General features: G+C 32.1%; 186 protein-coding genes, 4 tRNA genes and 1 rRNA gene. 113 read left to right on the forward strand and 78 right to left on the reverse strand.

Annotated elements, in window-relative coordinates; genetic code table 11:
* Position 1 precedes the first annotated feature (1 nt).
* The 3 genes from OA93_RS14585 to OA93_RS14595 form a co-directional block, all read right to left on the reverse strand.
* A tRNA-Ile gene (locus OA93_RS14585) sits at positions 2-75 on the reverse strand.
* A gap of 120 nt (positions 76-195) precedes the next feature.
* Positions 196-1,709, reverse strand: a 16S ribosomal RNA gene (locus OA93_RS14590).
* 40 nt (positions 1,710-1,749) lie between these two features.
* A complete protein-coding gene (locus OA93_RS14595) occupies positions 1,750-3,141 on the reverse strand; it encodes a SpvB/TcaC N-terminal domain-containing protein (RefSeq protein WP_039114124.1) in 1,392 nt (463 codons plus the stop codon).
* 688 nt (positions 3,142-3,829) lie between these two features.
* Here OA93_RS14595 and OA93_RS14600 point away from each other — a divergent pair.
* The 4 genes from OA93_RS14600 (at position 3,830) to OA93_RS14615 (ending at position 6,792) form a co-directional block, all read left to right on the forward strand.
* Positions 3,830-4,405 carry a TetR/AcrR family transcriptional regulator gene (locus OA93_RS14600; protein WP_039114125.1) on the forward strand — a complete coding sequence of 192 codons (576 nt, stop codon included), beginning with the start codon at positions 3,830-3,832 and terminating at the stop codon, positions 4,403-4,405.
* A 130-nt stretch (positions 4,406-4,535) separates the two neighbouring features.
* Positions 4,536-4,838 (forward strand): hypothetical protein, encoded by a 303-nt coding sequence (locus OA93_RS14605; protein WP_052259462.1) that lies wholly within the window; start codon positions 4,536-4,538, stop codon positions 4,836-4,838.
* Positions 4,839-4,889: 51 nt separating this feature from the next.
* Positions 4,890-5,930 (forward strand): LLM class flavin-dependent oxidoreductase, encoded by a 1,041-nt coding sequence (locus OA93_RS14610; RefSeq protein ID WP_039114126.1) that lies wholly within the window; start codon positions 4,890-4,892, stop codon positions 5,928-5,930.
* A 16-nt stretch (positions 5,931-5,946) separates the two neighbouring features.
* On the forward strand, positions 5,947-6,792 hold the full coding sequence (locus OA93_RS14615; protein ID WP_039114127.1) for an alpha/beta hydrolase: 846 nt from the start codon (positions 5,947-5,949) through the stop codon (positions 6,790-6,792).
* 150 nt (positions 6,793-6,942) lie between these two features.
* On the opposite strand, the gene OA93_RS14620 is transcribed toward OA93_RS14615, so the two are convergent.
* The 4 genes from OA93_RS14620 to OA93_RS14635 all read right to left on the reverse strand — a co-directional run bounded on the left by OA93_RS14620 (position 6,943) and on the right by OA93_RS14635 (position 11,818).
* Positions 6,943-8,643 (reverse strand): amidohydrolase, encoded by a 1,701-nt coding sequence (locus tag OA93_RS14620; protein WP_205625782.1) that lies wholly within the window; start codon positions 8,641-8,643, stop codon positions 6,943-6,945.
* A 148-nt stretch (positions 8,644-8,791) separates the two neighbouring features.
* Positions 8,792-10,030 (reverse strand): MFS transporter, encoded by a 1,239-nt coding sequence (locus tag OA93_RS14625; RefSeq protein ID WP_039114128.1) that lies wholly within the window; start codon positions 10,028-10,030, stop codon positions 8,792-8,794.
* A gap of 53 nt (positions 10,031-10,083) precedes the next feature.
* Positions 10,084-10,689: a PAS domain-containing protein gene (locus tag OA93_RS14630; RefSeq protein ID WP_039114129.1), complete on the reverse strand. Its 606-nt coding sequence runs from the start codon at positions 10,687-10,689 to the stop codon at positions 10,084-10,086.
* 58 nt (positions 10,690-10,747) lie between these two features.
* Entirely contained in the window at positions 10,748-11,818 is a 1,071-nt protein-coding gene (locus OA93_RS14635; RefSeq protein ID WP_039114130.1) for an exopolyphosphatase, read from the reverse strand.
* Between the two features lie 556 nt (positions 11,819-12,374).
* On the opposite strand from OA93_RS14635, the gene OA93_RS14640 reads away from it, so the two are divergent.
* Positions 12,375-12,758 (forward strand): hypothetical protein, encoded by a 384-nt coding sequence (locus OA93_RS14640; RefSeq protein WP_039114132.1) that lies wholly within the window; start codon positions 12,375-12,377, stop codon positions 12,756-12,758.
* Positions 12,759-12,966: 208 nt separating this feature from the next.
* Here OA93_RS14640 and OA93_RS14645 read toward each other — a convergent pair whose 3' ends face one another.
* Positions 12,967-14,709: a DUF885 domain-containing protein gene (locus OA93_RS14645; RefSeq protein WP_039114133.1), complete on the reverse strand. Its 1,743-nt coding sequence runs from the start codon at positions 14,707-14,709 to the stop codon at positions 12,967-12,969.
* 369 nt (positions 14,710-15,078) lie between these two features.
* A complete protein-coding gene (locus OA93_RS14650; protein ID WP_039114134.1) occupies positions 15,079-17,055 on the reverse strand; it encodes a dehydrogenase E1 component subunit alpha/beta in 1,977 nt (658 codons plus the stop codon).
* A gap of 173 nt (positions 17,056-17,228) precedes the next feature.
* Here OA93_RS14650 and OA93_RS14655 point away from each other — a divergent pair, with 173 nt between their 5' ends.
* The 7 genes from OA93_RS14655 (at position 17,229) to OA93_RS14685 (ending at position 22,621) form a co-directional block, all read left to right on the forward strand.
* A complete protein-coding gene (locus OA93_RS14655) occupies positions 17,229-18,179 on the forward strand; it encodes a 2-oxoglutarate and iron-dependent oxygenase domain-containing protein (protein WP_039114136.1) in 951 nt (316 codons plus the stop codon).
* Positions 18,180-18,254: 75 nt separating this feature from the next.
* Entirely contained in the window at positions 18,255-18,584 is a 330-nt protein-coding gene (locus tag OA93_RS14660; RefSeq protein ID WP_039114137.1) for a translation initiation factor, read from the forward strand.
* 483 nt (positions 18,585-19,067) lie between these two features.
* A complete protein-coding gene (locus OA93_RS14665; RefSeq protein ID WP_039114138.1) occupies positions 19,068-19,937 on the forward strand; it encodes a nucleoside phosphorylase in 870 nt (289 codons plus the stop codon).
* Between the two features lies 1 nt (position 19,938).
* Complete coding sequence (locus OA93_RS14670) at positions 19,939-20,379, forward strand: DinB family protein (RefSeq protein WP_039114140.1); 441 nt, start codon at positions 19,939-19,941, stop codon at positions 20,377-20,379.
* A 1-nt stretch (position 20,380) separates the two neighbouring features.
* Positions 20,381-20,764, forward strand: coding sequence for a VOC family protein (locus OA93_RS14675; RefSeq protein ID WP_039114141.1), 384 nt, complete (start codon positions 20,381-20,383; stop codon positions 20,762-20,764).
* 53 nt (positions 20,765-20,817) lie between these two features.
* Positions 20,818-21,669 carry a substrate-binding domain-containing protein gene (locus OA93_RS14680; RefSeq protein WP_039114142.1) on the forward strand — a complete coding sequence of 284 codons (852 nt, stop codon included), beginning with the start codon at positions 20,818-20,820 and terminating at the stop codon, positions 21,667-21,669.
* Positions 21,670-21,688: 19 nt separating this feature from the next.
* On the forward strand, positions 21,689-22,621 hold the full coding sequence (locus OA93_RS14685) for a hypothetical protein (RefSeq protein WP_039114143.1): 933 nt from the start codon (positions 21,689-21,691) through the stop codon (positions 22,619-22,621).
* Between the two features lie 128 nt (positions 22,622-22,749).
* On the opposite strand, the gene OA93_RS14690 is transcribed toward OA93_RS14685, so the two are convergent.
* On the reverse strand, positions 22,750-23,799 hold the full coding sequence (locus OA93_RS14690) for an IS110 family transposase (protein WP_240474735.1): 1,050 nt from the start codon (positions 23,797-23,799) through the stop codon (positions 22,750-22,752).
* A gap of 589 nt (positions 23,800-24,388) precedes the next feature.
* Between OA93_RS14690 and OA93_RS14695 the strand changes: the two genes are divergently transcribed.
* The 5 genes from OA93_RS14695 to OA93_RS14715 all read left to right on the forward strand — a co-directional run bounded on the left by OA93_RS14695 (position 24,389) and on the right by OA93_RS14715 (position 30,565).
* The gene (locus tag OA93_RS14695) at positions 24,389-24,952 is read left to right on the forward strand and encodes a Crp/Fnr family transcriptional regulator (RefSeq protein ID WP_039114146.1); all 564 of its coding nucleotides are present in this window, start codon (positions 24,389-24,391) and stop codon (positions 24,950-24,952) included.
* Between the two features lie 59 nt (positions 24,953-25,011).
* The gene (gene lpxA / locus OA93_RS14700) at positions 25,012-25,782 is read left to right on the forward strand and encodes an acyl-ACP--UDP-N-acetylglucosamine O-acyltransferase (RefSeq protein ID WP_039114147.1); all 771 of its coding nucleotides are present in this window, start codon (positions 25,012-25,014) and stop codon (positions 25,780-25,782) included.
* Between the two features lie 167 nt (positions 25,783-25,949).
* Positions 25,950-27,917: a thiamine pyrophosphate-binding protein gene (locus OA93_RS14705; RefSeq protein WP_082001826.1), complete on the forward strand. Its 1,968-nt coding sequence runs from the start codon at positions 25,950-25,952 to the stop codon at positions 27,915-27,917.
* Positions 27,918-27,957: 40 nt separating this feature from the next.
* Positions 27,958-29,604: an FAD-dependent oxidoreductase gene (locus OA93_RS14710; protein WP_052250020.1), complete on the forward strand. Its 1,647-nt coding sequence runs from the start codon at positions 27,958-27,960 to the stop codon at positions 29,602-29,604.
* 595 nt (positions 29,605-30,199) lie between these two features.
* Positions 30,200-30,565, forward strand: coding sequence for a hypothetical protein (locus OA93_RS14715; RefSeq protein WP_039114149.1), 366 nt, complete (start codon positions 30,200-30,202; stop codon positions 30,563-30,565).
* A 215-nt stretch (positions 30,566-30,780) separates the two neighbouring features.
* On the opposite strand, the gene OA93_RS14720 is transcribed toward OA93_RS14715, so the two are convergent.
* Positions 30,781-31,458 carry a Crp/Fnr family transcriptional regulator gene (locus tag OA93_RS14720; protein ID WP_039114150.1) on the reverse strand — a complete coding sequence of 226 codons (678 nt, stop codon included), beginning with the start codon at positions 31,456-31,458 and terminating at the stop codon, positions 30,781-30,783.
* 287 nt (positions 31,459-31,745) lie between these two features.
* On the opposite strand from OA93_RS14720, the gene abc-f reads away from it, so the two are divergent.
* The 11 genes from abc-f to OA93_RS14775 all read left to right on the forward strand — a co-directional run bounded on the left by abc-f (position 31,746) and on the right by OA93_RS14775 (position 42,170).
* On the forward strand, positions 31,746-33,329 hold the full coding sequence (gene abc-f, locus OA93_RS14725) for a ribosomal protection-like ABC-F family protein (protein WP_039114151.1): 1,584 nt from the start codon (positions 31,746-31,748) through the stop codon (positions 33,327-33,329).
* Positions 33,330-33,334: 5 nt separating this feature from the next.
* Positions 33,335-34,162, forward strand: coding sequence for a helix-turn-helix domain-containing protein (locus tag OA93_RS14730; protein ID WP_039114152.1), 828 nt, complete (start codon positions 33,335-33,337; stop codon positions 34,160-34,162).
* 47 nt (positions 34,163-34,209) lie between these two features.
* On the forward strand, positions 34,210-35,340 hold the full coding sequence (locus OA93_RS14735) for an NAD(P)/FAD-dependent oxidoreductase (RefSeq protein ID WP_039114153.1): 1,131 nt from the start codon (positions 34,210-34,212) through the stop codon (positions 35,338-35,340).
* 258 nt (positions 35,341-35,598) lie between these two features.
* On the forward strand, positions 35,599-36,402 hold the full coding sequence (locus tag OA93_RS14740) for a DUF2314 domain-containing protein (protein ID WP_039114155.1): 804 nt from the start codon (positions 35,599-35,601) through the stop codon (positions 36,400-36,402).
* Positions 36,403-36,404: 2 nt separating this feature from the next.
* Entirely contained in the window at positions 36,405-36,899 is a 495-nt protein-coding gene (locus tag OA93_RS14745; RefSeq protein ID WP_039114156.1) for a GRAM domain-containing protein, read from the forward strand.
* Positions 36,900-36,925: 26 nt separating this feature from the next.
* The gene (locus tag OA93_RS14750) at positions 36,926-37,489 is read left to right on the forward strand and encodes a Crp/Fnr family transcriptional regulator (protein ID WP_039114158.1); all 564 of its coding nucleotides are present in this window, start codon (positions 36,926-36,928) and stop codon (positions 37,487-37,489) included.
* A gap of 73 nt (positions 37,490-37,562) precedes the next feature.
* On the forward strand, positions 37,563-37,889 hold the full coding sequence (locus OA93_RS14755; protein ID WP_035627059.1) for a multidrug efflux SMR transporter: 327 nt from the start codon (positions 37,563-37,565) through the stop codon (positions 37,887-37,889).
* Positions 37,890-38,306: 417 nt separating this feature from the next.
* Entirely contained in the window at positions 38,307-39,116 is an 810-nt protein-coding gene (locus tag OA93_RS14760) for a hypothetical protein (protein ID WP_039114159.1), read from the forward strand.
* A 29-nt stretch (positions 39,117-39,145) separates the two neighbouring features.
* A complete protein-coding gene (locus OA93_RS14765) occupies positions 39,146-39,874 on the forward strand; it encodes a hypothetical protein (RefSeq protein WP_039114160.1) in 729 nt (242 codons plus the stop codon).
* A gap of 10 nt (positions 39,875-39,884) precedes the next feature.
* The gene (locus OA93_RS14770; RefSeq protein WP_131474481.1) at positions 39,885-40,838 is read left to right on the forward strand and encodes a hypothetical protein; all 954 of its coding nucleotides are present in this window, start codon (positions 39,885-39,887) and stop codon (positions 40,836-40,838) included.
* Between the two features lie 219 nt (positions 40,839-41,057).
* Complete coding sequence (locus OA93_RS14775; protein ID WP_039114162.1) at positions 41,058-42,170, forward strand: serine hydrolase domain-containing protein; 1,113 nt, start codon at positions 41,058-41,060, stop codon at positions 42,168-42,170.
* Between the two features lie 54 nt (positions 42,171-42,224).
* Here the strand turns inward: OA93_RS14775 and OA93_RS14780 are convergent, their stop codons facing one another.
* The 4 genes from OA93_RS14780 to OA93_RS14795 form a co-directional block, all read right to left on the reverse strand.
* Positions 42,225-42,788, reverse strand: a complete 564-nt coding sequence (locus OA93_RS14780; protein ID WP_039114163.1) for a DUF6642 family protein — start codon at positions 42,786-42,788, stop codon at positions 42,225-42,227.
* A gap of 280 nt (positions 42,789-43,068) precedes the next feature.
* On the reverse strand, positions 43,069-43,392 hold the full coding sequence (locus tag OA93_RS14785) for a hypothetical protein (RefSeq protein WP_039114164.1): 324 nt from the start codon (positions 43,390-43,392) through the stop codon (positions 43,069-43,071).
* Between the two features lie 213 nt (positions 43,393-43,605).
* Positions 43,606-44,106, reverse strand: coding sequence for a TPM domain-containing protein (locus tag OA93_RS14790; protein ID WP_039114165.1), 501 nt, complete (start codon positions 44,104-44,106; stop codon positions 43,606-43,608).
* Positions 44,107-44,572: 466 nt separating this feature from the next.
* The gene (locus OA93_RS14795; protein WP_039114166.1) at positions 44,573-46,177 is read right to left on the reverse strand and encodes a L,D-transpeptidase family protein; all 1,605 of its coding nucleotides are present in this window, start codon (positions 46,175-46,177) and stop codon (positions 44,573-44,575) included.
* A gap of 607 nt (positions 46,178-46,784) precedes the next feature.
* Here OA93_RS14795 and OA93_RS14800 point away from each other — a divergent pair.
* Genes OA93_RS14800 through OA93_RS14815 form a run of 4 tightly spaced genes read left to right on the forward strand, consistent with a single transcriptional unit; the run spans position 46,785 to position 48,538 of the window.
* A complete protein-coding gene (locus tag OA93_RS14800; protein WP_039114167.1) occupies positions 46,785-47,108 on the forward strand; it encodes a metalloregulator ArsR/SmtB family transcription factor in 324 nt (107 codons plus the stop codon).
* Position 47,109: 1 nt separating this feature from the next.
* Positions 47,110-47,577, forward strand: a complete 468-nt coding sequence (locus tag OA93_RS14805) for an SRPBCC domain-containing protein (RefSeq protein ID WP_039114168.1) — start codon at positions 47,110-47,112, stop codon at positions 47,575-47,577.
* A gap of 6 nt (positions 47,578-47,583) precedes the next feature.
* Positions 47,584-47,961 carry a DoxX family protein gene (locus tag OA93_RS14810; RefSeq protein WP_039114169.1) on the forward strand — a complete coding sequence of 126 codons (378 nt, stop codon included), beginning with the start codon at positions 47,584-47,586 and terminating at the stop codon, positions 47,959-47,961.
* Positions 47,962-47,980: 19 nt separating this feature from the next.
* Complete coding sequence (locus OA93_RS14815) at positions 47,981-48,538, forward strand: DUF4256 domain-containing protein (protein ID WP_039114170.1); 558 nt, start codon at positions 47,981-47,983, stop codon at positions 48,536-48,538.
* A 250-nt stretch (positions 48,539-48,788) separates the two neighbouring features.
* On the opposite strand, the gene OA93_RS14820 is transcribed toward OA93_RS14815, so the two are convergent.
* The 4 genes from OA93_RS14820 to OA93_RS14835 all read right to left on the reverse strand — a co-directional run bounded on the left by OA93_RS14820 (position 48,789) and on the right by OA93_RS14835 (position 55,802).
* Positions 48,789-49,865 (reverse strand): serine hydrolase domain-containing protein, encoded by a 1,077-nt coding sequence (locus OA93_RS14820; protein ID WP_052250024.1) that lies wholly within the window; start codon positions 49,863-49,865, stop codon positions 48,789-48,791.
* A 383-nt stretch (positions 49,866-50,248) separates the two neighbouring features.
* Positions 50,249-52,660 carry an ABC transporter permease gene (locus OA93_RS14825; protein WP_039114171.1) on the reverse strand — a complete coding sequence of 804 codons (2,412 nt, stop codon included), beginning with the start codon at positions 52,658-52,660 and terminating at the stop codon, positions 50,249-50,251.
* A gap of 1 nt (position 52,661) precedes the next feature.
* Positions 52,662-55,085 (reverse strand): ABC transporter permease, encoded by a 2,424-nt coding sequence (locus tag OA93_RS14830; RefSeq protein ID WP_039114172.1) that lies wholly within the window; start codon positions 55,083-55,085, stop codon positions 52,662-52,664.
* A gap of 3 nt (positions 55,086-55,088) precedes the next feature.
* On the reverse strand, positions 55,089-55,802 hold the full coding sequence (locus OA93_RS14835) for an ABC transporter ATP-binding protein (RefSeq protein ID WP_039114173.1): 714 nt from the start codon (positions 55,800-55,802) through the stop codon (positions 55,089-55,091).
* Positions 55,803-56,082: 280 nt separating this feature from the next.
* Between OA93_RS14835 and OA93_RS14840 the strand changes: the two genes are divergently transcribed.
* Both OA93_RS14840 and OA93_RS14845 read left to right on the forward strand, forming a co-directional pair.
* Positions 56,083-57,429 (forward strand): sigma-54 dependent transcriptional regulator, encoded by a 1,347-nt coding sequence (locus tag OA93_RS14840; RefSeq protein WP_039114174.1) that lies wholly within the window; start codon positions 56,083-56,085, stop codon positions 57,427-57,429.
* Positions 57,430-57,593: 164 nt separating this feature from the next.
* On the forward strand, positions 57,594-58,928 hold the full coding sequence (locus OA93_RS14845; protein WP_039114175.1) for an ATP-binding protein: 1,335 nt from the start codon (positions 57,594-57,596) through the stop codon (positions 58,926-58,928).
* A gap of 429 nt (positions 58,929-59,357) precedes the next feature.
* Here OA93_RS14845 and OA93_RS14850 read toward each other — a convergent pair whose 3' ends face one another.
* Complete coding sequence (locus OA93_RS14850) at positions 59,358-59,786, reverse strand: PepSY-like domain-containing protein (RefSeq protein WP_039114176.1); 429 nt, start codon at positions 59,784-59,786, stop codon at positions 59,358-59,360.
* Positions 59,787-59,895: 109 nt separating this feature from the next.
* Here OA93_RS14850 and OA93_RS14855 point away from each other — a divergent pair, with 109 nt between their 5' ends.
* From OA93_RS14855 to OA93_RS14890, 8 genes are all read left to right on the forward strand, one after another.
* Positions 59,896-60,336, forward strand: a complete 441-nt coding sequence (locus tag OA93_RS14855; RefSeq protein WP_039114177.1) for a MarR family transcriptional regulator — start codon at positions 59,896-59,898, stop codon at positions 60,334-60,336.
* Positions 60,337-60,338: 2 nt separating this feature from the next.
* Complete coding sequence (locus OA93_RS24155) at positions 60,339-61,670, forward strand: S41 family peptidase (RefSeq protein ID WP_052259463.1); 1,332 nt, start codon at positions 60,339-60,341, stop codon at positions 61,668-61,670.
* A 199-nt stretch (positions 61,671-61,869) separates the two neighbouring features.
* Positions 61,870-62,514 carry a hypothetical protein gene (locus OA93_RS14865; RefSeq protein ID WP_039114179.1) on the forward strand — a complete coding sequence of 215 codons (645 nt, stop codon included), beginning with the start codon at positions 61,870-61,872 and terminating at the stop codon, positions 62,512-62,514.
* Positions 62,515-62,544: 30 nt separating this feature from the next.
* Entirely contained in the window at positions 62,545-62,994 is a 450-nt protein-coding gene (locus OA93_RS14870) for a GNAT family N-acetyltransferase (protein WP_039114180.1), read from the forward strand.
* A gap of 38 nt (positions 62,995-63,032) precedes the next feature.
* Positions 63,033-63,644, forward strand: coding sequence for a hypothetical protein (locus OA93_RS14875; protein ID WP_039114181.1), 612 nt, complete (start codon positions 63,033-63,035; stop codon positions 63,642-63,644).
* On the forward strand, positions 63,645-64,178 hold the full coding sequence (locus OA93_RS14880; protein ID WP_039114182.1) for a hypothetical protein: 534 nt from the start codon (positions 63,645-63,647) through the stop codon (positions 64,176-64,178).
* 19 nt (positions 64,179-64,197) lie between these two features.
* Positions 64,198-65,049: an AraC family transcriptional regulator gene (locus OA93_RS14885; RefSeq protein ID WP_082001827.1), complete on the forward strand. Its 852-nt coding sequence runs from the start codon at positions 64,198-64,200 to the stop codon at positions 65,047-65,049.
* A gap of 91 nt (positions 65,050-65,140) precedes the next feature.
* Positions 65,141-65,698: a YbhB/YbcL family Raf kinase inhibitor-like protein gene (locus OA93_RS14890; RefSeq protein ID WP_039114183.1), complete on the forward strand. Its 558-nt coding sequence runs from the start codon at positions 65,141-65,143 to the stop codon at positions 65,696-65,698.
* Positions 65,699-65,817: 119 nt separating this feature from the next.
* On the opposite strand, the gene OA93_RS14895 is transcribed toward OA93_RS14890, so the two are convergent.
* Positions 65,818-66,867, reverse strand: a complete 1,050-nt coding sequence (locus OA93_RS14895; RefSeq protein WP_039114184.1) for a serine hydrolase domain-containing protein — start codon at positions 66,865-66,867, stop codon at positions 65,818-65,820.
* 382 nt (positions 66,868-67,249) lie between these two features.
* Here OA93_RS14895 and OA93_RS14900 point away from each other — a divergent pair, with 382 nt between their 5' ends.
* The 13 genes from OA93_RS14900 (at position 67,250) to OA93_RS14965 (ending at position 79,798) form a co-directional block, all read left to right on the forward strand.
* Positions 67,250-67,756 (forward strand): hypothetical protein, encoded by a 507-nt coding sequence (locus OA93_RS14900; RefSeq protein ID WP_039114185.1) that lies wholly within the window; start codon positions 67,250-67,252, stop codon positions 67,754-67,756.
* A 119-nt stretch (positions 67,757-67,875) separates the two neighbouring features.
* Positions 67,876-68,610: a DUF1266 domain-containing protein gene (locus tag OA93_RS14905; RefSeq protein WP_039114186.1), complete on the forward strand. Its 735-nt coding sequence runs from the start codon at positions 67,876-67,878 to the stop codon at positions 68,608-68,610.
* Positions 68,611-68,623: 13 nt separating this feature from the next.
* Positions 68,624-68,992 carry a hypothetical protein gene (locus tag OA93_RS14910; RefSeq protein WP_039114187.1) on the forward strand — a complete coding sequence of 123 codons (369 nt, stop codon included), beginning with the start codon at positions 68,624-68,626 and terminating at the stop codon, positions 68,990-68,992.
* Positions 68,993-69,284: 292 nt separating this feature from the next.
* Complete coding sequence (locus tag OA93_RS14915; protein ID WP_039114188.1) at positions 69,285-70,361, forward strand: ionic transporter y4hA; 1,077 nt, start codon at positions 69,285-69,287, stop codon at positions 70,359-70,361.
* Positions 70,362-70,591: 230 nt separating this feature from the next.
* The gene (locus OA93_RS14920) at positions 70,592-70,870 is read left to right on the forward strand and encodes a hypothetical protein (protein ID WP_039114189.1); all 279 of its coding nucleotides are present in this window, start codon (positions 70,592-70,594) and stop codon (positions 70,868-70,870) included.
* 326 nt (positions 70,871-71,196) lie between these two features.
* Positions 71,197-72,567: a hypothetical protein gene (locus OA93_RS14925; protein WP_039114190.1), complete on the forward strand. Its 1,371-nt coding sequence runs from the start codon at positions 71,197-71,199 to the stop codon at positions 72,565-72,567.
* 22 nt (positions 72,568-72,589) lie between these two features.
* The gene (locus OA93_RS14930; RefSeq protein ID WP_131474482.1) at positions 72,590-73,021 is read left to right on the forward strand and encodes a hypothetical protein; all 432 of its coding nucleotides are present in this window, start codon (positions 72,590-72,592) and stop codon (positions 73,019-73,021) included.
* 199 nt (positions 73,022-73,220) lie between these two features.
* Positions 73,221-74,708, forward strand: coding sequence for a serine hydrolase (locus OA93_RS14935; RefSeq protein WP_039114192.1), 1,488 nt, complete (start codon positions 73,221-73,223; stop codon positions 74,706-74,708).
* Between the two features lie 77 nt (positions 74,709-74,785).
* Entirely contained in the window at positions 74,786-75,271 is a 486-nt protein-coding gene (locus tag OA93_RS14940) for a hypothetical protein (RefSeq protein ID WP_039114193.1), read from the forward strand.
* A complete protein-coding gene (locus OA93_RS14945) occupies positions 75,272-76,024 on the forward strand; it encodes a hypothetical protein (RefSeq protein WP_039114194.1) in 753 nt (250 codons plus the stop codon). It abuts the gene before it with no gap.
* 33 nt (positions 76,025-76,057) lie between these two features.
* Positions 76,058-76,633, forward strand: coding sequence for a hypothetical protein (locus tag OA93_RS14950; RefSeq protein WP_039114195.1), 576 nt, complete (start codon positions 76,058-76,060; stop codon positions 76,631-76,633).
* A gap of 76 nt (positions 76,634-76,709) precedes the next feature.
* Positions 76,710-77,426 (forward strand): DUF6882 domain-containing protein, encoded by a 717-nt coding sequence (locus tag OA93_RS14955; RefSeq protein WP_039114196.1) that lies wholly within the window; start codon positions 76,710-76,712, stop codon positions 77,424-77,426.
* A gap of 905 nt (positions 77,427-78,331) precedes the next feature.
* Positions 78,332-79,798 carry an NAD(P)/FAD-dependent oxidoreductase gene (locus OA93_RS14965; protein WP_039114198.1) on the forward strand — a complete coding sequence of 489 codons (1,467 nt, stop codon included), beginning with the start codon at positions 78,332-78,334 and terminating at the stop codon, positions 79,796-79,798.
* 39 nt (positions 79,799-79,837) lie between these two features.
* Here the strand turns inward: OA93_RS14965 and OA93_RS14970 are convergent, their stop codons facing one another.
* The 4 genes from OA93_RS14970 to OA93_RS14985 all read right to left on the reverse strand — a co-directional run bounded on the left by OA93_RS14970 (position 79,838) and on the right by OA93_RS14985 (position 84,346).
* Positions 79,838-80,257: a hypothetical protein gene (locus OA93_RS14970; protein WP_039114199.1), complete on the reverse strand. Its 420-nt coding sequence runs from the start codon at positions 80,255-80,257 to the stop codon at positions 79,838-79,840.
* Positions 80,258-80,284: 27 nt separating this feature from the next.
* Positions 80,285-81,070, reverse strand: a complete 786-nt coding sequence (locus OA93_RS14975; protein WP_039114200.1) for a hypothetical protein — start codon at positions 81,068-81,070, stop codon at positions 80,285-80,287.
* 82 nt (positions 81,071-81,152) lie between these two features.
* Complete coding sequence (locus OA93_RS24160) at positions 81,153-82,379, reverse strand: hypothetical protein (RefSeq protein ID WP_052259464.1); 1,227 nt, start codon at positions 82,377-82,379, stop codon at positions 81,153-81,155.
* 47 nt (positions 82,380-82,426) lie between these two features.
* Positions 82,427-84,346, reverse strand: a complete 1,920-nt coding sequence (locus tag OA93_RS14985) for a hypothetical protein (RefSeq protein WP_039114201.1) — start codon at positions 84,344-84,346, stop codon at positions 82,427-82,429.
* A 455-nt stretch (positions 84,347-84,801) separates the two neighbouring features.
* Between OA93_RS14985 and OA93_RS14990 the strand changes: the two genes are divergently transcribed.
* Both OA93_RS14990 and OA93_RS14995 read left to right on the forward strand, forming a co-directional pair.
* The gene (locus OA93_RS14990; RefSeq protein WP_039114202.1) at positions 84,802-86,034 is read left to right on the forward strand and encodes a serine hydrolase domain-containing protein; all 1,233 of its coding nucleotides are present in this window, start codon (positions 84,802-84,804) and stop codon (positions 86,032-86,034) included.
* Between the two features lie 297 nt (positions 86,035-86,331).
* The gene (locus tag OA93_RS14995; protein ID WP_039114203.1) at positions 86,332-87,462 is read left to right on the forward strand and encodes a nuclear transport factor 2 family protein; all 1,131 of its coding nucleotides are present in this window, start codon (positions 86,332-86,334) and stop codon (positions 87,460-87,462) included.
* A gap of 135 nt (positions 87,463-87,597) precedes the next feature.
* On the opposite strand, the gene OA93_RS15000 is transcribed toward OA93_RS14995, so the two are convergent.
* The 6 genes from OA93_RS15000 to OA93_RS15025 form a co-directional block, all read right to left on the reverse strand.
* Positions 87,598-87,675 (reverse strand) — tRNA-Val (locus OA93_RS15000).
* A gap of 268 nt (positions 87,676-87,943) precedes the next feature.
* Complete coding sequence (locus OA93_RS15005) at positions 87,944-88,888, reverse strand: PD40 domain-containing protein (RefSeq protein WP_039114204.1); 945 nt, start codon at positions 88,886-88,888, stop codon at positions 87,944-87,946.
* Between the two features lie 297 nt (positions 88,889-89,185).
* The gene (locus tag OA93_RS15010; protein ID WP_039114205.1) at positions 89,186-89,821 is read right to left on the reverse strand and encodes a class I SAM-dependent methyltransferase; all 636 of its coding nucleotides are present in this window, start codon (positions 89,819-89,821) and stop codon (positions 89,186-89,188) included.
* A 30-nt stretch (positions 89,822-89,851) separates the two neighbouring features.
* Positions 89,852-90,646 (reverse strand): two-component regulator propeller domain-containing protein, encoded by a 795-nt coding sequence (locus OA93_RS15015; protein WP_205625783.1) that lies wholly within the window; start codon positions 90,644-90,646, stop codon positions 89,852-89,854.
* A gap of 451 nt (positions 90,647-91,097) precedes the next feature.
* Positions 91,098-91,171: transfer RNA gene (locus tag OA93_RS15020), tRNA-Arg, on the reverse strand.
* Positions 91,172-91,262: 91 nt separating this feature from the next.
* Positions 91,263-91,337, reverse strand: a tRNA-Val gene (locus OA93_RS15025).
* A gap of 201 nt (positions 91,338-91,538) precedes the next feature.
* Between OA93_RS15025 and OA93_RS15030 the strand changes: the two genes are divergently transcribed.
* A complete protein-coding gene (locus tag OA93_RS15030) occupies positions 91,539-93,326 on the forward strand; it encodes an ABC transporter transmembrane domain-containing protein (RefSeq protein ID WP_039114206.1) in 1,788 nt (595 codons plus the stop codon).
* 96 nt (positions 93,327-93,422) lie between these two features.
* Here OA93_RS15030 and OA93_RS15035 read toward each other — a convergent pair whose 3' ends face one another.
* On the reverse strand, positions 93,423-94,589 hold the full coding sequence (locus OA93_RS15035; RefSeq protein WP_039114207.1) for a proline dehydrogenase family protein: 1,167 nt from the start codon (positions 94,587-94,589) through the stop codon (positions 93,423-93,425).
* A 181-nt stretch (positions 94,590-94,770) separates the two neighbouring features.
* On the opposite strand from OA93_RS15035, the gene OA93_RS15040 reads away from it, so the two are divergent.
* The 6 genes from OA93_RS15040 to recQ all read left to right on the forward strand — a co-directional run bounded on the left by OA93_RS15040 (position 94,771) and on the right by recQ (position 103,704).
* Complete coding sequence (locus OA93_RS15040) at positions 94,771-97,059, forward strand: O-antigen ligase family protein (protein WP_039114208.1); 2,289 nt, start codon at positions 94,771-94,773, stop codon at positions 97,057-97,059.
* A 191-nt stretch (positions 97,060-97,250) separates the two neighbouring features.
* Positions 97,251-98,318 (forward strand): 3-dehydroquinate synthase, encoded by a 1,068-nt coding sequence (aroB, locus tag OA93_RS15045; RefSeq protein ID WP_039114209.1) that lies wholly within the window; start codon positions 97,251-97,253, stop codon positions 98,316-98,318.
* Positions 98,319-98,612: 294 nt separating this feature from the next.
* Positions 98,613-100,016 (forward strand): decarboxylase, encoded by a 1,404-nt coding sequence (locus OA93_RS15050; RefSeq protein ID WP_039114210.1) that lies wholly within the window; start codon positions 98,613-98,615, stop codon positions 100,014-100,016.
* Positions 100,017-100,120: 104 nt separating this feature from the next.
* On the forward strand, positions 100,121-101,089 hold the full coding sequence (locus OA93_RS15055) for a deoxyhypusine synthase family protein (RefSeq protein ID WP_039114211.1): 969 nt from the start codon (positions 100,121-100,123) through the stop codon (positions 101,087-101,089).
* Positions 101,090-101,098: 9 nt separating this feature from the next.
* Entirely contained in the window at positions 101,099-101,506 is a 408-nt protein-coding gene (locus tag OA93_RS15060) for a hypothetical protein (protein WP_039114212.1), read from the forward strand.
* Between the two features lie 86 nt (positions 101,507-101,592).
* Positions 101,593-103,704 carry a DNA helicase RecQ gene (gene recQ, locus OA93_RS15065; RefSeq protein WP_039114213.1) on the forward strand — a complete coding sequence of 704 codons (2,112 nt, stop codon included), beginning with the start codon at positions 101,593-101,595 and terminating at the stop codon, positions 103,702-103,704.
* A 532-nt stretch (positions 103,705-104,236) separates the two neighbouring features.
* Here recQ and OA93_RS15070 read toward each other — a convergent pair.
* The 4 genes from OA93_RS15070 to OA93_RS15085 form a co-directional block, all read right to left on the reverse strand.
* Positions 104,237-104,752 carry a DinB family protein gene (locus OA93_RS15070; protein ID WP_039114214.1) on the reverse strand — a complete coding sequence of 172 codons (516 nt, stop codon included), beginning with the start codon at positions 104,750-104,752 and terminating at the stop codon, positions 104,237-104,239.
* An 11-nt stretch (positions 104,753-104,763) separates the two neighbouring features.
* On the reverse strand, positions 104,764-107,349 hold the full coding sequence (locus OA93_RS15075; protein WP_039114215.1) for a phosphoenolpyruvate carboxylase: 2,586 nt from the start codon (positions 107,347-107,349) through the stop codon (positions 104,764-104,766).
* Between the two features lie 96 nt (positions 107,350-107,445).
* Positions 107,446-107,925 (reverse strand): winged helix-turn-helix transcriptional regulator, encoded by a 480-nt coding sequence (locus OA93_RS15080; protein WP_007805990.1) that lies wholly within the window; start codon positions 107,923-107,925, stop codon positions 107,446-107,448.
* A gap of 77 nt (positions 107,926-108,002) precedes the next feature.
* The gene (locus tag OA93_RS15085) at positions 108,003-109,157 is read right to left on the reverse strand and encodes a M14 metallopeptidase family protein (protein ID WP_039114216.1); all 1,155 of its coding nucleotides are present in this window, start codon (positions 109,155-109,157) and stop codon (positions 108,003-108,005) included.
* Between the two features lie 312 nt (positions 109,158-109,469).
* Between OA93_RS15085 and OA93_RS15090 the strand changes: the two genes are divergently transcribed.
* The 5 genes from OA93_RS15090 (at position 109,470) to OA93_RS15110 (ending at position 112,945) form a co-directional block, all read left to right on the forward strand.
* The gene (locus OA93_RS15090) at positions 109,470-109,946 is read left to right on the forward strand and encodes a helix-turn-helix transcriptional regulator (protein WP_039114217.1); all 477 of its coding nucleotides are present in this window, start codon (positions 109,470-109,472) and stop codon (positions 109,944-109,946) included.
* A 420-nt stretch (positions 109,947-110,366) separates the two neighbouring features.
* On the forward strand, positions 110,367-110,966 hold the full coding sequence (locus tag OA93_RS15095) for a thioredoxin fold domain-containing protein (RefSeq protein WP_039114218.1): 600 nt from the start codon (positions 110,367-110,369) through the stop codon (positions 110,964-110,966).
* 28 nt (positions 110,967-110,994) lie between these two features.
* Positions 110,995-111,852, forward strand: a complete 858-nt coding sequence (locus OA93_RS15100; RefSeq protein WP_039114307.1) for a hypothetical protein — start codon at positions 110,995-110,997, stop codon at positions 111,850-111,852.
* A 73-nt stretch (positions 111,853-111,925) separates the two neighbouring features.
* Positions 111,926-112,270: a hypothetical protein gene (locus OA93_RS15105; protein WP_039114219.1), complete on the forward strand. Its 345-nt coding sequence runs from the start codon at positions 111,926-111,928 to the stop codon at positions 112,268-112,270.
* A 72-nt stretch (positions 112,271-112,342) separates the two neighbouring features.
* Positions 112,343-112,945, forward strand: a complete 603-nt coding sequence (locus OA93_RS15110) for a PAS domain-containing protein (protein ID WP_039114220.1) — start codon at positions 112,343-112,345, stop codon at positions 112,943-112,945.
* Between the two features lie 96 nt (positions 112,946-113,041).
* On the opposite strand, the gene OA93_RS15115 is transcribed toward OA93_RS15110, so the two are convergent.
* Entirely contained in the window at positions 113,042-113,593 is a 552-nt protein-coding gene (locus OA93_RS15115; RefSeq protein WP_039114221.1) for a 1-acyl-sn-glycerol-3-phosphate acyltransferase, read from the reverse strand.
* A gap of 62 nt (positions 113,594-113,655) precedes the next feature.
* Between OA93_RS15115 and OA93_RS15120 the strand changes: the two genes are divergently transcribed.
* The 6 genes from OA93_RS15120 to OA93_RS15145 all read left to right on the forward strand — a co-directional run bounded on the left by OA93_RS15120 (position 113,656) and on the right by OA93_RS15145 (position 117,311).
* Positions 113,656-114,321, forward strand: coding sequence for a fused MFS/spermidine synthase (locus OA93_RS15120; RefSeq protein WP_039114222.1), 666 nt, complete (start codon positions 113,656-113,658; stop codon positions 114,319-114,321).
* A gap of 229 nt (positions 114,322-114,550) precedes the next feature.
* Positions 114,551-115,228, forward strand: a complete 678-nt coding sequence (locus OA93_RS15125) for a peptidoglycan DD-metalloendopeptidase family protein (RefSeq protein ID WP_039114223.1) — start codon at positions 114,551-114,553, stop codon at positions 115,226-115,228.
* A 6-nt stretch (positions 115,229-115,234) separates the two neighbouring features.
* Positions 115,235-115,711: a hypothetical protein gene (locus OA93_RS15130; RefSeq protein WP_039114224.1), complete on the forward strand. Its 477-nt coding sequence runs from the start codon at positions 115,235-115,237 to the stop codon at positions 115,709-115,711.
* 11 nt (positions 115,712-115,722) lie between these two features.
* Positions 115,723-116,331 carry a hypothetical protein gene (locus OA93_RS15135; protein ID WP_240474736.1) on the forward strand — a complete coding sequence of 203 codons (609 nt, stop codon included), beginning with the start codon at positions 115,723-115,725 and terminating at the stop codon, positions 116,329-116,331.
* A 60-nt stretch (positions 116,332-116,391) separates the two neighbouring features.
* Positions 116,392-116,862, forward strand: a complete 471-nt coding sequence (locus OA93_RS15140; RefSeq protein WP_039114226.1) for a nuclear transport factor 2 family protein — start codon at positions 116,392-116,394, stop codon at positions 116,860-116,862.
* Positions 116,862-117,311: a DinB family protein gene (locus OA93_RS15145; RefSeq protein WP_039114227.1), complete on the forward strand. Its 450-nt coding sequence runs from the start codon at positions 116,862-116,864 to the stop codon at positions 117,309-117,311. Before OA93_RS15140 ends, OA93_RS15145 begins: the two co-directional genes overlap by 1 nt.
* A gap of 225 nt (positions 117,312-117,536) precedes the next feature.
* On the opposite strand, the gene OA93_RS15150 is transcribed toward OA93_RS15145, so the two are convergent.
* Positions 117,537-119,024 (reverse strand): aminotransferase class V-fold PLP-dependent enzyme, encoded by a 1,488-nt coding sequence (locus tag OA93_RS15150; protein ID WP_039114228.1) that lies wholly within the window; start codon positions 119,022-119,024, stop codon positions 117,537-117,539.
* 221 nt (positions 119,025-119,245) lie between these two features.
* On the opposite strand from OA93_RS15150, the gene msrA reads away from it, so the two are divergent.
* The gene (gene msrA / locus OA93_RS15155; protein ID WP_039114229.1) at positions 119,246-119,776 is read left to right on the forward strand and encodes a peptide-methionine (S)-S-oxide reductase MsrA; all 531 of its coding nucleotides are present in this window, start codon (positions 119,246-119,248) and stop codon (positions 119,774-119,776) included.
* A 35-nt stretch (positions 119,777-119,811) separates the two neighbouring features.
* Positions 119,812-121,383 carry a protein adenylyltransferase SelO gene (locus tag OA93_RS15160; RefSeq protein ID WP_039114230.1) on the forward strand — a complete coding sequence of 524 codons (1,572 nt, stop codon included), beginning with the start codon at positions 119,812-119,814 and terminating at the stop codon, positions 121,381-121,383.
* A gap of 201 nt (positions 121,384-121,584) precedes the next feature.
* Here the strand turns inward: OA93_RS15160 and OA93_RS15165 are convergent, their stop codons facing one another.
* Together OA93_RS15165 and OA93_RS15170 are read right to left on the reverse strand one after the other, a co-directional pair.
* Positions 121,585-122,556 (reverse strand): YpdA family putative bacillithiol disulfide reductase, encoded by a 972-nt coding sequence (locus OA93_RS15165; protein ID WP_039114308.1) that lies wholly within the window; start codon positions 122,554-122,556, stop codon positions 121,585-121,587.
* A gap of 5 nt (positions 122,557-122,561) precedes the next feature.
* Positions 122,562-123,038, reverse strand: a complete 477-nt coding sequence (locus OA93_RS15170; RefSeq protein ID WP_205625785.1) for a CYTH domain-containing protein — start codon at positions 123,036-123,038, stop codon at positions 122,562-122,564.
* A 224-nt stretch (positions 123,039-123,262) separates the two neighbouring features.
* Here OA93_RS15170 and OA93_RS15175 point away from each other — a divergent pair, with 224 nt between their 5' ends.
* Both OA93_RS15175 and OA93_RS15180 read left to right on the forward strand, forming a co-directional pair.
* Complete coding sequence (locus tag OA93_RS15175) at positions 123,263-124,183, forward strand: OmpA family protein (RefSeq protein WP_039114231.1); 921 nt, start codon at positions 123,263-123,265, stop codon at positions 124,181-124,183.
* A 21-nt stretch (positions 124,184-124,204) separates the two neighbouring features.
* Positions 124,205-124,762: a hypothetical protein gene (locus OA93_RS15180; protein WP_039114232.1), complete on the forward strand. Its 558-nt coding sequence runs from the start codon at positions 124,205-124,207 to the stop codon at positions 124,760-124,762.
* 440 nt (positions 124,763-125,202) lie between these two features.
* Here the strand turns inward: OA93_RS15180 and OA93_RS15185 are convergent, their stop codons facing one another.
* The 9 genes from OA93_RS15185 to menD all read right to left on the reverse strand — a co-directional run bounded on the left by OA93_RS15185 (position 125,203) and on the right by menD (position 136,944).
* Positions 125,203-126,246 (reverse strand): o-succinylbenzoate synthase, encoded by a 1,044-nt coding sequence (locus OA93_RS15185; protein WP_039114233.1) that lies wholly within the window; start codon positions 126,244-126,246, stop codon positions 125,203-125,205.
* 101 nt (positions 126,247-126,347) lie between these two features.
* Positions 126,348-127,550, reverse strand: coding sequence for a tetratricopeptide repeat protein (locus OA93_RS15190; protein WP_039114234.1), 1,203 nt, complete (start codon positions 127,548-127,550; stop codon positions 126,348-126,350).
* Positions 127,551-127,705: 155 nt separating this feature from the next.
* Entirely contained in the window at positions 127,706-128,383 is a 678-nt protein-coding gene (locus OA93_RS15195) for a metal-dependent hydrolase (RefSeq protein WP_039114235.1), read from the reverse strand.
* Between the two features lie 27 nt (positions 128,384-128,410).
* Complete coding sequence (gene menA / locus OA93_RS15200) at positions 128,411-129,373, reverse strand: 1,4-dihydroxy-2-naphthoate octaprenyltransferase (RefSeq protein ID WP_039114236.1); 963 nt, start codon at positions 129,371-129,373, stop codon at positions 128,411-128,413.
* 103 nt (positions 129,374-129,476) lie between these two features.
* Positions 129,477-130,310, reverse strand: a complete 834-nt coding sequence (locus OA93_RS15205) for a 1,4-dihydroxy-2-naphthoyl-CoA synthase (protein ID WP_035681238.1) — start codon at positions 130,308-130,310, stop codon at positions 129,477-129,479.
* Between the two features lie 723 nt (positions 130,311-131,033).
* Positions 131,034-131,894 carry a S1-like domain-containing RNA-binding protein gene (locus OA93_RS15210; RefSeq protein ID WP_039114237.1) on the reverse strand — a complete coding sequence of 287 codons (861 nt, stop codon included), beginning with the start codon at positions 131,892-131,894 and terminating at the stop codon, positions 131,034-131,036.
* A 313-nt stretch (positions 131,895-132,207) separates the two neighbouring features.
* Positions 132,208-133,320, reverse strand: coding sequence for a hypothetical protein (locus OA93_RS15215; RefSeq protein ID WP_205625784.1), 1,113 nt, complete (start codon positions 133,318-133,320; stop codon positions 132,208-132,210).
* Between the two features lie 1,518 nt (positions 133,321-134,838).
* Entirely contained in the window at positions 134,839-135,180 is a 342-nt protein-coding gene (locus OA93_RS15220) for a DUF2853 family protein (protein WP_039114238.1), read from the reverse strand.
* A gap of 102 nt (positions 135,181-135,282) precedes the next feature.
* Entirely contained in the window at positions 135,283-136,944 is a 1,662-nt protein-coding gene (gene menD / locus OA93_RS15225; RefSeq protein WP_039114239.1) for a 2-succinyl-5-enolpyruvyl-6-hydroxy-3-cyclohexene-1-carboxylic-acid synthase, read from the reverse strand.
* Positions 136,945-137,079: 135 nt separating this feature from the next.
* Here menD and OA93_RS15230 point away from each other — a divergent pair, with 135 nt between their 5' ends.
* Genes OA93_RS15230 through pip form a run of 3 tightly spaced genes read left to right on the forward strand, consistent with a single transcriptional unit; the run spans position 137,080 to position 139,695 of the window.
* The gene (locus tag OA93_RS15230) at positions 137,080-138,249 is read left to right on the forward strand and encodes a thioredoxin family protein (protein WP_039114240.1); all 1,170 of its coding nucleotides are present in this window, start codon (positions 137,080-137,082) and stop codon (positions 138,247-138,249) included.
* 23 nt (positions 138,250-138,272) lie between these two features.
* Positions 138,273-138,770, forward strand: a complete 498-nt coding sequence (locus OA93_RS15235; RefSeq protein ID WP_039114241.1) for a GNAT family N-acetyltransferase — start codon at positions 138,273-138,275, stop codon at positions 138,768-138,770.
* A 7-nt stretch (positions 138,771-138,777) separates the two neighbouring features.
* Positions 138,778-139,695: a prolyl aminopeptidase gene (gene pip, locus OA93_RS15240; RefSeq protein WP_039114242.1), complete on the forward strand. Its 918-nt coding sequence runs from the start codon at positions 138,778-138,780 to the stop codon at positions 139,693-139,695.
* A gap of 718 nt (positions 139,696-140,413) precedes the next feature.
* Here pip and OA93_RS15250 read toward each other — a convergent pair.
* The 8 genes from OA93_RS15250 to OA93_RS15285 form a co-directional block, all read right to left on the reverse strand.
* Positions 140,414-141,649, reverse strand: a complete 1,236-nt coding sequence (locus tag OA93_RS15250; protein ID WP_052259465.1) for a PAS domain-containing sensor histidine kinase — start codon at positions 141,647-141,649, stop codon at positions 140,414-140,416.
* Positions 141,650-141,678: 29 nt separating this feature from the next.
* Entirely contained in the window at positions 141,679-142,023 is a 345-nt protein-coding gene (locus OA93_RS15255) for a hypothetical protein (RefSeq protein ID WP_039114244.1), read from the reverse strand.
* A 161-nt stretch (positions 142,024-142,184) separates the two neighbouring features.
* A complete protein-coding gene (locus OA93_RS15260; RefSeq protein WP_039114245.1) occupies positions 142,185-147,812 on the reverse strand; it encodes a gliding motility-associated C-terminal domain-containing protein in 5,628 nt (1,875 codons plus the stop codon).
* Between the two features lie 35 nt (positions 147,813-147,847).
* Positions 147,848-149,785 carry an OmpA family protein gene (locus OA93_RS15265; protein ID WP_039114246.1) on the reverse strand — a complete coding sequence of 646 codons (1,938 nt, stop codon included), beginning with the start codon at positions 149,783-149,785 and terminating at the stop codon, positions 147,848-147,850.
* Between the two features lie 30 nt (positions 149,786-149,815).
* Entirely contained in the window at positions 149,816-150,739 is a 924-nt protein-coding gene (locus OA93_RS15270; protein WP_039114247.1) for a type IX secretion system membrane protein PorP/SprF, read from the reverse strand.
* Positions 150,740-150,914: 175 nt separating this feature from the next.
* Positions 150,915-151,919 (reverse strand): helix-turn-helix domain-containing protein, encoded by a 1,005-nt coding sequence (locus tag OA93_RS15275; protein ID WP_039114248.1) that lies wholly within the window; start codon positions 151,917-151,919, stop codon positions 150,915-150,917.
* Positions 151,919-152,902 carry an AraC family transcriptional regulator gene (locus tag OA93_RS15280; RefSeq protein ID WP_039114249.1) on the reverse strand — a complete coding sequence of 328 codons (984 nt, stop codon included), beginning with the start codon at positions 152,900-152,902 and terminating at the stop codon, positions 151,919-151,921. Before OA93_RS15280 ends, OA93_RS15275 begins: the two co-directional genes overlap by 1 nt.
* Before the next feature lie 398 nt (positions 152,903-153,300).
* Positions 153,301-154,068 (reverse strand): helix-turn-helix transcriptional regulator, encoded by a 768-nt coding sequence (locus OA93_RS15285; protein ID WP_039114250.1) that lies wholly within the window; start codon positions 154,066-154,068, stop codon positions 153,301-153,303.
* 101 nt (positions 154,069-154,169) lie between these two features.
* On the opposite strand from OA93_RS15285, the gene OA93_RS15290 reads away from it, so the two are divergent.
* Positions 154,170-155,312 (forward strand): multidrug effflux MFS transporter, encoded by a 1,143-nt coding sequence (locus OA93_RS15290; protein WP_039114251.1) that lies wholly within the window; start codon positions 154,170-154,172, stop codon positions 155,310-155,312.
* Positions 155,313-155,382: 70 nt separating this feature from the next.
* On the opposite strand, the gene OA93_RS15295 is transcribed toward OA93_RS15290, so the two are convergent.
* Positions 155,383-155,970 carry a glutathione peroxidase gene (locus tag OA93_RS15295; protein ID WP_039114252.1) on the reverse strand — a complete coding sequence of 196 codons (588 nt, stop codon included), beginning with the start codon at positions 155,968-155,970 and terminating at the stop codon, positions 155,383-155,385.
* A gap of 145 nt (positions 155,971-156,115) precedes the next feature.
* Positions 156,116-158,329 carry a TonB-dependent receptor plug domain-containing protein gene (locus OA93_RS15300; protein WP_039114253.1) on the reverse strand — a complete coding sequence of 738 codons (2,214 nt, stop codon included), beginning with the start codon at positions 158,327-158,329 and terminating at the stop codon, positions 156,116-156,118.
* A gap of 583 nt (positions 158,330-158,912) precedes the next feature.
* On the opposite strand from OA93_RS15300, the gene OA93_RS15305 reads away from it, so the two are divergent.
* From OA93_RS15305 to OA93_RS15315, 3 genes are all read left to right on the forward strand, one after another.
* Positions 158,913-159,443, forward strand: a complete 531-nt coding sequence (locus tag OA93_RS15305; RefSeq protein WP_039114254.1) for an RNA polymerase sigma factor — start codon at positions 158,913-158,915, stop codon at positions 159,441-159,443.
* Complete coding sequence (locus tag OA93_RS15310; protein WP_039114255.1) at positions 159,443-160,231, forward strand: anti-sigma factor; 789 nt, start codon at positions 159,443-159,445, stop codon at positions 160,229-160,231. The genes OA93_RS15305 and OA93_RS15310 overlap by 1 nt, the downstream gene beginning before the upstream one ends.
* Before the next feature lie 101 nt (positions 160,232-160,332).
* Positions 160,333-160,719, forward strand: a complete 387-nt coding sequence (locus OA93_RS15315) for a DoxX family membrane protein (RefSeq protein ID WP_039114256.1) — start codon at positions 160,333-160,335, stop codon at positions 160,717-160,719.
* Between the two features lie 220 nt (positions 160,720-160,939).
* Here OA93_RS15315 and OA93_RS15320 read toward each other — a convergent pair whose 3' ends face one another.
* Positions 160,940-161,581, reverse strand: a complete 642-nt coding sequence (locus OA93_RS15320) for a hypothetical protein (RefSeq protein ID WP_039114257.1) — start codon at positions 161,579-161,581, stop codon at positions 160,940-160,942.
* 261 nt (positions 161,582-161,842) lie between these two features.
* Here OA93_RS15320 and OA93_RS15325 point away from each other — a divergent pair, with 261 nt between their 5' ends.
* The 4 genes from OA93_RS15325 to arsB are packed head-to-tail and all read left to right on the forward strand — an operon-like array spanning position 161,843 to position 164,380.
* Positions 161,843-162,175: a metalloregulator ArsR/SmtB family transcription factor gene (locus OA93_RS15325; RefSeq protein WP_039114258.1), complete on the forward strand. Its 333-nt coding sequence runs from the start codon at positions 161,843-161,845 to the stop codon at positions 162,173-162,175.
* 19 nt (positions 162,176-162,194) lie between these two features.
* The gene (locus OA93_RS15330) at positions 162,195-162,680 is read left to right on the forward strand and encodes a DUF6428 family protein (RefSeq protein WP_039114259.1); all 486 of its coding nucleotides are present in this window, start codon (positions 162,195-162,197) and stop codon (positions 162,678-162,680) included.
* 19 nt (positions 162,681-162,699) lie between these two features.
* Complete coding sequence (locus OA93_RS15335) at positions 162,700-163,320, forward strand: protein-tyrosine-phosphatase (protein ID WP_039114260.1); 621 nt, start codon at positions 162,700-162,702, stop codon at positions 163,318-163,320.
* A gap of 1 nt (position 163,321) precedes the next feature.
* Positions 163,322-164,380 (forward strand): ACR3 family arsenite efflux transporter, encoded by a 1,059-nt coding sequence (gene arsB, locus OA93_RS15340; RefSeq protein WP_039114261.1) that lies wholly within the window; start codon positions 163,322-163,324, stop codon positions 164,378-164,380.
* Positions 164,381-165,051: 671 nt separating this feature from the next.
* Here the strand turns inward: arsB and ccsA are convergent.
* Positions 165,052-168,315, reverse strand: coding sequence for a cytochrome c biogenesis protein CcsA (gene ccsA, locus OA93_RS15345; protein ID WP_039114262.1), 3,264 nt, complete (start codon positions 168,313-168,315; stop codon positions 165,052-165,054).
* A 197-nt stretch (positions 168,316-168,512) separates the two neighbouring features.
* Here ccsA and OA93_RS15350 point away from each other — a divergent pair, with 197 nt between their 5' ends.
* The 23 genes from OA93_RS15350 (at position 168,513) to OA93_RS15465 (ending at position 193,212) form a co-directional block, all read left to right on the forward strand.
* Positions 168,513-169,274, forward strand: coding sequence for a Rossmann-like and DUF2520 domain-containing protein (locus tag OA93_RS15350; RefSeq protein WP_039114263.1), 762 nt, complete (start codon positions 168,513-168,515; stop codon positions 169,272-169,274).
* Entirely contained in the window at positions 169,258-169,785 is a 528-nt protein-coding gene (locus OA93_RS15355) for an HAD-IIIA family hydrolase (RefSeq protein WP_039114264.1), read from the forward strand. Before OA93_RS15350 ends, OA93_RS15355 begins: the two co-directional genes overlap by 17 nt.
* A 287-nt stretch (positions 169,786-170,072) precedes the next feature.
* Positions 170,073-170,999: a geranylgeranylglycerol-phosphate geranylgeranyltransferase gene (locus tag OA93_RS15360; protein WP_082001829.1), complete on the forward strand. Its 927-nt coding sequence runs from the start codon at positions 170,073-170,075 to the stop codon at positions 170,997-170,999.
* Positions 170,992-171,576: a Maf-like protein gene (locus OA93_RS15365; protein ID WP_039114265.1), complete on the forward strand. Its 585-nt coding sequence runs from the start codon at positions 170,992-170,994 to the stop codon at positions 171,574-171,576. The genes OA93_RS15360 and OA93_RS15365 overlap by 8 nt, the downstream gene beginning before the upstream one ends.
* A 12-nt stretch (positions 171,577-171,588) precedes the next feature.
* Positions 171,589-172,122 (forward strand): mechanosensitive ion channel domain-containing protein, encoded by a 534-nt coding sequence (locus OA93_RS15370; protein WP_039114266.1) that lies wholly within the window; start codon positions 171,589-171,591, stop codon positions 172,120-172,122.
* Positions 172,123-172,481: 359 nt separating this feature from the next.
* On the forward strand, positions 172,482-173,579 hold the full coding sequence (locus OA93_RS15375; RefSeq protein WP_039114267.1) for an AI-2E family transporter: 1,098 nt from the start codon (positions 172,482-172,484) through the stop codon (positions 173,577-173,579).
* A 49-nt stretch (positions 173,580-173,628) separates the two neighbouring features.
* Positions 173,629-175,452: a POTRA domain-containing protein gene (locus OA93_RS15380; protein WP_346425748.1), complete on the forward strand. Its 1,824-nt coding sequence runs from the start codon at positions 173,629-173,631 to the stop codon at positions 175,450-175,452.
* 225 nt (positions 175,453-175,677) lie between these two features.
* A complete protein-coding gene (locus OA93_RS15385) occupies positions 175,678-176,187 on the forward strand; it encodes a hypothetical protein (RefSeq protein ID WP_039114268.1) in 510 nt (169 codons plus the stop codon).
* Between the two features lie 150 nt (positions 176,188-176,337).
* On the forward strand, positions 176,338-178,869 hold the full coding sequence (locus OA93_RS15390; RefSeq protein ID WP_039114269.1) for a PIG-L family deacetylase: 2,532 nt from the start codon (positions 176,338-176,340) through the stop codon (positions 178,867-178,869).
* 121 nt (positions 178,870-178,990) lie between these two features.
* A complete protein-coding gene (locus OA93_RS15395; protein WP_039114270.1) occupies positions 178,991-180,715 on the forward strand; it encodes a sodium:solute symporter in 1,725 nt (574 codons plus the stop codon).
* A gap of 114 nt (positions 180,716-180,829) precedes the next feature.
* The gene (locus tag OA93_RS15400) at positions 180,830-181,468 is read left to right on the forward strand and encodes a hypothetical protein (RefSeq protein ID WP_039114271.1); all 639 of its coding nucleotides are present in this window, start codon (positions 180,830-180,832) and stop codon (positions 181,466-181,468) included.
* 11 nt (positions 181,469-181,479) lie between these two features.
* Positions 181,480-181,647 (forward strand): hypothetical protein, encoded by a 168-nt coding sequence (locus OA93_RS25120; RefSeq protein ID WP_165572112.1) that lies wholly within the window; start codon positions 181,480-181,482, stop codon positions 181,645-181,647.
* Between the two features lie 220 nt (positions 181,648-181,867).
* On the forward strand, positions 181,868-182,659 hold the full coding sequence (locus OA93_RS24165) for a hypothetical protein (RefSeq protein ID WP_131474483.1): 792 nt from the start codon (positions 181,868-181,870) through the stop codon (positions 182,657-182,659).
* Positions 182,659-183,873, forward strand: coding sequence for a hypothetical protein (locus tag OA93_RS15410; protein ID WP_039114272.1), 1,215 nt, complete (start codon positions 182,659-182,661; stop codon positions 183,871-183,873). The genes OA93_RS24165 and OA93_RS15410 overlap by 1 nt, the downstream gene beginning before the upstream one ends.
* A gap of 272 nt (positions 183,874-184,145) precedes the next feature.
* Positions 184,146-184,661: a hypothetical protein gene (locus OA93_RS15420; RefSeq protein ID WP_240474737.1), complete on the forward strand. Its 516-nt coding sequence runs from the start codon at positions 184,146-184,148 to the stop codon at positions 184,659-184,661.
* The gene (locus tag OA93_RS15425) at positions 184,661-185,782 is read left to right on the forward strand and encodes a type II secretion system F family protein (protein WP_039114275.1); all 1,122 of its coding nucleotides are present in this window, start codon (positions 184,661-184,663) and stop codon (positions 185,780-185,782) included. The genes OA93_RS15420 and OA93_RS15425 overlap by 1 nt, the downstream gene beginning before the upstream one ends.
* A 67-nt stretch (positions 185,783-185,849) precedes the next feature.
* Complete coding sequence (locus OA93_RS15430; protein ID WP_052250059.1) at positions 185,850-186,278, forward strand: type II secretion system protein; 429 nt, start codon at positions 185,850-185,852, stop codon at positions 186,276-186,278.
* 477 nt (positions 186,279-186,755) lie between these two features.
* A complete protein-coding gene (locus tag OA93_RS15440; protein WP_039114277.1) occupies positions 186,756-188,162 on the forward strand; it encodes a GspE/PulE family protein in 1,407 nt (468 codons plus the stop codon).
* A 4-nt stretch (positions 188,163-188,166) separates the two neighbouring features.
* Complete coding sequence (locus OA93_RS15445) at positions 188,167-190,074, forward strand: type II and III secretion system protein (protein ID WP_039114278.1); 1,908 nt, start codon at positions 188,167-188,169, stop codon at positions 190,072-190,074.
* Positions 190,074-191,264: a hypothetical protein gene (locus tag OA93_RS15450; RefSeq protein WP_039114279.1), complete on the forward strand. Its 1,191-nt coding sequence runs from the start codon at positions 190,074-190,076 to the stop codon at positions 191,262-191,264. Before OA93_RS15445 ends, OA93_RS15450 begins: the two co-directional genes overlap by 1 nt.
* Complete coding sequence (locus tag OA93_RS15455) at positions 191,257-191,781, forward strand: hypothetical protein (protein WP_039114280.1); 525 nt, start codon at positions 191,257-191,259, stop codon at positions 191,779-191,781. Before OA93_RS15450 ends, OA93_RS15455 begins: the two co-directional genes overlap by 8 nt.
* Positions 191,765-192,709: a hypothetical protein gene (locus OA93_RS15460; RefSeq protein ID WP_039114281.1), complete on the forward strand. Its 945-nt coding sequence runs from the start codon at positions 191,765-191,767 to the stop codon at positions 192,707-192,709. Before OA93_RS15455 ends, OA93_RS15460 begins: the two co-directional genes overlap by 17 nt.
* A 2-nt stretch (positions 192,710-192,711) precedes the next feature.
* Positions 192,712-193,212: a hypothetical protein gene (locus OA93_RS15465; protein WP_039114282.1), complete on the forward strand. Its 501-nt coding sequence runs from the start codon at positions 192,712-192,714 to the stop codon at positions 193,210-193,212.
* A gap of 518 nt (positions 193,213-193,730) precedes the next feature.
* On the opposite strand, the gene OA93_RS15470 is transcribed toward OA93_RS15465, so the two are convergent.
* The 17 genes from OA93_RS15470 to OA93_RS15550 form a co-directional block, all read right to left on the reverse strand.
* Positions 193,731-194,144, reverse strand: coding sequence for a hypothetical protein (locus OA93_RS15470; RefSeq protein ID WP_039114283.1), 414 nt, complete (start codon positions 194,142-194,144; stop codon positions 193,731-193,733).
* The gene (locus OA93_RS15475; protein ID WP_039114284.1) at positions 194,141-194,329 is read right to left on the reverse strand and encodes a hypothetical protein; all 189 of its coding nucleotides are present in this window, start codon (positions 194,327-194,329) and stop codon (positions 194,141-194,143) included. Before OA93_RS15475 ends, OA93_RS15470 begins: the two co-directional genes overlap by 4 nt.
* 476 nt (positions 194,330-194,805) lie before the next feature.
* A complete protein-coding gene (locus tag OA93_RS15480) occupies positions 194,806-195,183 on the reverse strand; it encodes a hypothetical protein (RefSeq protein ID WP_039114285.1) in 378 nt (125 codons plus the stop codon).
* A gap of 3 nt (positions 195,184-195,186) precedes the next feature.
* The gene (locus tag OA93_RS15485) at positions 195,187-195,657 is read right to left on the reverse strand and encodes a hypothetical protein (protein WP_039114286.1); all 471 of its coding nucleotides are present in this window, start codon (positions 195,655-195,657) and stop codon (positions 195,187-195,189) included.
* 131 nt (positions 195,658-195,788) lie between these two features.
* Entirely contained in the window at positions 195,789-196,040 is a 252-nt protein-coding gene (locus OA93_RS15490) for a hypothetical protein (protein WP_039114287.1), read from the reverse strand.
* 153 nt (positions 196,041-196,193) lie between these two features.
* On the reverse strand, positions 196,194-196,409 hold the full coding sequence (locus OA93_RS15495) for a hypothetical protein (RefSeq protein WP_131474484.1): 216 nt from the start codon (positions 196,407-196,409) through the stop codon (positions 196,194-196,196).
* 257 nt (positions 196,410-196,666) lie between these two features.
* Positions 196,667-196,975 carry a hypothetical protein gene (locus OA93_RS15500; RefSeq protein WP_039114289.1) on the reverse strand — a complete coding sequence of 103 codons (309 nt, stop codon included), beginning with the start codon at positions 196,973-196,975 and terminating at the stop codon, positions 196,667-196,669.
* Positions 196,976-197,033: 58 nt separating this feature from the next.
* On the reverse strand, positions 197,034-197,384 hold the full coding sequence (locus tag OA93_RS15505) for a hypothetical protein (RefSeq protein WP_039114290.1): 351 nt from the start codon (positions 197,382-197,384) through the stop codon (positions 197,034-197,036).
* A 21-nt stretch (positions 197,385-197,405) separates the two neighbouring features.
* Positions 197,406-198,068 (reverse strand): RHS repeat-associated core domain-containing protein, encoded by a 663-nt coding sequence (locus OA93_RS15510; RefSeq protein WP_131474485.1) that lies wholly within the window; start codon positions 198,066-198,068, stop codon positions 197,406-197,408.
* A gap of 53 nt (positions 198,069-198,121) precedes the next feature.
* Entirely contained in the window at positions 198,122-198,580 is a 459-nt protein-coding gene (locus OA93_RS15515) for a hypothetical protein (protein ID WP_039114292.1), read from the reverse strand.
* A 3-nt stretch (positions 198,581-198,583) separates the two neighbouring features.
* Positions 198,584-199,432 carry a hypothetical protein gene (locus tag OA93_RS15520; protein WP_039114293.1) on the reverse strand — a complete coding sequence of 283 codons (849 nt, stop codon included), beginning with the start codon at positions 199,430-199,432 and terminating at the stop codon, positions 198,584-198,586.
* A gap of 1,167 nt (positions 199,433-200,599) precedes the next feature.
* A complete protein-coding gene (locus tag OA93_RS15525) occupies positions 200,600-201,061 on the reverse strand; it encodes a hypothetical protein (protein ID WP_131474486.1) in 462 nt (153 codons plus the stop codon).
* Positions 201,062-201,071: 10 nt separating this feature from the next.
* A complete protein-coding gene (locus OA93_RS15530) occupies positions 201,072-211,787 on the reverse strand; it encodes a thrombospondin type 3 repeat-containing protein (protein ID WP_039114295.1) in 10,716 nt (3,571 codons plus the stop codon).
* Between the two features lie 38 nt (positions 211,788-211,825).
* Positions 211,826-212,521 carry a hypothetical protein gene (locus OA93_RS15535; RefSeq protein WP_039114296.1) on the reverse strand — a complete coding sequence of 232 codons (696 nt, stop codon included), beginning with the start codon at positions 212,519-212,521 and terminating at the stop codon, positions 211,826-211,828.
* Positions 212,522-212,524: 3 nt separating this feature from the next.
* Complete coding sequence (locus OA93_RS15540; RefSeq protein WP_039114297.1) at positions 212,525-214,780, reverse strand: vWA domain-containing protein; 2,256 nt, start codon at positions 214,778-214,780, stop codon at positions 212,525-212,527.
* Positions 214,781-214,884: 104 nt separating this feature from the next.
* Positions 214,885-216,780 carry a hypothetical protein gene (locus tag OA93_RS24170; RefSeq protein WP_052259467.1) on the reverse strand — a complete coding sequence of 632 codons (1,896 nt, stop codon included), beginning with the start codon at positions 216,778-216,780 and terminating at the stop codon, positions 214,885-214,887.
* A gap of 104 nt (positions 216,781-216,884) precedes the next feature.
* The coding region (locus tag OA93_RS15550) for an immunoglobulin domain-containing protein (RefSeq protein ID WP_039114298.1) at positions 216,885-217,205 on the reverse strand (321 nt) is incomplete at its 5' end.

Genomic DNA, 217,205 nt, shown 5'->3' on the forward strand with positions numbered 1-217,205 from the left:
GTAGTCCCGGGCAGACTCGAACTGCCGACCCCTACATTATCAGTGTAGTACTCTAACCAGCTGAGCTACGAGACTCTGTTTTACTTAATTGTATTATTTGAACTAACAGCAGAGTAATATAATCTTCAATTTAACCTATAGGTCAATTCGTCTTCTTTCCCTAACGTGCATTGCTGCTAACATATAGGGCTCTAGAAAGGAGGTGTTCCAGCCGCACCTTCCGGTACGGCTACCTTGTTACGACTTAGCCCTAGTTACCAGTTTTACCCTAGGCAGCTCCTTGCGGTCACCGACTTCAGGCACCCCCAGCTTCCATGGCTTGACGGGCGGTGTGTACAAGGCCCGGGAACGTATTCACCGGATCATGGCTGATATCCGATTACTAGCGATTCCAGCTTCACGGAGTCGAGTTGCAGACTCCGATCCGAACTGTGACCGGTTTTATAGATTCGCTCCTGGTCGCCCAGTGGCTGCTCTCTGTACCGGCCATTGTAGCACGTGTGTAGCCCAAGGCGTAAGGGCCGTGATGATTTGACGTCATCCCCACCTTCCTCACAGTTTGCACTGGCAGTCTTGTTAGAGTTCCCGACATGACTCGCTGGCAACTAACAACAGGGGTTGCGCTCGTTATAGGACTTAACCTGACACCTCACGGCACGAGCTGACGACAACCATGCAGCACCTTGTAAATTGTCTTGCGAAAGATCTGTTTCCAAATCGGTCAATCTACATTTAAGCCTTGGTAAGGTTCCTCGCGTATCATCGAATTAAACCACATGCTCCACCGCTTGTGCGGGCCCCCGTCAATTCCTTTGAGTTTCATTCTTGCGAACGTACTCCCCAGGTGGGATACTTATCACTTTCGCTTAGCCACTGAAATTGCTCCCAACAGCTAGTATCCATCGTTTACGGCGTGGACTACCAGGGTATCTAATCCTGTTCGCTACCCACGCTTTCGTCCATCAGCGTCAATCAATTAGTAGTAACCTGCCTTCGCAATTGGTATTCCATGTAATCTCTAAGCATTTCACCGCTACACTACATATTCTAGTTACTTCCTAATAATTCAAGTTTAACAGTATCAATGGCCGTTCCACCGTTGAGCGATGGGCTTTCACCACTGACTTATTAAACCGCCTACGGACCCTTTAAACCCAATGATTCCGGATAACGCTTGGATCCTCCGTATTACCGCGGCTGCTGGCACGGAGTTAGCCGATCCTTATTCTTACAGTACCGTCAAGGTTCTACACGTAGAACTGTTTCTTCCTGTACAAAAGCAGTTTACAATCCATAGGACCGTCATCCTGCACGCGGCATGGCTGGATCAGGCTTGCGCCCATTGTCCAATATTCCTCACTGCTGCCTCCCGTAGGAGTCTGGTCCGTGTCTCAGTACCAGTGTGGGGGATCTCCCTCTCAGGACCCCTACCCATCGTAGCCTTGGTAAGCCGTTACCTTACCAACTAGCTAATGGGACGCATGCTCATCTTTTACCGTTGTGACTTTAATAGTGGTTTCATGCGAAACTGCTATACTATGAGGTATTAATCCAAATTTCTCTGGGCTATCCCTCTGTAAAAGGTAGATTGCATACGCGTTACGCACCCGTGCGCCGGTCTCTAATTCCGAAGAATTATACCCCTCGACTTGCATGTGTTAAGCCTGCCGCTAGCGTTCATCCTGAGCCAGGATCAAACTCTTCATCGTATATTTTAATATTATATTGCGACTAATGATTCTATCGGTTTTATTCAAATTTTCCATCTCCCAGATTGTGTTTATAATACCATCCATTGGCTTGCTCTGTTAGAATACCCGACAATCCTTCATTAAATAAATCGGTAAATTGATATTGCTGTTCATCCAAGCCTGATGGTGCATGAGCTAAATTTCCTGCATCAATGGATTTAACAATATCATTCCATTCATGCCTTTGATAGTCGAACTCTATAGGAGGGATCTTTTTAGAAGAATAGGAACCATCCCCTTTTTTGATATAGCCGATTGAAGTTATGGATTTCAGAAATATAAAATCCTGCTCCGTTGCAAGGTCATATCCTATATTGAGGGATTTTACTAAACCCTCGTATTCATTGGAATTGGTAAAATGATGAAATAGTAATATCCTGTTGCATAACCTCGTCGTTCTAATTTCGAATCCTGATTTGTAATCTGAAAAAGCATCCAATCTGAAAGTCCAATCTTTTATTTTATTGAAAGGTGCGACATCATTATACTCTCCATAATCGAAAACTGTTGAAAACAAATAATCAGATTCACTTGGGAATGCATCACCAAATTTTTTGTAGGGTGTTTTATTACCATACAAAACTTTTTCTAGATAAAGATTGGTGTACGTAATTTTACCGTCTTTAAATCGATTTTTGTTATGCAATAAGGAATCATCAAAACCAATCTCATTTTCTTTCTTATAAATATATTGAGTGCAGTTTCCTTTATCATCAAATACAAATTCGGGAAACCATTCAAAAATTTTTGTCAGGTCTTTTGGATTTGAAATAATAGAATTATTAGTCCATCCAAAAAGAGTCGTAACGTTATCTCTTGAAATTACCCGCCATTTAATTCTTCCAGTTGCCTTTTCCGTCCAGCGTTCAATGCGAGCAAAAAGACCTTCAATTCTGGGTTTATAATTTCTTATAATAAATAGTCCGTCAGATGAGATTCTTTCGTGTATAATATAGTCTTCATTAACATCTAACTGAAAACTTCCATCCGGATCTTTTGTAAATTCAGGAACTAAATCCTCCGCACCCGAAAACAGAAAGGTATCCGAATCAATTAAATCAAGATATTGAGGCAGTCCTTTGTCTGTTTTACGCTTAATTGATCCTAAACTTAGCCCCCAACCTAATCCAAAAATACCATTACCAGTACCTGAATTATAAGAAAGACTTAATGAAGGTGATGTACCCCTTGCAGATGAAAACGGAAGTTGAGTTGAAAATGAAGACGTGCCATTTACAGCATTAACAGTAAACTTTTCATCAATTCCCTTTAAAGCGCCACCTCCTTTTGGTAAAGAAATTGATGGAACTTCTATTGCATTGGATTTAGTTTTTCCTCCATCAGTTTGGAGAAATTCATTGTTAGAGTTGTTTTTAGTCTGTTCTTTCATTTCTTATTATTTAATGCGTTGAGGCAAAAGCAAATGAGGGTAACTTTATCGACTTGTAGGTGAGATTACAACACTTTATACTTTACTAATGTGTTGTCTTGGCTGTTCAATTTATTGTCATTGATTCTTATGTAATTCTCTAATGACAAATAATACACTGATTATATGCTATTTATCTAATAAAAATGATAAAAATTACAAGGGTTAAATGGTTTAAAAAAAGTTCTTTAAGAAGATGTCTAAGTCCTGCTATTAAACTAAAAAAATTACCTTATTTAGATATATGTTTTTATTAACTCCGTAAAAATTTAATGGTTAGTTTCTGTATTAAAAACAAGTTCAACAAAGAAACAAACTATTGATAACTAAGTAATTACCAAATTTAAAAAAAGAAAATTATATACTATCACGTAAAAATACCTGTTTTAATATCTTCGTAGATTATGTTAATGAGCAGTTTAAAAAAGCAATTATCATCTTCTATTTTTCATTTTAAATGATGCCAAAAAGTCCTTCATGAGAGCTTTATTAAAGCATAAGTAATTGACAAATTAGCTCTTAAAACCAGCAACAGTATTGAGAGAAGTTCTGCTTAAAATTATAAACAGAATCAATGCTAGCTGTGAAGCGCTAAATATTTTTAATTTATATTAGAATAGTCGTTCTAATTATATAACTTTGCCACATTATGTCAAGAAATAAACAATTTAACCCAGTAGAAAAACTAGTAAAAGCTAGAGATCTTTTTTGGAAAAAAGGATATCATGTAACTTCTATACAGGATTTGGTAGATCAAATGCAAGTTAACAGAAGAAGTATGTATGACACTTATGGAGATAAACATGAGTTGTTTATTCAAAGTCTTGAAAGCTATGCAATCGAAACATATGGTGAATTTAATAGCATTGCTCAATTAGAAAAATCACCCAAAAAAGCCATAGAAGGCATTATATCAAAAGCAATTGAACGTTCGTTTGAAAAGGAGAAAATTTGTATGATTGTCAAGTCCTCATTTGAGCTGGCTCCGCTTGATCAAAGCATGAGAGATTTATTAAAACAACATACTCAAAAACTAATTATAATTTTTCAGAATCTTATTATAAAAGCACAGGAAGCTGGTGAGATTTCAACAGAAAAAAATGCATTAAAATCTGCTCAATTTATTGTTGGAAGCTTTGCAGGACTTTGGCAAATGCAGTCTTTATTTAATGATAGAATGATGGTCGAAGCAATGGCAGAACGTATTTTGGAAAGTTTAAAATGATATTTATATAATTAATAATCAAAGCATATAAGTTTATTTAATGGAGATAAAACAATCTCCATATTTTTTTGATTTAAAATAGAACGATCGTTCTAATAAGTGATATTTAAAAATAATAATAGTAATAATAATGGAAGAAAATAATAAAATAGTAGTTAGCTACATCTTAAAGCATCAACAAGACAAAAATCTCGATAGCATTTCAGAGATTTTGGAGGATAACAAATTCTGGCAAATTTTCCCTTCTCCTAATGTAGAAGTTTTGAGTTGGAATGTATTGGTTGGTCTTGGACATTTAATCACGCTCAGATTTGCTCCATCCCAATTACGAGAAGTAAATCTTGCCATCGAAAAGGGAGCTTGGGGTGCCTTTAATTCCGAAGCATATCTAACGTATGATTACTTGGAGGTATGGAAACAAAAAAGAGGATAATACAGTAATAAATCTTACTTAACAGCATTTTTAAAAATAATAATACTTTATATGGAATTAGGAATTAGCCTTTTTGGGGACTTACATGTTAACCCTACTACTGGCAAAATACAATCTGCGCAAGTGCGCTTACAAGAATTAATTGAAGAAATAAAACTTGCTGATGAAGTGGGTTTAGATCTTGCCGGAATTGGGGAACATCATCGAAAAGAATATGCCGTATCAAGTCCTGAGATTGTACTTGCAGCTGCAGCGACAGTAACAAAGAATATAAAATTAACTAGTTCTGTGACTGTTTTAAGCTCTTCGGATCCCGTTAAATTGTATCAGAATTTTGCATTGGTCGATTTGCTTTCTAATGGCAGAGCTGAATTGATGGCCGGCAGAGGAAGTTTTATAGAATCTTTTCCACTATTCGGTTATGATCTAAAAGATTATAACCTTTTGTATGAGGAAAAATTAGACTTGTTACTTCGAATCAATGCCGAAGAAAAGATTACTTGGAGGGGAGAATTCCGTCCAGATTTGCAAGATCAGCTGGTGCTTCCCAGAGCAGTTAATAATAACCTAAAAGTCTGGGTTGCTGCTGGAGGAACTCCCGCGTCTGTAGAACGTGCAGGTCGTTTGGGATTGCCATTAGTTTTTGCAATTGTGGCAGGAACTCCTTTAATTAATTTTAAACCCCTTTTTGAGTTTTATAAAGAAACTTATTTAGCGTATGGACATGATATGTCCAAATTTCAAGTGGGTATGTTTTCTCATTCGCTATTTGGTAATGATGCTAATGACATAGCAAAATATTACTTCCAATTATATGCTGCTCAAATGGATAGGATAGGAAAAACCAGAGGATGGTCGCCTTTTAGTCAAAACCAATTTGATTATGGAAGATCAAGAGAAGCTGCCCTTTTTGTAGGAGATGAAAACCAAGCTATCGATAAAATATTGTATTCACATGAACTATACGGAATGACTCGTTTTACAGCCCATATGGATGTAGGTGCGCCTTCTCATAGTCATATCATGAAATCTATTGAAATATTCGGGACAAAAATTGCTCCTAAAGTAAGAGCTGCATTAGCAAATAAATAATACGTAATTATAAAAAATGGAAACAATTAAAAGAGTTAATCTCTGGAATAACAATATGCCTACAAATAGTGGCTTAATCGGTGATGAAATTTTGCATCCTAATGAGGTTATTGAAATCAGTAATATTACACAAGCGGAGATTATTATCTATTCTCCCACCCCTTCCTTAAATACTGGAAGGGCAATTATTATTTGTCCCGGTGGCGCTTATGCTGGTTTAGCAATTACGCCTCAAGGATATGATTTTGCAGAATGGTTATCCTCAATTGGTATTATGGCAATCGTATTAAAGTATAGAATGCCAAACGCAAACAAAGAAATTCCTCTAGATGATGTCAAGGAAGCAATACGTTATGTACGTAGAAATTCAAAAACATTAAATTTAGATGATAATAAAATAGGTATAGCTGGGTTTTCTGCCGGAGGACATCTTGCAGCATTAGTCTCTACCTTATCCTCTAAAGATGGTATGGAATACCGCCCAGACTTCTCTATTTTGTTTTATCCGGTTATTACCATGAATAGTAATACACAAATAAATACTAGAGAAAATCTTTTAGGAAATCAACCATCAATAGAGGATATCGAAGCATTTTCTTGTGAAAACCAAGTGTCTGTAAATACCCCGCGTACATTGATATTGACAAGTAATGATGATACCATTGTTTCTCCCATTAATAGCATAATGTATTATGAAGCACTTAGAAACAATGGGATAGATTCAAGTTTATTTATATTTCCTCAGGGAGATCATGGTTGGGGAATTAAAGGAGTTAATATGTTTGGAAACAAATTTCAATACATAGAACAGGCAAAGGATTTAATAACAAATTGGATTATGAATCTGACAGAAGCAAAATAATTTGAAGCCAATAGAATTTTGTAAAAGATTCCCGTTTTTTTAGTTGTGCATCTATCAAGTGTTAAGATATTTTCAAAATAAATTTCAAAACCAAAAAAACTCCAAAATCAAATGACTTTGGAGTTTGTTTTTTTATATATTCTTTACAAATCATTTTCCAAAAATGGTTTTCCCTTCTTTAATGGTTTCAACTACGTTGATACCTTTTATATCCATAGCGGCTACTTTAATAGGATTTTTATCCAGAACCACAAGATCTGCCAGTTTTCCAACTTTAAGAGAACCTTTATTATTTTCTTCAAAATATTGATATGCCGCATTAGTTGTAATAGCTTGCAAAGCCTGGTAAGGAGAAATTCTTTGGTCAGCTCCTATAACAACTCCATCTCTGGAAATACGATTTACCGCAGACCAAATAACAAACATCTGATTTATTGGCACCACATTAAAATCAGTATGATTTGTTGGACGAAGTCCTTTATCAAGTGCAGTTTTAAAAGGACTTATAAAAAATGCCTGATCCTTACCTCTGTTCTTAATATGTGTATCAGCAAAAAAGTATGTATGTTCAGTATAAAATGACGGGATTAATTTGTACTCAACAAATTTATCTAATTGATCTTCTCGGGCAAATTGAGCATGGACAATAATTGTTCTTCGCTCTTTTGTTGGATTTCCAGCCGAAGCAAATTCATGAGCTTTAATACACATATCAATTGCCGCATCTCCATTGGCATGAAATCCTGATTGCAAACCTGCATCATAAATACGTTTTAATAGTTTATTACCTTCATCCTGATTAAATGAGGGTTGTCCACACCAATTTGTCTCTCCTCCCGGACCTCCTGTTAAATATGGAGTTGTAAAATATGCTGTTCTCCCTTGTGGCGAACCATCAATCGTAATTTTTATACCACCTAATTTAAAATGGTTATTATATTTCCCAAAGACTTTAGGCGGATACACTTTAAATAAAGTATCCATTTCTGTAAACAACGGATATGAAATAACATCAATAAACAATTTACCTTCTTTGGCACCTCGATCTAACATTGTAACCTCGCCCATATGTGTGGCTCCTTCTTGTGCAGTTGTTATTCCCGCGGCTGCATAAAACATTTGTCCTTCTTTTAATTGAGAAAGCTGTGTTTCTATAGATGGTTTTGGCATTGCCGCAAAAATAGGGAGATATGACATTTCCATAATCAGCCCATAAGGCTCATTTGTACCTGGTTTTCTAACGATTATACCTCCAGGAACAGTTGGCGTTTTGTCATTTATATTATATATAGCCATCGATTTAGAATTCAATACTACACCATGCATAGAAACATGAATTACCATCACTGGGTTATTTGGAAATGCATTATCTAGATCATCTCTATTCAATAATCTTCCGTTAGGCATAGCATTATCATCATAACCATAACCAATTATTGTTTCACCATCAGGGATTTTTTTATCCTCTTTCAGTTTTTTTAGTGCCTTAATAATCCCTTCCACACTATTTGCTTCTCCTGCAGGAGCTGGTTGACAATTAGCTTGGGAATTCATGGCCAGAGAGCTCATAAAATGACTGTGCGGATCAATAAATCCAGGCAATAATGTTTTACCTTTCAAATCTCTCATTTCAGTATTGCTTCCTTTTAATTTTTCAGCTTCAACTTTAGAACCAACAAATAAAATCTTCCCACTTTTTACAGCGATTGCTTCTACGTATTGAGCCTGATCTCCTTCCATTGTGATTATATCACCGCCAAAATAAATAAGGTCTGCTGGATTTTCAACTTCTTTTTTACAACTTATTAAAGTCGTGATTAACAGTAATACTAATATTATTTCTTTTTTCATTTTAAAGTATTTTACATTACTACACATAAGTAAATTAAAATAATTAAAACCAAAGTTGTACGCGTAGTTTTACGTGTTTTGTAAAATGTTCCTTATAAATTTTTAAATTCCATTTAATTTAATGGATTGCAAAAATCCAGAATATTTATTACTTAAAAAAAGAAACCACAATGTCTTCTTTTACCTTTTTTTGCTCTTTTTTAACCACTAAATAAATTAAATAAGTAATAAAAGCTGTAGCAAATGCAAGTATATAATTAAACATCCAATTTGTATTGTAATCGTAATTTTGAATAATTGTCAAACCTGTTTTAGAGCTAAATACATGTGCAAAACCATAACTCATTTGAAAAGTTGACATAAATATCCCTTCTAGGTTTTTATGGCTTCTATTCATGACAAAACCACTGGCAAAAGCAAAAGTTAGCATGTTTCCAAAAGACATTAAAAACATAAAGATCCAAAATACCCATGCCTGATGTACTAAGAACAACATGAGATATGAAGTTCCTATTAATAGTAATCCTATCATTATAGCAACCAGATCAGTGATTTTATTCTTTTGAACAAAATTTACCACCACCATTTCAAATAAGACAAATATAACTCCGCTAAAACCAAGGAACATTCCGCTATCAAATTCTGTTAAATGATATGCTTCTTTATGATAAATGGGTACGATAGAAAAAACCTGAAAATAAAGATATCCTGTTACTAAAGCAATTATCCAATTCATTACAAAAGGAAAATCTTTTAGCGGTGCAAATTTATCCTGATTTACAGTATTCATTTCTAGTTTATATAATAGCTTCTTTTCTTTTACAAAAAAGACAAAAATTACTATAGAAATAATAGAAGTTAAACCATCTACAATAAACAAGGTATTATACTCTGAATTTATAATTAGTAGTCCTCCTAAAACAGGACCAACGACAAGACCAACATTGGTTGCCATTCTTAATAATGATAAGGCACGCAGTCGTGAATCGTTATTTACATAACTATTTAGACTTACCATCATTGCAGGCCTGTACATATCTGCTATTGCCGTTAAAAGAAAAATGGAAAGACATAATAGTTCAAAAGTTTTTACAAATTGTAGTGAAAGAAGGATTATTCCACTAGAAAACAAACTAAAAACCATGACCTTGTACGCCCCAAAAATATCAGATAATTTTCCACTGAAGAAAGTTCCGAATAAAGATCCTATTCCAAAACAAACCATAACCCAACCTATTTCTGAGTAACTTAAGTTTAATTCGTCTTTAAAATATTTAGATAAAAAAGGAACTACTACAGCTCCTATTCTATTTACCAGAGTAATTAGGGCTAGAATCCATATTTCTCTTGGGAAATTTTTAAAATTCCCTAAATAACGGTTAAGCATTTTCAAAAATATTTAGTTGGGGCATATATTTTTTTGAGTACTTTAAAGAAGTACTAATTTCCAAAGAACCTACCAAAGAAACTTTTTTTAGTTTCTTCAATTTCCTCAGTAGATGACTCTAATTTAATTTGTTCATTTAAATCATCCATCATCAATTTTGTAATCAATTCTACATAATCAAGATTATGATCTTCAAGATAACCAGTTAAGTATTTTTCACTTGCCTCAATACCGCTTACTTGTTCGATTTTAGATAGTTTTTTATACAAATCTTCGATTTTTTCTACTACTCCAGCCGAAATAGCTTTACGGCGAGCAATATATTTCGTGATTTTTGCATCTTCATTTACTATATAATCAAAATCAGTAATTACCCAGTAATATTCTCCAGATTTGGCTAAATTTTTAATGATACCGTGAAACTTTCTTCCCATCTTAATATTATCCCATAAGACTTTAAAAATCACTTTAGGCATATCGGGATGACGGATAATATTATGTGGCTGACCTACTAATTCAGATTCATCATATCCTGAAACTTTAGAAAAAGTGTCGTTTACGTACTCTAAAGTTCCGTACAAGTCTGCCTTACTTACAATAGTTTTGGTAGTATCCCACTTAACTTCTTTATCAATTGGGGTTGGACATATTTTATCCATAAAATTTCAATTTATTTGGGTTTTAGTAAATAACTCATTAAATATGAGTTCGTTGTATTTAGTAGATTTTTTTTACTCTTTTAGAACGATCAGCAATATAAGATATTAACCATGCTATTTGTCCTTCTTTTGCAAAATACAATTTTTTATTGTTAATATCAGGAAAGGCTTCCAGACTAACCAATAAGATATTACTACCTGAAATTAAGTATTTTTGCGAGTATGTTTCTAGTACTTTTTTGACTTCAATATCTGTTTTTGCCAGATCCTCAAATTTTTTGAAATTGTTTTTTAAGATAGCATCATAGTTTATAACATCTTCTAGCTTAAACTGATTGTATGTTTCTTTAGTAGCACCTTTATATAAAGTATAAAATGCCCAAACAGCTCCACCAGACAAATAGACTTTATCTTTATCTAAGGCCTGAGGACTAGACTTGTACATCGCATTTACCTGCTCTCTTAAGATTGGCAAGAAGCTGAATGATTTAGAGTTGAATTCATCAATATCTTGACTACGAGCTATTTTTTTTACACTTTCTGTAAGAGTTACACTTCCGTAATTAAGGGATAATGGGAAAAATACAAAAGTGTTATTGTTACTAACATCTACATAACCACCTTTAGTATTACCTCCACCTATGTCTAGTATTATAGAATTTTTATAATCAACAGGAGGAATACAACCTTTTAGAAGCATTTTCCCTTCCATTTGTACTTCAATATACTCAAGATCTTTACCTGTGGCAGCTTTTACTTTATCGGTAAGAATTTGAGTGTTTTGAGCCATAGCCACTCCAGAAGAACCTACTATAAAAATGTTTTCATCAGGGACTTTCATAGTCGTCTTCATTTTGTTGTAGTTAGCTGTAATAACTGCAATAGCTCTATCAATATCAACTAGTGCCATATTTCCATCTATAGAAATACCTTTTGCTATAGCTACATTTTCTGTCCAAAATGATTTGACAGTGAAGTCTCCTCTTTTAATGTTGTAAACATCAATAACTGACATTTTAATTCCTTTACTTCCAATTTCAATTCCAGCAAAAATATTTTCTTGTGAAAAAAGTATTGGTGTAATAAAAAATAAAAGAAATAGTGTAAAATACAATTTTAGATTTTTCATAGGTTAAGTTTTATTTGTCTCGGGTTGACATTTAAAATCCCGTAATTTATTATAGTGATTTAGTAATGCAGAAATATCATATCTTTTGAGAATGAAAAAGAAAGATTTTTAAATTAGTTGTAAAGCAAATTTTAGGATGTCACTTTCATCGCAATTGCTAGTGTTTTTGGGCTGCGAAGCTACAAAAAAAAATCAGGATACCTCAATTTTTAAAGAATAAAATGTAAGATTTCATCTGAATATTTCTTTAATTATTTAGTATATAATTCGTTAGTGATTTTTTTTAATGTTAGATAAATATAATTTACCTCTTGATGTGATTTACAGTTTAATACAATTTCAGCATTACATTAATCATAAGAATTTAACTATATTCCAAGCCGTTCTTAAATTAATAAAACAAAGATGTGAATTGTAAGTAATTTTACTATGTTTTTTATGTGTTTAATGTACTCAGCCTTTCAGTTATTAGATTAATAACTATTTAGAAGAATAAAAAAGGTTTTGTAGTATTTGAAGCAGAAAAAAATTAAATTTGCTTCTTAAATTTTTATAGATGTCAGATTTTTTAAAATTATTCGGAGAAAATATATCTAGGGAAATGCCCGGATTTGTAGCTTTGAGTGTTATTGATGTGAAAAGTGGAAATCTATATTATTCAAAAAAAATTAATGATAGCTTTAATATAGAAGTAGCATCAAAATTTGCATTAGAAATGATTCGAGCTCAGTTAAATGCTAATGATTTTCTAAAACTGAATCAAAGCATAGACGATATTACTATAACATTAACGAATCAGTATCAGTTTTTAAAAATTTCGAAAAATAATAGTTACTTTATTTACTTAATTGCCGATTCTTCAAAAGCAAATTTAACTTTTACAAAAGCCATTCTGAATAAACAAATATCAGAGATTTCTAGTATGTTTCATGCTGAATAAAAAACTAATTATATATGTTCAAAACATACTTACTTACCCGATAAGTTACTATACTGTTATTTCTCAATGGCGGTCTAATAACATGAATTATGTAAAAGAAAATGGCACGCGATTGACTATTAGTTTTACGCAAGCATTTTAAAAATACTTTCATATTTAGTAACATACATAAAAAAGCCTTTAGAATTAACTAAAGGCTTTTCTTTTATTACTTTTTGCTTGTCATTAGCTCTTTTATGTATTTTACTGGAGCACTACCATAGCTTAGGAATTTTTCATGAAACTCTTTTAAATTAAACTTCGTTCCTTGTTCTTTTTTTAATGCTTCTCTAAAATCATAAATCTCAGTATATCCTGTAAAATAAGAACACAGCTGAACTTGAGATAATGTTACACGTTTCCATTTTCCATCAGCTTCCGCTTGTTGTTGGAAAGCTTCTTTAGTAAGTAAAGCTATTGCAGCTTCTTTACTCATATCTTTGGTATGAACACTATAATCTAATATTGTATTACAAGTTGTTCTTAGATTCCATTTGTAATACATCAACCACATTTCATCTGAGTTTTTGTACCCGCTTTCAAGCATCATTCTTTCAGTATAAACCGCCCAACCTTCGACCATTGCTCCATTTCCTAAAATAGATTTTATGATACTTGGTGATTGATTACTATAAACTAATTGTGTGTAGTGTCCCGGAATTGCTTCGTGAATGTTAAGAATCTGCAAGATATAATCATTGTATTCTCTTAAATAGCTTTCAGCATTTTCGGCTGTCCAACCTACCATGCTACCAACATTATAATACGTATTTGCATTTTTATCATAAGGTCCAGGCGCAGATATTGAAGCTCCTGCAACACCAGCCATATAAGCAGGTTCTTTTCTTACTACAAGCGGTTTTGATGGATCTATATAAAGTAAATCTTTTGCCTTAACGTAAGCAACAAGCTCAGGGATTTGCTTTTCTATTTCTGATTGAAATTTCTCTGGAGTTGTATGCTGTAATGAAATCTTATCGATTACTTGCTTAATTAATTCCAGTTTATCTGTTGGTTTTACAGCTGTTCCGTTATATTTTGACCATAGTTTATTAGCTAGAACAAACATTTTATCATGTAGATCATTCTTATGGTTTACTGCAATTTTAAAAATTTCATCGGCAGTATATCCTGACTCAATATCAAAATTAAATTTCTTAGCATATAACTCAGATCCTAATCTAAAAGAACGAGGGGTTTTATTATCTAATTTTTTCAACCAATCAGCATAAGCTGTAATTGCTTTTACTGATGCATCTGCTTTATTAATAATAACTTTTTTCTCTTCAGGAGATAATTTACTTTTGCTTAAAGCGGCAACTAAATCTTCTTTAAAAACCGAAGTTCCTCCTAGATTTTGATCTATTGCAAGTGATGTATGTTCTTGAGTTGGGTTTTTAATATTCAATTTTGCAGCTTCATAATAAGCAGGAATTGCATTCATCTTCAAATTAAAATTATGCAATCTTACATCTAATGAATCATATTTTCCGTTTAATATTTCTGCGAAAGCACCACAAACATTATACTCAGATGGATCCCATTGTCCAGACTTAAGCTCATTTATGCTAAAAAGTGTTCCTTCTAGCTGATTTTTAATCATATAAAAATCAGTTTTATTATTATCAGAAAGGCTTTCTAAAGAATATTGTTTTAATGAATCTAATTGAGAATTAGCAAAATCCAATTGTTTCTTTTGATTTTCGGCATTTGGTATAACCAAAACGCTATCTAATTTATGATATCCTTGGCTTGCAGCCCAATCAGGATTCAGTTTCCATAAGTCGGTAATAAAACCATCCTTATATTTCTCAAATTTTTCGTTTGAAGCTTTATCGTCACCTGTTTTAGCATTTTTATTACAGGAAACTAGTAGAGCTACAATAACAATAGGAATAAAAAGTTTTTTCATATATATAATGTATTAAACCGCTAAAGATAAAAAATGATCTTTATGCTGGGCTATATTTTATTTAATCTGTGGCGAAAAATTTAACTGCAAAGTTCGCAAGGATTTACGCAAAGAGCACTAAGTTTTTAATCTCTTTAAATCTTTAAATCTGTGGCAAAAGAAGTTAAGGAAAAGTTCGCAATCCCGAAGCGACGGGATACGCAAAGAACGCTAAGGTTCATAATCCCGATCGCGAAACGTCGAAACGGGATGTGTAAAGTTTAGAAAACCTTTGAGGCTTTTTTCATTGAACCGTTAAATCTTTAGACGCACTGCGGTGCGTCTAAAGATAAACCTTTGCTTCTTAAAACCTTAGTCCCTCAGAACCTTCTAGTAAGCTAACAAATCCAAAAGTTCTTTCTCAAATCGACCTTTCGGCAAATACTGATCTTCTAGTGCTTTTGTAAACGGAATAGGAGAATCTAAACTCGCCACACGTTTTACAGGAGCATCTAGATAACGGAAACAATTTTCCATAATTAATGCTGAGATATCACTTGCAATACCACCAAAAAGAGAATCCTCCTGATAAATTATTACGCGTCCTGTTTTCTTAACCGATTCATAAATTGCTTCGGTATCCAACGGTTGTAATGTTCTTAAATCTAATAAATCAGCTGAGATTTCAGGATTTTTAGCCAGCGTTTCCAGAGCCCAATGAACAGGAGCTCCAAAAGCAATGATAGTAACAGCTGTACCTTCTTTTAATAAAGCTGCTTTTCCTAACGGAATTGTATAATAATCTGTTGGAACATCTTGGTAAACGCTTCTATATAATTGTTTATGCTCAAAGAACAAAACTGGATTTGGATCATTGATAGACTCATTTAACAGCCCTTTGGCATCATAAGGAAAAGCTGGGTAAACAACTTTTAAACCAGGAGTTTTTGTAAACCAGGCTTCATTGGTTTGCGAATGGAAAGGTCCTGCTTGAGTTCCGCCTCCACAAGGCATACGAACTACAACATCCGCTTTTTCTAACCAACGGTAATGTGATTTTGCCAATAAATTTACAATTGGATTAAATCCTGTAGAAACAAAATCGGCAAATTGCATTTCGACAATCGCTTTGTAACCATTTATAGAAAGTCCCATTCCGGCAGAAACCACAGCGCTTTCGCAAATTGGCGTATTCCGTACACGTTCTTTTCCAAATAAATCTACAAAACCATCCGTAATTTTAAAAGCACCACCATATTCGGCAATGTCTTGTCCCATTATAACCGAATTAGGATGTAATTGCATCGATTGTTTTAAAGCTGAAGAAATAGCATCAATAAAACGGATGTTTTTTTCTTCAGGATCTGGCGTGATTTCTTTATAGCTATATGGCGCATAAACATCATTTAACTCTTCTTCATATGAAGCCTCGATTTCAAATTCTACATTGGCAATAACCAAACTTTCTTCAATGTCCGTTTTAATATCTGCATGTAATTTCTCATCGTATTCAGGCGTTAATACCCCGATTTCTGTCAGGTAGTTCTTGTAATTATTTACAGGATCTTTTACCGCCCACATATCCATTAAGTCTTGCGGAACATATTTAGTACCACTCGCCTCTTCATGACCACGCATTCTAAATGTTTTAAATTCTAATAAAACAGGACGTGGATTCTCAATCATCGAAAGTTTTAATTCTGATAAAAGATTATAAACCTCCAGAATATTATTCCCATCTATAATATGGCTTTCTATACCATAACCAACGCCTTTATCAGCAAGGTTTTCGCAACGATATTGCTCATTTGTAGGAGTCGAAAGTCCGTAACCATTATTCTCGATAATAAACATTACAGGTAATTCCCAAACAGCAGCAATATTTAGTGCTTCATGAAAATCTCCTTCGCTCGTTGCTCCTTCACCAGTAAAAACAGCAGTTACCTTATTATTCTTTTTTAATTTATTAGCCAAAGCGATTCCGTCGGCAACCCCTAATTGTGGTCCTAAATGCGAAATCATTCCGATAATCTTATATTGTTGTGTTCCGAAGTGGAAACTTCTGTCACGACCTTTGGTAAAACCATTTGCTTTTCCTTGCCATTGCGAAAAAAGACGGTATAATGGAATGTCTCTTCCTGTAAAAACACCTAAATTACGGTGCATTGGCAAAATGTATTCATCGGAATCTAAAGCGGCAGTAACTCCTACCGAAATTGCTTCTTGCCCTATTCCAGAAAACCATTTAGAAACTTTTCCCTGGCGGATTAAGATGAGCATCTTCTCCTCTATCAATCTTGGTTTTAAAATTCTCTTGTATAAATCTAATAGTTGGTCGTTGGTCAGTTTTTTTCTGTCAAAAATCATTTTTTGGTTTATTATTTAGTCAATGAATGTTGTAAAAATATAACAATTAAGCTATATTTTGTTATATAATTGTAAATTATTAGCATTTGTTGAAATAAAAATAACAAATTAGTTTTACATTTGCTCAAGATATGGTTTTTAAACCAATCAAGTTATCAATAAATATGTAAAGTATGCAAAACATTCCTAGTGTAGACTTACGTGATTTCCTTTCGGACAGCCCGGAACGTAAACAAAAATTTGTAAATGAAATCGGAAATGCATTTGAAAACATTGGCTTCGTTGCCCTAAAAGGTCATTTTTTAGATGATCAGTTAGTTGACGAACTTTATGGCGAAATTAGAAAATTTTTCGCATTGCCAATAGAATCTAAACATAATTATGAAATTCCAGGTATTGGAGGTCAGAGAGGTTATGTTTCTTTTGGTACAGAACACGCCAAAGGAAGAAAAGAAGGTGACTTAAAAGAATTCTGGCATTTTGGTCAGTATGTGAGTGAAGACTCAAAGTATGCCTCAGAATACCCAGAAAATGTTGAAGTAACAGAACTACCTAAATTTAATGCAGTTGGTAAAGAAGCGTACCAAATGCTTGAAAAAACTGGAGTTTATGTTTTAAGAGCTTTAGCATTACACCTTGGATTAGATGAATTTTACTTTGACAAATATGCCAAAGACGGAAATTCTATCCTACGTCCTATTCACTACCCACCAATTACATCTGAACCTAAAGATGCAATTCGTGCTGCTGCTCACGGTGATATTAACCTTATTACCTTATTAATGGGAGCGCAAGGAAAAGGATTACAAGTTCAGAATCATGATGGAGAATGGATTGATGCCATTGCCGAAGATGATCAATTGGTAATTAATGTTGGAGACATGCTTTCTCGTCATACCAACAACAGACTAAAATCGACTATTCACCAAGTAGTTAACCCTCCAAGAGAATTATGGGGAACATCTCGTTTCTCAGTTCCGTTTTTTATGCACCCTGTAAGCGATATGCGTTTGGATTGTTTAGAAAACTGTATTGATGACGAGAATCCTAAAAAATTCGAGGATATTACTGCTGGAGAATATTTATACGAACGTTTGGTAGATTTGGGTTTAATCAAAAAATAATCTTTAAATTTACCTAATAATAAAAAGACATTGAGTTTATACTTAATGTCTTTTTAATTTTAAAATAAATTACAAATGGACTTACAAGACCAACTAAAAAATCTTTTCCCGGATCACGAAGTATCTCCCGACGAAATTGTGGTTCCAGAAGATCATACGCTTTTTATTCAAAAAGAGCCTATGATTTGTAAATACGAAAAACGAAAAGGAAAAGCCACAACCATAATCGAAGGATACGAAGGAACCGATGAAGATTTTAAAATCCTAGCCAAAGAAATTAAAACCAAATTAAGCGTTGGCGGTACTTTTAAAGACGATTCTATTATTATACAAGGTGATTACCGAGATAAAATAATGGAAATACTAAAAGCTAAAGGATTTAAAGTAAAACGTGTAGGAGGCTAGAGTTTAGTCCCCGTGATCAGTTTCAGTTTTCAGTTACATAACTTTGACCGCAAAATTTTTCTTTGCGAACCTTGCGTTTATGAAAATCTAGATATGAAACCTTTGCACCCTTTGCGGTTAAATCACAAAAAAAGACATTCAGTTATGCGTTTCTATAGGAAAACCTTAGAACCTCAAAACCTTTGTCTCTCAGAACCTTAAAAAAAACAAATAAAAAGACGCACTGCGGTGCGCCTCTACAGAACTGAACCTTAAAAAAAATAAAAAAAAAGACGTACAGTTATGCGCTTCTATAAGAAAACCTTAGAACCTCAGAACCTTTGTCTCTTTGAACCTTAAAAAAAATAAATAAAAAGACGCACTGCGGTGCGCCTCTACAGAACTGAACCTTAAAACAAATAAAAAAGACATCCAGTTATGCGCTTCTACAGAAAACCTTAGAACCTCAGAACCTTTGCCTCTTTGAACCTTAAAAAAAAAACAATGATACAATCATCAGAATTAATACTAAATCCAGACGGAAGCGTTTACCATTTAAATCTTCGCCCAGAACATATTGCAAATGACATTATTTTTGTAGGCGATCAAAATCGTGTAGAAAAAATTACTCAGTTTTTTGACAGCATCGAGTTTTCTACACAAAAAAGAGAATTTAAAACTCAAACCGGAACCTATAAAGGAAAAAGAATTACTGTAATGTCTACTGGTATTGGTCCAGATAATATTGATATTGTAGTAAACGAATTAGACGCTTTGGTAAATATTGATTTAGAAACTCGTAAACCAAAAGAAAACCTAACCTCTCTAAATATTATCAGAATTGGAACTTCTGGTTCACTACAAGCAGATATTCCTGTAGATAGTTTTGTAATGTCAACTTTTGGACTTGGTCTTGATAATATGCTTCGTTCTTATTTAATCGACGAAGTATCAAATGTTGCAATGGAAGAAGCTTTTATAAACCATACCAATTGGGACATCCGTAAAGGAAAACCATATGTAATTGCTGGTTCAGAGAAACTAGAAAAACTTATCGAGAGCGACAAAATACACAAAGGAATCACTGCAACTGCAGGAGGTTTTTATGGTCCACAAGGGCGTGTTTTACGTTTAAACATTCAGGATGAAGAATTAAATGCTAAAATGGATAATTTTACTTTTAATGATAACCGAATTACAAATCTAGAAATGGAAACTGCTGCTATTTACGGACTTTCGGCACTTTTAGGACATCATGCATTATCACTAAATGCAATTATTGCCAATCGTGCTTCGGGAACTTTTAGCGAAGACCCATACAAAGCTGTAGATGAATTAATTAAATACACGTTAAACAAATTAATTACGAATTAATATGCAAAATGCAATCTACAAGTTCGAAAAATTGCTCCATGAAAATTCAGAATACTTAAGATCTATAGACAAAGAAACTTTAGAAAAGAAACTTCCTGAAAAATGGTCAAAGAAAGAAATTTTAGGACATCTTGTAGATTCATCTATACATAATTTAATTCGTTTTACAGAGATAAATTATCTGCCAAAGCCGTATCATCACAGGCCATACAACCAGAAAGATTTGGTTAACATAAACCAATATCAAACAATAGATATGGAGGAGTTAATACAGCTTTGGTACTCGATAAATAAGCAAATTATTAGACTGTTTAAATCTGTTGATGAAAAAGCACTCGATTACAAAATTATATTAAGTGATGGTTCTATGATTAACCTCGATTTCTTGATGAAAGATTACGTTGAGCATTTGGAACATCATATTAATCAAATAAAAAAATAGCATGACTTTAAGAGTTGCTCGCCATACAAATGATCTAGGAAAACTAGTAAATTTCTATGTCAATATTTTGGGATTTGAAAGACTAGGAGGTTTTGAAAATCATAATAATTATGATGGAGCTTTTATCGGGAAACCTGATTTAGGCTGGCATTTTGAATTTACAAAGTCAAATGATAAAGCCAATCATACTTCAGATGAAGACGATGCCATAGTGCTATATCCTGAAACAATTTTAGAATATAATCGATTAGTAATTAACATTTTAAATAATAACATATCTTTTATAACGGCTAAAAACCCATATTGGAATTTGGAAGAAAACGGAAAAATGTTTCTTGATCCAGATGGTTTTCGCATTATAATTTCACCATTAAAGGCTAAATAAACTTTCAGAAAGTCAAGCAATCCAACTAATCTAATAATCTAAGTAGTCTAAAAATGAAAACTATAAAAATAGCAGGTGTTCCCGAGCATTTTAATTTACCATGGCATTTATGTATTGAAAATGGCGAATTCGAAAACGAGGGAATCGATTTACAATGGACAGATGTTCCCGAAGGAACGGGCAAAATGTGCCAAATGCTTCGCGATGGCGAAACCGATATTGCTGTAATATTAACCGAAGGAATCGTAAAAGATATAGCTGCAGGAAACCCAAGCAAAATTGTGCAAGTATACGTGCAATCGCCTTTAATTTGGGGAATACACGTTGCGGCAAAATCAGATTATAAGACCATCGGAGATTTAGAAAACAAAAAAGTAGCAATTTCCCGCTTAGGTTCAGGATCACAATTAATGGCTTACGTAAATGCCAATAATCAAGGTTGGAAAACAGATAATCTGGAATTCGAAATCGTAAACACTATCGATGGCGCAGTCGAAGCACTAACAAATAAAACTGCCGATTACTTTATGTGGGAACGTTTCATGACAAAACCATTAGTCGATAAAGGCATTTTCAGACGCATAACCGACTGTCCTACTCCATGGCCATCATTTGTAATTGCTGTGCGTGACGAAGTACTCAAAAAGAATCCAAAGGCAATTGCTTCAATTTTGGAAGTTATAAACGCCACAACCGAAGATTTCAAGTCAATACCTAGCATAGACAGAACTTTAGCCGAATTATTTGAGCAAAAAGTCGAAGATATTCAAGAATGGTTAAAACTAACACAATGGTCACAAAAACCATTAAATGAAAAAACATTTAATAAAATTCAAAATCAATTATTTGAACTGAGTATTATTGATAAAAAAGGTACTTTTGTAGAAACGGTAAAAGTTCTTTAAAAATTGCTTAGGGGGCATTATGATAAAAAATAGAAAAATTGACTTAATAAAACTTAAAAGTAGCCTTCAGGTAAAATCACCTTGGAATCAGGTTATTATTATGCTATTGAGTTTTTTAATCACGCTTCCTACTTTTATCATATTGCACCAAAATTTAATCGACCTCAACTGGCCCTTTAATTTCGATAGAGTATTACTCTTTATATTTGTTCTCGTAGCACTCTATTTTCTCTTAATGCAATTAAAAACGATAATCATTATTTGTATCGTTTTATACCTCATAATCTTGTTTTACGGAACCGCTTTGGGCAATTATGGCTTTAGCGAAGTTGCCGAAGATTACAATTCGATTATCTATACCATGTCCGATAATCCTTATCCTCAGGATATTATTGTTGCCAAACTGCTTCCGTTTCCTAACAAATCTAAGATTATTAATGCCATAGAATATCAAAATCCTAAAGTGAGGAATTTTGCTATAATGGCAACGTCTAAACATTTTAAGAACATCAAAGGATATTCGGATTATAGAACCATAATACAATGTTTTGCTGTTTTTAAAGAAATCAATAGCCGATGGAATTATGTAAATGATCCCAAAGAAGGTGATTATATTGCTACAGCAAGTGAGTCCTTAATGTATTTTTCGGGCGATTGCGACGATCATTCTATTTTAATGGCGGCAGCTGTACGCTCTATCGGAGGCACACCAAGGCTTATTCATACCAAAGGACATATTTACCCCGAAATATTAATTGGGTCAATGATAGACCTCGAAAAAGTAAATTACTTGATTAAAAATGTCCTTTTTGTAAACGAAAGCTACAAGAAAACATTGCATTATCATATCGATGAACGCGGACAAGTATGGCTAAACCTTGATTACACAGCCAAATATCCCGGAGGACCATTCATGTCCGAAGAAATTCTAGGAGAACTTACACTTAAATAAAACCCTATAGTTTGTCAATTACGACGTAGAGAACCCGAGCGATTTAACCGCAAAGATTCTGTGTTGATTTCCAATTTAAATCTTAATTTTTATTATTTTTGTTTTCAAGACAGTCATTGAGCTAGTCTCTATAGCGTGTTAAACCTTATGTGTTTCACGCTATTTTTTATTTTGTAATCTTTGTCATAAATTGTTTCATTTTTGAATAAGATATATATCAATTGCAATATTTTTCTTTGAATAGCTACCAAGGCTTTCATTTTGATTCCGTGTTTTGATACCAATCTCGCATATGTCTCCCTAAAATTATCATCCCATTTTACTGCAGTAAGAGCTGGTAAATGCATTGATTTTCTCAAGGCTCTATTTCCTTTTTTAGATATTCTCGGCTTGCCTTTTACTGATGTGCCAGATTGTTTTTCTTTTACATCCAGTCCCACATAACTGGATAATTGAGATTTGTTCCTGATTAGCTCAAAACCATTTGTTTCTGCCAAAACAATTACAGCTGTTAGTTCCCCAACTCCTGGTATGGTTGTTATCCTGTCTATAATTTGTCTTAAATCCGGATTTTCTTTTACAATGCTGTTAATATCCTCTTTAATTTCTTTTTCCTGTGAATTCAAAAATCGTATTCTTGACTGCATTCTTTCCATGCTTTTCTGGTTTGGTTCAGCTTCCGTGATTTCAGCATGTATTTGATTTTTGATAATGCTTCTTTCCTGAACAATCTGATCTCTTTCCCTGGTTAACTGCTGCAATTCCTTATAAGTAACTTTAGGTTTGGACCACTTATCCAATTTTCGCTCTAAACCAAATTGAGCAATTGCCTGAGAACAGCTTTTGTCTGTAATGGTTTTTAACTCCAAAGTTCGCATGTAGTTACTGATTTTATTAGGCAGTACAATACTTAACCTATAATTATTGTCAGTTAAGAAATAAGCAAACTTTTGATGATATACACCTGTAGCTTCCATTACATAATGAACATCAATTTCATTGTTTGTTAATTTGTTTGCCCAATCAACCAATGACTTAAAACCAGAATCGCTGTTTTTGAAAAGTTTATAGGCAAATAATTCTATAGAAAAATCATCTAAAAGATGCCCTAAAGTCTCTACCAATTCTTTTTGAGCTACATCAATTCCTGCTACTTGTTTTACAATTTTACCCATCATTTACTTTTTGAAATTTAATATATAAAGTGATGAATCTTCCTTCGTCTTTTCTCCTGATTGGATATTCTGGATATTAAGCAATGCTTAATTCCTTACATTCTGTTCAGACTCTAAAAGATAAAAAAGAATGAGGTAATTTCTTTGCGAGAATATGTTTCTAAGAACTATTTAGACACAAATGCACTCTCATTCCTTTTCACTTTAATAATGCAAATTTAAAAAAGTAAAAACTTATAAATTAACTTTGCAAACATAGGAGTTCACAAAGAAATACGTAAAGAACGCTAAGTATTTTTTTTAAAAATCATTTTAATCTTTTAATCTGTAGCAAAAAAATTAACCGCAGAGGGCGCACAATTTCTCTACAATTTTGTCATTTCTATTTAGCGTCTTTACGTGAGATTTTTTCGGAACGGGAGAAGAATAAGGAGCTATTTCCAGCTCTCCACTCTATCTTTTCTTTGTTAAAGAAACAAAGAAAAGGATGCCGTTGCTATCTGGGCTAGAGATTTTATGGAAATATCAGTTTAAATAGTATTTTAGTGTGCTAGAAATTACCTGGAAGATGATTCCTAAAACTTCGTAAAAAATGACCGAACTAATTGCATTTATAAATACGCTACAAGAATTAGATTTCGAAACCGAACAAGCTATCAAAAAATGCTTTGTCAAGGAAACCTATGCTAAAAACGAGTTTATTGTTGAAGAAGGAAAAATATGCTCAAAAATCAGTTACATAAAATCAGGATTAGTCCGTAGGTTCTATCTTGATGATGGTGAAGAAATAACTAAATGGATTTATACCAACGACCAGTTCGTTACATCATTAAGTAGTTTTTTTGAACAAAAACCATCATTCGAAATCTTTCAAGCCTGTGAAGAAACTATACTATATTCCTTATCTTATACTGATGAGCAACTTTTATTAGAATATCCATTATTTGCAAAATTTCATATAAAACTACTAAGACTATATCTTTCTAAACTTAATGAATTCCATCATTCATATAAACTAATGAGTGCTCAGGAAAAATATATGTACTTACTTCATTCATTTCCTTCCATCATAAAAAAAGCAAAATTAAAACATATTGCTTCCCTTATCAATGTAAGTCCAGAAACCTTAAGCCGAATAAGAGCTTCAATTAATTGATATTACATCAATCAAAATCATTTATATTTTTTCAACATTTGCCAACTAATAAAGCAAAAGTGAAAAATACAATAATAGGAAAGAAAGCCAATATTGGGAAAAATGTTCATATAGGAAATTTTACTACTATAGAAAGTGACGTCATAATTGGCAATAATACTTGGATTGGTAATAATGTAAGTATCTTAAATGGCTCAAGAATTGGCGAAAATTGCCAAATACATTCAGGAGCAGTGTTGGCAGGAATACCACAAGATTTAAAATATAATGGAGAAAACACAACACTCGAAATCGGAAATAACAATATTATACGAGAATTTGTAACCATTAATAAAGGGACAATATCCAAACAAAAAACTATAATTGGAGATAATAATTTATTAATGTCTAATGCACACATTGGTCATGATAGCCTGATTGGAGATAATTGTATTATAGGATTTAGTGTTGGGATGGCTGGAGAGGTAATTGTAGGCAATTGGGCTAATATTAGTGGATTAACTGCAATACATCAATTTTCAGTTATTGGTGAGCACAGTATGGTTAGTGGCATGAGTCGCATTGTTAAAGATATTCCTCCATACATAATGGCAGCTCGAGAACCTTTGAGTTATGTGGGCATAAATACTGTAGGTTTAAAAAGGAGAGGATTTGAAACCGAAAAATTAAATGAACTCAAAGAAATATATCGTATTATTTTTCAAGAAAAGAAAAATACAACCCTTGCTTTAGAATTAATTGAAAACCACTTTAAACAAACTGTAGAACGCGATAAAATCATACACTTTATAAAACAATCAGCTAGAGGAATTATAAAAGGTAATATCTAATAAAATTTCGAAATACAACATTAACTTCTATTCTTTATATTAAAACAATTACCTTTTTATTCTAAAAAATAAAATAACTAATTATAAAACACGTATTTATACTCAATTTTCTGTAAAACCTTGTTTCTATCTTTGATTTAGTAACCTACGCTAAAAATCAAAAAGAAATGAAAAAAGACGCTATTGCCCCACCTACGCGATGGACCAGAGATTATTTATTTGATATTCTCAAAGATTTAGGAATCCATTACATATTTGGTGTTCCCGGTACCAACGAAATCCCACTAATAGATGGAACCTCTTACCCCGAAAATGGAGTTAAGTATATAGAATGTTTACACGAAAATATTGCTATTGGAGCTGCAATGGGTTCAGCTCGAATGACAGGTAAGCCAGGAGTACTTATAGTGCATGTAACACCAGGAATTGCCCACAGTATTGGTAATCTTTTTAACGCTCATCGATCGCAAATGCCATTAGTAGTACTTTGTTGTCAGCAACAGAACGAGCTGGTAACACAAGAACCATTACTAGCATCAAACTTAGTAGATCTTGCCAAACAATACACAAAATGGGCTCATGAAGTGCGCACAGCCGAAGAAATGCCACTTGTATTACAAAGAGCCTTTAAAGAAGCTATGGCGCCGCCAAATGGTCCAGTTTTTATCTCTATACCATGGGAATTTACAATGGTAGCCATCGAGGAAAATCAAAAAATAAAAGGAGTTACCCGTATTTCTCCACACTTTACAGGAGATGATGAGTCTATTAAAGAAACTGCTAATTTATTGGCTACAGCCAAAAACCCGCTTATTGTAGCTGGCGATGCAGTAGGATATGCCGATGCCTGGAAAGAAATTCAAGACCTAGCCGAATTAATTGGTGCACCTGTAGTTTTACAATCATTTAGTAGTGTAGCAAACTTCCCTAACAATGACTATCACTGGCAAGGAGAATTAGCAGGAAGTCAAGCAGGAGTTCAAGCTGCTTTTAAAGACCATGACGTAGCTTTTTTAATCGGTTTTGGAGCTCAGGCACAAGTAGCAGTATTCAAATATTCAGATGGACCGCTTATACCAGAACAGGTAAAACTAGCCTATCTTACAAACAACACTTGGGATATAGCTAAGAATTTTTATGGTGAAACAGCCATTCTAGGAGATATTAAAGCCACATTGCCAATACTAAACAATTATATCTCCCCGCAAAGACCTAAAGAAGCCGATGCAAGAAATCAAAAACTCAAGGCCTTAGATCTTGTTCGTGCTCAAAAATGGGATCTGTATCATGAAAAAGCTATGAATGAGCCAGATATCTGGGCAGTTGTTATAGCCAAAGCATTAAAAGAAGCTATAGAAGATCGCAACTTAGCCGATAATTTTGTCTATGTACACGAAGCTGTATCCGATGGAGCTCCATTTCAGTATTATCTACCTTTTGGAACCAAAGGAGCAAAACCTATTAGTTATTATTGTGTCGCAGGAGGCTCACTAGGATGGTCAATGCCAGCATCATTAGGAATTAAACTAGAAGACAAAACTTCACAAGGAATTGGTACTAAATTAGTCATTAATGCCATTGGCGATGGATCATCTTTATTCTATCCGCAAACATGGTGGACAGCAGCGCACGAAAAATTACCAATCTTATATATCATTACCAATAATCACGAATACCATACATTACAGTTAGGCTTACAACAAGTAGTTGCTGCCTATGGTAAAGCTCCTGGATATGGATGGAACCCTAAAACTATGGATCCCTCTTATTTGCGATTAGAAAGACCAAAAATGGATTTTGTGAATCTGGCAAAAGCTTTTGGTGGAGAACATGGCGAAGTTGTTCTTACTCCCGCTACAGTAAAAGAAGCTGTCGAGAGAGGAATAAATCACGTTTTAACCAATAATACTTCTTATATACTAGATATGCGTATTGCATCGGACACACCACCAATACAAATAAAATCTAATGATGCAACCTTTTTGGTCGATAAACGATATGCGTTACAACCAACCTTAAATATATCTCTGGAAGATTCATTAAGAGGGAATTCATTAAACATGAAAGCATCTTTAAAAAACACTGACCTTCTAGAAAACGAAAGTACAATACTTAATTTACCATCATTCTTTTAAAGAAATAATCGTTGTGAAAACAACATAAATATATAACAAAATGGAAAACGAAAAAATTGATATCGCCATAGTTGGTGGAGGTGTTTCGGGCGTATACAGCGCATGGAAACTAAAAACAAAATATCCAAACAAAAAGATTGTTCTTTTTGAAGGAGGAGATCATATTGGAGGGCGTTTATTATCTGTAATCCCCCCAGGAATTCCTAATATGGTAGCAGAGTTAGGCGGAATGAGAATTCTTGAAAACACACAACATTTAATTGTAAAATTAATAGATGATATTAATGCAAAATTATCTCAGGAGGATCAAATCAAGTTATATGATTTCCCAGTAGATCAGCCACAAAACATCGCTTATTTGCGTGGAGAGCACCTGCGCTTATCTGATTTTACAAGCGAACCAGACAAAGTACCTTATAAATTATCCTTTTTAGAAAAAGGCAATACTTCTGGAGCCATAATTGTAAATGCAATCGAACAATTGGTTCCGGGTATAACAAATACGGAATTGACGGAAAAAGAGCGTTTAAAAATGTGTCAGGAAGCTACTTTTGAAGGAGAGCCATTATACAAATTAGGTTTTTGGAATCTGCTCTATCGCGTAATTAGCGGTGAAGCATATCAATTTAGTATCGATTCCGGAGGATATAACTCAACATTAGTCAATTGGAATGCTGCTGATGCAATCCCGTGGTACCTCTCAGATTTTGGTATTAAACCTGTATATAAAGGATTTAAAAATGGATTCCAACAAGTTCCGATTTCATTAGCAAACTTCTTCGAAGCAGATGGAGGCGAAATAAGATTAGATTCCAAACTCGAAGGATTTGAGTCTAAAAATAATTTATTTGAACTTACTGTAAATGGCGAAATAATCGAGGCGACACAATTAATATTAGCAATGCCACGTCGTTCGCTAGACTTATTAACCAATACTTCGCCTAGATTACAGGAAATTCAATCCCTTATAAGCAGTGTAACACCACGACCATTATTTAAAATATTTACGACCTATACAAGTCCTTGGTGGAGAAATGCAGGATATAATGATTCTGAAGGAGAATATGTTCCATTACAATCTGGAAGAACCGTTACCGATTTACCAATAAGACAAACTTATTATTGGCCATTAAATAACGGACATCCTTCAGTAAGTGGAGAATCAATGCTATTAGCAAGTTATGATGATGGTTCGAATATCGGGTTCTGGGATGGACTTAGACCTCAACGTAAAAAAGCCTGGAAAAAAGGCATCTCACATGCCGAACTTCTGGACGATCCGTTTATTGGAGAATATTCAGAAACAGAATCTCTTTTAAGTAAAGCTTTAAATCAAACCTGGCATCAATATCAGGCTCCGCGCAAAATGGTCGAAGAATTAAGCCGTCAGTTAAAACAAATACATGATGTCGATTATGCACCAGCAGTTAAGAACGCATCGTTCCGTGACTGGGGAGAAGACCCATTTGGAGGTGGTTGGAATAGTTGGAATATTGGAGTAAAAAGCTGGGAAGTAAAAGAAAAAATTATCCACCCGATAGACAACTGTTCTTTATATATATGTGGAGAAGCTTATTCTGATGGACAAGGCTGGGTTGAAGGAGCATTACAAACCGCAGACATGATGCTAACAAAATTCATTGCTGTAGAAAGTAAAACCCCAGTACAACAAGAAGCTACTCTATAAAGCTAAACAACTAATTTTGCCCCCCCCTTTTTATACTCAAAAAAGCTCAATTCTGTTGAATTGGGCTTTTTTTATTAGGGTTCTGAGAGGCAAAGGTTCAAAGTTGCAAAGGCTCTGAAAAGCTTTGTGGACTTTGCGTAAAACCTTGCGTCCTCTGCGGTTAATTGTATCCAAATATCCTCAAACTTGTCACCCTGACTCAGGAAGGGTCTCCGTAAATAACTCAATTATCCAATGAAACAATTCAAGAAAAAAATGAGCCTTTACTCTATTTAACATGAGAGTATTTACTCTGTGTTATATGCTAACTTATTATCATCTAAATCAAATACTGTTCTTCTTTTTGTCGAGCTACTAGCGGAGACCCTTCCTGAGTCAGGGTGACAAGATTATGCATGTATTGTGGCAAAATCTTACCTTATGTTTTTGTTTTCTTTTTTCAACCTTAGTACCTCAGAACCTTTGTTCCTTTGAACCTAGAAAAGACTAATTCTCTAACAAACAGATATTTTAGTCTAAAAAAAACTATTTTAGCTATTTGATTGAATATTATTTTTTTGTAACTTTTCATGTTTAACTTTTAATCAAAAAAACTATGAAAAAATCTACACTGCTTATCTTCGGGATTGCCTTATTATCAATATTAATGATTTCATGTCATAAAGGAAGAAATACACTCGTTAATTCCTGGAAAGTTACCAATGTAGAGGTCAAAAAACCACTTACAGATTCAATCAAAAACATAATACTCACTAAAGGAAATCTTACGTTTACAAAAGATGGAAAAGTAACCGGGTATTTAGATTCAGAATTAAATGGAACATTTGCTCTATACAAAGCAGGAAAAAGTTTAATTATTAAAGATGAAGTAGGTACTCCCTACCCTTTTGTAAGTACTATAGAAAAAGATCAATTAATATTAGATGGTGAAGAAATGAAACTAACATTAGACAAGAAATAAACCTAGAACTTATCTAATGCTTTCAACCTAAAAAAAACATAATTCTTTAAGCTCCTTATTCATTTTAAGGAGCTTTTTTATTTCAAACAAAACATAAAAATTTACAATTTTATTACGCTGTACAAAATGCAATCGATATTGCTTTAATAAATAATATAAAGCTACAATACACTTTCAAATCAAAATATCTACTAAATTAATCGTCAAACAAATAACTATAATTTAGTAATATCCTGTATGTAAATTTCTTTTCGGTTATAAACAAGAATCTGATTTGTTTCTAATTCATTAATCAGTTGTGTGGCTGTTTGCCTTGAAGTACAAATAATTTGAGCAATATCATTTTGAGTTAGATAATTCTCTATTCTAACTGAGTTTCCAGACTGAACACCTTCTTTTGCTGCCCAATCTTTTAGAAACTGAATCATTCTGGTTCTGGCATCCTTAGAAATCAGATTAGAATAACTGTTTTTGATACGTTTCATTTTTAGCCCGACAAATTTAGTGTAAGACAGCGCCAAAGCTGGATTTCGCAATAATAAGTCTTCAAAATCTGACATCAAAAAACTACATATTGTAACATCATCAGAGAGTACTTTGGCATATTCATTTGTCTGTTCATCAGTTTCGAGACTTAATTCTCCAAATAAATCTCCCTTCTGGATAATATCCTTTATATTTTCATTGCCTCCTTCATCAACAGAAACAATTTTGATATTCCCTTTTTTCAACAAAAAAATACGAGGCACATCAGAAGAAGAAAAATAAATAATTTCTCCTTTGTTTGCTTTTTTAAAACCAGTAATAATACATAATTGTTTTATTTCTCTAAAACTCAATGTTTCAAACAATTTGTGATCACGCAAATACCAATACTTTAATTCCTCATACATATACATAAAATCTATTGTTGTAAATATAACTTATTTTTATACTTTTTATAGCTGAGATATTGAATTATATAGCTTTGTTATCCTTTTTCTTAAAATAATAGAAGAAAAAAATGACAGCAGAATTATCTCCAAAATCATATTATATGCCCTATTAAACAAAAAAATGTATCTTTGTAATCTCAAAATTAAAGCAACACTATATGTGAAAAATAATTTCTTTCGGACAATCAAGAAGGTAGACTCCAAATCGAGTCTGCTTAATTTATTCATCTCAAAAGAAAGAAATTATGCTTATTCTACAAAACATTTCATATACACATCCCAACAAGGAATTGTTATTTGACACTATTAACTTTACTGTCAATACTAACGAAAAAATCGCCTTAATAGGCAACAATGGCACAGGAAAATCGACTTTGCTTAAAATCATTGCAGGCAAATTACAACCCTCAAACGGACAAGTAAGATGCGGCTCTGAACCTTATTATATACCACAAATATTTGGTCAGTATAATGATCTTACAATTGCTCAGGCATTACAAATTGAGGAAAAACTAACCGCTCTAAAAGAGATTCTGGAAGGAAACGTATCCGATAATCTTAACGCATTAAATGATGATTGGACAATCGAGGAACGCTGCAACAATGCCTTAAAATATTGGCAATTAACAGACTTAGATTTATCACAAAAAATAGAAACTTTAAGCGGAGGACAAAAAACAAAGGTTTTCCTTGCTGGTATTTCTATTCATCAGCCAGAATTAGTGCTGTTGGATGAACCCAGTAATCATCTTGATGTAACAGCCAGACAATTATTGTATGATTTTATTCAGTCTACATCGAGCGCTTTAATTGTAGTAAGTCACGACCGAAAATTATTAAATCTTTTAAACACCGTTTTCGAACTAAGTAAGCGAGGTATTAGTGTTTATGGTGGCAATTATGATTTTTATGCTGAGCAAAAGCAAATAGAACAAAACGCCCTAAATCAGGATTTACATAGTAAAGAAAAAGCGTTACGAAAAGCCAAAGAAAAAGAACGTGAAACGCTGGAACGTCAACAAAAACTAGACGCTCGTGGCAAAAAGAAACAGGAAAAAGCTGGTGTAGCCCGAATAATGATAAATACCTTAAGAAATAATGCTGAGAATAGTACCTCGAAAATAAAAGGAATGCATGCCGAAAAGATTGATGGTATCTCACATGAACTGCAAGAATTACGTTCGGCTTTGCCAGAAATAGACAAAATGAAATTTGGTTTTGATAATTCGTCATTACACAAAGGCAAAATTCTATTTAATGCCAAAGAAATTAATTATAGCTATGATAATGAGTTTATTTGGAAACAAAACCTAAATATTCAGATTACTAGTGGCGAACGCATTGCATTAAAAGGATCTAATGGTTCAGGAAAAACCACTTTGATAAAATTAATACTGGGGAAATTAGAACCAAAAACAGGTACATTATCCCGAGCAGAAAATACGTCAGTTTATATAGATCAGGATTATTCGCTTATAGACAATCAGCTTAAAGTATACGAACAAGCACAACAATTTAATACCACCGCATTACAAGAGCATGAAATCAAGATGAGGCTTAACCGTTTCTTATTTACTAGAGAAGATTGGGATAAACCTTGCAATGTATTAAGTGGTGGAGAAAAAATGCGTTTGATGCTTTGTTGTCTAACAATAAGCAATCAGTCGCCAGATAGTATAATCCTCGACGAACCGACAAATAACCTTGATATTCAGAACATCGAGATCCTAACTGCAGCAATTAATGAGTTTAAAGGAACATTAATCGTTATATCACACGACGAATACTTTTTGGAACAAATAAATATTGAGCGAACAATTTTATTGTAAAATATATGGAATCTTTAAAAGTACAACATCAAGAATTTGAATCTCCTACAGAATTGCTCGCTGCCATAAAATGTTTTTGGTATGACAAAAGAAATTTAGGAGAATTAGAAACTAGTTTTGAAGTAGTTCCAGATGGTTATGCCGAAATAATTTTCTATTTCGGCAGCACCTGCAGCATATCTTATAATGGAAGTTTACAGCCACTCCCGTCACCTTTTTTGATAGGATTACTTAATAAACCGGTTCTTTTTTATGCCAAAGATTGTTTAGAAATTATTGGTATAAGATGTTATCCCTGGACAGTATTTGATTTACTAGGATTATCCTCTGGAAAAAACGGAGTTCAAGCATTTGAACATCCTATTAATCAACTTCAATCAGTATTAAAAGATTTAGTACTTAGTAATAAAATTGATGGCGCCATAACTCTGGTAAAGCAATACTTTCTGAATGCACAATCGCAAATCCCTACTAACAGTATGTTATACAAAGCTGGAGTTGCTATGAATAAAGCAAACGGTTCTATACCCGTAAGTCAGGTTGCCGAAGCTGCACATGCAACAGTTCGTACTTTAGAAAGAAAGTTTAAACAATCCTCTGGTTATAGTGTAAAAGACGTATCAGGACTCATGCGGTTTGAGCAAGTACGAAACCAATTATGGGACAATCCAAATTCGAATATTGCCAGTTTAGCTCATGAATTTGGCTACACCGATCAATCTCATCTAAGTAAAGAATTTAAGCGCTATAGTGGCACTACACCAGCGGCATTTGCACGAAAGGCAAAGAAAGAAACCTTAAGTAATGATTTTGTCGCGTTTATACAATCCTAACCTACTAACATTATTGAATTTTGTATGATAATTAATAATACAAAATCATGTTACTTAAAAATAAAAAAATAGCCATTATAGGTGCAGGACCAGTCGGTCTTACCATGGCAAGATTATTACAGCAAGAAGGAATAGATGTAACTGTTTACGAAAGAGACAAAGACGCACAAACAAGGATTTCTGGCGGAACACTCGACCTGCATAAAGGTTCTGGCCAAGAAGCAATGAAAAAAGCAGGATTGCTCGAAAAGTATTATGCAATGGGAACACCCATGGGAAGAACCGTTGCTAACGAGCAAGCCAAAGTGCTATTCTCTAACAAACCTACTGCCAAAAACAGAAATGATAATCCTGAGATAAACAGAAATGATTTAAGAAAATTGCTACTAGATAGTTTAGCAAATGATACCTTAATTTGGGACAGAAAATTTACTGATATTAAAGAAGAAAACGGAAAATGGCTTTTACAATTTGAAAATGAAAAAGATGTAATCGCAGATTTTGTTATTGGTGCCAATGGCGGAATGTCTAAAGCGAGAAAACATGTAACAGATGCCCAAATAGAATACACAGGAACGCTTATTATACAAGGTGATGTTTCTGAGCCAGAAATTACCTGTAACGAGTTCTACAAATTATGCAATGATAATATACTAATGATTGCAGCCGAAGGTAATTCGCTAGTAGCAAACCCTAAGAATGGCAATATATTAAGCTACAATGTAATTTTTAAAACACCTGAAAATTGGAATCCAGAAACTGGATTAAACCCCGAAGATACCGAAAGTGTAAGAACATACCTTATCGATAAATTTGCCCATTGGCATGACAGTTATAAACAATTATTTAGCGCTACATCGTCTTTTATTTTATGGCCAACGAGAAGAATACCTTTAGAAAAACCTTGGAAAAATAACCGCTCATTGCCTATCACACTTATTGGCGATGCTGCACATATAATGCCTCCTTTTGCTGGTCAAGGCGCAAATACAGGATTATTAGACGCATTAATTTTATCTGATAATCTGACTAATGGAAAATTTGAAACCATAGAAGCAGCAATCAATGATTATGAACAAAAAATGATGATTTATGCAACCGAAGCGCAACAAGAAACAAGCCAGAACGAAATAGCCATGCATGGTTCAGACTTTTCATTCCTGAAATTCTATGAATAAATCTCATTCAATCCAATAATAAATGTACTAGTTCCAATAAAAAAATTAAATCTTCTTGCCTTCTAATTGCAATCTATAAAATTAAGCTCCTTAAGAAATTAGGGAGTTTTTTTATGTCAAAAACGTGGTATTAGTCAAAAAATCGCTTGTTATTAATTATAAAATAATCATATATTAGCAATACAAAAATTACATTTTAATACAAACTCAAACTAAATTGAGTTTACTTATTTTATTAATAATCTAATATTCAAACAAATGCAAAACCAAGAAATATTCTTTGCCAAAGGAGATAGTCCAAAAATGATAGAAGCTTTTAAAAATGCTCAAGAAACATTTAAATATTTTTGGAGAGAATTATCTTGGGAATACCGCCGAATTGTACCTGCATTAACCGTAGCGTGCGTAAAAGTAGCCTTCTCTCAAGATGTAGAAGGAAATGAACATCCTATTGTAGAACATATGTGGATTAACGATATCTCTTTTGACGGTGAACAAATAAAGGGTGTTTTAATAAATGATCCAAACGAATTAACAAACATCGAAAACGGAGACGAAGTTGTAGTTCCTTTAAACCAAATTAGCGATTGGTTATTTGCAATTCAAGGTAGTTCGCCAAAAGGGCTTTCAAAACTATTCTCATCGCCTCAACCTAGAGCATATGGAGGATTTACTATTCAGGCAATACGCTCAGAAATGACAAATCAGGAAAGAAAAGATCATGATAAAGCCTGGGGATTAGATTTTGGAGATTACAATGAAGTGCTTCTTGTTAACGAGCAAAAAGAAAAGCCAGAAAACCTTATAGAACATCCTATGAGCAAAAACATGAAAGAAAAACTCCAGGATTTCTTAAAGCAAAATCCCGACGAAATTACTTATCAGGATGAAGAAGGATTCTCGTTATTACATACTGAAACCGTTGCTGGAAATTTAACTTCTATAACTCTTTTATTAGAGTCTGGTGTAGATAAAAACATGAAAACAAGTCAAGGTAAAACAGCATTAGACATTGCTAAACAATTAAACTGGGAGCATATTATTCCTGTTCTTAGTAATTAAATATGAAAAGATTTAAATATTCGATTGTTTTAGGATTAGTAACAAGCCTTCTTCTAAGTTTATACATAACCCTTACAGAAGACTTTAATAATGATGTACTTATTGTATGTGCTATTTTTGTTTTTATTATGATGACTTTAATGTCTTATTTTAAAATGTTTGCACATATAACAAATCAAGAAGTAAAATTTCAACAACTAAAAAACGTAGCATATTCAGGACGTGCAAATCATTATAAAGATGGAGTAACAGTTGGTGGGAATCTTTACCTAACAGATAATCAGCTTATTTTTCAAACCAATATGCTAAACTTTATTCAAAAGCATGAAACGGTAATTGATATTAAAAGTATAACCGAAACCCATTTTGAAAAAACATTAGGAATCGTTAATAACGGATTATCTATAATCACTTCTAATGGTATGAATGAACGATTTGTTGTAACAAACAGAGAAATTTGGAAAAATGAGATCGAAAAAGCCATAAAAAACAATTAAACAATATCCCAGAACAACACCCCTAAATGAACAGTAACCTTATTTTTGATCAAATATCTAAACTGCCAGAAAGCTCCAGAAAAACCTTGGAGGAAAACATTACTTTGGTTAGTTTCCCCAAAGGACATATTTTATTAAAAGCTGGTAAAATCGAATCAAATATCTATTTCATAAAAAGGGGAATCGTAAGAGCTTATGTAAACCAGAATGACAGCGATGTTACTTTTTGGTTTGGAAAAGAAGGAGAAACAATTCTCTCGATGAAAAGCTATGTCGAAAACCAAAAAGGCTATGAAGATATCGAACTTCTGGAAGACTGTGATCTGTATGAATTAAATACAATTAATTTACAAAGATTGTTTGAAGAAGATATACATATTGCAAATTGGGGAAGAAAATTTGCCGAAAAAGAACTCATAAAAACAGAAGAAAGATTAATCTCCAGACAATTTAAAACAGCGTCTGAAAGATATAACGAACTAATAACCAATAATCCTGATTTAATCAAGAGAGTACAACTTGGTCATATTGCCTCCTATCTCGGGATTACCCAAGTAAGTTTAAGCCGAATACGAGCCGAAATAAAATAAATTCATTTTTTATCATTTGTTAAATTTTAATTGAATCCGCTAGAGGATCTTTGCCTTATTAAAATTTAAAAATATGAATTGGATTCTTTTGATTATTGCAGGATTATTTGAGGTGGCGTTTGCTTCGTGCTTGGGGAAAGCTAAAGAAGCAACAGGAAATGATGTTTATTTATGGTATGGAGGATTCTTGGCATCACTTATTATAAGTATGTTGCTTCTTATCAAGAGTACACAAACATTACCTATTGGGACTGCTTATGCTGTATGGACAGGAATTGGAGCTGTTGGAACAGTTTTGGTCGGTATTTTTGTGTTTAAAGATCCAACAAACTTCTGGAGATTGTTCTTTATTGCAACATTGGTTGGTTCAATCATCGGATTAAAATCAGTTTCACATTAATGAAACTTGTAGTAAAAAAAATGCAACTTAATTTAAGTAAAATTAAGTTGCATTTAAAATATGTCCCATTCCTGATTCCCTTCTTTTTATTCCTAAAAACGTTTCTTGCGTTTATCCTCTTCTCACTTATTTTTATTTTTTGTCAGTCCATAAGATATTGCATACGCATTCCTAAATCTTTAGGATACTAGCTCCACTCCTATTCTTTATTGTAATTACTTCCTTAATTTATCATTATTTCGTACATTATTTGTACTAAAAATAGTGCTATATTAGCCTACGAAAAGGGTATTTATGATACAAAGTCTACCAGAACCAGACTTTGCAAACCTTTCTTATAGCTTATATAAGAAGGTGTTTTAAAACACTTTGTTAAAAAAATAAGGCAATTTAAAATTACAATAACACTAAATATTTATGCTTGATCTTTCTGGACACAACAATCAAAAAAAAGATATTGTTTTTGAAAAATTTAGAGAACAACTTGAACAAAGTGGTCTAAAAATCGATTCAATTGACAACGAAAATCTCATTCATATTAATATTGACGGAAATAATTTAGAAATAAGTTTGGAAAACGTAAGACGAAATTACGAAAGAGATTCCGACGAAAGTCATATAACAGATTTGGTTCAAACTATACTATCCTATCTATCCTATCCAGCTGACGTTCCAAATTGGGAGGATTCAAAAAATAATGTCTACATCCAGCTATTTCCAAATGATTTTGATTTCAATAACTTAATTTCTGAAAAAGTTACAGATGAATTTAGTAAGATTTATGCAGTAAGCGAAAAAGAAAAACTAACTTGGATTTCTACAGATAATTTAAAAAAGTGGAAAATAACCGAGCTAGATTTAATTAAACAAGCTGATTTAAACGCTAATGAACTACTAGCAAAGACGAAGATAGATTTTGAAATAATAGAAGACAGGAAACTTGGTATGATCGAAGTTGAAAAAACATTTCTGAAAAGTTCACTCCTATTTGCCTCAAAAATAAAAGAAAAATTGAAAGCCGATATTGGATTTCCATTTTACGCAGTAATCCCGGTAAGAGATTTTTGTTATATTTTTTCTGAAAAAGATTTTGATTTCTTCGCAAATAGAATAGGAACAACTGTAGTCAAAGAATATCAGAATTCAGGTTACCCAATTACAACAGAAATATTGTTTATTTCGGAAAACGGAATAACAGCTGTTGGAAAATATCCGACCGAAAAATAAAGAATAGTGCCAAAACTGATAATACTATTATGAAAAACCACTTAGCACTATTTTTATTTACAATAATTGTAAACTTTACTTATGCTCAAAATTCAGATAAAAACTTTTATCCCAAGGAAACCCGAAAAGTAGATTTAAGCACAAAGACCGACAATGAAATAAAGCGTCAAAACGAACTTTTACAAAAATCGAAACTTACAGCTACAGAACAAAAAGAACTCGATATTTTATTACAGAAATATGGTGAGGTTGTAGAAAGTATGTGGGATGTTGTAGATGGTGGCTGTAGTTGGTATTGCGCAGGCGGAAATTATAAAGTAAAAGCATCATCGACTTTAAACACCGAAAAAGACACAAAATACCAAGCAAAAAATGCCAATGATTTAAGCTACCAAACCGCTTGGGTCGAAGGCAAACCAGATGAAGGAATTGGAGAATATTTAGAGTATTATTTTTACAACAAAAGCCCGAGGATTACACAAATTATAATCTCTAACGGATATGTAAAATCCGATGCTGCCTGGAAGAACAATAACCGAGTAAAAAAACTACGATTAAGTATAAACGGGAAAGTATTTGGAATCCTGAATTTAGAAGACAATAAAAATGACCAAATATTCGATCTTGGAACTTTTGGACATAACAAAAACGGAACCGACTTAATTTTAAAATTCGAAATTGTCGAAGTCTATAAAGGAGATAAATTCAGCGACACCGCTATAACCGAAATCTATTTTAACGGAATTGATGTACACTAAGAAACAACAAATGAAAAAAATATTTATCCTAATTATACTTATGCTATCTAATTATAATGCAAAAGCGCAAACTCCAAACGATGTCGTTGGTTATTACAAATTAAGAGGTGGAAGCCATTACCTAAAACCCGATGGTACATTTGTAATAATAGGATACGCAACATTAATAACCGGAAAATGGACATTAAAAGAACATGGCGAAGTAAACTTTGTTCCCGACTCTCCTAAAGAATCATTTCAGGTTTACGGAAGATATACCCCAGAGTTAAAAGAAAACTCCAAATTCATGCTCTCAAACGGATTAGACAAAGGAGAAACATTTATGCATATCGGTAAACTTAGTGCCGTAAACCCAAAACTACAACGAGTTTATGTAAAAGGACATCATTGTATTAAATTTCCCGAAGTATATACAACAACTAAAAAAGTAGATACCATATCATTCTCTTCATTTCCCTATGATAATCTAAGAGCTAAAGATTTCAAGCCTACAATTTACACTTATAATAACACCGAAAAGTTTAACGATTTTATTGTATATCATTTTAGTGACCATCCAAATTATCATGCGTTTTCATACCTATTCAAGGATAATGTTATGTACGAGGATGAAGATGATTATAGTAAAAAACAGAACTTAAATGATGCTTTAAAAGAATCTGAATTCGGGCAAATTTCGGGTATCGATTTTGAACCAAAAATTGTACTATCTACACTAAAATATAATATTAGAGAATCAGATACTGAGGATATTAATTTTAAACTAAACTATAATTTAGATGAAAAAAGAAACGCCTACATCAATAAACTAAACTATGTGGCGGGCGAAGAAAACGCAGAGGATTATGATTACAATAATACCAACTTACTTTATATTTATAAAAAGATAGATACTTTTATTAAGTTCCAAAAAGCTTTTTTAATCGAAGAAAAATCAATTTTTAAAGACCATTGCAAAGAATAAAATTTTAAGACTTCCTTAAAAAAACATACAAACCAAGCTATAAAAACAATCTAAAATTATTGGTTTTCAAACATTTGTAACTACTCGTACGCCTTCTTGTAAATAGTCGAACTCATTTTAAATAAAAAAATGCGTACGACTATTTTTTGTCGTACGTATTCCATAATTATCTAAAGGATATTTGTATCAAATAACAAGAACCAATAAAATTTAGAAATCATGAAAAAATTAATCCTTATCGTTTTTTTAGTATTGCCACTATTATCTATTGCACAAAAAACAACCATTAAAACTATAGTTGATAGTGCCGCAACCAAAATGATCGAAAAACCATTGATCAATTCTACCTCAATCGGGATAGTATATCAAGGACAAGAATTTATAGGACATTATGGAGAATTAGAAAAAGGAAAATCAAATGCACCAACTAATAATACAATTTATGAAATTGGCTCATTAGGCAAAACCCATACAGGTACGTTAATAGCCAAAGCTGTTTTAGATAAAAAAATAAATCTTGATGATCCGGTTCAAAAATATTTAAGCGAAGATTATCCTAATTTAATATTTAACAACCACCCAATTCGCATAAAAGATTTAGTTACCCATACAAGTGGTTTACCAAATATGATTCCTTTAAGCGTAAATGAAATGCTGAAAAACTTCACCAAAAAAGAGACACCAACTGACCTCAACAATGCACTAAAAAATTACACCAAAAAAGATTTTTTCAGAGACCTGCATCAAATAAAAATTGATACCATTCCTGGATACAACTTCTCTTATTCCAGCGCAGGAATAGAACTTTTGGCAGCTGTTTTGGAGAAAGTATATAACAAACAATTTGAAGTTATATTAAAAGAATATTTTGCCAAAAATGCCCAGATGAATCATACAATGATAAATTTATCTCCAGAGGATCAAAAAAATCTTGCAGTAGGATATCATTGTGCTTACGACGAAATCACTACCCAAATGACAACATTGCCTTGGGGCGCGGGCGGTAATGTGAAATCTACAGTTCCTGATATGGTAAAATACATTAAATACCAATTAAAAAATGATGCCGTTGTAGCCGAATCTCACCGCCCATTGGTTAAAGTTAATGATCGTTTTAGCTCAGGATATTGCTGGCGAGTAACCAAAGATGAAAAACTAGGAACGTTATATATGCATCATGGAGGAGTTCCTCGTTCACAATGTTTTATTTATATAATTCCAGAATATAATTTGGGTGTATTTATTATCACAAACCAAAGTGGCGAAAACACACCAAAAGACATGAAAGATACCTTAAACGAAATATTCGAACAGATTCAGAAACTTAAATAAGCAAATATTAATCTGTTGGATGCAATTCTTAATAATTGCATCCAACAGATTCTATTAATAATACAATCTAAAATCTAGATGTTTACAAAGGTCATAGTGTTTTTGGTGTAATTCCTCCACAATCTCAATTACATCATCTTCCTCCTGACACAAACTAAAGAAAGCTTTGTCAAGCGTACTACAACTAGTTATTTTTTTAAGTGCAGTTCCATAACCCGAAATGGCTCTCGCTCCAGTAATATCAAGAAAATATTGCGCTTCCTCTTCACTTAAATCTAATATTTTTGCATTGGCAAAATGCAAAATTTTACCTTTCATTTTACCTTCAAAAATTTCGGCTATTTCCTCCAGACTGTAGTAATAATCATTAAGGCACACATTGTTTCCTTCCCCAGGCATCACCAAATATATTATTTCGTAATCCTTAAAGTTATGGTCATCATAAAGCAAAGCGTTTAAGCTATCCTCTAAACCTTCGATAGTATCGCAAGTTTTATGAATACTCGAAATACCTTGGTCAAAAGCCAATTGTTCTAAGTTTTTAACCACTTCGGTAGTCACGTCAATCTCTACATCGGGAACAGCCTCGAGGCAGAAAATAAATTTGTCATAATCCATACAATTATGTTTTTGTAGATAATCAATTTACCACAAAGGTATATTTTATTGAGGAAAATAGACCGAAACCCAAAAGACATTTTAGCCAAATTTGGAGCTTTTTCCAGCTATCCGCTATATCTTTTTATCTCGAAAAAAACGAGATAAAAAGGATGCCGCTATTATCTGGGCTAGGCCGTTTGCATTCATTAGAAGGTCTGTTTTAAATAAGAAAGTTTGTTTTTTTTATTGGCATAGATTACTAATCAGCGCTATCACTAAACATATCCAAACGGTTGGGTTATTTCTCTGAATAAACTATCATTTCTTTTCTTATTTTATCAAAGATGTAAAGATTCCCAAAATAGCATCCTAATAAATAAAATTTACTTTGTCTATTACGATACACATATGGAAAATCCTTTTTACTTTTATTGTCTTTAAAAATTAATTCTGAACCAACTAATGTGAAATCCCACTTATAAGTAATAGGATCGCCTAAACCTCGTTCACTTTCTTGTAACCATGTTTGATTATTTAACCTCTCTGGCATCCAAGTATATCTATCAATTATAAAAAGCAAAAAAAGTATAACAATTGCTATTTTTATGTTTCTACTTTTCATGATCTTTTTTTACCTGTTTGATATGCAAATCTAACTAAAATTCCATTTCTATATACTGCCATAGATTGTGCATATATTTCATAACTTAAAAAATGTATTAACTTTTTGAGGAAACGTTTTATCATTTCCTAGCATATAATTAGGATTGAAAATTAGCGTCATAATTACGCATACCTTAGTGATTGGAGATGAAATTTAAGCTGTAAAAAACAACTATTTCCATACCATGCTTAACTCATCTAAACCATTTCTGGTACCTACAAAAAAGTTTCCTTTTGTAAATTCTGGTATCATTTTTTGGTTTATAATTTCATCACATAATTTGTCACTTACAATTTGCCTTGATTTATCACTAGTTGAAATCGCTATTCTCCTTAATGTTTTGCTAATGGCAATAAGTACAATTTCATTATTATCAGTATCTTTTGTGTATACATCTCTAAGGTAAACAGTATATTCACGCATATCATTCATAGGTCCAATAGAATTTGTGGTAACTATTAGTATTTCTTTTGGAGTGAGCCTTTTAAATTTTAAAATTGTTTCTTCTAAATCTTTCTTTTCATTGCTTGAAAAAATAGCTTCATAGTCATATACTGATATAGTTTCTATTCTGTTCTTAATTTCTATATTTTGTGATATACTATGATATGGGAAAAGAATTCCTAATACCAACAACCCAAATAAGAGAAAACTATATTTATTTAACTTCATATTTTATTTTTAAAAAACTTCCACCTGAGCCGGTAAACATAGCAAAATATATAGATTTTTCACTCAATCAAAAGACAATTTAATTGATTTTTCGTACATTTTTTATTCAACATCTCTCCAAATAAACAAATGTTTAAAGAATATTTGGTGTGATTTACATTATCTAACACATTAAAAAACCTCGCCAGTATTTTTGACGAGGTTAAATTGGTTTATATGATTTGTTTTGTGAGCACGGAAAACATTTCCGCGCTATCATTGCGCATATCCGAGCGATCGGGTGCTATCGTTGCGCATGTCCCAACAATCGGGACGGATTAGTAAAATGAATTTGTAAATTTCTATAAATATATCGTCCCTCTGGGACTTAGAATGCCATAAAAAAACTCTCAAAATGAGAGCTTTTTTTAGTATTTTTTTTGTTCTGAACAACTCGCATCTTAATACATGTCATTCCAAAATACTATCATATTTCAACTAGAGGGAAAAGAATTTTATCCAAATCTGCATCTTGGTCATAAACATCTTGAAAGAAGCTAACTTCGCCCGAATCTTTTACCCATGCAGTAAAATAACAAATATAAATTGGAACTTTACTAGGTAATTTAAAAGTTATTTCTTCTGTCCCATCCATAGCCTTATCTATTCTTTCTTGTGTCCATTCCGGATAATCTTTCAGCATGGCAACAGCTAATTCTTTGGCTTTGCTCATATTTATACAACCATGGCTAAAAGTTCTTTTTTCAAAATCAAATAACGTTTTAGATGGCGTATCATGCATATAGATGTCATCTGAATTTGGAAAGATAAATTTCACTAATCCCAACGAATTGCTCGGACCTGGCTTTTGTCTCAACTGACCATTTACCATTTCTATATTATGATCAGCCAAATAATTTTTATCTGAAGCAATTTTTGACTTCAATTCATTTTCTACAATACTTTGTGGTATAGTCCAATAGGGACTAAAAACAATTTTATCAATACTTCCGCTAAAAATGGTGGTTTTAGTCAGTACTGTTCCTACAAAGACTTTAGAAAGCAATTCAACTTTTCCGTTTCTTACATAAATCAATTCAAAAGAAGGGATATTTACCATAATATACTCTTTATCTTTTACCAGATTAGGAGAAATCCATCTACAACGCTCCATATTAACCATCAACGTTTTTATTTTATCAGTAATTGGGATATTCATTTCTTTGATATGAACTTCAGAAATAATGTAGTTTGGTTTAAAACCGTTACGTAATTTATATTTCATAACACCATCCATTAATTCCTGATCGTAAAAATTACTTTCTGAATCTCTCTTTAAATCTCCCATTACAAATAATCGTGTCCTGACTTGTCCAATGGTTGCCGAAGTTGCGTCTGGTCTCAAATCCTTATAAGGAATGTCTGTGATAATAGGTTGCCAAGTATTATCTTGTTCTATTTTTCTATATTTTTTTAGCGCTTCCTGAAGTTTATAATATTGATCAAAAAGAAGTTCTCCATTTACCTCTAATAACGTAGGTTTAGATATTAAAGAATCTAATAAAGTATCATAGGATATCTTTTTTTTAGGCAAAAGCCAACCTGTTTTTTTTACAGCAGCCTCATCAAGTCCTCCATATACATTACTCATATAAATGATATAAGCAGTACTCAACAGTATATCGGTATCAGTTATTGAAGGTTTTTGTTTTGATTTTTTATCAAAAATTTGGTCAATTGCATTTTCATAAGGAATAGTAATTTGTATTCCTTCTTCATCTGTAACTTTTAATTTTTGGTATAATAAATTTCCAAATTCAGTGATTTTATTTCTATCATACCAAATCGTTCCATACGATCTGTTTTTGTATAATAAGACAACATCGTTTTGATATTTTTTAAAATCAGGATATCTTTCGAAAAAATCATTTAAAACTTCCTTGTCTACTAAACGGTCATTACCATTTGTAATTTGACCATTATAATATGTAACAGTTTTAATCTCATTTAAGTCATTTTTTTCATATCTCCCAAAAGAGGAAACAAAAAAACAAAGGCCTAAAATTATAGCAGATGGATATAATGTTTTCATTTTTTTAATTTTTACGGTAGTACATAAATGCAACGTTTTTAAGTAAAAATTCAGGGACTCTTTTACCTACCAAATTTAACATACAACACTGTAAAACAAGTTATTACATTTCGTTTTAATGTTCTAACATTGCCATGTTATTATCCTTTATATCAAGCATATACAGGATAAATCTGTCAATTATTTCGTTTTTTTATATCATCGTATAATTAAGCCTTCATCAAAAAAACAAGCACAGGATTAAAGAATATCGGATTTGATTCAGCTTTAAACCATAAAAAACCTCGCCATTTCTGACGAGGTTTGGTTTATTTTTTTTCTTTTCCTCTATAACAACAACTTTATGAGTAGCTCGAAATTCATGGGTGATAATACGTGTATTAGGATACGTAAAGTCCTCAAAGCTGTTTCACCGATACAAGAATTTACAGAGAAGAACTTACCTGAATTTTGTTTTAAATCCATTTAATCTGTGGAATCTGTGGCAGAAAAATCAACCAAAAAGCACTTATTATCTTTAGTAATCAAACAATTAACTGAAAAAATATCAGAAAAAATTTTGCGCAGTCAAATAACTGCGCTATATTAGCAGTCAAATAACTGCAAAATGGAAATTCGTAGAGATGTATTTCAGGCAATAGCCGACCCTACTCGCAGGGCAATATTAAGTCTAGTTGCAATACAGGCGATGACTCCTGGTGCAATAGCAGCAAATTTTGATTCATCGAGACAAACTATTTCTAAACACATACAAATACTCACAGAGTGTGAATTACTGAAACAAGCACAAAACGGAAGAGAAATTTATTATCACCTTAATCCAAAGAAGATGAAAGACGTATCCGACTTTATTGAGCCATTCCGCCAAATGTGGGAAGACCGATTTAATAAATTAGAAACAATAATGAAAAACTATAAAGACATTATCTAACATGGAGAAAAAAACAAAAATCGATGCCGAAAATGGCAAACAGGAAATAGTAATTACACGAGAATTTGATTTGCCTCTGGAATTACTTTTTAAAGCCTACGCTGAACCTGAAATTGTAGCACAATGGATGGGAACGAAAGTACTGAAACTCGAAAACAAAAAACACGGCAGTTGGCAATATCAAACTAGTGATACCAACGGAAATATAGTATTTCAAGCCAATGGTACAATACATGATTTTGTTCCGAACCAAAGAATTACACGAACATTTGAAATGGAAAATACTCCATTTGCTGTACAGCTTGAATTCTTAGAATTTGAAAAACTTACAGACAATACCAGCAAACTAAACATACATATCATATATAAATCGGTCGAACTTAGAGACCAAATGCTAAAACTACCTTTTGCCCAAGGCTTAAATATGGCTCACAACCGATTACAAGACATTGCTAACAAACTAAAATAACATATTATGACAAAGACAAATAAAATTATCTATTGGATTGCTACACTATGGCTAGCATTAGGAATGCTATCGACTGGAATTGTACAAATATTAAAAATAAAGGAAGAGGCTGATATGATGGCACATTTAGGTTATCCGCAGTATTTTTTGACCATACTAGGGGTTTGGAAAATACTAGGCGTAATAGCAATTCTTATCCCTAAATTTCCGTTATTAAAAGAATGGGCATATGCAGGTTTCTTTTTTGCAATGTCGGGTGCTGTATTTTCTCATTTTGCCAGCGGTGATGGAGCCAAAGAATATTTTGGGCCTATATTATTATTAGTTTTAACTATTATATCTTGGTATTACAGACCAACTGACAGAAAAACCATTTTAGTTTAATATATAATCCAGAAATAAAATGAAAAAAGAAATATCCCCAAAACAACAAGAAGAATTAATAGCCACATTAAAAACTCGTTTTGAAAAAAATAAAAATAGACATGAAGGTCTTGATTGGGCAAAAATAGAAACCAAAATAAAAGCCAATCCGCTAAAAATGTGGTCGCTTAATGAAATGGAAGAAACTGGCGGCGAACCCGATGTTGTAAGACATGATAAAAGCACCGACGAATACATATTTTACGATTGCTCAGCCGAAACCCCAAAAGGTCGCAGAAGCATTTGTTACGACCATGTAGCACTAGAAGCAAGAAAAGAACATAAGCCAAAAAATAGTGCAATTAATATGGCGACAACTATGGGTGTTACTATCTTAAACGAAGAAGAGTATCGGGAATTACATAAACTAGGAAAATTTGATACAAAAACATCCAGCTGGATACAAACCCCAGCGGAGATAAGAAAACTCGGTGGTGCCATCTTTGCCGATTTTCGCTATAATACAATTTTTATATATCATAACGGTGCCGATTCTTACTATGCCGTAAGAGGATTCCGTAGCTCGCTTAGAGTATAACCCCATCTAAAAAGTTTGGACGCGGATGAAACGGATTCGCTATCGCGAAAACGCGGAAAAAGACGGATTTTTTAAAAATAAGAAAAAGAAAAAAATCCGTTTTTATCTGCGTCTTTACAAAGTAAATCCGTCTCATCCGCGTCCTGTTTTATGCGCAACAAGAGAATTAATCGAGTATATACTCTATTGTACAGGTTTTATACTCAATCTTAAAAAACTTTGAGTCTTTGAACCTTTGCATCTCTGAACCTTAGTTCCTGAAAATATCATTATCTACTAGATATGCAATCTGATTAACTATATTATCTACATTAAAATCACCACCCAAACCATTTGCTAAAAAAATGATACTTAAATTATCTTTAGGGAAATTTCTATAAGCAGTTATTCGGCCGCCTGAAAAGCCGTATGATAGATGTCCATTAATTATTTGTTCATCCCATCCAAAAGTAAATTTTGTATCAGGTTTTGTATATGGAAATGCTTCCCACATTTTCTTTTTTGAGGTATCATTGATAAGTTTATTACTGCTGAATTTTTTATCCCAAGTAATAAATGCGTCCATTGTAATATTGATACCATTACAACTATTAAGATAACTTCCGTTATTAGGAAGATCTAGCTGCATTTTACCCGTAGCATAATAAAAATAAGGTGTTACTCTATTAAGGATAATATCTCTTGAATCTGTAGAGAAAAAAACACTTTTTTTAGATTCCTTTCCTTCAAACTGATTTACTGTTATAAACGTTTCAATATCTTGCTTGCTTACTATTTCAATAACTTTTTGAAGAAGCCAAAAATTAGTTTGATTATACTCAAATTTTTCTCCTTTTTTAAAATGAAGAGAATCGGCAAAAACTTTCTCTTTGGCTACACTTTCCTCTAGTTTTTCATACGCAACAATATCAGGAAGTCCAGAAGATTGTGTTAGTAAATTTTTGATTTGTACAGCATTCCAAGAACTTGGGAGATTATGAATATATGTTGAAACTGAATCTTCCAGAGATAATTTACCTTGTTCAATAAGCTGAAAAACTCCAGTCACAATAATTGGCTTTGTTAAAGAATATAGTCTAAAAATAGATTTATCAGATACAGCTATATTGTGTTCAATATTTGCTTTTCCGTAATTATTTCTATGGATTATCTTACCGTTTTTAATAACTGCAAGAGAAATACCAGGAATTCCAGACCTTTCTTGCACTTGGGCTATGTATTGATCTATTTGAGTATTTACTATTGATTTCGTGCTTTTTTGTGCTGTACAGATAGTAAATGATAGCATTATTGCTGCCGAAGCAAATAGCTTAATTAATTGTTGCATTAGCTTTTTTTATTTATATTATTCTTTATTTAAATTCAAGAAATTGGAACGCGGATCAAACGGATTTACTTCGTAAAGACGCGATCCCGAAGCGTCGGGACTGATTTTTTTTTAACTGTTATTTTAAGAAATCCGTCTTTTTCCGCGTTTTCACGATAGTGAATCTGTGTCATCCGCGTCCTAAATTATGCGTAACACTGTGAAACTATTTTATAAAATAGAGTATATACTCAATCTTTTTTTCCGAAATCTCAATAGTGTCACCATCTTTGTGGAATCATATTATGAAGACGCACTGCGGTGCGTCTCTACGGAAAACCTTTGCGACTCAGTATCTTTGAACCTTTGAACCTTTGTCTCTTTGTCTCTTTGAACCTCAAAAACTACTCATATTTCAAGTACCTCAAAACATCAATTTTAGTAACCTGATATGCTTTTGCCAAAACAATAGTTAGTGTTAAAAACAATAAAGACAAAAAGGCAACTACAAACGGAAATATCTGAATGTTTATTCTAAAAGCAAAATAGTCAAGCCATTGTTGCAATAAGAAATACGCTGGAATAATCCCTATTATAAATCCTATTACACAGAAGATTACATATTGTTTAGATAATTCTTTGAGTAAAACATTAGTCTCTGCTCCTAGTGTTTTCCTGATAGCAATTTCGCGTAATCTACGTTCCATAGAAAAAGAAGCCAAAGCAAATAATCCAAATACGGCGATAAGAATAACAATTGCATTTAATAAGGAAAATAAATCTCTTTGGTTTTCATACTTTTTATAGTTTCTGGCAAAATTCTTATCTACAAAATTATATTCAAAAGGATATTCTGCATCAACTTTTGATCTCCAAAACTTATCCAGATCAGCAATTGTTTTAGCCATATCTTGCGGAGCAATTTTAAAAGAAACATTATGTAAATTTTCTTTATTAATAGCACTTGCTGTTAAGTGTACAAAAATCATCGGACTTATTTCATTCTCAAGTCCAAAGTAATTAAAGTCCTTTACAACGCCTACAACTTTATAATCTTTACCTAGCCAATTAATTACTTTATCTATCGGATTTTTTTCTTGCATTGTCTTAACAGCCGCTTCGTTTACCAAAACGTTCGAAATTGTATCTGAAGAAAACTTTTCATTTAAATATCTCCCTTTTACAATTTTGATTCCCAACATATCCAATACTCCAAAATCGACTCCCATACGCTGGATTAAGATTCCTTTATTGTTTTTATAAGAAAAACTATCCCAGGAATTCTCATTGCTACCAATAGAAAACAACCCTGCAGAAATAGCCTCAACACCTTTAATCTTCATTGCTTGCTGCTTAATTAGTTTGTATCTTTCAAATTGACTTTTGCCTTGCTTAGGTTTAAAAATCACATCGATAATTTGAGCTCCGCTAAACCCTAAATCCTTTTCGTTCATATATTTTACCTGTTGGTACACTATAAATGAACCAATGATAAAAAAAGTAGCTATAGCAAATTGTAAAACCAGCATACCATTTCGCAGCCAAATTCCGCTTTTACTACGAGAAAAATTCCCTTTTAAAACTTTTAATGGTTCAAAATTAGACACGTATATAGCAGGCAGAACTCCAGCAACTAAAATTACAATTACGAAAATAAGTATTAACTGAACATAAAATTGAGCTCCATTTAGCACAAGTTCTTTGCTTAAAAACGAATTATAAAAAGGCAACGAAAGTTCTACCATTACCAATGCCAATAAAACTGAGAAAAGTGTAATTAACGCCGTTTCAAATACAAACTGTGCTATAATTTGCTTTTTTCCAGCTCCAACAATCTTCCTTACTCCTACTTCTTTGGCTCTTTTTACTGCATTGGCTGTAGCCAAATTGATATAATTTACAATAGACAGTAATAAGATAAGCACAGATAAACCCATCAATATTCGTAAGAATAACAAATTGCCGCTACCTTCTGGAAAAGGACAATTTCCCGAATATAATCTGGTATTGGGTAAGGAAAGTAAACTGGCTTTAACAGGTTCGCCATACATCTTTACATATTCCGCAACCGATACACCTTCTTCCCTTGCTGAAACTTTTAAATTATTATCTATAAAAATGGCATCCAAATCTTTTCTAATCGAAGTTGTGTCACTTTGCTTCTTGAGCTTAAGCATCAATCCATAATTATAACTCCATTTTCCTTTATCCTTTTCTAAATCTTCTTCTATCAAAGTAGTAACCAAATCTGGCATTACAGACGATTTATGATTTAAACGATATACACCACGAACCATAAATATTTTATCCAAATACCTTACTTGCTTGTCCATCGGGTTTTCGTTTCCAAATAATCGAGAAGCAGTTTCCTCTGATAAAGCAATACTATTAAGATCCTTAAGAGCCGTTTTTCCGTTACCATGAATAAATTCGTAAGGAAAAAAAGTGAAAAAATTACTTTGAGCCGTATAGATTTTATCTAATAATTCTCGCTTCCCTTTATAGGCTACCGTTTCTTTAGTATATAGACATTGGGTATAACAATAACTATCCAGCGCTGTCGACATTATTTTTAGCATTGGAGCAGTCGTCGTAGGATTTACCGACCAGATGTTACCTCCTCCTATATCATTCATAACCGAGTATACTTTGTCCTTTTCGGGATTCCACTGATCATAAGAATGTTCCTCGTTCCAATACAGAATCGCGAAAATTAATCCAGCAATTCCAATACTCAATCCTAAAACATTTAAAGCCGTAAAAAGCCTGTTGGTTTTTATGTGATAAATAAATATGTTGATCCAGTTCTTTAGCATCTTATTCGTATTTAAGGTATTTTAGAACATCTATTTTGGTTGCCTGATAAGCTCTTGTAAGTACAACTAATAATGTTAATACCAGTAAGACAGTAAATCCGATTATAAAAGGATAAACAGAAATGCTAATTCTGTAAGCAAAATTATCCAACCATTTGTTGAGGAAATAATACACTGGAAATAAAGCGATTAAAAAACCTATTATACTAAAAACAACATATTGCTTACAAAGTTCTTTTAATAAAACATTTGTATCGGCACCAAGTGTTTTTCGAATAGCAATTTCCTTCATACGACGCTCAATAGAGTACGATGCGAGAGCAAATAACCCAAAAAGTGCAATTATAATAACAATGACATTCAACAAAGTGAAAAGATTCTTTTGCTTCACATAATTACTATAAGATCTTTTATATTCTTTATCTACAAAATCGTATGAAAACGGATATTCAGTATCTACTTTTTTTGTCCAAAGGTTTTCTATATCAGCTATGGTTTGCTGCATAGTTTTAGGATCGGCTGTAATATAAATATTATTCAAAAGTCCAGGAAACCAGGGTACAGTTTTAAAATGGAAAAAGGACATTGGAGGTATTGGATCTCCCGGATTTCCGATATTAAAATCTTTTACAACCCCAACAATAATAGCATCATTTCCGTTCCAGTTTAGTTTTTTACCTATCGGATTTTTTTCATTTAATAATTTTAGGGCAGTTTCATTAATTAGCATCGAAGTAATGGTGTCCTGCGCAAATTTCGGACTCAAATAGCGCCCTTTTACAATTTTTATTTTCATCATTTCCAACAGTCCAAAATCTATTGGCATATTACTACCATCAATATTTTTATCTTTATAATGATATGATATTACAGATTTTGCCCCACTCCCAAAAACAAAGCCTCCTCCTGCAACTTGTTGTACTCCCTTTATATGTTGCAATTGGTTTTTAATACTGTTGTATCGGGCAAATTGTTCTTTTTCAGTTATTGCTTCCCCGTAAATATTTCTGTAAGAGATATTAAGAATTTGTTTTCCGTTAAAACCCAAATCTTTTGAATTCATAAGCTCTATTTGCTCATACACAATATAAGATCCAATAATAAAGAAAGTTGCTACCGCAAATTGAAATATCAGCATACCGTTTCTAAGCCAGATACCGTTTTTACTTCGCCCAAAGTTTCCTTTTAAAACCTTTAGCGGTTCAAAATTAGCAACATAAATAGCTGGAAATATTCCTGCCACGACAACGGTTACAAAAAATATAACAACAAGCTGCGAGTAAAACTGTCCCGTTTGTAAAACGAGAGATTTTTCTAAAAAAGCATTGTAATACGGTAAAGAAATCTCGACAATAACCAATGCTATTAAAATTGAAAACAACGAAATGATAGCAGTTTCAAAAATAAATTGTTGAATTATAGAGAGTTTCGAAGCTCCGATAATTTTGCGAACTCCAACTTCTTTAGCCCTTTTTATAGCATTTGCCGTTGCCGAATTAACATAATTTACAATAGATAACAGTAGGATCAAAACCGATAACCCAACCATAATAAGTAAAAATTGAAGATTACCTTTTGCTTCTATTAAACTACCAGTTTTTGAATGTAAACGAATAGATGATAAGGGTTCTAAAAGGGGTTTTACTTCGCCAAATTTCTTAATAAATTCTTCAATTTTAATACCTTGATCCTTTGCATAACGAGCTGTCATATTCTCAAAATATATTTTTTGAAGATTTTGAGTCACTCGTTTTTGGTCATTCGGATTTTTTAATTTTAACAACAGAACAAATTGAAAATTACCCCATTGCTGAATCGTTTCTTTTATTCTTGCATCCATAAAATTGACCACACAAGAAGGATTATATACTGATTTTTTATCCAGCTTATAAACACCTCTTACAATCAGAACTTTTTTCTGTAAAACTACTTTTTTACCCAGAGCCGTTTCGTTTCCAAAAAGGGTAATAGCCAGGTCTTGCGATAAACAAATACTGTTTACATCTGGTAATGCAGCTTTTTGATTCCCCTCTATAAACTCATAAGGGAAATATTCAAAAAAGTTTTTTTGTGCTACGACAACCTTGTCAGATTGAACTTTTTTATTATTAAAATACAGTATCTCATTATCATAACTTCCGCTTAAATAACAGTACGATTCTACTTCAGGACTTACAGCCTGTATCGCAGATCCTATTGGTGATGAACTCGAAGCCCAATAGGTAGTTGCATCCATTTGATTAGCAACTAAAAAGACATTTTCTTTATTAGGATTCCATTGGTCATAACTCTGTTCGTCGTTCCAATATAAAATCGCAAAAATTAAACCTGCAATTCCAATACCCAAGCCCAAAACATTCAAAGCCGTAAAAAGCTTATTGTTTTTGATGTGATAAATAAATACGTTGATCCAGTTCTTTAGCATGATTTAGTTTATTGAGTTACTTACTAAAACATCTACATTTCGATTATTCTTTTTTTCCGAAAGAATAATACCATCTTTCATTAAAATGGTTCTCTGCGAAAATGAAGCATCATAATCAGAGTGTGTAACCATTAAAATTGTAGAACCACTAGCATGAAGATCCGTTAATAATTCCATTACTTCATTGCCGTTTTTACTGTCCAGATTTCCTGTAGGCTCATCGGCAAGAATAATTTTAGGGTCATTAATTAAAGCTCTGGCAACAGCCACACGTTGTTGTTGTCCTCCCGAAAGTTGTTGTGGATAATGTTTTAAACGATGAGAAATACCTAATATAGTTGCAATATTCTCTACTTTTTTCTTTCTTTCTGATGATGGAACATTGTTGTAAATTAATGGCAATTCGATATTATCATAAACTGATAATTCATCAATTAAATTAAAATTCTGAAAAATGAATCCAATGTTTTCTTTTCTGGCTTTCGATACAAATTTCTCTTTTAGTCCAACCATTTCCTGTCCTAACAATTCATAACTTCCGCCAGAAGCACTGTCTAATAATCCGATGATATTTAATAAAGTCGATTTCCCACTTCCAGATGGTCCCATGATCGATATAAAATCGCCTTCGTTTACCGTTAATGAAATTTCGCTTAAAGCTTTTGTCTCTACTTCTTCAGTTCTAAATATTTTAGAAAGCATTTCAATTTTGATCATAATAATTTGATTTTTGATGTTTGTTTTTCTGTCTAAGAATTGTATCGCTGAAGTAAAAAACAGATCCTAAATTAAGATAATTGATAACATAATCTATAAATATCTATTTTTGTTACATTTACTAGCAATAATGATTCTCATACTTGATGATTTACTAGTCTTAAAGTGATTTTCATGCCAAAAATTAAAAATATGTAACTGGCTTATTTTTAAGTTTTTATTTAAAGCCAAATTTAAAAGTGTCCATTATTGGACACCTTTCGTCCAAAACCGAACAAGAATGAAAAAGACAAATGCCTCAATATTGATTATAGATGACCAGGAAGACATCCTTTTTGCATCAAAAGTGTACTTAAAAAAGTATTTTGAGAACATTTATACGCTCAATAATCCAAAAAATATCGTCGAATTATTGGCAAAAAACACCATCGATGTAGTTTTGCTCGATATGAATTATAGAATAGGTTTTGAGGACGGAAAAGAAGGTTTATATTTATTAAAAGAGATAAAAACGCTTTCGCCAAAAACAGTTGTTATCCTAATGACCGCTTTTGGTAAAGTCGAAACGGCTGTAGAAGGTTTAAAATCGGGTGCTTTTGATTATATCTTAAAACCATGGGAAAATAAAAAACTACTAGAATCTGTAAAACAAGCAGTAGATAAATCTCGTAAAGACCAAAAGAAACTGAAAGACCACGAACCTGCAGAAGATTTCTTTATTGGCAATTCAGAGATTATAAAAAAAGCATATTCATTGGCAGATAAAGTGGCAAAAACCGATGCTAATGTTTTGATTCTGGGCGAAAACGGAACTGGTAAATTTGTTTTAGCACATCATATTTACACACAATCCGAAAGAAAAAACAGTCCATTTATCGCAGTCGATTTGGGATCTTTAAACTCTAATATATTCGAAAGCGAATTATTTGGCTATGCCAAAGGTGCTTTTACCGATGCTAAAATTGATACTCCCGGACGTTTTGAAATGGCGCAGAACGGAACTATTTTCTTAGACGAAATAGGAAATGTTCCGCTGCATTTACAATCTAAACTCTTGCAGGTTATACAAACCAAAACCGTAACCCGATTAGGAGAAACAAAAGCAAGACCTCTTAATGTACGTATCATAACGGCAACCAACTTAAATCTTAAACTAGAGGTTGAGGATAAAACCTTTAGAGAAGACTTGTATTATCGTATTAATACGATGGAGATAGTGTTACCGCCGTTGCGAGAACGAAACGAAGACAAAATTCCTCTGGCAGAATATCTTTTAGAAAAAATGATTGTTAAATACGGAAGAGACGAAATTACTTTTGACAAAAAAGTATTCGAACAAATCGAAAAGCACGCTTGGAAAGGTAATATCCGTGAAATGGAAAACAAAATAGAACGCGCTGTTATCCTTTGCGAAAACAATCTCATTACGGTTTCTGATTTGGATTTAAACGAAATAACAACTTATGACGAAAATCCGGATGATATTCAGCTTTCCACAGTCGAAAAAGCTACCGTCGAAAAAGCATTACTCAAGAACAATAATAATATAAGTAAAACAGCTGAAGAACTAGGATTATCAAGAGGCTCATTATACCGACGTTTAGAGAAATACAATATTAATCCATAAGTTTTGAAATTAACCGCAAAGTATACAATCTTTTTAATCCTTTTAATCTGTGGCTAAAAATTTTACCGCAAAGAACGCAAAGGTTTACGCAAAGGTCGCAAAGTTTTGAATGTGATTAATCTGTGACAGAAACCAGTTTAACGAATAATACATTACTATCTACTATGTTTAAATCATTAAAAATATACAATCTTCTTTTTCTGAGATTACTACTTATTTTATCTGGTGTAGAAATCGCTATTTACTTCTTTAAAAAGGAATTGATTTTTACTGCTATATTTAGCTTGTTCATCGTTTTTTTCCTTGTACGCGAAATGTATTTTTATGTTCGTAATTTCGTTTTACTTTATAATAAAACTATTGCATCGATATTGCAAAATGATTTTAGTTCGGATTTTTCTAAACATAAATTCAACAAAAATTATGATGATTTATTCACTTTATATGATACTCTAAAAAACAACCAAAAAGAACAAGTTTCAAGAGATATTATATATCGCTCTATATTGAATAATATCGAAACCGGAATTTTTATTCTGCAAAAAGATGGCGATGAATGGAACATTTTTTTGATGAATGACTATTTCTCCAAATATTTTGATGTGCCTAAAATTTCTAAATGGAAATATCTAAAGAACCATTTACCAACTTTGTGCGAAGTTATCGAAGATCAGGATTTTCAGGAAATTAAAACATCACTAGAAATTCGTGTGAATCAGGAAAACGTGCAAACCTTTGTCATGCAGACTTCCAGAACAGAAATATGCGATTTAGATTATTTTATTGTCTTACTAGATTCGATTCAAAATGTGGTAGAGAAAAAAGAGAAAGAAGCTTGGGGAAATTTAATGAAAGTGATTTCTCATGAACTTTTAAACTCCATCACTCCTATTCGTTCTATTTGCCAAAACCTACAAGATTTGGTCGATCAGGACACCATGTCGACCGAAGACCTGGAAGACATTAAAAATAGCGTGGGAACAATGCTAAGAAGAAGCGACCATTTGCAAAAATTTATCGAAGGATATCGCAAGTTAGCCATGTTGCCCTCTCCTAAAAAAGAAAAGATAGAATTGCAGTATTGGGTAGAAAATAGTCTTCAGGTTATGGCTCCGTTGTTTCAAAAAAATCAAATAGAAGTTATAAATACAATCGCTTTAAATCGCAAGATAAATGTTGATTCTCAGCAGATGGAACAAGTACTGATTAATCTTCTAACAAATTGTATTTATGCACTCGAAGATTCTTTAAACAAACAAATTATTATTTCGGCTGAAGCCAAAGAAAACCGAACTTTTATACGAATTACCGATACCGGAAAAGGCATCGAAAAAGAAATAGAAAACAAGATATTCTTGCCGTTTTTTACTACCCGCCAAGAAGGTGCAGGAATTGGATTAACCTTGTCCAAAAGTATTGTAGAAGCCCATGGAGGTTATCTCGCTCATAAAAATGAAAATGGTAAAACTACTTTTGAACTTTGTTTGGTAGAGGATTAATTATCTTTAAAACTTTTTTATTAGTAAACGAACACTAAATCATTAGTACTATAAATCGTAAGGTAAAAATACCTGTATATGTAACTATATATGATAAAGTTCCTGAATAAAATCAAACTAATACCTTTACAACGGATCGCAAGTACAAATAACATATTATAAACATTGCCAACGGTTTCAACCGTTGGAACGAAATGTATTATCACAATCTTAATCGAACATTAGTAAAGAAATAAAGTTAATTTCTTTAAATAACTTTCAAAACTATGTCGAGTTACTCACGAAGATTCCTCTTTCATCGGAATGACAAGATTGAGAGATACAATGGAAAAGCTAACTGCAAAGTGTACAAAGATTTACACATAAACTAATTAATCTTTGAACCTTTGCAACTTAGAACCTTAGAATCTTAGCACCTTAAAAAAAACTCTATTTCCCTTTTATAATTTTCCCATCCTTAGTAAATTCCAAATCGATTTTGTTTGTTAAATCCACATCAACATCTTTATGTCCGTAATCGATATGAGTAATTTTTTCGTTTGGATAATTCTTGGCAACATACTCTTTAATTGATGCGGCAATAAACTCGGTAGGAATTGGTTTGTTCCCTCCATCTACTTCACGATAAGAACCATCTTTCCAGAATTCTATCTCGGTACCATCTTTAAGTATTACCTCATACCCTTTTTCGCCATGTTCAGCATCTTTTTTGACAATCTCTACTGTTGAATGGCTAAAATATTTTTGCAGAAATTCCTGTGATGCTTTCGGTAATTCAGTAATTGTAATTCTCTTTTGTGCACTAGCCGATAATACAGAACCTAGTATTAATGCGGCAAAAATCATTTTACTTTTCATAATTCACTCATTTACAAAATCATAACTAATTTAATAAAAATAATAACCAATATTGAAATAAATAATTATATTTGATATATCAAATACTTTCAAATATAAATCAGTAAACATGAAGCAGAAAACTCCAACTAGAACTGTACTTTATACAATAGAACAGACAATTAAAGAATACAGGAAAATTTGCCAAAAAAACATCCAGAAGATTGTAGATGATATTACAGTCGATCAATGTTTGGTACTAATTATCTTAAACGATAACGTCACTATTTCTCAGATAGAAATGGCCAAATTAATCTTTAAGGATAATGCTTCGGTAACCCGAATAATAGAATTAATGGTTAAAAAAGATTATTTAACGAGGGAAACAAATGAACTAGATAAAAGAAAATCCAAACTTGTAATAACTGAAAAAGGACAAAAAACAATTGTTCTATTAACTCCTGTTTTTAAGCTAAATCGCAATACTGCTCTAGACGGTTTATCTACTGACGAAATTGAATTCCTTGACAAAATTCTACATAAAATAATTTCAAACTGTAAAACTTCCTAAAAATGAAACACATTGTAACTTTAGCATTGCTACTATTCTCCGTTTGCACGTTTTCTCAAAAAAATCCAACTGCAAAAGAAGAAATAAACCTTACCGAATTAAATAAAAAACAAATTATCGATTCGTTAACCAAACAACTCGAAGAATTCTATATCAGACCAAATGCTATTGGTGAGATAAAGAAAAAGCTGAATGAGAATTATAAGCAAGGAATGTATAAGGACATCTCAAATCCAAATGAATTTGCCTCTAAACTCTCCTCGAATCTTATAGATATTAGCAAAGATTTACATTTTAGAGTAATGTTTGATCCTGAATGGGCAGAAAGTATGCTAAAAGACACTGATAAAGAAACATTTAAAAAAATAAAAGCGGAAGAATTAGCTGAAGCTAAAAAGAAGAACTTTGGGTTTCAACAAGCGCGAATTCTGGAAGGAAATATTGGCTATTTAGAATTTAATTATTTTGAAGATCCTGCAATAGGAAGCGAAACTGCAGCTGCAATGATGCGAATTTTAAGCAATACAGACGCTCTAATTATAGATTTGCGCAAAAATAATGGCGGAGCGATGGAGATGGGACAATTTATTAGTAGTTATCTGTACTCTAACAAAGAATTACCTCTTTATAAATACTATTATTACGAGAAAGGCAGAAAAAAATTGGAGCGAGAAATGTGGTTATTACCATCTGTTCCTGGTAAACGTCTGGATGATATCGATGTTTATATTTTAACAAGCGGTGCTACTTTTTCTGCAGCGGAATGGATGAGTTATTCGCTCCAAAATTTAAAACGTGTTACAATTATAGGCGAAAAAACAGCTGGTGGCGCCCACCCTATCGATCGAAAAGTTTTGGCTCATGGTTTTTCTGTAAATATCCCTTTTGGAGAAGTAAAAGATCCTATTACAAATACGGATTTTGAAGGTAAAGGTGTTATGCCAGATGTTTTATGCAAAAGTGAAGAGGCACTGAATACATCGCATTTGATAGCCTTACAAAAACTATCTTCTAAAAATAAAGATTCTTTAAACAACCTCGATTGGTTTGTTCCTATCATAAAGAACAGACAAAAACCGGCACATGTTGATAGTGCAATTTTAAAATCATATCAAGGTAAATACGGGAAAGCCGAAATAGTATTTGAAGATAATAGCTTATATTACAAATGGAATAATATCGTCACTTTATTACTTACTCCTCTGGAACAAGATTTATTTTTAATTGATGGTATAGATGATTTTCGCATCAAAATTATTTCTGAAAATAAATCTGTAACAGGAATAAAAAGAGTTTTTCAGGATGGACAAGAAAGAGTTTACAAAAAAGATTAAAACTACAATTTAATAAAAATAAAAGCCTCCAAAATCAGTGATTTTGGAGGCTTTTACATTATATAGAGTTAGTCTTAAATAACGTATTAATCTTAATAAAATTAGTTTTATATTAGCGCTTAATAAAGTATTAAGTTAGATACTAAATATCTTATTATGGTTTTAAAAATCAACAAACTAAATCAATATATAAAGCAAAATGAAGAAGGTATTATTTCTAATAATGTTAATCCAAATTAGTTGTCAATCACAAAACGACTGTCCGCAAGGGATAAACTTATTACCTATGTATGGAGAAGTAAAGAAGTGCGAACAGCAAATTCAATCAGACAAAGAGTTTCTTTTGCAGTCCGAAAAACAATTTAAGAGCAGAGAAAAAGCAGCCGAATTATATGTTTCTAAAGCTTGGGAATATTTCTATAAAGATGATAATGATACTGCTATGAAAAGATTTAATCAGGCTTGGCTTTTAGACAATACAAACCCGCAAGTATATTGGGGATTTGGAAACTTATTGGGCAAAAAAAATAAATTTGAAGAATCTATCAAATATCTAAAAAAATCGATAGAATTAGATCCCAATAATGCTCCTGTTTACGAATGTATAGCAACAAGTTATAGTCAAATGTTCCTTAAAACAAAAGATATCAAATATCTAAACCTGGCAATTGAAAGCTTGAAAAAGGCAGTGAAAATTGACCCGAAAAATGGTAGAGCATACGGACAATTAGCAAGTTCTTATGCTTACATAATGCAAAAAGATAGTTTAAGAAAATACATTGAAATAACTGATAAAATTGACCCTAAACTTGTTAATCCTGAGGTTAGAAAAATAGCAAAATAATACCTTCAATACTAAAATAGAAAACCAAAAATGAAAATAACTGAACACTCTTTTGGAGATTTTTTTATTACGACTGATAAAGCTAAATTAGACATTGTTGCCATTCATGATTTTTTATCAAAACATTCAGGTTGGAGTAACGATATTCCTTTTGATAACGTAAAAACTTCTATAGACAATTCGCTAAACTTTGGACTATTTTATAAAGACAAACAAATAGGTTTTGCAAGAGTAATTTCAGATTTTTCGACTATTGCCTATTTAGGCGATATTTATGTTTTAGATGATTATCGAGGACAAGGGCTTTCTAAAAAACTAATGGAAGTTGTAATGGGACACCCAAGTTTACAAGGATTAAGACGTTGGATCTTATTGACCTCCACAGCCGATTGGCTTTATGAAAAATACGGTTTTACTAAATTGCCAAAACCAGAAATATACATGGAACTTTTTAATCCTAATGTGTATAAAAAAGATTAAAAAATAAATATATAATATTATCCAATTCTATTTAAAATATGCAGAAACGCAATAGCAAAATTTATTATTCGGCAGGTTTAATTAGTATCATGTTACTTCCTATTTTATGCATTCTATATTTAAAAAAGAATGATGCTTTTACAAGTTATAATTCTATAAAATTAGAACCTTGGAATGAAGAAAATTATAAAGAAGAAATTGTTCCTATTATAAATTCAAAAAAATTTACTGCTGTTAACCTAACAGGAAATTCAACTTCCGATAAAGCGAAACTAAATGCAGCTGAAAAAAGAATTAAAGAACTTATTGCGACTAAAGATTCTATAAATGGAATAAAATTTCATTTTGAAGATAAATCTGAATATTGGAGCTTTATTAAGGTTCTTGAAATTCTAGAAACCCAAAATGCCAAATTTTATGTTCCATATAAAAATGATATTTGGTTTGCTTATTCAAGAGGAGAAAAAAAGAAAACTATCTTTCGTGTTTGTGGGGATTTCCGTAGGATAATCCCAATTGACGAAAAAAATTTCAAAATAGAATGGCAAGAAATTATAGAAATCACTAAAAAGTTTTATTTACCAATAATCGCCTATATTTTGATGTTATTTTTTACATTTAAACAAATAAGAAATACGATAAAAAACTAAATGCAATTATTAATTTTATTTATTATCGTTCTCCTTTTATTAATTGGAATCCCAATTTGTGTTTCTTATTTCATCTATAAATGGATTAAGAAAAAAGGACTTAACAAAAAATACAGGCTATTAGCACTTATCCCGATAATTATTACGGGATATTTTATATACGATGCGTTTTATCCAGATTCTGATTTCTACAAAGAAGATTTTAAAGAAGTTACAGAAATGGAATTTCCTGAAAAGGGAGAAATAATATACAAAACCGCTTCATATCCTGATCTATTTGGGGATTATACTTCTTCGTTTTTAGTTGAGTTTAGCGTAACTGATATAAAAAAACTTGAAGCAAATATAAAAAAGAAAGGCTTCATTAAAAAGGAAAGCAAAATGTCTGCTAAAGAACTTGATTATATAGAAAAAAGAAAAGGTGACAAAAAATATTCAGCTGAATATATTAAAGAAATATATACAGGAAAGTATTATTCGGTTGGCTTTTTAAATGATAATAAATCTGTAATAATTACACGAGTAAGTTGGTAATTATAATATATCTTCGTTAATGGTAAACAACACAATGAATATTCATAATCTTCCTACTGACTTAAATATAGATTCCAAAAGTGAGATACAACTTTTTGATTATAGTGTGACCAGTTCTTCTATCAAGAATAAGGTAATGCTCAATACAAATGTTTTAAGCTTTTTACTTGAAGGAACTAAAGAATTCATTACAAAAGATAAGGCAACTATTATTAATAATGATTCGTTCTTATTGATAAAATCAGGAAATTGCTTAATGACCGAAAACCTTTCGGATACCAATGTATATCGTAGTGTATTGCTATTTTTTAATGATGATATCCTTCTAAAATTATTGCAAAAAAACAATGTTTCAAAAACTACTGATCCTAGTTCCAAACCTTATGAAATATTCCAATACGATGATTATGTTCATCATTTTGTAAAGAGTTTAATCCAAATAAAGACATACGATCATTCTCTACGAGATAGCTTATTGCAAACCAAACTTGAGGAAATATTAACCTATTTATTATACAAAAACGGTACTGGATTTTTAAATAATATACTCGCCCAAGACAGCCAAAACAGGCGCTTTACAGATGTAATAGAAAGTAATAAACTTAATAATTTAACCATTCAGGAGCTTGCTTTTTTATGCAATATGAGTATTTCTACTTTCAAGAGAAACTTTGAACAACAGTATCAAACAAGCCCAAGAAAATGGTTTCAAGAAAAAAGATTGGAGTACTCTGCTTACTTATTAAGTACCAAAAAGAAACGCCCTGTTGATATTTATTATGAAATAGGATTTGAAAGTTTATCTAGTTTTACACAAGCCTTTAAAACCAAATACAATACTACCCCTAAACAGTTCCAGTTAGAAAAATGAACTTCTGGAAACACTTTTAGAACTTCTTAGAACATCCCTAAACCTCCCTTGCAAAATATCTTTGTAGTCTATAATTTTAAAGAATTAAAAAATGAAAAAGATTAGTTTAGCATTGCTTGGTTTACTATTTACTACAAGTACGATTTTCGCCCAAAAGACATTTACTTTAAGTAGTAAAGATTTAGGCGGACAAGCCACAAAAACCGAAGAATTTGGAGGTTTTGGATGTACGGGTAAAAACCAATCTCCACAATTATCTTGGGCAAATGCACCAGAAGGCACTAAAAGTTTTGCCATAACCATGTATGATCCTGATGCACCAACTGGTAGCGGATGGTGGCATTGGGTAATATTTGATATTCCGGCGAACATTACCGAATTAGTTACAAATGCAGGAAACGTAACTTTAAATCTTACCCCAAAAGGAGCAATTCAAGGTGTAACCAATTATGGTGTGGCAGGATATGGCGGTCCTTGTCCTCCCGAAAATCACGGTTTTCATCAATATATAATAACCGTATATGCTTTAAAAACCGATAAACTAGGTTTAGACTCCAATACAAATCCTGCTGTTGTTGGTTACAATCTATGGGCAAATACTATTGCCAAGGCAAGTATTGTAACGTATTATCAAAGAGAAAAGAAATAACTTTCTCCTGCTCTTCTAATACTTTTAAAAGAAGCTTCGAAAATATCTTTGACTTTTCGAAGCTTTTTTATATTCTTTAGTAAATCAACACGACAGCTTACAAATCACGCTTAAAAAGATCAATTAACAATCGTTTTTTTAATTTGATTGTAAGGCTTCTCCTCAAGGATAGATTGTATTGAATCGCTTATTTCATCTAAATTATTTTGTTTGTTATTAGTCATTAAAATAATCGTGAAATTTTGATTACTAACCAGTAAAGCTTGGTAATTAAAAGCAGCTCCATCATGTATATGACTTGTAACTTTGCCATCTTCTATACTTCCTTCTCCAAGTCCCGTTTGATTTCCTTTAGAAAACGGGATAAAAAGCTCAAGTGTAGATTCTGGATTAATAATTTTAAACGAATTAATTGCTTCAGACCATTTATAAAAATCCTTTAAATTTAGTGCTGTCCAGCCCGAAATATTGTATTTAATGGCATCTTGTTTTCCTTTATTATTAAATGATATTGCAAAAAGTTTCTCTTTTTCATCAGGATCAACAAGCCCATTTTTTATACCAATAGGTTCTAGGATCTTTTTTATTACAAAAGAATTGAAAGTCATATTGGTGATTCTTTCTATGATTCTTCTCTGCAGAAATACATTATTGTTGTTATAATCATACTTCGTTCCTGGCTCAAAATCAAGAATCAAAGTTTTTTTCAGTAACATCATATTATCAGAATCCTGATTAACTTCATTCCATTTTATTTGAGGAAGACCGCTTGTATATTGCAGTAAATGAATAATTTTAATTTTATTTGCCCAAGAAGGAAGTTCGGGTAGAAATTTAGAAATTGAATCGTCCAGTTTTAATTTTCCTTGCTCTTTAAGCATCATAATTCCAATAGCGTTAAACTCTTTTGCAATTGAACCAATATGAAAGCGATATTTTGTGTTTAATGGAGTTGTATTACTTGCATCGGCTTGACCAAAGGCTTTTTCGTATATTATTTTTCCCTTTTGAGCAATTAAAACGTTTCCGTTAAAAGCTTTTAACTTATGCGCTTTTTGAAATAGACTATCTAGATTAGTCGTTTTTTGAGAAGATTGACTGTAACAATTACCACAAGTTACTAATAAGGCAATGAGGAGTATAATTCTATTGCTTTTAACTATTTTCATATATAATTTTTAATAAATATAATAGAATTTAATATTATTCCATAAAAAAAAATCAATCAACTCAAACCATAAAAAAGATAGTTGAATAAAATGTGGAGTTAGTTAAAATTAATCGTTTTTAAAAATTCCTCATTATTTAAACATCTCTTATAAAGCTGCGCAAGTATCACTGACTTTACACGGCTTTTATATTTATGCATTAAATACAAGCTTAAGATTATTGTGCCTTTAGTCTTGAGAAATTCTTAATGAAATATAGTTTCTTTTTAATAACACGAAAAATCCTGTTTTTATATTACTCTTTTATTATATTTGCCACCAATAAAACGAAGATTTTTCTTAAAATCAAGTTGTATATTATTTTACACAAACTAATGCTAATATGAAATTTGTCCTTTTTGTTTTTCTGATATTTTGTTTTGGATGCGAAACAAAAAAAGACAATACAGTAAGAGAAACCAAAACCGAAATTAAACGGTTTATTATTGGCGATGTTAATAATGATAAAATCCAAGATACCGCTTTTGTAAGTGTCATAAATCATAACAATCTTGACCAAGTAGCTATTGAGTTTTCTAAAATAATTCCTCCCTTAAGTTTTGAAAGTTTAGGTGTTTATATTCAAAAAGTAAATGATTTGAATAGCGATAATAGAAATGAAATCATAATATTTTCCAGAACTCATGAAGGCTGGTGGAATGAAATTTCTATTTGGAGTTTTTATAATCAAAAGTGGGGAAAAATTGCAAAAACAAAGGCCTTTATTTCTGAAGATAAAGATTTTAAAAACAGAATAATTAAAGAAAATGGCAACTATTTTTTAATTGGGGATGATATGTGGAATGAGGATGAGAAAGGAGCCTTTTTAAAAACTAAAGTAAAAATATAAAAAACGCATAATACCATCATAGACGATAGTTAGTATTAAATACTAATTAACCTTGATTACAACTATAATACTAACCTCAGAATTTATTAACCTCAAAATAATTAATACTATAAATTTTTATGACTACAAACACTTACTTTATTATTGGCGGTATTGCCGTTTTATTTATTGCATACATGATTTTTCTAAAAACCATTATGAAAAAACGCAATAATAAACTTTTAGAAGACTTTAATAACAATCACTCCGACACACCATTAACTGATGAGCAAAAAAGACTGCTTTCTTTTGGAGGAATTTTGTTTTATTATAGAGGAGAAAAAATACTTGGTATTAAACCTGAAAATAGTTTAAATGAATACATAGGTGGTTTAAAACTTCAATGGGAAATAACAAACGAAGCTGAAGCCAAAGAAACTTTGAATGATTTATTATCATTGCAGAGAAGTAATGAGTTCGAACCTGTTTTCTTGCAATCATCAAAAGAATTAAGTAGTATTCAGAAAGATATTTCAAAAGGTTTAGGATTAGATCTGGATAGTGTCACTAAGGTAAAATCTGCTTATGCATGGGATATTTGCAGAGCAGTATCATTAGCAAAATGGTGTTATTGGGTAGGTTATTTAACCGAAAATGAAACTTGGGAAATCATGAAAAAAGCATCTGAAATAGCAATTAAAAAAGGGGAAAACTGGACAGATTATACCATTTCATTTTTATTAGGAAGAACTATACAAGGATTTGATTTGGATGAATTGATAGTCGAAAGCAAACAAATACTTACTAGTAAAGGACCATCATTAAGAAAAATTGAAGATGTGGATATATATACAAAATACCCATTTATAAAATAACCTCATCAATATTATGATAATTGAATGTTACAATTTATTAAAAGCAATAGAACAGCGACCTATTATGTGGACTGGCGAAGCAAGTCTTAAGAGTATAAAGACCTTTGTTTCGGGCTATTATCTAGCGCTTATTGATAATAAAATTGTAAATGAGCACATAGATGAACCTTTTTTTGATTGGGTTGCAAATAAGCTTGGTTATTTTGAATCAACTGCTGGATGGGCAAATATGATTTTAGCATATAGCATAGGAGTCAAACCTGAGAATATAATTTGGGAAGAGCTTTTTGTTTATGATATTACTCAAGAACAGCATTTAAAATCTATTAAATTATTTTACGAATTAATTGAACAATTCAAAAATGAATTAGAAGGCATTTAATCAATTTACAAAAGAGTTTATATAAAAAAATGCGCAAATGTCTCTGACTTTGCGCATTTTTTATGTTCGTGCAAAAACTAAATATAAGTTCATTTTCTACACGTGATTTTAAAGAGATTAGCTCCAAAATTGCCCTTTTTAAGCTTACACTTTTTAACCTAAAATCAAAGAAAGTGTGAGTTTTTTGCCGTTTTTAGCGAAAAAAGTTCTATATTACGGAAAATCAGAGCCAATTTGTGATTAAAAGCAATTGGCGAGAATTTTAATTTACCCGTATTTATATTAAAAAAAAATGAAACAATTACTACAGTGGACAATCATCATTCCAGCACTTTCCTGGATTCTATTTTTTAGCGGACTTGTTGACAACAGCAGTATTTTTCAAGTTATTGCAAGTATACTACTTATCCTGAGCGTTATGTCGGCAGTACATCATTCAGAAATAATCGCAGAAAGAGTTGGAGAACCTTACGGAACCATTATTTTGGCCATATCTATAACCGTTATAGAGGTTTCGATTATTGTTTCCTTAATGATGTCCGAAGGTGCAGAAGCAGCTTCATTAGCCAGAGATACTGTATTTGCCGCCACAATGCTTATTCTTAATGGTATCATTGGTCTTTGCCTATTAATTGGTGGTCTAAAACATTACGAACAAAATTTTTCTGTCTCTTCTGTAACTATTGGATTGGTTTCGCTAGTTTCGATTATCGTATTTACATTGGTCTTCCCTACTTTCACCGAAAGTGTTAAGGGTTCTTATTATTCAGTACCTCAACTTGTTTTTGCATCAGGTGCCTGTATTGTTATTTATTCTTCATTTCTGTTTGCGCAAACCACAAGATACCGCCAATATTTCCTTACGATTGGAGCCGATGAAAATGAAGATGCTGCAGAACCATTAGCAATCGATAATAAAACCTTTTATACAAGTTTGGTTTTCCTTATCGTAAGCTTAGGTATTGTGGTGCTACTAGCAAAAACACTTTCGCCTACTATCGAGAGCATTATTGTAAGCTATCATCTTCCTAAAACTTTAGTGGGAGTTGTAATTGCAGCAATAATCTTGTTACCCGAAGCAATTGCAGCAATTACTGCGGCAAGAAAAAACAGACTACAAACGAGTTTAAACTTAGCCTTAGGTTCAGCATTGGCAAGTATCGGATTAACCATTCCTAGTGTTGCAGCTGTTTGTATCATGATGGATATGCCTATTATCCTTGGGCTCGACATAAAATCTATTGTATTATTAGCATTATCAGTATTTACCGTAATGTTGTCGTTAAGCAAAGGAAAGTCAAATATTGTTTATGGTGTAGTACTGCTGGTCAATCTATTTGCTTTTGTATTCCTTATGATATACCCATAATCTCGTAAACAACTTAACTCTTATAAAAAATGCGCAAGTATCTCTTACTTTGCGCATTTTTTTATGATTAATAAATACATTATTTACGTTGAAATTAAATCTATAATAACATGAATAAAAGCTTATTTGTAGCACAAAGTCAATCAAACTTACATTGGCAAAATAATTTTATGCTTTTTATAAATAACTAATCAGTAACTTTCTAAAATAAAACTTATTAAGTCATTTCTATGAAAAACATTTTACTCATTATATGTATTTTACTCTTTCAAACTGATTTTATTTTTGCACAAAACCACGAGAAAGAGGTTATATCGTATCCTAAAAAAGAAATGGAAGAACAAAAAATTTCAGGATTACAAATTGCAGTAATTAAAAATAATAAAGTTCTATTTTCAAAATCTCTCGATCCTAATGATAATTTAGCTATTATATTGTTTACCAACCTTACTGGGATTGAAACTTATACTATAACAGAAAATATTTCGAAGTTCTATTTTAAAGATTAATGCACAATGACAATATAAAAAATATCAAACTGGATGACTCCTACTCTACCCAGCCATACAAATCTAATAATCGATCTATTCTATAAAACCTCCATTAAAAATAATGGAGGTTTTTTGTAGAATTTATGGTCTTTATTAGTAACATTTTGATAAAATACCCTCTGATTATATTCATTGTACCAACTTAACTATTAAATTACCAATACTCAAGATTTTCTTATATTCGCTTAAACATAATTCAATTTATATCTTAAAATAATTTAAAAACATACTATTCAAAGTCATTTATAACCTAAAACATTCACCAAAAAACCACCACAAAAAGAATGAAGAACAGACTTTTACTAACATTTTTATTTTTGACATCATTAGCATTTGGACAAAAGGCAACTTTTAATATTAAATATTCTGAACAGTTGGCCGTTTATGTTTTTTTACAAAATCTTTCTGAAGATTATCCTGAGAATGTTTTCAAGACTGAATTTCAAAAATCAAAATATAACGTTGAGAAATACAAAACTATAATCTCAAGATTTAACAAATTAAACATTTACTATAGTTTCCCATATGATGATTATCCATATGGTTCAAAAAAGACGATGCAAACGGAAGATCTATTGAAAAAAAATCTAATAGAAACAGAAAATCTAAAGGATTTTAAAATTCGTTCGATTGGTTTTATTCCAAATAATACACTGAATGATTTAGCTGAAAGTATTTTGGAATTTACCCCAATTTATAATGAGCTAATATACAATCCAAACAAAGAGAAATTCGAAAACCAAATTAAAGAAGTCACAAAGTATTCTAACGAAAACCAGATAGAAAACTACTTCCAGACGGGATTATTATTCTATAATTCGAGTTGGGACAATTCAATTCCTTTCAACGTAGCTTTTTATCCGTTACCAAATTCTAAAGGATTTACTGCACAAGCATTTTGCAACAATTTTATTAGTGCAATACAAACCGATTTAACATCGCATAAAGACTTATTTAGTGTTATGCTACACGAAACCTATCATATAATTTATGATGAACAGTCGCTTGAAGTAAAAACTGATATTAATACTTATTTTAAAAAAAATAAATCGAAATGTAGTAATTATGCTTATCAGCTTATGAACGAAGTCTTGGCAACCGCTTTAGGAAATGGGTATGTTTATGAAAAATTAGACGGGAAAATTGACACTGGAGATTGGTATAATAAAAAATATATCAACCTTATGGCAAAGCAAATTTATCCGTTGGTTACAGAATATATTAATCAGAAGAAACCAATAGATAAAAACTTTATTGATACTTACATCAACCTATATGAAACAAACTTTCCTGATTGGATAAATGAACTTAATAATATAATGTCTTACAGATATGTGCTTACCGAAAATGAAAAAGATATTAAGACCATAAACCAATTGTTTCGCTATCGTTCCAGAACCGAAAGCGAAGACCAAATTACAGAAAGTAGTATTGAAAAAATGCAAAAAACATCGCTTACAAAAGTGGTAATTATTTCCAAAAACAGTTCTGAAAAGATAAAACTATTAAAAACTAAATTTAAAGAATTAAAAAACTGGCAAGCTAACGCAGACAATGAGTTTACCTACAAAATTCTATTAGACGATAAAAGCCAGTTGATAATATTAAACCAAAAAAAATCGACAATTGAAACCCTTATCAAATCAGTAAAATAAGATATAGTCCATTTATTAGAAAATGAAAATTACCATACAAATAATCATGTTGTTTATTTTGTCATCAGTTTATGCCATGCATAAATTACCACCTATAAATAGCATAAATTCTATTGAAAACAAATGTTCTGTTACTAGCGTAACTTTAAAAACAGAAAGAATTGAGAAGAAACGAAAATTCCTTTTTTGGAAATTACCACACAAAAAAATAATTCATATTGATCAAGTATTTGATAGTAGCGGAAAGAGAATTTTAAAGAAAACTACAATTCAAGTTTGTTCATCCTGCTCTTGTGATGATATAAAATATCGCCGAGTAAAAATTGTAAATAATGAAATATGGATTTTTCATTACAATACAAATCCTGAAAAAGGAATAATAAAACGTTATGACTTTTGTGGAAAATTTTTAGGCCAAAAGGCTTGGGAAGATGAATCTTTTAATGATGATTAATCTAGCAAATTACTGCTGCCAACTGATATCATAACCTCCCCTTTATTATTCCATCGTATTAAAAACAAACCACTAGAAAGTGGAATAATATCAAAATAAAACAGTTATTAACGTAACAATATTATAAATTATCTGTCTATATAAAAAACACCTAATTTGTTTAATCTAAATTACAATGCACTCTTAAAAATTAAAATAAATGAAAAAAATACTTTTTTTTATCTTACTCTCTAGTTTCTTAACGAATACAGTTTCTGCTCAAGAATTAAACAATTTATTTTCGACACTTTCTGAAAGGAATCTTTTTAAGGGTAGTGCTGTAATTTCTAAATCAGGAAAAACTATTTTTTCTAATACTTATGGGTTTTCTAATATCGAGAAGAAAGAAAAGTTTAATGACAATTCTCGATTTCCAATTGCTTCTGTAACAAAAACCTTTACAGCAACAGCTATACTGCAGCTTAAACAGAAAGGCAAGCTTAAAATTGATGATCCGGTTCAGAAATACCTTTCAGATTTCCCTTATCCAAATATCACCATCAAACAACTGCTTAATAACACCTCTGGATTAGCTCAATATTATAATTTATTTGATAGTATAATAAAAGAACAACCCGAAAAAATAATTTCGAATCAGGATATTATTCCAACATTCATTCGTTTTAAAACACCGCTTGCATTTTTACCAGGAAGTAAATGGGACTACAATAATATTAATTTTTGCATCGCTGCATTAATTATCGAAAAAGTATCAGGAATTAGTTATGCTAATTATATGGAAAAAAATATTTTCGACCCTGCAAAAATGAAAGATTCATTTGTTCCGATTAACAGAAAAATTAAAGGACCAAATCAAGTAGAATTATACATGTATCCTAACTTCTATTCGACAGATTTTGCTAATATAAATACCTTAAAAGAACCTTTTTTAATATTCGAAAAAAGTAACTTTTATGGCAATGGAGGAATCGTAAGCACCGCTTTAGACTTGCAAAAATATCAAAACGCATTATTTACCTATCAGATTTTAGGCAAAAAAGAACTAGAGGAAGCTCTTACAGCTACAATACTTAATGATGGAAAAAAAGCAACTTATAATCTAGAAGGAAAAGAAATGAGTTATGGTTTAGGTTGGGGAATGTACACCGATGAAAGTAACGGAAAAATAGTTTTTCATGATGGCTCTATTACAGGTCTTACCAGTATTTTGGCACATAACATTACTAAAAATCAAACTGTAATCCTTCTATCCAATACAGGAAATTGCCCAGTGTATTCTATCCTTAATACCGTCTTACAATTAATGGACAACAAACCTTATACAATTCCTGCACAAAATCTTTCAAGAGTATATGGCAATTTACTTGAAAACGGAAATAAAGAAAAAGCAAATCAATTGATTTATGACTATTTAAAAAATCAAAAAAATTATGAAGCAACCGAGAGAGATTTTAATCGATTAGGCTATCAGTTTCTTAGACTCCAAAAAAATGAAAATGCTTTGCAGACATTCAAAACTGGATCATTAATTTTTCCTGAGAGTTGGAATATTTATGATAGTTATGGCGAAGCATTACTTCAATGTGGCAAAAAAGAAGATGCAATTAAAATGTATCAAAAATCTATTGAATTAAATCCTAATAACGAAAACGGAAAAAAAGTTCTGAGTAGTTTACTAAAGGCATAACTAGATTAGCAAGAACTGTTACATTTTGGAATTTGAAAATTAAAAAATGATCAAAAAAAGCATATCTGAATAAAAATATGAGTGACGAACAATTAATATTGTGGAATAAGATTAAGAATTTTGAGCTCGATGAACCTGAAATCTCATTTAGTTTTACAGATAGACTTGCCAGAGAAAATGGTTGGACAATTGAATATTCTATCCGAGCGATTTTAGAATATAAAAAATTCATTTTTCTATTAACTATTGCAAATCATCCATTAACTCCATCGGATCAGGTGGATCAGGTTTGGCATTTGCATTTGCTCTACACGCAATCATATTGGGAAGATTTTTGCGAAAACACAATCAAAAGAAGAATACATCACGGGCCAACTAAAGGCGGTAATACCGAGAAAAGTAAATACACTAATTATTACGAAAAAACCAAAGAATTATATCTTGAACTTTTCAAAACCGAAACACCAAAAGATATTTGGCCGTCAAGCGAAATTAGGTTTACTGAAATTAACTTTGAAAGAATAAATCTGGATAGAAACTGGATTATAAAAAAACCTTTTTAAATGAAATATTTATCTGAACTAACGCCAGCAGAAATATTAATATTAACTAAAAAAAATGTTACTCAGCAGGAACTTTTAAAAATAACTTTCATAGATTTATTATTTAAACAAGTTTTAAAAACCTTTGAAGTAAAAAGACAGCCACACATTAGAGAAAAAGTCAAAGTTTATAAATATGTTGGCATAGGACAAAACTATAAAACTTATAATTCTCAAAATCACGAAAGATCGTTTCTATCCGCTTTTGGAACTGATAATACGGTGGAAATATTGTTTAGGAATTTGGTTAAAATTGCTTTTCAAAAAACTAGAACAGTACAAGATTTAAAAAATGATTTAATAAAAACTCCAACTCTGAAAAAATGCTTTTCTCAAAACCTTTTTCAGCAATTTTATTATGGTTATAGTCTTACAGAATATGGAACTGAATTAAAACAAAAGGTTAAAAAAGAAATTCAAGACGCAGGAAATGAGCTTTCAGACATAGACAACATCGAAAACCAAAAAGCGATTGAACTAATAAAAATAATTGGAGCAAATATATTCCTGTTAGTAAATCTTGATTACGAACTATTAAATCAGATTGATACCGATTTAGTAACCGAAATTAATAGAAGTAATTCAACCGATGGAGGAAGTGGCTGTAGTAGTTACGATTGGAGTTTTTATGATTACTCTTCTAGTTTTGACAGCGGTTGTAGTAGTGGATGCAGTGGTTGCGGAAGTGGTTGTAGCGGATGCGGAGGAGATTAGAAAATTTAAATTTTAAAATAAAGAAAAACACTTATGAAATCTTTTAAACCCTATTCTGCTTTATTCGTCTTATTCTTTTTAACGGGATGTATCGGAAACATGAGTCCTACAGGTGGAAATTCTTCACCACATTATCCATATTTTATTACTACAAAACCATTAGTCGTTAAGAAAATAGCAGTTCCAGTAGGAACAAAGCTAGTTTATGAAGAACAATACTTTAAAGAAGATGAACAAGATCAAATAATGAACGAGGAAAACCTTATAACCATAGAATTTCCAGTTGGTAAACCATTAAATTGGGGTGGTGTTCCCGTAACTTCAATTGACAAATTTTTTAATTCCGAAATGCATGGTTTTACCGTTAATGCTGACTTTGATAAATTAAGCAATGATAAAAAAACTAAATTCTCTGAACTGTGGCAAAGTTGCAGTAATGACTTAGGAATTACAGTCAAAGACACAGATGATTGGTCTTTTAATACAAAAAACATTTCAGATGTCGAAAGTTGTAGTGTACTCTATCAGCGCTATTTTAAGGAAAATGAAGAACAGCAAACTTTTTTAGATAATTTATATAGTGAACTAATAAAAATTGGTTCGAAATAATTTTGACAAAAATATAATCCGTTAATAAATATTTTACAAACTAAACTTTAATTTTAAACAATAATAAAAGAAACATATGGGATTTTTCAATAAAATATTTGGGCAAAATAACAAGATAGAAACACAACAGGATTTGACAGCTTTTAAAACAGACCAAGAACTGATCGAAAGATATGGTGGGATTGTATTTGATAAACAATTAGATTTTGGAGACTTAATTGGGAATAATAATTGGAATATAAATATTGCCAACGGAGAAATTAGTTTTGGAACCAACCTTGTTTTTCCAATTCAAGTATTAGGTACTATTTCACATTCCTCTCAAACCTGGCTTTGGGCTTGGGCAAACACAAAATCTGGGCTTACAGATAAAGTTATCCAACAAGCTTTGGAACTAAAAAAATATGGAGAAGATAATGAAATCAACATTTTAAAAAATGATACTTTCGATTTCTCAAAAGAAGATTTACATCTAATAGGTACTATTGCGTCGGGAATTCATAATTCAAGTGCTTACTATATTTGTGATTACGGACAAGGTGCAATGATCGTAACAATAAAAAGTGATCAAATTGATAAAAACCGCAAGGACAATCATTTTAGAATTATGACTGTTTTCCCGCAACTAATTTCGCAATTTGATATGAACCATAATCTCGCCTTGACCAATTATTTAACTGATAAAGGATACAATATTTCAGAAAATGGAGTTAAACTAACCGCAACTAAAAATGGAGATACAGTAACAGCCGAATTTGATGACCAGTCACGTCTTATAAAACTAAATGGATAAAAAAGATTGCGATATTATTTGAATAAAAAATAATTATTAACCATTAAATAATAACCACTATATGAAGAATTTTGTACCCATTATTATAATACTAATTTTAGGAAGTGCGCTTTACAAACAGTTTAATTTTGAAACTCTAAGATTTGAAAAACTAGGTCTCTCTATTATATACCTGATCGTTTTTTTAGCAACTATTTTTCTTTTGATAAAAAACAATATAAATAAGAAAAGTAACGAATAATTAAAGGCTATTCTAATAATCCCGAAAAGCTGCTGTACGAAGTCTCCTGACTTTGTACCTAGAACAATATGTCTTTTAGATTCTCTAGTTCCGTATTTCCGATTGATGGAAATACTTTCTGTTTCAATATACAAAAAGTTAATTAACTGAAATAGTACTTTTTGCCTAAAGAAAACCTGCTCATAGCACAAAACTAACCATAGAATGAGAAATTTTTTACTTATATTGATAGCGCTAATTTTAGTACTATTTTTATCATTATTTAAATTAGATTATGTCTCCTCAATTTTCCCCGGATGGAATTCACATATAAATGATAGTAGGTTTTATTCAATTATATTGTTACTAAATATAATTATACCGATATTTCTTTATTTTGGCATTCGAAAATTTGTAAGTCTTTACATTTTTTTATTCTATTTTTTTATTGTGAATGTAATTTTTATTACTGGTGAATTATTAGTTTACGATGGTATTACACCAGGTTCGGCTAATCAAAATTTTCAAAATTATATGGCAATACAAAGATTTTTAGTTTACGGGACATTTTCGATTCATTTGATATTTTATTTATTTTTTTATTTAAAATTTAAGGAAAGAAAGAATAAAGGTAATAGCTTTGACACCTTAAAGAAGATCTAAATGTCCAGATAAAGTAAAAAAAGTGGAAGTAAAAAAAGGAGAAAATGAAGAGGTAAGCTGGACTATTTGTCAGGAATGCCAAGGACGCGGCAAAAAAAGCAGAAGAATCAGCAAGAAAGTTCGACTCCAATACCAAATGGCACTCGATCTATTTGAGAAAAACAAGGGAGAAGGAACGGCTCCAACTCGCCCTAAAGGACATTTATATTCCTGTACTATCTGTCACGGGTCTGGATTGATACATTCTGCTACTCCACCTGTGGTAGATAAAGAAAACTATCCACACGTTGCTATTATTGGTGCTGGTATAGGAGGAGTTGCTCTGGCAGTAGCTTGTTTACACCGTGGAATCCCTTTTACTCTTTATGAGCGAGATAATGACTTTGCTGCAAGATCACAAGGCTACGGACTTACTTTGCAACAAGCGAGTAAAGCAATCGAAGGATTGGGTATTTTTTCGTTAAAAGATGGTGTGGTTTCAACAAGACATCTCGTTCATACTACAGAAGGAAAAGTGATTGGCGAATGGGGCGTTCGAAAATGGATACAATCGGATGTAAAAACCTCTCCAAAACGTTCAAATATACATATTGCACGGCAATCTTTGCGCTTAGAGCTACTTGAGCAACTAGGCAAGCATGATATCGTACAATGGGGACATCAATTAATAGATTTTAAAGAATCTGAGGATGGAAGTGTTGATTTAAACTTTCAAGTAAACGGCAAAATAAAAATGGCAACGGCAGATCTTGTAGTTGGAGCCGATGGCATACGTAGTTCAGTCCGCAGATTGCTTATTGGTGAAGATATTACCCCTTTGCGTTACCTGGATTGTATTGTAATATTGGGTATTTGTCCTTTAAATACTCTCGAAGATCTTAATAGTTCTTTACTAGACTCAGCCACAGTGTTTCAAACTGCCAATGGTAATGAGCGAATCTATATTATGCCTTATACATCAGACTCCGTAATGTGGCAACTTAGTTTCCCAATGCCCGAAGAAGAAGCCAAAGCATTAAGCGCCCAAGGTCCTCTAGCGCTCAAGGAAGAAGCCTGTCGCAGAACTCAGTGGCACACCCCTATTCCTCAGATTTTGGCAGCTACTCAAGAAGCTCAAATTTCTGGTTATCCTGTTTATGATCGGGAATTACTCCAACCTGAATTGTTAGAAAAAGGACAGCAAGTAACTCTTATTGGAGATGCAGCACACCCCATGAGTCCGTTTAAAGGACAAGGAGCAAATCAGGCACTATTAGATGCCCTCTCACTCGCCCGAGGAATCACAAAAGAATGCAGACCTTTATCACAATGGAAGAAAGCTGGAATTAGAAAAAGTGTATTAAATGATTTTGAAGCCGAAATGTTAGAACGAAGTGCTGTAAAAGTAAAAGATTCAGCAGAAGCCGCACAATTCCTACATTCCGAAGTTGTACTCCATGAAGGTGATCAGCCTAGAGGTAGATGTTTGAAGAAAAAAGATGTGAAATAAAGCACTTAAGACATTATCATTCAGGACAATATAACGAAGTTATTTTTTATATAATTTTTCGATCTCTTGATGTTTTCCTTCAACGAAATATTGAAGAAATTTTAATGCATCATCAAAATTTAATGACCAATAATCATCAACAATCATTTTTTCAGACTCTCCAAACAAACCAAATAAAACCTTAACTTTTTTTGGTCGATTGTACCATATTGAGAATGCAAGTTTTTTTTGTTCATCATATATTGCAGTTAAACAAAAACTCTGTCCGTTTTTAATACAATTAAAATCTAAAGAAGGACTATAATAAACCTCATTTTGATTAATCGATTCAGAGAGATTTAGTTGCTGAATCCAAGGATAATCTTCGGCAATTTTCAATACATCATTTCCAGAAATTGCATTATTTCTGTATTCGATATCTTTTTTGTCAGGATGGCAAATAGAATATTTAAATAGCATAATTAGTTTATGTAATGATTTATTTTTCTAAAACTTTGCTTTATCTAGAAGATCTAACATTTTATCTTCTTCTAAGTTTTTTTCTGCGGTAAATGAACCCTCAATACGAAACGTATCAGACCCTAATTCATTTTTGGTCTTAATAGCTGTTAAATTAGGTTGATAAACCAATTTAAAATTTGTATTATGGGTTTTAGCAAGCCCTTTTTTCTTATAGCCGTACTTCTTAGTGTTATAAAATGCAGTAAGAGTTATAGTATCTTTTTTCACATAACCAAGATCACTTTGATTTCGTTCACCTAATGATGTTTTTTCATGTCGGCTAATTTTAAGAATGGTGTCATTTAATTCAAAAAAACCTAGGAAAATTAGTTCTACTGGCTTTTTAAATTCTATTTTCCCATCCTTTGGTTCGGTCAGGAGCATGCTACCTGTTTTATAAGCTTCAGCCATATATAGATATCCATCATCTGAAAAAACACAAAAAGTAATTTCTCTTTTATCTCCCTGATAAGCATATACTTCGTTTACTTTTAAGATTGGGTTTTCTAACAAGGATTGACGATCCTGTTCTTTTTTGTACGCTAAAAATTCTTTAAAATATTTAAAATCTTTTATAGTATCTCTATCTATATTTACGGTTTTTAGATATTCTACAAATTCGGATTCAAGAACAACAGCATCTTTAGATGGACCACAACTCACAATAAAAAAAACAAAAAAGAGCAAAACAAATCCTTTGTTTATCTGTTTTTTAAATTTTTCCCCACATTCTTTAAATTTTTCTAATCTACTTTTTCTAGAATAAGGCATTTATTTATTATTGTTTTTATTTATTATAAACTGAATTTATGATTTCAATCTTTTATTATACTTACCAAAATCTATATTTCAGTTAATTATAACAGTCACTTGTATAAATTGCAGAATTATCTTTAGAGTTCATCCAAAGCGTTTTAAAATAGGATACATTATCTACTTGAATGCATTTTAAATTTGGATTGCTTTTAAAGTCTAAAAGCTCAAATTTTAAATTATTTCCATTTTTTAAATTTAAAGTTGATAAATTATTATTGTTACAATTTATTTCACGCAAAGCACCATTCTTAGAAATATCTAAAGTTTCCAAATTATTTTGTCCACAATATAAAGTATTTAAAACTGTATTTTTAGAAATATCTAAGGCTGTTAATTTATCTGCAATGCAATATAATTCTGTTAAACCTACATTTTTAGAAACGTCTAAAGTTATTAAATTATTTTTACTGCAACTTAAAAGTGATAAATCTTTATTTTTTGAAACATCTAAACTTGTTAAGCGATTATCAATACAGTTTAAAGTAGTCAAAACTTTATTTTTAGAAATATCTAAAATTACTAATTTATTAGAATCACAGAACAAACCTGTTAAAGCCTTATTCTTAGAAATATCTAAACTTGTTAAGCTATTCCAATTACAATTTAAACTAGTCAAAATTAAGTTTTTAGAAACATCTAAAATTGTCAAATCTGTGGAGTAACAGTTTAATTCTGTTAAAGCTATGTTTCGAGAAACATCTAGATTTTTTAAACTATTCCAACTACAATTTAAATTTGTTAAAGCTTTATTTTTAGAAATATCTAAAAATGACAATTTATTTGATATACAATGAAATTCAGTCAATGCCGTATTTTTAGAAACATCTAAAGTTACTAGGCGATTAGAACTACAATCTAAACTTTTCAAATTTATATTTTTAGAAAGATCTAAATCTATTAAATAATTAAAACTACAATTTAAACTAGTTAAAGTTGTGTTTTTAAAAAGAATCAAAGTTGCTAATTCATTTTTTGAACAGTCTAGGTTTTTCAAAACAACAAAGTCTTGAATTCCAGTTAAGTCTCGAATAGGAGGAGAATCAAAGGATTCTTCATTAATAACATTTCTAGAAACATCCAAATTAGTTATTGAAGCAATACTAGCAGTAAGAACTTTTCCATCAGGATTTCCTGAGTCTATACCAAGACTAATCAATTTCTTTTCAAAATTTTCATCAGGAATAGTAGTATATTGGGCAAAAGCTGATATAGAAATAAAGAAGAAGAAGAAGAAGAATTGAATAAATTTTATTTCTACTTTCATTTTTCTTTCAAAATATAAACTAATCAATTTATTCATGTGTATTGGTATTATTTTTTATTATCTAGTATATACATTTCTTTTAATAATTTTCCTTCTTCCGATTGTCCTGCATTAAGATATTTTTTTAATCTTTCTAAATCTTCCTTATTATCCTTATCATACACTACAAATAAATGATGAAAAGTAGGTTTAGGTTTTAACTGAGTACTGACCTTGTAATTTATCATATCTCTATTGTAAATTTCTAAATCAATGTTATATTGCTTAAGATTGGTATTATACTTTTTATTTAATTCAATATTTAACGTATTTTTAGGCTCAATAGGTTTCTTTGGTTCTTTAGGGACATCAGGAAAGGCAATACTGTCGTGCATAGCGTTGGTAGGCCAGAAAGTACCATAACCAAATCTAGTTTCTGTTTTAAGATTTCCATTAACATCAGTAATCGAGAAAGTTTCTTGCCCACGATTCAGTAAAACGTCGAATAACTGTTGATAATCGTAGTTTTGCTTATCGATGATTTTATCCTGACTATAAGGATTTTTGTTATTCGATTTTCCGTAGTACATATCTACAGCATAAGCCATCTTAATGTTTTGGGGTAACTTGGCTTGCATATTTATTCCTGCTGACCAATATTCATCAGAGCCCATCCCAAAAAATAACGGTGGTTTGTAAATATCATTATAAGAGGCAATCATAAAGTTTCCTACTTTAATCGCTGCCCCTCCAACAATCTGATTTCGAGTGTTATTATAACGTTGTGTATTTCCAAAAATACCATCTTTATCTTTTCCCCTAGCTACGTCATGAGAGTTGTAAGGATTTTTTTCAAACTCTCCTGTTTCGGGGTTGAACTCTCTAGACACACTTCCTGAACTCAAAATACCTGTTGTTCCCAATGTAAATCCATACTCATAGGGGTTGTAAACCCCTGAACCAGCATGTTGGTTAAACAAGTTCATCTGTAATGCATTTCCTGTTTTATATCCTAAAGTTATTGAAGGTGTTGCGCTCAGTGTAACTAATGTAGGACTCATTCTTGATGTTCCAACTGAACCTTTTCCATAGTAAGTCAAAGCGGTGTTAAGAGATCCCATAGCGCCAAAATTTCCTGAGCTCACACTCTTAGAAATTCCTACATATACGCTTGCTGTAAACCCACCATTTAAGCTGTAACTAAACTTAAAACCTATATTAGGGCTTTTGGTTGGTGGATCGCCAGGGCCTCCATAAAAATCTCCTCCATCTCCTCCGTTACCAGCATTTGGTCCATGGGCGCGAGGATCTTTTTCTGGTTTCCAATCATATTTCTTGGGTGCTTTATTTTCGACTTCTACAAATGAAAGATCTAAATTTCCTTTGTAAGTTGGCGTTTCTAATTTCCCAATGACTACATTTTCAGAACCTATAGCATCAAACCTAAACAAATCATAATCATACGATTCAAAACTATCTCCAGAATTCATATCTTTCAAGCACTCTTTCAAGTATGTACTATAAGACTGTGTCAGATCCTGAAGCAACTTAATTTTTTGATCGTCACTTTTTTCTACGCCAAGCAGGCTAGTTTCCCAAATGATAATTTTTTTCTCTTCTAAATCATAAAAAACTTTACTTGGGTGTAAATTCTTCGAAACTTCAATAGGTATGTTTGTTATTTTCCCATCGTTTACTGCCTTATAAAACTTGCAAATAATACTTGTATCGTCTGCATTAAATTTTGGTGTCATTTCTTTAGCTACACTTAAAAGATGATCGTGTACATATGTACTTTCAAACTTAAAGGCGCTCACAATGATTTCTTTTTTCGGCGGGCTTTTAGGTTCGCCATACATAATTCCGACATCACTTGTTTCTGTAATAGCCTTACCTGAGTTGTAAACAATATTACCATCAGAGTAGATATTATGATCTCCACCAGTAGTTTTTGCAATTGTACCTCCAACAATTCTTATTCTACTCATAATTTAATGTGATTTAGATTTCAATACATGTTTTACAAAATGTACCATAATAATATGCTCTTTTACATTTAAAATTATCATTGTAAAAATTCTCTTCCAAAACTAACCTATCTTACCTCCATAAACAATACCCACTTTTAATTATTTTACAAAAAATATACTACAACACTTTTCCAATTAAATCTTTTTATAAAGTAGTAACTAATACTATCCGAAAGATTACGATTTATGGAAAAATATCGCTGAAATTTTCTCTCTCCTATCTTTACAAACCAAAACAATATCCTTTTTAAAATTTTTAAGCTCTTTATTTTTAAGCTTTTTTCTATCTTAGTCGATACAAAATCTCGAGATTTCATATATCGGAGCAAATTTATTCTTTAATTAAGAGCTCTTCGAAGAGTGATAAACCTAAAATAAGTTAAGGTGTTCTCTTTCTAAAAAAATAAGAAACAATGAAAAAAATATTTTTAATTCTCATCCTTTCAATACTAATCTTATCATTTAAACAAAAAAACGAGACTACTCCAATAAGCAAAGAAAGCAATTCTACAATAAATGATACGCTAACTAAAAACTTAAACTTAGCTTATAAAAAAGGGGCAATAATTGGATTTTCAGTTTCCGTAGTAAATGAAAAGGGATTAATTTATGATAAAGGTTTTGGATTTACAGATATCGAGCAAAAAAAAGCATACACATCAAACACAATTCAAAACATAGCTTCAATATCAAAAACACTAATAGGAATATCTTTATTTAAAGCACAAGAATTAGGTAAATTAAATATAAACGACCCGATTAATAAATATTTGCCATTCAAGATTGTCAATCCAAACCATCCAGAAATTCCAATCTTAATAAAACATTTGGCTTATCATACCTCTTCAATTACTGACCTTGATGAAGTTTATGCAAAATCATATATTTTAACGAAAGACAAACACGATGAAAATGAAGGAGTTTACGACTACTTCAATAAACCCGAAAATAATATTTCATTATCAGATTTCATGCGAAATAGTCTTACTGAAAACGGAAAATGGTATTCAAAAAATACATTTTTAAATGCTAAACCAGGAGAAAAGCGTGAATATTCGAATATAGCTGCTGCTCTTTGTGCTTTAGTAATAGAATCTGCAACGGGACAAAATTACACCTCATTTACTAAAGAGAATATTCTAAAACCATTAAAAATGAATTCCTCTGGTTGGTCATCAAAAGATATTGATACTAATAGACGTTCGAGATTATTTGCAAACAAAGAGAAGATGATTGCCGAGTATTCTCTCATAACGTATCCTGATGGAGGATTTCTAACATCGAGTAAGGATTTAGGATTATTTTTATCAGAACTCATAAAAGGATATGAGGGAAATGGAAAACTTTTAAAGAAAGAAAGTTACAAGAAACTCTTTGAAAAACAAATATTTGCCAGCAATGGAACAAATGAAGAATATGGTGTTTTTATTGAATTTCGTGATTCCTTTTTAGATATTAAAAATGAAATGATTGGTCATAATGGTTCAGACCCGGGTGTGTTTACAGCAATGTACTTTAATCCTAAAACTAAAATTGGTACCATAGTACTAGTCAACACTGATACCGATTTCACTGCTATTGTTTGGCCAGAAATAGAGCAAATTTGGAAAGCAACATCAGATTATCAAAATACAATTAATAAGTAAAAGCCAGTAGATAAGCACGGATTTGATAGTTCACCTCTGTTTTCCTTTGAATAAATTTAGTGTTTTTTATCAAATACAAAGTAAAGGCGGAAATACTTTCCGTGCCCACACAATAAGACACGAGTAAAGACATAAATCTAATGAAACTATACTTAAACTGGAACAACATCTATAAACTACGCAAAAACTCATTTTTTTCTCTTAATATTTATAAATCAGGAGTCCTGATTTATAAATTCATTCCTGTTGAAATCCCACCAATCATAGCTTTGTGAAAAATTTAATTCAAAAAAGCTTATGAAAAAAATCATCTATTTTATCGCACTATTATTTTTGCCAGGTTGCTTATTAGCACAAACAGAAGAAGTATTAGTGAAAAAATGTATTGAAAATTACATCGAAGGAAGTTCATACAATAAACCTGAAAGCATCGAAAAAGCATTTTATCCAGAAGCCAATCTGTTTTTAAGTCATAAAGACAAAGACCTGTGGATTGTACCTATTAACGAATACGCCAATGGGTTTAAAAAGGGCGTTCAGGGACAATTTAATGGTCGTATAGGCCGAATTATTTCAGTTGAGTTATATAACGATATTGCTTTGGCTAAGGCCGAAATAGTAATACCTTCCAAAAAATTAGAATTTATTGATCTGTTTTTACTTAAAAAGATTCAAGGCGAATGGAAAATTATTAGTAAATCTGCAACTAGTTTAAATTCTAATAAATCAGGACAGCATATTCTATTTATTGTTTCTAATGCTCATTATTATGGCAAATCAACCATAGCAACAGGCAATAGTTTTTCTGAAATAGTAAATGCTTATAATACTTTTAAAACAGCAGGATACACCGTCGATTTTGTAAGCCCAGAAGGAGGAAGTATTCCATTGGCATATATCAACACATCCGACACTTTGCAAAAGCAATATTTATTTGATCAAGATTTTATGTATGCACTAAAAAGCACTAAAAAACCCGAAGAAATTGATTCAAAAAATTATAAAGCTGTTCATTATATCGGTGGTGGATCTGCCATGTATGATGTACCTGAAAATAAAGAAATTCAAACTATTGCTCTTAAAGTATATGAAGAAAATAAGGGTATTATCTCTTCTGTTTGTCATGGAACTGCAGGAATTGTAAACTTAAAAACAAAAGACGGCAATTATTTAGTGGCAGGAAAAAAAATTAGTGGTTACCCCGATTCTTTCGAAAAGCAAGATGGAGAATATTATAAATACTTTCCATTCTTAATTCAAAAGACAATTGAAGAAAGAGGAGGCGTTTTTAAGTTTTCTGCTCGTAATGCCGCACATGTAGAAACGGATGGAAGAATCGTTACTGGACAAAATTTTCAATCGTCGAGTGGTGTAGCTTTAAAGATTATAGAATTAATAAATGCTGAGAAAAAAGAAAATGGTATATAGCTAACAGTTAGCATATAACTATTTATTTTATCAAACTTTATAATATTAAATATATTGACACTAGCATTAATTCTATAAATCACACATATTTCAAATAAGACATAAAAAAACTCCATTATTTCTAATGGAGTTTCTTGGTGGGCGATGAGGGGTTCGAACCCCCGACCCCCTCGGTGTAAACGAGGTGCTCTGAACCAGCTGAGCTAATCGCCCTATTTTACTAGGTTGCTATCGTTATCTGATTGCGAGTGCAAATATACAGTTAGATTTCGTATTTGCAAGCCTTTTTTTTAAATAATTTAAAAAAGTTCCACTCTACACTGCTTACTTATCTTATTTGTAAGTCAGTAGACTTTTTACAAAAGACAAGTTTTTTTTTAAAATTCAATGTTTTAAAACTGCTTTTTTATTTTCTAAAACAAAGCACTATCAAAAACAATCAAATGACGTAATACAAATGCCAAAATAAAATTGAAAAATGTCATAAGTATTCAGAAATATCAATCCAGACAATACTATTATAAGCATCTCCAGGAGATACTGCACTAAAAATTAGTCGACTACCATCAGGAAAGAATTTTGGATGCTGCGCATTGAGCTTAACTTTTGAATCAGTCAGCTGGACAGGAGGATTTTCAGGCTTACTTAAATTAAATAAATAGATTGCATAGCCCTCATCTCTATTGCTCTCGAAAGCAATATAGTTTCCATCAGGCGATATAGCAGGAGCCCTTCCTTGAAAATGCTTATCGATCGGTTTTAAATTTGCTGAACGCTCCATAGGTATCGATAAAAATTCATTCCCGTCCTCGACATTAAGGAAAATATAGTTATCCTCCTGATTATAACTACCGCTAGATGAAGACTGGCCAGCAAATGCTATTGATCTTGGTTTATTTGGGAAAACAGCAGGCATACCGCCTAACATCATATTGTTATTAGTATCCTTACCGTTCATGTTGGTAATAACAATATTACCGTCAATATCTAATAATGTACTGTGCGGTTTTGGCTGTTTATTGTTCATCACAACGAAACCTTTAAATGTTGGATCGATAGCCCATTGCGGATAAATACAACTCGTTGTATTTTTAATCTGTTTCAAGTTATTACCTCTGGCATCAACTGTCCAAACAGTAACCTTTTTCTCATATTCTAAATTCAAAACTATGTTATCACCAGACCAATCAGGTCTGGTTTGTTGGAGAGAATCACAGTTATTAAGAAAAAGTTGCGAAGAAGGATTTTTTAGATCATTGACAATAAAGAGCTGGGTGGCCGACGGCTCCATTTCAATATTGAATGATGTTCGTTCAAATACTACGGCTTCACCGTCCGGACCAATTGCTGGCCGGTAGTCATTAAAAAAACTATTTATACCGCCTTTCTCAAATGTAACCCAATTTAGTGCCGGATAATTGCTCATAATTTGATGGTGTTATTGATTAAACAATTAGACTTTACATTCATCAAAACCAGACAAATTCCTTAAAATACTAATATTCAAACAAATAAATATTGTAGAATTTATAAAATATGAATATTTTATGTCCTATCTAAGTTGTCAATAATCTACAAACTATACTATTAAGATATGATTGCTACAGTTTCAAAAATAAATTATAAAGTACTCAAAACTAGTATATTTTAATTCTCACACTATAAGTAAAAATACGTGATTTTAATAAATGAGTATAAATATTTAGTTTTTTATACTGTAATACTATACCTTCTTCTTCGCAATTAATATTGTATGAATCTCAATTTCGGTTTCTGATTTCTTATATTCTACTTTGAATGTTTGAAGTTCTTCAAATTTATTTTTAGCAAATTGCGTTTTTAAATCGTCTAAATTATAAAAATAGAAATAAACTCTATCACCACTACTCCCAACTTGAAAGCCAGATTTACTCGGATCGCCCTCTACAAAACTCATATAAATCAGTCCATTTTCATTCAATAGATTATAACAATCACTGATAAGTTTTTGACTATCTAACTGAGACAAATACGGCAAACAAAAGCCACAAACTATTCCGTCAAATTTTGTTTTGATTTCGTCAATATATCTACTGTCCATTACAGCAAAACTTGCTGTTGGATTACTTTTACCTGCAAGTTCTATCATATTTGGTGCGATATCTATCCCGAAAATATCAAAGTCTGGCCTTTTTGACAATAAATACTTTGTAATATTCCCCGGCCCACAACCTATTTCTAAAATTTTTGGATTTGCTTTATCAAATGAACTGCATACAAAATCATAAGTGTCATTATACAAATCTAAGTCCATAAACTTATCTTGATATAATGATGCAATTTTGTTCCAAGTTTCAAATGTTTCTTTATAGCTATCCATACTTTTGTAGTTCTTAAAATGGCGTAAATATTATTTCTGATTGTCTTTATTTTTAAAGTCCGTGACGGTCTTTCCATCATAACGATACACTCCGTTCATAGATCCAAACCAAATATTCCCATCACGAGTTTCTAAAATACCAAAAAGACCGTTTCCTCCTGATTTAATTTCGGTTACAGTAGGCTTTTTATCAGATAAAGACTTTCCATCATACCTAAAAAGTGCCCAAACCTGACTATTGTCCCTTTGCGAACTAGTCCAAATATTACCTTTTTCATCCTCAAGTATATAGCCAACAAAATTCTTCGTGAAACACATAAATGTATTGCCATCATAGCACCAAAGACCATCGAACCCACCAAGCCAGATATTTCCCTTTTTATCTTCAATTAAAGAACGAACATTTTTAAAAGGTTTGTCGTTATGCGTGAAAACAGAAAATGTTTTTCCATCATAAGTAAAGGTGTTACCTCTTGTAGCAAACCAGAACTTGCCTTTTTTGTCTTCGATAATAGAATTAACTTCATAAGGACATCTATTCGGAAAAGTTTTCCCTGTCCGATCCTCATTCATGCTATTCCCATCTATGATGTAATTTCGAAAGGACTTCCCATCGTAACGGCTTGCTCCTCCGGAAACACCAAACCAAATGTTGCCTTTTTTATCTTCATAAATACTTGTAACTTCATTATTAAGAAGACCTTCCTTAGTTGTGAAATTCTGAAAGGTTTTCCCGTCGTAATAATAAACACCTGAACCTATAGAACCGAACCACAAGTTTCCTTTTCTATCTTCTAAAATAGAAAAAAAGCGAGCCGAAATCACCTTACTTGTAATGTTGGTAAAAGACTTTCCATCGTACCGAAAAATACCAGTAAATGTAGCAATTCAAATATTATTCTTTCTGTCCTGTATAATATTTCGACTTATCCATTGAGGTCCATAGGAAGTAATTACATCCTCGGTTTTGGAGTGGATAATAATTCCCCCACTTTCTGTTTTGTTTTGTCGACAAGAGGTGTAAAGAAAAAGTATAAATAGCAAAGTACAAACCTGTAAGTATTTCTTCATTGTGTCTGATATTCGTTCAGATTATATTTTATACTAATATAAAAACAATTCTTAATAAATTATCAAATGACTTTTAGTTTACCAGATACTATCATAAATATGCATTTTGGAAGTTTTACTACTTTCTGATGGATCAAAAAAAAGTTGTCGCAAGAAAAAGCCATAAAAAAAGCTCCAAATCAGTGATTTGAAGCTTTTTATTTTGTGACCTCGACTGGATTCAAACCAGTAACCTCTTGAGCCGTAATCAAGTGCGCTATTCAGTTGCGCCACGAGGCCGATTGTGCAAATTTGCAATCCATACCCCAACAGTAAAGTACAAGTGGGGAAAGACATAAAAAAACTCCAATATTACTAATGGAGTTTTTAGTGGGCGATGAGGGGTTCGAACCCCCGACCCCCTCGGTGTAAACGAGGTGCTCTGAACCAGCTGAGCTAATCGCCCTATTTTACTAGGTTGCTATCGTTATCTGATTGCGAGTGCAAATATACAGTTAGATTTCATATTCGCAAGCCTTTTTTTTAAATAAATTTAAAGTTTTTTTTACTCTACTCTTTTGCAGCGTTTTAATTACGCGATGAAATGCTACATTTCTTTTGTAGTAACTTGGTATAGTCATACATTTGCATTTATAAATACTATACAATGGCAAGATTCAAAGAAAATGATTTACCAAAATCAAAAATAACCGCTACTTCACTCAATAAAGCAACCATAATATTTAAATACGCAGGAAAACACCAATGGAAATTTTATGTAGGATTGGTCTTCTTACTCTTTACAGGAGCAACTGCCCTAGCCTTTCCTAAATTAATGGGAATGCTAATAGATTGTGTTAAGAACAAAGACAATTCTGAGGCTAATATGATTGCGCTAGGATTAGTCGTTATCCTTTTTTTACAATCAATATGTTCATTCTTCAGATTATCATTATTTGTAAATTTTACCGAAAATACGCTGGCAAATCTTCGTTCGGCACTTTACAGTAATTTAGTAAAACTACCAATGTCGTTCTTTTCTCAAAAACGAGTAGGAGAATTAAATAGTCGTATAAGCGCCGATATTACTCAGATACAAGACACATTAACTTCTACAATTGCCGAGTTTTTACGTCAGTTTATATTAATTATAGGAGGAGTTATTTTATTGGCTACCGAGAGCTTAAAACTAACTTTATTAATGCTGTCTGTAGTTCCGCTTGTGGCAATTGCAGCAGTTATTTTTGGTCGTTTTATTCGTAAATATTCTAAAAAAGTACAAGATCAGGTTGCCGAAAGTCAGGTAATTGTCGAGGAAACCATGCAAGGAATTAGCATTGTAAAAGCTTTTGCTAACGAATGGTACGAAATTGCACGTTATAACGGGAAAATTAAAGAAGTAGTAAAATTAGCCATCAAAGGTGGTAAATACCGTGGTTACTTTGCTTCTTTTATCATCTTCTGTCTGTTTGGAGCAATTGTAGCAGTAGTTTGGTATGGTGTACGATTGAGTATTGCTGGCGAAATGAGTGTAGGGCAATTAATATCGTTTGTACTCTACTCTACTTTTGTTGGAGCTTCTTTTGGTGGAATCGCCGAATTATATGCGCAAATCCAAAAAGCTATTGGAGCAACCGAGCGTGTTTTTGAATTATTAGACGAACACCCTGAGAAAATAAACTCACACCAAAATTCGACTGCAATCGAAAAAATACAAGGAAATGTTACTTTCAAAAACGTACAATTTAGCTATCCGTCAAGAAAAGAAATCAAGGTTTTAAAAGATGTAAATTTCACTGCTAAATTCGGTCAGAAAATTGCAATTGTTGGGCCAAGTGGAGCCGGAAAATCGACAATCTCATCTTTATTATTACGTTTTTATGATATTGATGCTGGAGAAATAATTGTAGACGGAAAAAACATCTACGATTACGATCTAGAAAATCTAAGAGGAAACATGAGTATTGTACCTCAAGATGTTATCTTATTTGGTGGAACCATCAGAGAAAACATCGCTTATGGTAAACCAGACGCAACCGAAGAAGAAATTTTAATAGCAGCCAGACAAGCTAATGCGTTTAATTTTATTGAAGGTTTCCCTGAAAAATTCGACACTTTGGTTGGAGAAAGAGGAATTAAACTTTCTGGTGGTCAGCGTCAGCGAATAGCCATTGCACGTGCATTACTTAAAAACCCAAGTATCTTAATTCTTGATGAAGCAACATCATCATTAGATAGCGAGAGCGAAAAACTAGTACAAGAAGCATTAGAGATTTTAATGCAAGGAAGAACAAGTATAATCATTGCTCATCGCCTTTCAACGATTCGTAGTGCCGACCAAATTTTGGTTCTTGATAACGGTATTATTTCAGAACAAGGAACACACCAGGAATTAATTGCGTTAGAAAACGGAACATATAAAAACTTAAGCAACTTACAATTTAGTAATTCTTAAGTTTTAAAGATGAAATCTGGAAAGTAAAATCAAAAAAAAACTCCAATTTTCATTGGAGTTTTTTTTATGATTACTGAAAACTGAGACTAAAATCTACTATCCTTTTCTTCTCTTACGCTCTGTTTTTAAAAGCTCAAGTTCTCTATTAGTTTGTCCCGCAACCGAAGTGTTTTCTTCCGCTCGACGGATAAGGTAAGGCATAACGTCTTTTACAGGTCCAAATGGCAAGTATTTAGCAACATTATAGCCGTTTTCAGCAAGGTTGTAGCTAATATTATCACTCATACCGTATAACTGACCAAAACAAATTCTGTGGTCGTTACTTTTAATTCCTCTTTCCTGCATCAATTGCATTAAAGTATAAGAACTGTTCTCGTTATGTGTTCCCGCAAAAATAGACATAGTTTCTAAATGCGCTAACATATATAAAACTGCTGCATCGTAATTGATATCCGTAGCTTCTTTTGATTCACAAATTGGAGAAGGATAATTTTTCTCTTCTGCTCTTTTGTTTTCTTTTTCCATGTAAGCACCACGAACTAGTTTCATACCAATGAAAAAACCTTCTGTTTTAGCTTGTTCATGCAATTTTTTCAAATAATCCAAACGATCCCAACGGTACATTTGTAATGTATTGAATATAATTGTTTTCTCTTTATTATACTTACGCATCATTTCAGTAACCAATTCATCGGCTGCATCTTGCATCCAGCTTTCTTCAGCATCAATAAGTAAAGCCACATCATTTTTATGCGCTTCCTTACATACAATATCAAAACGCTCTACTACTCTATTCCATTCCGCTTGTTCAGCAGCGTTTAAAGTTTGTTTCTCTCCTAATTTTTCATACAATTCAAAACGCCCCAAACCTGTTGGTTTAAAAACCGCAAACGGGATTGCTTCACGTTCTTTGGCAAACTCAATTGTTTTTAAAGTCATTTTTAAAGCAGCATCAAATTGCTCCTCTTCTTCTTTCCCTTCTACTGAATAATCTAATACCGAACAAACACCTTTAGTGTACATTTTATCAACAACAGTAATACAATCGTTCTCGTTTACACCACCACAAAAATGGTCGAAAACTGTAGCACGAATTAATTTTTCTACTGGTAAATTTGCTTTTAAAGCAAAGTTAGTTACAGCCGTTCCTATGCGAACTAAAGGCTGATTAGCAATCATTTTAAAAAGAAAATAAGCTCTTTCAAGTTCTGTATCACTTTTTAACGAAAATGCAACTTGTGTATTATTAAATATTTTTTCCATTATTAGGGATTTTTTTGTGCAAATATAGAGAGAGTTTGAATACTTTTTTTGTTAAAAATTCATTATTTCACATTATTAAATGCCTAAAACAAATAAAAACAAGCTAAAAATGTAAATTTTCACTTAATAAAAAAAGCTATATTTGTTAAAGAAAAAATATTAATCGATAAAATGTTTTCTTATGGCAAACAATATTGACAAGCAAAATATTTCAGACACCGTTGTTATTTTTTTTACAATATCGCTTTTACTCACCAATTTCCTGCCCCATCCCAAATCTATCGATCTTCTTTATCCTCAGTTTTTATACCTATCGGGGCTAAACTTAGTAATGGGATTGTATTTTTATCTTAATCCAAATGTCATTTCCACCGATACCTTTCCGCTCTTAAAAAAGAGTTCTCTCCTAAGGCTATACCTCCTATTTATTATTCTTTGCGGCATATCTGCCATTAATACAAAAAACACAACTTTAGTTTTAGAGAAAATAACAGAACTAATCATAGCCTTTTGTTTAGTGATAAACTTCACCGTTTTACTAAAAAACAGACTTGATTTATTTAATAAAATTATTTTTATTGTTGGTATAACAGCCTTTTTACAATCCTGTGTCGAAATATACAATTTAAAGCTATTAGCTTCTCAGGCAACAATATCATTTGGGCTTCAGAATATGATAAAAACCACAGGAAACATTAATATTTTAGCTTCAAGCTTAACTATCAAAATCCCGTTCCTATTACTCGGAATCACTACTTTTTCTGGGTTTAAAAAATTATTTTCATACATCACATTATTACTTGTTCTCACAACCATCCTTTTAACTGCGGCGAGAGCAACATTTATTAGTATGTTTTTAATTTTTATTGTCTACATACTCTACTATCTAAAAAATAATTCGGTTAACAAATCTTCTTTAGGAACTTGTTTATCACTTATTATTCCGATTATTATAGCTGTATTTATTACCAATTTAGTTTTTGAAAGATCTGCAAACGAAGAACGTTACATATCATTAGGAAACCGGGTAGAACAAATAAATCTTAAGGATGAATCTATTAAAACCAGAATAACAATTTGGGGCAATTCGATACAATTAGCCAAAGAAAACCCAATTACAGGCGTTGGATTAGGGAATTATAAAGTAGAATCAATTCCGTATGAGAAAACATTAGATAACAATTCTTCTATTTCTCTACACTCTCATAATGATTTCCTGGAAGTTGCTGCCGAAACAGGAATCTTAAACGGCTTGATTTATCTATCCATTTTTATTCTTATTACTTTTATCAATATAAAAAGAATCTTCAAATCAGCTGAAACTAACCGCAAAACAATTGCCTTACTAACCTTGATGATGACGATTGTTTATGGAGTCGATTCAGCTATAAACTTCCCGATGTTTCGTCCTGCAATGCTAATTTTCTTGTGTTTAATATTCGTATTAACAATCATTAATACTCCACCTCCATCAAGCCTTGAATTTGAAACTAACAAAAGTAAATCCTATTTAATACTGATTATAATAAGCATAATAACTAGCTATTTTGCCTTTTTAAACAACAAAGCATCAAATCTTGAATATTTAATCCAAAAAGATGTTGAAAGTTTATTTGCTACAAATAACCTAACTGGTGATGAACTACTTAAGAGAATACCAAAATATAAAAATACACTTAGCACAGCCGAATCATTTTATGAATATGCTGGTATTTATTATACGAACGAAAAAAGATATGACGACGCATTAAAATACCTTTCGAAAGCTGATAAAATAAATCCTCATTTCGGGCGAATCTTCTTTTATAAAATGGTTATATCGAATGCAAAAGGAAACATAGACAGCGCTTATATCTATGCAAAACAGGCGTTTTATTTACGACCTCGAAATGTAAATTTCTTTAAAATGTCTGCACAATTTGCACGTGCTAAAAACGATACTTCAGAGATATTTAAAGAACATAACCTCTTTATTAAATACCGAAACATTCCCGAAGCATGGGGAATTGCCGCAGAGGAACTACAAAAAAGTAATTATAACAGCTCCAAATTACTCCGTTTTATAGACAACGGTTTGCGATACCATCCTGCCGACACTCTATTAACAAGACAGAAAAACAACATTTTAATTCAAAAATATACCAACGAAGGTCGAGATTTATTCCTGAAAAATGATTTAAAAAAGAGTCTTGAATTATATCAGAAAGCATTAAAAATCGACCCAAATAATCCCGATACAATGCAAAACTTAGCATTCTATTATTATAGTTTGGGCAAATACCAAGATGCTAAATCATATTTTCTGGAAGCATTAAAACGTCGTGAGTTTAAATCTGGACGTACCGAATTTTTTATAGGTAATTGTTACTTAAAAACTAATGAAAGAGAAAATGCCTGTAAGTACTTTACTATCTCTAAATCCAAAAACTTTCCTGATGCTCAACAACAATTAAATCTAAACTGTAAGTAATACAACTAATTATAAAAATAAAACAACCTCTTTTACGTTTCATTTCATTACTTTTAACAGAAAAGTAAGTTGTTTGTTATTGAATATTTTTTCTCTTATTAGTTAGTATTTTATGCAAATTAGAGAATGAGTTTGAATATTTTTTAGTTTAAAATACCTTATTTTTGCGCTTTCAATTAACTACAGAAAACATGCAATCAATTCACGCCAATAATTATCCGATACATTTTAATCAAAATGCATACGAAGCTTTAAATAATCATTTAAAAGAAAATAAGTATTCAAACCTGTTCATTGTTGTAGATACTGACACAAATGAATATTGTTTACCTAAATTTTTACCTTTATTAGGAACGGACTTAACTATCGAAATTATCGAGTTTGAATCGGGCGAAATCAATAAGAATATTGAAACTTGCATCGAAATATGGAAAGTTCTAACGGAGCTTGGTGCTGATAGAAAAACATTGGTTATTAATCTTGGTGGTGGCGTTGTTACCGATTTGGGTGGTTTTGTAGCTTCAACATTTAAACGTGGAGTTGATTTTATACACATCCCAACTACTTTATTATCTATGGTTGATGCATCTGTAGGTGGTAAAAATGGTGTTGACTTAGGAAATTTAAAAAACCAGATTGGTGTAATCAATGTACCTAAAATGGTATTAATTGATACGCAATACCTAGAAACTCTACCTCAAAGCGAGATGCGTTCTGGTCTTGCCGAAATGCTAAAACACGGATTAATTTATGATGCTGCATATTGGGAGAAATTTTTAGATTTAAAAGCTATCGATTTTGCAGATCTTGACGAGTTGATTTATCGCTCGGTAGAGATTAAAAACGAGATTGTAATGCAAGATCCTACTGAAAAACATATTCGTAAGGCTTTAAATTTCGGACATACATTAGGACATGCTATCGAAAGTTACTTTTTAGAGAATGAAAATAAGAAAACATTACTACATGGTGAGGCAATTGCTATAGGTATGATTCTGGAAAGTTACATATCATTACACAAAAATTTAATTACAAAAGAGGAATATTCACAGATAAAATCGGCTATAAAATCTATTTATGACGATGTTATTATTGAAGAAAATGATATCGAACCTATCTTAGAATTACTAATTCATGATAAGAAAAACGAATATGGTTTAATTCAGTTTGCATTAATAGAAGGAATCGGGAAAATAAAGATCAATCAATCGGTTGAAAATGAATTAATTCTTGAGTCCTTTCAAGATTACAAATCTTAACGTATTTTTTAATAAAAAAGCTTTGCTTTACGTATATAATATTTTTTACATTTGCAGCGTGAAAAAAAATCAAAAACAAAAAGAATTCCGTTCATACAAGAACCAAGTCAATACTTCATTCCTGAGGATATTGAACCGTTTTTATAATATAAAAGGAAACTATTGTTTTGACCTGTTTCAATGTACAAAAGCGGAGCACGAGAAACTACAAATCGTGTATGCAAATATTCGGGTTTGAATTTTAGATTATTTTATTGTTTACCACATAATTTAATTTAAAATATACATATCTCAATGAATACAAAATATTCTGATTTAATCAATCAAACTTATTACTTTCCTCAAGAGGAATTTACTTTAAACAAAGACAACCTTCAATTCCACAACATCGATTTGATGAAATTAGTAGAGAAATATGGTACGCCATTAAAATTTACTTATTTACCTCAAATTTCTAACAATATCAACAAAGCAAAAAGTTGGTTTAGAAAATCGATGGAAAAAAATAAATACGAAGCTAAATACTATTACTGCTATTGTACTAAAAGTTCGCATTTTGAGTTTATCATGAATGAAGCTTTCAAAAACAATATCCATATAGAAACTTCTTCGGCGTTTGATATCAATATCGCGGAAAATTTATTGGAGAATGGCAAGATTAACAAAAATACACATATAATATGTAATGGTTTTAAAAGAGACCAATACGTAACTAATATTGCAAGACTTATAAATAATGGTCATAAAAACACCATTCCAATAATTGATAATTACGAAGAACTTGATTTGCTTCAGGCAGAAATAAAGGGTAAATTTAAAATCGGAATTAGAATTGCTGCCGAAGAAGAACCAAAATTTGAGTTCTATACTTCGAGATTAGGAATTGGATACAAAAATATTGTTCCTTTTTATAAAAAAGAGATCAAAGAAAATAAAAATTTGGAACTAAAAATGTTGCACTTTTTTATTAATACAGGTATCAATGACAATGCATATTACTGGAATGAGTTGGTAAAATGTATTAAAGTTTATGTAGCATTAAAAAAGGAATGCCCTACTCTAGATGGTTTGAACATCGGAGGTGGATTCCCAATTAAAAACTCATTGGCTTTTGAGTACGATTACCAATATATGATTGATGAAATTATCAATCAAATTAAAATTGCTTGTGATGAAGCTGAAGTAGATGTTCCTAATATTTTTACTGAATTCGGTTCATTTACCGTAGGTGAAAGTGGTGGTGCGATTTATCAGATTCTTTACCAAAAACAACAAAATGACAGAGAAAAATGGAATATGATTGATTCTTCTTTCATAACTACTTTACCTGACACTTGGGCAATTAACAAACGATTTATTATGCTGGCTGTAAACCGGTGGAATGATACTTACGAACGGGTTCTATTAGGCGGACTTACTTGTGATAGTGACGATTATTACAATTCCGAACAAAATATGAATGCCATTTACTTACCTAAATATAATAAAGAAAAGCCTTTATATATTGGTTTCTTCAATACAGGAGCTTATCAGGAAACGATTGGTGGTTATGGAGGATTACACCACTGTTTAATCCCACAACCTAAGCACATTTTGATAGATAGAGATGAGAATGGATTTTTGGCAACTGAAGTCTTTTCAGAAGAGCAAACATCAGATCAAGTATTGAAGATATTAGGGTACAGTAAAAAACAATAAAAAAAATCGCAAATTGTACTATATTTTTATAAATTTTATTAATTTGCATAACAATCTTTAAGGGTTTTTATAACCTTTGAATTCAAAAAAAAAAAAAAGAAAAAATGAAAGGACCAATTAGTCAGTTTATTGAAAAACATTATTTACACTTTAACTCTGCATCTTTAGTTGATGCTGCAAAAGCATACGAGCAACAATTGGCAAATGGAGCCAAAATGATGGTAAGTATGGCTGGAGCAATGAGTACTGCCGAAATTGGAAAGATTTTTGCCGAAATAATTCGTCAGGACAAAGTTCAAATCATTTCTTGTACAGGTGCAAATCTAGAAGAAGACATCATGAATCTAGTAGCACACTCTCACTACGAAAGAGTGCCAAACTATCGTGATTTAACTCCTCAGGATGAGTGGGATTTATTAGAGAGAGGATTAAACAGAGTTACAGATACTTGTATCCCTGAGCATGAAGCATTCCGTCGTTTGCAAAAACATATCTACAAAATATGGAAAGATGCAGATGATAAAGGAGAGCGTTATTTCCCACATGAATTCATGTACAAAATGTTACTTTCTGGTGTATTAGAAGAATACTACGAAATTGACTTAAAAGATAGCTGGATGTATGCTGCAGCAGAGAAAAATTTACCTATTATTGTACCAGGATGGGAAGATAGCACAATGGGTAACATTTTCGCTTCATACGTAATCAAAGGTGAATTAAAAGCATCTACGATGAAATCTGGAATCGAATATATGGTTTTCTTATCAGATTGGTACCCTAAAAATAGCACTAACGGAATTGGATTTTTCCAAATTGGTGGTGGTATTGCTGGAGATTTCCCGATTTGTGTGGTACCAATGTTATACCAAGATATGGAAATGCACGATGTTCCGTTTTGGAGCTATTTCTGTCAAATTTCAGACTCAACAACCAGTTATGGTTCATACTCTGGAGCCGTTCCTAATGAAAAAATCACTTGGGGTAAATTAGATATTAAAACGCCTAAGTTCATTATAGAGTCAGACGCTACCATTGTAGCACCGTTAATTTTTGCATATTTATTAGATTTATAGAATAACTTTATGAAAAGAGTAATAGTTGATTACGCTAAACTTACCAATGAAATTTTAAACTTATTAGTTGATAAATTTCCTGATGGTTATGATGATTCGGATGTTATCCGTTTTAGAAATGCTAAAAACGAATTGATAGAAGCCGTTGAAGTACGTACAGAAGATACTATCTATTTAGTAAAAATTAGTACTAAACTTGCTGATAGAATTGAAAATTACGATGAAGATGATGAAATCGATGCAGATGTTGACACAATCGAACCAATAAAAGGTCTTGATCTAGACGACGACGCTGCTGACGATGATGACGATGAAGATGAAAACTTAGACAAGCCAGATCTTGACGGAGATGATGACGATGAAGACCGTGAGAAAGATATCGCCGATGAGGATGATGACGAAGATGATGAAGATTAATTAATCTGAATATTTCAAAATAAAAAAGGAACTCATATTATGAGTTCCTTTTTTATTTAGTAAATTACCTACAAAAATACAAGCCAATGAAAACAGAAATATTACACGCCAAACTAAAAGAAAATTTTGGATTTGAAAAATTCAGACCAAACCAGGAAGATATTATAAATACGATACTTTCTGGTCGGGATACTTTAGCAATTATGCCAACTGGTGGAGGAAAATCTATCTGTTTTCAGTTACCAGCATTAGTATTACCAGGAATTACAATCGTTATTTCTCCACTTATTGCCTTGATGAAAGATCAAGTCGATAGCTTGAAAGCAAACGGAATTGCTGCTTGTTTTATAAACAGTAGCCAATCTGAGCAAGAGCAACAATTTTATATGGAAAGCTTAAAATCTAACACTATAAAGTTGGTTTACATAGCTCCCGAAAGCTTATCTTATCTAGATATTATTTTTAATCAATTAACGGTAAGCTTAATAGCAATAGACGAAGCGCATTGTATCTCGGCTTGGGGACATGATTTTCGCCCTGCTTATACTAATTTAGGATATCTAAAAAATCGCTTCCCCTCTACTCCTGTCCTTGCATTAACGGCAACTGCCGATAAAGCGACGAGAACCGACATTACAAAACAACTAAATTTAAATAACCCAAAAACGGTTGTTGCTTCTTTTGATAGAAAAAATTTAAGCCTGGAAGTACGTCCTGCTCTCGACAGAGTAAAACAAATTATTGATTTTATCGAAAAGAAACCTCACGAATCTGGAATTGTTTATTGCCTAAGCAGAAAAACAACCGAAGAACTTGCAGGAAAATTACAGAAAAGAGGGATTAACGCCAAAGCATATCATGCCGGTCTAGATAATAAACTACGTTCTAAAACTCAGGATGATTTTATAAACGACGATTGCCAGGTTGTTTGTGCCACAATTGCTTTTGGGATGGGAATCGATAAATCAAATGTTCGTTGGGTAATTCATTACAATTTACCTAAAAATATAGAGGGTTATTATCAGGAAATCGGAAGAGCTGGTCGTGATGGTTTGCCATCAGAAACTATTTTGTTCGAAAGTTACAGCGATGTTATTCAGTTGCAAAAATTTGCTTCTGAAGGTTTAAACGCCGAAGTACAACTTGCAAAATTAGAACGAATGAAACAATATGCGGACGCTTTAAGCTGTCGCAGAAAAATATTACTTTCTTATTTTGGCGAATTAGTAAATGAAAACTGTGGTAACTGTGATATTTGCAAAAATCCTCCTAAGTTTTTTGATGGAACCGTTATTGCTCAAAAAGCGCTATCAGCCATTACACGTTTACAAGAAAAAGAAACTTTAGCAGTAATTGTCGACTTTCTTAGAGGTTCTAAAAACGCTCATATTTACGAAAACGAATATCAGAACTTAAAAACTTATGGTATTGGTGCCGATATTTCTTGGTACGATTGGAACCAATATTTGATTCAGTTGATCAATTTAGGCTATTGCGAAATTGCTTTTCACCAACACAATAAAATTTTACTGACTTCTTTTGCTAAAAAAGTATTGTTTGAAGGAGAAAAAGTTCAGCTTACAACCGTAGTTAAGAAAGCTATTGAGCAAATTGAAATACAAGAAAAAGCTACTAAAGCTAAGCCAAATTCTCTTTTTGAAATACTTAGACAATTGCGCTACAAAATCTCTAAAGAAGAAGAAGTCCCAGCTTATGTAATTTTTAGCGATGCTGTTTTAAGGCAAATGGAATTATTACGACCAATGAGCGATGATGAACTTATCGCAATTGACGGAGTCGGAAAAGCCAAACTCGAGAAGTATGGTTCCGATTTTGTAAATGCTATAATCGATTTTTTCAAAAACAAAAAAGCTCCAAAGGCAAAATCTAAAAAGGAAAGCAGCACATATAAAGTAACCTTAGAGTTATTTCAGGAAGGCATTTCTATTGAGGCTATCGCAGCAAAAAGAAAACTTGGTATTTCGACAATTGCATCTCACTTAGCCAAGCTATATGTTGATGGGCATGATATTAATTTATCTGATTATGTCTCTGATGCCGAAGTTATCCAGATAAGAAAAGCCCAAGTAAAACTTGAAAATCCTGAAACTCTAAAGCCATATTATGACTTTTTTGAAGAGCAAATTTCTTATGATAAAATACGCTTAGGTCTGGCGATTATTGAGAAGAATTATTAAAATATGATGAATTCACGTACTCATTAAACGATATTACACCTCTAAATCTTTGTCAAAGTTTTGAACTTTGACAAAGATTATTGTGTTTCTTACAGAGATTTATCGCACTCAAAAAAGCAAGTTTGCAGAAAATTATCTATCAAAATTGAGACGAATACTATTTTTATTCGTTTAAAAAATCCGTTTTATCAACGTTTTTGCTTTAGCAAATCCGTATCATCTGCGTTCCTTTAAGACTTTCTAGCGGAATCGAAGGACACAAACTACTCGCGTATCAACAAAAACAAGACAAATTGCAATTACTCTTCGACTCGACTCAGGAGGACAAATTTGAAATTTTAATCACAAAATTTTTTATAAACTAGGATAATCCTTAGCCCTGATGGGAACGGCATCCTTTTTATTTTTCCTTTAAAAATAAAAAGATATAGTGTCCCGATAACTATCGGGAAGCAGGAATAGCTTCAAAAAAAAATCCCGTGAATTACTATTTCACAGGACTTTTAATATTTAATTGCAAGCGTTTTATTAACTACAAATATCTTTCTTGAAAAACTTTTTGATGATGTTTTTGGTGACCAATAATTACAAAACCTAAAGCTCTAACTGATATCTGATTATTTGATGCTGTACCAATTCGTTTAAGCTGCTCTTCTGATAAACTTTTATAGAACAATAAATTCGAATGTCTTACTGCAGAAAGTTCCGTTAATAGATCCTGAATGCTTCTTGCGTTTGCATTCGTATTATCTACATAATCATTTTCATCAAAACTTGGCAATCCTGTTTTATCGTTTCTAGAAAAACGTAAAGCGCGATATGCAAAAATACGTTCGGTGTCGATTATGTGCTGAATGATTTCTTTGATTGTCCATTTTCCTTCGGCATAACGATAATCAAATTTATCCATTGAGATATTCTGAACAAACTTTATAAAATCATGCAAAGAAATTTCTAGTTCTTCAATCAAATTTACATCTCCTGCTTCGCGAATATAAGTTGTAAATCCGCCAGAATACTCGTTTTCTAATAATTGTGATCCTAACATAATAATTAAATTTAAGCTGAATTTCTACTTGCGTTTGTATTTCCGAAAAGCGAACGCGTTACTATTTTTTCATAAACTTTAATTAGGTCTTCATCGACTTTATCTTGCTTGTTTAATTCATTAATTCTTAACAAAGCATATTGTTGTATTGTTAACAATGGCAATACTATACGCTCTCTTATCTGAATTGATGCTTTACCATCAGGATAATTTTCCATTAACTCTTTATGTCCGGCAATTTTTAATAAAAGGCGTTTAGTTTCCGAAAATTCATCGTAGATAATTTGCCAAAACTCACCAAATTCAGGGTCTTTCCTCATGTAAGCTGTTAATGGTAAAAATGATTTTGCCAATGACATCATACTATTTTCTAACAAGGTTTTAAAGAATAATGAATTATCATATAAATCCTGAACTTTTTCCCATTGGTTTGTTTCTTCAAAATGTCTTAAAGCTGAACCTACCCCAAAGAAACCTGGTACATTTTGCTTTAACTGACTCCAAGAACCTACAAACGGAATAGCACGTAAATCGGCAAAATCCAGATTCTCTGACTTGCTTCTTTTTGATGGTCGGCTACCTATATTTGTTTTAGAGTAATATTTTAAAGTACTCATTTTTTCCAGATAAGGAATAAACTTAGGATGATTCTTAAAGCTTAAATACTCTTGATACCCTAGTTCTGCTAGTTGATCTAATATATCTTTTTCATCTACAGTCAACTCATTTTTACCTTTACTAAATACCTGATTTGTAACTCCGGCACTTAATAAATTCTCTAAATTATAGCGACAAGAATCTAATGTTCCAAAATTTGAACTAATTGTTTGCCCTTGTATTGTAATCTGAATTTCGTTATTCTCGATTTTCGGACCTAGTGAAGCATAAAACTTATGTGTTTTTCCTCCTCCTCGAGCTGGTGGTCCTCCACGTCCGTCAAAGAAAATAGCTTTAATTCCGTATTTTCTTGAGATTTCGGTAAGTGCTTCTTTGGCCCTGTATATACTCCAGTTTGCCATTAAATACCCTCCATCTTTTGTGCCGTCTGAGAATCCTAACATTATAGTCTGCTTGTTTCCTCTCTCTACAAGGTGTTTTGCATATTCTGGATTTGTGTACAATTGCTCCATAATTTTATGGGCTTTTTGTAAATCATCTACAGATTCAAAAAGTGGGATTATATCAACTGTTGGACTTTCCCAATTGTTTAATCTAATCAATGCAAAAGTCTCCATTACATTCAGCGCACTTTCGTTATTACTGATTATATAGCGATTTGCTCCATACTCGCCATTATTCTCTTGTATGGTTTTAATAGCTTGAATTGACTCTATTGTTGATTTTGTAATTTCGTTTTCAAACACATTAGAGTTAAGATCTCCTTTTACTTTTGAAAGGATTGCTATCTTTTCATTCTCAGATAAATCATAATAATTAGCCGGAAACACTGTAGAGTCAGACTTTAAGTAATACGTTACAACATCTTTAAAAACAGCATCATGTATTTTACTATTCTGACGAATATCTAGTGTTGCAAAATAAAAACCAAACAAGTTAATTTTTATAAGTAACGCCTCTAATTCGTCTAAATACAACGACTGATGCTTATCGATAATTATATCTTTTATCTTGTTTAATTGTGTTTTAAACTCATCTAAAGTGATGTAAATTTCCCCTTTTGAATAAAAAACAGAACGATATAATTTAAACTCTAAATCTGAAACTAATGTATCTACTCCCGCAAAAGTCAGTTTCCTTTTTAGGTTTCGTATCTCTACATAGTAACATTTTAGAATCGAAGTTCTCAAACGTTCAGCAACTTTTAAGGTAATTGCTGTGGTTACAAATGGGTTTCCGTCACGGTCTCCTCCTGGCCAAAATCCTAGTTTTATCAATGGATTTTGAATTGATTTTCCGTGAAAGATATTCCTTTGAAGATAATGTACTATTTCGCCTGAAGTTTCGTAAAATACATTCTCTAAGTACCAAATTAAACTTACCGCTTCGTCGTAAGGATTTGGTTTTTCATTTTGTATAAATGGTGTTTTTCCTAATTGAGCAAGTAATTTCTTGATTTTAAGCAAATCATTTGCACGAATCGCATCGGTCAGGTCATTGATAATACCTAATACTGGCCCTGGGTAAAATTGTGTAGGGTGCGCAGTTAAAACGGTACGAACATTAAAGTCTTCTAAAAACTCTACTAAATCATCTTCTTTTTCTTTAGCATCAGACTTTTCTTTGATATCACGAAGCGATCCTCTTCCTTCCATATTGTTTACAGTAGGAAAAGCTGCATCTTCGATAGCATCAAACAATACAATTTGACGCTCGATATATTGAATAAATCGAAACATTAAGTCGATTTTATCTTTCTCGGAAGCATTATTTAAATACTTTCCTGAGAAAAAATTCACAATTTCTTTAGGTGTTTCTTGTTTTTTAAAGCCTGTTTCGCAAACTTCGGTAAATAAAGGAAGTAAAACCCCAGTATTATCAATAGAATCAAATGGCAATGTAATAAAGACACTATTGTAAATATGGTATTTAGAAAGAACGTCTTGATTAAAACGTTCAATTTTAGGAAGCGTATACATAATGTGTTATAGTTGGTTGGTTGTTAATAGTTAATTTTTCATAAAAAAACCCCAAGAAAAACTTGAGGTTATATTCAATATAGCATTCAAGGTCAATTACATATTTTTAAAAATAGTATGCATCAAACGCTTCTTATCATTAATACTTTCTTCTAACGAGATCATAGTTTCTGTTCTGTAAACTCCTTCGATATCATCAATCATAAAGATAACTTCTTTAGCATGTTTCGTGTCTTTTGCTCTTATTTTACAGAAAATATTGAATTTCCCTGTAGTTACAGATGCTACTGTTACAAATGGAATTTGATTAATACGCTCTAAAACAAATTTTGTTTGAGATGTATTATTCAAGAAAACACCTACATAAGCTATAAATGAATATCCTAATTTATCATAATCCAAGGCTAATGAAGATCCCATTATTATTCCGGCATCTTCCATTTTTTTCACCCTTACATGTACTGTTCCTGCAGATATCAATAATTTTTTTGCAATGTCAGTAAACGGTACTCTTGTGTTGTCTATCAACATGTCTAAAATCTGGTGATCTACTTCATCCAAACGAAATTTACTCATAATTCTTTAATTAATATTACTAATTGCTATTACAAAGTATAAAAATATATATAAAAAATAACAAAATGACAAAAAAACTAACTTTTTATCAATCCATTAACAAATTTTATGTTTTTATCTAAATAAAAATCTGCTTTCTGACTTGTTTTCGGAATATTACTAAAACCATCAGTATATGTTGCCCCTTTAGCATCATATTCAAAATGACCGTAATAATTTTCTAATTCACCAACTTCGGTAATATAAGCAGTGAAACAAATTTTATTTTCAATCAATTCTTCTTTGTATTGTGCGGCAAAATTCGTGATTATTTCGATACCATCATAATTTATTTTGATGTTTTTATACATAAAATCATAAAAAACGACTTTATTTTGTGAAATATTCAAATATTTATTAATTCCATTGACAACTATATCGTTTTCGCTTAGTGCTTTAAATCCAGTAATTAAGGCGAAAAATACATACTTCCTAGTAACTTCTCTTTCATAATCATTAGGATAATGCCCCGCCTCAAATAAAATTGTAGGCACTCCCAGATATTGAAATGTATCTCCTATGCAATTAATATTAAAAGAATCATCAAAACGCCCTACTTGCCCAGGGATATATTGCTGCAGAACATCATTCATAGCAACAATCAGATCTATAGCCTTTGTACGGGACTCATTTATCTCTCTCTCTTCATTATATGCAGGTGCCAGAAACGAAACCGTAGCAGGCTTCCCTGTGTTTCCTGCGCCAAAAATAGTACGCTGATCATGCAGGTTATAACAATAATGAGGTTTAAACGCTTCAAAAGCAGCTTTTAATACCTTACTCTCTGGCTGAGTTAACTGTTGCGAATCACGATTTAAATCGACTTTGTTAGCATTTTCTCGGGTATATAACTTCGCACCATCGGGGTTTAGTATAGGAATGGAATAAAAAGTAAAGGTTTCTAGCATTTTATTTGCAAAATCTGAACCGCTATTTAAGACATTAATAAAGTCAAATAAGGCTTTTGTGGTCGTGCTTTCGTTTCCATGCATTTGCGACCAAAGGTAAATTCGTGTTTTACCAGACCCAATTACGTAACTATATATAGGTTGATCCAAAACAGATTTACCAATAATCTTAACTTGATTATTAGTATTTAATTTGTCTAATAAGGGAGTAATTGCATCTAGTGTAAGATACCTTCCTTGAATACTTTGTTCTTTATGTAAGCTAAATAATTCTTCTAAATTCATGTCGTATTGTTTGGTTTACAAAAGTAAACATCTTTATTTTTACAATTGTAAACAATTAAATTTTGCCATAATCTACATTTGTAAACGCTTATTTTCTCGAAATAACCTCCATTTCCCTTGGTTTTGGTGACATTTGTTACCTATTTACAAAAACACACTTACAACACTAAATACTAACAACTTACATAACATTACATGAAGTCATATAATCAGTAAAATAGCTAGAATTAGGTAATTTACAATTGTATAATTGGTGCTTCGGTATATTTTAGTTACATTTGTAAACCATCTTAATTTAAAAAACAATTTACAATGGTAAACATCGAGGATTTTATAAAAAGATTGGAAACCATACTAGATTATTATGGTTTAAATGCTTCATCATTTGCAGACAAAATTGGGGTGCAACGCTCTAGTATGTCTCACCTACTTTCTGGCAGAAACAAACCTAGCTTAGATTTTATATTAAAAATTATTGAGATTTTTCCCGATGTAGATTTGTATTGGGTCTTGAACGGAAAAGGTACTTTTCCTAAAAGTGAAAATATCGAAGTTGTTACAAATTCAATTCCACAAGAAATTGAAAAACCCATCGCTCCTATTTTTCCAACTAAAAGCTTTATCCCCGAAGATCTATTCTTAGAGATAGAAAATCCAACGGAGAAAAAACCAATTGAAAAAAATATTCCTGAAATAAAAAATGTAATTCCTAATTCTTCTTCTTCCGAAGAAATAGAAAAAATTGTGCTTTTTTATAAAAATGGAACTTTTAAAATTTACACTCCTTAAAAAATAAGCGAGCCCTTTTCGATTTTTGTAAGACAGGAAAAAACATCCTCTACACTACCTCTCTTCTGTCTTACTCTCAAACTATTACTGTAAAATCAAGACTTGTTTGCAAAAGCTACTTCTAAAACAAAGATTTTTTTGTTTAACCTAAAATTGTACGATATTTTCCTATAATTAATCCTATTCTTACATATTGCTTTTTTTGTCGCAATTTGTCCATTTTATTTGTTGTTTATCGATTTTATTTGTAACATTGATACGGCTTAAGAAAAACATATTTTAACAATAATATCTTATTATTATCTATTTAAATAGTATTTAAATATGATATTTTTATTCATATTAGCTAAATATGTTTTATAATGAAAATAATTAACAAGTGTTTAATTCTATATTTTCAACCAAAAAAACAACCAATTTATGAGGAAAAAATTCCTTCTTGCCGTGTGGTTTTCATTTCTTTTCGGTGCCATCTTAGTTTTGTTCTGGCAAAATGAATACCAATACAGTTTACCTACACCCGTCCCAAAAAATCATCACGATATTGCTATGGGATCTCACATTAATCTAGGAAAACAGTTTACTACTAAAAATAAACCTGTTTTCATCCATTTTTTTAATCCCGATTGTCCATGCTCCCGTTTTAACGTGCCGCATGTAAGTGAATTAATAAAAAAATATGGAGATAAGATTAATTTCAATATCGTAGTTCTCAACAAAGTAAAAAATTTCACAGTAGAAGAAATTCAAGACAAATTTGATTCTAAGGTTCCCGTTTTCTTTGATAATGATATTGCTGAAAAATGCGGTGTGTTCTCTACACCTCAAGCGGTTCTTATTGATGCTTCCCAAAATTTATATTATCGAGGAAATTATAACAAGACAAGATATTGCACTGATGCAAATACTAATTATGCACAAATGGCAATTGATTCTTTATTAATCCAAAACAACAAACCTTCTTTTGATGCTTTGGCTCTTAAAGCTTATGGATGTTCATTACCTAAATGTACTAAATAAATCTAACCTTAACCAATTTCTAATTACTATGAAAACAAAAGCAAGTTTGAATGAACGAGATTACCTGCACAATTTTATGTCTACGATGACACAAAAATCTGATACCATTATCAACTATGTTCTTGCGTTCTATTTCCTCTTCGGAATAGCTTTGGCATTTAAATATGATACCTGGGAAATTGGAGTCGGTGTTGGAGCACTTAATCTCATCGCCTATTATTCTGCAAAATTTTTTCTCAAAAAATCTAAATTCTATCAATACGTTCTCTCTGTAGTTCTGGCTATATTTATGGCGCAGTATATTTACCAAATGCATGGTTTGTTCGAAATGCATTTTACAGTATTCATCGCCAGTACGATTTTGATTATTTATCAGAACTGGAAATTACAAATTCCGCTTACGCTTTTAGTTGTACTTCATCATGGAGCTTTGGCTTACTTGCAAAATTTTGTTTACAATGATGCTAATGGTCCTCAAATATATTTTTCGCAAGTTAATTTTGATATAGAAACTTTTATCATTCACGTTGTCCTTGCTGCTGTTGTATTTTTTATGAATGGCTATTGGTCTTATTATTTTAAAGAACATAGTGAAAATCATATTTCTAAAATTTCTGATGAATATGAATTGGAAAATATCAAATTGGCATCGGCAAAATATAGTTCTCTCTCTGCAAACAATGAATTTAATAGTTTTATTTATAAAACATCACAAGATTTAAAATCACCTGTACACTCCGTACTCACTTTAATCGAAGTTTCTAAAGGGCAAACCGACAATGAAAAACTCCTTGGTTATTTTGAAATGATTAAAGAAAATACCAAAAAAATAGATGGCCTGGTCAATGATATCCACGGTAAATCGGCAAACCATATGGCGAATTAAACTTTTTATTTCCAAATTTTAGGCGTATTTGTTATTTCCCCCAAAATCAATTAGTAACCTTAACCTCTATTTTATGGCAGAATATGATTTTCAATCAGCAAATAAAACACTGATTACCTGGAAAAAATCTTTTGATGATTTTTTAAAAAACAACATCGCGCTAAATCCAAGAGATATGGTAGTATCTGAAACTGGTTTTGGCAAAGAAGTTGAAAAATTATTAAGCAAACACAGCACCAATGCAACCGTTAAAAACCTGGACTTTCAATACAAGAAAATCATTCATATTGCAACCGATATCCAACATTTGAGATTAGTAAACGATGATACGCTGCCTGATTGGCTAGAAGATGAATTAGGTACGGTTTTCCAGAAAATAAATGACCTATTAGCAACTTTAGAAAAAGAATTTAACTAAGCACTACTTTATAAAAAATATCACACCTTTTATAAAAAAACCAACTCATATATTAACTTAAAATAAAAATTTATGGAAACAAGAACTACTCGCCCGACTCCATCTGATAGAGAAGTTGATTGGAACAAAACTAAAGTACTGCTAAGTAAAACAGATACAAAAGGAACAATTTTATATGCAAATGAAGCCTTTATAGACGTGTCGGGTTATGATGAGTTTGAACTAATTGGGCAACCTCACAATGTTATACGACACCCCGATATGCCTAAAGTAATTTTTAAATTCTTGTGGGATAATATTAGAGCTAGCAAGAACATACATGCTATTATCAAAAACATGTCTAAAACCGGTAGATACTATTGGGTAATTACCGATTTTAAAATAATTGCCGATTCAGATGGAGAAATTGCGGGATTCTTTGGAACAAGAAAATCTGTTCCTGAAGCCATTATAGTAAAGTTTATAGAGCCTTTGTATAAAAAGTTAATACATATTGAGGAAGCTAGCGGAGTTAAAGCCTCTGAAGAATATTTGATAGGTTTTCTGGAGGAACGCAACAAAACGTACATGGAATATGTAGATCATCTTGTAGCTACCGGAAAAGACGATAAAGAAAAAGTGAAAAAAGGCTTTTTTAAAGGCTTTTTTGAGAAAAAAGACGTCAAAAAAAAATAAACGAGCACCTCGTGTAAATAAAAAACACAATTTCCGATACCACTAAAGAAAATTGTGTTTTTTTTATATCCAAAAGAAAGCCCACTGAGCATTTTTTTATAATTGAAATCCATTTTCTGGAATTTTCCCCACTACGCCTTTATAATGTTGTTTTAAAACTTCTATATCAGCTTCATAATTTCCTGTCGGATAAAAAGGTTTTCCGAGATTAACCTCTTTTTTACCCCAATCAAAAGCAACAGGAACAATAGGTACATTTGCTTTTAGAGCGATGTAATAAAATCCTGTTCTAATTTCCGAAACTTTTTTGCGAGTTCCTTCTGGAGCAACTGCTAATCGAAAAGTTTCTTTTCTATCAAAAATGGCTGCAATAGAATCGACTTTGTTCAAACCTCCTGAACGATCCAGCGGCTCTCCTCCTGCACTTCTAAAATAATATCCAAAAGGAAATTTAAATAATTCCTTCTTTCCAACCCAATTCATTTCTAATCCTGAAATACCTCGGGTAAAAATTCCTAAATAAAAATCATGGTTACTTGTATGTGGCATTACCATTAATACACATTTTTTAACCTCAGCATTTTCAACCCCTACAATTTTCCATCCCATCAACTTCAGAAAGATGAATTTATATAATTGTTTCTTCATTATTTTATTTTAACCTGCAAAATAAATAATTTAAATCTTAAATTTGGTAAAAACGCATACGAATGATTAAGAAAATATTCAGTTACCTGGTTCCTATAAAAATATTTGAAAAAAAATCTGCCCGCAGTAAAGCAATCGAAGTTACTTGGGCAAACGGAGAATTAGTTCTAGATTCCGAAAATACCAATTACTCTTACGGAAGTTTGCAACGCATTCTAAGATATGGTTTAAAAAATATTGGTTTCGAAAAGATAACTCCAATGAAACATATTTTACTCCTTGGTGTTGCCGGAGGAAGTGTAATCAAAACATTGGTCGATGAAATAAAATACAAAGGCAAAATCACCGGAGTCGAAATTGACCCCGAAATGATTCAGGTTGCCAATAAATATTTTAATCTAAATAAAATAAAACAACTCGAAGTTATTATTGATGATGCTTTTGAATTTGTACTAAAAACAAATAAAAAATATGACCTGATAATAATTGATGTTTTTGAGGATACTACGATGCCAAATTTTTTATTTGAAAGTTTCTTCAGTAATAGGGTTTGTGATCTTTTAAAAAATAATGGTTTTGTACTTTTTAATACCATGATTCTGGATGAGAAGCATAATGTACGAAACCAAAAATATATTTCGGAGATAAACAATAACCAACATACTGTAAAAATGCTTCCTCGAATCGAAGAACACAATGAATTGATAATTATTGAAAAACTAGCTTAGCGGTAAATTTATTTAACGAGTTATTTATTGTCTACAAAGGAACGCGGATTCGCTAAGGCGAAAACGCAGATTAAAAACGGATTTTTTCCGTACCGACGCTTTGAGATTAGTAAGGGATTGGGATTGTTTTTGAAAATCCGTTTTTAATCCGCGTCTTTACTTTTGTAAATCCGCTTAATCCGCGTTCCTTCCACAAAGCATTAGATAGAATATTAAAAAAATAAAATATATGCCCTCATTAGAAACTACTTTAAAAAAATTAGCTCCAGCAAAAGTAATCGATGCAACAATCGGTTATGCTCAGTATATGCCTTTGGATTTATCAATCACAAATCAGGATTTAGCAAACAACAAGCCACAAACTGCTGTCGATTTTGAGAATTATATCGATAATTTATTAGCTCACTCCAATGCAAAAGTCGCTTTTGGCGGGTATTTAGAGGAGCGTAATCTATACAAACGAAGTGAAAATTTCAATAATTCTGATGCACCAGAACGTAATATTCATATTGGTGTCGATTTATGGATAAAAGCCTCAACTCCAGTATTGGCAGCGTTTAACGGAACAGTGCATAGTTTTAAAAACAATATTGGTTTGGGTGATTATGGCCCTACAATTATCCTGAAACATGATATCGAAAATCATATTTTCTATACTTTATACGGGCATTTATCGTTAGAAAGTATAGAGAATCTTAAAGTTGGAGATGTTTTTATTCAAGAACAAATTTTGGGCACTTTAGGAGAATCAAATGTAAATGGGGATTATGCGCCTCACTTGCACTTTCAGATTATAAAAAATATTGGAGACAATTTTGGCGATTATCCAGGTGTTTGCAGTAAAATCGACGTAGATTATTATGCTAATAACTGCCCAAATCCCAATTTAGTATTAAAAATAACATAAAGAACGATGAAAAAAGTACTATTTATTCTAAGTTTGCTTCTGTTGATTGGTTGCAAATCTAAAACAGGAGGAAACAAAACAGAGGATTTAAAAATATCAAAAGTTTTACCTACAGAAGTAGATAATAGCCAACAAAAAAAGGCCTACGATTTAGGAAAACGAGTTTTATTGACTTGTAATACCTCAAAATTTAAGCCTTTTAACGAAACTGAAGTTACGCCATCGGTTATGGCAAATACAACAGAAGAGCGATTGACAAAAACATGCCAGAAATTCCGACAATGGTACGGAGCATTTAAAGATCTTAAATTAGATGGTGTTTACAAAACCAAACACGAAACCATCTACAGATACAGAGCTTTATATGAAAAAAAAGTAGCCAATAAAGAACTTCGCGTGTATGTAAACGAAGACAATCTGATTTCTGCCATAAAATCGTTGGACTGGGACGAAACATTCGAGTCGAATTTAATTGAAAAATAAAACCTTATGAAATGAGCATTACCGAAAATTGGTCGCAAATACCAATGAAGATATGCGAATTCCATATTCCTTTAAAAAACAAATACTATCTACATATGAATTATAAAACACTACTGATTTTACCCTTTTTTTTCTTATCCATTTTGGTTAATGCTCAGGAGTCGCTTAATTTTAAAGGAAAAACATATCCAGCTACCCAATCTTGGGATTTTATCTGCGAAAATTATGCTTTATCTGGCGAAGCCAATGTGCAAATTGCAAAAACAGAAACGGGAGGTCTCTTAAAACTTAGTGTTGCCACAACAGATCCTAAATTACAAATTACAGGCGTTGCCTATATTTACTTAGTAGACAATACGATTATTGTATGTATTGATAAAAAAAATACTGAAGCTGCCGAAAATAAAACGGCAAATTATTACAATCTTTCGGCTATTGAAATGAATAAACTAAAGAAAACTGATATACAATCTATTAGATTCAATATAACAGGGACTGCAAATAAGTTTAGTAGCCAAATTGGTAATTTTACTGCCGTAAATAAGAAGTCTTATTTTTCGACCAAATTTGACAAAACTAAAAAAAGCTTTGATACTGCAATAGAAATTCAAGGTTTATAAGCTTATTTTTGGAGTAAATAGTCAATAATTCTGTACATTTATATTCTAATTAGATTAAAAATGACTGCAAACGAAGCCACAATTACGAAATTTTATACTGCATTTGCCAATGCCGATGCAGCCAAAATGAGCGAATGTTACCATCCTAAAGTACAATTTCGTGATCCTGCTTTTGGTTTACTAAAAGAGAATCAGGTTTCTAAAATGTGGGAAATGCTACTTAAAAAAAGCAAAGGAAACATAAAAATAGAATTCTCGGATGTAAAAGCCGATGATTTTGTAGGTTCAGCACATTGGGTTGCTACTTACAACTTTAGCAAAACAAACAGAAAGGTAATCAATAGTATTTCTGCCGAATTTCAGTTTCAGGATGGCTTAATCATCAAACATACCGATACATTTGATGTCTGGAAATGGTCAAAACAAGCATTTGGTATTACAGGATACTTATTGGGCTGGACAGGTTTTTTTCAGAAAAAAATACAAGAACAGGCTTTATTATCACTTCATAATTATCAAACTAAGAAATAATGGCACATCTCGAGACCTTAAGAATTCTTTTTAGCCGAGATCTTAATAAATTAAAACTCGAAATAGAATCTTATCAAAACGAAGCTAAAATCTGGCTCGTAAGCGAACAAATTCTAAATTCGGGCGGTAATCTATGTTTGCACTTAATTGGGAATTTAAACACTTATATAGGCGCTGCATTGGGTAATTCTGGTTATATAAGACATCGAGAATTAGAGTTTTCTCTAAAAAACATCCCAAAAGCAGAATTAATTGCTAAAATTGAAGAGACAATTAGTGTTGTTGATACCGCTTTAAGTAATTTATCCGAAGAAGATTTGGAACATGATTTTCCTGTATTTGTTTTTGAAGGTAAAAATTCTACCGATTTTATCCTAACGCATCTCACCACTCACCTCGCCTATCATTTAGGACAAATAAACTATCACCGCCGATTATTAGACGCGTAAAATAGTTGACTGACAATAATTTAAACCATTAAGAGATTAAGAAAAATTAAGCTTTTACTGTTATTTTAAATTTCTCAAAATATTCTTTAAAAACTGCGACTTGGCTGCTTTACGAGATTCAATAATCACAACTTGCCTTTCTAATAGCATTCTTAATTTTCCTTAATATCTTAATGGTTAAAAAATATCAAAAAAAAATAGCTTCAATTGAAGCTATTTTTTGTTTTATGATGCAAACCAACCTGCGACTAATTCATCTTCGAATGAAGTTACATTTTCATGAATAAACTCATTGGTTTCTTTATTGTATTCGTAATCCAAAGCCCATGTTTTATGGTTTTTGGCTAATTCTTTGATGCTTTCGCAAACAAAAGCAATCTCTTCATTGGTAGTTGTAGGATGTATCGACATTCTTATCCATCCTGGTTTACGGATTAAATCTCCAATAGTGATTTGGTCAATCAGTTTACTAGAAGTTTCTTGGTCAACATGTAACAAAAAGTGTCCGTAAGTACCTGCACAACTGCAACCTCCTCTGGTTTGGATTCCGAATCTGTCATTTAATATTTTTACACCTAAGTTAAAATGTAAATCTTCGATAAAAAACGAAACTACTCCTAAACGTTCCTGATGTTGTCCTGCAAGAATTTTAATATTCGGGATATCATTTAGTTCATTAAACACATAATCTACGATTTCATGCTCACGTTGTAGCATTTTGTCTACTCCCATTTGTTCTTTTAGCTCAATTGCCAAAGCAGTTTTTATAACTTGCAAAAAGCCAGGAGTTCCGCCGTCTTCACGGTCTTCGATATTATCGATATATTTATGCTCACCCCAAGGATTTGTCCAGCTTACAGTTCCTCCTCCAGGACAATCCGGAATCATGTTTTTATATAATTTTTTATTAAAAACTAAAACTCCCGATGTTCCAGGTCCTCCTAAAAATTTGTGTGGAGAAAAGAAAATCGCATCCAAATACGCTTCTGGATCTTCTGGGTGCATATTTATTTTTACATACGGTCCAGAACACGCAAAATCTACAAAACAAACTCCATTATGTTGGTGCATTAACTTAGCAGCTTCATAATAGGGTGTTTTTATCCCTGTTACGTTAGAACAAGAAGTGATCGAAGCTATTTTATAAGCTCTGTCTTTATATTTATCTAATAAAATTTCTAAACTTTCAAGGCTAAAAAGTCCTTTTTCGCAAGCAGGAATAATTTCAACATCAGCAATCGTTTCTAACCAACTCGTTTGGTTTGAGTGATGCTCCATGTGAGATATAAAAACAACTGGTTTTTTATCAGCTGGTATAGTTGTAAAATCCTTTAGGTTTTCAGGGATTTTCAAACCCAAAATACGTTGAAATTTATTAACAACACCAGTCATTCCTGTTCCATCAGTAATTAAAATATCATCCTGATTGGCATTAACATGACGCTTAATGATATTTCTGGCATGATGGTACGCTTTTGTCATGGCAGTACCTGACACAGTGGTCTCAGTATGCGTATTTGCGACAAAAGGTCCAAATTGGTTTATAATTTTCTCTTCAATCGGTCTATATAATCGTCCGCTGGCAGTCCAATCGGTATAAATTATCTGTTTTTTACCATAAGGAGAGGTAAATTCCTGGTCGATTCCAATGATATTTTTACGAAAATCTTGGAAATAAGCTTCTAAAGCCGTGGTATTGTTTTTGATATTCATTATAAACTGATTTGATGACAAAGGTATATATTTTTTATATAATTGTGAATTTGTTAATACTTAAGTGAAAACTGTACTACAATTTCTGTTATTTTTAAATAAACACCTCTTAAACAGGTTTCTTTTTAGCAAAACCAACAAATTAGAATTAAATTTGAGTATCTATTTTAAATATGTTACTCATTATCAACAAAGAACAATAATTATTTAAATTATATATTATGAAAAACTTATCTATAGCTACTTTTGGAGGGGGCTGTTTCTGGTGTATCGAAGCAGTTATTCAACGCCTAAAGGGAATAATATCAATAAAATCGGGCTATGCCGATGGTCATATTAAAAACCCTGCTTATCGCGAGGTTTGTACTGGTAGAACTGGACATGCCGAAGTTATTCAGGTAACTTTCGACCCCGAAATCATTTCATACCATGACTTAATTACCATTTTTATGACGAGTCATGACCCAACGACATTAAACCAACAAGGAGCTGACAGAGGGACACAATACCGCTCTATTATTTTATACCATAATGAGGAACAAAAAGCAATTGCAGAGCAAGTTTTTGAAGCGGTAAAACCTCTTTATGCTGATCCAATCGTAACCGAATTAAAACCTTTTGAAGTGTTTTATGAAGCTGAGGAAGATCACCAAAATTATTACAACAATAATCAGGAAGCTGGTTATTGCCGAATGGTAATCGACCCTAAAGTGCAAAAACTAAGAAAAATGTATGCCGATAAACTGGCATAAACAAGCACGTATTACTGTTATTGAAATTAAATAAAATGAAAAAATTAAATATACATAATCGGTTTACTGCCGAACTACCCGAAGATCCACTAAGTACTAACGAAATAAGGCAGGTTTTAAATACTTGTTTCTCTTATGTTAACCCTCGAATTCCTGCTGAACCTAAGCTAATTCACGCTTCTGAAGCTGTGGCTGAGTTAATTGGGCTTTCGCCAAAAGACATTCAATCGGAATCATTTCTGAATGTTTTTTCGGGTAAAGAAGTTTTGCCAACCACGCATCCATACGCGATGTGCTATGCAGGGCATCAATTTGGAAATTGGGCGGGACAATTAGGAGACGGTAGAGCGATTAATTTAACCGAGGTCGAACACAATGACCAGTTTTATACTTTACAGCTTAAAGGAGCAGGAAAAACACCTTATTCGAGAACTGCCGATGGTTTAGCAGTTTTACGTTCCTCTATACGAGAACATTTATGTAGCGAAGCCATGTTTTATTTGGGAGTTCCTACCACTCGTTCCCTTGCTTTAATGTTATCTGGTGACGAAGTATTGCGCGATAAACTATATGATGGTAATCCTGCTTATGAAAAAGGGGCAATTGTATGTCGTGTAGCACCGTCATTTATTCGTTTTGGAAGTTTTGAGATGCTAACAGCACGTAATGAGCTTAAAAATCTTAAATCTCTTACCGATTATACCATCAAGTATTATTATCCTGAGATAACCGAAGAAGATCCTAAGAAATCTTATATCCAGTTTTTTAAGGCTGTAGCCGATAAAACCCGTAAGATGATTCTGGATTGGCAACGTGTAGGCTTTGTACACGGGGTTATGAATACCGATAATATGTCGATTCACGGCTTAACAATAGATTTTGGACCTTATGGTTGGTTAGAAGATTATGATCCGAATTGGACACCAAATACTACCGATAATCAACATAAAAGATACCGTTTTGGCAATCAGGCAAATGTTGCTAAATGGAATTTATTTCAGTTAGCAAATGCTTTATACCCATTAATCAATGAAGCTGAAGGTTTAGAGAGTATATTAGAATCATTCTCTGATTCATTTGATGAAGAATATAAAGAAATGATCCTAAGCAAATTAGGAATTTCTACATCAAAAGAAATTGATGATAAAATCATCTTAGATCTAGAAACCAACATGCAATTATCTGAAACAGATATGACTATCTTTTTTAGAAATTTAAATAAAATTAAAAAAGAACAATCTGCAGAAGAGGCATTTGCTTGCATTCAGGATGCTTTTTATAAACCAGAAGAAATTAAAGGCTCTATTTTAAATACTTGGCTAGAATGGTTCTCGGTGTATTTAACGCGTTTAAATACCGAAAAAACACCTAACGAAGAACGTGCTGCAAACCAAAACAAAGTAAATCCTAAATACGTTTTGCGTAACTATATGGCACAATTAAGTATTGATGCTGCCGATGAAGGTGATTATTCTCTAATAGAGGAATTACATTTATTACTTAAAAATCCTTACGATGAACAACCAGAATACGAAAAATGGTTTGCCAAACGTCCAGATTGGGCAAGAGACAAAGTAGGCTGCTCTATGCTTTCTTGTAGTTCTTAGCTATTTTTCGCCACGATCCGAGCGCAATTTCATTAAATAAAGGGAATATTTATAATGCTTTGTCAAATTAAATCTCCCGCTAAGTCGCAAAAGCGCAAAGAAAGAATGTGTAAACTTTGCGCTTTTGCGGCTTTGCGAGTAAAATTATAGTCCAAAAAGCTTAACTTAATAACATTGCGCTCGGATCATGGCAATATTTTTCTATTTCGAAGTAATACAATCTACAATCATATTGGCATGAACACGGGAATTCTCAATAAACCATTTATGAGTTTCCATTCCGCCACACACAACACCTGCCAAAAACAATCCTGTAACATTGGTTTCCATTGTCTCAGGATTGTATGTTGGTACTTTTCTTTCATCATCAGATAATTGAATTCCCATTTTTTCCAGAAACGTTAAATCTGGCTTATAACCAGTAAGTGCCAAAACAAAATCATTTTCGATAGTTACTTTTCCGTTTGGAGTATCAATTTCGACTTCATTCTCTCTGATTTCGGTAATATTCGATTCAAAGTATGCTTTTATACTTCCTTCGGCTATTCTATTCTCGATATCTGGTTTAGCCCAATATTTTACACGATTGTTAATTTCGCTTTTGCGAATTACCATCGTAACATTAGCTCCTTTTCGCCAACATTCTAAGGCTGCATCTACAGATGAATTATTTGCCCCTACAACAAGAACATTCCTAAAAGCATATTCATGCGCCTCTTTGTAATAATGGCGCACTTGTGGCAACTCCTCGCCTTTTACATTCATATAAATCGGAATATCATAAAAGCCTGTTGCAATAATTACATTCTTGGCTTCATACAATACCTTATTTGTGGTTATTTTAAAAAGCGAATTTTCTTGCTTGATAACTTGGGTCACATTTTCGAATAAATGAATGGAGAAGTCAAAATAACGATGAATATTGCGATAATACTCCAATGCTTCTTGTCGGCCTGGTTTGGGAGCCAGGCAATTAAAAGGTATATCTCCTATTTCTAATCTTTCAGCTGTAGAAAAAAACGTCATATACAGCGGATAATTAAAAATACTGTTTACAATTGCTCCTTTTTCTATAATTAAATACTTTAAATTTTTCTTTTGTGCTTCGATCGCGCAGGCTAAACCTATTGGTCCTCCTCCTACTATAATCAAATCATATTCTTCAATTGTCATAAACATTATTCTTTATTCCATTCTGAGAACGGATGCTTGCTTAAATAAGAATTATAATATCTTGGATTACTGGTTACTTCTTCTCCTAACCAATCTGGCTTATCAAACGTGTCTGTTTCTGATTCAAGCTCGATTTCGGCAATTATCAATCCTTCATTTTCTCCATAAAACTCATCTACTTCAAAAACATGGTTTCCTGATTTTATTTCAAATCGCGTTTTCTCAATTTTACCTTTCTCGCACAATTTCAATAATTCTTGTGCTTCGTCCAGCGGAATTTCATTTTCCCACTCAAATCGTGACATTCCACTATCACTTCCTATCCCTTTTATAGTAATAAACCCTTTCGTGCCTTTTATACGTATACGTACTGTTCGCTCTGGTTGGGAGCTTAAATATCCCTGAGCAATTCGATTTTTGGCGAAAGCCTGCTCTTTAAAATCGGTTGTTTTAACTAAAAACTTTCTTTCTATTTCGACCATCATATCCATAACTAAATTCAGTTAGCAAGTTACTCATTTTAATTAATTGGCGAATTAAGATTTTCTCCTTACAATTATTCAAATTAATTGTTAATTTTAAAAAGTAAGTAAATTCTTAAACATAAAAAGCAGCTTTTTTTAACAATAATATTAAAATAACTGATTAGTAACGTTTTGCATTTATTTTTTTGTTAAATTTGAGAGAATTTTAACTCATAAAAATTATGTCTAAAAAAACACTTTATCTCTTAGGCATTGTAGTCACAATTATCTTAGGTACATTCCTGTATCTGAAATTTTGCTGCAATTGCTGTACGAAAGAACCCGCAGACGATATCGAAAAAGTAGTTGTTATTAAAGAAACGGTCACGGAGATTGTTCCTTTTGTAATTAATGGTACCGGTATTGACTACCGCAGTAGCGACAATCTGAAGTTCCTGAAGAATAGTGCTTCGGTGATTATGCCAGTTAAAGACTCTGTTAATATTGGTATTGAAAAACTGAAAACTTTCTTAGATGCCAATCCAGAGCAAAAGGTTACCATAACTGGATATGCGACTACCGATGAAAAGAACACCACAACGTACCCTAATCTTGGTATTGCAAGGGCAAATGATGTTAAAAATTATTTTGTATCAAAAGGGCTATCGGCTGGTAAGTTTAATACTAATGGCGAAATAATCGATAGCTGGAAAACAAATGGAGATACACTATTAGGTCCAGTTTCTTTCGAAATTAATACTTCGACGGATTCGGTTGCAACAAAAACAGATGGTGAAGATTTTGCTGCTTTAAAAACCAAAATAAATGCTGATCCTTTGGTTCTTCATTTTAATACCAATAAATCCAATAATAATCTAAATGCTGCCGATCGTCAGAAAATTAAAGACATCTCGTATTACATTCTTCATGTAAATGATGGCGCATTATTGGTTGTTGGGCATTCTGATAATGTTGGAAACCGTGAATCGAATGTTGTGTTAAGCCAAAAACGTGCTGACTTTACTAAAAACTATTTGTCTAAAAACGGCATTGATGGTAGTAAAATCGAAACTCAATCAAAAGGTCCAGATGAACCTGTAGGAGATAATACAACCGCCGATGGTAAAGCAAATAATCGTAGAACTGTAGTTACAATAAAATAATTAATCCAAAAAAATAACATTATGAATATACCTTGTATCTTAATACCAGCTTTAGTTGGGTTAATCTGTGGAATTTTAGGTTACTTGATAGGAAAAATGGCTTCGAAAGGAAACGATTCTGATTTGCTTTCTTTACAAGCTGATTTAGACGCTTGCAGAGCTAATACTAAGAACTTAAATGCCAAAATATCTTCGCTTGAAGCAGATTTAGCAGCTAAATTAAATAATGCTTCGGCATCTGCACAATCATTTGTGGGTAAAACTACAATTCCAGAAATTGCTTTTGATGCTGCATTGGCAGCAACTGTATTTGGCAAAAAAATAAAGAAAGATGATTTGAAGATAATCGAAGGAATTGGCCCTAAAATCGAAGAGCTGTATCATCAGGCTGGAATCAAAACCTGGTTGGCTTTATCGGAAACACCAACAGAAAAATCTCAAACTATTCTAGATAATGCTGGTGAAAACTATGCGATTCATAATCCTGGAACCTGGGCAAGACAAGCTAAGTTGGCTTATGAAGGAAAATGGAAAGAATTAAAAGAATGGCAAGATGTCTTAGATGGCGGAAAAGAATAATTTTTATTCTCTAAAATTTAAAAACTGGCTTTATGCCAGTTTTTTTTATTTATAATTTTAAACAGATTATAAAATCTTATTGAAATTTTGAATAAAAACTGCAAAAACTAGCTTTCAGGATTTTATTTTATTTTTATAGAAACGGACACAATATTGTCTTTTGATATGAGGAAACTCAAACAATGTAAATCAATCTAATGGCTAGATACGGATTGTAAACTCAAATAACATTTTATAAACATTGCCAACGGTTTCAACCGTTGGAGCGCAATTCATTATCACAGTACCGCACGGTTGAAACCGTGGGCTATAATCAAAAACAGGATAGCTACTCGTGCAGACCCTCCTGTGTCAGAAATGACAATGATTATGGTGATTTTGTGCAAAACTAAAGCTCCTTGCTTTTAAGTTTTTACAAAGATAATTGTAGCCGTTTTTATTTATAGAGTATCAATATCTATTTCCCAGTTTAAATTTGGGTTATACCATAATTGTCCTTGTGTAACTTCTAACGGACAATCGAAATTGTTCGTGTATAATGCTCCTGTTCCTAAACCTTGTGGCATGGTATTGTTTTGCAAAAAAGTCCATTGTGCGATTGCATTAAGACCTATATTGCTTTCCAGAGCCGATGTTATCCACCAACCGATATTATACTTCTCTGCCAATGCAATCCATTCCTGAGTCCCTCGAAAACCGCCTATAAAGCTTGGTTTTAAAATAATATACTGTGGTTTTATATTTTGCAGTAATTTTTCTTTTTCCTGCAGAGAAAAAACTCCAATCAATTCTTCATCTAGTGCTATAGCAAAAGGTGTTGTCTCACATAAACTAGCCATAACCTGTGTATTGCCTGGTTTTATTGGCTGTTCGATACTATGCAACTTATATGCATTAAGCTGAATTAGCTTATTTAAAGCTGTCTCTAAACTAAAAGCTCCATTGGCATCTACTCGTATTTCTATTTCTTCTGGGCTAAAGTGGCTGCGGATAAAACCCAGTAATTCCAACTCTTTATCAAAATCGATAGCACCAATTTTAAGTTTTATACAACGAAAACCTGTGGCTAGCTTCTCTTCTATTTGCTGTTTCATAAACTCTGGTTCTCCCATCCAGACTAACCCATTTATTGCAATAGATTTCTCTCCCGTAGTAAAAGGTGAAGGAAAGAGTAAAAAGGGCATTTTACTGTGCAATGAACGGAAAGCCATTTCTATACCAAATTGTATTGAAGGGAACTCTAATAAGGCTTCCCAAAGGGCTTTTTCGCCAAGATGTATATTATCGCAACTCCATTGCAATTTCTCTTCGTAGTCGTCTCGATCGTCTGCGCTTAGTCCTCTGAGGATTCCGCACTCGCCTATTCCCTTTTTATTATTTTCTTCAATAACAATGAACCAAGTTTCTTTTTCGTTCATTACACCTCTGGAAGTTCCCGATGGGCGCTTAAAATTGAGAATATATTTGTGGTAAGTGGCTTTCAAGATGATTTTCTTTTTTTAAACATATAAGTGATATAAGTCCATATAATAAAGCGTTTAGAAAAGAGAACTTATATTTGCTTACATCACTATAGGATTAATTATTAATTAAAAAGGTCTAAAACTCTATCAAAGTTTGCTGAAGGTAAATTTGCTTTCTTAAAAGCTGCAAAATCAAGTTTTACTTTTTGAATCCAGCTTAAACTATCAGTAACGTTTTGTGTTTGGTATTTTTTATAAATGGCTTTCGCTTCTTTATAATCGTCGCTTACCAAATAAGCGTGAGCTAGGTTGAGTTTTAATTGCAACTCTGTTTCATCTAGTTTTTCTCCTTCTTTTAGAAACTTAATCGCTTTCTCGTATTGTTTGGTTATTATATAACAATATCCAATAGCACTATAATCTAGCGCTGTAGCCTTTTTGTCAGCAATTACAGTGTTTAACAATGTTATCGCTTCACCATATTTCTGACTTTTAATTAATTTAGAAGCCTGATTTCTTAAATCGTTATAAATGTTTTTAGAGATACTGGTATCGTTATAACAGGTGTTCCCATAATCTTTATAAGCTTTGATTTTTTCCATTGCCAATAGCTTATCAAACTCTATGTAACGGTATTGCTTTTGGATTTTTTCGAGGATACAAACGCAAAATTCATCAGAACTTGCCATTTTCTGTGCCAGATTTGAGGTCCTGCATTGGCTGATAATTTCTTTTTTATTCTCCTGATTCCAACCACGACTTAGCTTTACATCAACCCACGGCACTACTTCTAGCACTATTTTTTGTTTTAAAAGCCAATTCTTGCTTTCGAATCCAAACCAAATTATATTTACATTTGGTTGTAAACAGCTGGTTTTATCTAATGATAATCGTTTTGCGTCTTTGCTTACTGGTTCTTCTTGTGCATAACAGGCTTTATCGGTTTTTCCTGTTTGTACATAACTTTTGGCAATTGCCTGATCGGTAAACAAGGCATATTTACACTTATCATCTCCTGATATTTTTGACATTAGGAATACTGCACCGGCTGATCCCTGACTGATTCCTGATGGGTCTGGAATCGATTTTAATACCGAGACTAAGCTACTTGCCAATTGTTGGTTTTCGTCCAGCAGAGTGATTCTATATATCACTTCGGTGGTTCCTAATGGTAAATCTTCGGTTGGAATGACGATTCTGTCGCGGGCTGAAACGATTATTTCTTTTGTAGTGGATCGTTCTTTGTCCCAATATCCTTCTTTTTGTGCAAAAGCTGAATAAAACGAACTTAATAAAAGTACTAAAATCAGTTTTTTAGATTTCATTTTCTTGACTGGATGTGTGTTTTTTTTTAGCCCTGACAGCAGCGATATCCTTTTCCTGTCCGCCGCGGCGGACAGGAAAAGATAAAGCGTATGGCGGGTCCCGATAGCTATCGGGATAGCTCCTAATTCTTCAATTTCTTTTAGAATAACGCTATTTACAATTCAATAGATTCTCCAATTTCTATAAGCATTAAGTCTTTTCCTTTATCAAAAAACTTACGTTTTGCTTCGTCATGATTGATTTTGATATATCCGAAGGTATCATAATGATATCCTAAAATTTTATCACATTCGATAAAGTCTGATGCTATAATGGCATCTTCAACATCCATTGTAAAGTTGTCTCCGATTGGTAAAATAGCTAAGTCTAGCTTGGTACGCAATGGGATTAACTTCATATCCATCGTAAGGGCTGTATCTCCTGCTATATAGATATTTTTGTGTTCGCCTTCGATTACAAATCCTCCTGGATTCCCTCCGTTACTACCATCGGGAAACGAGCTTGAATGTATGGCGTTTACATATTTTACTTTTCCGAAATCAAATTGCCAGTTCCCTCCATGATTCATTGGGTGTGCTTTTAGCTCTCTTTGGGCAAAATAACTCGCAATTTCGGCATTAGACACGATTACTGCTTCGGTACGTTTTGCAATTGCTTCGGCATCCAGAATATGATCTCCATGCGCATGCGTTAGCAAGATATAATCGGCTTTTAATGTGTTAATATCGATATGTGATGCCAATGGATTACCTGAGATAAAAGGATCTACCAGAATGTGCTTTCCTCCTACTTCGATTCCTAATGATGCATGACCGTAAAATGTAATTTTCATATTGATACAATTTTAAAGTTTAATAAATTATCTTCCTCCTAAGAAGAGGTTTACAATAATGTCTGAAATTAATGATATCATGCACAAAGTCAATAATACTGAAAGCAAAAATGTGCTAAGTGCTACTCTTTTTAATTCTGGGTCTAGTAATTTAGGTTCTTGGTTTTTATAAACAACAATTAAATGTTTGGTTAATGGTATGTAAGCCAATAAAAACAAGTATTGATCAAAGTTATAATCGCTTAAAATAGCAAATGCAACTACCGAAATCATTGCTGTTATGATTAAGAAGTAATGGTATTTTTTAGCAGCTTGTCCGCCCATTTTTACTACAATTGTGTTTTTGCCCGATTTTCTATCTGAGGCTTCGTCACGCATGTTGTTTAGGTTTAAAACTCCTACGCTTAATAATCCTATGGCTACTGCTGGCAGGATTAAAAGCGGATCTATTTCTTTTGAGTATAAAAAGTTAACGCCTAATGTACTTACTAAACCAAAGAATACGAATACAAAAATATCTCCAAAGCCTTTATATCCATAAGCTGAGTTTCCTACTGTATAACGTATTGCCGAAACAATTGCCGCAATCCCTAATAGTAAGAAAAAGATTGAATACACAAAATTTGTCTCGCCAAAGGCAAAATAAATCAATGTAACTGCCGATAATAAAGTTAACAATGAAGTAATGATTATAGCCTTTTTCATGGCTTGTGGAGTTATTACTCCGCTTTGTATAGCACGTTTTGGCCCTATTCTGTCTTCGTTATCGGTTCCTTTTACTCCATCGCCATAATCGTTGGCAAAATTGGATAATACCTGCAATCCTAGCGTTGTTAAAAGTGCAAAACCAAAAATTTTCCAATTAAAAACTTCTGTAGGCGTATAAACGTTTTCTGTGGGATTTGCCAAAGCATACATACTACCGACGATAATCCCAGAAACTGATAAGGGTAATGTTCTTAATCTAGCGGCTTCAATCCAATGTTTCATTCTTATGTTTTATTTAATTTAAAGTTTGTTATAAAAAAGTTTTCAGTCTCAGTCACAGAATTTCAGTTAAAACTGAAACTGAAAACCGATACTGCAAACTAGTTTATGGCAACCATTTATTTTCGCCAAAATTAGGCTTTCTTTTTTCCAAAAAGGCATTTCTTCCTTCTTTGGCTTCTTCGGTCATATACGCTAAACGGGTTGCTTCTCCAGCAAAAACCTGTTGCCCTACCATACCGTCATCTGTAAGGTTCATGGCAAATTTTAGCATTTTTATAGATGTAGGCGATTTTTGTAATATCTCTTGCGCCCATTCGTAAGCAGTATCTTCTAGTTCATCATGAGGAATAACGGCGTTTACCATTCCCATATCCATTGCTTCCTGAGCTGAATAATTGCGTCCTAAGAAGAAAATTTCACGTGCTTTTTTCTGTCCTACCATTTTGGCCAGATAAGCTGATCCATATCCGCCATCAAAACTAGTTACATCGGCATCTGTTTGCTTAAAAATAGCGTGTTCTTTACTCGCTAATGTCATATCGCAAACTACGTGTAAACTATGTCCGCCACCTACTGCCCAACCTGGAACTACGGCTATGACAACTTTTGGCATAAAACGAATTAATCGTTGTACTTCTAGAATATTTAAACGATGTTGACCATCTTCTCCAACATATCCTTGATGTCCTCTTGCGTTTTGGTCTCCACCACTACAAAAAGAATATACTCCGTCTTTGGTCGAAGGTCCTTCGGCAGATAATAAAACTACTCCTATCGAGGTATCTTCTTGTGCATCGTAAAATGCCTGGTATAATTCGGATGTTGTTTTTGGGCGGAAAGCGTTGCGTACATTAGGTCTGTTAAATGCTATTCTTGCAACTCCATTACATTTTTTATAGGTTATATCTTCAAATTCTCTGGCAGTAATCCAATCCATTAGATGTATTTTTAATTAATTATAGTGTAAAAATAAATCATTTTTTACACTTTAGACTACACAATCATCATGAAGTCTATTCTAAAAAAAATTTGATCAAATGTTAAATATTGTTTTTCAATTAAAAACGGCAATCATTTTATAGTGTATTCTATTTTTTATTTTTATCTTTACCTTCTATTAATCAATGTGATACATTATTTTTCGTACACATTTAAGATTGATCTTCTTTCACTGATTTATTAACCTAAAAAATGATTTTTTGAGAAAATTTAAAAAATTTGTCGCTCATTTTTCTATGGTTTTAAATTTAAAACCTTTAGACAAAGAGCAAATGAGATTAGCATTTGTCGAAATTGCAAAAAAGAGATAGTAACACCTACGGTTAACAAGAAAGATATATTAAACTACTCTACAAATGGGTATTTATTATTGTTTAATCATCTTTAAAAATATTAAAAATAAACCAAAGGTTCTGCCGTGAAATCAATTTCAGCATGTAAGAAATTGTTATCCCATTCAAGACAAACCCATCTGAAGAAGTAGTAAGTCACACGCAACAAGATTAAGTACAGTATTACATATTGTGTGGTTCTATTCACTTTTCGTGATGAAAGTAGATTTATTTTTATTTTTGTTTTTTTTTAATTACAATTTTTTTATAAAACTAGAATAAAAAGAAAAAGGCTAATCGTAATGATTAGCCTTTTTTGTTGTAGTAGCTTAGTATTGCTCTTTTACCAAGTAAATACCGTCTTCTTTTATCTCGATTAGTTTCTCTCTGTATAGAGCTCCAATCGCTTTCTTGAATGTTTTCTTACTCATTTTAAGCACCGTTTTAATGTCTTCTGGATGTGAGTTGTCTGTAAGTCTTAAAAAACCACGACTTGCTCTTAATTCGTCCATTATTTTCTCGGCATTTGGTTCGATACTTTGGTATCCTTGCACTTGCAACGAAACATCTATTTTATTATCAGGACGTACAGTCTTGATGTAGCCTCTCATACGGTCTCCTGTACGAATGGCATCATCATAAACCTCATCTTTGTACAACAACCCTTTATGTTTCTCATTAATGATTACATTGATTCCTATCTCGGTAATATGCGAAACGATTAAATCTACTTCTTCGCCTTTTTCTACCGTTAGGTTATCATTACTTAAGAATTGGTTCGTTTTACTTGAAGCTACCAATCGATTGGTTTTTTCGTCCATGTATAAATAAACCAAATAACGCTTTCCTTTTTCCATAGGGCGCGCTTGTTCTTTAAACGGAACAAGAATGTCTTTTTCCATTCCCCAATCCATAAAAGCACCAATCTGGTTAATGTAATTTACTCGTAAAAGAGCAAACTCGTTCAGCAAAATATATGGTTCTAGGGTTGTTGCAACTGGACGCTCTTCGTGATCTAAATAAACAAAAACGATAAGTTCTTCGCCTATTTCAAATTCGTTTGGAACATATTTGTTTGGTAATAGTATGTCGTGGATTCCTTCTGGATCTTTCTCGGGGTTACCCAAAAACAATCCTACTTTGGTATCACGTAATATAGTTAGGGTGTTGTATTTTCCTATTTCAATCATCTTCTTTAAAGTTCTGTATTGCTATTTAAGCAAGTTTCTAAGTCGCAAAGGTACGAAGTTTGAAAATGAGAAGCATAAAAATTATTCTATTAAAAGAGGTCGTCTTTTAACAACCTCTTTTTAAAATTTTAACATTTTAAAATTACGAATTGAAATAGAGTAACAAATTTTGATCGAAAATCTATTTCCATCCGCTATTTTATAAGTATAATTCCTCTTTTAGTAATAAAAAGAGATCCAAAATAAAACATAGACACAAAGTTGCCTCCGTTTTTCTTATTGAATTGAAACCTTCTTAACAAAATGCACATTATTATTTAGGATATTGACGCACTGTTTTTGCGATATTCAAATAAAAGTCATTCAGGTAATCAATAGAAATTGTTTTATCTGGCATTACTATACTTAAATGGTCCGGACCACCTGAAATAATTGGATTTACATACCATATACCTTTACTTCTCCCGCTAGCATTTTTAGCCGTATTTGCGTCTTGGTAAGGTTGACCTATAGGATACATAGCACTGGCTTTTTGGATGGCCCCATCGTTATAACGCCATTCCATGTAGCCCAAAGGTAGATCCCTATCTGTCATACCCATTCTTGCTGCGGTTATTTTTAGCATTGGATTCATACTTTCCTGAGGTAGTCTTATGTCGCTATTTCCTAAGCCTGGAACTGTGGCATCCAATGTATAGGTTTGATAATATACATTTGGCGATATGCTGCAATAGGCATTTTGTTCACGAGAAGCAGTAATAGTCAAATCATAACTACTGTTATCGGTAGTTGTCCATAGCCTGCTTTTTATTACCTGCTCCCAATAATCATCAAAACTTTGTCCTTGTTTCTTTTCAATACCCCATTGTTGGAGATTGAAGTCATAAAAGTTTTCGGAAGTTGATACTCCTGCCACTACTGCCACTTCGTATAGAAAGTCTTTTAGTTGGCTAAATGGTAATATATTACCATCATCGGCGGTGATAGTACCGTTATGGCATCCGCAAATAGAAGTAAAGCTGTTTACCCAGCCTTTTTTACCACCTTTAAACAAATCCGAAGTAGGCGCTTCATCATTTGTTTTAGGCACAAAAGCCATTTCTTGCGGATCTCCATTCTCTAATAACTGGATCAGAAAGCGAGGAGTAGGACCTCCCATACTATGTCCTATCAAGTGTATTTTACTTTTACCATCCCAGTTAGGATACAATCCCTCGTAAAACTTACCATATCGGGCATGCCCATATTTTGCCGAATGTACTGCACCATAATCAACCTGACCTCCTTTGATATAATAATAAAGCTCAATAGCTCTGTCCCAATTACTGGATAAAGGACCTACAGATGCAGTATAAGTTTCATAACCTTGTGACTTAAGATACTCTTGGATATCGCCCTTGCCACCCCAATAATGATATCCATTCATTTCATCTCTGCCCCACCCCATAAAGCCATGTACGAGTACAATGGGATAATCATTTTGTTTAACATTGAGATTTTCACTATCGTCAGAAGAATCATTCTTACTGCAACCTGTAAATAAAACAATAGCAATAATAAATACTGCTACAGGTAAATAAATCTTTTTTTTCATAATAATGGTTTTAAGTACAATCGGAAAGTTAAATAATATCTTTTTCAACATCACTTCTTATATATTGCATGTATTTTTTGATCTTTATTCACAATCAATATTTGTCTATAATAGTAGCAATAGTTTCTAAAGACTTCCTACGACGGATAATATTAAACTGAGTTAAAAAATATGTCAAAATTTTATGGTTTGCATAATATTTACTGTATGCGTTCAAAAATTATTTAATAAAAATATGCACTAAAAAAAAATTATTTAACCTCTAAAAGGCAAAAGAATATTAAAATAAGGTGAATTATTTATCTGATTAAAAAACCTTTACGTATTTTTATATATTAGACATTCCGAAATTATTCTTTAAAAGCACTATAATTAATTCGTAAGATCTTGTTAAAGCTTATTTTAAGATTCTGTTTTTTTATTATAACTCCGATTTGTATAATAAAAAAGAGGTTGTCTAAAAAGACAACCTCTTGTGGTTTAAATATCATTTAATTTACAGAATGTTTCTTGAAAATTTAAATTTGGCTAAAATAGTCTTCTATAAACTCGCCTAAGACTTCTACGAGGTCAAAAATGAGGTTGAAATTGCCCAAACGGGTTTTTGCTACCCTTTTAGAAAAGTTATGAGCAATAGCAATCAGACCAAATTCAATATTTACTTTGGCTGTTTTGGTAAGTGTAAATCTTTTAAATCCTTTGTTTTACTTGATGTTTCCAAAAATCAGTTCTGGTTCAATACATCTTTTACTATAATTTCCCCTTGCCAACACACTTTCTGAATCCCATATTACATTGAATTTAAGTCTTTTATCTTAAGATTGTATTTTATTTCTATCCTACTATTGACCTGCGCTTTAAAACATTGCCCACGCAAAGGACTAAAATATTTAGTGTGGTAAAATCAGTAGAAGTATGGTTGGTTGAGGAATATGTAATGATTAGATTTTCTGTAAAAATCTGAACATTATAACCCGTTTTTAATTGTCCGTTGCGCAAATGATCTTCTTTCATGCGCATAAAAGTAATGCTACCCGTGAAAAAGTATTTTCAATATCATTTTAGGATGATAGCTGAATTTTACCCCCGCCCGCCTTTAAACTATGAAATAATGTCTGAAATTTCTAACTGTTCAACAATACTAATCTATTAATCGGATAAAATAATTCTCTGGGATCAGATCATTTAAATTCAATGGAAAAAAATCTTGCTGATAAACCGAATGTAGTTTAAAAACTGGCTGCATAATCATTGATTTTTAGTACCTAGATATAGGAAAAATCAAACCAAAAACAAAAAACTGCTCGAAATTACTTTACGGACAGCTTTCTATATTTGGAAGTTTAAATACTATTTATAAACACTTTCTTTTTTAAAGTGTAGCGTTAATAAGTAGTATACTACTGCTCTGTATTTATGTTTGTTTGAGCGCCCGTATTTTTCTAATACTGCATCAATTCCTGCATCTAAAGCGGGACCATCTGGCAAGCCTAATTTTTTGATTAAAAAATTATTCTTTACAGTATCTAATTCCGATTTTTGAGTTCCTGCAACTGTAGCTGCATCTGCGTTATATATTGACGGCCCACAACCGATGGTTACTTTTGTCAATAAATCCATATTCGGAGTTACGCCGCATTTATCTTTTAAGTCAGCAGCATACTTTACAATTAATTCGTCTCTTGCGCTCATAAATAAAATTTTAATATTTGATTAATACTAGTTTATATTCTCAAATTTAAGCATTTATTCTATACAAGCCTTTATTTTAAGTAATTTTTATGAAAATTAAACCTACAATAACTCTTTAAAAAACTGAAGTAATATTTTATCGTTTTCGACTGTTGGTGTAAAGATTTCTAAAATAGCTGGTGCCTCATTTACATTATACAGTGTTTCTAGTCCTGATTGTAACGAACTTTCATTGTCTGCTTTTATGTAATTCATCTTAAACATTCCCGCCAAATACTCAGCGGTTAAATGATGTGATGTTTCAAAAAAGGTATTAAACACTGGTTGTTCCTGATGTCCTGGCAAAATACGGAAGATTCCTCCTCCTCCATTATTTATGATTATAATCTTAAAATTATTAGGGATATAACTGTTCCATAAAGCGTTACTATCGTACAAGAAACTAATATCTCCTGTAATAAAAACTACTGGTTTAGAATTGCCAACTGCAGCTCCTATGGCTGTCGATGTACTACCATCGATACCACTTGTACCACGATTACAGAATACACTAATAGATGAATCGATATCTATTAATTGTGCATATCGAATGGCTGAACTGTTACTTATTTGTAACTGACTATCCTTAGGCAATGATTCTATTACTTTTTCGAATACTTTAAAGTCCGAAAACGGGATTTTACTTAAATATTCCTTTGCTCTTACTTTTCTTAAATCATTTATTTTATTAATTCTTAAGAAGTAATCGCTCTCTATAGTTTCCGTTTGTGGTAAAAAGGCTTTAAAAAAATCATTTGGGTTTGTTTTTATATGCTTCGATAAAGCTCCAAATGTATCATAAGCTCTTAATGTATCTATATGCCAATGTTGTTTTGGTTTGTACTTTCGTAAAAACGCCTTTATACGTTTAGAAACGATCATTCCTCCAAAAGTTACTAAAATTTCAGGCTGAAAATCTTCAAAATCGGTGGCTGTAAATGGTGTAATTAAAGTATCGATGCTATTGATAAAACTCGGATGATGTAAATTAGACGTTGTTTCGGTTAAAACTACTACTGATTTATCATTTGCCAATCCTTCGATTATTTCTTTATTAATTGTGTCTGGCTCGTTTACTCCCACAAGTATCATCTTACGAGTCGATTTGTTCCAAGCAGCAACCATATCGGCTAAATCTCCAATTGTTTCTGGCTGGTTTTCTTTTACGTAAGTGTTTATTATAGGTTTTACGGCAAGTTCTGAAACGGTTTCATACAATGGCTCTTCAAAAGGTGCATTAATATGTACTGGTCCTTTTTGGGCTCTGGCCGTATCTATGGCTTCGTTTATTTTCTTATCGTTATCAAACGAAACATCTTCATGTAAATTAGCGTTGTATAAAGAATGGTTTATATACACGTTTTCCTGACGAATGGTTTGCCCGTCGCCAATATCTATCTTGCTTTGCGGACGGTCTGCCGAGATTACTATTAACGGAATCTGGCTATAAAATGCTTCTGCAAAAGCGGGATAGTAATTTAATAATGCTGAACCCGAAGTACATACTAAAGCTGTTGGTTGCCCAGTTTGTTGTGCGATTCCTAATGCAAAAAATGCAGCACATCTTTCGTCGGCTATGCTATAGCACTGAAAAGCCGGATTACTAACAAATCCTATGGTTAAAGGTGCATTTCGTGATCCTGGAGATATAATTATGTTGGTGATTCCTTTTTCTAAACAAATCTGAATGATACTCTGAGCCAGAGGTATTTTGGGGTAAATCATTTTCTTGGAAATTATAAAGTACAAAGTTAGTAAGTTCAGAAATGATTTAGGGTATAAATAACAATATATTACCATCTAATTATAGAAAAAGGAAATATATTTGTAACTATTATCTTTACTAAAAACAGTAGAATCATGCGTTTTATTTATCTATCCTTACTTATCCTTTTTATTCATACCGGAAATGCTCAAAAACAATTTGTTCACGATGATATTACTTATAAAGATGCATTGGTTAAGGCTAAACAAGAAAACAAACCTGTTTTTATTATGCTTTATGCTACTTGGTGCCCGCATTGTAATGCAATGAAAAATAGCACTTTTCAGGATGCTACGGTAATGGCTTTTTTAAAGGATAATTATATTTGTGTCTGGAAAGATATTGATAAAGAAGAAGGTCTTGCTCTAAAAACGAAGTTTGACACTAAATCACTACCTAGTTTTTTGATTGTTGATGCTAATGAAACTGTTTTATATAATTTGAAAGGTGAAATAAAAACTCCTGAATTTTTAAACGAAATTAAAAATGCCTTAAATCCAAAAATGCAATTGCCTTATTTGGAGTCTGTTTTTATGGCTGATCCAAGTAATGCTAATAAATGTTTGGCTTATTTAAATACGTTAAGAAAAGGCCGTGAAAGAGTCGATTTATCTAAAGCTACTCATACTTATCTTGCCACACAATCAGACGCTCAATTGCTTACCGAAATGAACTGGCGTATTATTGCAAATGGTGTGAGTGATATACAATCGCATGAATTTCAATATGTATTACAACACCAAAAAGAGTTCGGAACTGTTGCTTCTGCTGATCGTGTAGAGAAAAAAATAATTAATATCGTTACCGAATTGCTTCGTCCTTATACTGAAAGCCTGGATACTATTAATTACTACAAACAGAGGGAAATTGCTAAGACGATTAAGCTTCAAAAAACTGATTCTCTTATTTTTTCTTATGATTTAACCATTGCTGAAAGAAGTACTAATTGGGGATATTATAAGAAAACAACTTTAGATGGAACTCAAAAATATGTGTGGAATACTCCGAGTATCTTAAAAGAAATCGGTGAAGTATACTTAAAAAACATTACTGATGTTGAAAGTCTTAAAAAATCAATAGAATGGGTAAAACGCTCGTTAGAACTAAATGATTCTTATGATGGTAATTTACTGTTATCCCGCCTTTATATTAAAATTAAAGACAAAAAATCGGCTTTGGTATATGCTAAGAAAGCAAAAGCTATTTGCAAGGAAATGGATTGGGACTCTAAAGATGCCGATGCTTTACTAGCAGAACTTAAATAAAACCACAAATAATACAACTCAATATGTCTGTTACACTTCGACAAGCCACCTCTGAGGATTTAGAAAAAATTCTTGATATTGTTAACTATTCTATTTTACATACTACGGCTAATTATAGCTATGAAATTCAGACTATTGATGTTCAGCAAAAATGGTTTGAAGATAAGAATGCTAAAAACCTGCCCGTTATTGTAGCTGAGCTAGACGGTGAAGTTATTGGTTTTGGTAGTTATGGTCCGTTTAGAGAAAAAATTGGCTATCAATACACCGTAGAGCATTCTGTGTACGTTACAGAAAACACAATTGGCAAAGGTATTGGTTCTAAATTATTGACTGAATTAATTCGGCTTGCTAAGGAACAGGGATATCACGTTATGATTGGTGCAATTGATGCTGACAATGCAGGAAGTATTACTTTTCATGAGAAGTTCGGATTTGTAGCAACTGGAACTATTCGTGAAGTTGGGTATAAATTTGACCATTGGCTGGATTTGGTTTTCATGCAATTGATTCTTAAATAGAAATCTATTGGAACAAAACTACACTATCGAAAAAGGTTTTCTTGAGGTCAGTAAACTTCATAAAATATATTATGAGGTTTGCGGAAATACAAATGGAGTTCCATACCTATTTGTTCACGGAGGGCCTGGTGCTGGTTTTTCTGAAAATGATAAACGTTTCTTTGATTTTAAAAAACATAAAGTGATTTTTTTTGACCAAAGGGGCTCTTCTAAAAGTGAACCTTTTGGCTGTATAGAAGAAAATAACACTCAACATTTAATCGATGATATCAATACACTTTTAAATCATCTGAATATTGATAAAATCAACATTTTTGGCGGTTCTTGGGGAACAACTTTAAGTCTTGTATATACCATTAAGAATCCTCAAAAAACTAAAAGTCTATTGCTTAGAGCTATTTTTCTGGGAGACAAAAAATCAATTGACCATTTTACTAATGGCGGTATCAAAGATAAGTACCCAAAAGAATGGAATCGGTTTGAAAATAATGTCCCCGTAAACTCTAGACAAAAAATATCTGAATATTATCTATCACAGATGTTAAACGGAACAGCCGAAAACAAAGAATTCTATTGTTACGAATGGGCATTCTACGAAATATCTATTTTTAAACAAGAATTATCAGATAAGGAAATTGATGCTATTGTAAAACAAATTCCTTATCATTCTCTTTCAATATTAGAAGCACACTATCTTGGTAATAATTGTTTTATTGAAGAAGACTATATTACTAAAAATGTGGATAAACTAGATAGCATACCAATAACTATAATTCATGGAGAAAACGATGTAATTTGCCCAATTGAATATGCTCAGGAACTACATGAAAAATTAAATAATTCTGTCTTATATATTGAAAATGCAGGGCATTCTGACACCGAACCTGCAATTGAAAATAGAATTATTACATTTTTAAACAACTAAAAATTGCTAGATAGAATTTCTAAACTTTGCGTGCTTTGCGTATCCCGAAGCGCAATATCATTAAGTTAAGCTCTTTTTTAGCCAGTCATGGTTAATTGTATTCTCGACAAAGATTGTCTATAAGGGAACGCGGATGACACAGATTCGCTAAAGCGAAAACACAGATAAAAACGGATTTTCTCTCGTCCTGACACTCAATGTCATTAAGTTAAGAAATTTCAGATTGAAGGTATGGTGTTTGTAAATAGTAAGATTGTCGATTTTTCTGAGGTTTCATTCATCTGAAATCAATCCCGACGCTTCGAGACGTTAATCAAAAATCATCAATCATTTTTCTCTATTTTCCCTTAACTTAATAACATTTAACGTCGGGATTGTGATCTTTGCGGTTAATTTTCTGTCACCAATTTTCACTAATTCATTTATTTAAAAAAGTTTGTTTGAATTAGCATCAAACTGTTCAATTAGGTCCTATTTTTTACATTATTGATGTTATATACTGCTTTAATATGTTTTTTTATTCTTGAATTCTTTATAATCAATTTTTCATAGAGTTTAAAAGCTTGAAGTTCTTTGTTTGACAAATCATCTTTGCAGGACCAGTTCCAGAGCCTGTCTCTATAGACTAAATGTTCATTGACCATATATTTTTCGTGATCTACTATTGGTTTTATAATAATACTCATCTTACTACATTTATATTTTTATCTCTGAAGAATCAATCATTAAATACAATTTTAAAAGTTGCTCCTTCACCTACTTTACTACTTACACTTACTTGCCCTTTCATGGCTTCGATTTGATTTTTTGCAATATATAAACCTAATCCTTGTCCGTCTTTATGTCTATGAAATGTTTTATACATTCCAAATAATAAATCTCCATATTTATCCAGATCAATTCCTAAACCGTTATCGGCTATGGTCAGCGTTTTTTTTTCGTTTTCTATAAAGAAGTTTAATTTAATTATCGGAAAACGATTGGGGTGTGCATATCTAATTGCATTTGTAAAAAAATTCAACAACACACTTTCTAAATAGGCCGGATTAAAATTAACAACAGTTCCTACGGGAATATTGTTTTCTATAGCTACTTTGTTTTTATGATTATATCCATTAATTAAAGACAAAACTTTCATGAAATAAAAATTTATATCTAATGGCTTAACCACTATGTTTAGGTTATTCTGAATATTAACTATCTGAGACAAATCGGTTAATGTCTCGTTTAGGTCATTAGAAACTGTTCGAAGATTCATTAAAGTTTCGATATCGTTTTTATTTCCTTTTAATTCATTAATATCCAAAAGCAATTTAATATTACTTATATGGGTGTTTAAATTATGTGAAACGATATATGAAAAATTCAACAAACGATGTTTTTGCTTGCGGTATAATTCTATCTTATTTTTTAATTCTAATTCTTTCTCTTTTTGGGAAGAGATATCAATATGAGTTCCTATAACTCTTAATGGTCTCCCGTTTATATCCCGTTCTATAACTTTACCTTTGTCCAGAATCCATTTATACTCTCCATCTGAAGTTATTATTCGATGGTAATTTTCGTAAAAGGGTATTTTCTTATCAAAGTGTTTTTGAATGGTTGCATAATATTTTTCTAAATCATCTGGATGGACTATTTTATCCCAACGTTGTGAATTATCAAAAGTATCTGTCAATTTTAAGTCGAGTATTTTCATTGATTGCGACGAATAAAAAACGGTATTTGTTCTTATATCCCAGTCCCAAACTCCTATGGAGGACGCTTCTAATGCAAATTGAAAATGCTCTTCTGATAGTTTAAATTTTGCTTTTTGTTTTCTTAAAGCAATTGCTTTGGGGATTCTTTTAGATAAAAACTTATCTATAAATAGGTATATAGCTTTTAGCTTATCAAGCTTTATTTTATATAAATTAGTATTTCTGTATTTAACTTTATCAAAGAGTAACGGCATACTTGTTTTTTACTTTATTATAACCCCTTTTATGCAACTATATTTAGATAGAACTTTAATTCGGCTCTCATTTCTGATTTAACTTTGGTTGGATCAAATAATAGTATATCCTCTATTTTTTCAAGTTTTGATTTCATTTCTTCATTTAGTGTCGAAACTATTAATGGAACTCCTCTTCTATGTATTTGCATTAAATCTATTAACTCTTTATCCGAATAAACCACAAATAACATTACGGCATATTCTTCTACTTCTCCATCGAAGTTTTTAAAATTTTTATATACATCGAATGCAAAATGTTCTTTGAATTCATATTTTAAGAATCTCGAAAAACATTTCTGACTATCATATACCAATCCTCTTTTTTTCTTCATCGTTTCCTTATAATTTAGCTCTGAGCAAAACCCAAAACTGTTATTATATTCTTATAGTATTGATTTGTATCCTTACTTATCAATACAAATTGAGAAACAAAAACTGTTCAAAATCATTTATTGAACAATTTTTGTTTTATAATCTAATCTTATTGCTGGGCTTAATTAATATATAAATACCCGCTTTTTTCAATTCTTGATTCTGTATTTGTTTTATAACGCAGAATATAAAAATACGTTCCAGCTGGTACGATATCTCCATTTTTAACCGTTGATCTTCCTTCAGATATACCACGGAATACATTATTGTTTAATCCGTATCCATTAGCTTCATAAATCTTTACTCCCCAGCGATTATAAATCTCTACGGTATTGTCTGGATAATGCTGCAGCCCTTCTATTTTAAAATAATCATTTAATCCATCTCCATTGGCAGAAACTGCATTATAGATCACTACACCTGTAGGAACAACTGCTGCTTCTGCACGGTTATTATCTGGATTAGGATCTGTAGGTGTTGAATTCTTTAAATAAGCTACATTAAGATAATCTCCTGTTTCCAGTACTTTTGCTGTTAGCGTTAATGTTTCGGTTGTTCCCGCAGCTAAAACTGGAAGATTCCAAACACCATTGGCACTATTATAATTGCCTGAAGTAGTTGTTGCCATTACGTAACTATACCCCGATGGTAACATTTCGTCAATGCTTACGTTTTTAAAATCACCTGTTCCAATATTGGTTGTTGTTATTGTAAATATTACGTTTCCTCCAATTGTTGGTGTTGGATTGTTTACCACTTTTCCTATTACTATATCTGAACAAACCGCTATTGTTACTGGAAAATGTATCGTAACAATCGGATTACAATTAGAAACATTGATAAACTCTACTCCGATTGAACCATTTCCTGCTGCTGTCCATGTAACAGTCACGAAATCATCATTTAATTGTCCTCCTGCCTTAATTACACCTCCTGTAACAATCCAATTATAATCGGACATCGCTGCTGTTGTTTTGTAGGTTACCTCATCGCCAATACATGCTGTAGTATTCCAACCAATGGTTTCTCCTGGTAAATCGGTTTTAATAATTGCTGTTACAGCTAAACGCACTACGTTTTCACAAGCTCCAACTCTTAACGAACCATAATAAATTGCTCCATGATTTAATGCTCTTTTAGTCGAAATTATATTTCCTGCAATTGGTGCATCATACCAAATAACGTTGCTTTCATTAGTAACCAAATCTCCAACTGTAGCTTTTTCATTTAAACAGAATTCTTGGTTAGCATCTCCTGTTGGTGTTCTTGCATCATTAATTATTGCCGTTACGGCTAAACGTGTGGCACTTTCACACGTTCCAACGGTTAAGGATCCGTAATAAATAGTTCCATTTATTAATGCTGTTCCTGTCGGAATTATATTCCCTGCAATTGGAGCATCATACCAAATGACATTGTTTTCATTAGTAACTAAATATGAAACTGTAGCGTTAGATGCTAAACAAAATCCCTGAGTAGCATCTCCAGTTGGAGGTACTGTTTCGTTAACAGTTACCATCACTGCCATACCTGTATTCGCTTCACATGCATTATCACCTTTAACTGTTACATAATAAATTTTATCAGCTGTTAATACAGGTGTAGTAAAACTAACTCCAACGCCTAAAACATCTGTCAAAGCTGCATCTCTATACCAAGTAAATACTGGATTGATAACTGTAGAACTACTTGCTGTTAATACTGCTGTTTCTCCTACACAAATTTTCTGGTTTTCTATTTTATCTATCACTCCTTCAGGATTTACCTTAATAGTAAATACAACTGGAATACCTGTGCAGCCAGCAGCTGTAGGTATTACTGTAATTGTAGCAATTTCTGTAGAATCACTAGTATTAATCGCTGTAAAATCAGGTATATTTCCTGTACCAACAGCAGCTAAACCAATTCTAGGATTATCATTTGTCCAACTATAAGTAGTTCCTGCTATATTACTATCAAAAATAATTTCTGAAACTATATTATTGGTACAAACCTCTTTACCAGTTGGTTTAGTCAAGATTATATCTGGATTTACAGTAATGGTAAATGTAAAAGACCCCGTTCCGCAAACAGTCCCAATTGGATGGACCGTTACTGTTGCTGTTACTGGCTTTGTTCCACTATTAATTGCTTTAAAAGAGGGTATATTAGGGCTTGAAATCCAATTATCTTCTAAACCAATACTCCAATCATCAACGCTCCACACATATAAAGTCCCGGGATCATTACTATCAAAATTAATATCTGGAAAAATACATTGGTTGCCTGAGATCTGTGGAACTGGTGGCGTTACCACCAAAGCAGGATAAATTGTTGCCGTTACTGCAAGACGAATTTCGCTTTCACAAAGTGGGTAAACATGTGAAGCTGCGTAATAAGTTGTTCCATTAACCAAAGGAGTATTCGGCGCAACAAACCTACCAAACTCTGGGCTATCATACCATTCAACATTAATTCCCGATACTACTAAATCGGAAACTGTAGCTGCTTCACAAAAGGATTGATTGGCATCTCCAATAGGTGTGTCAGGATGTGGATTTACAATAATTGTAAACGGTTTAGCGGTACCCGGCAAATTTTCACAAACACCATCTCCTTTTACAGTTATATAATAAGTTGTTGTTACAAGAGGTTCTAACCATATTGGCGAGGTACCTATTGGGTTTGTTAGCGCTTCATCATCATACCAAGTAAAAATAGGATTGCTTATTGTTGTGTAAGGTGGCAACGTAATACCTATACCCGGGCATATCGTCTGGTCAAGAATACTAATATCAGCAGCAACTGCTAATCGCTTTATTGTAACTGTTACAGCTAATCTAGAGATACTAGCACAAATACCCGATTGTAATTCCCCATAATAAGTTCTTCCATTTATTAAAGATGTATTATTAGGTATTGCAATACCTCCTGTTGCCGTAGTAAACCAAATAACTCCTGTTTCATTGGTTACAAGATTGGCTATCGTAGCTGCTCCACAAAAAGATTGTACTACATCTCCCGTTGGTATTTCAGGTGTTGGGTTTACTGTTATTACAATCTCTTTGGCAGTATTAGGTGCATTTTCGCAAACTCCATCACCTTGCACAGTAACATAATATGTTGTTGTAATAGTTGGAGTAACGCCATAATTTTCGCCTGTAGCAATTACATCTGTCAAGGCAGCATCACTATACCAAGTAAATATTGGATTAGCAACGCTGGATAAAACAAGCATATCAGCCCCCATTCCTTCGCAAATTGTCTGACTAAGTCCTGTAATATCGGCTGCAGTGGCTCTTCTCTTAACTTTTACCTCTATCTTATCTGTCACAACACAGCCGGAACGTGTGAGAACTCTCACTGAATATTCTCCAGATTGAGGATTATCAAGTATCAAAGTATTAAAAGTTTTAGTAGTTCCATCTGGCAGCCTCCATTCGGCACTAGTTATCGGACCTATTGATTTAACAGATAAATTCAATGTATCTGTATCACATAAAACATTGGTTCCCGTAATAACATGCCCTAAATTACTAACATAATCCATTTTAAAAGAAGCTTCCAATGCTGTTGGATAACAAGCCGTTTCTACTTTTACCATATAATCACCTGCGGTAAGATTAAGAAAATCAGAGAAACTTTGTCCTACTACAGGATAATCGGTATCTGTAGACTTTTTTAAGTAATACATTGGCGATGTTGCATTTTTCACCACAACACTTAGTGTCCCCGTTGTAGATCCAGTACAAATTACTCCTCCTGATCCATTCATGTCAAACACAGGAAATTCTGATTTTACATCAAGTTCCCAAGGTCCTCCATACACATTTGTTGGAGTATAATAATCGACCAGGTTTATTTTATAAAGTCCTGTAATGTCACCTCGAAAAGCTGCTGTTACAGTTTCGCGGAAAGACATTGGCCAACTATAACTACTATCTACTATTGCATTAGTTTCAGTATAACCTGCTGGACCATCAATTACTTTAAAACCTATTTGGGGAACATTGAACATAGATTCAAAACTCGTACTGGGATAAGGTCTTAATAATCCCTGATTACTAATTTTATAATTAAATGTTTTTATATAACGATCACAAGATACAGGATCTGGTGTAATGGTTGAAGTAACCGAAATACTATCTATTACTCTATCTAACGTAGTTGTAAAAGTCCTGTCATAACATCCTGTTGCCGAAGTAATATGAACAGAATAATTGCCCACTTCCAGATTATCACTAATCAATGTACCACTATAGCTCATCGTGTTAACCGTTTTCTCTAGATAAAAGCCATTGGGCCCTGTAACTGCTATAGTATAAGGCATTGGCATATAATAATCTAATTTAATACCAAGCTGACTCTTACCAAAGTTTTTAAAATCGGCCATACTAGCCAATTCAAGCGGTAATTCATCTTGATTATAGTAACGAAAATTAGCTGGATCTATAAACACTTCTGTTCTTGAATTCATGTTTATCCATTGCCCTCTTGTTACGTTTACAAAAGAAAGTCTGTTTAATTCACTTCCATTAATATCTGTAAGTTTAAAAGTATAAGTATTTCCTATCGCTAACTGTGCTTCAAAATCATTTTGGTTTGCTGCCGTTATAGTGTATTGTTTTGGAGGTACTACTCCATTTTTTTCAGTAATAGTTAAAGTAAGTGGATCACAAAAACCCGAAAGTAATGATAATCTTGATAATGTAACTAAACCTGTTGGGGTACAAAGCGTACTTGCTTTATCATCGGCTAAGTAAAATGTTAATCCCGCATTTGCGATAAGCTTAGGCAAAAATTCATTTTTACGAGATGGCAGATTATAAATAGTCGATTTTTCTATTCCGCAAATAGAGACCCACAAAGTCATAGATTTCCACGCATTTATATCCAATGGCAAAGGTTGCTTATAAGCTATAAGCTCATTATAAGTCATATAAGGCGTTTTTACACCATCATATTCTACAGCATACATTCTTGTCATTCCTGGTACTTGCGAAATAGGAAACACATCATTACCTGTAATTACAGGAATCCCACCAGAATAACTAAAATCATAATAAGCATCAGTAACAGGGTCACATATTGTTCCTGCACCACCATGAGCAACTTTAACATTATTATCCCAATACCAGTATGTAGGCGTAGTAACAGTAAAATTATAAACAATATTTGGGGCAATAACATAAGGACTATTACTGTTTACAATTGTCCCGCAATTGTCTTTTACTCTTATTTTATAAGTGCCAGCAGGCATACCTTGAAAATTATAACTACTATATGAAATTTCTTCTCTTACTATTACATCATTAGTATCTAATATTGTTATTGTATAAGGAACAGCACCTCCATTGGGAACAACTGTTAATCTTGCCCCAGGATTTGTATCCGTAGCACAATAAGCCAATCGGTTAGAATAAATATTATTTATTGTTAATGTCCTTCCTGATCCATAATCTGGCACAATAACCTCTTTGGTTATTGGAGTCGATGCATTGTTGTCATCATATACTCCTACAGTATAAGTACCCGGTGCCAAATTTAAAAAAACAGGATCATCTTGTGGAGTACCAATTACTGATCGGGTTACTTTATAATCTACCAGTTCATATTGTACTCTCCCAACTGCATTAGTCGCCGTTACTGTAATCGAACCATCGTTTACACAAAAGGCTGGTGTACTCACTGTCGTAAAATCAAGCACTTGAGCTCCTCCTACTAATGGCAGAAAACCCAAAAGCAATATTAGTAATTTTATATTCTTCATATTTTTATATTGTAATTCTTTGAACTAAATAATTTCTATTTACCCATATTTATAATAAACTCACTACGCCTATTGGCTAGATGTTGCTCTTCTGTACACGATACGCCATCATTACAACCATTTATCAATTGTGATTCTCCATATCCTTTTGCCGTTAGTCGGCTTTTATCAATCCCATTTTTAATCATGTATTTCATCGTAGCCTGCGCTCTTTTTTCTGATAGTTTTTGGTTGTAAGCTATACTTGCGCGGCTGTCTGTATGAGAACGAATATCAACTTTCATTGTCGGGTATTCATTCATAACAGCTATAATCTTGGCTAAATCATGCTCTGCAATTGGATTAATATCCGATTTATCCAATTCGAAATGAATATTAGAGATCCCAAAAACTTTTGCTAAATCATCTCCTGTAGTAATTGTTTTTACTTTTTTACTTAAAGCAAAATCTTGTTGTGTTTTTCCTGTAATTTGAGAAGTCGTAACATTAACTTCTTTTGTTTCGTAGTCTTTCTGTAAAACACGTACATAATAATTTTCTTCGCATACAACTTCATGAGTATATGCTCCGTTATCATTGGAATAAACCTCTTTTAATAAATTAAATTTCGAGTCGAATAATTGTACTTGTACATTAGCCAAAGGCGTCCCTGCAACATCATCGGTAATAATACCTACAAGTTCTTGGTCACAATTATAGGTTAAGGGAAGTTTCTCTTTTAGTTTGAAGATATCATCATAACCAATAGTTTCTTCTCTATTTGTCGAAAAAAAACCATGTTTGGATTGCGAATTAATCCAAAAAGCAAAATCATCATTACTGCTATTTACTGGTGCCCCAATATTAAATACTCTTTGGTAGGTATTGTTTTTTTCTAATGGGGATACAAAAATATCCAGTCCGCCTAATCCAGGATGTCCATTTGAAGCAAAATACAATTCATTTGCCTCTGAAATAAAAGGGAATGTTTCTTTTCCTTCAGTATTAATTTTATCTCCTAAATTTTCTGGGGTTCCAAAACTTCCATCAGCATTAATCGATACTTTAAATATATCTGAATCCCCTTTGGTTTCGGGCATATTCGAAGCAAAGTAAAGTGTTTTCTCATCTGGACTAAGCGCCGGATGTGCTACACTATATTCATTGGAGTTAAAAGGCAATTCGACAATATTTGTCCATTTATTATCTTTTAAAACTGCTCTGTATATTTTTAAAAGAATCGTTTTGTCTTTGCTTTTTTGATTCTTCCCGTCCAAGAAATTATTTCGGGTAAAATACATCGTTTTCCCATCTTTGGTAAATACTGGAGTTGACTCGTTTACATGAGTGGTTATTACTTCCGAAAATCGTTTCGGAGTACTTAGATTTCCATTATCATCTACAATTGAAGTATATAAATTGGTAAACGATTGATTTGTCCATTTATCTCTGCGCTTTACAAATCCCATTGTATCTCTTGCCGAAGTAAAAACCAGTTGATTACCTAAAAAACTAGTTCCATAATCAGAATATTCCGAGTTGATTCCTGCATTCTCTACAGTATATCTCCCTGAGTTTTTCTTAATCACTTCCAGATAGTCCTTTTGCTTATTATACAATTGAGCTCTGCTATCCTGACCCGATTTCAGGCTGAATTGATCCAGTATTGCATCAGCTTCTTTATAATCTCCAATCGCTTTTAAACTTTGTGCATAACGATAGTAATACTCTGTTGGTATGGTTTCTTTTAAATCAAAAAGTGCTGTGTACCATTTTTCGGCTTTGGCCAATTCACCATTGAAATAATATGCATTTCCTAGTTTCTGAAATAAGTCCGTCGATTTATATCCTTTCCCGGCTATATTTTCGTAAACCTTTATAGCATCGATATAAGCAAATTGATCATAGTTTTTATCTGCTGTTTTAACTTCTCTCTTTTGAGCAAAAGCAATACTGATACTGAACAGAAATATAAATAGTAATTTTAGTTTCATATGTAGTTCTATTTTGTAATAAATTGGATCTTAAAAGAATCGAGGAGAAACGATTCTGGTATAATTTTTAAAAAGCTCAAACCGTAGAAAAATCTCATGTGAACCTGAGTTGTAATTTGCCAACCTGGTTGTTTCGGCATCATAAGCATAGCCAATCAACAAACCATCAGATACCTGAAAACCTACCATTGCACTTAAAGCTGCGCTCCAGCGATAAGCAACTCCGGCAGTGAATTTATCATCGAATAAAAAATTAGCCGATATATCTACTTGTAAAGGAGCTCCATCAACCATTTTTGTCAATAAGGAGGGTTTGAATTTTAAATTGTAGTCTAAATCGAAAACATATCCTGCCATTAAATAATAGTTTATGCGCTCTTTGGCAACATAACTATAGGCACTTTTATCAAAATAACTATTCTCTAATATTTTTGGAATCGATAATCCAACATAAAATTTATCTGAGTGTAAATAAACTCCTGCTCCAATATTTGGAGAAAACTTATTATTGATATTATCTTGAAAATTAGGATCTAAAGGATCATAAATATTTAGTTTGGTGTAATCGACATTAAGTAAACCTGCCGTAGCTTTTAACCCAAAAGATAATTTATAGTTAACCGAAGTATTAATTGTATAAGAGAAATCGGCCGCAATATCATTCTCTGTCATTGGTCCTATCTGATCATTGATAACCGATATTCCTAAACCAACATTACTATTGTTAATAGGCGTATTAAAAGATATGACATTGGTAAGCGGAGCGCCATCTAACCCAACCCACTGATTCCTATGCAAACCAAAAATACTCATTACGCCACGTGAACCCGCATAAGCAGGATTTATACTTGTTGTATTGTACATGTATTGTGTGTATTGCGAATCTTGCTGCGCCCAAGCAGCACTATATACCAATAGTGCTACTAGTATTAGCCTTATTCTTTTATTTCCCATTACTAAATAATTTAGAATGCAAAATGACACAAACTTTTTGACACAATATGTTTAAAAAGTAACAGAATAAGACATACTTTGAATATTCAACAAACAACAAGCGTCTAAATATCAAATAAATGCGATTTATTTATTAAACAAAAAGAAGTAGTAAAACAGAGTAGAATAAAAAGATTTAATAAGAGGCTTTAACAAAATCCTCAGAAGGTTTCCTTCCGAATTGCTGAGCATATTTTGAAGTAAAATAACTTAGCTTGGTATAATTTAGTTCTTGAGAAATATCCAGCAATGAATCAAACTTGCCGCTTTTAAGAAGTTCACTGGCAAGAATCATTTTTTCTCTTACAAAGAAATTATTCGGGGGACTAATAAACATTTTTTTAAACAAAGACATATATTTTGAAACTGACATTCCTGCCATATCAGCCAAAAATTCAACTCCAACAAACCCTGTATATAAATTATCCAACAAATAATCTTTGGTAGTATTCAAAATTTCCGCCTCTCTTTCTGGTATATGATGAAGCATGGGTGCAAGATTAGAATACCGATCGATAAATGTTGCCAGTAATCTAAGCGCTACTCCTCGTAAATATATTTCAAAAGCAGGATCCAGAAAGGATTTACTTTTAATAGCGTGCATAATGACCTTGCTTTCACTATCTATATGATCATAAAAAAAAAGTGTGTTTTTTCCGCTTTTTATTTTACGCTTATTAACATCTTTTATAGCTCCGTTTACTACCGAAAATTTTAATAAATCCTTAGCAACCAATAATCGCATCGCAAAAACCCTTTCTCCCACAACAGGTTGAAAAACCTTATCGATAGCATTATCAAATACTCCTAAACCTAAATTTGCTTTATATCCTATTTTATGTTTTATCCCCTGAATATGAATTAGATTCATCTCATCGCTAAAATCATAATGAATTATATATAAAGCCTCATCGGATTTAAGTTTTCTTATAAGAATAGTTTCTTTAAATATTAAATCCCAAATTACAACAGATAGTCCAGGAACAACCTCGGTATAGTAAAAACCTCCATCTCCAACTTTTTTAGGCATCTGCAAGAATTTATCATCTATTAACTCTGCTCCAAGTTGCTCAATAAGTTGTTTTACAAGTTGTTTTTGCCATACCGATGTTAAAGTATAAGTGTGACTAATTTCGATCATTATTGCAGTTGTTTAATAAAATCCTTTGGAGACATTCCGAATAATTCCTTGAACTTAGCAGTAAAATAAGAATTGTTGGTAAAATTTAATTCATGTGAAACTTGAGCTATCGTTAATTGTTTTTCATGTAAAAGTCGTTTGGCTTCTAAGAGTTTATTGGTTAAGAAAAAAGAATTAGGAGTCATTCCTGTAATCTTCTTGAATAGGCTTTTATATTTAGATTCAGACATATTTGCCTCTTGCGCCAAGAAATTGATACTTGGAAAGGTGTGATTTAAGTTTTCGATTAAATAGGCTTGTGATTTTATGATACTCCCCAAATCAATCTCATTGACAGTGTCGACTACAATCTCATCCAGAATCATTTTTTCTATATATTCTGCCAGAAGATTTTGTACCGTACCTCTTAAGTGTAGCTCAAAAGATCCATCCTCAGGCTTCTGAGCCTTTAAATTCATCAAAAGATTATAACTTTCATTAGTCATCCTTGTTAATTTAACTATCGTATTAAGCTCTGGATTAAAAATATCATCCGCATGATCTTTTATAGAAGGGTTGTTTTTAAAATACCCTTTTATCACTTCTTTTTTTATAAAAATACAAAGCGAAAGCACCTGACTACCTGATTTAACAAAGTAATCATGATATAAGCTACTGTCTACAAAAGCTAAATTATAATTCCACCTGCCAATAGGACTCGATAAACCATTTGATACAAAAACAGCTTCTCCTTCGGTAAGATTATAATAAACACCAATAAAATCATCTGTTTTATTCTCTTGCCTGTAATGAATGTCTGAATGATACAAAACATCCAGATAAAGTGCTGAGATTCCAAAGTCACAACTTAAAAAATACCTATAACCTGTATGAATATGATCTGGTACCACAATAAAATTACCATCAACCTTTCCTTCAAGTTGATTTGCCAGGGGCTCTACCCAGTCCAACTCTACCCCGTAATGATGTGTGATTTTCTTCATGAATTTTTTACTTAAGCCTTTTACAAAACAAAGTTGGTTTTGCGTTAATTTAATTTCAAAAAACCTCCATATTTAAATGAAAAATCTAATGGATTGTATTTTATTAATCAACTATCGCGGGGCAATGATAGAGTCAATACTACTTAATCTGGTTATTTATCTTCTATTTCTAAAAAACCAGACTGCAAAATGAAACAATATTTTCGGCTCAATATGTTTAAAAAATATCAGATTAAGACATTTTTTAAATGCACTACGTAAATATAAAAATTATTCATACAAGTATTACAATAAAAAAAGAGCCCTTAAAACAAGAGCTCTTAAAGTAATGACCTGATACAACACCTCTTATTCATGAAGAATAAACTTTATTGATACCCGAAATTATTAAATTAAGGTTATTGAAAATACTTCATTGGTGTTGCTCTTAAATATTTTTTGAAGAATTCGATAAAAGCGCTATCACTTGAAAATTCGAGAGCATAAGCCGTTTCGCCAACATTTTTACCTTCAGCCAGTAATTCAATTGCTTTTTGAAGGCGCCATTGTTGCCTCCATTCCTGATATGACATGCCAGTCTCTTTTAAAAAGATACGACTTACTGTTTTTTCGCTTACAAGAGCATCTATGGCTAATTTTTTTAAAAAAGGTGGTAACGATTCTCCTAGATTCCAATGTTCTACAAATGGTTTAATTCTTAAATCCTGAGGAACTATTAATGTTAGGTTTTCTTTTGCTGCACTATAAAACTCTTCCCAAAAAACCGATAATACATTTTTTTGCAAATCAAAAGGCATATCCCATTCCCAAAAAGAGATTTTTTCTATTATCTCTTTTAATAAATTATTTACATTCAAAATTGTTAATCCTACAGGTATTTCCGGAAACAAAACGGTATCAAAATATATAGAGCGATAAGCCACAACATTTCGGGTAATGACTCTATGTGGAAAATTTGCAGGAAGCCATACTCCCATAGTGGGAGGCAAAATACTTTTTTTGTTTTCACTAATAACTGTAATACAACCACTTGGAGCATATAAAAATTGTGCCTTTTCATGCTGATGCAACCCCGAATCATGATTAGTAAAATCTGATGCAATACCAATAACTGATGCCTCTAAATCATCAGGATTAAAATAACTGTCTTTTAAAATAAATGCCATTTGTCCTTATTTTGATGTTTTTGGTCTTAATGTCGTTAATAAGATACTAAATCATAAAGATACTTTTGCTAAAAATAAAAAAAAATTACAATTGAACCACAATGAAAAAGAAACCAACTATAACTATATTGATTGTTTTAATAATGTTTCCTCAATTTGTAGAGACAATTTATAGCCCTGCGCTACCAAGTATAGTCGAGCAATTTGATGTTAGTAATAAAGAAGCTTCCCAAACCATATCAATATATTTTATCGCTTTTGCACTTGGAGTTGTATTTTGGGGGATCCTATCTGATAAAATTGGAAGGCGGAAGTCTATGCTTTCTGGCTTAATCATCTACACAATTGGGTCAATTCTTGCCATATTAGCCAGCAATTTTAATATAATCCTAATTGCCCGAATAATATCGGCTTTTGGAGCAGCAGTTGGTTCTGTAGTAACACAAACTATCCTCAGAGATATCTATGATAAAAAAGAACTTGGTAAAGTATTTTCGATAGTGGGAATCGCTCTTTCCATTAGTCCTGTCATTGGGCTTATAACTGGAGGAATAGCTGCTGAAAAATATGGACATATTGGAGTTTTTTCAATTCTCCTGCTACTAGCTTTTATATTGAGCTTAATGTCCTTTAAATTTCTTCCTGAAACAAAAAATGATTCAGCAAACAAGCTTAACTTCAAAACAACCTTGATTGAGTTACTTAATGATAAATCTATTTGGTTAAACACCTTTTTGGTTAGTGCCTTTAACATAATGTTATTTAGCTATTATTCGCTTGCTCCATTTATCTTTGAAAAATTAGGATGCAATTCAACTCAGTTTGGATATAGTGGGATTATCTTAGCGATAAGCTCTTTTATAGGTAGTATGATAAATAAAAAACTGATTCATAATAACATTTCTGCTGATCGTCTAATTCTAATTGCGACAATAATTGCATCTTTAGGAAGTTTAGGAGTTCTATTATTACAACATAGTTTATACTTTTTAATACCTATGATGCTAATTATCGTAGCATATGGTCTGGCAATTCCAAATATATTAAGTCAGGCTCTAATTAAATACAGAGGCGTTGCAGGTACTGCAGGTGCTTTATTTGGGCTAATGTATTATGTTCTAATAGGAATAGGGTTGGCTATTTCTGGATTAGTTCAAAATTTTGGTTTAATACTCATCACATTATCCTTACTTTCTATTTTGTTTGCAATTAAAAATAAGAATCTAAATCACTTAAATAAATAGACTTTTACCCATAAAAAAAGCGATTTCCAATATCTTGAAAATCGCTTTTTATTTATTCTTTAAACGTTAATTAGCTTTTAATCCAATTGATAATTTCTGGATCAGTTGGCAATGTTTTAGGAGAGATTACTTTTACTAATTCACCTTTTTCGTTGATTAGATATTTCTGAAAGTTCCACTCTACTTCTGAATCTTGCACTCCGTTTTTAGATTTTTGAGTCAAGAACTTATATACTTCATTCATATCATCTCCTTTTACTGAGATTTTGTCCATCATAGGAAAAGTAACGCCGTAATTTTGTTGGCAAAAAGCGCCAATTTCTTCATTTGTACCTGGTTCTTGTGATGCAAAGTTATTTGCAGGAAACCCAACAATTACAAAACCTTTATCTTTATATTCTTTGTAAATTGCTTCTAAATCCTTGTATTGTGGCGTTAATCCACATTTTGAAGCTGTATTTACAATCATTATCTTTTTTCCTTTTAAAGAAGCAAAATCAAACGGATTTCCTGATAAGTCTTCTACTTTAAACTGATAAATGGTTTGTTTTTCCATGACATTTTCGCTTTTGCTGTTTTTATTTTTTTTAGTTTGTGCTTGATTCTGACAGCTAAATAAAAACATAACTCCACAGAATAGAAACAATATATTTTTCATAATTAAATTTTTTATAAAATTAATCAAATTTGATTTACCTGATTTCGTTCTTCACTTTATTTTATGATGAACAATTGTTAATTAACCAAAGAAGCCTAACGCTATAAACGTTAGGCTTCTTTAACAAACAAATTAAATTATTTTATTAAAATTTGTATATAATTCTTCCTTTCATAAAAAAGGGAGTTCCCGGCGTAAAGTGTATTTCTTCGACACTTTCTGGCTCATTTTTTAATCTCGATTCCGTTGCAAACTGGGTTTCATTCCATGCTGTATTAAATAAATTATCGATTGAAATTCCAAAAGTGAATTTTTTATAATCATAATTCACATTCATATCACATACAAAATAACCTGCTGCAACAATAGAATTATCCTCATTGGCAGGACGATTCTTTAAGTAACGGTAACGTATTCCTCCCGAAAACCCATTCCATTTATGAAAACTTAATCCTCCTGTTGTAGTAAAATCTGGTGCTAACGGAATATAGTTTTCTCCCTTAGGTTCATCAATACTACGGGCATAGGTATAATTTCCGTCAAAATCAAAATACAACCATTGGTTTAATTGGTAACGCAATCCTAAATCTGCTCCCATACGTCTGGTTTTACCACTTGGCTCAACAATTCCTGCATCACCTACATACACAAACTCTTGTTGTAAATATAAATACCATAAAGCCGAGTTTACGATTAAATTAGGGAATGGTTTCCAGATTGTTCCTAAATCTGCTCCAACAGAAATAGGTAGGATATCTGTTCCTTTATTAGCCACTACTACCCTGGTATCATTAGAGTGAAAACCAACACCTGATTTAAGATAATATTGCAAATTATTGTTTTGAGTATAAATAAAATTAAGCTTAGGCGAAACTCTCACTTTATTCTCTGATTGTGTTTTGTAATCTGTCGTTAACTTATCCTGATAATTAAACTTAAAATAATCGATTCTTACAGCTGGGTTTATAATTAATTTCCCAATGTTTATCTCAGAGTTTAAATAAGTAAAAAGATTAGACTCATCGATATCTCCTAACTTAATTTGTTCTAAAACGGTTCTTCTGTTTAGTGTATGCGAAAGTTCAGAATCGGTTGTAGCGTCACTACGAAATCCAACTCCCCATTGAAATCCTAAATCTAATTTATCTGTTTTAACCTTTTTGTTCAATTCAGCATTCATTCCATAAATATTTCTATTTTCTTTTTGCTTAATCTGATCGCCATTTACTGGGTCATTTAAGAAAAAAGTAAAATTCGAATACAATTCAAACTCATAATTGGTATAAAAAGCATTGGCTTTTAAGAATGTATTTTCGTCAATTATTTTATGAATAGAAGCATTAAAGTTTGTTCTCGATGTGTTTCCTCCTTCTGTATCATCTACAGATCCAAATCTCGAAATTATCCCTTGATCTACCAATCGTTGCGGAATTTGTCCTGATGCATCCCATTTGCTCGAAAAACGTGAGGCTAAAATCGATATTTTGCTATTATCATCAAGTATCGCCGAATATTTACCTAATAAATTTACTCTATTAAAGTTTTGAGGAGAATCAAAAGGACCATCGGTTATAATATATTCGGTAGCAATATAAGCGCTTTGCTTTTTTTGTTTTCCTAGTAAGTCAAATAAACCAACGGTTCTAAAGGTATTAAACTGCCCTACTTCTACACCAATACTACTGTTCTCTAGTTTGTCTTTGGTTTTAAAATCAACATATCCTGTTGTTGCAAAATCGCCTTTATTGGCATAATATGCTCCTTTACCAAAATCTATTTTATCTACCGTTTCTGGAATCACAAAATGCAAGTCTGAGTATCCTTGTCCGTGTGCATGCGAAACCATATTTACAGGCATTCCGTCAACCGAAATTGCAATATCGGTTCCGTGATCGATATCAAACCCTCTTAAAAACATTTGCTCGGCTTTTCCTCCTCCAGCATGCTGTCCAATAAATAATCCTGGCACTTTACGTAAAATTTCTTGCGAAGAGTTTACTGGAGTTACCTCCAAATCTATCTTCGAAATCACATTCATAGCTAGTACTTTAGGCTGAATTACAACTTCATCTAATTTAAAACTATCGTCTTCTAGCGCAATTATGATATCTGAGTCAGTTATTGTGTAGGTTGTCTTTTTATATCCCAAAGCGCTAACCTTTAAAACATCTCCAATGGTAGATTTCTCGATACTAAAATTTCCAATTTCGTTAGTATGTGCGTGACTTTCGGATTTTGTATTAAAAATATAGGCATTTTCAATAGTGTTTCCATTTACATCAACCACAATACCTTTTAAAATTTGACTGTAACTTTTTAACCCAAAGGTCATCAGGAGTATTAATAAATATTTTTTCATTGGGGAATTTTATAATCTGAATTATTTTTGCATGCAAGATTTTGAATTGATTATTCTTACATTTTTTTTGGCAAAAATATTCTTTTTATAACTCATCGCCAAGTCGAACTTTAATTTAAAACCTTAAACGACATTAATAACTCAATTTTAAGCGTTTTGTGGTTAAATCTAACTTTTGGTGATTGGAATTTTGAAGTAAAATGTAATTTAATTAGGAAAAGGTTTCCGAATTCGTTCCTTCGTCTGCTCTGTAGAAAATGGCAAAATATTATCCCCCATATTTACCATTACTATCCTAAATACATTAGAATGGAAACCTATCCCTGATTAAAAACAAATATTTAAGTCTAAATTATCCCCCATTCAGACCTTCATTATTTTGTATATACGAGATTGGTTTGAGTTTGGTTTTAAAAAAATAAAAAAAAGGTAATATTTTATTTTTCATGTATTTAGGAAGTTTTCTTGTTAGAAATAAATTACAATTTCTTTAAATTTTTGAATTATATTTATACCAACTTTACCAATATTCCCCATTTATAAACTAAAGTTCATGCGTTTATTCACCCAAAATCTATAGAATATGAGTCAAGAAGAGTTATTAGTATTAATTTATAAGAAAGACGAAAAAGCTTTTACACATCTCTACGATATGTATTCCAAAAGTTTATTTGCAGTAATTAATGTTCTTATAAAAAATAGAGAAGAAGCCGAAGATGTGCTTCAGGAAGTATTTGTTAAAATTTGGAAAAACATCGATTCTTACCACGAAAGTAAAGGTCGATTTTATACCTGGATCCTTAATATTGCCAGGAATACATCCATTGATAAACTTCGATCAAAAAATTTCAATAACAGTCAAAAAAACCTTTCTTCAGATAATTTCGTACATCTACTTGACGACAGTAACAAACTCGTCAATAAAATAGATACTATTGGTATTCATGAGTTTGTAAAAAAACTAAAACCTAAATGTATTGCAATAATCGATTTATTATTCTTTAAAGGATATACGCAACAAGAAGCTTCAGAAGAGCTTGCGATGCCTTTGGGAACAATAAAAACGCAAAACAGAAATTGTATTAACGACTTACGAATTTATTTGAAATTATAATGGAAACAAAAGAATATATAGAATCAGGAATTTTAGAGCTTTATGTTTACGGATTACTTACAGAATCTGAAAGCATAGAAGTAGCCGCAATGGCTAAAAAACATGACGAAATTAATGATGAGATTATTGCAATTGAAAAAGCAATAGTAGCATTATCCTCAAGTTTTTCTCCTTTTCATTCGGTAGCTAATTTTGAAAAAATTAAAGCTAAACTAGAACTTAAACACGGCAAGGTTGTCGATATGAAACCAGCTTCTACTTGGTCTCAATATGTTGGTTGGGCAGCGGCTGTACTCTTCTTATTAGGTTTTGCTTATCAGTATGTGCAACTTACCCAAACTAAACAAGCAATAGAAGTTGTAGGTAGTGAAAAAGATAAATTAAAAAGTGAATATGCACTCTTAGACCAAGAAAGCAAAATCACTGAGAAAAACTTATCGATTGTAAGGGATATAAAAAATACTGGAGTTACACTAGGCGGACAAGCAGTTGCGCCACAATCTTTTGCAAAAGCATATTGGAATAAAGACACTAAAGTAACTTATATTGATGCTGCTGGATTACCAAAACCTCCAAAAGGAAAAGTATATCAGGTTTGGGCTTTAAAATTAAGTCCTGTACTTACTCCTACAAGCATTGGTTTGTTGACTGAATTTGACTCTAACAATCAAAAAATATTCAAGGTAGAAAATACTGGTTATGCCGAAGCTTTTGGAATCACACTCGAACCTGAAGGCGGAAGCCCAAGTCCTACAATGGATCAATTATATACTTTAGGAAAGGTTTAAAAACCAACTTATTATAAAAATTTAAAACGCATATTAAAACAAATTAATATGCGTTTTTTTATTATTTTTAAAATCTAAACTAACCAATAATAAACCAATTTATGAACAGTACATTAATCTTAAGAGTTGCAGTTGCTATTATCTTACTCACACACAGCGTTTTCGGAATATTCGATAATGGTATTAATAATTTCGGGAATCTCTATTTAAACCAAATTGGGTTTGCTCCTTTTGGTGTATTTCTCGCTTGGTCTATAAAACTATCGCACATTGTAGCTGCTGTACTTTTGCTTATTAATAAATACATCAACTTTGCTGCAATCGTTACTATTTTAGTTCTTATTATGGGGATTATTCTGGTTCATTTTCAAGAAGGATGGTTTGTTGTAGGTGGCGGAAGAAACGGAATGGAATATAACTTTTTACTGATTTGCGTTTTATTGGCAATTATGTTTCCAAAAGGATTTTTTGGAGGTTCTGAGAAATAAAGGTACTGAGGTACTAAGAGACAAAGGTTCAAAGGTTTTTTAAAGGAGCTAAGGTTTTGAGTTGCAAAGGTTCAAAGGTTGCTTAGTTTGCACATAAAATAATCACAATAGCTTTGCGAACTTTGCGTAAAACCTTGCGCCCTTTGCGATTAATTTTTTTACACAAACTAAGCAACCTTTGAACCTTTGTCTCTTAGTACCTCAGTACCTTATAAAAAAATCAATCTAAATCTGAAAAACCGAACTCTTCTTCCATCTTTAAAAAGTCTTCTTTGGTTGGAGTTGAAACAAATAAGGGATAATCTTCTGATAAGTTTCCATTATCATCTGTGAAATACCAAATTAGCTTTCTGTCATTTTCATAAATAATCCAGTTATTATGATCTACAACTTTTTGCCAATCTTTAGTGGTTATCTCTTCTATAAATTCTGTTAACTCATCCTGATCCATGTCATAAATTGCACCCGAAAATGGATAGCCACCTTCTGCGCATTGTCCGTACATTATCATTTGTAAAAAATCTGGAAGCAATATTTCTTCTGAATACCAAACCGCATTATCTATACTTTGAGTTTGATAAACTAAAGTATCTGCTATATTAACTCCCCAATAACATACATTCTGGTTTTCTTCTAGAAAAACTAATTTTCCATCTTCATAAAACAAATCTTCGGGTTTTAGAAATCGCTGAAATGAAGACATAAAAATATCCAATTTACCTACGGTAATATAAAACTCTTTCAGTATTGCTGGTATTGATTGTCCTAGTTTCGTTTCTGCATTTTCAATTGTTTCTACATCAAATCCGTCATAGTTTGTTAATGAACGCCCTAATAATTTTTCGGCAATTTCTCTTATCATATTTTTTGAATTAAGAATATCTATATATTTTTTAGTCTATGAATAATCTTTTTAAATCTGTAACAAAAATACTTAATTTCGAATTTATTTCTCCCCAGAATAACTACTATTATCGCCTAAAATCGATTTAAATAATGCTGTTTTTCATACTCTATTTTTTAAGTCTACACACATCAATACAAACCAATTATAATAAATTCTTCTTAATTTTATTTATTTTCTAAAATCTATATCGTAATATTGCAATATAAAAATATAACAATGGGAGCAACTAAATCAGATTTCTTTACTGACAACCAAAACGAACTTGCTATTCTGGCAAAAGCATTGGGTCACCCTGCAAGAATTGCCATTATAGAATACTTACTAAAGGTTAACGCATGCATTTGCGGTGATATCGTAAACGAATTACCCCTATCGCAGCCTACGGTTTCTCAGCATCTTAAAGAGCTTAAAAATGCAGGTTTAATAAAAGGTAATATCGAAGGAAACGCTATTTGCTATTGCATTAACGAATCGGGATTTGAAAAAATTAAAGTCTTTTTCCAACATGTTGAAACGCATTTGGAGAAAAGAAATAATGAATGTTGTTAAATATTAAAAAATAAAAATTATGAAACTTTCAGAAATTAAAAACATCTTAAAAACAGTTGAAGCTATTAATTTTCAGCTTCCAAATGGGACTTTTGTACCCGAATATTTTCACGTAACTGAAGTTGGTTTAATAACCAAGAATTTTATCGATTGTGGCGGAACTGTGCGCAAGGAAACGGTTGTAAACTTCCAACTTTGGGACGCCAATGATTATGAACATAGATTAAAACCTCAAAAACTGGTTCATATCATCGAACTTTCGGAAAAGGTTTTAGTCCCGATAGCTATCGGGATCGAAGATTTTGAAATTGAAGTTGAATATCAAGATACTACTATTGGCAAATATGATTTAGGTTTTAACGGTAAAGATTTTGTTTTACTAAACAAACAAACGGCTTGCTTGGCTCAAGATCAATGCGGAATTCCATCTGAAAAACCAAATGTTCGCCTTTCGGATATATCAAATCAATCAAGCTCTTGTACTCCGGGCAGTAGTTGTTGCTAATTTTTGAATGTCATAAAATATGAGCTTACTATTTCCCGAAATCGAAAACGTTATTCGTTCTTTTGATTTTAAAACTATTACTGATGAACGAAAGCATATTTTATTGCCTTTAATAGTTTATGTGCAAGGTAGAGTAAATGCGCTACAAGAAATTAGACTTAATTTTATTTGTACCCATAATTCGAGAAGAAGTCATCTGGCTCAAGTTTGGGCGCAGACTGCAGCTGCACATTTTGATATAAAAAATGTTTCTTGCTATTCGGGTGGAACGGAAGCAACTGCTTTATTTCCTGTAGTGGCTAAGACCTTGGAAGAATCGGGGTTTAAAATCGAAGCTATTTCGGAAGGTAAAAATCCGGTTTATTCCATAAAATTTGCATCGAATGAGCATCCTATTATTGGATTTTCTAAATCATTTGATGCAAGTTTTAATCCTGTAAGCAAATTTGCGGCTATCATGACGTGTTCACAAGCTGATGGCGATTGTCCATTTATTGCTGGTGCAGAAAAACGTATCCCGATTACGTACGATGATCCTAAAGCATTTGATAATACGCCTTTACAACTCGAGAAATATCAGGAACGCAGTTTACAAATTGCTACCGAAATGTTTTATGTTTTCTCGCAAATAAACAAATAATATGTCTGCAAATACTTGCGCTCCAGCTGCTGAAAGAAAAAAGTTGGGTTTTCTTGACCGTTTTTTAACGCTTTGGATTTTTCTTGCTATGGCAATTGGGGTTTCAATTGGTTATTTTGTTCCATCTAGCGGAGATTTCATCAATTCTTTCTCTAGCGGAACTACCAATATTCCGCTTGCAATTGGATTGATATTAATGATGTATCCTCCGCTAGCAAAAGTTAAGTATGAACTTATGGGTGAGGTTTTTAAAAACACTCGTGTATTGGGTGCTTCTCTTTTTCTTAACTGGATTGTAGGCCCTTTTTTAATGTTTGGTTTGGCATTATTATTCTTAAATGGCTATCCTGAATATATGATTGGTTTAATCTTAATAGGTTTAGCCCGATGTATTGCAATGGTTGTTGTATGGAATGATCTTGCCGATGGAAACCGCGAATATGCCGCTGGTTTAATTGCGCTGAACAGTATTTTTCAGGTTTTGCTTTATAGTGTTTATGCTTGGTTTTTTATTACTGTTTTACCTCCTTATTTTGGATATACTGGTTTTAATGTAAACATATCCATTGGTCAAATTGCCGAAAGCGTTGGTATTTATTTGGGTATTCCTTTTACGCTTGGCATTGGTAGCCGTTACATTCTTATTAAGCTAAAAGGTATCACTTGGTTTGAGAACAAATACATACCTGCAATTTCGCCTATTACCTTGATTGCTTTACTTTTTACCATCTTAATCATGTTTAGTCTAAAAGGGGAATTAATTGTACAAATTCCGATGGATGTTATACGAATTGCTATTCCGCTGGTGCTTTATTTTGTTATAATGTTTGTAATTAGCTTTTTGGCAGGGAAATATTTTGGTGCCGATTATTCTAAAGCTACTGCAATTGCATTTACAGCTACTGGAAACAATTTTGAACTGGCGATTGCTGTTGCTATTGGGGTTTTCGGAATCAATAGCGGACAAGCTTTTGCTGGCGTAATTGGCCCGTTGGTCGAAGTTCCTGCTTTGATTGCTTTGGTTAATGTTGCTTTTTGGTTTAGAAAAGTTCTTTTTTAAGCCGCTAAGGCTCTAAGTTGCAAAGGTTCAAAGACTGCTTAGTTTGTGTATAAATCTTTGTACACTTTGCAACTAGTTTTACCACAGCGTCTCTCAATCTTGTCACCCTGACGGAGGAAGGGTCTCCTCTCGAAACTTTACACAGCTTGCAGAGCAACTTACTTTGATTTTGGACGCAGATTAAACTGATTCGCTTGGGCGAAAACGCGGATAAAAACAGATTTCTTTTTTTAAGGTGCTAAGTAACAAAGGTTCAAAGTTGCTTGGTTTGCGTAAGATCTTTGTGAACTTTGCGTAAATCCTTGCGCTCTTTGCGGTTAATTTTATACCGTTTAGTATTAGTAACCCGTTTGATATCGCTGAAGCCTCATTTCTCAATGTCTCTCGCAGATTTGGCTGATTGAGCAGATTTATATTGATTGTTTTATCATGAAAACGAATGTCCTAGCCCTGATGGGAACGGCATCCTTTTTATTTTTTCTTTAAAAATAAAAAGATATAGTGGACAGCAGGAAGCAGCTTCTAATTTTAGGAATAAAGATACTAAGTCGCTAAGAGGCTAAGGTTCTAAGTTTTTTTTAACCGCAAAGCTGTACTGTTACTAACAAAAATGCTAAATAAAAAAAAGGTTCAACCGCAAAGTTGAACCTTTTTATGTGAATTAATAATTGTTATTTTTTATAATACTTGCGGTATTTTGGGTAAGTCACTGCTCCAATTAAGGTGATTACTCCTAATGAATACCAAATCCAATCTAATGAATGCGCTTCTCCGCTTGCGTATGAGTGTAACCCTACTAAGTGGAAGTTTACTCCGTAATACGTAAATAAGATTGAAATAAACGCAAACATACTCATTAGGTTAAATATCCATTTTCCGCGTAGGGCTGGTACAAAACGAGCGTGAATTACAAATGCGTAAATCATGATACTAATTAATGCCCAAGTTTCTTTTGGATCCCATCCCCAGTAACGTCCCCAGCTTTCGTTGGCCCATTGTCCTCCAAGGAAGTTTCCTATGGTTAACATTATCAATCCGATGGTTAATGCCATCTCGTTGATGTATGTGATTTCCTGAATGTTTAAATCCATTTTGGACTTGTTACTCTTATTGGTAAAGAAAATTAATACCAACGATACAAATCCTAATATCATTCCTAAGGCAAATGGTCCGTAACTAGCAACAATTACCGCTACGTGTATCATTAACCAGTATGAGTTAAGAACTGGCTGCAAATTGGCTATTTCTGGGTCAATCCAGTTCATGTATGCTGCCATTAATATCATTGCTGTTACAAATGCTGATGATGCTACGGTAAGTTTAGATTTTCTATCAAAAGCCAACCCGAAGAACATTGTTGCCCAAGCTACATATATAATAGATTCGTAAGCATTACTCCATGGTGCGTGACCTGAAATGTACCAACGTGCTATTAATCCTAAGGTATGCAACCCAAATAAGGCTCCGATAATTATATGGAAAACATTAACTGTTATTCTTAATGATTTTTTCTCGAAGAAGATATTCAGAATTGTAAAAATAAGCATCAGGATTGAAGCTGTAATATACCAATACGGAAGCTTTTTAAATACATCGTACTTATTATACAATAACTCTGATGTAATTTTCTCTTCGCTTGGTCGTACTTTGCTTCCAAACTTCTTCTGGAATCCATTAATACTTTCTAGTAATTCATCGGCTTGTTTAAAATCTTTGGTTATCGAAGCGTTGTTTAAAGCTGCAAAATACATTGGTAAAATTTGCTTTACATACGTTTCGTCCATTCCTTTTAAACCTGCATTGCTAATTTCTAGGTAGGAAATCCATTTGTTGTTTGGATCATTTGGTATCGGGAAAATCTTTAAGATGCTTCCGCTTAAAGCCGATTCCATAAGGTTTACTTTTTTATCGGTTTCGATAAAATCTTTCTCAAATTGATTCGGATTTGCTGCTTTGTAAGCTGCATCTAAATATGGTGATAATTTATAATTTCCTTTTTCATCAAAAAACTTAATAAAAGGTGCAAATCCTGCATCTTTATCAATTCCGATAATTTTACGGATACTATCATTTCCTGATTTTATGTAGATAATCGGGATTTCTATCCAAACCTGAGCGTATTGTGTCATTGACAAAAATACCTGATCTGAGTTCATTCCGTTATACTTATCGTCATGGCTTACTTTTCTCAATAATTCTGATGAGAAAGTATTAATAGGCTTCATTCTTCCGCCTGCATCCTGAATAATTAAACGTCCGAATTTAGCAGCGTGTGCTTCTGGCGCTTTATAAATACTGATTAACGAATCTAGTTGTTTCTGACTTGGTGGTCTCGTAACGTGATTTGCATGATTGTTTGGATCTTTGCTTTGTGGAGCATGCTCATGTTTGTGATCTTTCTCATGGTCATGATTTGGATCTGTACTATGTGCTGCATGATCGTGGTCGTGGTCATGATCATGGTCGTGTTGTTCTTGTGCAAATCCGTTAAAGCTCAACATTAATACTAAAATAGTAATTAGTTTTGCTTTTTTGTTTTTCACTACTTCTAACTTGCGTTTTAAGTCGGCAAAACGAGAATGTTTAGTAAACATGATCGCCATTAACCCAAAGAACAACATAAAGTATCCTAAATAAGTTATAGATGTTCCCCAGAAATCGTGGTTTACAGATAATACTGTTCCTTTTTCGTCTGGATCAAATGAAGATTGGAAGAATCTATATCCTCTGTAATCTAATACGTGGTTCATGTAAATTCTAGCGTCGAATGTTTTATTAGAGTCTATAACGGTAACTTTACTTTCGAATGAAGAATAACTTTTCTCGGTTCCTGGGTATTTCTGAGCAATAAAATCATTCAATTTAACCTTAAATGGCAATACATAAGCTTTACTTCCGTAGAAGAATGTGTAATCGATATTTCCGATTTTAACTGTTTTAAAGTCTCCAATTTTACCTTTAGATCCTAATAATGTTACTTCTTTTTCTTGTCCTTCGGCTTTTAATTTTACTATCAAAGCATCTTCGTGAGTTTTGGCTTTATAATCATTATTAGATTCGTAAGCAATAACTCCTTTTACAGCTGGATCTGGGAAAACAATTCGGATATCCCCAATACTGTATAATGAACGCATCATTAATGGCTGTACATTATCCTTTGTTACTTTTCCTTTTAGTTTATCGGCCATACGCATAAAATCTCCTTCAAAAGGGGTTTGTATCGTATAAGTTTCGCCTGTTGTATTAATATTGATTGCTCCGTCTGTAGGTTTATTCAATGCAAACAGAACGTTGTGTATGTTTTGAACTTCTCCGTCTTTAAGGAAATGTTCTTCTCGCCCGCCTTCGCCAGCTTCTACTAGTTTTAAATATACGATTCCGCTAGGATCTGGTTTTATAACTTCTTTGGCTCCCATGATAAAATCTTTGTACTCTACTTCAAATGGAGTTTCGTTGAATTTACCCGAAATACTAAAATCGTTATCGGCAACTGGAGATAATAATAAACTTTTCTCGAAAACACGGCGTTTCATCTCGCCTTTGTACTCTCCATCGGCAAAAATGGTAATAAATGTTTTATCTGAATATATTTGGTTTTCAGCCGCTCCTTCGCGTATTGGCATCATTCCTTCGTAACTAATGTAACGTGTTATGAATGCTCCTAAAAGGATGAATATAAAAGCTAAATGCACCATTAATGTAGCCCATTTTTCTTTTTTGTGTAATTGATATCTTTTTATATTTCCGAAGAAGTTAATTAAGAAGAAGACCATTATGACCTCAAACCACCAAGAGTTGTATATGAAAATTCTAGCTGTATCGGTATTATATTTACTTTCTATAAAGGTCCCGACTCCCATTGCAATTGCAAATGTTAAAAAAAGGACAGCCATTAATCGTGTAGAAAACAAAAAGGAGAATATTTTTTTATCCATTATTGAGGAATTACATTTTATAAAGTGGCACAAAAGTACTTAAAAATGTTGATTCAGATATTCGTGGATTTGTTAATAATATCCAAAATAAAGCACTTGAGGAAGCATTAAAACGCTATTTTTCTTACCAAAAAGAGTTTCTGTACGAACTTACTTTGTAACGAGAGTCCTTTAAAAAAAAATGCTAATTTTGCAATATGATTAAAATAACACTAATTGGCTCGGGAAATGTGTCCCAACATTTAATAAATGCTTTCGCAAAAAGTAGTGCGATTGAACTTATTCAGGTGTATTCCAGAACAAAAAAAGTGATATCTCCTCTGCTCGATTCTAGCAAAATTGTAACTGATTTGGCTCTTTTAAAAGAAGCCGATTTGTATATTATTGCTGTTTCTGATGATGCTATTTCTACTATTTCGGAGCAATTACCTTTTAAAAATAAATTGGTTGCTCATACATCAGGAACTGCTCCATTACAAGCAATTAATATAAAAAACCGAAGTGGGGTGTTTTATCCTTTACAAACATTTACAAAAAATAAAGAAGTCAATTTTAAGGAGGTTCCGCTTTGTTTGGAAGCCGAAAACAGAACCGATTATTTAGTACTCGAAAAGCTTGCTAAGATCATTTCGAATGCCGTATATCCTATCAATTCTGAACAAAGAAAAGCATTGCACGTAGCTGCCGTTTTTGTAAATAATTTCACCAATCACCTATACCAAATCGGACAGGAAATTTGCACGGAGCATAGCGTTTCTTTCGAAATCCTTAAGCCTTTGATAGCCGAAACAGCTAATAAAATCAATACGCTTCCTCCTATTGATGCTCAAACAGGACCTGCAAAACGTAAAGATGCAACAACAATTAAAGCTCATTTAAGTTATTTATCTGATGAAAATCAAAAAAACATATATACATTACTAACAAAATCTATACAAAATAATGGCAAAAAGTTATAAAGAAATAATGAACGACATCACTACTTTTATTTTTGATGTTGACGGAGTACTTACTGATAGTTCGGTTTTTGTAACCAATGAAGGAGAAATTCTTCGTACGATGAATATTCGTGATGGTTATGCTATGAAAGCGGCTGTAGAAAGTGGGTATAACGTATGTATTATTTCTGGCGGAAGCAATGAAGGTGTGCGCGTACGATTACGCAATCTTGGAATTAAAGATATTCATTTGGGAACTCCGGATAAAGTTGAAACGTTTAAGGAATATACTGAATTATATAACATTAATCCTGAGCACGTATTATACATGGGTGATGATATTCCTGATTACCACGTAATGAAATTGGTAGGATTACCTACTTGCCCGCAAGATGCTAGCCCAGAAATAAAAACAATTTGTCGTTATATCTCACACGTAAAAGGAGGAAAAGGTTCTGCACGCGATGTAATAGAACAAGTTATGAAAGTACAAGGGAAATGGATGGAGCATTTTAATGGAAAACACGATTAGAGTCTAGTATACAGTAACAGTGTTCAGTATCAATCTGCAGTACCTGTATTACACATTAAGAATTGAGTTTTACATTATAGACTTCGTAACAAAACCATGTAGTATATAATCTATTATTGTGATTTATGTAGTGTATAATCTAAACACCCATGATTTAGACAATATTGTAACCTTTGAATCTCTTATAAAGACGCACTGCGGTGCGCCTCTACAAAAAACCTTTGCCACTTAGAACCTTAGTGCCTTTAAGAAAAACCTTAGTACCTCAAAAAAGTACCTCAAAAAAAATGAAATACCTCAAACTCATTCGCTACCAAAACCTACTGATGCTTGCATTTATGCAAATACTATTTCGTTATGGTTTCTTAAAATTGCAAAATATACCGTTGGCATTAGCCGATTGGCAGTATGGTTTATTGGTTTTAAGCACTGTTTTAATTGCGGCAGCCGGATATGTTATAAATAATATTTTTGATCAGGAAACTGACTTAATTAACAAACCAAGCGATGTTGTAGTTGGCAAAAGTATTTCTGAAACTGCTGCATATAACATATACGTAGCGCTTAATATTACAGGAGTTGCTATTGGGTTTTATTTATCTAATGTAATTATGAGACCAGGTTTTGCAACCCTTTTTATTCTAATTGCTGCCAGTCTTTATTTTTACTCTACAACTTTAAAACAAATCATGATTTTGGGCAATGTTGTTGTTGCCTTAGTATTATCTTTTAGTGTTATAATAATCGGAGTTTTTGATATTTTTCCTGCTACAGACGTGGGCAATAGAGCACAAATGGCGAGTATGTTCTCTATTCTTTTAGATTATGCCATATTTGCTTTTATAATTAATTTTATACGTGAGATTGTAAAAGACATCGAAGATGCAAATGGCGATTATAATCAAGGGATGAAGACATTACCTATCGCAATTGGCACAAGCCGAACTGCCAAAGTAGTTTTTGCGCTTGCACTTATTCCAATTGTTTTATTACTAATTTATATCAACAATTATTTTGTAGCTTATAATCTGTACATCGCTACATTATATGCTTTTGTATTTGTGCTGGCGCCACTATTTTACTTTATAGCAAAAATAATCACTGCCAAAACAAATAAAGAGTTTCATCATTTGAGCGCAGTTTTAAAATGGATTTTATTCTTCGGGATTCTATCTATCTTAATCATCAATCTTAATATTAAATACAATGCTTAAGCAAAAATTAGAAAAATATACTTTAATACTGGCTTCAGGTTCACCTAGACGTCAGCAATTTTTTAAAGACCTGGATCTAGATTTCGAAATTAGATTAAAGGATGTAGAAGAAATCTTTCCTCCAGAATTAAAAGGAAGCGAAATTACCGATTATCTGGCTGAACTTAAAGCAGCAGCTTTTGACGGTCAATTAAAACCAAACGAAATCCTGATTACAAGTGATACAATTGTTTGGCATAATGACAAAGCTTTGGGTAAGCCAAAAGATGAAGAAGATGCATTTAATATATTAAAATCATTATCGAATACAACTCATGATGTAATTACTTCTGTTTGTTTTAGGACCAATGAAAAATCGGTTGTTATAAACGAAACTACAAAGGTTACCTTTACAGTATTGAGCGATGAAGCCATTTTATATTATCTCAAAAATTACAAACCATACGATAAAGCTGGTGCATATGGCATTCAGGAATGGATTGGTTTTGTAGGAGTTGCAAAAGTGGAAGGGTCTTACTCCAATGTTATGGGACTTCCTACACATAGAGTTTATGAATATTTAAGTACATTAGATTAAAAATATACAATTATGACTACTTTTTTTACCGATTACGCCAAAGAAATATTTGCAACAGGAATCCTTATTGTAATAACGGCTGCGGTAAGAGTTACTATTACCCAACTGGTACGCCGATATGCTAAAAAAGAGCATTTCTTAGAGCATAGAACCAATTTGATAATCAAATACATCCATTTACTAACCAATATCTTGTTTGTAATAGGTTTATTTGTGGTTTGGGGTGTTCAAACCGATGATATTTTCCTTACCGTATCTTCTATAGCAACCGTTATTGGTGTGGCAATGTTTGCACAATGGTCTATATTAAGTAATATAACTTCAGGAATTATTTTGTTTTTCTCCTTTCCGTTTAAAATAGGAGATTCAATAAAAATTCATGATAAAGATTTCCCTATCGAAGCCGAAATCGAAGATATAAATGCATTTCACGTAAGTTTAAAAACCAAAGAAGGGGAAAAAATAATCTATCCTAATAATTTGCTTCTGCAAAAAGGAATCTCAATTATACCAGCTCATTTTGAAGATAAAGAGTTTTTTGATTAAAAAGCTAACCATATAAGTTATGTAATCCCATTTAAGCAAAGACTTTTTAAAACTTATATTTACTTAAATAACTTATATGGTTCAAAAAAAATATTGTTTGCCTAAAAAAAGATAACCATGTAAGTTATATAAGCCCATTTAAGCGAAGACTTTTTAAAACTTATATTTACTTAAATAACTTATATGGTTCAAAAAAAATATTGTTGCTTAAACTCCTTAATGTGGTTTTAAATTTTAATGGGAATTTTATAAGCTGAAAATAAAAAACTAAAACGTAAAAAGACAAATAAAGCATAACATTTGTTTAACTTAGCTTTTATTAGTGGTAATAAAAGCTTTTTAACCTCAACAAATCAGTTATGGAATCAATTAAATTGCCTTTTTATGTAAAACTTGTGTGTGTTTTAATAAGTATAATTTGTATTGGTTTTATATTTGTTATTGGTAAAGACATCATAACATCAATACTATTAGCCTTTTTATTCTCAGTATTATTACTACCCTTATTTTCATTATTGCATTTAAAGTTACGCTTTCCACATTTTTTAGCATCTATAGTTACAGTTCTTATTTTTGTACTTGTAATAATAGGGATACTCACATTTATCTCGTATCAGATTAGTGATATTGCCAATGATTTTTCTATAATTAAGAAAAATGCAATTGCCGTTTTTAATGATTTGCAGAATTTTATAAAAGCAAATTTTAATATCAGCAATGGAGAACAAAAAAAATATATTGAAAACGTTACTTCTGATTCTGTAAAAAATGGAGGAGAAAAACTAGGAACAGCATTAGGATCTCTTTCAGATGTTCTTTTGGATTGCACTATAATACCTATTTTTATATTCCTGTTTCTTTTATATAAAAAACACTTTACCCTTTTCTTGGCTAAATTGTTTAAGAAAGAACATCATACTAAACTAAAAGAGATATTAACTCAGATAAAAGTATCGATAAACAATTATATTGTAGGTCTTATTATAGAAATGATTGTAGTGGCTGTATTAACAAGTTTAGGTCTTTATATTATTGGGGTAAAATATTTTGTTTTATTAGGTCTTATTACAGGGATTTTAAACATGATTCCGTACATAGGGATTTTTATTGCAGGCGTATTAACCGTTTTAGCATCACTTACAGGAACTCCCGAAATTTCTATAATACTGGGGATTCTTATAGTAAATATAATTGTTCAGCTAATAGATAATAACGTACTTGTACCATTGATTATAAACACCAAGGTCGAAATAAATGCACTATTCTCTATAATTGGGATAATTGTCGGTGGCGGAGTTGCAGGCATATCAGGAATGTTTCTGGCAATACCTTTACTGGCTATTCTTAAAATAATTTTTGACAGGATAGAATCTTTAGAACCTTGGGGATATTTAATAGGGAATGATTTGCCGAAAAAATTTAGCTGGAAAATAAAGAAAACAAAATTAAAAGAATAGAATGCCGTTTTATATACTATTTAAAATGAATTCATAAAAATTACCTAACTTGATAATAAAACTATTTCAATATAAAACATACCTATTACTCATCATAGTATGTTTTTGCTATACTAGTTCTTTTTCGCAGGTAAATGAGCCTAAAAAAGATAGTACCGAAATGTATTCTAAGCTTAAATCATATACCAAGAAACATAAGTTCACTAATTTCTTTCATCGGTTTGTTTTTAGAACTACACGTCCGAAAAAAAATCAGGAAATAATCCAAAAAATAGATACTACCAATTATGATGGAAAAATTATACGCAAAATTACCATTGTAACCCTAGATCCTTTTGGATATTCTGAGAGTGACTCGACAGTTACACCTAGAAATTGGGGAGAAAGAACCGGAAATAGGCTTCACCTAAAAACAAAACAATTCGCAATACGTAATTTATTATTATTCAAAAAAAATACGCCTTACGATGCCTACAAAGTACAAGAATCGGAGCGTATCATCCGATCTCAAAAATATATTAATACTGTAAGTATTTCAGAGCAATTAACCAGCGTACAATCTGATTCGGTAGATGTTACAATTCGAGTTCTGGATTCCTGGAGTTATATTCCTAAGTTTTCTATTTCTAGTAATCAGATTGGTGTGGGAATAAAAGATAAAAACTTCTTCGGAACAGGTCAGCAATTAGAATATAAATTTACAAACCGTTTTAGTGATGGAAAAAATGCCAATGATTTTACCTATACAGTTCCTAATATAAAAAATACCTTTATCAATGCCACTGCAAAATATAATATCGATTTAGATGATAATTATAATAAAAGTATTGCGGTTGAGCGTCCATTCTACTCCCCTTTAACAAGATGGGCAGGTGGGGTTTATATTGGTCAGCAATTTAGACGAGATTCCTTGCAAGGACCTGATCTTAAGTATAGCTTTCAGAATTTTAAATACAATACGCAAGATGCATGGTTAGGAAAAGCATTTCCTATTTTTAAAGAAAAAGAAAGAAAAACCAACTTAATTATCTCAGGGCGTATTTTAAATGTAGACTATATAGAATCTCCCGAGCCACAATACGACCCTATTAGCTTTTATTCGGATGAAAAATTATTGCTTACCGGAATCGGAATCAACACCCGAGAGTTTGTTAAAGACAATTATATATTTAGAAATGGGGCTACCGAAGATGTCGCCACAGGAAGAATCTTTGGGATAACAGCCGGATATCAATATAAAAATACATTTTGGCGTCCTTATATAGGCGCTCAGGCATCATTTGGAGATTATCATAAATGGGGATTCTTTAGTGCCGATTTTGAATTTGGGACTTTCTTTCATCAATCTAAAACATACCAAAGCGCATTTGCTTTTGAAGCCAATTATTTTACAAACCTAGTAAAAATAGGGAACTGGAAACTAAGACAGTTTGTAAAACCTGCATTAGTTATTGGTGCTAATCGAGAAAATACTGTCGGTGACCAACTTAATATTAATGGAAATAATGGTCTGCAAGGTTTTAACAGTCCAATATATGGCACTAGCAAAATGGTATTGTCATTACAAACCCAAACCTATGCGCCACATGCAGTAGTAGGTTTTCGTGTGAATCCCTTTTTTAATTATACCGCTGCAGTATTAGGAAGTACTGGCGATGCAATGATGAGAAATAAAGTATATTCTAAAATAACTCTGGGATTACTAATAAGTAATGACTATTTAGTTTTTAGTTCCTTTCAGTTATCTATTTCTTACTACCCAACAATTCCTTTTGAAGGCGATAATGTTTTTAAAACAAACACATTTGAAACCACCGATTTTGGATTACAAAATTTTGAATTAGCTAAACCAAGATTAGTCGAGTATAGATAGGCACAGAATATTCCCTCATTTTATTTTATTTTTCAGAAAAAAACTAAAAATAAAAACCAACCTAACACTTTATATATCAGCGTTTTTATTTTTAAATAAATAAATATTGTCTTTTTTTATCATTTTAAAAACTTTTTGTGGCACAACTTTTGGATTTCACAAATCAGATATCGAAATAGTCAAACATTTCAATATTGAAATTAAGAATCCAAAACCCCAGAAAAAATGAAAACACTAAAATTAATTACTTTCGGAATATTACTATTTATTTCAAGTACCATGCATTCTCAAGTTTCGATAAACGTAAACATAGGCTCACCGCCACAATGGGGACCAGTTGGATATGCTGAAACAGAATATTATTATTTACCAGACGTTGAGGCTTATTATGACGTTCGTGCCACACAGTTTATTTATTTTGGTGGAGGAAGATGGATTAGATCAACCAGTTTACCAAGACAATATAGAAATTATGATTTGTACGGAGGATACAAAGTAGTTTTAAATGATTATCACGGTAGAACTCCGTATGCTTATTTTGACAGACATAGAGTTCAATATTGCAAAGGGTATCGTGGTAAACCGCAAAGAACATACGGTTATTATAAAAAAGATCGTAATGATTACTACAAAAAAGACAAACACAATCGCCATGACAGACATGACCGTGATGACGACCATGATGATGATGATGACCACGGTAGAGGACATGGTCGTGGACACGGAAGACACTAAACAATATTTCGCAATTAAAAGAGAGTGCCTGGATATGGCACTCTCTTTTTTTTTAACAAATACTTTAACATCTTTACATGTCATTAACAATTACCAGTTTCTATTATTACTATTTTTGAAAACAATCTTAAAAAATTAAATAATTCTCAGATGCACCGACTCCTTCTAAAGATTATCCTTTTAGTTCTTATTAGCTTACAAGCTGCTTTTGCCCAAAAACCACAAAAACCAAATTCGGTTGAAATTTACAATCAGATAAAAAAAGTAAATTTCTTGGGCTCGGTACTATATATAGCTGCACATCCAGATGATGAAAACACAAGATTAATTTCTTATTTATCTAATGAAGTAAATGCAAGAACTGGCTACTTATCTTTAACCCGAGGCGATGGTGGTCAAAATTTAATAGGACCACAATTAAGAGAATTATTAGGAGTAATTAGAACACAAGAACTTATCGAAGCCAGAAAAGTTGATGGTGGCGAACAGTTTTTCTCACGTGCCAATGATTTTGGTTACTCAAAAACACCAGATGAAACATTAACTCTTTGGGATAAACAAAAAGTACTTGCCGATATCATATGGACAGTTCGTAAGTTTCAACCCGATGTAATCATTAATCGTTTTGATCATCGCACACCCGGTACAACACATGGTCATCATACCTCATCGGCAATGTTAAGCGTCGAGAGCTTTGATCTGGCCAATAATCCCAGCATATATCCCGAACAATTAAAATATGTAACGCCATGGCAACCTAAGCGCCAATTCTTTAATACTTCTTGGTGGTTTTACGGCAGTCAGGAAAAATTTGAAGCAGCCAATAAATCTAAATTTACAACATTAGAAACTGGGGTTTATTATCCCGGAATAGGAAAATCTAATCAGGAAATCGCAGCCTTAAGCCGCAGTCGTCATCAATCACAAGGATTTGGAGCAACTGGAAGCCGTGGTCAGGATACCGAATATCTGGAACTTATTAACGGAGATACTCCAAAAGACCCGTCTAATATTTTTGACGGAATCGATACTACTTGGAACCGTATTAAGGGAGGAAAACCTATTGGAGAATTAATAAATACAATCCTGACACAATACAATTTTAATAATCCATCGGCAAGCATACCCGATTTGGTAAAAGCCTACACAATGATTCAGTCTTTAAATGAAAATCATTGGAAAGCATTAAAATCTGAAGAAATCAAAAAAATAATAGCAGCCTGTTCTGGTTTATATCTGGAAGCAGTTGCACAACAGCAAGAAACAACACAAGGAAGCACTGTAAACCTAAAACTAGAAGCTATTAATCGTACTTCGATTCCTATGCAATTAGTAAGCATAACAACATTGCCTGACCAAAAAACAACACCTCAAAACATTGATTTAATTAATAATAAAGATCAAAAAATCAATTTAAAAACTCAATTACCAACTACAATTCCTTACACACAACCGTATTGGTTAGCCGAAAAAGCAACTATAGGAATGTACACCGTTTCTAATCAGGAAAACATAGGTGTTCCTGATATTATTCGCGATGTAAAAGTTATTTTTAATATTAAGATAAACAATGTTGAAATTCCATTTGAGCGTACCGTAGTTTATAAATATAATGACGATGTAAAAGGCGAAATGTATGATTTCTTGGATATTGTTCCCGAAGTTACAACCACAATTCTAGAAAAAGTATTACTATTTAAAGATACTCAGACCAAAACAGTTGCTGTAAAAATAAAAGCAGGAAAAGATGGTGTAAGTGGTAATTTACAATTAGAATTACCTAAAAGCTGGATAATTTCTCCAAAACAAATACCATTTACCTTAGCCAAAAAAGGAATAGAACAAATTGTTTATTTTGAGGTAACACCACCAGTAAACCCAGAAAACGCAATAGTAAAAAGCGTAGCGATTCTAGGCAATAAACGCTACGATAAAGACCAAACCATCATCGATTACAGTCATATCACCAAACAGCAGGTTTTAGCCCCAGCAGAAGCCAAATGCATTCGATTTGACCTAAAAACAACAGGAGATTCAATTGCCTATATCATGGGCGCAGGCGATGAAGTTCCTAATAGTCTGGCACAAATGGGGTATAAAGTAACCATCTTAAAACCCGAAGAAATTACACCAACAAGACTAGATAATTTTGATGTCGTAATAACAGGAATCCGTGCCTACAACACCATTCAGGCACTTGCTAATAAACAAGTTGTATTATTTGACTTTGTCAAAAACGGAAAAACAATGATAGTACAATACAATACAGCAGGCGATCTTGTAACCGATACTATTGCGCCATATCCTCTAAAAATTTCCTCAGATAGAGTAACCGAAGAAAACGCCGAAGTTACATTTCTGGCACCAAATCATCCTGTTTTAAGTACACCTAATAAAATTACTTCCAAAGATTTTGAAGGCTGGAAACAAGAACAAGGGTTGTATTACCCAAGTGAATATGACAAAGCCTTCACTCCTATCCTATCCTCCCATGACAAAGGAGAATCGGCTAAAAAGGGCGCATTATTAGTCGCCCCATACGGAAAAGGATATTATATTTACACCGGCTTAAGCTTCTTTAGAGAATTACCCGAAGGAGTTCCTGGAGCCTATCGATTATTATCAAATATAATCTCATTAAAACAACCAGTACAAATCCCAAATAAAGAAATTAAGAATTAAAAGCTTTAATATGGCAACGAAAAAAATAAAAACATGGAAAAAAAGCTACACCTATGTGCTTGTAGCCAACGCCATCTATATTCTGATTTTTTATTTAATAATGCACTTATACTCATAACATATGCAACTATTTGATTGGATTGTACTCATAGTTACACTTTTATTTATTGTTGGTTACGGCTCTTGGAAAACCAAAGGAAGCAAAAATGTCGAAGATTTTATTCTAGGCAATAACGAAACTCCTTGGTACACCGTAGGACTTTCGGTAATGGCAACACAAGCAAGCGCCATTACCTTTTTATCAACTCCGGGACAAGCATATCATGACGGAATGGGTTTTGTGCAATTCTATTTTGGATTACCAATTGCTATGATAGTCATTTGCGTAACCTTTATCCCTTTATACCACAAATTCAAAGTATTTACAGCCTATGAATTCTTAGAGAAACGATTCGATTTAAAAACCCGATCACTTGCAGCAATACTATTCTTAGTTCAGCGAGGTTTAGGAACAGGTCTTACCATATATGCGCCAGCAATTATCCTATCAGCACTTTTAGGCTGGAATCTAACTTTAATGAATGTCATGATCGGATTACTGGTAATTATCTACACCTTCTCAGGCGGTACAAAAGCAGTAAACGTAACCCAAAAACAGCAAATGTTTGTCATCATGTCGGGAATGTTTATTACCTTCTTCCTGATATTACATTACCTGCCAAACGATATGACATTTACCAATGCCATGCATATTGCTGGAGCAAATGATAAGATGAATATCGTAGATTTCTCATTTAACCCAGAAGAAAAATATACTTTTTGGAGCGGAATCACAGGAGGTTTTTTCCTTGCCCTTGCCTATTTCGGAACCGACCAATCGCAAGTAGGACGGTACTTATCGGGTAAATCGGTAAAAGAAAGCCAAATGGGATTAATCATGAACGGACTTTTAAAAGTTCCTATGCAATTCTTTATTTTGTTAACTGGAATAATGGTTTTTGTATTCTTTCAGTTCAATCCAGTTCCTTTAAATTTTAATCCAAATAACAAAGTCATAATCGAGAAATCGGCGTATAAAGACGAATATCATGCGCTCGAGAAAAAACTCAACGTACTTTCTGAAGATAAAAAAGTAATCAATTTATTATACATCGATCAGTTAAATCAGGATTACGACAATCCGATTCTACGCAAAGAACTGGTAACATTATCTAATAAAGAAAGAGATTTGCGTGAGCGAGCCAAAGAAATCATTATAAAAGCCGACAGTAATAGCGAAACCAACGACAAAGATTATGTATTCTTCCACTTTATCCTGCACTATTTACCAAAAGGATTAATAGGGTTGTTATTGGCAGTAATCCTTTCGGCAGCCATGTCATCTACCGCTTCAGGGCTAAATGCATTGGCATCGACAACAGCAATCGACATTTACAAACGTAATCTTAAAACCGAAAAATCAGACAAGCATTACCTGTATGCAACCAAGTTTTTTACTTTATTCTGGGGGATTATCGCTATCCTTTTTGCTTGTGTAGGAACCTTATTTGAGAATTTAATACAATTAGTAAATATCATCGGATCCATATTTTACGGAACAGTTTTAGGTATATTCCTGGTTGGTTTTTATATCAAACACGTACAGTCTAAAGCCGTTTTTTATAGCGCACTTATTAGCCAGATCACCATATTTATCATCTTTTATTACTCAATTTGGATTTATCCAAGCGGGCAAGAAAAATTAGGTTATTTATGGCTCAACTTTATCGGAGCAATATTAACCATATTCCTTTCCTTACTAATGCAACTTACAATCTTTAGAAAACAAAAAGCCATAGTAGCTTAACATAAATCACATTTAGTATAAAAATGCTGTAAGACTTAGTTTTACAGCATTTTTTTTTTGGAGCTATTTCCTGCTGTACACTATATCTTTTATGGCAAACCCTGCCATAAAAGGATGCCGTTCCCATCAGGGCTAAAACCTAAAAATCATACTTCTATTTTTCACTTTAGGAAAATACCTTATTATATCATTCTTATAATTTATTTGGGTTACAGCCAAACAGCCTTAAACATATTTTTACCTCAACCTTACAGTCAATCAACTGTACCTAAAGTAATTATTATGCAAATAGAAAAAAAGGTAACCGAATTACTGACACAAAAATACACTTCAGAAATAGCTGTTTTTGCTAGTAATCGAGATATTAGACGTAAATGCATTCTCGATACCGATAATGGTACTTTATTTACAGTATCAGATAATGCTATATACAGTTATAGAGATAAAGACCAAAACTATTGGGTAACAGTTCCCAAATCTTTCATTATCAATCAAACCGTTCACTATCCAGTAGTTGGAGATGAGTTTACGCTTAAAAATGGTGTAAAATATTATTTCACTACCAAAGAAGCAGTTATAGCAATTGCAACAACCTATTTTGAAAAGTTTACAGACAACAATTACGGAATAAAAAAGAAATTCAGTTATCTGATTTTCCTGGACGAAAGTTGCACAAGTAAATACTATGCCGAATTCAAGCGCTTTAAATCAAAAACACACGAAAAAATAGAAGCCTATTTGTCATATAATTAAACTAAGAAATCATGTCAAAATTTTCAGAACAAGTACATATAACAATTGATGAATTTACCCAAAATGTAGTTTATTATGACTTAAAGCTTTCGCAAACTATGATGGATCATCATCATTTTTCGTTTGTATGCCAATGTATAGACGAAAAGACTTCATTACTTTATATTCCTCATAAGTAAATAAAAATTTCGATACATATAATCAAAGAAAAGAGTAGTCATAGAGAGATTACTTAACATTCTTACTTTCAATCATTATAGTGCAATTGAAAGAATTTTCAACATAATAATTAAGGTATTATGTTTTAAAAAACTAATAAAGAAATAAAAACTTACAAAAATATTTTATAGGATGATAAAAAAAAGTATCTTGCCCAAATTAATAATAAAAAAAGTCTCATTGAAAGCAAATATATTTTCACGCAATATCCTGTTTTTTTTTGCATTTACATTGGTCTCATTTTCTGACCCGTATACCATAAAAAGAATTTCTGATAAAGATTTTAGATATGAATTTTATACCACAGATAAAAAAATAAAGCCTGAAAAAGATAAAATTTATCATTGGTTTAAAGGTGGTTTAATTCATGAAGCTCAAGGAGGTGCTGCTGGAGATTTACTAAACGATAAGTTTATTAAAATGTATCACAGTAATCAATTAGCAGAACAAGGTAAGTATAAAAATGGTCTTCGTGTTGGTCTTTGGAAAACCTGGTATCCCAATGGAGTCATAGCCACTACACAAATGTGGGTTAATGGTTTACGATCAGGTATATATTCTCGATATGATAAAAATGGAGATTTAATAGAAAACGGAGATTACACTGCTGATAAAAAGACCGGAAAATGGACAAACACAGAAAGCAAGGACACTCTTATTTATAAAAAAGGTGTTATTGTTATAAAAAAACAATCCCTATTAAAGTCCGAAAAATACAAATTAAAACAAGATAAACTAAAATTAGAAGAATCAATTAAAGAACAAAAAAAATCAGAAGCAACTATTGATGCTGCTAAACTTACAGAATACAAAACAAAAACAGAAAACGAAAAAAAATTAGCAAAAGAAAAAGCTAAAAAGGAAAAGGAGCAAGATTCGTTGAATAAAAAAATGAGCGAACCTAAAAAAGAGTCGAAGATAATTAACTTTTTTAAAAATATTTTTAAAAAGAAAGATCGATTAGCGCAATAATGGTAAAGGCTCACAGTTTATTATATGCTATTTATATTTGCTTGATTGTATCTATAATTTGTGGGGCATTATTATATTTTGCTAATTTATATAATCAACTCAATTTGTATTACAATTTGCAAGAAGAATTATATATCCAAAATCAATCTTTAGTAAATTTTGTCTTAGGTAATAAAATGGTTCCAGTTGAAATTGAAAAAGAGCAACATTCTGGGATCGAAGGTAATTTTGAAACAAAACCTCATGGTCTCCTTACAATTATTTTAGCCAAATCATACATCGCAAACGACACAGTAGCTTCAGCTCATTTTGTAGGAGCATATAACAGTAATAAAACTGCTATCTATCTTACCAATTTATCAAAGTCTCTCTCCTATTCGGGAAGGGTAAAACTTGTTGGTAACAATCAATTACCAAGTACTTTTATTGAAACATCCTACATAAACAACGCTAAAAACCAACTTCTTGTTGAAGGAAAAAACACAGTATCTGAGTTACAATTACCAATAATTAACCCTGCTTTTAAAGAAATTTTTAAAAAAATGAAGTCTGAAAAAGCAAAACTATCTGATATCGAAAAACCAATGGATTCACTCTACTACAATTCCTTTTTTAATGAAACAAAAGAGATTTATGTAAAAAATTCAACACTAGGGAATATTATTTTTAAAGGTAATTTTATTCTGCGTTCGACAGATTCAATCCGGATAAAAAAAAGTAGTGTTTTAGAAGATGTAATTTTAATAGCACCCAAAATAACTTTTGAAGAAGGCTTTAAAGGAACTGTCCAGGCCTTTGCAACTCTAGGAATTGAACTAGAAAAAAAAGTAATTTTAAAGTATCCATCTGTTGTTTGTGTTTACAATAATAGTTCTGAAGAGAGTAAAATAAAAATAAAAAAAGAATGCCAAATAGTAGGTGCAATTGTTTTGTTTGGAAATAGCCCTGAAATGATTGATAAAAATACTATTGAAATAGAAGAAGATGGTTTATTATTTGGTGATTTATATTGTTCTGGAAAAGTAATGCTTAAAAGTAATGTTTATGGCTCTGTTTACACCAATAGATTTTTTTTAAAAAATAGTTCTACAACTTACGACAATATGATTAGTGACATTGAAATCAATACAGAGAAACGTCATAATTATTTTATTTCAATACCAATGTTTAAATCTCAAGAAACAACATATAATGTTATCAAAAAAGTATTATAAACTACCCGCCAATTCAATATTGGAATCTGTTATAGCCTTAACAATTATTTCTATCTGCCTGTATTTTGCAGTTATGATATTTGCCAGCGTCTATACTTCAAAAACATCAGCAAATTTTTATTGTACCCAAAATATGGTAAATGAAATCTTTTTTCTAAAAGAAATAGAAAATGATTCCCTACCAAATAAAAACATTTTAATAGAAGAAGAACTACTTAGTAAAGATTTAAAAAAGATCTCTGTTACATTTAAAGATAGTACACGATTTAAATTTGAAAAAAGTTTCTATGTGCAAAGCAATTTTTAATAATCAAAAATCAGTTCCTGCCTTCTCTATCATTGAAGCAATTGTAGGCATGGCAATAACTGCAATTATAATGGGAGTTATATTCATGATTTTTACCATTATTACAGATAGAATGCTAGATTTTAAAAATCAAAATCAACTAATAAATGATTTGAATCGATTAACATACTGTCTTAATAAAGATATTTTTGAAAAAGAACAAATGACACTTGTTGACAACACAATATTCTTTAATGGATACTCCGGTTTGAAAAGTAGCTATCAATTCTCAAATAATTATATTTTAAGAAGTAATGATACATTTATAGACACCTTTCAAATCAAATTAAATACTATAGTTGTGGATACAATAAGAAGTAAATCAGGAAAGCTTTTTTTTCAAAAAATTAAATTAAACATAGAACCAAATGAAAAAGTAATGGATCTAAAATTTTATAAAAGAATCTATCCTAATGAATTATTACAAACAATAAACCAATAATGAGTTTTGATTTATCAACATACAAAACAAATAAATCTAAGAGTAACGATTTTAAGATTAAAACTAAATCATTTCAGTTTTCAAAAAAACTTCCCGACAAAAGAAAGGAAATTTTTTATAGAGAATTAGGGATGCTACTAAAATCTGGTGTTGACTTTAAAAAAGCACTTGAAATACTAAGCAATCAATCAAGTAATAGATTTGAAAAAGAAATTATCCTTCAAATAAAAGAAAAAATAGTAGAAGGAAGAAGCATTTATGAGTCTATGCGTGAAAGCAATCAATTTTCTGCGTACGAATATTATAGTATACAAATAGGTGAAGAAACAAGAAAACTTGAGGAAGTTTTAGGAGAACTTCAAAAATATTTCAATCAAAAAATTCAGATGAAAAGGCAAATTATTTCGGTAATGACCTATCCTACCATTATTATGTTAGTCACAGTTCTGGTTCTTTATTTTATGTTGAATAAAGTAGTTCCTATGTTTAGCTCCGTTTTTAAGCAATTTGGAAGTGAATTACCTAAAAGCACCCAAATTATTATAAAAATTTCAAATCACTCAGGAATAATTTTTTCAATAATAATTGGCATTATACTAGGTTTTATATTCATTCATATTCTTTTAAAAGAAAGAAGTAGTTATAGATTACTTACCTCTCATATAGCATTAAAAATACCTTATTTTGGAAACCTGATTAAGAAGATTTACATCTCCCGTTTTTGCCAAGCCATGAATTTATTGATTACTTCTAAAACTACATTAATTAATTCTTTAACCTTAACGGCTAAAATGATTAGTTTTTATCCAATTGAAATTGCTATACATCAAATAAAAGAAGATATTACAAGAGGTGCTTCATTAAACGAAAGTTTAAAAAAACATACTGTATTTGAAAATAAAATGGTCTCTATGGTAGAGGTCGCCGAACAAGTTAACCAACTAGAAACAATGTTTGAGCGCTTAACTGAGCAATACAACGAAGAAATAAATCATCAAACAAAAATGATAGGAGTAATTCTTGAACCAATGATTATCATTGTGATTGGTATTATTGTAGGAATAATTATGGTCTCTATGTACGCTCCAATGTTTGATTTAAGTAAAATTATAAATAAATAGTATTATCGAAATTGAATTTGTACTTTTGTCAATTAACACTTTTTAACAAGTAAAATGACATATTAAAATGACAAAACACAAACATAAACCTACAAAAAACAAACTAATGCTTAAAGCTTACTCTTTAACAGAAATATTGATTGTGTTATGTATCATTGGTATTTTATTACTTATGGTATTACCAAACCAAACTTCTGTAATTGGCCAAGCAAAAGCTATTGAAGCACAAGCTATGCTCAATCAAGTTTATGGTTTAGAGAAAAGTTATTTTTATAGACACTCAAAATATTCTAACAGTCTGGACGAAATTGGTTTCGAGCAAGAAAAAACTACTGATGAAGGTGGGCAAGCTATTTACAAAATTGAAATCCTAGAAGCCTCTAATGATTCTTTTACAGCTAGGGCAACTGCTACTTCTGACTTAGATGGTGATGGAAATTACAACACTTGGGAGATTGACAATAAAAAAGTATTAACTGAAGTAATAAAAGAATAAATTGAAAACTGCTTTTACAATCTTACTATTTAGTTTAATGATAGTCTTCGTTCAAGATTGGAAATACCGAAAAATACATCTTATTTTACCAATAACTATTTTCTCTATTTCCTTCTTTATAATCAAAAACAATGATTTATTAAAAATCACAATTTTAAATCTGAGTTTTTTTTTAATCACACTAAGTGTATTGATAATATACATGAGTTTTAAATCTAAAAAAATTATAAATCCATTCCAGCATTATTTTGGAATAGGTGATTTATTATTTTATGTTTCTATTACTCCGCTATTTTCACAACAAAACTACATTCTATTTTTTGTCCTTTCAATGTTATTTGCGATTGGGCTACAACTTAGTTTAAAAAAAATATCTACAGAAGAAACGGTTCCTTTAGCAGGATTTTCAGCTTTACTTTTATGCCTCGTCTTTTTAAAAGACCACTATTTTTTGTTTCATAAAATGACTTTATTATAATGAAACAGGATATTATAATTCTTTCCGAAAATCATCATATCGTTACTAATGATCTTGCCAATCAGTACCGAATATTGCCAAAATCAATGTATGAAAACACATTAGAACTATATGTAGATAATTCTAGTGATAATGAAGATAACAAAGAAGAATTAGAGCTTTTTTTGGGGAAAAATATCATTTTTCACCCTATAAATACTTCTGAAATAGAAAAAGCTTTATCTACTTATTACCGAAAAGAGCGTCCTTTAAGCTCCAATAAATCCTTAAATGTAGATAAAGGGGACTTTCTTGAAAATTTACTATTTGAAGCTAAATCATTAAAATGTAGTGATATACATTTTGAAGTTTATGAAGATTTCTCACGCATCCGCTTTAGGATAGATGGGCAATTAATAGAACGTTATAAAATAGAACATGATAACTATTTAGAATTAGTCAATAAAGTTAAAATTAGAGCCAAATTAAATATAACTGAAAAAAGACTACCACAAGATGGAAGAATTACCAATGATGCATTTGATATAAGAATTTCAATTTTGCCCACTCTATTTGGTGAAAAAATAGTAATGCGTCTTTTAGGTCAAGATGCATCAAATATTGATTTGAATACATTGGGCCTTAAAAAAGAAGAATTAGAAAGTTATCTGGAAGCTGTAAAAAAACCAAATGGAATCATATTAATAAGTGGTCCAACTGGCTCTGGAAAAACTACGACTCTTTATGCTACATTAAAATTACTAAATCATAGCAGAAGAAACATTGTAACTGTTGAAGATCCAATAGAATATACTTTAAAAGGGATTAATCAAGTACAATTAAAAGAAGACATTGGCTTAACTTTTTCATCGGCATTAAAATCATTCTTACGCCAGGATCCGGATATAATCATGTTGGGGGAAATTCGCGATTCCGAAACAGCCTTAATGGCAATTCGAGCATCACTAACAGGTCATCTCGTTTTATCAACTATACATACCAACTCGGCAATAGGAACAATCTCCAGATTAATAGATATGGGAGTTCCTTCCTATTTAATTGCCGAAACTTTAAATCTATCTGTAGCACAACGATTGGTTAGGAAACTTTGTGATAATTGCAAAAAAGAAACAAATTGTAATCCTTTAGATTTTCCGCTAAATTTTAAATTCCCATATGAAATTTCTTCTTATTATAAGCCAATTGGATGCAATAAATGCTTCCATACAGGATATAAAGGCAGAACAGCAATCTACGAAATCTTAAAAATTGATGGTGAAATTACAGAAGCAATTAAAGACAATACAATAACAAAACTATATAGTAACCATAAAGATTATAAATCATTGCCTGAAAAAGCATTTGAAATTTTAGCTGTAGGAGAAACTTCTCTCGAAGAAATATATTCAATTTTAATAAACATATAAATAAATGCTAAAACAGGTACTTTACATAATAGCTTTATTGTTTTTCACAAATATTATTTTAGCACAACAAGATATTAGTGAATTACAAAGGAAATTTGACGAATTGTCAATACAAAAAAAGGGACTGAACGAAACCATCAAAATTGATGTTTCTGGACTAACTTTACATGACTTTCTATCTTCAATAGCAGAAGAGCATCACTTAAATGTTGATATTGATGTTGATCTAAATCAACCCATCGCTAATAACTTTTTTGATGTATCAGTAAAAGATGTCTTTATTCATTGCATCCAAAAATATGACTTAGAGGTGATTTTTATGAACAATATTATTGTTTTTAAAAAGAGGAAAATTGTACCCATTATCGAAAAAAAACAGCCTAAAATTATTGATGTGACTTATAATCCTCAAAATGATTTTTTATCTGTTAAACTAGAGAACGATACCTTATCTTATGTTGCTAAAGCAATAACAGATATATCTAGCAAAAATTTAATATTAGCTCAGGATATAAAAAATATTAAAGTTTCTTCTTATATTTTAAATCGTCCATTTAACCAAGTTATTGATATGATGGCGAAGTCAAATGATTTATTAGTTACTATAGATGAAAATGGATTTTATTATTTAGAAAAAAATACAACTCCTAATGCATCTATTACTACAAGTAGTAATCAAAAATCAAAACAAGCAAGAGTAAGTAGTGGGGTTCCTGGATTTTACGAGGTCAATATCAATAAGAACGGCTTCTTAGAAATAAATGCTTATATAGCAGATGCTTCAGACTTACTTACTGAAGCAGCAGAAAAACTACATGTTAATTATTTTTTATATAATAAACCCGAAAGTGAAAAAACGACACTTTCTGTCGATAATATCACTTTTGATGAATTATTGGAACATATTTTTAGAGGAAAAAAATACACTTATAAAAAACAAGATAATTTCTATTTAATTGGCGAAGAAGCTACTGAAGGTCTAAGAATAACTGAGATGATCCAATTAGAAAACAGATCTATAGAATCTATTATTAATGCATTACCAAAAGTGTTCTCTGAGAAACTAGAAATAAAAGAATTTATCGAATTAAATGGATTAATTGTTTCAGGTTCTAGATCAACCCTAGAAGAATTGAAAGTATATATAAAACAGATTGACAAAGTAGTTCCAATGGTACAAATCGAAGTTATAATTGTTCAATATAACAAATCATATGATATCCAAACGGGAATGAAAGCTGGTTTAGATAAAATAAATGCTACACAAACTAATGGTGTTCTATTTCCTAGTTCAGATGTAACGCTAAACGGATCATCAGTTAACAGTTTAATAAATGCATTTAATGGTTTTGGATTGTTTAAGCTAGGTAAGGTAACCGAATCTTTTTACCTTAATCTAAAACTATTAGAAAATAATTCTGTTTTAAAAATAGAATCTACACCTAAAATAGCCACAATAAGTGGTCATGAAGCTAAATTATCTATTGGAGAAACCAGTTATTATTTTGAACAAAGTAACCGATTAATAAATAATAACATCGGTAGTGATATTTTAAACTCGGGAACATGGAAATCAACAGATGCAAATTTAAGCGTATCTATAAAACCATATGTTTCTACTGATGAAAACGTAACCTTAACTATTACTGTCGAAAAAAGTTCCTTTTTGGCAAGAGCTGGAGCAGATGCTCCTCCTGGAAAAGCCACTCAAAAATTTGAATCATTAGTAAGAGTAAAAAATGGAGAAATGATTTTATTAGGAGGTTTAGACGAGTTGAAAAAAGAAAACTCGGGTTCAGGAACACCATTAATATCGAGAATCCCCATTATAAAATGGTTTTTTAGCAGTAGAAAAAAGAGCAAAAGTGATTCTAAACTTCATATTTTCATTAAACCTACAGTTATTTATTAATGATGCTAGCTACCCTGTCTAAATTTATAAAACTAAACGACATAAATGTTGTTGGAGTAATCAAAAAAGGAGACTTTGAAATTTACAACTTGCTTCGAATTAAAAAAAAGGCAAACAAAATTGTTATTATCTCTAAACATTCATTTGAAAACCTTCAAGAATTAGTAAACATTACAGATAAAAAAATACCCGTTTTATTAGTAATTGAAGGAAAAGGTATTTTAAATAAAGAAATTGATTTAAATAATGAAACAGATTTAAATTGGCAGAAGAATATAGATTTCAATTCTATATATTATACTGATATAAAAGGATTAAAATCAAATTTCATTAGTTTTTGTAGAAAAAACATTGTTGAAGAAACAATAACTAAATTTCAAAAGAATGGCTTTCAAGTTGTAGATGTTTATATAGGGCCTTTTTTGGCAGCCATATTGAGTAATGTTATAAAAGAAAGAAAAATAATTTCTGCTGATTTGTGTCTAGAATTTGAAGATGAGAAGCTAGTTGGTTTTAATAAACAAATTGAAACTGTAGAAAACAAAACATATCAAATTGGAGATGAAACTCTATCAAATTCATTCTTGCCTTTGTATGGTTGCATCATTCATTTTTTCATAAATCAAAAAGAGATTTCAAAAACAATTAATACTTCTCTAAACAGTGACGAATTAATTTATAAAAAAGCGTATACCTTTTTTGGGATAGCCTTACTTGTTTCTTTTTTAACCTCATTATTAATAAGTTATTTTATGATTGGTTATTACGGAACTAAAAACACAGAACTCAATTTACAAACTGTACATTCAAACCAATCCTATCAGTTAACATTAGATTTAGAAAAACAAAAAGAAAAGAAGATTAGAATTTTAAAAGAGACAGGGGTTCTCTCATCTAAATTCCTTTCTTATTATGCGTATGAAATCATCAATGCAATACCAACTGATATTTCACTAAACGACTTAAATATCATCCCAATAAAGACAGAAAATAAAGAAAACAAAAAAGTGTTTTTTAAAAATAACACTATTACAATCAAAGGAGAAACTTTTGAAGAATCTTCATTTAATAAATGGTTAGACGATTTAAAAAAAATGAATTGGCTTCAACGTTTTGAAATTATTAGCTTAAAAAAAGACAAAAGAAATAAATCAATATTCGAAATAAAAATAACTCTAAAAAATGTTTGAAAATTATTCGTACAAACAAAAAGTTTATGCTTTAATAACCCTTTTTTTCATAATGTCGATTACAGCTTATAAAAAATCATTTGGTCCTTTATTTGAAATAATTAAAGAACATAATATACTATCAAAAAAAGCTGAAGACATCAATAAAAAAGCAAAAAACACTAATAATTTAGCTACAGATGTTGCTTATCTAGATAAAATAATTGGTAAAGAAGGGATAACAAAAGAAATGGTACAGCAAGGAATTATAAGTTTTGCCACCAAAAATTCACCCGAAGTTTCTATTAATGATTTACAGCCTATACATGATTTTCCCGAAGATGATTATCGCATTATAACCAACCAACTTGATGTTACAGGAACAAGTAATCAACTGCTACAATTAGCATATGATTTTGAAAAAAAATTCACTTTTTCAAGATTAGTTAGCATGAACTTTTATATAAAGAAAAACAATAATAAATCTGAAGTTTTACATTTAAAAATGATATTCCAAAATTATGAAAACAATAAATAAAATTATAGTATTTGTCTTAATTATTTTAAACTTTTCTTGTGATGATATTCTTGAAAAAGACATTAGTGATGACACTATCCAAATTATTTCTCCAACAAATAATACTAAAATAGAGAGCAATATTGTGAATTTTGCATGGAATAATACCAAAGGAGTTGATAAATATCGCATCCAAATATTTGAAGCAAATCAGGTTTTGGTACTCGATTCCTTAACAACTAAAACAAATATAACTTTACCATTAAAAGCAGGAAATTATTTTTGGAGAGTACGAGGAGAAAATTATGCCTATCAGTCAATCTATTCTTTTCCTTCTAATTTTTCAACAATAATTCCTGATGATTTAACCAATCAACAAGTAATTTTATCAAGTCCAGAAAACGATAAATTTGTAAACTTTATTAATATCTCCCTGAATTGGATAGCTCTTGATAATGCAACAAATTATAGTGTTAAAGTAGTAAATACAACAACGAGTCAAGAAATATTCAAAAAAGATAGTATAAGAGATACATCCGTAACACTTAATTTATCTAGTTTGGCTGATGGCAATTATGAATGGAGAGTAAAAGCTAAAAATATAGACACTGAAACCAAACAGTATTCTGCTCGAAAATTTAATATTGATACCACAAGTCCAAACCAACCATCAAATGTATCCCCTAGTGATAATACTATCAATACTAATATAAATTTTATTTGGAGTATTGCTTCAGATGTAGGGATCATAAAATCTCCTATTACCTATGTAGTAGAGTTTTCAAATAATCCTGATTTCACTGCAATTATTCAAACTAAAAATAGTCTCTCGACCACAATTCAACAATCTTTTTCTATCGCTGGTGTATATTATTGGAGGGTTAAAGCTCTAGATGAGGCTGGAAATATTGGGACTAATAGTACTGTCCTTAAATTTACCATAAACTAAATATGGCTAAAAAGAAAATAAATATAATTCTAATTTTGATAGTATTAGGGTTATGGGGAACCGTTGTTTATAAAGCTTCTCACCATTCCTTCAATAATGGAATAATGCCTAAAAAGCAAATTAAAGACAGTGATTTTATTTTAAGTCAAATAAATAAAGACACTTTTAAATTAGATAAAATAAATCGAGACCCTTTCCTTAATAAATCGTTACAAGGTGATCCTATTCCCTCTAAAAAACAGAGCTCAAATTATTCATCCATGCCCAAAAAAATTCCTGATGCTATCCCTAAAGTCAAACAAAATAGCAACTGGCCTACTCTTTTATATTATGGATGCATTAAATCTAAAAATCAAGAATTGATATTATTAAAAATCGACTCCAAATTATTTAGGTTAAAACTTAACGATCCCATAAATGGACTTGTGATTAAAAAAAAGTATAAAGATTCTGTAGAAGTTCGTTTTAATTCTGAAACAAGAATTGTTTCATTAAAAAAATAAATTCACTAAATACTATTATTATACCTTGTTACTTATTAATTTTTGATGTGATTCAGTTACTAATATGTCTTGAAGAAATCAAAATCATTTTAGAAAATCATTTTAATAAAATTAATAGAAAATTTAACATTGTAAAAAGTAAAAAACCTAATACTGGATATGATTCTAGTATTAGGTTTACTTATTTTAAGCGGTGCTTTTATTACCAAAAGAAAATTCAGCAATTAGCACAATAAAATACTGTTATAAAGACATAAAAAAACTTCCAATTTACGAGTTTTTTTTACTTTTTATTCTATTGTTTTTGTCAATTCTCTGTATTGGCACGGAAAGAATTTCCGTGAGATCGTTGCTATTATCCAAGCGATCGGGTTATTAGAAGTATGTAAACAAAGAGACGACCTGTTGGCCGCCTCTCTACGGTCTAAAACTTATAAATTCATATTCTTTTTCAGTTAGTTACATTGATATTTTACAAAAAAACCTAATATGAAACACTATCCTTAAAATTAGTAAAACTACCAATCTTTATGCAAATCATAGTTTTGAAAAAACTTGTATGCTTTTATGTATGTGCTATCTGATTTCATTTCAATACCTAATAATTTTTTATTCTGGTCTTTTATGAATTTTATAGTGTATGAGCCATTAAAAACGACATCAATGCAATTTATTGAAATTTTTTTATCTTTATTTAATTCCACTGTCCATTCTGCTGTCATATCTTTTTGAAAATGAACCGATTCAGGAATTAATATTTTATTATTTTTCTCAAATGCCATAAAATTCACATATAAATCTTCTTTATAATTTACATTATTATATTCTATTTCCTCTATAGCCCATTGACCATAAAATTTTTCTAAAAATAGATCTTCTTGACTTTTACAAGAGAAAATTAAAAACACAAAACAAAAATAACAATATTTCATAATTCTATTTTTTTACTTCCTTTTTTAACCGCTGTGCTACTCTTAACAACTACAGATTTTTCCTTTTCATCTTTAGGTTTTAAATTTTTAAACTCTTGACCTTGTGCGCTTAGTTCATGATAAATTTTCATGCCTGCATCAACTATTTCTTGATCATAACCATCTCCTCCATATAAGTATGACATCCGCTATTTGAGATAAATCATAATTATTGTGCATATGCGCAGGGATATATATCTTACTCTCGCTATTTAAAGCTTTTTGGATAGCAGGGAGTATTTGATCATATAATGTTTGATGCTGTTCTGTCAATAAATTAATATCCTTACTTACCATATAACATGCAATTTTTCTAAAGTAAAATTAACAGCATTTACAGCTGAATTTAACCTAGTTCCCATTTTGGCATTTTTACTGTTTATTCCTCCACCAATTATTCGACTGGTAAATCTTTGGTCTTTAGTCCCGTCACTTTTATTAAGTCTTCGATCTATAGCTTGTGAGCCTGGTTGACTTCCTGTGTAGGTTTTGATGACTTGAAAATTTGCCTGCTTTTTCTAACCAGTTTTTTATGCTTTTTGTATCTTATCGTTGTGGGTGCGAAGTCGGAGATATTCACAGCGCACACAAGAACTCTTTGGAGAGCTGGTTTCTATTTTTATTATTTAAGCTCAATTTCTTCTTTTGAAAACCCTGCTTTAATAATTTCTATTGAATCCGTGACCTCTTGGTCTAAAAAAATATTTGAATATTCAGGGTTTTCAGTTGATAACTCAACTTTAAAATACCTATTCATATATCTACTTCCTAAATCATCAATATGTTCACTAGATTCATATTTTATTCCATTATAATAAAAATAAAATCTTGCAGCAGTAAAGCTTTTTTCCGGTTTTATTTCATCAACTTTTGCAACTGTAATATATCTATATTTATCAATCATAGATTGTTTTTCTTTTTGATATTTATTAGAAAAAAGAGTAAGAATGACAATTGTTACACAAAAAAGTGTACCAAAAAATTTTTCGGTTCTAGTCATAACTTAAAATTTAGATTTAGTATCTTTTTTTCTATCAAATGACTTATCCATTATAAAGTCTATGGTCTTATCAGAAGTATCTTTTAAATCATTTCCTAATTCCATCGAATATGTACTAATAAGACTGCCAACAGTATAATTTATAATGTTTTCTGTGGCTTTATGGTTTGAAGAGACATTAAATTTACCAAGTTTTCCAGTAACAAAATTTGCACTAAAAGTTGAGTAAAAACTTGTATTCAAATTATTTGCATCCCACCCCTTTTCTTTTGTCCAACTTACGCCAGATTGTCCTAAATTGCTTAGAAACGGATTACCTATTACTGTTGCAAAAGCAGTTTGTGCAAAGTTAAAATCTCTACCACCTCCATTATATACAATTTGGCCAGTTGCATCTGCAAGACCACTTATTACTCCTTTACTTATTGTTGAGTAGAAAAGTGATTGTCCAAAATAAGCACTAGCATCGATCATTCCTGCCGAAGCTGTTCCACCAACACCAGCCGCAAAATAACTCGCTGTTGCTGTTGTTCCATACCAAGTAGAATAAGTTGCATAAGCTGGGGCAGCTGTTGGTGCTAAAGCGGTGCAATTATTGTTTTATTTTATTTCATTTCCAATCTATCTAAAATATCCTTATACTCTTCAAAATAACCATCTCGAATTAACTTTTCAATTAAGTTCTTTTTTTTAGAATGACTCAAAAAACATTCTTTATGAAATACCCTATCGTAAAAAAAATATAGTGGGTCATTTTCATTTATAGTAAAACGAGGAAAAGCGATTAACTCTTCTTGTGAACTCATTGTCATACCGCATATCTTGCATTTACTTCTTCCCTCAATTATAATAGCCATAACTTAATATTTAGTTGTTGTTGCATCGGCTTCAGAACCTGTACCTCTATAATCACTTACTGCTCAGAATAGTAAAACCTAATATACCAGAATCATATCTAGTATTAGGTTTTCTTGTTTTAATCGATGCTCTTACTAAATCTTTTAGGCTTACTAATTATTAGAAATCCTATAATTAACTTTTGCCTTAAGAAAATTAATGAATTCAGTATCAAATTTATCAATTCGGAAAGTATATTTTTTATCGCCAACGGATACTCTAAATATAATAGTAATTCCATCATATCGATTAGAACTTCTTAAGACTTCTTTTACTTGATTATAGTTTACTTTTATTTCTTTTTTTATAAGATAAAATTTAACTATCATATAATCATCATACATATAAAGTCTTACTGCATTATATCAAGAAAAAAAATTAGTAGAATAGCCATAGATTGAGCCCACAAAAAGACTGTAATATTAAAATCATCCCAAGACAAAATACAACAGATACTATAAATTGATATTCCCACTAAAAGAGGAAATAATGTTTTTGACCATGATACTTTTCGAATTAACAAACAATTATTATTCATATTTAAACCCTACTTTAAAAATCTCTAATAAATCTACAACCTCTTGATTTAAAACATATTAGCATACTTCAATTCTTTCGTTGATAATTCTATACGGAAATACCTACCTACAAGAGAATCACCTCCCATTCTTTTTACATCTTGTGATCTTTTATATTTCATTCCATCATAAAAATAGATATAATGATAAATTTGAAAACTTTTACTTTGTTTAAATTTCTGTACTTTACCTATACTAACTTTTTTATTTTTCTGAATACTCTTATCTACTCGGTTCATGTCTCGAGTAGCAAAATAAATATATGTAATAGAAATAAAAAAGAAAATTGTTGCCGATATTTTTTCTTTATAATTCATAACCTATTGATAACATTGCATTTTAATAATCATAGAGAAATTATATGTTTCTTCTTTATCATTTTTTCTTTTTTTCTGTATTATTAGATTCAGACTGAGTAGGATTAACCTCTCTAGCTAGTGTACTTGTAAATATGTTGATTCCTATTTCTGAATAAAAATTAACCATTGTTTCACCTGCCTTAGAATTAAATCCGCTTGTAAAACTATTTACTTTAGTCCCAAATTTATTACCAATCGTATTAGCTGAGAAAGTTGAAAAAAATGTACTATTAAAATTATTAACACTATATTCTCTTTCCCCATTAATAATATTAACATTGAAATATGATTCTCCAAAATTTGAAAAAAGAGGATTACTTATCATACCTGCCACAAATGGTTGTGCATAGTTAATATTTTGATCCATTACAAACCCATTAGCTGCAACCTATCCCAAAAGATTAGTTGACCCTTTTACCATACCTTGTGAAAAAGATTGTTGAAGCATTCCTTCAAAACTAAATGAGGAAGCTAATGCACTTGTCCATAAAGGACCTGAAGTAGCTAAGTAACCAATCTCTGTGGTTAGAACTGTGCTAGCAACCGAAAGAACACCAGTCTCAGCTACAACTGCTACGGTACTAGTAAGTAATATTTTAGATTGTAAATCAACCGTTGCAGTAACTGCATCGACTTTATATAGAAAACCCTTCTGTTTCTCTGAAATCAATGGATTATTATTTATAATTTCATTATTTTTAATAACTGGTCCAACCATTCTTTGAGCTGAATTACTTAAAGTTAATTTTGATTTCACCCATTCTTTAGCTATTATAAACATAAGATCTAAAGAAGGTTCTCTTCCTTCTAATTCTACAGCATCTATTACTCTATTACCACTAAAAGCATAAGGTGAATAAAATAGATACGATTTCTCAAGTGGATCTCTAGCAAAGAACCTACCAATTCTAGGATCATGCATTCTATAAGTATAATTTATAGAATTTCCTTCCCCTTTAATTTCATTATCCATTTCCTGACCCTGAAACCCATATCTATACTCATTACTAGAGCCAATTTGCACGGCACACACCTCAAATTTATTCTTCAATAGAACTCCTCGTAGAGCGGGTTGGAATTACACCTACAAGTTTTAGAGTTTTTTTATTTTAATATTCTTTCTAATATATTTGCTGATTTTTTGACCTTTTCATTGTAAACTGCATATACTCCTAAACAAAAAATAACTATAAACGATAAAAGCATATACCACTTCAAAAATAAATTATTAAAATATAGAATTACACACACTATTAAATTAAGTAAAATCACAAAGCCTAGTAATCTTTTCATCATACCAGGAAGATTAAATGTAGTTTCAATTTTCAAGCCTTTTTCAAAATTATCAGACACAACACCTTTAATTAAAGGTCTTATTTGATTTCTAGCATTATAGTCAAAAGAGGGATAAATAATAAAATTTCCATCACTATCAATTTTTCCTTCAAATAAATACCTTGAGTTATCCTTTTTAAATAACTCGACATTTTCATTTAATACATCTATTAATTCATTTTTATTTAAAGTGCTATAAATAATTTTCTTCTTTTCAAATAATTTCATGTCTTAATCTTTCTTTTTAATTTCAGATTCTATTTTTTCAATTGAATATTCTGTCCCTTCTTTAGCTTTATTTAATTCTTTTATTTCAGCTTGAGTTTGATTAAGTCTCTTTTTTTGAGAAGTAGATTTATCTTGCTCTTTCCTAATTGAAGATTTATATTGAGAAACATTTGCCTTAGATGTGGAACTATTAGATTTTTTAGCTTCAACTATTTTCTGTTGATAGGATTTAACTATTTTAGTCGATTTAGCAATAACATCTTCACGTTTTGCTATTTCATTTTTCTTTGAAGTTATTTCACTATTTATTTTACCAAGATTTGATTTGAAAATATTTAATGCAGTTCCTAATTGAGCTTTATCTGATAAGGGTTTTATTGTCGTATATGTCTTATGTCCACTTAAACTTCCTGGTAAAATACCAGCACCAAAACCTGCTGAAAAGCCAATACCTTCATAACCAGAAGATGAAGCACCACTTATAGAGATAGCACCAAATTCCCCAACATTTAATGCAAAGGAATAACCTTCACCTGCAAAATATTCTGCTTTTGGCATATCTGGAAAATAAGTAATTCCATACATAGATGAAATAGAAATATTTGTTTCTCCACCCCAACCATAAAATCCATAAGCAAATACACCGTCAGGTGCAATCAACAATCCTCCTCCTGTGGTTCCACTTATAAGTAAGCTACCAGTAACTTGCTTTCCTACAGAAACAACTTCTTTTCCCTCTAATTCAACTCCATCAATAACTCTGTTTTCACTAAAAGCATATGATGAGTTCCAAGAAAATTCATGTTCAAGTGGGTCAGTTGCAAAAAATCTACCAACCCTAGGGTCATGCATCCTGAATTTATAGTTAATCGAATTTCCTTCACCTTTGATTTCATCGTCCTTTTCCTGACCTTGAAATCCGTAACAGTATAGATCTAGTCAATATTTACCTCGCGCGATAAGTCATTTTTAGTAAGAACGATCACTTTCATTTTCTTTTCATTTCATTTCAAAAATAGGCTTTAATTCTCAATTGAAAAATAAAAAATGATTTATTTTTCTTACTTTTTAATTCAATTAAAAGAAAAATCTTCGTTTTGCATGAAGCTCGATTTTTGGTGAAGATTTTTTTATCCTGATGTTTCTCAATTAAAAAAAAATGTTTCTGAAAAAATCTTCGGCAAAAATGAACAAACAACCGTAGGGCGTTAGTATGCGCAAAGACAATGAACACCTCAAGTGAGCAAAAAAGCGTTGTAGATTCTGGCTCATAAAAAGCTTTTTTTGGCGAACGGGTTGCGGTGTTGCGGCCTTGACCAGCCGCCACAGACCGAGAAGCCCTTTTTCTGGGCTGTAGGGATGTGTGCGTGCAACGGCGGGGAAAAAATAAAAGTCAGCGAAGCGTTCCTTATTCCATTGCAGAACGAAGTGGGGGCTTCCCCGATGGCTGGGCGAATGAGCAACCGTTAAAAAGTGTGCAGCGGTTTGTTTTTTTTCCTCTGAAAAGGTGAAGCGGAGCGGAACAACTATTCGGCTAAAAAAATAAAAAAAGCTGCACCGAACGTAAGGCAGAGAACGTGTGAAGTGAGGAGCAGGAACGGAACTAAGTGAACGACTGGAGTGAGACCGCTAGTTTTCACCCCACACCAAAGCTATGTTACATAATAAGTCATTATAGTGCTACGGCTAACGCCCTGCACCATAAACTCATTATGTAAAATATCAACGTTTTCTTAAGACCTTTCCAAAGCCGACGCTGCTGACCCCGCACTAGGTAAGTTTTTTTATTTGCTCAATCGCCGCAAAAAGCTATGCTTGTTTTTTTTGAAACAATGCCAGGAATTTAACGGTAAAAAGAAATATCAGGTTTTGGCATTCTTTCAAAAAAACAAGCCATAAAAAAACCTCGCATTACTGCAAGGTTTTCTGTTTTTATTTGTTTTGTCGATTCGCTTTGCGGGCGCGGATTGCAAATCCGCTATCGTTGCGCATATCAGAGCGATCGGGATTTTTTTCAATCTATTCCTTAACTTTATTTTTTAAACTTTCTTGATATTCCCCGTATGAATAATACTTTAATTTAGAGCGAACAGCCTGAATATAGGTATCCTCCTTATCCAAAATTAGCTGTATAATATAAGACTCTCCAGTATCTTGAATTGTATCAATATACATATTGTAAGTTCCATCAAATCTCTTTTCCTCACAATTTTTAACACTCAGTCTTAATGAGTCTGAATGCTTAAAAATTTCGTAATCAGAAGAGACAAATTCACCTTCCCCATCTTCTCTCTTAATTATCCATAAATTATTACGGTTTTCAAACCCAATTCTAGAATATCTTTTTAGAGTTAAATCCTCATTTTTATAATAAAATTGCTCAATGAACCATTCTCCTTTTACCATATCAAAATACTTTTTCCGATTCGTACTGCAAGAAACAGTTATAAAGAACAAAACAAACAGTAATATCTTTTTCATATCTTTCATATTACTTTTTAGCTGATTGCGATGAGCTTGAATTTTCGCTTGGAGCTGACCAATTATTAACGTTATTAATTTGTTCCACTTGAGCTTTTGAATTTAGCAATCTAAATTTAGCAACAGGAGCAGACACCTCTTTAATTATCTTTTCTGCAGTGTCCCTTATGTTCTTTGCTTCATTGCCATTACCGCCAAACAATACGATATTTGCAATGTCGGTCATATCTTTAACATTAACATTTTCTTTCTTTATGATACCTGTTTTGGTGGCAAATTCTAAATCCTCTAAAACTTGACCCACAATAGAATTATTAGAATTTAGGACTTTTCCGCTCCAGCTATCTGTTGTTTTCCATGAAAGCATTTGTTTATCAAGAGCCATTTTGTCATCAACCATAGCTTTAGTATCAACAAAGTCTTTTATTCCTTTGTAAAGATCATAAATCATAAATATCGCCATTGCTTGCCCTTTTGCCGGAATTGGTGTAGGCTCGTAGGTTTTTCCAAATGACGAACTGGAAACGAAATTTTTATTTCCAAATTTTTGTCTTCCATCAATTTGACCATTACCCTTATTGTATCTTACATCCTTATTCAGTTGATAATTGCTGTCTGTAAAAGTCCCGTCACTATTAGCACTTGAATTATCGAAATTATTATAACTTTCGGTTAATCCAAAGATATTTTTTGATGCTGCACCGCTAGTTGCAAATTTCACAGTAGCAAAACTTTCTCTATAAGTTTTTTGAAAATTATCGTTAAAGTTTTCCAGTTTTATTTGTAGTCTTCCAGATGTAAATTCTACCCTTGCTTCATGGAAGTTAAGATATTCCAATCCTTCTAATTCTACACCATCCATTACTCTATTTTCAGAAAAAGCAAAGGGTGAATTATGAGGGTATAGTTTTGTTAAAGGGTCTGGAGCAAAAAAGCGTCCAAGTCTCACATCAGCCATTCTATAAGCCATGTTTATAGAATTTCCTTCACCTTTGATTTCATCGTCCTTTTCCTGTCCTTGAAATCCGTAACGATGCTCATTACTACTACCATGTCTTGTTGGAACAAGCATACCGAAAGGAAAATAATCAGAATAACTAAGAACGTCTGGCATGAAATTATTTCCTCCTACCAATTTTCTATCACTTACAACGGCTAATACGTTTCCTAAATGGTTCGATAATTCATATTGCTTATCTCCTACAAAACGATAGGCTGTTGCTGGTGTACCCGGTACTGCTGTTTTTCCTTCCCCTTGAGCCAGACCTTCGCATACATCGCCTATACCGTTTTTGTTGGCATCTTCCTGTAATGGGTTGGCTATCGTAGGGCAATTATCGCATACATCGCCTATACCATCACCATCGGTATCTATTTGATCAAAGTTTGCAGTAAATTTACAATTATCGCAGGCATCACCTACACCGTCGCCGTCGCTATCAAGCTGGTCAAAGTTAGGGATATATTTGCAATTATCACAAGCGTCACCTACACCATCTTTATCATAGTCTTCTTGTAACGGGTTAAATACATACGGGCAATTGTCATTTATATCCAGTAAGCCATCACCATCGCTATCATCAGCTCTTTTTCCACAATAGCTTTGTGAAAAAATATCATTACTTAATGTCATCTTTTGCTCTGTTGTAGATATGGTCGTTGTCCCTTTTCCCTCATCAAAACCAAAATAATTCGTTTCAATATCCTCAAGTTCCTGACCATTATCTACCCTATAACTAAAATCACATATTTCGGCTAGTAATGCTTTATAGGTACTGCTATCACCAGGATGATTAGCAATGCTTATAGCACCAATTGAATTAGGTGGCAATACAATATCTAATATTTCATCATTTCCTCTCTTACCTGCAACACTTTGTTTGCCATTATATTGCTGGATTACAGTAGGCTGAGTTTTGTATTCATTTCCGTTTAGTGTTATGTTTACAATATAATCTTCTAAATTATAATTATATTCAATTAAAACTTTTAAATCCCATTCATCCTCAGTAATTTCAGGAGAAACAATTTCGTAATTAGTTAACGTTTGATAACTGTCAAAACCATAACGTGTCTTTCCATGATGCGTATCACGCTGATGATTTCTGTGATATTTGGTAAACGAAACCACAGGCTTAAAACCTTTCTCCGTTTTCTGGGCATGAACCATAACGGAACTTAAATAAGAAAAAGAACCGCGCTGAGGCCAATATTCTCCTTTTGTTTTTCCGTGCAATGCAGCAATAATACCAGTTTCTTTATTAGAAGAGTCAATTTTTAAATGCCCTGTCATGATAATCTTTTCTGTTCTTTGCTGATTATTTGTAAATAAATTAATCGCATTTTCAGGTTTTTCTCTCCAGGTTGCACTAGCATCTGTAGTCTTAAAATTTAAACCATATTGATCTTTTGTAGTTTCTGCAGTTCTTATTGCTACGGGTTGTGTGGCTGCCAAAATATTTCCTGAAGATCTAAGTGTCCTTTGCAACAAATCTGCTGTGATTTCTTTTCTTCCTCTTTCTACACCTAAACGGCTGCTACCATAAATATCCTGCTCTACAAGATAATACTTTGTTGATGTTCCTTGTTTTACCAGTTCATAAGTACTCAACACATTACCTTGCGCATCACGCTGGTAATAAGTAGTGGTACCATTGGTTCCATTGGTAACTGTTTTGGCTGTTCGATTGCCTAATCCATCATATTCAAAACTTATGATTGTACCATTGCCTTTGGTAACCGATTTTACTTTTCCATCTACACACCAATCTATTTTTAGTCCTTCTTGTTTATCGGTAATTAACTGTCCAATATCATCATATCCATAATTATCGGCAGTTTGATTATCAATATCAAGCGAGGTATCATTAGCATTTTTGGAATCATTGGTAAACACACCATTAGGCACAGCATCATTTACATGTCTTAATTTGTTTGTTCCTGGCTTATAATTATAAGTAAGCTGGTCCATAAGAGTAATAACTCCTGTAGGAAGAGGTGCCCAACGATTCAGTTTATCTAAGTTTCCGTTACGGTCATAGCTATAGTTAGAACGATATCCACTTGTAGGGCTATTGGTGCTTAAATTCTGGTTGTATGAAATAGATTGTGAGGTCATTTCCTTAATCCTGTTCAATTGATCGTATTTGTAATAATTAAACTGTGTTGCAATAGGTTGCTGTTGATTATCTAACAATGAGGTTACCATTTCTTTGATATTACCATTGTATAGGTTTAAATCCTGCTCTAATTTTGCTCCTTTGCTAAAGCTAAAAATAGTATTGTCCCTAGTATTAGATCGCGATTGGTAATCGCCTTTGTAATAGTTTAAAGCAAAACCAAAAGCATCCTGAGCTACATTTAATTCGTCTTTACCAGCATCGTATTGCGAACCTATTCTTTCGGAATTGACTCCTTTTAGCCAGCCTTGCAGGGTATAGATGTAGTCTAATCCTTGTACTTTTTTATCTCCAAGTTCTACACGTGCCAATGGGCCGTGGTCGTAATACAAATAATTAGCTTCTTTTTCCCAAATAACATTATCAGTACTGGTGTATACTTGCTGAATCCTATTATCGGCATCATATTCATAACGATGTATAAATTGATCTTTGGTACTCTCTGGCTGGTAGGTTACTTTATTTACATTCCCACTAATTAAATCATAGTCATAAACCACTTTCTTACGGTCTTGCTTAATTTTGTTTAACTCGGAGTTATTATTGGTATGATGTATTAACTCTTTTACGTTTCCGTGTACATCATAATCGTATACTATTGCATTACTGTATTTATCGTATGCTCTTATATCGTTTACTTCGGCTGTTAATTGATCATAATAAAGTACTGCTGTTACTCTTTTATGGTTATTATCATCTGCATAAGCTGTAAACCATTCTTTGGTATCTGCCATTGGAACATCATATACTGTTTTTGTAACCTGATCAAATAGTACTCCTTGATTATAAGGATACTTATCTGCAATAGCATCTACTGGTACTAGGGCATTGTTATTTGTAAAAACAAGTCTTCCGTTGTCATTAATTGTTAATGCTCCATTAGTTTTTACTTCAAATTGTCCTGCTTCGGTAATTCGTCCTAAGCCATCATAACGTGTATAACTAAAGAGTGGCTTAGTTTTTCTCTGATTTTCATTTTGAGAGGCTACAATTCTTCCTAATGCGTCGTATGCAAATCGGGTTATTCCTCCGTCGGGTGTTTTTTGCCATACCAATTGGTTTAGCGAGTTGTAACGGTATTGGGTTTTCATAGCATGATCTGGAGCTACAGCAACACCATTTACCAGTGTCAAATCGTCTTTTTCGGGCGTAGTTTCTCTTACCGTATTTATAGTTGCATCTGTTGTTGGAGCTAATCTTTTTACTCCTTCTGGCGGAACGGTCTGGATTAAATTTCCTGCCTGATCATAATAATATAAAGTATACTGATATTCTTTGTCTTGAGAACTTTGAGTTAACGTTTCGGTTAATCCTTCCAGAGATGCTTTAAGATAACGTTCTTTAAATTCTGCTTTTTTATTAGCATAAAAAGCGTGTTTAATTTCTTGCTTATTCGATTCTTTTACTGTATTTGCATATATTTCGCAAGGAGTTCTGGTTTCGGTTACAGGAACTTCCAGGCTAAATGTAGGTACAATGATTGCTGGGGCACATATTTTATTATTAATAACATATTGATCTGCAAATTGTGACCAGGTTGATAATTCCTCGGTTTTATTCGTTTTTTGTGCTGTTACATAAATGTTATATTGGTCGATAACCCCAGCAGTATCGGGATTACCGTATCTTAGTTTTGTGCTGCCAAACTCTGCGATTGTTATAAAAAGCGGGTTTTGCACTGTTGTTATTTGCAGTTTAGTTAAATAGGCTATATAATCGGTGCTGATATACCCAAAATTTGCTTCGCAGAAATAATTAGCATCTTTGCTTAAATTTTCAGGAATTTCATAATCTGGAACTATCGCCTTTACGCTTGTTTTAAACTCATTCCATTTATCTCCACAAATTATTGGAACGACTGTTGGTGGAATACAGAAGGTGTTGCAGTTTGTAAATGTTGGAATTACAGATAGTCGTGTACGTTTTAATAAACCACCATCTGATTTAATGTTATTTGTTATAACTCCATTAGAATCCCTAGTCATAGAAAAAATATTTGAATTGAAATTATTACTTTTCAATAGTTGATTTTTTACTGGATAATCATCGGAAAGGAATGAACAAAAATCATTACCAAAACCTGAACTTTCCGTTGACCAATTTATATTAGCAACTATGACTCTTTCAATGGTAATTAATTCGTTACTTAAATTTTTATATTTTATCCGAGCTCTGATGTAATCAATAAAATCTATAGAAATAATTTCCTGCACTAATGATAAATTTAATGCTAAGTGTATGCTTGATTCAATTTGGTTATTACTAAAGAAAATTAAATTCGTATTCCAATTAGCTACTTGACAATAAAACTTAGTCAGCTGTATGGGAGAATTAAAAGAATTTTGTTCAAAAGTAATATTATAATTCCTTAACACCTGAAAATGCTCAATTAATTTTGAATTATTTATAAATTCAAACATTTTATTTGCTTTTGAATTACCAAAAGAGTCTTGATCGATATTGAAATTTTTATTGGCTATTATTTCATTTAATGCATTCTTTAAACCTTGTTCATAAACAAATTCTTTATCGGGACTAGATATACATCCAACTATAGTTTGTTCAACAACTTCCCCACACAAATCCCCAACACCATCACCATCATAGTCCCACTCGCCACATTCATCACAACAGCTAAAATAAAGTGGTTTATTAGGGTTTCCCGAGGTGATTTTTGCAACTATTTGCCTATTTGCAAAAAATGCCCCTTTTTTTTCCGTAAGTTTTAACATATTATATTGGTCGTTTTGTAATTCGCCAATAACAATATTGCTAATAGGGTTTGTACCTAAAGAATAACCTGCAAGGTCTATAATAAGACGTTTATTGTCGTTTACTGTGATAGAAATTCCATCTGTATAATTTTTCCATTTTACAATGTCTCCTGGTTTAATACCAAAATAGGTATACAAATAATCTCCTGTAAAAATGGGATCAGTTGTTATATTTACATCATTGTTTCTAATTGTGCCGCCTGCCTGCAAATGGAATACCAGGTTTCTAAAGGCATTATTAAATTTTTCTTTTTTATCGCAGGGCGCAACTGCTAAATTGTCACACCCATTAATAGCAACTTTTGTAGTACCTTCGATAATTATTTCTTCTGGTGAGGTACAATTACCGTTTCCGCTTTTTCTTTTTATAATCGCCAAAATCTGGAATTTATATACATTATTAGTGGCATCATAGTCTGGCAAGGCATAAATATTTTTAAAAGCAATTATATCTTCCCATTGAGCAATTACTTTTGTACCACATGCATTTATATACTCCTTATTTACAAACCTCAGCTGTATAGGAGTTCCAATAGCATTGTTTCTATAGGTAAAGTCTATGTTCAGATTGCCCTGAGCATCCTTGGTTCCCTTTATCTTTGGTGTTTCACTTGCTGTTTCTAAATTAAACTCTGGATTTATATGAGCATCAAAAAGTTCTTTGGTTAAAAATGGCATACTCGTAGTTTTTAAACCATCAACCAATAATCCTTGACTTTGAATAGTTGGATCGACTAATCCGTTAAGGAAATTTTCCATGTCATTTGCTCTCGGACATTTACCTGTTTCACGATAGGTAGCAGTTTCTGTAAGTGTTTTTACGGCTGTCAAAACCTGCTCGTCAGTAAGTGCGGAGTCAAAGCTAAAATCGGCTGGAATAAACCTTTTTTCTTTATTTTGATAAAAAGACGAAGTCACATCTGAACATGCCTCTTCAATCCCAGTACTGGCAGGAGTTGTATTAGGTACCGCCGGAATTTGGGGTACTGTATTGATTAAGGCGGTAAGTCTTTCAAAATTATTTGGAGTAGCTACCGTGTACTTTTTAAATAGCGTAACAAAAGTATCTGAACTTTCAGGATTACCAATACAATCGTTATAATTGTTGTTTTTAGCGGCATAGACATGAGCAAAAACAGTTCGTGTTTTTTGTTTGAACGCAGTATAATTTGTTCTGAAATTGATCCATATTCTTTGTTTCATGTTTACATTACTCATGCTATTGATGTCCCTTAACAACCGGCTATTTGATTTGTCTATGAATTCTTCATAAGCAACCTCCGGCGTGATTCCATTAGAATAAACAGCAAAATAATAAGCTGCCTTTAACATGTTTAGCCTTTTGCCGTTTTTTAATTGCATACCATCAAAATTTTCATTTAAGGCTTCTTTCATTAAATCTTTACGAAGTCTATAATCACTTTCAGATTCAATATTACTGATGCTGTTTATAGAATTATAAAATGGGTCACTATCAGAGCCCTGAGCATCTACATTAATCAAATTTGCGATTATTCCATCTGATCCAAAGATGGTATTATCAATAACTTTCTGATTTTCTGAATCATAAAAATCAATATTGGCTAATTTTTCATCAAATCCGTCTGAGTTGTACCCGTCATCATTTAATTTATTGCAAAATGCACTGTTATAGATGTAATACTGATACTCAGGATGATAAGGCAATAATGCATTTGCCCAGCTTGGTCTCCACAGTTTGATAAAATCAGCTGTATAACGTAAATATTTAGGCTGTACTACAAATACCTCAGGATCATCACTCTCAGTATCTCTACTTACAATAGCATTTTCTATTAAACTTGGCTTGTAAATTCCTTCTCCTATAAGTTGTACTCTTATTGTTGATGGTGTTCCATCTTCTTCCTTATAAAATCCACCAAAAGGGTTTCTCCAGTTGTTATGAGGGACTTTTATTTCTTCGGTTTTATTTGTTTCTGGATTAGTCTCCGTAACTGTGGTATAACCACCATATAATAATTGATTGTTATCATTAAATAGACTTAGTGGATCTATTGTATTGGCTACTAGCTGGTTTTGGTTATCATTATCATCTTCTTCATCCTGAGTTTCTATTCCTTGTACCGAACCATATTGCCCATGAGGGCTTACATCTCCTAATAGCATATCCAGATTAAGATTACATACATTGATAGGCTGTTTGCATAATTCTCGACATCCTGCTAATAATCCTCTAAACTCATATTTAAAATCTGCTACTTTAGGAAGTATTACTTTTTGATTAATATCCGGATTAACAAATTGTAATCCGTTGTAAGTAAAAGAGGTTGACACAAAAAAAGCATTCAGGTTTTTAATAACATATTGATTTTCGGCTGAGATAATAAAAGGCTCTCTGGCAACTATATTCCCCAGAGCAGTCTCATCTGGTGAAAACTTTAACTTAAAAGCATCACACTCTGCTACAGTAAGATTATCACATACCAAAGATTCTTCACAACTTTTACATGTTACATTACAATCTTCTACTGTTATATCTGCTTCTAAATCTACTAAATCAGGTAAACATGTTTCGCTCTTTTTTAATTCGGTGATATAATCATCAGCATATTGGTTTAATGCTTCCAAATCTACACGAATATCTTTGCTTAATGGATACGTACCTACTTTTAAAAAATTATTTTGAAATTGTCCCTTATATTCTTTTTTTATTTTTAAAGGTACTGCACTAAAAGAGTTGGTATTAAATACTCCAATTTTTGAAGATAAGGCATCTGTTCCTGTAAGTAATTCATCGGCACAATCATTTTTCATACCTATAGACCAATTGTAAACAAATGGATATTGTTTCCCGTTTAAACAATCATCTGTATAAGATCCTACTAGTTTGTTTAAGGTATATTCAAATTTTATTTCGCCTTCTTTTATAACTGATACTGGCGTGTTTAATCGTACCCCATCTTCATAAACACCATTGTTACCAGATGCATATTTATCGTTGTTTGATAATAAATTCGTAGTTGTTGTTAAATGTAGCGTCGAATCTGTTTCATCATCCAGAGACAAAAGATTTTCTTTATTGTCACCCGCAAGAGCAGTTGCAATTGTTCTTCCTTGTGGGTCAAGGTAACTTACACTTGTTTGCCCATTAGGATCTATAACAATGTTCTTTTTATAACGTGAAAAATCACCCACTTTGTAACCAAAAAGTCTATTTAATTCTTCTTGTTTGGGTTGCCCATAAAAGTATTGCATTTCATGCCCTTTACCTATTTGATGATCTACTCCTACACCTCCTTTTCTTTTTATTCTTCCTGTATTATCCGGAGTATATTCTATTTGAGAAAAAGGAAATCCTTTGGCATTAGCAACCAAATCTTGGTAATTGCCTACTTGTAAATTATTTTCAGAGTAATATTTGCTTGCACCTGCAATATTTGACATGCTGGAAACATCTTCGGGAACACAATTTAAAACACTAGGGTTATCCCAATCAAAATCATTATGGGTGTAAGTAGTATTTTTCGAATTTAGATTTAAATTATTATAAAAACGAATACCAGAAGCTTCTACGGGGGTTGGTAAAACCTCGATAGCAGCCCTACCTTGATTGTCATAGATTACCTCACCAACTATAGCATTGTTATTTGAATTTATTTTGGTTACTGTTTGTCGATTACGAAGACTACCATCAAAATAACTTACTACTTCTTTTTTCTTTCCATCCTCTGCAAAAGAAGATTGGTACTGCCAGTTTTTCTTTCCTAATTCATGTTCCTGATTAATTTCGACTATATGAGGCCAGTCATTCATCATCTTAAATGAATCTGTAAGTCCTGAGGACCATGTTCCGTAAAAATTCTTGGTAATATCATCAAGGAATCTCCCTACAGGTCGTACTCTATAAACCAAATAACCATTGGAATATACTAGAGGAATTCTATAAATAGTGTCTTTTGTTTCAATTCTCGTATTGTTTAGCTTAAAATCTTGCTCTGTTAACGGAACTTCACTTGTGGCTAATTTGCCACCTTCTTTTTTGTAATTGTCAATCCATGTCCATTCAAGTTCATATTCTACAGCGGGTGCATTTTTATCTTTAGTCCAGTTAATAACCAATTCTTCGGCACCATCACTAACCTTGTAAACTTCTACTTCTTTTGTTCCGTTGTATTTTACTAATTTACGGGTAAGCGGAAACACCGATGTAAATTGAGTCGCACTCAACTGCATATTATAATAGCGATCTGTATTAAATTTTAGTTCTAAATAGGCCGAAGAATTCGATACTGCTATAATAGCATTATTAGCATCATAATATTTTATAGATTCAATTTTTACATCGGCTTTATGAATACCAGGTAATTGATATACGGCATAATCATCCAAACGAGCCCCTTTAGTTACATTGTCATGTTTTATTTTTAAGGTTACCAAAAAGGGATTAGGGTATGTTTTTTGTACATTTTTGTTATCCTTATAGGAAGTCAATACATTTCCTGAATTATCAAATGGTATTATCCTTAATGTAATTTCACTATAATATATACTGCTATACCCTAAATCAGACAATTTATCATTAAAACCAAAATGAATTGATACCACTGAATTTATCGAGGTAAACACATTTTGCTTATTTAAATCTGTAAATTTAGGATCAACAATACGCAATGTTGGTTGCCCATTTAATTGAGTTCCTTGTTTTTTATCTCCTAAAAACTCCTCTTGCTGACCGAATGTAAACAATGAAAAAAGTGTAAACACAAATGCTATTAAATACTTATTGATATACATAATATCTATCTTTTATTTTAATTTTTGAAAATGCTTCTTTAATTGATAATCTCATATTTTTTTAACCGTTCGGACAAAATGATTTGTTTTTTATCCGATTTTGTAAAATAAGTACCACTATTAAAAAAAGAAGCACTAACTGGATTTCTGCTATAATTAGTGTTGGTAACTTCTAGTCTTGGGTAATGGGAATCAGGTCTTCGATAATCTTTAGAGAAATTGACTGCTGTATTGTAATAAAAGATTTGTTTTTGTATAAAATAATTCTTTGTAATCTGTACTACAATTTTTGAGTAAGGAAGACTGGAATACGGTTTTGCAACCATCGTTATTTCCCAATAGGATTTATAGTCAAGGAATTTTTCAATGGTACACAAATCAAGTAAGGGTTTCATATCAAAATCTCCTAAATAATTAGACACAGGACTTAAGATTTGAATTGCTTTTTCCGAATGATTAATTTTAAGAAATACCTTTTTTGAATTTAGAATTTCGCTGTCTCCAATTTTCATATAAACCTCATTGAGCTCATTTTTATAAAATATACCATTATAACTTTCTTCGATTTTTTTGGAATCAGAATCTTTATACAAGGCATAACTTGTTTTATATTGTAAAGGCATTGCGGTAGTATATTGTTTTCCTAGCTTTTGAAAAACTTCACTTACGCTCTGGGTATGAGCCAAACAACAATTGAATATGGCCCATACGTATATTATTTTTTTGTAAAACATCTTTTAAGGATTTGTATTTATCATGCTGCCAGAGCGTGTTTCCTGAATTGTTTTGATTCCTTTTTCGGTTTCTTTCTTAACACGAACCAAACCTCCTTCATTATCATATTCATAAAAAGTACTGTAATTGTTTTCGTCCAACTCTGCCATTAGTTTGAATGTTTCGGGATCATAGACAAATGATTTCACGCTGCCTTGTAGCGGATGAATCCTGATATCATCAAAATACACTGGAATTCTAGGGCTATTGTTTTCTAATTGAATCCCAATTGTGATAGTTTTTTCGGGAATCTTGAATTTTTGTACAATACGCTGCCAACCATCAATAATGTTTCCAGCAGCTTTTACTGATAAGGAATCTATTCGGTGTGCAGGTATATCCAAAGCTTCTTTCCTATTATAAAAAATAATTTTAATTGCTGGATTTTCGTAAGTTTTAACTTGAGTTAATAACTCTTCTTTTACCCAGGCACTCAACATATATTCTTTACCTGGTTCGGGTTTAAATGAAAGACAGTCATCACAAAAGTTTTTCACCGAGGCAGTACCACATACTATTTTACTATCAGCTAGCTTATCAGATAAATAAGTCTCATCGGCTCCCAATAAATTAAAATCGGCATGCCCATAGTAAGTCCCTGTATTAAACTGATTGATATCTGATTTTGGAAATTGTGTATCCGGAAGATCAAATAAAAATTTCAACGATTTGGTAAGATGTGTTGTTACTGTATTTACAAGATTATTTTGGCTATTATTAGGATCTCCCGTAGGCGATGAAAATTTATTTATAAAAAAAGTTTCATCTACATAAAATCCATTTTCAATTCCTACAACGTATAAGTGTGGCAATTTAGGATCACTACCAGGAGCATTGTTGAATTTTTTCATGGTTTCTTTTAACTTCCCAACATCTGCAGTTTGGCAACCATCTGTTATCATGATAACTATATTTGGTTGCATAGAGTAGCTTAAAGCCGCTTCTAAACCACTTCTCCAATAATCTGAAGACGCACTAATTCCTGTTTTTCCATTTCTTTTGCCAAAAGTATCTATCCAGGTATTGAATCTATTTATACTCGCTGGAGTATTGGTTAATTTAGTTGGAGGTATAAAATCGGTTCGTGTATTTTCATCACTATCCGACATTCCTGTTAACGAAACATAAATATTAGACCCTATATTATCGTTTGTTTTTGCTTGTTGCAAAATGAATGCTTTTAATTGCTTTTTAATTTTATTAGCTGCACTTTGATTAATTGATCCCGATTCATCTACTACAATCGCAACATGAGATACGCATGATAATTCAGATACACAAAAGTCAATATTTCGTACATATCCATCTGAATTACTCGTACCGTTATTATAATTTATTATAGCAACATTTTTTGCAAGAGCATCTGTATATTTACTTAAATCAATATTTGCAATAGCCCCCGAAATAGATTTAGGTAGTTGAACATCTTTTCCTATAGCGGTTTCCGAAAATGAGAAGCTTATGGCACTACTAGTATTACTAAAATTATAAATCTTTCCTTTAGAATCTATTATATAAGGCGATAAAGCCGCTATTTCTTTATAAGCGTAGGTATTGGCATCAGTACCATTAGGAGTACTCACTAACTTATTAATTAATGAGAGAAACAAACGTTGTATTTCTGGTGCATATATATTGCTTTTAACACAAGAAACAACTGGGATACAACTCTCTACAATAATTTTTTCAGAAAATAAAGTTTCGCAATTTTCTGCACCTTCTACTATTAGTTTTATTTCATATTCCCCTTCTAATTCAGGTTTAAATGTATATAAACCAGTCGTATTTGTTTCTGTATGTACAATAACACCCAAAATGTTTGTACTGGTCCATGTATAATTTAGATTAGTAGACTTTGTTTCGAATGCAAAATTGATGGCTTCTTTAGCGCAATATTTATCAACGACTCTAATGAGGGTTTTAAATGTAGTTGTGCAACCATTAACATCAGTAACTAACAGACCGATACTATATTCTCCTGCATCAGTGAAAGTATAAGAATAAGAATCTATTTTATCCGATTCTTTTGTATCCATTATTTGCTCTTCACTATTTGTTACAGTCCAAACGTAGGTTAAGTCAGTTGCCGTAGTTTCAAACGAAAAAATGTAATCTTCTTTAGTATAAAATTTGTGCTCCTGTGCAAAAGAAGACAGTAAACCAAATAGTATACAAATAATGGAAGCCCAATATTTTTTTATTCTAAAATTGATTGTCATATTTATATATTATTTTTCATGCAACTTTGTCTATCAAAACAGCAGGTTGCATGTGTAGTACTCTATTATAGTTTTACTATTTTTAATTGTAATTACATCAGTAATTATTTAACAACTTTAATTATTCCCACTACTGATTTACAAGGTGCTGTAGTTAATGTAATTGGCGCTCTCTTTAAAACCAGATAATCGATGGTCTCTTTATAATTGGAAAGTATTGGATGTCTTGCTTCGCAATAATAACTTCCAGCATCAGTCTGTATAATACTAGGAATAACAAATTGCCTTGAAGTAGCTCCAGGAACTATTTTACCGTTTTTAAACCATTGAAAAGTTTCTTCAGGCAAATACCTATTATCTTCATACATCTTCATTGTGATACTTGTTCCAATAGCACCATTTATTGTTTTAGCAACATCTACTACTTTTTGAATGTTATAAGTAAATTTAGTTCTGTTATTAAGAACAGGATATTGGGATTTTAAGTCGATGAACCTAAATTTATTACCATGCAGACCAAAATTTGCTGATAATCCAATATTGTCCAGATTTGGGATAGGTCCTTCTAATAGATTATATGATAAATTGAAAGCTGACGTAAGATTAGTTAACCGACTTATTTCTGGAGGGATAGAACCTGTAAACTGATTACCATGCAAAAAGAGTGAATTAAGTTTTGCTAGCTGGCCTATTGTAGGTGGAATAGTCCCATAAAATTTATTATTATTGTAAGCTAAGAAAGTTAGATTGCTTAATTTATGTATATCCTGCGGAATTATACCAGTTAATTGATTTTCTCCCACGTGTAAAGCTTGCAATTGTGACAACATATATATTTCTGGAGGTACCATACCTGTTAACTGATTTACAGAAACATACAACGTTTTTAGTTTTGCCAGATTTCCAAGTTCTTTGGGAATTTCTCCAGTAAGTTGGTTATAGTTTAATGAAAGAGTAATTAAGTTACTTAATAACCCTAATTCTTTTGGAATTGTTCCACTGAGTTTATTAGTATATAAATAGATTTCTTTCAAACTACCTAATTGCCCAATTCCTATGGGGATAGATCCTGTCAGTTGATTATAGTGTAAGAATAAGGAGGAAAGTTTTGAAAGTTTTGTAATTTCTGGAATTATATCACCTCCCAATTGGTTGTAACTTAAAGCTAACATTTCTAACCTCTCAAGTTGCCCAATTTCTGAAGGTATCTTACCAGTTAATTGATTGGTACCAAGATTTAAAGTTTGCAGTTCTTTAAGTTGTCCTATAACACTTGGAATTTCTCCTGTTAGTTTATTAACTCTTAAGTCTAAAATACGTAGTTTTTTAAGTTGTCCTAGTGCTGAGGGTATGTTACCCGTTAATTCATTTTGATTTAAATATAAAACTTCCAAATTTTCTAATTGCCCTATCTCCGGAAGAATAGTACCCGCAACTTTATTAACATTTACATTAAAATAAGTTAAATATTTTAATTGGTCAATTTGTGTAGGTAAGTATCCATTTAAGTTGTTATTTTCTAAATTTATATAAGTTAGATGTCCATTAGTTACAGAAAGTCCATACCATCCCGTAACCCCATTCCAAGAAGTAACAGGTTTACTAAAATCCCAACCTTGTTTATTCTTCCAGTTTGCTCCATTAGTACTATTGTATAGTGCTAAAAGTGCATCTTTTTCTAATGGTGTAATATCAATTACCACAGTGGCTCGTAATAGTTCAGTTTTTGAGTTTTGTGAAAGGTTCAGTTTTTGCAAAACTTCATCTTCATTTTTTTTTATAGATTGATATTCTAAGACATGTAATTCGCGTATTATTTTAAGCTCCCGACTAAGCTCTTCAGGATCATTAAGACCTCTTTGTTTTAATTCACTTACCACTCGCACAATATCAAAACCAATTTGCTGATCGCTATAATCTTGTGCAAAAGAAAATAATGAAACAAGCAACAGACAAAGCGTAAGTATCTTTCTTTTTATTATTCTAAAAATGTTTGTCATATTAAAATTATATGTTTTTTATGCAAGTAGACATAGGGTTTTATATCACCCTATAATTTACAGATAGTATTGATTTATTGATTACACCTACTTAAAGGCAATTTTTATCTAACAACTATAATTGTTCCAACTATTGGTGTACAGTTAATTACATTCAATGTTAATGGTTCTCTCTCTAGTACCAATGGAGACATATCAGGATTAGTCGTATGATATGCCTTGCAAGTATACACCCCTGAATCTGAAGCTTTTAAATTTGTAAGCATATATTGTCTCGAGGTTGCTCCTAATATTATAAAATTATTTTTATACCATTGGAATGTTTCGTCTGGAGTAAATCTGCCATCCTCATACATTGTTAGCGTAGTTGATCCGCCAATTGCTGATGTAATTGTATTTACAGTATCAGTTCTGGCTTGCGGAGA

This window comes from Flavobacterium sp. KMS, assembly GCF_000813005.1.
GTDB lineage: Bacteria > Bacteroidota > Bacteroidia > Flavobacteriales > Flavobacteriaceae > Flavobacterium.

What these genes read in the sequence shown, in the direction of transcription:
- OA93_RS14595 (WP_039114124.1), bottom strand. Translation starts at nt 3,141, where the DNA reads ATGAAAGAACAGACTAAAAACAACTCTAACAATGAATTTCTCCAAACT.
- OA93_RS14600 (WP_039114125.1), top strand. Translation starts at nt 3,830, where the DNA reads ATGTCAAGAAATAAACAATTTAACCCAGTAGAAAAACTAGTAAAAGCT.
- OA93_RS14605 (WP_052259462.1), top strand. Translation starts at nt 4,536, where the DNA reads ATGGAAGAAAATAATAAAATAGTAGTTAGCTACATCTTAAAGCATCAA.
- OA93_RS14610 (WP_039114126.1), top strand. Translation starts at nt 4,890, where the DNA reads ATGGAATTAGGAATTAGCCTTTTTGGGGACTTACATGTTAACCCTACT.
- OA93_RS14615 (WP_039114127.1), top strand. Translation starts at nt 5,947, where the DNA reads ATGGAAACAATTAAAAGAGTTAATCTCTGGAATAACAATATGCCTACA.
- OA93_RS14620 (WP_205625782.1), bottom strand. Translation starts at nt 8,643, where the DNA reads ATGAAAAAAGAAATAATATTAGTATTACTGTTAATCACGACTTTAATA.
- OA93_RS14625 (WP_039114128.1), bottom strand. Translation starts at nt 10,030, where the DNA reads ATGCTTAACCGTTATTTAGGGAATTTTAAAAATTTCCCAAGAGAAATA.
- OA93_RS14630 (WP_039114129.1), bottom strand. Translation starts at nt 10,689, where the DNA reads ATGGATAAAATATGTCCAACCCCAATTGATAAAGAAGTTAAGTGGGAT.
- OA93_RS14635 (WP_039114130.1), bottom strand. Translation starts at nt 11,818, where the DNA reads ATGAAAAATCTAAAATTGTATTTTACACTATTTCTTTTATTTTTTATT.
- OA93_RS14640 (WP_039114132.1), top strand. Translation starts at nt 12,375, where the DNA reads ATGTCAGATTTTTTAAAATTATTCGGAGAAAATATATCTAGGGAAATG.
- OA93_RS14645 (WP_039114133.1), bottom strand. Translation starts at nt 14,709, where the DNA reads ATGAAAAAACTTTTTATTCCTATTGTTATTGTAGCTCTACTAGTTTCC.
- OA93_RS14650 (WP_039114134.1), bottom strand. Translation starts at nt 17,055, where the DNA reads ATGATTTTTGACAGAAAAAAACTGACCAACGACCAACTATTAGATTTA.
- OA93_RS14655 (WP_039114136.1), top strand. Translation starts at nt 17,229, where the DNA reads ATGCAAAACATTCCTAGTGTAGACTTACGTGATTTCCTTTCGGACAGC.
- OA93_RS14660 (WP_039114137.1), top strand. Translation starts at nt 18,255, where the DNA reads ATGGACTTACAAGACCAACTAAAAAATCTTTTCCCGGATCACGAAGTA.
- OA93_RS14665 (WP_039114138.1), top strand. Translation starts at nt 19,068, where the DNA reads ATGATACAATCATCAGAATTAATACTAAATCCAGACGGAAGCGTTTAC.
- OA93_RS14670 (WP_039114140.1), top strand. Translation starts at nt 19,939, where the DNA reads ATGCAAAATGCAATCTACAAGTTCGAAAAATTGCTCCATGAAAATTCA.
- OA93_RS14675 (WP_039114141.1), top strand. Translation starts at nt 20,381, where the DNA reads ATGACTTTAAGAGTTGCTCGCCATACAAATGATCTAGGAAAACTAGTA.
- OA93_RS14680 (WP_039114142.1), top strand. Translation starts at nt 20,818, where the DNA reads ATGAAAACTATAAAAATAGCAGGTGTTCCCGAGCATTTTAATTTACCA.
- OA93_RS14685 (WP_039114143.1), top strand. Translation starts at nt 21,689, where the DNA reads ATGATAAAAAATAGAAAAATTGACTTAATAAAACTTAAAAGTAGCCTT.
- OA93_RS14690 (WP_240474735.1), bottom strand. Translation starts at nt 23,799, where the DNA reads ATGATGGGTAAAATTGTAAAACAAGTAGCAGGAATTGATGTAGCTCAA.
- OA93_RS14695 (WP_039114146.1), top strand. Translation starts at nt 24,389, where the DNA reads ATGACCGAACTAATTGCATTTATAAATACGCTACAAGAATTAGATTTC.
- OA93_RS14705 (WP_082001826.1), top strand. Translation starts at nt 25,950, where the DNA reads ATGAAAAAAGACGCTATTGCCCCACCTACGCGATGGACCAGAGATTAT.
- OA93_RS14710 (WP_052250020.1), top strand. Translation starts at nt 27,958, where the DNA reads ATGGAAAACGAAAAAATTGATATCGCCATAGTTGGTGGAGGTGTTTCG.
- OA93_RS14715 (WP_039114149.1), top strand. Translation starts at nt 30,200, where the DNA reads ATGAAAAAATCTACACTGCTTATCTTCGGGATTGCCTTATTATCAATA.
- OA93_RS14720 (WP_039114150.1), bottom strand. Translation starts at nt 31,458, where the DNA reads ATGTATGAGGAATTAAAGTATTGGTATTTGCGTGATCACAAATTGTTT.
- abc-f (WP_039114151.1), top strand. Translation starts at nt 31,746, where the DNA reads ATGCTTATTCTACAAAACATTTCATATACACATCCCAACAAGGAATTG.
- OA93_RS14730 (WP_039114152.1), top strand. Translation starts at nt 33,335, where the DNA reads ATGGAATCTTTAAAAGTACAACATCAAGAATTTGAATCTCCTACAGAA.
- OA93_RS14735 (WP_039114153.1), top strand. Translation starts at nt 34,210, where the DNA reads ATGTTACTTAAAAATAAAAAAATAGCCATTATAGGTGCAGGACCAGTC.
- OA93_RS14740 (WP_039114155.1), top strand. Translation starts at nt 35,599, where the DNA reads ATGCAAAACCAAGAAATATTCTTTGCCAAAGGAGATAGTCCAAAAATG.
- OA93_RS14745 (WP_039114156.1), top strand. Translation starts at nt 36,405, where the DNA reads ATGAAAAGATTTAAATATTCGATTGTTTTAGGATTAGTAACAAGCCTT.
- OA93_RS14750 (WP_039114158.1), top strand. Translation starts at nt 36,926, where the DNA reads ATGAACAGTAACCTTATTTTTGATCAAATATCTAAACTGCCAGAAAGC.
- OA93_RS14755 (WP_035627059.1), top strand. Translation starts at nt 37,563, where the DNA reads ATGAATTGGATTCTTTTGATTATTGCAGGATTATTTGAGGTGGCGTTT.
- OA93_RS14760 (WP_039114159.1), top strand. Translation starts at nt 38,307, where the DNA reads ATGCTTGATCTTTCTGGACACAACAATCAAAAAAAAGATATTGTTTTT.
- OA93_RS14765 (WP_039114160.1), top strand. Translation starts at nt 39,146, where the DNA reads ATGAAAAACCACTTAGCACTATTTTTATTTACAATAATTGTAAACTTT.
- OA93_RS14770 (WP_131474481.1), top strand. Translation starts at nt 39,885, where the DNA reads ATGAAAAAAATATTTATCCTAATTATACTTATGCTATCTAATTATAAT.
- OA93_RS14775 (WP_039114162.1), top strand. Translation starts at nt 41,058, where the DNA reads ATGAAAAAATTAATCCTTATCGTTTTTTTAGTATTGCCACTATTATCT.
- OA93_RS14780 (WP_039114163.1), bottom strand. Translation starts at nt 42,788, where the DNA reads ATGGATTATGACAAATTTATTTTCTGCCTCGAGGCTGTTCCCGATGTA.
- OA93_RS14785 (WP_039114164.1), bottom strand. Translation starts at nt 43,392, where the DNA reads ATGAAAAGTAGAAACATAAAAATAGCAATTGTTATACTTTTTTTGCTT.
- OA93_RS14790 (WP_039114165.1), bottom strand. Translation starts at nt 44,106, where the DNA reads ATGAAGTTAAATAAATATAGTTTTCTCTTATTTGGGTTGTTGGTATTA.
- OA93_RS14795 (WP_039114166.1), bottom strand. Translation starts at nt 46,177, where the DNA reads ATGAAAACATTATATCCATCTGCTATAATTTTAGGCCTTTGTTTTTTT.
- OA93_RS14800 (WP_039114167.1), top strand. Translation starts at nt 46,785, where the DNA reads ATGGAAATTCGTAGAGATGTATTTCAGGCAATAGCCGACCCTACTCGC.
- OA93_RS14805 (WP_039114168.1), top strand. Translation starts at nt 47,110, where the DNA reads ATGGAGAAAAAAACAAAAATCGATGCCGAAAATGGCAAACAGGAAATA.
- OA93_RS14810 (WP_039114169.1), top strand. Translation starts at nt 47,584, where the DNA reads ATGACAAAGACAAATAAAATTATCTATTGGATTGCTACACTATGGCTA.
- OA93_RS14815 (WP_039114170.1), top strand. Translation starts at nt 47,981, where the DNA reads ATGAAAAAAGAAATATCCCCAAAACAACAAGAAGAATTAATAGCCACA.
- OA93_RS14820 (WP_052250024.1), bottom strand. Translation starts at nt 49,865, where the DNA reads ATGCAACAATTAATTAAGCTATTTGCTTCGGCAGCAATAATGCTATCA.
- OA93_RS14825 (WP_039114171.1), bottom strand. Translation starts at nt 52,660, where the DNA reads ATGCTAAAGAACTGGATCAACATATTTATTTATCACATAAAAACCAAC.
- OA93_RS14830 (WP_039114172.1), bottom strand. Translation starts at nt 55,085, where the DNA reads ATGCTAAAGAACTGGATCAACGTATTTATTTATCACATCAAAAACAAT.
- OA93_RS14835 (WP_039114173.1), bottom strand. Translation starts at nt 55,802, where the DNA reads ATGATCAAAATTGAAATGCTTTCTAAAATATTTAGAACTGAAGAAGTA.
- OA93_RS14840 (WP_039114174.1), top strand. Translation starts at nt 56,083, where the DNA reads ATGAAAAAGACAAATGCCTCAATATTGATTATAGATGACCAGGAAGAC.
- OA93_RS14845 (WP_039114175.1), top strand. Translation starts at nt 57,594, where the DNA reads ATGTTTAAATCATTAAAAATATACAATCTTCTTTTTCTGAGATTACTA.
- OA93_RS14850 (WP_039114176.1), bottom strand. Translation starts at nt 59,786, where the DNA reads ATGAAAAGTAAAATGATTTTTGCCGCATTAATACTAGGTTCTGTATTA.
- OA93_RS14855 (WP_039114177.1), top strand. Translation starts at nt 59,896, where the DNA reads ATGAAGCAGAAAACTCCAACTAGAACTGTACTTTATACAATAGAACAG.
- OA93_RS24155 (WP_052259463.1), top strand. Translation starts at nt 60,339, where the DNA reads ATGAAACACATTGTAACTTTAGCATTGCTACTATTCTCCGTTTGCACG.
- OA93_RS14865 (WP_039114179.1), top strand. Translation starts at nt 61,870, where the DNA reads ATGAAGAAGGTATTATTTCTAATAATGTTAATCCAAATTAGTTGTCAA.
- OA93_RS14870 (WP_039114180.1), top strand. Translation starts at nt 62,545, where the DNA reads ATGAAAATAACTGAACACTCTTTTGGAGATTTTTTTATTACGACTGAT.
- OA93_RS14875 (WP_039114181.1), top strand. Translation starts at nt 63,033, where the DNA reads ATGCAGAAACGCAATAGCAAAATTTATTATTCGGCAGGTTTAATTAGT.
- OA93_RS14880 (WP_039114182.1), top strand. Translation starts at nt 63,645, where the DNA reads ATGCAATTATTAATTTTATTTATTATCGTTCTCCTTTTATTAATTGGA.
- OA93_RS14885 (WP_082001827.1), top strand. Translation starts at nt 64,198, where the DNA reads ATGGTAAACAACACAATGAATATTCATAATCTTCCTACTGACTTAAAT.
- OA93_RS14890 (WP_039114183.1), top strand. Translation starts at nt 65,141, where the DNA reads ATGAAAAAGATTAGTTTAGCATTGCTTGGTTTACTATTTACTACAAGT.
- OA93_RS14895 (WP_039114184.1), bottom strand. Translation starts at nt 66,867, where the DNA reads ATGAAAATAGTTAAAAGCAATAGAATTATACTCCTCATTGCCTTATTA.
- OA93_RS14900 (WP_039114185.1), top strand. Translation starts at nt 67,250, where the DNA reads ATGAAATTTGTCCTTTTTGTTTTTCTGATATTTTGTTTTGGATGCGAA.
- OA93_RS14905 (WP_039114186.1), top strand. Translation starts at nt 67,876, where the DNA reads ATGACTACAAACACTTACTTTATTATTGGCGGTATTGCCGTTTTATTT.
- OA93_RS14910 (WP_039114187.1), top strand. Translation starts at nt 68,624, where the DNA reads ATGATAATTGAATGTTACAATTTATTAAAAGCAATAGAACAGCGACCT.
- OA93_RS14915 (WP_039114188.1), top strand. Translation starts at nt 69,285, where the DNA reads ATGAAACAATTACTACAGTGGACAATCATCATTCCAGCACTTTCCTGG.
- OA93_RS14920 (WP_039114189.1), top strand. Translation starts at nt 70,592, where the DNA reads ATGAAAAACATTTTACTCATTATATGTATTTTACTCTTTCAAACTGAT.
- OA93_RS14925 (WP_039114190.1), top strand. Translation starts at nt 71,197, where the DNA reads ATGAAGAACAGACTTTTACTAACATTTTTATTTTTGACATCATTAGCA.
- OA93_RS14930 (WP_131474482.1), top strand. Translation starts at nt 72,590, where the DNA reads ATGAAAATTACCATACAAATAATCATGTTGTTTATTTTGTCATCAGTT.
- OA93_RS14935 (WP_039114192.1), top strand. Translation starts at nt 73,221, where the DNA reads ATGAAAAAAATACTTTTTTTTATCTTACTCTCTAGTTTCTTAACGAAT.
- OA93_RS14940 (WP_039114193.1), top strand. Translation starts at nt 74,786, where the DNA reads ATGAGTGACGAACAATTAATATTGTGGAATAAGATTAAGAATTTTGAG.
- OA93_RS14945 (WP_039114194.1), top strand. Translation starts at nt 75,272, where the DNA reads ATGAAATATTTATCTGAACTAACGCCAGCAGAAATATTAATATTAACT.
- OA93_RS14950 (WP_039114195.1), top strand. Translation starts at nt 76,058, where the DNA reads ATGAAATCTTTTAAACCCTATTCTGCTTTATTCGTCTTATTCTTTTTA.
- OA93_RS14955 (WP_039114196.1), top strand. Translation starts at nt 76,710, where the DNA reads ATGGGATTTTTCAATAAAATATTTGGGCAAAATAACAAGATAGAAACA.
- OA93_RS14970 (WP_039114199.1), bottom strand. Translation starts at nt 80,257, where the DNA reads ATGCTATTTAAATATTCTATTTGCCATCCTGACAAAAAAGATATCGAA.
- OA93_RS14975 (WP_039114200.1), bottom strand. Translation starts at nt 81,070, where the DNA reads ATGCCTTATTCTAGAAAAAGTAGATTAGAAAAATTTAAAGAATGTGGG.
- OA93_RS24160 (WP_052259464.1), bottom strand. Translation starts at nt 82,379, where the DNA reads ATGAAAGTAGAAATAAAATTTATTCAATTCTTCTTCTTCTTCTTCTTT.
- OA93_RS14985 (WP_039114201.1), bottom strand. Translation starts at nt 84,346, where the DNA reads ATGAGTAGAATAAGAATTGTTGGAGGTACAATTGCAAAAACTACTGGT.
- OA93_RS14990 (WP_039114202.1), top strand. Translation starts at nt 84,802, where the DNA reads ATGAAAAAAATATTTTTAATTCTCATCCTTTCAATACTAATCTTATCA.
- OA93_RS14995 (WP_039114203.1), top strand. Translation starts at nt 86,332, where the DNA reads ATGAAAAAAATCATCTATTTTATCGCACTATTATTTTTGCCAGGTTGC.
- OA93_RS15005 (WP_039114204.1), bottom strand. Translation starts at nt 88,888, where the DNA reads ATGAGCAATTATCCGGCACTAAATTGGGTTACATTTGAGAAAGGCGGT.
- OA93_RS15010 (WP_039114205.1), bottom strand. Translation starts at nt 89,821, where the DNA reads ATGGATAGCTATAAAGAAACATTTGAAACTTGGAACAAAATTGCATCA.
- OA93_RS15030 (WP_039114206.1), top strand. Translation starts at nt 91,539, where the DNA reads ATGGCAAGATTCAAAGAAAATGATTTACCAAAATCAAAAATAACCGCT.
- OA93_RS15035 (WP_039114207.1), bottom strand. Translation starts at nt 94,589, where the DNA reads ATGGAAAAAATATTTAATAATACACAAGTTGCATTTTCGTTAAAAAGT.
- OA93_RS15040 (WP_039114208.1), top strand. Translation starts at nt 94,771, where the DNA reads ATGGCAAACAATATTGACAAGCAAAATATTTCAGACACCGTTGTTATT.
- aroB (WP_039114209.1), top strand. Translation starts at nt 97,251, where the DNA reads ATGCAATCAATTCACGCCAATAATTATCCGATACATTTTAATCAAAAT.
- OA93_RS15050 (WP_039114210.1), top strand. Translation starts at nt 98,613, where the DNA reads ATGAATACAAAATATTCTGATTTAATCAATCAAACTTATTACTTTCCT.
- OA93_RS15055 (WP_039114211.1), top strand. Translation starts at nt 100,121, where the DNA reads ATGAAAGGACCAATTAGTCAGTTTATTGAAAAACATTATTTACACTTT.
- OA93_RS15060 (WP_039114212.1), top strand. Translation starts at nt 101,099, where the DNA reads ATGAAAAGAGTAATAGTTGATTACGCTAAACTTACCAATGAAATTTTA.
- recQ (WP_039114213.1), top strand. Translation starts at nt 101,593, where the DNA reads ATGAAAACAGAAATATTACACGCCAAACTAAAAGAAAATTTTGGATTT.
- OA93_RS15070 (WP_039114214.1), bottom strand. Translation starts at nt 104,752, where the DNA reads ATGTTAGGATCACAATTATTAGAAAACGAGTATTCTGGCGGATTTACA.
- OA93_RS15075 (WP_039114215.1), bottom strand. Translation starts at nt 107,349, where the DNA reads ATGTATACGCTTCCTAAAATTGAACGTTTTAATCAAGACGTTCTTTCT.
- OA93_RS15080 (WP_007805990.1), bottom strand. Translation starts at nt 107,925, where the DNA reads ATGAGTAAATTTCGTTTGGATGAAGTAGATCACCAGATTTTAGACATG.
- OA93_RS15085 (WP_039114216.1), bottom strand. Translation starts at nt 109,157, where the DNA reads ATGAATTTAGAAGAATTATTTAGCTTACATAAAGAACAAAGTATTCAA.
- OA93_RS15090 (WP_039114217.1), top strand. Translation starts at nt 109,470, where the DNA reads ATGGTAAACATCGAGGATTTTATAAAAAGATTGGAAACCATACTAGAT.
- OA93_RS15095 (WP_039114218.1), top strand. Translation starts at nt 110,367, where the DNA reads ATGAGGAAAAAATTCCTTCTTGCCGTGTGGTTTTCATTTCTTTTCGGT.
- OA93_RS15100 (WP_039114307.1), top strand. Translation starts at nt 110,995, where the DNA reads ATGAAAACAAAAGCAAGTTTGAATGAACGAGATTACCTGCACAATTTT.
- OA93_RS15105 (WP_039114219.1), top strand. Translation starts at nt 111,926, where the DNA reads ATGGCAGAATATGATTTTCAATCAGCAAATAAAACACTGATTACCTGG.
- OA93_RS15110 (WP_039114220.1), top strand. Translation starts at nt 112,343, where the DNA reads ATGGAAACAAGAACTACTCGCCCGACTCCATCTGATAGAGAAGTTGAT.
- OA93_RS15115 (WP_039114221.1), bottom strand. Translation starts at nt 113,593, where the DNA reads ATGAAGAAACAATTATATAAATTCATCTTTCTGAAGTTGATGGGATGG.
- OA93_RS15120 (WP_039114222.1), top strand. Translation starts at nt 113,656, where the DNA reads ATGATTAAGAAAATATTCAGTTACCTGGTTCCTATAAAAATATTTGAA.
- OA93_RS15125 (WP_039114223.1), top strand. Translation starts at nt 114,551, where the DNA reads ATGCCCTCATTAGAAACTACTTTAAAAAAATTAGCTCCAGCAAAAGTA.
- OA93_RS15130 (WP_039114224.1), top strand. Translation starts at nt 115,235, where the DNA reads ATGAAAAAAGTACTATTTATTCTAAGTTTGCTTCTGTTGATTGGTTGC.
- OA93_RS15135 (WP_240474736.1), top strand. Translation starts at nt 115,723, where the DNA reads ATGAGCATTACCGAAAATTGGTCGCAAATACCAATGAAGATATGCGAA.
- OA93_RS15140 (WP_039114226.1), top strand. Translation starts at nt 116,392, where the DNA reads ATGACTGCAAACGAAGCCACAATTACGAAATTTTATACTGCATTTGCC.
- OA93_RS15145 (WP_039114227.1), top strand. Translation starts at nt 116,862, where the DNA reads ATGGCACATCTCGAGACCTTAAGAATTCTTTTTAGCCGAGATCTTAAT.
- OA93_RS15150 (WP_039114228.1), bottom strand. Translation starts at nt 119,024, where the DNA reads ATGAATATCAAAAACAATACCACGGCTTTAGAAGCTTATTTCCAAGAT.
- msrA (WP_039114229.1), top strand. Translation starts at nt 119,246, where the DNA reads ATGAAAAACTTATCTATAGCTACTTTTGGAGGGGGCTGTTTCTGGTGT.
- OA93_RS15160 (WP_039114230.1), top strand. Translation starts at nt 119,812, where the DNA reads ATGAAAAAATTAAATATACATAATCGGTTTACTGCCGAACTACCCGAA.
- OA93_RS15165 (WP_039114308.1), bottom strand. Translation starts at nt 122,556, where the DNA reads ATGACAATTGAAGAATATGATTTGATTATAGTAGGAGGAGGACCAATA.
- OA93_RS15170 (WP_205625785.1), bottom strand. Translation starts at nt 123,038, where the DNA reads ATGGTCGAAATAGAAAGAAAGTTTTTAGTTAAAACAACCGATTTTAAA.
- OA93_RS15175 (WP_039114231.1), top strand. Translation starts at nt 123,263, where the DNA reads ATGTCTAAAAAAACACTTTATCTCTTAGGCATTGTAGTCACAATTATC.
- OA93_RS15180 (WP_039114232.1), top strand. Translation starts at nt 124,205, where the DNA reads ATGAATATACCTTGTATCTTAATACCAGCTTTAGTTGGGTTAATCTGT.
- OA93_RS15190 (WP_039114234.1), bottom strand. Translation starts at nt 127,550, where the DNA reads ATGAAATCTAAAAAACTGATTTTAGTACTTTTATTAAGTTCGTTTTAT.
- OA93_RS15195 (WP_039114235.1), bottom strand. Translation starts at nt 128,383, where the DNA reads ATGAAAATTACATTTTACGGTCATGCATCATTAGGAATCGAAGTAGGA.
- menA (WP_039114236.1), bottom strand. Translation starts at nt 129,373, where the DNA reads ATGAAACATTGGATTGAAGCCGCTAGATTAAGAACATTACCCTTATCA.
- OA93_RS15205 (WP_035681238.1), bottom strand. Translation starts at nt 130,310, where the DNA reads ATGGATTGGATTACTGCCAGAGAATTTGAAGATATAACCTATAAAAAA.
- OA93_RS15210 (WP_039114237.1), bottom strand. Translation starts at nt 131,894, where the DNA reads ATGATTGAAATAGGAAAATACAACACCCTAACTATATTACGTGATACC.
- OA93_RS15215 (WP_205625784.1), bottom strand. Translation starts at nt 133,320, where the DNA reads ATGAATGGATATCATTATTGGGGTGGCAAGGGCGATATCCAAGAGTAT.
- OA93_RS15220 (WP_039114238.1), bottom strand. Translation starts at nt 135,180, where the DNA reads ATGAGCGCAAGAGACGAATTAATTGTAAAGTATGCTGCTGACTTAAAA.
- menD (WP_039114239.1), bottom strand. Translation starts at nt 136,944, where the DNA reads ATGATTTACCCCAAAATACCTCTGGCTCAGAGTATCATTCAGATTTGT.
- OA93_RS15230 (WP_039114240.1), top strand. Translation starts at nt 137,080, where the DNA reads ATGCGTTTTATTTATCTATCCTTACTTATCCTTTTTATTCATACCGGA.
- OA93_RS15235 (WP_039114241.1), top strand. Translation starts at nt 138,273, where the DNA reads ATGTCTGTTACACTTCGACAAGCCACCTCTGAGGATTTAGAAAAAATT.
- OA93_RS15250 (WP_052259465.1), bottom strand. Translation starts at nt 141,649, where the DNA reads ATGCCGTTACTCTTTGATAAAGTTAAATACAGAAATACTAATTTATAT.
- OA93_RS15255 (WP_039114244.1), bottom strand. Translation starts at nt 142,023, where the DNA reads ATGAAGAAAAAAAGAGGATTGGTATATGATAGTCAGAAATGTTTTTCG.
- OA93_RS15260 (WP_039114245.1), bottom strand. Translation starts at nt 147,812, where the DNA reads ATGAAGAATATAAAATTACTAATATTGCTTTTGGGTTTTCTGCCATTA.
- OA93_RS15265 (WP_039114246.1), bottom strand. Translation starts at nt 149,785, where the DNA reads ATGAAACTAAAATTACTATTTATATTTCTGTTCAGTATCAGTATTGCT.
- OA93_RS15270 (WP_039114247.1), bottom strand. Translation starts at nt 150,739, where the DNA reads ATGGGAAATAAAAGAATAAGGCTAATACTAGTAGCACTATTGGTATAT.
- OA93_RS15275 (WP_039114248.1), bottom strand. Translation starts at nt 151,919, where the DNA reads ATGATCGAAATTAGTCACACTTATACTTTAACATCGGTATGGCAAAAA.
- OA93_RS15280 (WP_039114249.1), bottom strand. Translation starts at nt 152,902, where the DNA reads ATGAAGAAAATCACACATCATTACGGGGTAGAGTTGGACTGGGTAGAG.
- OA93_RS15285 (WP_039114250.1), bottom strand. Translation starts at nt 154,068, where the DNA reads ATGGCATTTATTTTAAAAGACAGTTATTTTAATCCTGATGATTTAGAG.
- OA93_RS15290 (WP_039114251.1), top strand. Translation starts at nt 154,170, where the DNA reads ATGAAAAAGAAACCAACTATAACTATATTGATTGTTTTAATAATGTTT.
- OA93_RS15295 (WP_039114252.1), bottom strand. Translation starts at nt 155,970, where the DNA reads ATGAAAAATATATTGTTTCTATTCTGTGGAGTTATGTTTTTATTTAGC.
- OA93_RS15300 (WP_039114253.1), bottom strand. Translation starts at nt 158,329, where the DNA reads ATGAAAAAATATTTATTAATACTCCTGATGACCTTTGGGTTAAAAAGT.
- OA93_RS15305 (WP_039114254.1), top strand. Translation starts at nt 158,913, where the DNA reads ATGAGTCAAGAAGAGTTATTAGTATTAATTTATAAGAAAGACGAAAAA.
- OA93_RS15310 (WP_039114255.1), top strand. Translation starts at nt 159,443, where the DNA reads ATGGAAACAAAAGAATATATAGAATCAGGAATTTTAGAGCTTTATGTT.
- OA93_RS15315 (WP_039114256.1), top strand. Translation starts at nt 160,333, where the DNA reads ATGAACAGTACATTAATCTTAAGAGTTGCAGTTGCTATTATCTTACTC.
- OA93_RS15320 (WP_039114257.1), bottom strand. Translation starts at nt 161,581, where the DNA reads ATGATAAGAGAAATTGCCGAAAAATTATTAGGGCGTTCATTAACAAAC.
- OA93_RS15325 (WP_039114258.1), top strand. Translation starts at nt 161,843, where the DNA reads ATGGGAGCAACTAAATCAGATTTCTTTACTGACAACCAAAACGAACTT.
- OA93_RS15330 (WP_039114259.1), top strand. Translation starts at nt 162,195, where the DNA reads ATGAAACTTTCAGAAATTAAAAACATCTTAAAAACAGTTGAAGCTATT.
- OA93_RS15335 (WP_039114260.1), top strand. Translation starts at nt 162,700, where the DNA reads ATGAGCTTACTATTTCCCGAAATCGAAAACGTTATTCGTTCTTTTGAT.
- arsB (WP_039114261.1), top strand. Translation starts at nt 163,322, where the DNA reads ATGTCTGCAAATACTTGCGCTCCAGCTGCTGAAAGAAAAAAGTTGGGT.
- ccsA (WP_039114262.1), bottom strand. Translation starts at nt 168,315, where the DNA reads ATGGATAAAAAAATATTCTCCTTTTTGTTTTCTACACGATTAATGGCT.
- OA93_RS15350 (WP_039114263.1), top strand. Translation starts at nt 168,513, where the DNA reads ATGATTAAAATAACACTAATTGGCTCGGGAAATGTGTCCCAACATTTA.
- OA93_RS15355 (WP_039114264.1), top strand. Translation starts at nt 169,258, where the DNA reads ATGGCAAAAAGTTATAAAGAAATAATGAACGACATCACTACTTTTATT.
- OA93_RS15360 (WP_082001829.1), top strand. Translation starts at nt 170,073, where the DNA reads ATGAAATACCTCAAACTCATTCGCTACCAAAACCTACTGATGCTTGCA.
- OA93_RS15365 (WP_039114265.1), top strand. Translation starts at nt 170,992, where the DNA reads ATGCTTAAGCAAAAATTAGAAAAATATACTTTAATACTGGCTTCAGGT.
- OA93_RS15370 (WP_039114266.1), top strand. Translation starts at nt 171,589, where the DNA reads ATGACTACTTTTTTTACCGATTACGCCAAAGAAATATTTGCAACAGGA.
- OA93_RS15375 (WP_039114267.1), top strand. Translation starts at nt 172,482, where the DNA reads ATGGAATCAATTAAATTGCCTTTTTATGTAAAACTTGTGTGTGTTTTA.
- OA93_RS15385 (WP_039114268.1), top strand. Translation starts at nt 175,678, where the DNA reads ATGAAAACACTAAAATTAATTACTTTCGGAATATTACTATTTATTTCA.
- OA93_RS15390 (WP_039114269.1), top strand. Translation starts at nt 176,338, where the DNA reads ATGCACCGACTCCTTCTAAAGATTATCCTTTTAGTTCTTATTAGCTTA.
- OA93_RS15395 (WP_039114270.1), top strand. Translation starts at nt 178,991, where the DNA reads ATGCAACTATTTGATTGGATTGTACTCATAGTTACACTTTTATTTATT.
- OA93_RS15400 (WP_039114271.1), top strand. Translation starts at nt 180,830, where the DNA reads ATGCCGTTCCCATCAGGGCTAAAACCTAAAAATCATACTTCTATTTTT.
- OA93_RS25120 (WP_165572112.1), top strand. Translation starts at nt 181,480, where the DNA reads ATGTCAAAATTTTCAGAACAAGTACATATAACAATTGATGAATTTACC.
- OA93_RS15410 (WP_039114272.1), top strand. Translation starts at nt 182,659, where the DNA reads ATGGTAAAGGCTCACAGTTTATTATATGCTATTTATATTTGCTTGATT.
- OA93_RS15425 (WP_039114275.1), top strand. Translation starts at nt 184,661, where the DNA reads ATGAGTTTTGATTTATCAACATACAAAACAAATAAATCTAAGAGTAAC.
- OA93_RS15430 (WP_052250059.1), top strand. Translation starts at nt 185,850, where the DNA reads ATGACAAAACACAAACATAAACCTACAAAAAACAAACTAATGCTTAAA.
- OA93_RS15440 (WP_039114277.1), top strand. Translation starts at nt 186,756, where the DNA reads ATGAAACAGGATATTATAATTCTTTCCGAAAATCATCATATCGTTACT.
- OA93_RS15445 (WP_039114278.1), top strand. Translation starts at nt 188,167, where the DNA reads ATGCTAAAACAGGTACTTTACATAATAGCTTTATTGTTTTTCACAAAT.
- OA93_RS15450 (WP_039114279.1), top strand. Translation starts at nt 190,074, where the DNA reads ATGATGCTAGCTACCCTGTCTAAATTTATAAAACTAAACGACATAAAT.
- OA93_RS15455 (WP_039114280.1), top strand. Translation starts at nt 191,257, where the DNA reads ATGTTTGAAAATTATTCGTACAAACAAAAAGTTTATGCTTTAATAACC.
- OA93_RS15460 (WP_039114281.1), top strand. Translation starts at nt 191,765, where the DNA reads ATGAAAACAATAAATAAAATTATAGTATTTGTCTTAATTATTTTAAAC.
- OA93_RS15465 (WP_039114282.1), top strand. Translation starts at nt 192,712, where the DNA reads ATGGCTAAAAAGAAAATAAATATAATTCTAATTTTGATAGTATTAGGG.
- OA93_RS15470 (WP_039114283.1), bottom strand. Translation starts at nt 194,144, where the DNA reads ATGAAATATTGTTATTTTTGTTTTGTGTTTTTAATTTTCTCTTGTAAA.
- OA93_RS15475 (WP_039114284.1), bottom strand. Translation starts at nt 194,329, where the DNA reads ATGTCATACTTATATGGAGGAGATGGTTATGATCAAGAAATAGTTGAT.
- OA93_RS15480 (WP_039114285.1), bottom strand. Translation starts at nt 195,183, where the DNA reads ATGACTAGAACCGAAAAATTTTTTGGTACACTTTTTTGTGTAACAATT.
- OA93_RS15485 (WP_039114286.1), bottom strand. Translation starts at nt 195,657, where the DNA reads ATGATCGATGCTAGTGCTTATTTTGGACAATCACTTTTCTACTCAACA.
- OA93_RS15490 (WP_039114287.1), bottom strand. Translation starts at nt 196,040, where the DNA reads ATGGCTATTATAATTGAGGGAAGAAGTAAATGCAAGATATGCGGTATG.
- OA93_RS15495 (WP_131474484.1), bottom strand. Translation starts at nt 196,409, where the DNA reads ATGATAGTTAAATTTTATCTTATAAAAAAAGAAATAAAAGTAAACTAT.
- OA93_RS15500 (WP_039114289.1), bottom strand. Translation starts at nt 196,975, where the DNA reads ATGAATTATAAAGAAAAAATATCGGCAACAATTTTCTTTTTTATTTCT.
- OA93_RS15505 (WP_039114290.1), bottom strand. Translation starts at nt 197,384, where the DNA reads ATGGATCAAAATATTAACTATGCACAACCATTTGTGGCAGGTATGATA.
- OA93_RS15515 (WP_039114292.1), bottom strand. Translation starts at nt 198,580, where the DNA reads ATGAAATTATTTGAAAAGAAGAAAATTATTTATAGCACTTTAAATAAA.
- OA93_RS15520 (WP_039114293.1), bottom strand. Translation starts at nt 199,432, where the DNA reads ATGCATGACCCTAGGGTTGGTAGATTTTTTGCAACTGACCCACTTGAA.
- OA93_RS15525 (WP_131474486.1), bottom strand. Translation starts at nt 201,061, where the DNA reads ATGAAAAAGATATTACTGTTTGTTTTGTTCTTTATAACTGTTTCTTGC.
- OA93_RS15530 (WP_039114295.1), bottom strand. Translation starts at nt 211,787, where the DNA reads ATGTATATCAATAAGTATTTAATAGCATTTGTGTTTACACTTTTTTCA.
- OA93_RS15535 (WP_039114296.1), bottom strand. Translation starts at nt 212,521, where the DNA reads ATGTTTTACAAAAAAATAATATACGTATGGGCCATATTCAATTGTTGT.
- OA93_RS15540 (WP_039114297.1), bottom strand. Translation starts at nt 214,780, where the DNA reads ATGACAATCAATTTTAGAATAAAAAAATATTGGGCTTCCATTATTTGT.
- OA93_RS24170 (WP_052259467.1), bottom strand. Translation starts at nt 216,780, where the DNA reads ATGACAAACATTTTTAGAATAATAAAAAGAAAGATACTTACGCTTTGT.